The 229877-nt window shown below is 59.9% G+C and carries 201 protein-coding genes, 5 pseudogenes and 1 CRISPR repeat array (2 of these 207 running past the window's edge); of the genes and pseudogenes, 135 read left to right on the forward strand and 71 right to left on the reverse strand.

Annotation, left to right across the window (positions count from 1 at the left end; all coding sequences use genetic code 11):
• The 5 genes from rnhA to BLL52_RS12000 all read left to right on the forward strand — a co-directional run.
• Nucleotides 1-357, forward strand: the 3' portion of a protein-coding gene (rnhA, locus tag BLL52_RS11980; RefSeq protein ID WP_075587232.1) for a ribonuclease HI. It extends 93 nt beyond the left edge of the window; only the last 357 of its 450 coding nucleotides appear in the window; its start codon lies beyond the left edge, outside the window; it ends in the stop codon at nt 355-357.
• A gap of 113 nt (nt 358-470) precedes the next feature.
• A complete protein-coding gene (locus tag BLL52_RS11985) occupies nt 471-2024 on the forward strand; it encodes a methyl-accepting chemotaxis protein (protein ID WP_083633915.1) in 1554 nt (517 codons plus the stop codon).
• A gap of 199 nt (nt 2025-2223) precedes the next feature.
• On the forward strand, nt 2224-3600 hold the full coding sequence (locus tag BLL52_RS11990) for a tryptophanase (RefSeq protein ID WP_075586853.1): 1377 nt from the start codon (nt 2224-2226) through the stop codon (nt 3598-3600).
• Between the two features lie 92 nt (nt 3601-3692).
• Nucleotides 3693-3929, forward strand: a complete 237-nt coding sequence (locus tag BLL52_RS11995) for a DUF1272 domain-containing protein (protein WP_075586854.1) — start codon at nt 3693-3695, stop codon at nt 3927-3929.
• Nucleotides 3930-4109: 180 nt separating this feature from the next.
• Nucleotides 4110-4640 carry a GNAT family N-acetyltransferase gene (locus BLL52_RS12000; protein WP_075586855.1) on the forward strand — a complete coding sequence of 177 codons (531 nt, stop codon included), beginning with the start codon at nt 4110-4112 and terminating at the stop codon, nt 4638-4640.
• Nucleotides 4641-4662: 22 nt separating this feature from the next.
• On the opposite strand, the gene BLL52_RS12005 is transcribed toward BLL52_RS12000, so the two are convergent.
• Nucleotides 4663-5781, reverse strand: coding sequence for a beta-ketoacyl-ACP synthase III (locus BLL52_RS12005; RefSeq protein ID WP_075586856.1), 1119 nt, complete (start codon nt 5779-5781; stop codon nt 4663-4665).
• Nucleotides 5782-5952: 171 nt separating this feature from the next.
• On the opposite strand from BLL52_RS12005, the gene BLL52_RS12010 reads away from it, so the two are divergent.
• Nucleotides 5953-6873, forward strand: coding sequence for a DUF808 domain-containing protein (locus BLL52_RS12010; RefSeq protein WP_075587234.1), 921 nt, complete (start codon nt 5953-5955; stop codon nt 6871-6873).
• A gap of 134 nt (nt 6874-7007) precedes the next feature.
• Here the strand turns inward: BLL52_RS12010 and BLL52_RS12015 are convergent, their stop codons facing one another.
• On the reverse strand, nt 7008-8102 hold the full coding sequence (locus BLL52_RS12015; RefSeq protein WP_075586857.1) for a quinone-dependent dihydroorotate dehydrogenase: 1095 nt from the start codon (nt 8100-8102) through the stop codon (nt 7008-7010).
• Nucleotides 8103-8150: 48 nt separating this feature from the next.
• On the opposite strand from BLL52_RS12015, the gene rpiA reads away from it, so the two are divergent.
• On the forward strand, nt 8151-8855 hold the full coding sequence (rpiA, locus tag BLL52_RS12020) for a ribose-5-phosphate isomerase RpiA (protein ID WP_075586858.1): 705 nt from the start codon (nt 8151-8153) through the stop codon (nt 8853-8855).
• A 260-nt stretch (nt 8856-9115) separates the two neighbouring features.
• Here the strand turns inward: rpiA and BLL52_RS12025 are convergent, their stop codons facing one another.
• On the reverse strand, nt 9116-9388 hold the full coding sequence (locus BLL52_RS12025) for an oxidative damage protection protein (protein WP_075586859.1): 273 nt from the start codon (nt 9386-9388) through the stop codon (nt 9116-9118).
• An 86-nt stretch (nt 9389-9474) separates the two neighbouring features.
• Between BLL52_RS12025 and BLL52_RS12030 the strand changes: the two genes are divergently transcribed.
• Together BLL52_RS12030 and BLL52_RS12035 are read left to right on the forward strand one after the other, a co-directional pair.
• Complete coding sequence (locus BLL52_RS12030; RefSeq protein ID WP_075586860.1) at nt 9475-9732, forward strand: hypothetical protein; 258 nt, start codon at nt 9475-9477, stop codon at nt 9730-9732.
• On the forward strand, nt 9732-10265 hold the full coding sequence (locus BLL52_RS12035) for a disulfide bond formation protein B (protein WP_075586861.1): 534 nt from the start codon (nt 9732-9734) through the stop codon (nt 10263-10265). The genes BLL52_RS12030 and BLL52_RS12035 overlap by 1 nt, the downstream gene beginning before the upstream one ends.
• A gap of 205 nt (nt 10266-10470) precedes the next feature.
• Here the strand turns inward: BLL52_RS12035 and argA are convergent, their stop codons facing one another.
• Nucleotides 10471-11820: an amino-acid N-acetyltransferase gene (gene argA / locus BLL52_RS12040; protein WP_075586862.1), complete on the reverse strand. Its 1350-nt coding sequence runs from the start codon at nt 11818-11820 to the stop codon at nt 10471-10473.
• A gap of 262 nt (nt 11821-12082) precedes the next feature.
• A complete protein-coding gene (locus tag BLL52_RS12045; protein WP_075586863.1) occupies nt 12083-12718 on the reverse strand; it encodes a carbonic anhydrase in 636 nt (211 codons plus the stop codon).
• Nucleotides 12719-14068: 1350 nt separating this feature from the next.
• Between BLL52_RS12045 and BLL52_RS20005 the strand changes: the two are divergent.
• Nucleotides 14069-14245, forward strand: a pseudogene (locus BLL52_RS20005) (IS110 family transposase); the annotation flags it as partial.
• A gap of 258 nt (nt 14246-14503) precedes the next feature.
• Complete coding sequence (gene hrpA / locus BLL52_RS12060; protein ID WP_075586866.1) at nt 14504-18637, forward strand: ATP-dependent RNA helicase HrpA; 4134 nt, start codon at nt 14504-14506, stop codon at nt 18635-18637.
• 80 nt (nt 18638-18717) lie between these two features.
• On the opposite strand, the gene BLL52_RS12065 is transcribed toward hrpA, so the two are convergent.
• Complete coding sequence (locus BLL52_RS12065; protein WP_075586867.1) at nt 18718-19164, reverse strand: BLUF domain-containing protein; 447 nt, start codon at nt 19162-19164, stop codon at nt 18718-18720.
• Between the two features lie 111 nt (nt 19165-19275).
• On the opposite strand from BLL52_RS12065, the gene BLL52_RS12070 reads away from it, so the two are divergent.
• From BLL52_RS12070 to feoB, 3 genes are all read left to right on the forward strand, one after another.
• Entirely contained in the window at nt 19276-20487 is a 1212-nt protein-coding gene (locus BLL52_RS12070) for an FAD-dependent monooxygenase (RefSeq protein WP_075586868.1), read from the forward strand.
• Between the two features lie 157 nt (nt 20488-20644).
• Nucleotides 20645-20929, forward strand: a complete 285-nt coding sequence (locus tag BLL52_RS12075) for a FeoA family protein (protein ID WP_075586869.1) — start codon at nt 20645-20647, stop codon at nt 20927-20929.
• A gap of 15 nt (nt 20930-20944) precedes the next feature.
• A complete protein-coding gene (gene feoB / locus BLL52_RS12080; RefSeq protein ID WP_075586870.1) occupies nt 20945-22834 on the forward strand; it encodes a ferrous iron transporter B in 1890 nt (629 codons plus the stop codon).
• Between the two features lie 342 nt (nt 22835-23176).
• Here the strand turns inward: feoB and BLL52_RS12090 are convergent, their stop codons facing one another.
• Genes BLL52_RS12090 through BLL52_RS12105 form a run of 4 tightly spaced genes read right to left on the reverse strand, consistent with a single transcriptional unit; the run spans nt 23177 to nt 26612 of the window.
• Nucleotides 23177-24046 (reverse strand): HDOD domain-containing protein, encoded by an 870-nt coding sequence (locus tag BLL52_RS12090; RefSeq protein WP_083633917.1) that lies wholly within the window; start codon nt 24044-24046, stop codon nt 23177-23179.
• A complete protein-coding gene (locus BLL52_RS12095; RefSeq protein WP_075586873.1) occupies nt 24043-24369 on the reverse strand; it encodes a hypothetical protein in 327 nt (108 codons plus the stop codon). Before BLL52_RS12095 ends, BLL52_RS12090 begins: the two co-directional genes overlap by 4 nt.
• Nucleotides 24370-24411: 42 nt before the next feature.
• Complete coding sequence (argF, locus tag BLL52_RS12100) at nt 24412-25332, reverse strand: ornithine carbamoyltransferase (RefSeq protein ID WP_075587235.1); 921 nt, start codon at nt 25330-25332, stop codon at nt 24412-24414.
• Between the two features lie 59 nt (nt 25333-25391).
• Nucleotides 25392-26612 carry an aspartate aminotransferase family protein gene (locus BLL52_RS12105; protein WP_075586874.1) on the reverse strand — a complete coding sequence of 407 codons (1221 nt, stop codon included), beginning with the start codon at nt 26610-26612 and terminating at the stop codon, nt 25392-25394.
• Between the two features lie 247 nt (nt 26613-26859).
• Between BLL52_RS12105 and BLL52_RS12110 the strand changes: the two genes are divergently transcribed.
• Nucleotides 26860-27195, forward strand: coding sequence for a DUF3579 domain-containing protein (locus BLL52_RS12110; protein WP_075587236.1), 336 nt, complete (start codon nt 26860-26862; stop codon nt 27193-27195).
• Between the two features lie 34 nt (nt 27196-27229).
• Here the strand turns inward: BLL52_RS12110 and BLL52_RS12115 are convergent, their stop codons facing one another.
• Nucleotides 27230-27700, reverse strand: a complete 471-nt coding sequence (locus tag BLL52_RS12115) for an SRPBCC family protein (RefSeq protein WP_075586875.1) — start codon at nt 27698-27700, stop codon at nt 27230-27232.
• Between the two features lie 160 nt (nt 27701-27860).
• Between BLL52_RS12115 and BLL52_RS12120 the strand changes: the two genes are divergently transcribed.
• The 3 genes from BLL52_RS12120 (at nt 27861) to clpA (ending at nt 31672) form a co-directional block, all read left to right on the forward strand.
• On the forward strand, nt 27861-28892 hold the full coding sequence (locus BLL52_RS12120; RefSeq protein ID WP_075586876.1) for a tRNA dihydrouridine synthase: 1032 nt from the start codon (nt 27861-27863) through the stop codon (nt 28890-28892).
• A gap of 8 nt (nt 28893-28900) precedes the next feature.
• Entirely contained in the window at nt 28901-29263 is a 363-nt protein-coding gene (clpS, locus tag BLL52_RS12125) for an ATP-dependent Clp protease adapter ClpS (RefSeq protein ID WP_075586877.1), read from the forward strand.
• 81 nt (nt 29264-29344) lie between these two features.
• A complete protein-coding gene (gene clpA, locus BLL52_RS12130; RefSeq protein ID WP_075586878.1) occupies nt 29345-31672 on the forward strand; it encodes an ATP-dependent Clp protease ATP-binding subunit ClpA in 2328 nt (775 codons plus the stop codon).
• Nucleotides 31673-31964: 292 nt separating this feature from the next.
• Here clpA and BLL52_RS12135 read toward each other — a convergent pair whose 3' ends face one another.
• On the reverse strand, nt 31965-32510 hold the full coding sequence (locus BLL52_RS12135; RefSeq protein WP_075586879.1) for a phasin family protein: 546 nt from the start codon (nt 32508-32510) through the stop codon (nt 31965-31967).
• Nucleotides 32511-33142: 632 nt separating this feature from the next.
• On the opposite strand from BLL52_RS12135, the gene BLL52_RS12140 reads away from it, so the two are divergent.
• Both BLL52_RS12140 and BLL52_RS12145 read left to right on the forward strand, forming a co-directional pair.
• Nucleotides 33143-35473, forward strand: a complete 2331-nt coding sequence (locus BLL52_RS12140) for a hypothetical protein (protein ID WP_075586880.1) — start codon at nt 33143-33145, stop codon at nt 35471-35473.
• 20 nt (nt 35474-35493) lie between these two features.
• A complete protein-coding gene (locus BLL52_RS12145; protein ID WP_139313378.1) occupies nt 35494-36513 on the forward strand; it encodes a ComEC/Rec2 family competence protein in 1020 nt (339 codons plus the stop codon).
• Here BLL52_RS12145 and BLL52_RS12150 read toward each other — a convergent pair.
• The 10 genes from BLL52_RS12150 to atpD form a co-directional block, all read right to left on the reverse strand.
• Entirely contained in the window at nt 36507-36842 is a 336-nt protein-coding gene (locus tag BLL52_RS12150) for an HPF/RaiA family ribosome-associated protein (RefSeq protein WP_075586882.1), read from the reverse strand. The genes BLL52_RS12145 and BLL52_RS12150 overlap by 7 nt on opposite strands.
• A gap of 236 nt (nt 36843-37078) precedes the next feature.
• Entirely contained in the window at nt 37079-38011 is a 933-nt protein-coding gene (locus tag BLL52_RS12155; protein ID WP_075586883.1) for a F0F1 ATP synthase subunit gamma, read from the reverse strand.
• A gap of 58 nt (nt 38012-38069) precedes the next feature.
• Complete coding sequence (locus tag BLL52_RS12160) at nt 38070-39662, reverse strand: alternate F1F0 ATPase, F1 subunit alpha (protein WP_075586884.1); 1593 nt, start codon at nt 39660-39662, stop codon at nt 38070-38072.
• Nucleotides 39659-40486, reverse strand: a complete 828-nt coding sequence (locus tag BLL52_RS12165) for a F0F1 ATP synthase subunit B family protein (protein WP_075586885.1) — start codon at nt 40484-40486, stop codon at nt 39659-39661. Before BLL52_RS12165 ends, BLL52_RS12160 begins: the two co-directional genes overlap by 4 nt.
• A 3-nt stretch (nt 40487-40489) precedes the next feature.
• Nucleotides 40490-40780, reverse strand: coding sequence for a F0F1 ATP synthase subunit C (locus tag BLL52_RS12170; protein ID WP_075586886.1), 291 nt, complete (start codon nt 40778-40780; stop codon nt 40490-40492).
• Nucleotides 40781-40801: 21 nt separating this feature from the next.
• On the reverse strand, nt 40802-41500 hold the full coding sequence (locus tag BLL52_RS12175) for a F0F1 ATP synthase subunit A (protein ID WP_075586887.1): 699 nt from the start codon (nt 41498-41500) through the stop codon (nt 40802-40804).
• Complete coding sequence (locus tag BLL52_RS12180) at nt 41484-41804, reverse strand: ATP synthase subunit I (RefSeq protein WP_075586888.1); 321 nt, start codon at nt 41802-41804, stop codon at nt 41484-41486. The genes BLL52_RS12175 and BLL52_RS12180 overlap by 17 nt, the downstream gene beginning before the upstream one ends.
• Nucleotides 41801-42127 carry an AtpZ/AtpI family protein gene (locus BLL52_RS12185; protein ID WP_075586889.1) on the reverse strand — a complete coding sequence of 109 codons (327 nt, stop codon included), beginning with the start codon at nt 42125-42127 and terminating at the stop codon, nt 41801-41803. The genes BLL52_RS12180 and BLL52_RS12185 overlap by 4 nt, the downstream gene beginning before the upstream one ends.
• A complete protein-coding gene (locus BLL52_RS12190; RefSeq protein WP_075586890.1) occupies nt 42120-42509 on the reverse strand; it encodes a F0F1 ATP synthase subunit epsilon in 390 nt (129 codons plus the stop codon). The genes BLL52_RS12185 and BLL52_RS12190 overlap by 8 nt, the downstream gene beginning before the upstream one ends.
• Nucleotides 42510-42522: 13 nt before the next feature.
• Nucleotides 42523-43986 carry a F0F1 ATP synthase subunit beta gene (atpD, locus tag BLL52_RS12195; RefSeq protein WP_075587237.1) on the reverse strand — a complete coding sequence of 488 codons (1464 nt, stop codon included), beginning with the start codon at nt 43984-43986 and terminating at the stop codon, nt 42523-42525.
• 414 nt (nt 43987-44400) lie between these two features.
• Here atpD and dinG point away from each other — a divergent pair, with 414 nt between their 5' ends.
• The 3 genes from dinG (at nt 44401) to BLL52_RS12210 (ending at nt 48581) form a co-directional block, all read left to right on the forward strand.
• On the forward strand, nt 44401-46605 hold the full coding sequence (gene dinG / locus BLL52_RS12200; protein WP_075587238.1) for an ATP-dependent DNA helicase DinG: 2205 nt from the start codon (nt 44401-44403) through the stop codon (nt 46603-46605).
• A 108-nt stretch (nt 46606-46713) separates the two neighbouring features.
• On the forward strand, nt 46714-47049 hold the full coding sequence (locus BLL52_RS12205; RefSeq protein WP_075586891.1) for a hypothetical protein: 336 nt from the start codon (nt 46714-46716) through the stop codon (nt 47047-47049).
• A gap of 95 nt (nt 47050-47144) precedes the next feature.
• A complete protein-coding gene (locus BLL52_RS12210) occupies nt 47145-48581 on the forward strand; it encodes a DUF3422 family protein (protein ID WP_241839141.1) in 1437 nt (478 codons plus the stop codon).
• A gap of 29 nt (nt 48582-48610) precedes the next feature.
• On the opposite strand, the gene BLL52_RS12215 is transcribed toward BLL52_RS12210, so the two are convergent.
• A complete protein-coding gene (locus BLL52_RS12215) occupies nt 48611-49312 on the reverse strand; it encodes a class I SAM-dependent methyltransferase (protein ID WP_075586892.1) in 702 nt (233 codons plus the stop codon).
• A 40-nt stretch (nt 49313-49352) separates the two neighbouring features.
• Entirely contained in the window at nt 49353-49655 is a 303-nt protein-coding gene (locus BLL52_RS12220; RefSeq protein WP_075586893.1) for a c-type cytochrome, read from the reverse strand.
• Nucleotides 49656-49786: 131 nt separating this feature from the next.
• Between BLL52_RS12220 and BLL52_RS12225 the strand changes: the two genes are divergently transcribed.
• The 8 genes from BLL52_RS12225 to BLL52_RS12260 all read left to right on the forward strand — a co-directional run bounded on the left by BLL52_RS12225 (nt 49787) and on the right by BLL52_RS12260 (nt 60014).
• Nucleotides 49787-50032 carry a TIGR04438 family Trp-rich protein gene (locus BLL52_RS12225; RefSeq protein ID WP_075586894.1) on the forward strand — a complete coding sequence of 82 codons (246 nt, stop codon included), beginning with the start codon at nt 49787-49789 and terminating at the stop codon, nt 50030-50032.
• Nucleotides 50033-50184: 152 nt separating this feature from the next.
• Nucleotides 50185-52044 (forward strand): dihydroxy-acid dehydratase, encoded by a 1860-nt coding sequence (ilvD, locus tag BLL52_RS12230; RefSeq protein ID WP_075586895.1) that lies wholly within the window; start codon nt 50185-50187, stop codon nt 52042-52044.
• Nucleotides 52045-52160: 116 nt separating this feature from the next.
• Nucleotides 52161-52973 (forward strand): prolipoprotein diacylglyceryl transferase, encoded by an 813-nt coding sequence (gene lgt / locus BLL52_RS12235; protein ID WP_075586896.1) that lies wholly within the window; start codon nt 52161-52163, stop codon nt 52971-52973.
• Nucleotides 52974-53062: 89 nt separating this feature from the next.
• Nucleotides 53063-53881, forward strand: coding sequence for an enoyl-CoA hydratase/isomerase family protein (locus BLL52_RS12240; RefSeq protein ID WP_075586897.1), 819 nt, complete (start codon nt 53063-53065; stop codon nt 53879-53881).
• A 72-nt stretch (nt 53882-53953) separates the two neighbouring features.
• Entirely contained in the window at nt 53954-55492 is a 1539-nt protein-coding gene (locus BLL52_RS12245) for a malonate--CoA ligase (protein ID WP_075587240.1), read from the forward strand.
• 50 nt (nt 55493-55542) lie between these two features.
• Nucleotides 55543-55698: a hypothetical protein gene (locus tag BLL52_RS20785; protein WP_156876218.1), complete on the forward strand. Its 156-nt coding sequence runs from the start codon at nt 55543-55545 to the stop codon at nt 55696-55698.
• A gap of 10 nt (nt 55699-55708) precedes the next feature.
• Complete coding sequence (locus BLL52_RS12255) at nt 55709-58909, forward strand: PAS domain-containing protein (RefSeq protein ID WP_075586899.1); 3201 nt, start codon at nt 55709-55711, stop codon at nt 58907-58909.
• A gap of 43 nt (nt 58910-58952) precedes the next feature.
• Nucleotides 58953-60014: a response regulator gene (locus BLL52_RS12260; RefSeq protein WP_075586900.1), complete on the forward strand. Its 1062-nt coding sequence runs from the start codon at nt 58953-58955 to the stop codon at nt 60012-60014.
• A gap of 46 nt (nt 60015-60060) precedes the next feature.
• On the opposite strand, the gene BLL52_RS12265 is transcribed toward BLL52_RS12260, so the two are convergent.
• Nucleotides 60061-60504 carry a universal stress protein gene (locus tag BLL52_RS12265; RefSeq protein WP_075586901.1) on the reverse strand — a complete coding sequence of 148 codons (444 nt, stop codon included), beginning with the start codon at nt 60502-60504 and terminating at the stop codon, nt 60061-60063.
• 78 nt (nt 60505-60582) lie between these two features.
• Here BLL52_RS12265 and BLL52_RS12270 point away from each other — a divergent pair, with 78 nt between their 5' ends.
• From BLL52_RS12270 to BLL52_RS12300, 7 genes are all read left to right on the forward strand, one after another.
• Nucleotides 60583-62955: a heavy metal translocating P-type ATPase gene (locus BLL52_RS12270; RefSeq protein WP_083633920.1), complete on the forward strand. Its 2373-nt coding sequence runs from the start codon at nt 60583-60585 to the stop codon at nt 62953-62955.
• Nucleotides 62955-63089, forward strand: coding sequence for a cbb3-type cytochrome oxidase assembly protein CcoS (gene ccoS / locus BLL52_RS12275; protein WP_075586902.1), 135 nt, complete (start codon nt 62955-62957; stop codon nt 63087-63089). The genes BLL52_RS12270 and ccoS overlap by 1 nt, the downstream gene beginning before the upstream one ends.
• An 89-nt stretch (nt 63090-63178) precedes the next feature.
• A complete protein-coding gene (gene ccoN / locus BLL52_RS12280; protein WP_075586903.1) occupies nt 63179-64615 on the forward strand; it encodes a cytochrome-c oxidase, cbb3-type subunit I in 1437 nt (478 codons plus the stop codon).
• 11 nt (nt 64616-64626) lie between these two features.
• Complete coding sequence (gene ccoO / locus BLL52_RS12285) at nt 64627-65250, forward strand: cytochrome-c oxidase, cbb3-type subunit II (protein ID WP_075586904.1); 624 nt, start codon at nt 64627-64629, stop codon at nt 65248-65250.
• Between the two features lie 14 nt (nt 65251-65264).
• On the forward strand, nt 65265-65450 hold the full coding sequence (locus tag BLL52_RS12290) for a cbb3-type cytochrome oxidase subunit 3 (protein WP_075586905.1): 186 nt from the start codon (nt 65265-65267) through the stop codon (nt 65448-65450).
• On the forward strand, nt 65443-66345 hold the full coding sequence (gene ccoP, locus BLL52_RS12295) for a cytochrome-c oxidase, cbb3-type subunit III (RefSeq protein ID WP_075586906.1): 903 nt from the start codon (nt 65443-65445) through the stop codon (nt 66343-66345). Before BLL52_RS12290 ends, ccoP begins: the two co-directional genes overlap by 8 nt.
• Nucleotides 66346-66455: 110 nt before the next feature.
• Nucleotides 66456-66737 carry a hypothetical protein gene (locus BLL52_RS12300; protein ID WP_075586907.1) on the forward strand — a complete coding sequence of 94 codons (282 nt, stop codon included), beginning with the start codon at nt 66456-66458 and terminating at the stop codon, nt 66735-66737.
• Nucleotides 66738-66742: 5 nt separating this feature from the next.
• Here the strand turns inward: BLL52_RS12300 and fnr are convergent, their stop codons facing one another.
• Nucleotides 66743-67453: a fumarate/nitrate reduction transcriptional regulator Fnr gene (gene fnr / locus BLL52_RS12305; protein WP_075586908.1), complete on the reverse strand. Its 711-nt coding sequence runs from the start codon at nt 67451-67453 to the stop codon at nt 66743-66745.
• Nucleotides 67454-67595: 142 nt separating this feature from the next.
• Between fnr and hemN the strand changes: the two genes are divergently transcribed.
• The 9 genes from hemN to BLL52_RS12350 all read left to right on the forward strand — a co-directional run bounded on the left by hemN (nt 67596) and on the right by BLL52_RS12350 (nt 80698).
• A complete protein-coding gene (gene hemN / locus BLL52_RS12310; RefSeq protein ID WP_075586909.1) occupies nt 67596-68993 on the forward strand; it encodes an oxygen-independent coproporphyrinogen III oxidase in 1398 nt (465 codons plus the stop codon).
• 9 nt (nt 68994-69002) lie between these two features.
• Nucleotides 69003-69680 (forward strand): sulfite exporter TauE/SafE family protein, encoded by a 678-nt coding sequence (locus tag BLL52_RS12315; RefSeq protein ID WP_075586910.1) that lies wholly within the window; start codon nt 69003-69005, stop codon nt 69678-69680.
• Between the two features lie 99 nt (nt 69681-69779).
• Entirely contained in the window at nt 69780-70781 is a 1002-nt protein-coding gene (gene dusA / locus BLL52_RS12320) for a tRNA dihydrouridine(20/20a) synthase DusA (protein WP_075586911.1), read from the forward strand.
• 266 nt (nt 70782-71047) lie between these two features.
• Nucleotides 71048-74572, forward strand: a complete 3525-nt coding sequence (gene smc, locus BLL52_RS12325; RefSeq protein WP_075586912.1) for a chromosome segregation protein SMC — start codon at nt 71048-71050, stop codon at nt 74570-74572.
• On the forward strand, nt 74569-75606 hold the full coding sequence (locus BLL52_RS12330) for a cell division protein ZipA C-terminal FtsZ-binding domain-containing protein (RefSeq protein ID WP_075586913.1): 1038 nt from the start codon (nt 74569-74571) through the stop codon (nt 75604-75606). Before smc ends, BLL52_RS12330 begins: the two co-directional genes overlap by 4 nt.
• A gap of 13 nt (nt 75607-75619) precedes the next feature.
• Entirely contained in the window at nt 75620-77773 is a 2154-nt protein-coding gene (gene ligA, locus BLL52_RS12335; RefSeq protein ID WP_075586914.1) for an NAD-dependent DNA ligase LigA, read from the forward strand.
• 9 nt (nt 77774-77782) lie between these two features.
• Nucleotides 77783-78274, forward strand: coding sequence for a DUF1499 domain-containing protein (locus tag BLL52_RS12340; RefSeq protein ID WP_075586915.1), 492 nt, complete (start codon nt 77783-77785; stop codon nt 78272-78274).
• A gap of 214 nt (nt 78275-78488) precedes the next feature.
• Nucleotides 78489-79979, forward strand: a complete 1491-nt coding sequence (locus BLL52_RS12345) for a dihydrolipoyl dehydrogenase (protein WP_083633961.1) — start codon at nt 78489-78491, stop codon at nt 79977-79979.
• A gap of 116 nt (nt 79980-80095) precedes the next feature.
• A complete protein-coding gene (locus tag BLL52_RS12350; RefSeq protein ID WP_075586916.1) occupies nt 80096-80698 on the forward strand; it encodes a peptide deformylase in 603 nt (200 codons plus the stop codon).
• A gap of 92 nt (nt 80699-80790) precedes the next feature.
• On the opposite strand, the gene BLL52_RS12355 is transcribed toward BLL52_RS12350, so the two are convergent.
• Complete coding sequence (locus BLL52_RS12355) at nt 80791-83391, reverse strand: [protein-PII] uridylyltransferase (protein ID WP_075586917.1); 2601 nt, start codon at nt 83389-83391, stop codon at nt 80791-80793.
• A gap of 32 nt (nt 83392-83423) precedes the next feature.
• Nucleotides 83424-84233, reverse strand: coding sequence for a type I methionyl aminopeptidase (map, locus tag BLL52_RS12360; RefSeq protein WP_075586918.1), 810 nt, complete (start codon nt 84231-84233; stop codon nt 83424-83426).
• Nucleotides 84234-84351: 118 nt separating this feature from the next.
• Between map and purL the strand changes: the two genes are divergently transcribed.
• The 4 genes and pseudogenes from purL to pssA all read left to right on the forward strand — a co-directional run bounded on the left by purL (nt 84352) and on the right by pssA (nt 91241).
• Complete coding sequence (purL, locus tag BLL52_RS12365; RefSeq protein WP_075586919.1) at nt 84352-88614, forward strand: phosphoribosylformylglycinamidine synthase; 4263 nt, start codon at nt 84352-84354, stop codon at nt 88612-88614.
• A 127-nt stretch (nt 88615-88741) separates the two neighbouring features.
• A pseudogene (locus BLL52_RS12370) lies at nt 88742-89992 on the forward strand (BaiN/RdsA family NAD(P)/FAD-dependent oxidoreductase); the annotation flags it as partial.
• A 123-nt stretch (nt 89993-90115) separates the two neighbouring features.
• Complete coding sequence (locus BLL52_RS12375; protein WP_075586921.1) at nt 90116-90544, forward strand: GNAT family acetyltransferase; 429 nt, start codon at nt 90116-90118, stop codon at nt 90542-90544.
• A 70-nt stretch (nt 90545-90614) separates the two neighbouring features.
• Nucleotides 90615-91241, forward strand: a complete 627-nt coding sequence (gene pssA, locus BLL52_RS12380) for a CDP-diacylglycerol--serine O-phosphatidyltransferase (protein ID WP_075586922.1) — start codon at nt 90615-90617, stop codon at nt 91239-91241.
• 13 nt (nt 91242-91254) lie between these two features.
• On the opposite strand, the gene BLL52_RS12385 is transcribed toward pssA, so the two are convergent.
• The 8 genes from BLL52_RS12385 to BLL52_RS12420 form a co-directional block, all read right to left on the reverse strand.
• Entirely contained in the window at nt 91255-92403 is a 1149-nt protein-coding gene (locus BLL52_RS12385; RefSeq protein ID WP_075586923.1) for an extracellular catalytic domain type 1 short-chain-length polyhydroxyalkanoate depolymerase, read from the reverse strand.
• 30 nt (nt 92404-92433) lie between these two features.
• On the reverse strand, nt 92434-92859 hold the full coding sequence (locus BLL52_RS12390; RefSeq protein WP_075586924.1) for a CopG family transcriptional regulator: 426 nt from the start codon (nt 92857-92859) through the stop codon (nt 92434-92436).
• Nucleotides 92860-93083: 224 nt separating this feature from the next.
• Nucleotides 93084-95123: a peptidase U32 family protein gene (locus BLL52_RS12395; protein ID WP_075586925.1), complete on the reverse strand. Its 2040-nt coding sequence runs from the start codon at nt 95121-95123 to the stop codon at nt 93084-93086.
• Between the two features lie 126 nt (nt 95124-95249).
• Nucleotides 95250-96035, reverse strand: a complete 786-nt coding sequence (locus tag BLL52_RS12400) for a foldase protein PrsA (protein WP_075586926.1) — start codon at nt 96033-96035, stop codon at nt 95250-95252.
• 55 nt (nt 96036-96090) lie between these two features.
• Nucleotides 96091-96375, reverse strand: coding sequence for a BolA family protein (locus BLL52_RS12405; protein ID WP_075586927.1), 285 nt, complete (start codon nt 96373-96375; stop codon nt 96091-96093).
• Between the two features lie 19 nt (nt 96376-96394).
• Nucleotides 96395-96943: a septation protein A gene (locus tag BLL52_RS12410; RefSeq protein ID WP_075586928.1), complete on the reverse strand. Its 549-nt coding sequence runs from the start codon at nt 96941-96943 to the stop codon at nt 96395-96397.
• Entirely contained in the window at nt 96940-97347 is a 408-nt protein-coding gene (msrB, locus tag BLL52_RS12415; protein ID WP_075586929.1) for a peptide-methionine (R)-S-oxide reductase MsrB, read from the reverse strand. The genes BLL52_RS12410 and msrB overlap by 4 nt, the downstream gene beginning before the upstream one ends.
• 19 nt (nt 97348-97366) lie before the next feature.
• On the reverse strand, nt 97367-98842 hold the full coding sequence (locus BLL52_RS12420; protein ID WP_075586930.1) for a protein adenylyltransferase SelO: 1476 nt from the start codon (nt 98840-98842) through the stop codon (nt 97367-97369).
• Between the two features lie 156 nt (nt 98843-98998).
• Between BLL52_RS12420 and BLL52_RS12425 the strand changes: the two genes are divergently transcribed.
• The 19 genes from BLL52_RS12425 to BLL52_RS12515 all read left to right on the forward strand — a co-directional run bounded on the left by BLL52_RS12425 (nt 98999) and on the right by BLL52_RS12515 (nt 117749).
• The gene (locus BLL52_RS12425) at nt 98999-100642 is read left to right on the forward strand and encodes a 3-(methylthio)propionyl-CoA ligase (protein WP_075586931.1); all 1644 of its coding nucleotides are present in this window, start codon (nt 98999-99001) and stop codon (nt 100640-100642) included.
• 24 nt (nt 100643-100666) lie between these two features.
• On the forward strand, nt 100667-101572 hold the full coding sequence (locus BLL52_RS12430; RefSeq protein WP_075586932.1) for a branched-chain amino acid ABC transporter permease: 906 nt from the start codon (nt 100667-100669) through the stop codon (nt 101570-101572).
• 26 nt (nt 101573-101598) lie between these two features.
• On the forward strand, nt 101599-102852 hold the full coding sequence (locus BLL52_RS12435) for a branched-chain amino acid ABC transporter permease (RefSeq protein WP_241839142.1): 1254 nt from the start codon (nt 101599-101601) through the stop codon (nt 102850-102852).
• Complete coding sequence (locus tag BLL52_RS12440; protein WP_075587243.1) at nt 102849-103667, forward strand: ABC transporter ATP-binding protein; 819 nt, start codon at nt 102849-102851, stop codon at nt 103665-103667. Before BLL52_RS12435 ends, BLL52_RS12440 begins: the two co-directional genes overlap by 4 nt.
• A gap of 6 nt (nt 103668-103673) precedes the next feature.
• Nucleotides 103674-104369, forward strand: a complete 696-nt coding sequence (locus BLL52_RS12445) for an ABC transporter ATP-binding protein (RefSeq protein WP_075586933.1) — start codon at nt 103674-103676, stop codon at nt 104367-104369.
• 66 nt (nt 104370-104435) lie between these two features.
• The gene (gene csm6 / locus BLL52_RS12450) at nt 104436-105608 is read left to right on the forward strand and encodes a CRISPR-associated ring nuclease Csm6 (protein WP_075586934.1); all 1173 of its coding nucleotides are present in this window, start codon (nt 104436-104438) and stop codon (nt 105606-105608) included.
• Nucleotides 105608-106753, forward strand: a complete 1146-nt coding sequence (locus tag BLL52_RS12455) for an RAMP superfamily CRISPR-associated protein (protein WP_075586935.1) — start codon at nt 105608-105610, stop codon at nt 106751-106753. The genes csm6 and BLL52_RS12455 overlap by 1 nt, the downstream gene beginning before the upstream one ends.
• On the forward strand, nt 106750-109896 hold the full coding sequence (cas10, locus tag BLL52_RS12460; protein ID WP_075586936.1) for a type III-B CRISPR-associated protein Cas10/Cmr2: 3147 nt from the start codon (nt 106750-106752) through the stop codon (nt 109894-109896). The genes BLL52_RS12455 and cas10 overlap by 4 nt, the downstream gene beginning before the upstream one ends.
• Nucleotides 109893-111053 (forward strand): type III-B CRISPR module-associated protein Cmr3, encoded by a 1161-nt coding sequence (cmr3, locus tag BLL52_RS12465; RefSeq protein WP_075586937.1) that lies wholly within the window; start codon nt 109893-109895, stop codon nt 111051-111053. The genes cas10 and cmr3 overlap by 4 nt, the downstream gene beginning before the upstream one ends.
• Nucleotides 111054-111100: 47 nt before the next feature.
• Nucleotides 111101-112087, forward strand: coding sequence for a type III-B CRISPR module RAMP protein Cmr4 (gene cmr4, locus BLL52_RS12470; protein ID WP_075586938.1), 987 nt, complete (start codon nt 111101-111103; stop codon nt 112085-112087).
• Between the two features lie 40 nt (nt 112088-112127).
• Nucleotides 112128-112394, forward strand: a complete 267-nt coding sequence (locus BLL52_RS20790) for a hypothetical protein (protein WP_075586939.1) — start codon at nt 112128-112130, stop codon at nt 112392-112394.
• Nucleotides 112330-112830, forward strand: coding sequence for a type II toxin-antitoxin system VapC family toxin (locus BLL52_RS12480; protein WP_206744493.1), 501 nt, complete (start codon nt 112330-112332; stop codon nt 112828-112830). Before BLL52_RS20790 ends, BLL52_RS12480 begins: the two co-directional genes overlap by 65 nt.
• A complete protein-coding gene (gene cmr5, locus BLL52_RS12485) occupies nt 112814-113206 on the forward strand; it encodes a type III-B CRISPR module-associated protein Cmr5 (protein ID WP_075586940.1) in 393 nt (130 codons plus the stop codon). The genes BLL52_RS12480 and cmr5 overlap by 17 nt, the downstream gene beginning before the upstream one ends.
• 3 nt (nt 113207-113209) lie before the next feature.
• Nucleotides 113210-114397: a type III-B CRISPR module RAMP protein Cmr6 gene (gene cmr6, locus BLL52_RS12490; protein ID WP_075586941.1), complete on the forward strand. Its 1188-nt coding sequence runs from the start codon at nt 113210-113212 to the stop codon at nt 114395-114397.
• A complete protein-coding gene (locus BLL52_RS12495) occupies nt 114394-114798 on the forward strand; it encodes a hypothetical protein (RefSeq protein WP_075586942.1) in 405 nt (134 codons plus the stop codon). Before cmr6 ends, BLL52_RS12495 begins: the two co-directional genes overlap by 4 nt.
• Nucleotides 114795-115103 (forward strand): CRISPR-associated protein Csx16, encoded by a 309-nt coding sequence (gene csx16, locus BLL52_RS12500; RefSeq protein ID WP_075586943.1) that lies wholly within the window; start codon nt 114795-114797, stop codon nt 115101-115103. Before BLL52_RS12495 ends, csx16 begins: the two co-directional genes overlap by 4 nt.
• Nucleotides 115104-115109: 6 nt before the next feature.
• On the forward strand, nt 115110-116300 hold the full coding sequence (locus tag BLL52_RS12505) for a Card1-like endonuclease domain-containing protein (RefSeq protein ID WP_075586944.1): 1191 nt from the start codon (nt 115110-115112) through the stop codon (nt 116298-116300).
• A gap of 12 nt (nt 116301-116312) precedes the next feature.
• Complete coding sequence (gene cas6 / locus BLL52_RS12510) at nt 116313-117311, forward strand: CRISPR system precrRNA processing endoribonuclease RAMP protein Cas6 (protein ID WP_075586945.1); 999 nt, start codon at nt 116313-116315, stop codon at nt 117309-117311.
• A 153-nt stretch (nt 117312-117464) separates the two neighbouring features.
• The gene (locus tag BLL52_RS12515) at nt 117465-117749 is read left to right on the forward strand and encodes a CRISPR-associated endonuclease Cas2 (protein ID WP_075587246.1); all 285 of its coding nucleotides are present in this window, start codon (nt 117465-117467) and stop codon (nt 117747-117749) included.
• Nucleotides 117750-117759: 10 nt separating this feature from the next.
• Here the strand turns inward: BLL52_RS12515 and BLL52_RS22010 are convergent, their stop codons facing one another.
• Nucleotides 117760-117873, reverse strand: coding sequence for a type II toxin-antitoxin system VapC family toxin (locus tag BLL52_RS22010; RefSeq protein WP_139313379.1), 114 nt, complete (start codon nt 117871-117873; stop codon nt 117760-117762).
• 95 nt (nt 117874-117968) lie between these two features.
• Between BLL52_RS22010 and cas1 the strand changes: the two genes are divergently transcribed.
• The 5 genes from cas1 to BLL52_RS12540 all read left to right on the forward strand — a co-directional run bounded on the left by cas1 (nt 117969) and on the right by BLL52_RS12540 (nt 124323).
• A complete protein-coding gene (cas1, locus tag BLL52_RS12520; RefSeq protein ID WP_075587247.1) occupies nt 117969-118976 on the forward strand; it encodes a CRISPR-associated endonuclease Cas1 in 1008 nt (335 codons plus the stop codon).
• Nucleotides 118973-119758: a CRISPR-associated endonuclease Cas1 gene (locus BLL52_RS12525; RefSeq protein WP_075586946.1), complete on the forward strand. Its 786-nt coding sequence runs from the start codon at nt 118973-118975 to the stop codon at nt 119756-119758. The genes cas1 and BLL52_RS12525 overlap by 4 nt, the downstream gene beginning before the upstream one ends.
• A complete protein-coding gene (gene cas2 / locus BLL52_RS12530) occupies nt 119755-120054 on the forward strand; it encodes a CRISPR-associated endonuclease Cas2 (protein WP_075586947.1) in 300 nt (99 codons plus the stop codon). Before BLL52_RS12525 ends, cas2 begins: the two co-directional genes overlap by 4 nt.
• 83 nt (nt 120055-120137) lie before the next feature.
• Nucleotides 120138-120871: a CRISPR direct-repeat array (repeat unit 37 nt; unit sequence GAACGAATACCAGCCCTGAATTCAAAGGGATTAAGAC).
• 119 nt (nt 120872-120990) lie between these two features.
• A complete protein-coding gene (locus BLL52_RS12535; RefSeq protein WP_075586948.1) occupies nt 120991-123087 on the forward strand; it encodes a 3-hydroxyacyl-CoA dehydrogenase NAD-binding domain-containing protein in 2097 nt (698 codons plus the stop codon).
• 60 nt (nt 123088-123147) lie between these two features.
• Complete coding sequence (locus BLL52_RS12540; protein WP_075586949.1) at nt 123148-124323, forward strand: acetyl-CoA C-acyltransferase; 1176 nt, start codon at nt 123148-123150, stop codon at nt 124321-124323.
• Nucleotides 124324-124337: 14 nt separating this feature from the next.
• Here BLL52_RS12540 and BLL52_RS12545 read toward each other — a convergent pair whose 3' ends face one another.
• Together BLL52_RS12545 and BLL52_RS12550 are read right to left on the reverse strand one after the other, a co-directional pair.
• On the reverse strand, nt 124338-124712 hold the full coding sequence (locus BLL52_RS12545) for an HVO_A0114 family putative DNA-binding protein (RefSeq protein WP_075586950.1): 375 nt from the start codon (nt 124710-124712) through the stop codon (nt 124338-124340).
• Nucleotides 124709-125041 (reverse strand): DUF6516 family protein, encoded by a 333-nt coding sequence (locus BLL52_RS12550; RefSeq protein ID WP_075586951.1) that lies wholly within the window; start codon nt 125039-125041, stop codon nt 124709-124711. Before BLL52_RS12550 ends, BLL52_RS12545 begins: the two co-directional genes overlap by 4 nt.
• Nucleotides 125042-125343: 302 nt before the next feature.
• Between BLL52_RS12550 and BLL52_RS12555 the strand changes: the two genes are divergently transcribed.
• The 12 genes from BLL52_RS12555 (at nt 125344) to BLL52_RS12610 (ending at nt 131940) form a co-directional block, all read left to right on the forward strand.
• Nucleotides 125344-126081 (forward strand): DNA methyltransferase, encoded by a 738-nt coding sequence (locus BLL52_RS12555; protein WP_075586952.1) that lies wholly within the window; start codon nt 125344-125346, stop codon nt 126079-126081.
• A gap of 161 nt (nt 126082-126242) precedes the next feature.
• Nucleotides 126243-126464 carry a hypothetical protein gene (locus BLL52_RS12560; RefSeq protein WP_139313380.1) on the forward strand — a complete coding sequence of 74 codons (222 nt, stop codon included), beginning with the start codon at nt 126243-126245 and terminating at the stop codon, nt 126462-126464.
• A gap of 10 nt (nt 126465-126474) precedes the next feature.
• Nucleotides 126475-127128, forward strand: coding sequence for a hypothetical protein (locus BLL52_RS12565; protein ID WP_075586954.1), 654 nt, complete (start codon nt 126475-126477; stop codon nt 127126-127128).
• A gap of 45 nt (nt 127129-127173) precedes the next feature.
• The gene (locus tag BLL52_RS21025) at nt 127174-127674 is read left to right on the forward strand and encodes a hypothetical protein (RefSeq protein ID WP_075586955.1); all 501 of its coding nucleotides are present in this window, start codon (nt 127174-127176) and stop codon (nt 127672-127674) included.
• Nucleotides 127671-127961, forward strand: a complete 291-nt coding sequence (locus BLL52_RS12575; RefSeq protein ID WP_075586956.1) for a nucleotidyltransferase family protein — start codon at nt 127671-127673, stop codon at nt 127959-127961. The genes BLL52_RS21025 and BLL52_RS12575 overlap by 4 nt, the downstream gene beginning before the upstream one ends.
• 32 nt (nt 127962-127993) lie before the next feature.
• Nucleotides 127994-128476 (forward strand): HepT-like ribonuclease domain-containing protein, encoded by a 483-nt coding sequence (locus tag BLL52_RS12580; RefSeq protein WP_241839143.1) that lies wholly within the window; start codon nt 127994-127996, stop codon nt 128474-128476.
• Complete coding sequence (locus BLL52_RS12585) at nt 128368-128679, forward strand: Dabb family protein (RefSeq protein WP_075586958.1); 312 nt, start codon at nt 128368-128370, stop codon at nt 128677-128679. The genes BLL52_RS12580 and BLL52_RS12585 overlap by 109 nt, the downstream gene beginning before the upstream one ends.
• Nucleotides 128676-129362 carry a DUF1345 domain-containing protein gene (locus tag BLL52_RS12590; RefSeq protein WP_075586959.1) on the forward strand — a complete coding sequence of 229 codons (687 nt, stop codon included), beginning with the start codon at nt 128676-128678 and terminating at the stop codon, nt 129360-129362. Before BLL52_RS12585 ends, BLL52_RS12590 begins: the two co-directional genes overlap by 4 nt.
• 17 nt (nt 129363-129379) lie before the next feature.
• Nucleotides 129380-130039: an SDR family NAD(P)-dependent oxidoreductase gene (locus BLL52_RS12595; protein ID WP_075586960.1), complete on the forward strand. Its 660-nt coding sequence runs from the start codon at nt 129380-129382 to the stop codon at nt 130037-130039.
• A gap of 5 nt (nt 130040-130044) precedes the next feature.
• Nucleotides 130045-130497: a PaaI family thioesterase gene (locus BLL52_RS12600; RefSeq protein ID WP_075586961.1), complete on the forward strand. Its 453-nt coding sequence runs from the start codon at nt 130045-130047 to the stop codon at nt 130495-130497.
• Nucleotides 130498-130501: 4 nt separating this feature from the next.
• The gene (locus BLL52_RS12605) at nt 130502-131440 is read left to right on the forward strand and encodes a glutathione S-transferase family protein (protein ID WP_075586962.1); all 939 of its coding nucleotides are present in this window, start codon (nt 130502-130504) and stop codon (nt 131438-131440) included.
• A complete protein-coding gene (locus BLL52_RS12610) occupies nt 131437-131940 on the forward strand; it encodes a GNAT family N-acetyltransferase (RefSeq protein WP_083633924.1) in 504 nt (167 codons plus the stop codon). Before BLL52_RS12605 ends, BLL52_RS12610 begins: the two co-directional genes overlap by 4 nt.
• On the opposite strand, the gene BLL52_RS12615 is transcribed toward BLL52_RS12610, so the two are convergent.
• From BLL52_RS12615 to BLL52_RS12625, 3 genes are all read right to left on the reverse strand, one after another.
• Complete coding sequence (locus tag BLL52_RS12615) at nt 131937-133937, reverse strand: HDOD domain-containing protein (protein WP_075586963.1); 2001 nt, start codon at nt 133935-133937, stop codon at nt 131937-131939. The genes BLL52_RS12610 and BLL52_RS12615 overlap by 4 nt on opposite strands.
• A gap of 167 nt (nt 133938-134104) precedes the next feature.
• Nucleotides 134105-136324, reverse strand: a complete 2220-nt coding sequence (locus tag BLL52_RS12620; protein ID WP_241839144.1) for an EAL domain-containing protein — start codon at nt 136322-136324, stop codon at nt 134105-134107.
• Nucleotides 136321-138441 carry an HDOD domain-containing protein gene (locus tag BLL52_RS12625; RefSeq protein WP_241839145.1) on the reverse strand — a complete coding sequence of 707 codons (2121 nt, stop codon included), beginning with the start codon at nt 138439-138441 and terminating at the stop codon, nt 136321-136323. The genes BLL52_RS12620 and BLL52_RS12625 overlap by 4 nt, the downstream gene beginning before the upstream one ends.
• 304 nt (nt 138442-138745) lie before the next feature.
• On the opposite strand from BLL52_RS12625, the gene BLL52_RS12635 reads away from it, so the two are divergent.
• The 5 genes and pseudogenes from BLL52_RS12635 to BLL52_RS21440 form a co-directional block, all read left to right on the forward strand.
• A complete protein-coding gene (locus tag BLL52_RS12635) occupies nt 138746-139162 on the forward strand; it encodes a bacteriohemerythrin (RefSeq protein WP_075586965.1) in 417 nt (138 codons plus the stop codon).
• Nucleotides 139163-139269: 107 nt separating this feature from the next.
• Nucleotides 139270-141747 carry a Tex family protein gene (locus BLL52_RS12640; RefSeq protein WP_075586966.1) on the forward strand — a complete coding sequence of 826 codons (2478 nt, stop codon included), beginning with the start codon at nt 139270-139272 and terminating at the stop codon, nt 141745-141747.
• A gap of 48 nt (nt 141748-141795) precedes the next feature.
• On the forward strand, nt 141796-142581 hold the full coding sequence (locus tag BLL52_RS12645; RefSeq protein ID WP_083633925.1) for an HDOD domain-containing protein: 786 nt from the start codon (nt 141796-141798) through the stop codon (nt 142579-142581).
• A gap of 19 nt (nt 142582-142600) precedes the next feature.
• A pseudogene (locus BLL52_RS21435) lies at nt 142601-142729 on the forward strand (phospholipase); the annotation flags it as partial.
• A 30-nt stretch (nt 142730-142759) separates the two neighbouring features.
• Nucleotides 142760-142873 (forward strand): annotated as a pseudogene (locus BLL52_RS21440) (phospholipase); the annotation flags it as partial.
• Between the two features lie 34 nt (nt 142874-142907).
• On the opposite strand, the gene BLL52_RS12650 reads toward BLL52_RS21440, so the two are convergent.
• Complete coding sequence (locus BLL52_RS12650; protein ID WP_075587251.1) at nt 142908-144629, reverse strand: GGDEF domain-containing protein; 1722 nt, start codon at nt 144627-144629, stop codon at nt 142908-142910.
• Nucleotides 144630-144805: 176 nt separating this feature from the next.
• Between BLL52_RS12650 and BLL52_RS12655 the strand changes: the two genes are divergently transcribed.
• The 4 genes from BLL52_RS12655 (at nt 144806) to BLL52_RS12670 (ending at nt 149798) form a co-directional block, all read left to right on the forward strand.
• A complete protein-coding gene (locus BLL52_RS12655) occupies nt 144806-144985 on the forward strand; it encodes a hypothetical protein (protein ID WP_075586968.1) in 180 nt (59 codons plus the stop codon).
• Between the two features lie 47 nt (nt 144986-145032).
• Nucleotides 145033-147450 carry a DNA internalization-related competence protein ComEC/Rec2 gene (locus tag BLL52_RS12660; RefSeq protein WP_158025695.1) on the forward strand — a complete coding sequence of 806 codons (2418 nt, stop codon included), beginning with the start codon at nt 145033-145035 and terminating at the stop codon, nt 147448-147450.
• A 197-nt stretch (nt 147451-147647) separates the two neighbouring features.
• Complete coding sequence (locus BLL52_RS12665) at nt 147648-148517, forward strand: HDOD domain-containing protein (protein WP_075586969.1); 870 nt, start codon at nt 147648-147650, stop codon at nt 148515-148517.
• 27 nt (nt 148518-148544) lie between these two features.
• Complete coding sequence (locus tag BLL52_RS12670; RefSeq protein ID WP_075586970.1) at nt 148545-149798, forward strand: MgtC/SapB family protein; 1254 nt, start codon at nt 148545-148547, stop codon at nt 149796-149798.
• 67 nt (nt 149799-149865) lie between these two features.
• On the opposite strand, the gene mltB is transcribed toward BLL52_RS12670, so the two are convergent.
• The 4 genes from mltB to BLL52_RS12690 are packed head-to-tail and all read right to left on the reverse strand — an operon-like array spanning nt 149866 to nt 155259.
• On the reverse strand, nt 149866-151065 hold the full coding sequence (gene mltB / locus BLL52_RS12675; protein ID WP_083633927.1) for a lytic murein transglycosylase B: 1200 nt from the start codon (nt 151063-151065) through the stop codon (nt 149866-149868).
• A gap of 44 nt (nt 151066-151109) precedes the next feature.
• Nucleotides 151110-153263, reverse strand: coding sequence for a transglutaminase TgpA family protein (locus BLL52_RS12680; protein WP_075586971.1), 2154 nt, complete (start codon nt 153261-153263; stop codon nt 151110-151112).
• 29 nt (nt 153264-153292) lie between these two features.
• Complete coding sequence (locus tag BLL52_RS12685; protein WP_083633928.1) at nt 153293-154339, reverse strand: DUF58 domain-containing protein; 1047 nt, start codon at nt 154337-154339, stop codon at nt 153293-153295.
• Entirely contained in the window at nt 154339-155259 is a 921-nt protein-coding gene (locus BLL52_RS12690) for an AAA family ATPase (protein WP_075586973.1), read from the reverse strand. The genes BLL52_RS12685 and BLL52_RS12690 overlap by 1 nt, the downstream gene beginning before the upstream one ends.
• 43 nt (nt 155260-155302) lie before the next feature.
• Between BLL52_RS12690 and BLL52_RS12695 the strand changes: the two genes are divergently transcribed.
• From BLL52_RS12695 to BLL52_RS12715, 5 genes are all read left to right on the forward strand, one after another.
• Nucleotides 155303-156256: a histone deacetylase family protein gene (locus tag BLL52_RS12695; RefSeq protein WP_075586974.1), complete on the forward strand. Its 954-nt coding sequence runs from the start codon at nt 155303-155305 to the stop codon at nt 156254-156256.
• Between the two features lie 227 nt (nt 156257-156483).
• Nucleotides 156484-157233, forward strand: a complete 750-nt coding sequence (locus BLL52_RS12700) for an electron transfer flavoprotein subunit beta/FixA family protein (RefSeq protein ID WP_075586975.1) — start codon at nt 156484-156486, stop codon at nt 157231-157233.
• Between the two features lie 68 nt (nt 157234-157301).
• Nucleotides 157302-158237, forward strand: coding sequence for an electron transfer flavoprotein subunit alpha/FixB family protein (locus BLL52_RS12705; RefSeq protein WP_075586976.1), 936 nt, complete (start codon nt 157302-157304; stop codon nt 158235-158237).
• A 106-nt stretch (nt 158238-158343) separates the two neighbouring features.
• Nucleotides 158344-160134, forward strand: coding sequence for an acyl-CoA dehydrogenase (locus tag BLL52_RS12710; RefSeq protein WP_075586977.1), 1791 nt, complete (start codon nt 158344-158346; stop codon nt 160132-160134).
• 14 nt (nt 160135-160148) lie between these two features.
• Nucleotides 160149-160928 (forward strand): alpha/beta hydrolase, encoded by a 780-nt coding sequence (locus tag BLL52_RS12715; RefSeq protein WP_075586978.1) that lies wholly within the window; start codon nt 160149-160151, stop codon nt 160926-160928.
• A gap of 11 nt (nt 160929-160939) precedes the next feature.
• On the opposite strand, the gene BLL52_RS12720 is transcribed toward BLL52_RS12715, so the two are convergent.
• The 6 genes from BLL52_RS12720 to BLL52_RS12745 all read right to left on the reverse strand — a co-directional run bounded on the left by BLL52_RS12720 (nt 160940) and on the right by BLL52_RS12745 (nt 167154).
• Nucleotides 160940-162304: an MBL fold metallo-hydrolase gene (locus BLL52_RS12720; protein ID WP_075586979.1), complete on the reverse strand. Its 1365-nt coding sequence runs from the start codon at nt 162302-162304 to the stop codon at nt 160940-160942.
• Between the two features lie 102 nt (nt 162305-162406).
• Entirely contained in the window at nt 162407-163537 is a 1131-nt protein-coding gene (dnaJ, locus tag BLL52_RS12725) for a molecular chaperone DnaJ (protein WP_075586980.1), read from the reverse strand.
• A gap of 103 nt (nt 163538-163640) precedes the next feature.
• The gene (gene dnaK / locus BLL52_RS12730; RefSeq protein WP_075586981.1) at nt 163641-165590 is read right to left on the reverse strand and encodes a molecular chaperone DnaK; all 1950 of its coding nucleotides are present in this window, start codon (nt 165588-165590) and stop codon (nt 163641-163643) included.
• Nucleotides 165591-165691: 101 nt separating this feature from the next.
• Entirely contained in the window at nt 165692-166273 is a 582-nt protein-coding gene (gene grpE / locus BLL52_RS12735) for a nucleotide exchange factor GrpE (protein WP_075586982.1), read from the reverse strand.
• Nucleotides 166274-166442: 169 nt separating this feature from the next.
• Nucleotides 166443-166793, reverse strand: a complete 351-nt coding sequence (locus BLL52_RS12740; RefSeq protein ID WP_075586983.1) for an FKBP-type peptidyl-prolyl cis-trans isomerase — start codon at nt 166791-166793, stop codon at nt 166443-166445.
• A 49-nt stretch (nt 166794-166842) separates the two neighbouring features.
• Nucleotides 166843-167154, reverse strand: a complete 312-nt coding sequence (locus BLL52_RS12745; RefSeq protein WP_075586984.1) for a winged helix-turn-helix transcriptional regulator — start codon at nt 167152-167154, stop codon at nt 166843-166845.
• 253 nt (nt 167155-167407) lie between these two features.
• Here BLL52_RS12745 and BLL52_RS12750 point away from each other — a divergent pair, with 253 nt between their 5' ends.
• On the forward strand, nt 167408-167692 hold the full coding sequence (locus BLL52_RS12750; protein WP_075586985.1) for a late competence development ComFB family protein: 285 nt from the start codon (nt 167408-167410) through the stop codon (nt 167690-167692).
• Nucleotides 167693-167722: 30 nt separating this feature from the next.
• On the opposite strand, the gene BLL52_RS12755 is transcribed toward BLL52_RS12750, so the two are convergent.
• Nucleotides 167723-169000, reverse strand: a complete 1278-nt coding sequence (locus tag BLL52_RS12755) for an O-acetylhomoserine aminocarboxypropyltransferase/cysteine synthase family protein (RefSeq protein WP_075586986.1) — start codon at nt 168998-169000, stop codon at nt 167723-167725.
• A gap of 60 nt (nt 169001-169060) precedes the next feature.
• Between BLL52_RS12755 and BLL52_RS12760 the strand changes: the two genes are divergently transcribed.
• The 5 genes from BLL52_RS12760 to BLL52_RS12780 are packed head-to-tail and all read left to right on the forward strand — an operon-like array spanning nt 169061 to nt 174661.
• A complete protein-coding gene (locus tag BLL52_RS12760; RefSeq protein WP_075586987.1) occupies nt 169061-169819 on the forward strand; it encodes a class I SAM-dependent methyltransferase in 759 nt (252 codons plus the stop codon).
• Nucleotides 169816-171603, forward strand: a complete 1788-nt coding sequence (gene tfpB, locus BLL52_RS12765) for a type IV pilus assembly ATPase TfpB (RefSeq protein WP_075586988.1) — start codon at nt 169816-169818, stop codon at nt 171601-171603. The genes BLL52_RS12760 and tfpB overlap by 4 nt, the downstream gene beginning before the upstream one ends.
• 21 nt (nt 171604-171624) lie before the next feature.
• Nucleotides 171625-172113 carry a tripartite tricarboxylate transporter TctB family protein gene (locus BLL52_RS12770; RefSeq protein WP_075586989.1) on the forward strand — a complete coding sequence of 163 codons (489 nt, stop codon included), beginning with the start codon at nt 171625-171627 and terminating at the stop codon, nt 172111-172113.
• 9 nt (nt 172114-172122) lie between these two features.
• Entirely contained in the window at nt 172123-173634 is a 1512-nt protein-coding gene (locus BLL52_RS12775) for a tripartite tricarboxylate transporter permease (RefSeq protein ID WP_075586990.1), read from the forward strand.
• Between the two features lie 40 nt (nt 173635-173674).
• Nucleotides 173675-174661, forward strand: coding sequence for a Bug family tripartite tricarboxylate transporter substrate binding protein (locus BLL52_RS12780; protein WP_075586991.1), 987 nt, complete (start codon nt 173675-173677; stop codon nt 174659-174661).
• On the opposite strand, the gene BLL52_RS12785 is transcribed toward BLL52_RS12780, so the two are convergent.
• The gene (locus tag BLL52_RS12785; protein ID WP_075586992.1) at nt 174648-175577 is read right to left on the reverse strand and encodes a DMT family transporter; all 930 of its coding nucleotides are present in this window, start codon (nt 175575-175577) and stop codon (nt 174648-174650) included. The two genes, BLL52_RS12780 and BLL52_RS12785, sit on opposite strands and share 14 nt — an antisense overlap.
• A 175-nt stretch (nt 175578-175752) precedes the next feature.
• On the opposite strand from BLL52_RS12785, the gene BLL52_RS12790 reads away from it, so the two are divergent.
• The 4 genes from BLL52_RS12790 to BLL52_RS12805 all read left to right on the forward strand — a co-directional run bounded on the left by BLL52_RS12790 (nt 175753) and on the right by BLL52_RS12805 (nt 179253).
• A complete protein-coding gene (locus BLL52_RS12790; RefSeq protein WP_075586993.1) occupies nt 175753-176748 on the forward strand; it encodes a quinone oxidoreductase family protein in 996 nt (331 codons plus the stop codon).
• Between the two features lie 98 nt (nt 176749-176846).
• Nucleotides 176847-178508, forward strand: a complete 1662-nt coding sequence (mgtE, locus tag BLL52_RS12795; RefSeq protein ID WP_083633929.1) for a magnesium transporter — start codon at nt 176847-176849, stop codon at nt 178506-178508.
• A gap of 58 nt (nt 178509-178566) precedes the next feature.
• On the forward strand, nt 178567-178866 hold the full coding sequence (locus BLL52_RS12800) for an XRE family transcriptional regulator (RefSeq protein WP_241839146.1): 300 nt from the start codon (nt 178567-178569) through the stop codon (nt 178864-178866).
• 45 nt (nt 178867-178911) lie between these two features.
• Nucleotides 178912-179253 carry a hypothetical protein gene (locus BLL52_RS12805; protein ID WP_075586995.1) on the forward strand — a complete coding sequence of 114 codons (342 nt, stop codon included), beginning with the start codon at nt 178912-178914 and terminating at the stop codon, nt 179251-179253.
• Nucleotides 179254-179266: 13 nt separating this feature from the next.
• Here the strand turns inward: BLL52_RS12805 and BLL52_RS12810 are convergent, their stop codons facing one another.
• On the reverse strand, nt 179267-180472 hold the full coding sequence (locus BLL52_RS12810) for a multidrug effflux MFS transporter (RefSeq protein WP_139313381.1): 1206 nt from the start codon (nt 180470-180472) through the stop codon (nt 179267-179269).
• A 147-nt stretch (nt 180473-180619) separates the two neighbouring features.
• Here BLL52_RS12810 and BLL52_RS12815 point away from each other — a divergent pair, with 147 nt between their 5' ends.
• The 18 genes and pseudogenes from BLL52_RS12815 (at nt 180620) to BLL52_RS12900 (ending at nt 209901) form a co-directional block, all read left to right on the forward strand.
• Nucleotides 180620-181006, forward strand: coding sequence for a hypothetical protein (locus BLL52_RS12815; protein WP_075586996.1), 387 nt, complete (start codon nt 180620-180622; stop codon nt 181004-181006).
• 318 nt (nt 181007-181324) lie between these two features.
• Complete coding sequence (locus tag BLL52_RS12820) at nt 181325-184720, forward strand: sensor domain-containing diguanylate cyclase (protein WP_075586997.1); 3396 nt, start codon at nt 181325-181327, stop codon at nt 184718-184720.
• 362 nt (nt 184721-185082) lie between these two features.
• Nucleotides 185083-185454 (forward strand): annotated as a pseudogene (locus BLL52_RS12825) (isochorismatase family protein); the annotation flags it as partial.
• A gap of 225 nt (nt 185455-185679) precedes the next feature.
• Entirely contained in the window at nt 185680-187245 is a 1566-nt protein-coding gene (locus tag BLL52_RS12830; protein WP_075586998.1) for a type I restriction-modification system subunit M, read from the forward strand.
• Entirely contained in the window at nt 187242-187847 is a 606-nt protein-coding gene (gene fic, locus BLL52_RS12835) for a protein adenylyltransferase Fic (RefSeq protein WP_075586999.1), read from the forward strand. The genes BLL52_RS12830 and fic overlap by 4 nt, the downstream gene beginning before the upstream one ends.
• Before the next feature lie 3 nt (nt 187848-187850).
• The gene (locus BLL52_RS12840) at nt 187851-188918 is read left to right on the forward strand and encodes a PDDEXK nuclease domain-containing protein (RefSeq protein ID WP_083633930.1); all 1068 of its coding nucleotides are present in this window, start codon (nt 187851-187853) and stop codon (nt 188916-188918) included.
• Nucleotides 188919-188923: 5 nt separating this feature from the next.
• The gene (locus tag BLL52_RS12845; RefSeq protein ID WP_198930627.1) at nt 188924-190138 is read left to right on the forward strand and encodes a restriction endonuclease subunit S; all 1215 of its coding nucleotides are present in this window, start codon (nt 188924-188926) and stop codon (nt 190136-190138) included.
• A 1-nt stretch (nt 190139) separates the two neighbouring features.
• Nucleotides 190140-190700, forward strand: coding sequence for a nucleotidyltransferase family protein (locus BLL52_RS12850; protein WP_075587001.1), 561 nt, complete (start codon nt 190140-190142; stop codon nt 190698-190700).
• 24 nt (nt 190701-190724) lie between these two features.
• On the forward strand, nt 190725-191495 hold the full coding sequence (gene rhuM, locus BLL52_RS12855; RefSeq protein ID WP_198930628.1) for a RhuM family protein: 771 nt from the start codon (nt 190725-190727) through the stop codon (nt 191493-191495).
• A complete protein-coding gene (locus tag BLL52_RS12860; RefSeq protein WP_083633931.1) occupies nt 191489-191881 on the forward strand; it encodes a GIY-YIG nuclease family protein in 393 nt (130 codons plus the stop codon). The genes rhuM and BLL52_RS12860 overlap by 7 nt, the downstream gene beginning before the upstream one ends.
• The gene (locus BLL52_RS12865) at nt 191878-194976 is read left to right on the forward strand and encodes an HsdR family type I site-specific deoxyribonuclease (RefSeq protein WP_075587002.1); all 3099 of its coding nucleotides are present in this window, start codon (nt 191878-191880) and stop codon (nt 194974-194976) included. The genes BLL52_RS12860 and BLL52_RS12865 overlap by 4 nt, the downstream gene beginning before the upstream one ends.
• A gap of 241 nt (nt 194977-195217) precedes the next feature.
• Complete coding sequence (locus BLL52_RS12870; protein ID WP_075587003.1) at nt 195218-199036, forward strand: exodeoxyribonuclease V subunit gamma; 3819 nt, start codon at nt 195218-195220, stop codon at nt 199034-199036.
• Nucleotides 199033-202938, forward strand: a complete 3906-nt coding sequence (gene recB / locus BLL52_RS12875; RefSeq protein ID WP_075587004.1) for an exodeoxyribonuclease V subunit beta — start codon at nt 199033-199035, stop codon at nt 202936-202938. The genes BLL52_RS12870 and recB overlap by 4 nt, the downstream gene beginning before the upstream one ends.
• Nucleotides 202935-205019, forward strand: coding sequence for an exodeoxyribonuclease V subunit alpha (recD, locus tag BLL52_RS12880; protein WP_075587005.1), 2085 nt, complete (start codon nt 202935-202937; stop codon nt 205017-205019). The genes recB and recD overlap by 4 nt, the downstream gene beginning before the upstream one ends.
• Nucleotides 205020-205119: 100 nt before the next feature.
• Nucleotides 205120-206529 carry a tetratricopeptide repeat protein gene (locus tag BLL52_RS12885; protein ID WP_075587006.1) on the forward strand — a complete coding sequence of 470 codons (1410 nt, stop codon included), beginning with the start codon at nt 205120-205122 and terminating at the stop codon, nt 206527-206529.
• 546 nt (nt 206530-207075) lie between these two features.
• A complete protein-coding gene (locus BLL52_RS12890) occupies nt 207076-207378 on the forward strand; it encodes a hypothetical protein (protein ID WP_075587007.1) in 303 nt (100 codons plus the stop codon).
• 583 nt (nt 207379-207961) lie between these two features.
• A complete protein-coding gene (locus BLL52_RS12895) occupies nt 207962-208339 on the forward strand; it encodes a response regulator (RefSeq protein ID WP_075587008.1) in 378 nt (125 codons plus the stop codon).
• Nucleotides 208340-208770: 431 nt separating this feature from the next.
• Entirely contained in the window at nt 208771-209901 is a 1131-nt protein-coding gene (locus BLL52_RS12900; RefSeq protein WP_158025692.1) for a sensor histidine kinase, read from the forward strand.
• A 99-nt stretch (nt 209902-210000) separates the two neighbouring features.
• On the opposite strand, the gene BLL52_RS12905 is transcribed toward BLL52_RS12900, so the two are convergent.
• The 8 genes from BLL52_RS12905 to BLL52_RS12940 all read right to left on the reverse strand — a co-directional run bounded on the left by BLL52_RS12905 (nt 210001) and on the right by BLL52_RS12940 (nt 218638).
• On the reverse strand, nt 210001-210789 hold the full coding sequence (locus BLL52_RS12905; protein ID WP_075587010.1) for a phthiocerol/phthiodiolone dimycocerosyl transferase family protein: 789 nt from the start codon (nt 210787-210789) through the stop codon (nt 210001-210003).
• A 61-nt stretch (nt 210790-210850) separates the two neighbouring features.
• Nucleotides 210851-211345, reverse strand: coding sequence for a hypothetical protein (locus tag BLL52_RS12910; RefSeq protein WP_139313383.1), 495 nt, complete (start codon nt 211343-211345; stop codon nt 210851-210853).
• A 194-nt stretch (nt 211346-211539) separates the two neighbouring features.
• Nucleotides 211540-213027 (reverse strand): sulfate adenylyltransferase subunit 1, encoded by a 1488-nt coding sequence (locus BLL52_RS12915; RefSeq protein WP_075587012.1) that lies wholly within the window; start codon nt 213025-213027, stop codon nt 211540-211542.
• A 469-nt stretch (nt 213028-213496) separates the two neighbouring features.
• Nucleotides 213497-214468 (reverse strand): sulfate adenylyltransferase subunit CysD, encoded by a 972-nt coding sequence (gene cysD / locus BLL52_RS12920; protein WP_075587257.1) that lies wholly within the window; start codon nt 214466-214468, stop codon nt 213497-213499.
• Between the two features lie 236 nt (nt 214469-214704).
• A complete protein-coding gene (locus tag BLL52_RS12925) occupies nt 214705-215445 on the reverse strand; it encodes a phosphoadenylyl-sulfate reductase (protein ID WP_075587013.1) in 741 nt (246 codons plus the stop codon).
• Nucleotides 215442-215849: a DUF934 domain-containing protein gene (locus tag BLL52_RS12930; RefSeq protein ID WP_075587258.1), complete on the reverse strand. Its 408-nt coding sequence runs from the start codon at nt 215847-215849 to the stop codon at nt 215442-215444. The genes BLL52_RS12925 and BLL52_RS12930 overlap by 4 nt, the downstream gene beginning before the upstream one ends.
• A 114-nt stretch (nt 215850-215963) precedes the next feature.
• Nucleotides 215964-217781, reverse strand: coding sequence for a nitrite/sulfite reductase (locus BLL52_RS12935; protein ID WP_075587014.1), 1818 nt, complete (start codon nt 217779-217781; stop codon nt 215964-215966).
• 65 nt (nt 217782-217846) lie between these two features.
• Nucleotides 217847-218638 (reverse strand): sulfite exporter TauE/SafE family protein, encoded by a 792-nt coding sequence (locus BLL52_RS12940; RefSeq protein ID WP_075587015.1) that lies wholly within the window; start codon nt 218636-218638, stop codon nt 217847-217849.
• A 428-nt stretch (nt 218639-219066) separates the two neighbouring features.
• Between BLL52_RS12940 and rlmB the strand changes: the two genes are divergently transcribed.
• Nucleotides 219067-219843, forward strand: coding sequence for a 23S rRNA (guanosine(2251)-2'-O)-methyltransferase RlmB (rlmB, locus tag BLL52_RS12945; protein ID WP_075587016.1), 777 nt, complete (start codon nt 219067-219069; stop codon nt 219841-219843).
• A gap of 103 nt (nt 219844-219946) precedes the next feature.
• Here the strand turns inward: rlmB and BLL52_RS12950 are convergent, their stop codons facing one another.
• The 4 genes from BLL52_RS12950 to BLL52_RS12965 all read right to left on the reverse strand — a co-directional run bounded on the left by BLL52_RS12950 (nt 219947) and on the right by BLL52_RS12965 (nt 222932).
• Nucleotides 219947-220426 carry a CreA family protein gene (locus tag BLL52_RS12950; protein ID WP_139313385.1) on the reverse strand — a complete coding sequence of 160 codons (480 nt, stop codon included), beginning with the start codon at nt 220424-220426 and terminating at the stop codon, nt 219947-219949.
• A gap of 181 nt (nt 220427-220607) precedes the next feature.
• Nucleotides 220608-221207, reverse strand: a complete 600-nt coding sequence (locus tag BLL52_RS12955; protein ID WP_075587260.1) for a chromate transporter — start codon at nt 221205-221207, stop codon at nt 220608-220610.
• 1 nt (nt 221208) lies between these two features.
• Nucleotides 221209-221994 (reverse strand): chromate transporter, encoded by a 786-nt coding sequence (locus tag BLL52_RS12960; protein WP_076072060.1) that lies wholly within the window; start codon nt 221992-221994, stop codon nt 221209-221211.
• A complete protein-coding gene (locus BLL52_RS12965; RefSeq protein WP_158025693.1) occupies nt 221991-222932 on the reverse strand; it encodes an esterase/lipase family protein in 942 nt (313 codons plus the stop codon). Before BLL52_RS12965 ends, BLL52_RS12960 begins: the two co-directional genes overlap by 4 nt.
• 88 nt (nt 222933-223020) lie before the next feature.
• On the opposite strand from BLL52_RS12965, the gene BLL52_RS12970 reads away from it, so the two are divergent.
• The gene (locus BLL52_RS12970) at nt 223021-223599 is read left to right on the forward strand and encodes an MOSC domain-containing protein (protein ID WP_075587019.1); all 579 of its coding nucleotides are present in this window, start codon (nt 223021-223023) and stop codon (nt 223597-223599) included.
• A 44-nt stretch (nt 223600-223643) separates the two neighbouring features.
• On the opposite strand, the gene BLL52_RS12975 is transcribed toward BLL52_RS12970, so the two are convergent.
• Both BLL52_RS12975 and BLL52_RS12980 read right to left on the reverse strand, forming a co-directional pair.
• Nucleotides 223644-223922, reverse strand: a complete 279-nt coding sequence (locus BLL52_RS12975; protein WP_075587020.1) for a hypothetical protein — start codon at nt 223920-223922, stop codon at nt 223644-223646.
• Between the two features lie 100 nt (nt 223923-224022).
• Complete coding sequence (locus tag BLL52_RS12980) at nt 224023-224928, reverse strand: acyltransferase (protein ID WP_075587021.1); 906 nt, start codon at nt 224926-224928, stop codon at nt 224023-224025.
• Between the two features lie 99 nt (nt 224929-225027).
• Here BLL52_RS12980 and BLL52_RS12985 point away from each other — a divergent pair, with 99 nt between their 5' ends.
• From BLL52_RS12985 to BLL52_RS13000, 4 genes are all read left to right on the forward strand, one after another.
• On the forward strand, nt 225028-225243 hold the full coding sequence (locus BLL52_RS12985; RefSeq protein WP_075587022.1) for a hypothetical protein: 216 nt from the start codon (nt 225028-225030) through the stop codon (nt 225241-225243).
• A gap of 25 nt (nt 225244-225268) precedes the next feature.
• Entirely contained in the window at nt 225269-226372 is a 1104-nt protein-coding gene (locus BLL52_RS12990; RefSeq protein WP_075587023.1) for an oxidoreductase, read from the forward strand.
• Between the two features lie 61 nt (nt 226373-226433).
• Nucleotides 226434-226808: a fluoride efflux transporter CrcB gene (crcB, locus tag BLL52_RS12995; RefSeq protein WP_083633933.1), complete on the forward strand. Its 375-nt coding sequence runs from the start codon at nt 226434-226436 to the stop codon at nt 226806-226808.
• A 477-nt stretch (nt 226809-227285) separates the two neighbouring features.
• Nucleotides 227286-229742, forward strand: coding sequence for a YgiQ family radical SAM protein (locus BLL52_RS13000; RefSeq protein WP_075587025.1), 2457 nt, complete (start codon nt 227286-227288; stop codon nt 229740-229742).
• A 19-nt stretch (nt 229743-229761) separates the two neighbouring features.
• On the opposite strand, the gene BLL52_RS13005 is transcribed toward BLL52_RS13000, so the two are convergent.
• Nucleotides 229762-229877, reverse strand: the final stretch of a protein-coding gene (locus tag BLL52_RS13005; RefSeq protein ID WP_075587026.1) for an HPF/RaiA family ribosome-associated protein. Its footprint extends 250 nt past the window's final position; only the last 116 of its 366 coding nucleotides appear in the window; its start codon lies beyond the right edge, outside the window; the stop codon is at nt 229762-229764.

Below are 229877 nucleotides of genomic sequence, written 5' to 3' on the forward strand. Positions count from 1 at the left end.
AAAGAACTTTTCGGTGGCGAACTCGGCACCACCAACAACCGCATGGAAATGATGGCGGTGATAGAGGCGCTGACTGCGCTGAAGCGCCCGTGCAAGGTCACTCTGCATGTCGACAGCCAGTATGTGCTCAAGGGTATGACCGAGTGGCTACCCGGCTGGAAGGCGCGCGGCTGGAAAACCGCCAGCAAGGAACCCGTCAAAAACGTCGACTTGTGGCAGCGGCTGGATGCGCTGGTCAACACGGGTGGCCATCAGATCGAATGGCGCTGGGTGCGCGGACACAGTGGCCACCCTGGCAACGAGCGCGCTGATGCTCTGGCCAATCGAGGCGTTGCGATGGCGCTGCAAAAGCGCTAGCAACGTCACCCATCTGCACGCGGGCTGCCTAGCCAACAAAAGTGCTGCAGCCTCAAATGGCTTGCAGATTTGGCGGGTAGACTGCTTGCCCGGCAACCGAACTGAGAGTTTTTATGATCAATTTGACGTCTATGACGATAGTCCGAAGGCTGACGCTGCTGACTGCCAGCGCCTTGTTGGGCGTCGTTGCACTGGCCAGCGTGTTTTTATGGTCCGAGCGCGCCCTGATTTTGCAGGAGCGTGAGACAGCGGTGCGCCAGACAGTTGAGGTAGCACATGGCATGCTGACGCATTTTCACAGCCTGCAAACGCAGGGCAAACTGCCGCCCGACGAGGCCAAAAGCCTTGCCATGGAGGCCATTCGTGGGCTGCGCTACAGCGGTGCCGAGTATTTCTGGATCAATGACATGCACCCCACCATGGTCATGCACCCGATCAAGCCAGATCTGCAAGGCAAGGATTTGTCGGACTTCAAGAGCCCGATCGGGCAACTGATTTTTGTTGACTTTGTCAAACAGATCAAGACTAGTGGCGACGGCTTTGTGCCCTATCTTTGGCCCAAGCCGGGAGAGAACGATCCGGTTCAGAAAATCTCCTATGTCAAAGGGTTTGAGCCTTGGGGCTGGGTCATCGGTTCGGGCGTGTATGTGGACACCGTCAACGCTGCGGTGTGGCGCCGGGCGCTGGGGTTTGCCGGGGGCACGTTGCTGCTGATGGGTTTGCTGTTCGGCTTTGGCACACTGATTTCCCGCAGTATCCTGCGCCAGTTGGGCGGCGAGCCCAGCTATGTCAGCGCCTTGACCGAACGTATTGCCCGGGGTGAACTGGGCGGGGCCATTGACCTGAAACCTAATGACCGCAGCAGCATGCTGTATGACATTGGTGCCATGCGCGACACGTTTGCCACCATCGTGCGCGATGTGCGTGACGGCTCTGAAGGCGTGGCCACTGCCAGCGCCGAAATTGCCCAGGGCAACAACGACCTGTCGGCACGAACCGAGTCCCAAGCCAGTGCGCTGGAACAAACGGCAGCCAGCATGGAACAGCTCAGCGCAACGGTGCAGCACAACGCCGAAAGTGCTGCGAACGCCAGCCAGATGGCGGTGCACGCCAGCAGCGTGGCAGTGCAGGGCGGGCAGGTGGTGGCGCAGGTGGTGGACACCATGCGCGGTATCAATGAGGCCAGCTGCAGGATCAGCGACATCATCAGCGTGATCGACGGCATTGCCTTCCAGACCAACATCCTGGCCCTGAATGCAGCGGTGGAAGCGGCGCGGGCTGGTGAGCAAGGCCGAGGTTTTGCGGTGGTGGCCTCTGAGGTGCGGTCTTTGGCAGGCCGCAGCGCAGAAGCGGCCAAAGAGATCAAGACGTTGATCAACGCCAGCGTGGAGCGCGTCGCCAGTGGTACCACGCTGGTGGACCAGGCGGGCAGCACCATGAACGAGGTGGTCAGCAGCATCGCCCGGTTGGTGGATGTGGTGGGCGAGATCAGCGCAGCCAGCCGTGAGCAGAGCCTGGGTGTGTCGCAGGTGGGTGAGGCGGTGACGCAAATGGACCGGGTCACGCAGCAGAACGCCGCCCTGGTCGAAGAAATGGCTGCGGCCGCCAGCAGTTTGAAATCCCAAGCGAATGATCTGGTGCAGACGGTGGCGCTGTTCAAGCTCTGAGAGGTTTGTTTTCGCACGCTTGATGGGGCTTTGGGCGTGCCCTACACGGTAGTGGTCGGGTTGTTGCCGGTGTTGGGCGGGTGTACCTGGTGATGTGTCGGCGTGAGTGAGTCGAATTGATCAGTGTTGGAATTAACCGACACCGTCTGGTTTAGCCCGGTGCTAGCTTCTCGACTGCCTTCAACCAGACGAGAACACCATGCCTAAAACCCTGATCGAACCTTTTCGCATCAAAAGCATTGAGCCCATCCGCATGACGAGCCGCGCCGAGCGCGAGCAACTGCTGCAAGCCGCCAAGCTCAATGTTTTCAAATTGCACGCGCAAGACGTGCTGATTGACTGGCTGACCGATTCCGGCACCGGCGCCATGTCCAGCCGCCAGTGGGGCGCCATCATGGAAGGTGACGAGAGTTACGCCGGTGCGCGCAGTTTTTACCGCCTGGAGAAAGTCATCCAGAACATCACCGGCATGCAGTTTTTTGTGCCCACCCACCAGGGCCGTGCCGCCGAGAAAGTGTTGTTCACTGCGGTGTGTAAAAAAGGCGACGTGGTGCCCAACAACTGCCACTTTGACACCACCCGCGCCAACCTGGAATATCTGGGCATCGAGGCACTTGACCTGGTGATTGCCGAAGGCCTGCAGCCGGCAACCATTCACCCGTTCAAGGGCAATATCGACTTGGCGCGGGTTGAGGCACTGCTCAAAGAGTGCGGCGAGCAGATTCCGTTTGGCATGATCACCGTCACCAACAACACCGGTGGCGGCCAGCCGGTGTCGATGGCCAACATCCGCGCCTACGCCGCCTTGCTCAAACAGCACGGCAAACCCTTCATCATGGACGTGTGCCGTTTTTCCGAGAACGCCATGTTCATCAAGATGCGCGAGCCAGGGTATGAAAACATACCCATCAAAGCAATAGTGCAGGAGATGTTCAGTTATGCCGACGGCGCCACCATGAGCGCCAAAAAAGACGGCATGGTCAACATTGGTGGCTTCATCGTGCTCAAAAGTGAAGAGTGGATGGACGCGGTGCGCAACGTGTTGATCATGACCGAAGGCTTTCCCACCTACGGCGGCCTGGCCGGACGTGATCTGGAAGCGCTGGCCGTGGGTCTCGAAGAAGGCATGCAGGAAGACTACCTGCGTTACCGCCTGCGCACTGCCGAATACCTGGGTGAGCGTCTGGAAGCCGCGGGCGTTAGCTTTGTCAAACCCACCGGCGGCCACGCGGTCTACATTGATGCGCGCACCGTGCTGCCCGATATGCCTCTGAAGCATTACCCGGCTTGGGCGCTGTGCAACGCGCTGTATCTGGAAGGCGGCATTCGCGGGGTGGAGATTGGCTCGGTGATGTTTGGCAAACGCCTGGCGGACGGCACAGAGACTTACCACAGCATGGAACTGGTGCGCCTGGCTTTTCCACGGCGCATGTACACGCAGAGCCACTTTGATTACGCCGCCGAGGTGATTGCCGAAGTCAAGGAGAAGGCTTCCACGATTCGCGGTGTGAAGATCACCAAGCAGCCGCAGTTTCTCAGGCACTTTACCTGCGAGTGTGCTTGGGTGAATGGTTGATGCTGTTACAAGCATTACTAGCCTCTAGCCCAAGTAGCGCCGAGGCTAAAAGCTACCTTATTCAAAGTAATAGTTTTGCAAAGGAACTCCGTATGCTCGAACTTCTCCCGTCCTGTGAATGCTGCGATGTGAACCTGCCGCCTGATGCCACAGAGGCGCGGATCTGCTCGTTTGAGTGCACGTTTTGCGCCACCTGCGCCGACACCGTGTTGCAGGGCGTCTGTCCCAACTGCGGTGGCAATTTTGTGCCAAGGCCGATTCGCCCGGTCAACAAGCTGACCGCCAACCCGCCCAGCTTGCGCCGTATGTTCAAACCAGACTGCGCCTGAGCTGCAAAACCGGGCAGGGCGTTTACAAGTTTTGAATTGATAGCTGCTAGCGCTTATGGCGTAAGGGCTAGAGTGCTGGCGGGTGGGTTCCGCCATAGCACCGCTGTGGCCTGGCCGCGTTGCAGCGACAATCCACCTCCTTTTTGAAACTTTGCCGGGCCTGGTCCCGGCTTTTTTTGCATGTCTGAATCTATTAACGTTGAAGTTCGTCCCGCCAAAGAGCGCGACGCCCAGGCTATTGCCCAAATCCAGGCCGCTGCGTCGCAAGCCGCATTCAAGGCGCAGTTCCCCGGCGAAGCCATGCCGGAATTTGACAGCCTGAAGAAAAGCCAGTCCACCTGGCGCGAAGCCATCGAGTTTGGCGACCCGCAGGTGCTGGTGGCCGTGGTGGGTGGCGAGGTGGTTGGTTTTACCGGGTTTGATCGTTCACGCGACCCAAAAACCCCTGCCACCATGGGCGAAATCTGGGCGCTGTTTGTGCGCCCCAGCCATTGGGGCAAGAGCGTCGGCCTGGCGCTGTGGGATGGCGCGCGTGATGAGCTGGTAGAAGAAGGCTGCACCAAAGTCACCGCCTGGGTGCCGCTGGGTTACGAGCGCGCGCTGCGCTTCTTTGACATGGCCGGCTTCAAACGCGAAATGACCAGCATCAAAACCGTGCTGGTGGGGCTGACGCGCATTGAAGAGATTCGCTTCAAGCGCGATCTGAAATAAGACTGAGCGCAGTTGGACAGCGTCAGAGCCGTCGCAGCAGCGCGCTGCCAATCGAGTAGCCCGCGCCAAACGAGCAGATCATGCCCACCTCACCGGCGGCGATGTCATCGTGGTGGCGGTGAAAGGCGATGATGGACCCGGCTGAGGCGGTGTTGGCAAATTCATTCAGGATCACCGGCGCCTCTTGCGCTGTAGCGTCGCGCCCAAGCAATTTGCGGGCAATCAGATGGTTCATTGACAGATTCGCCTGGTGCAGCCAGAAGCGGCGCACGTTAGCGGGCGCTAGTTGGTGCGTGGCCAGGTGCTTGGCCATGTGCTCGGCGGCCATTGGGCAGACCTCCTTGAACACTTTGCGCCCCTCTTGGTAAAAGAGTTGGTCGCGGTCTTCCGGGTTGCGGTCTTCGGCGCGCGACATGAAGCCGGCGTTGTTGCGGATGCTGTTGGAAAACATGGTTTTGAGTTGGGTGCCCAGAATTTCAAACGCACCGGCGGGAGCGTTGTCGAGCCGCTCGATGAGGATGGCGGTGCACACGTCGCCAAAAATGAAGTGGCAGTCGCGGTCTTTCCACGCCAAGTGCGGCGAGGTGATCTCTGGGTTGACCACCAGAATCGCGCGGGCTGAGCCACATTTCACCGCATTAGCCGCCATCTCAATGGCAAAGGTGGACGAGGAACAGGCCACATTCATGTCAAAGCCAAAGCCTTGCACACCCAACGCCGCCTGAATTTCCACCGCCATGGCGGGGTAAGCGCGCTGCATATTGGCGGCGGCGCAAATCACACCATCTACGTCGGCGGCGGTTTTACCTGCGCGCTGCAAGGCGTCCTGCGCGGCGGCAACGCTGATTTCGGCCATTAGCGACAGCTCGGTGTCTGCTCGCGGCGCTAGGCGCGGGCGCATGCGGGTCGGATCGAGCACACCGGCTTTTTCAACCACATAGCGCTGCTGGATGCCAGACGCTTTTTCGATGAATTCCACGCTGGACTGCGGCACAGCGACGCGGCTGCCTGCTGCAATTTCTGTAGCATGGTCGGCGTTGTCCAGATCCGCATAAGCGTTGAAGGCTTGCACCAGTTCGGCGTTGCTGATGATGTGAGGTGGCACATAGAGGCCGGTACTGCTGATACAAACGCGGGTCATGTCGGGGTCTTTCTGGTGAGGCGGCGGCGCGTGCTGCGCCAGGTGGCCACCATTATCGAACCTTACCCGGGCCGTACAAGACGCGCCCGGGCGGTCAGTCGGCCTGGATCAACGACAATTTCAATCCGATGCACCCCCACCCCCTGTTTCACACCTCTGGAGATGACCCAAATGGCCAGTAGCCTGCTTGTTTTGTTGGACGACATTGCCAGCACCCTAGACGACGTGGCGTTGCTGACCAAAGTGGCAGCCAAAAAAACGGCTGGGGTGCTGGGTGACGACTTGGCGCTGAATGCCCAGCAGGTGGCTGGTGTCAAGGCCGACCGCGAGTTGCCGGTGGTATGGGCGGTGGCCAAGGGTTCGATGATCAACAAGGCCATTTTGGTGCCCAGCGCCTTGCTGCTCAGTGCGGTGGCGCCTTGGGCCATCACGCCGCTGCTGATGGCGGGCGGGCTGTTTTTGTGCTTTGAAGGCTTTGAGAAGGTGGCGCATAAGTTTTTGCATAGCCCGCAAGACGATGAGGCGGAGCATGCGCAACTGAGGCAGGCGCTGGCAGACGAGTCGGTCGACCTGGTGGCGCTGGAAAAAGACAAGATCAAGGGCGCGGTGCGTACCGACTTCATTTTGTCAACCGAGATCATCGTCATTACCCTGGGCACGGTGGCGGCCAGCCCGTTTGTGACACAAGTGAGTGTGCTGGCAGGCGTTGCTGTGCTGATGACGGTGGGTGTTTACGGTTTGGTGGCTGCGATTGTGAAGATTGACGACCTGGGCCTGTGGCTCACGCTGCGCCCGGGCCAGCCCGGCTGGCAACACGCGCTGGGGCGTGGCCTGCTGCGCGCGGCGCCCTTGCTGATGAAAAGTTTGACCGTGCTGGGCACGCTGGCCATGTTTCTGGTGGGCGGCGGCATTTTGGCGCACGGCTGGCACAGCGTGGGCGCGTGGCTGGAAGGCATCAGCCAACTGGCCGGCGCTGCGGCGCCGGTGGTGTCGGCGCTGCTGAGCGGTTTGCTGGGGCTGTTGGCTGGCGGCGTCGCCGTGCTGGCGTTTCAGGGCGTCACCTGGGTGCGCGGCAAATTTAGCAAGGCATAACTCCATTTCCATATCAATAGGATCTGTTGTTGCTTCGCCTTGCCTTGCGTCAGCACTGTCTACGGCTTCGCGCCTAAGCTCCTATCGATCTGAAAATGGCATAAGACCAGCATAAGACCTGCTAAAAAAGGCGGTTAAAACGTCTTTTTGATCAAGGTCGCTGCAGCCTTGACCAATGCCGGACCGCTATAGATAAGCCCGGTGTAAATCTGCACCGCATCGGCACCGGCTTTGATTTTGCTGACTGCGTCCTGCGCGCTCATGATGCCGCCTGCGCCGATGATGGGGAAAGTTTTGCCCAGCGCGCTGCGCAACTGGCTGACCACCTTATTGCTCATGGCCAGCACTGGCGCACCAGACAGACCACCGGCTTCTTCGGCATGCGCCATGCCTTTGATGGCATCGCGGCTCAGGGTGGTGTTGGTGGCAATCACGCCCCAGGCATTGTTGACCTGGCCGGCGCTGTCAAAGCCGTAGCGTTGTAGCGTCTGGGCAATCACCGCGACTTGGTCTGCATCCAGATCGGGGGCAATTTTCAGGAAGATGGGGTTGCGCTTGCCGTGCTTTTGCGCGAGTAATTCGCGCCGCTCGGAGAGGGCACCCAAGAGTGCGTCCAGCGCCGCGTCGCTTTGCAGACTGCGCAGGTTTTTGGTGTTGGGGCTGGAAATGTTCACCGTCACGTAATCGGCGTAGGTATACACACCATCCAGACAGATCAAATAGTCATCGGTGGCGCGCTCGATGGGGGTAGCCGCGTTTTTGCCGATGTTCAGGCCCAGCAGCATGGAGTGCAGGCCACTGCGCCCACCCACGCGGCGCTGGTACAGGTCTGATTGTTTGACATTGGCAATGAACGCTTGCAAGCCGTCGTTGTTGAAGCCCAGGCGGTTGATCAGGGCCTGCGCCTGCGGCAGGCGGAACATGCGCGGTTTCGGGTTGCCTGGCTGGGCCAGCGGCGTGACCGTGCCGACTTCCACAAAACCAAAACCCATGGCGCCCAGGCCGTCAATGCAGCGGGCGTTTTTGTCCAGCCCGGCGGCCAGGCCGACGCGGTTGGGGAAGGTTAGGCCCGCCAACTCGATGGGGTCGTCCACTGCTGTGCTGGCGTAAGCCCATTTCAGGGCCGAGCCTTGCGTGCGCGCCAGCGACTCAATGGTCAGCTCATGCGCGGCCTCGGGGTCCATGCTGAACAAAAAGGGTCGCGTCAGCGCATAGGGTAAGAGAGCCATTAGATAATTCCAAAAAGGTAAACCGATCAACTTCAAGGATTTTCCCCGATGACGCAAGTTCAAAACCCGGCCCAAACTGTTTTGTCTCAGGACGACCTGAAAACCCTGGTCGGCCAAGCGGCGCTGCAGTATGTGGTGCCCGGTGAAATTGTCGGTGTGGGCACCGGCTCCACGGTTAACAAGTTCATTGATGCGCTGGCCAGCATGAAGGACCAGATCAAGGGCGCAGTGTCCAGCTCGGTGGCCAGCACCGCGCGGCTTCAGGCGCTGGGGATCACTGTGTTTGACTGCAATGAGGTGGCTGAGTTGTCGGTGTACATCGACGGCGCCGACGAGATTGACCCGCACGGCTACCTGATCAAAGGTGGCGGCGCGGCGTTGACCCGCGAGAAAATTGTGGCGGCGCAGTCGCGCCAGTTTGTTTGTATTGCCGATGACTCCAAACTGGTGCAGGCGCTGGGCAAGTTCCCGGTTCCGGTGGAAGTGATTCCGATGGCGGTGAAGCGCGTTACGCGGCAGTTTGCGGCGATGGGGGCTACGGCGGTGCTGCGCTTTAAGGATGGCGCGCCGCTGGTCACCGACAACGGGCAGCACATTTTGGACGTGACCGGCCTGCAGATTGCCGACCCGCTGGCCTTTGAATCGCAGGTGAACCAGTGGCCGGGCGTGGTCACGGTGGGCGTGTTTGCCTTCCAAAAAGCCCAAGTGTGTTTGCTGGGCACGGCCAGTGGCGTGAAAACGCTGACCTTTTGATACTATAAAAATAGTAGCTTCTAGCCCTTATTCTATAAAGGCTAGAAGCGCTTTTGGCATACAAATCAGGCAGAGTTTGGGTAGCAAAGCTTCGGCTATGGGTTTTCTTGATCGGTGTCAGTCAGGGCGTGTGCTTGCTACAACATCAAGCGCAGGCCAGCGCTGCGGCCATCCGGGCCAAACCTGCCTTTTTTAGAGCGAGGGCATCAAGGACATCTAAGGCACAGTTTTCGCGTCGAACGACTGTGTCGGTGCCAGGCTCACGCCTTGGGCGGCACGTAACCCTGCGCTGCGTCTGCGCCGTCACCAAAAAAGTGGTTTTCCATCTGCCGTGCTAGGTATTGGCGTGCCCGGGCGTCGGCCAGGTTCAGGCGGTTTTCGTTGACCAGCATGGTTTGGTGTTTGAGCCAGTCTGCCCAAGCCTGTTTGCTAACGTTTTCCCAAAGGCGTTTGCCTAACTCGCCGGGGTAGGGGGCAAACTCAAGTCCCTCAGCCTCGATGCCCAATTTGATGCATTTCACCGTGCGCGCCATGATTTACCTTCTTTATGTACAGCTAAAAGGCGTTAACTTTAGCAAGGTTTTGGTAGGCGCTGCGCACTGCAGTAAAATCTACCCTTATGGCAAAAGCAGATACCAAAACCAAAATCGTAGCCGATGGCTTGCGTTACAAATCCAAAGTGTCGGGCTCACCCTTCACAGCGGCTACTTCCTTTGGCGCTGCCACCATGTCTTGCTTTTTATGTGGCAAGCATCGCGCACGCTCCCAGATGATTTCCAAAAAGATTTTGGGTAAGTCGCAAGCGGTGTGCTCACCCACCTGCAAGGCTCTCGACCTGGCGCTGGAAGAGGCCAACAAGAAGCCCGCCAGCGACTGATGTTCTCGCGCCTGCTGGCTGTGCTGGACAGCGCCCCACGGCGCGTTTTTCTGGCAATTGGCGTCATCTGCATCGCCATGTTCGGATACGGTTTGTACCTACAGCAGTATGCCGGACTCAACCCCTGCCCCATGTGTATCGTTCAGAGGTACGCTCTTATTTTTGTAGCTATTGTCGCTTTACTGGCGGGGGTTGGCGGCCAAAAAAGCATACATATTGCAGGGGCTGCGCTACTTCTGTTGATCTCTGGTTTTGGCGCCTTTGTCGCAGCGCGCCAAAGCTGGCTGCAGTGGTACCCGCCTGAGGTGGCCACTTGCGGGCGTGACTTCTACGGCATGATTGAGAGTTTTCCGTTGCAGCGCGCTATTCCGATGATTTTCAGGGGAAGCGGCGACTGCTATGCGGTGGACTGGACGTTTTTGGGCGGCACACTGGCCAACTGGTCGTTTGTGTCGTTTACCGCCTTTGGGGTACTGGCTGTGCTGATGATCTGGCGCAGGGCGCGCCAAACCCCTAACCGCCACGGTGCTTAAAGTATCAAACTGCTCGGCTCGTTACGCTCACAAACCACACGGGCGAGTCGGCCGTGTCACCCTCGACCTACCGACGCCACGTCTTTGGCCACCCATCACATTCAAGAAACGCGTAACTATTCCAGTTGTGCTGAATGACCTGAGCCCACGGGCATGTGTCGAGGTGCCAGCAAGTCGCATGCTCGGCATCACGTGACCAAGACGATCAACCGACTTTTTTTACCAGCACCTGGCTTTTGCGGTCCCAGTTGTATTTGCGTTTGCGCGCCTCGGGCAGCCACTCGGGGTCTACCTGCACAAAGCCGCGTTTGATGAACCAGTGCATGGTGCGGGTGGAAAGCACAAAAATGCTGTCCAACCCAGCCAGCTTGGCGCGCTGCTCAATGCGCTTCAAAACGCGTTCGCCGTCGCCCTGACTCTGCACATCGGGGGACACAGTCAACGCGGCCATTTCGGCGGTGCGGGCCTCCGGGTAGGCGTACAGCGCGGCGCAGGCAAAGATTACACCGTCGTGCTCGATCACCGAATACAGGCCGACATCGCGCTCGATTTCAGTGCGGCTGCGTTTGACCAGCGTGCCGTCCCTCTCAAACGGTTCGATTAACTGCAGAATACCGCCGACATCGTCCACCGTGGCTTCGCGCAGGCTCTCCAGCTTCTCATCAACCACCATGGTGCCGATGCCGTCATGCACATACACCTCCAGCAAGATGGAGCCATCCACCGCGTAGGGAATGATGTGGCTGCGCTCCACGCCGCCTCTGCAAGCTTTGACGCAGTGTTGCAGGTAAAACGCAGCGTCGCAGGGGTGGCTGGCCTCTGGTAGCTCGCGCAGCAATTTTTCCGCGCTGTCCACAGGCAGTTCGGTACCGATCGGGTTGTCTGCACTCACCGGCCGGGTGACATCGGTGGCAATGCCCGGCACCTCGGTGACAAAAATCAGTTTGTCGGCTTGCAGCGCGGTGGCAACCGAGGTGGCGACTTCTTCCATGGTCAGGTTAAAGGCCTCGCCGGTGGGAGAAAAGCCGAACGGCGACATCAGCACCAGCGCGCCCATCTCCAGCGAGCGGGTGATGCCGGCCGTGTCGATCTTGCGCACCACGCCGGAATGCAGAAAGTCAACCCCTTCCACAATGCCCACCGGCCGTGCCGTCAAAAAGTTGCCGGAAATCACCCGCACCGTGGCTCCCGCCATCGGCGTGTTGGGCAGGCCCTGGCTGAAAGCAGCTTCAATCTCGTAGCGCAGCTGGCCAGCAGCTTCCTGCGCGCAGTCCAGCGCCACCTCGTCGGTGATGCGGATGCCCTTGAAGTATTTGGGCGTGTGGTTTTTGGCTTTGAGTTGCTCATTCACCTGCGGACGAAAGCCGTGCACCAGCACGATCTTCACGCCCATGCTCTGAATCAGCGCCAGGTCTTGCGCCAGATTGGGCAGCTTGCCTGCGGCGATGGCTTCACCGCACACGCCCAAGACAAAGGTCTGGTGGCGGAACTTGTGGATGTAGGGTGCGACCGACCTGAACCAGGGGACGAAGGTGAAGTTGAAGGGCAGGGACATGGGGTAGGCAGCAGGTGCAGGCGTTTTGGGATCGGTAGACGAAGTGGGTGGCAGTCAATCGCTGACAACACTACCCCTATTTTGCAGCACGCGTGTGAAGGCAGCTATTGGCAACATGGCGATGCATTTGGCCGGTCAGTGATAGTCATCTTCCAGCGGGTGACGCCCGGGCTGTCTACCAGCCGCTGTCAACTGCGTGTCACAGATATTGACGTGATGCAGAGTGAGATAGATACCGCACGCATCTCTTGCTGTTTTTATCTCACAGTGGATTTTCTAAATGGTAAATTTCTCGTATACCATTCAAAATAGCTTTGAAGTCAATATTTAAATCAACCAAATAACCAGTATGAATGTTAAATATCCAGCCATGTACAGTTAACCCACGCGACAGATAAGCGCGTTGCACATCAGCTGTTTTTATAACATTTATACACTGCTCTTGAACATTAAGTTCTATGAGGCGCTCGTATTTTTTCTGCTCTGAATCAATACTATCTAATTCATTCTTGTGAAGACGATAGACGTCCCGAATATTCCGAAGCCAAGGATTGAGCAGCCCCAAATCTTCAGGAATCATTGCGGCCCTGACGCCACCGCAATTGTAATGCCCACAAACAATGACGCGATTAACCTTAAGATGATTAACCGCATAATTAATGACAGACATACAACTCAAATCAAGAGCTGAAACCATATTGGCGATATTTCTATGAACAAAAATATCTCCTGGGCCAACGCCCATTAATTCTTCTGCAGCGACTCTGCTGTCAGAACAACCAATATACAAAATTTTAGGAGCTTGATCTGAGGATAAATTTTTAAAAAAATCTGGATCTTGTTTTGTTTTATCTGCAACCCAGTTCTTGTTTCTAATGAAAATATTTTGAATGTCCATAGCGTGTAAGGAATAATTAGGTTTGATGGATTTCTATCGAGGCTAGATTTTGATTTGATTTTTCGAAATTTTATGAAATTCGAACCGGGTCCCTTTTCTCCAGTTGAATTAGTTGGGTGGTGTTTCCTGAAGGGTGCAACTATCGGGCAAAAAGGGGTTTCCCCACCTAACGCAACGCCAAGACCGCTGCCAGATATCAAGGCTACGCCTGCAGGCCGCAAGTCGACCTGCACCTATCTGGACAGACGAAATGGCAGAAATGATGCCCAGGCACCCAACAAACACTGCCAGTTCGCGCTCAGTCGAATCGAGGTCATCGTCATTGACTGCGCGTTCCCGTTGTAGCACAAAGTCAAACAGTCGCTCCAAATCGTCAGCCGCGTCGTCGGTGAGCCGTACCCGAAAGCTCATGAATGAACTGCTGATTTCAAAGTCCGAGCATCGGCCAATTAGTGCTCCAGACGGTCCAGCACAACATTGGCTTCCACCTACGTGTCGGTAAAAGCTTGGCGTTGTCCAGTGAAGGCAGACTACGTCGGACGAACTCTTGTTGATTGTGTCTGCGCTGCATACTGTTTCGCACCGCAGATTGCAGAAACTCGGACAGGGCTCGCCTTCCCAAGCAGGGACTCAGTCTCAGTCCTGATCTCGGGGAGAACGCGCACCGGCGGTAATGTTGCAGTTTTCATGGATGAAACTGTATTGTGAAAGCGATGCAAACTTTTTGAGTGTTTTTATGAAGTACGCGTGTCGCGCTTCACACTGTGTGTTTGTCAGCAAGCCGTTGAACCGCCCACTGCGGAATCGCGCGTTGCGTGGTGTGAGGGAATCTGAGCCTGACACCTTTTTCCTCTCAGTGGTGCGGTGCATCACAGTGCTTCTGCCTTCAGGGCCAGCTCAAGTAACTCGCGTGCTTCTCGTTCGGCGCCGCTGAGTTCGTTCGCCGAAAGAGCGCCATCATGAACGAGCTTGCTGCGCAGATCGTAGACAAGCAGAGCACGCTTCGGGAGATCGCTAGTACCGGTACCAAGCGCCGATTCAACCCTTGCGAACAAGTCTCGCACTTGGCCACCCAATGCCTGGGTTCGAGTTCGAGAGAGAAAGACTCAGCCTCGACTGCCGTCTGCTCGGGCCAAACATGAAACGACTGGCAGCGCAACGTTGCTACGAAGAGTCGTGGTGTAGATGACTTCACTTCGAGACACTTAACGAATGAAAGGGACTTCCCAATCCCAGGCAAGCGGCGCGCCGTAGCGTGCGGTTAATGCCAACTAAGTGCCACGACCGAGAGGTGAATCTTTTGGCACGCCGCGATTTCATCGTCCTCAACTTGGTTTGAGTGGGAAGGTCATGACTATCGTAACCGTTGGAATTGACCTCGCCAAAGACGTATTCGCTGTGCATGGCGTGCATGAAGCAAGGAAACCGGCGTTGGTGTGCCCTGATGTTTGCGCCAAACCATTTGAACTCATCGGCAATCTGCCGCCTTGCCGGATCGCAATGGAAGCCTGTTCAAGTGCTCACCACTAAGCCCCTAGTTGGAGTCCAAAAATCGCTCGTAGCTGGGGATGGGTTGGGGTGGCGGCCAATTTTCTGGGCCTTTGACAGTAGGAGGTCGCCGCCCCAACCCATCCCCAGCTAGCCACAGCATGCTATCCAGCATCTTTAGACGCTATTCAGTTGATAGCTACTGGCGCATATTGACGATGGGCTAGAAGCCGATTTCGCCATTAATCCAGCCCTCCATCTAACACGTCTACATGGACCCTCGATAATTGCCGCCCAATGTCTCACCCTCTGAAAATCGACTTCCCCGAATCCCTGCCTGTCTCTACCCGCCGCGCCGAAATCATGGCGGCCATGGCGGCGCACCAGGTCATCATCGTCTGCGGTGAGACCGGTTCGGGCAAAACCACACAGTTGCCCAAAATCGCCTTGGCGATGGGGCGCGGGCTGTGCAACTACCCCAAAACGCTGCCCGATGGCCGTCCCGCGCCACGCGGCAAGTTGATTGGCCACACCCAGCCGCGCCGGATTGCCGCCAGCAGCGTGGCCAAGCGCATTGCCGAAGAGCTCCACACCACGCCGGGCGAGGTAGTGGGTTTCAAGGTGCGTTTTCAGGATCGTCTAGGCCGCGATGCGTCCGTCAAACTCATGACCGACGGCATTTTGCTGGCCGAGACGCAGACCGACCCGCTGCTCAAAGCCTACGACACGATCATCATCGACGAGGCCCACGAGCGCAGTCTGAATATTGACTTCTTGCTAGGGTATTTGAAGCAGATTTTGCCGCGCAGGCCAGATTTGAAGGTGGTGGTGACTTCCGCCACCATTGACGCCCAGCGTTTTGCAGACCACTTTGCGTCGTGTCAACGCTTGGTGCCGGGCCGCCCCAAGCCGGGCGACGCCCCCTCGGGGGGCAGCGATGACGCGCAGCGCGCAGCGTGGGGGCCCTTAACTCCTGCACCGATCATCATGGTGTCGGGGCGCATGTTCCCGGTGGAGCAACGCTGGCGGCCCTTTGAAGAAGCGCGTGATTACGACCTGAATAACGCGATTGCCGACGCGGTAGACGAGCTCTGGCGCGATGTGCATAACAGCGGCGACATTTTGGTGTTTTTGCCCGGTGAGCGCGAAATCCGCGAGGCGGCTGACCACTTGCGCGGCCACTTGAGCCACCAGCCGGTGTTTCGCGGTGCTGAGGTGTTGCCGCTGTTTGCCCGGCTGAGCCAGGCGGAGCAAGACCGTATTTTCGAGGGCCACGGCGGGCGGCGCATTGTGCTGGCTACCAACGTGGCCGAAACCTCGCTCACCGTGCCGGGCATCCGATACGTCATAGACGCAGGCACGGCGCGCATGAAGCGCTACAGTTTCAAAAGCAAGGTGGAGCAGTTGCTGGTGGAGCCGATCAGCCAAAGCTCGGCCAACCAGCGCGCTGGGCGCTGCGGGCGGGTGGCCAACGGTATTTGTATCCGGCTCTATGACGAGAAAGACTTTATTGGTCGGCCCAAATTCACCGACCCCGAAATCTTGCGCTCAAGCTTGGCCGGGGTAATTTTGCGCATGAAGTCGCTGCACTTGGGGCAGGTGGAAGACTTCCCGTTTTTGGAGGCACCCTCAGGCCGCGCGATTGCCGACGGTTACCAGTTGCTAAATGAGTTGGGCGCGGTGAATGATGCCAACGGGCTGACCGCGATGGGCGGCGAGCTGGCCCGGCTGCCGCTTGACCCGCGTGTGGGCCGCATGATTTTGGAAGCGCGCTCTAGAGAAGCGTTGGACGAAGTGCTGGTGATTGCCTCTGCCTTGAGCGTGCAGGACGTGCGCGACCGGCCCATGGAGGCGCAGCAGCAAGCCGACCAAGCGCACGTCAAGTTTGACGACGAGAAGAGCGAATTCAGCGGCTACCTCAAGCTGTGGAAGTGGATTAATGATGCGCGCGGCGGTTCGCATGAGGCCACACCAGGAGTTGGGATGGCCGGGCGTTCTGCGCAGGTCAAGGCGGAGCAAGCGCAGCGGGCGGGGGACACGGAGCAAAACGTCCGGCCACCCCAGCGCTCAACGCCTGCGCCATCGCACAAGCTCAGCAACCGCCAATACGAGCAACTGCTGCGGCAAAACTTCATCAGCATGCGCCGCGTGCGCGAGTGGCGCGACATTTACAGCCAGCTGCACACCGTGGTGGCGGAGCACAAATGGCGCATCAACACCCAGCCTGCCAGCTACGAGCAATTGCACCTGTCGATGCTGGCCGGGCTGCTGGGCAACATCGGCTGCAAGCTGGAAACCGATGGCGCCAACGGCGAATACCTGGGTGCGCGCAGCATCAAGTTTTACCCGCACCCCGGCGCGCATTTGGTCAAAAAGCCGGGCCGCTGGATTGTGGCCGCCGAGTTGGTCGAAACCACGCGCCTGTTTGGCAGAGGCATTGCGGCGATTGAGCCGCAGTGGCTGGAGCAGGTTGGCGCGCACCTGTTGAAGAAGCAGTTGCTTGACCCGCATTGGGAAAAAAGGCAAGCCGAGGTGAACGCGCTGGAGCGCGCCACGCTGTATGGCATCGTTATTTACAGCGGCAGGCGGGTGAACTACAGCCGGGTGGATTTGCCCGGTGCGCGTGAGATTTTTATCCGCGAGGCGCTGGTTGGCGGCCAGTGGGAGACCAAGCTGCCGTTTTTGGCGGCCAACCACAAGCTCATTGCGCAGGTGGAAGACCTGGAGCACAAAGCGCGTCGCCAGGATGTGCTGGTGGACGACGAGCTGATCTACGCCTTTTACGACCAGCAGCTGCCGCCCGAGGTGTGCAGCGGCTTCACCTTTGAGGCCTGGTACCGCGACGCGGCCAAGATCAACCCGAAACTCTTGCTGCTCACCAAAGAGGAGCTGATGCGCCACGAGGCGGCGGGCATCACCACCCAGTCGTTCCCGAAAACTGTGCGCCTGGGCGGTGTGGACTGCGCTGCCACCTACTTGCACGAGCCGGGTGACCCCAAAGACGGCTTGACGGCGACGGTGCCGATTTTTGTGCTGAACCAGGTCAATGAGGAGCGTTGCGAGTGGCTGGTGCCGGGCATGCTCAAGGACAAAATTCAGGCACTCATCAAAACCCTGCACCAGCGCCCGCGCTCGCGCCTGGTGCCGCTGCCCGAGTCGGCGCGCAAGATGGCAGATCAGCTCAACGAGCCCGCGCTGTTTGGCCATGGCTCCTTGATCGAGGCGGTGCTGAAACTGGTGCGCCTGGCCACCACGGTGGATGTGGTGCGCGCCGACATCAAGGTTGACATGCTGCCGCCGCACTTTTTTATGAATTTTCGCGTGGTGGACGAGCATGGCCGCCAGTTAGGCCAGGGGCGCAATCTTGGGGCTTTGAAGGCCGAGTTGGGTGCGCAAGCACGTGGCGCATTTCAGGCGCTGGCCGGGCTGAAGATGGCCAAGACCGCAGCACCTTCATTAGAATTTAAGCAAAATCAGCCTCTAGCCCTTATGGATAAAGCGCTAGCAGCTACTAAAAATATAGTATCTGAGCCCGCGCCCAAAGCCAGTCCAGCGGGTGTTAAACACACAGCTTGGACCTTTGGCGAACTGCCTGAGCTGCTGGAGATTCAAAAAGGCGGGCAGACGCTGATTGGTTACCCGGCGCTGCTGGACGCGGGCGATGCGGTCACCATCGAGGTGTTTGACGAGCCCGAGGTGGCCGCTGCCAAACACCGCGCCGGCCTGCGCCGCCTGTTTGCGCTGCAGATCAAAGACGCGCTCAAATACCTTGAAAAAAACGTGCCCGACCTGCAAAAAATGGCCGTGACCTACATGCAGGTCGGCAAAAACCCGGACGGCTCAGGCACCGGCGGCACGCTGGAAGAACTGCGAGAACAGATCATTCAAGTGGCGCTAGACCGCGCTTTTTTGCTGGAACCACTGCCCGCCGACGAATTTGCCTTCAAGAAACGGGTGGACGAGGGGCGAGGGCGCCTGACCCTGATTTGCACCGAAGTCGCGCGCCTGGCTGCTGCGATTTTGAGCGAATACGCCGTGGCCGCACGCAAGATCAAGGACAGCAAAAACGCGCCGGACGCCACCGCAGACGCCGCCCAGCAACTCACCCGGCTGATGCCCAAGAAGTTTCTGAGCGTCACGCCGTGGCCCAGCCTGCAGCACTTTGGTCGCTACCAAAAAGCCATCACCGCCCGGCTGGAAAAATACCGCGCCGACCCGGCCCGCGACAATGCTCGCCTGAAAGAGTTGCAGCCGCTGGAGCAGCGCTATTGGCGCTTGGTGGCCGAGCGCAAAGGCGTGGTGGACGAGCGCCTGCAGGAATTCCGCTGGCTGCTTGAAGAATTGCGGGTGAGCTTTTTCGCGCAAGAACTGCGCACGCCGCAGCCGGTGAGTGTGAAGCGACTGGAGAAGGCTTGGGCGCAGCTAGGTTAGTGCCAAAAAAGCACTCTAGCCCTTTAAATACAAGCGCTGGCAGCTATTGATTAAGAAGCGCTTTGAAGGCAGCGCTGAGCCTATACCGACGGCTTGCGGATCCGGTTGCCGGCGGCAAACAGCTCGTGCACCATAGCCATCACCGTCTGGCCTGGCGCCGAGTAGGGGTCAAATTCAGGGTGTTTGAGCTGGATCATCGGGTCATTTTCAGACAGCATCACATGTGCCATAGCCCAGTCAGCGTAGCGCCGTTGGGTGATTTCTTCCAGCACCAACAGTTCCACATCCTGATGGCGGCGGTCTTGGGTGATGCGGTTGTAAAGGCGGTTGATCACACCGCGCTCGCCTTCGAGCACCTGCAGGTACATACCCTGGCCCTGGCACAGGGCACCGGTGATACCGAGTTTGCGGTTGCCGTGCAAAGCCCCTGACAGGATCGAGTCCGTCACCGTCGTGGTCTGCGGGCCAACAGCACGGCTCACATAAAGAAGCCGAACTGTGACTGAGCGTTGTTTTATTTCATCCATCGGCGGAGTGTAAGCGAGCCCCGGCGCGAATTATTTCGCCCTTTGTCAGGTTGCAGAATCCAACTGTGCCGACAATTGCGTCTTACTTACTGCGCGGTTGAAAGAGATTCCATGGCTAATGTTGTCATTGCGGGGGGCGGAATAGGCGGTCTGTCGGCAGCGCTGGCGTGTGCCCGTGCGGGCGCCACCGTGAAGTTATATGAGCGCGCAGCGGTGTTTTCCGAGGTCGGCGCGGGCATTCAGTTAGGCCCGAATGCCATGCGAATTCTGTACGGCTGGGATCTGAAAGACGCGCTGAGCGAACTGTTGGCATTTCCGAGTCGGGTGCAGTTTCGCAATGCGGTGTCTGGCGGGGTGGTGGGCGAGCTGCCGCTGGGCGCCGCCATGGAGCGCGCTTATGGCGCGCCTTACGCCACCATTCACCGGGCAGATTTGCATGGCTTGCTGGTTAAGGTGCTGCGCCAGCACGGTGACGTGGCGCTGAACCTTGGCAACGCGGTCAACAGCGTTTCGCAGACCGAGGCTAAAGTGACCGCTCACCTGACAGACGGTCAACACCCGCAAGCCGACGTACTGGTAGCCGCCGACGGCGCCTGGAGCGCCTTGCGCCAGCAACTGCTGCACGATGGCAAGCCACTGCCCACCGGGCATCTGGCCTACCGCGCCATGATCGAGCAAAGGACCTTGCCCAAAGTGTTGCAAACCCAGCAGGTCACCGCCTGGTTTGGGCCGAAGATGCATCTGGTGCAGTACCCGGTGCGTGGCGGCTCCTGGATGAATGTGGTGTGTATCGTGCACGGCAAGGTTCAGGGTGACATGTCTGACTGGGACCACAGCGCCAATGCGGCAGATCTACAGCGCATCACCCAAGGCAGTTGCGAGCACCTGCATGACCTGATTCACGCGGTTGGCGTGTGGCGCCTGTGGCCGCTGAGCATTCGCCCACCCATGCGCGGCGCGCATGAGCACTTTATGGGCCGGGTGGCGTTGCTGGGCGACGCCGCGCACCCGATGGTGCCTTATCTGGCGCAAGGCGCTGCCATGGCCATTGAAGACGCCGCCACCTTGGCGCAAGTGCTGTCAGCTGGCGGCGTGTTTTCAGCGGGGGATGCGGCGCTGGCGCAGGCGCCCGCTTTGGTCAAAGCCTATGCCAACCAACGCTGGCAGCGCAACGCTCAAGTGCAGCAGCGCGCCATCAAAAACGGTGAGATTTACCATCTGACTGGCCCCCTGCGCCTGGGCCGCGACCTGGCCATGCGGGTGCTGGGTAAAAGTTTGCTAGACCAGCCTTGGCTCTACGGAGGCCCCAAGATAGCTGTTTAAATCATAGCTACTAACCCTTTTAGGATAAGGGCTAGAGGTCTTTTTAACCTATATTTTGATGCACATGGTTAACCTGTTTACGAGGTTGGTCGACGCTAGCTGCATTCAGCGCAAGCTGTAAATCCTTACACTAAGAACAGTTCTCATTTGAAGCGTTATGACTCAACCCATCCAGCCTAACCCAGCGGCCAGTGCGCCGATGGGCTTACACCAATTGGCACGGCAAGCACGCGCTGTCGTGCTGGGTATGAACCCCACGCATGATGATGAGGAGCGCGGCATTGCCTTGCGGCTGCTTGAAATCGGTTTTTTGCCCGGTGAGCAGGTGCGTGTGATTGCCCATGGCTACCCCGGACATGACCCGTTGGCGGTGCGAGTCGGCAACACCACTTTTGCCCTGCGCAGCCATGAGGCGGCGCTGGTGCAGGTTCAGCCGGTTTGAGGCGCTCGGCCCGCCATGCCTGATCCCTTAAGCGAAAGACCGCTGCGCGTTGCGCTGTTGGGTAACCCCAATTGCGGCAAGACTGCGCTGTTTAACCTGCTCACCGGTAGCCGCCAAAAGGTGGCCAACTACGCGGGTGTCACGGTGGAGCGCAAGGAGGGCATGCTGGAAACCGCTTCTGGCCGCCAGGTGGTGGTGCTGGACCTTCCCGGTGCCTACAGCCTGAACGCGCTGAGCGCTGATGAGCAGGTCACCTGCGACATCGTTACCGGGCGTCTGCCCAGTGAACCCTTGCCTGATTTGCTGGTGTGCGTGGTGGATGCCACCAACCTGCGTCTGAATTTGCGCCTGGTGCTGGAAGCGCGCGCGCTGAACCTGCCTCTGGTTCTGGCGCTGAACATGTGCGACGCGGCCCGGCATAGCGGCATCGTGGTAGACACCGCCGTTCTGGCGCACGAGCTGGGCATGCCGGTGATTGAGACGGTGGGCATTCGTCACGATGGCGCCCAGGAGCTGCTGACCTTTCTGGCTAAGGTGGATTTGGGCAAATCCAAAAAACGCCTGAAAGCCACCGCTCCTTGGCACGCTCCGCATGTGGACGAGGTGATGGCCACCCAGCAAGAGGTGCGCCGGGTGCTGAAGCTGGCGGTGCAGGAGCCTGCCGAGAGCCTGCACGCCGACGACACGATTGACGCGGTGGTGTTGCACCCACTGTGGGGCATGCTGGTGCTGGCGGCCACGCTTTTTTTGATGTTTCAGGCGGTGTTCAGCTTGGCGGTCTGGCCGATGGACGTCATCAAGTCGGTCGTGGAAGGCTTGTCAGGCCTTGTGCGCAGCCATTTGACTGAGGGCCCGCTGAGCAGTCTGCTAGTCGATGGCGTGCTGGCCGGGGCGGGCGGCGTACTGGTGTTTTTGCCACAGATTCTGATTCTGTTTTTCTTCATTCTGGTGCTGGAAGACTCCGGCTACCTGCCGCGAGCGGCCTTTTTGCTGGATCGGGTGATGCGCACCGTGGGCTTGTCGGGGCGGTCGTTCATTCCGCTGCTGTCAAGTTTTGCCTGCGCGGTGCCGGGCATCATGGCCACCCGAACCATCACCCATTGGCGTGACAGGCTGGTGACGATCATGATCGCGCCGCTGATGACTTGCTCGGCCCGGCTGCCGGTCTACACCTTGTTGATTGGTGCCTTTATTCCCAGCCAGACGGTGTGGGGCATCTTTAATCTGCAGGGCCTGGTGATGTTTGCCTTGTACGTTGGCGGCATTTTGTCGGCGATGGCGGTGGCTGCAGTTGCTATGACGTGGCGCACACGCACGCGGCCTACGCCGCTGGTGATGGAGCTGCCGTCTTACCGCATGCCCAATTTGCGCAGCTTGGCGCAGGGGCTGTATGAGCGAGGTTCGACCTTTGTCAAACGCGTGGGCGGCATCGTGCTGGCGCTGACCGTGTTGCTGTGGTTTCTGGCCACCTACCCGGCGCCGCCTGCCGGGGCAACCGATGCTGCCATCAACCACAGCTATGCCGGTATATTGGGCCATTGGCTTGAAGTGCTGGTGGCGCCGATCGGGTTTAACTGGCAGATTGCGGTGGCACTGGTTCCCGGCATGGCGGCGCGGGAGGTGGTTGTGGGCGCGCTGGGCACGGTGTACGCGCTGTCTGGCTCGGGGGACGACGTGTCCGGTCAACTGGCGCCGTTGATTGCCCAAACCTGGTCGCTGGCCACCGCCTTGTCCTTGCTGGTGTGGTTTATCTTTGCGCCGCAGTGCATTTCGACCCTGGTGGTGGTGCGGCGTGAAACCAATTCATGGCGCTACCCGCTACTGATGTCGGTGTATCTGTTTGCGCTGGCGTATGTGGCCAGTTGGGTTACCTACCGGCTAACGCTGGCCTGGACCGGGGGCTAAAGCCATGTTGCAGAACTGGATTGTGGGATTTCTGGTGTCAGTGGCGGCGCTGTACAGCCTTTGGTATGTTCTGCCCGCCAGCTTGCGCCAGCGTCTGGGCCGTTTGCACAGTGCGCTGGACCGCTCACCCAGTTGCAGCACATCCTGCGCCACCTGCGGCAAATGTTCGGGTACAGATGCTTCGGGGGCAGCAGCTTCGTGTAAGCCACCACCGGCTGAGCCTGCTCAGAAGCACCCCATTACCTTTCATCGCAAGCCTTGACCCACGGGTGAGCGCTGGCCGGTGAGTGGCTTAGCGCCTGCTGGGAGCCGGAGAATCACTGCCGTTTGGCTGTTTCTTGGTCAACGGGCTAGGCTGAAAAACTGGTTGGCATGTCGGCTACGCGCTTCGATGCGGCCAAAAAGAGGGCCAATGGTGTCGTCCAACACCAACCCGAGTGTCTCGCAAGCTACGCTGGAGATGTGGGTAACGCGGTTCTGGTCCCGGTGGCCCAGGTCCAGGGCATTGCCCAGCACCTCGGCTACATGGATCAATGGGACCAGCGGGTTGGCCAGCGCGGTGTCTGGGTGGTGGTGGTACTGGATAGCCTGCACGATCTGTAGGGGCAGTTTCCAGTGTTCGGCCAGCCAGGCGCCAACGGTGGCGTGGTCAATACCAAAAGCCTCGCGCTCGATTGCTTCAATGCCCAGCGGGGACGTTATGGATTTTTGCCAGCAGGCGCGTGTGGCATTGGCATCCAGCGTGTACAGCCAGAGTTGGCCCATGTCGTGCAACATGCCTGAGATCAGCGCGGCGTCTGCATTGACCGGCTGCGCCACATGTTGGGTGAGTTCCTGGGCGCAGATGCTGATGGCCACGCTGTGTTCCCAAAATGAGGTGGGCAGGGAGATTGCCGCCGTTTTTTGAATGAAAGCGCCTAGGCTGCTGATCAGGGTGATGCTGCGGACCTTTGACAGACCGATCAACGAGGTCGCAGCAAAAATGCTGCTGATATCTGCATCCCGGCGCCCTTGCATGGCGGCAGTATTGGCCACCGCCAGCACCCGGGCCGTGATCACCGGGTCCAGGTTGATGTAGCGCACCAGCACATTCAAGTTGGTGTCAGGGTCGTCCAGCGTGGCCAAAATCTCTTGCACCACGTTGGGAAAACTCGGCATCAGCCGACTGCGCTGGATGATGGTGTCGCGGGTAATGGGTGGGCGGTTCATCATGAGGTGCGGTAAGCCATCACCTGGTTGAACAGCGCCAACAGTGTCGGCTCGTCCAGGTTGCAGTCCTTGAAAAGCTCTTGCACCCGGTGCACCGCCTGTTCGCTGTCGAGGATGATTTGTTCGTCGCTGCGTTCATCTGGTTGGTCGATGCAGATGAATTCAGCGTGGTGTGCATTGAGTTGGTTGACGTTGTCGGGGGTGAGTGGGTGTCCGGGTGGCAACACCATGCTGAGCAAACCACGTTGAACCACCTGGACAGTTTCGCCCAGCACCATGCCGGGCTTGATCTCGGTGAAAGGAATGTACTGGCGGCGCGTCCTCATGAATGCTCCCAAAAGAAGTCGATGTGGCAGCGCAAAGCCGACTCAGGCCTGGCGACCCAGCAGCAGGTATTCCATCAACGCTTTTTGCACATGCATGCGGTTTTCGGCCTCGTCCCAGACCACGCTTTGCGGCCCGTCGAGCACGTCGGCATCCACTTCTTCGCCACGGTGGGCGGGCAGGCAGTGCATGAACAGCGCCTCGGGCTGGGCCACAGCCAGCATGGCGGCGCTGACACGCCAGGCTTCAAAAGCCTGTTTGCGCACTTCGTTCTCAGCCTCAAAGCCCATGCTGGTCCAGACATCGGTGGTGACCAGATCGGCACCATGGCAGGCGTCCAGCGGATTGCTAAAGTTTTCATAGCTGCCCGCGCTTATTCCATAAGGGCCAGAGGCTATTTTCTCATCAACTTCGTAACCCCTGGGAGTGCTCACGTTGACCTTGAAACCCAGCAGCGTGGCCGCTTGCAGCCAGGTGTTGGCCATGTTGTTGCCGTCGCCCACCCAGGCCACCGTCTTGCCCTGGATCGGGCCGCGGTGTTCGATGAAGGTGAAGATGTCGGCCAGGATCTGGCAGGGATGAAACTCGTTGGTCAGGCCGTTGATCACTGGCACGCGTGAATACTCGGCAAAGCGCTCGATCTTGGTTTGCTCGAAGGTGCGGATCATCACCAGGTCGGCCATGCGGCTGATGACGCGGGCGCTGTCTTCTATCGGCTCGGCACGGCCCAACTGGCTGTCACCAGTGGTCAGGTGCACCACGCTGCCGCCGAGTTGGTACATACCAGCCTCAAAGCTGACGCGGGTGCGGGTGGAGGCTTTCTCGAAAATCATCGCCATCGTGCGGTCCACCAGCGGCTGATGCCGGGTGAAGGTCTTGAACTTGGCTTTGATGAAGGCCGCGCGCTCCAGCAGGTAGGCGTATTCGTCGGCGGTCAGGTCAGAGAATTGTAGGTAGTGCCGCACGGGTGGAGCGCCTTTCGCGATGGTGCTGGGAATGCCTTGGCTAATCGGGTTTGCAGGTTTCATGGCGTCTCTTTTAACAAAGCAGAAATCAGGGGGCAGAGCAGGGCGACGATCTCGTCAGCCTCAACCTTGGTCAGAATCAGCGGGGGCACCAGGCGCACCACGCTGTCGGCGGTCACGCTGATCAGCAGACCCGCATCTGCCGCGCGCTGGGTGAGGACACCACACGGCTTACTTAGGTCAATGCCCAACATCAGGCCGAGGCCGCGAATTTCCTTCACCGCACCGCTTACCAGCTCGGCGGACAGGGCTGTCTCTAGGCCCTTTTTCAGGTAGGTGCCTACTGTGGCGGCGTTGTCCAGCAGGTTGTCTTCTTCCATGATGCGGATGGTTTCCACCCCAGCGCGCGTGGCCAGCGGGTTGCCGCCAAAGGTGGTGCCGTGGTTGCCGGGCTGGAAGATGTGGGCGGCTTTGGGACCAGCTACCACCGCACCCACCGGCACGCCAGAGCCCAAGCCCTTGGCCAGTGGCATCACGTCGGGCACGATGCCGGCCCATTGGTGGGCAAACCACTTGCCGGTGCGGCCCATGCCGCATTGCACCTCGTCGATCATCATCAACCAGTGGCGCTCGTCACACAGGGTGCGCAGTTCGCGCAGGTAATCCAGGTCCATCGGGTTGACGCCGCCTTCACCCTGAATGGCTTCAAAAAATACCGCGACCACGTTCGGGTTGTCTTGCGTGGCCGCCTTGAGTGCAGCAATGTCGTTGAGTGGAACCCGGATAAACCCTTCCACCAGCGGCCCAAAGCCAGCCTGAATCTTCGGGTTGCTGGTGGCGCTGAGCGTCGCAATGCTGCGACCATGGAAGGCCTTTTCATAAACCACGATCTCGGGACGGTCAATGCCCTTGTCGTGGCCAAACTTGCGCGCCAGTTTCAGGGCTGCCTCGTTGGCTTCCAGCCCGGTCGAGCAAAAAAACACGTTGGTCATGCCGGATAGCTCGACCAGTTTTTTCGCCAGTGCCTCCTGATTTGGCACGTGGTAATAGTTGCAGCTGTGGATGATCTTGCCGATCTGGTCCTGCAAAGCGGGCACCAGTTGCGGATGGTTGTGGCCCAGGGTGTTGACTGCTATGCCGCCCAAAGCATCCAGATAGCACTTGCCATTGACGTCCCAGACGCGGCAGCCCTGGCCGTGCGACAGGGCAATCGGCAGTCGTCCGTAAGTGTTCATCACGTGGGGCGAGGCGGCTTCAACGAAGGTGCGGGTGGCAGTCATGCGGCGATCTCCATGGGAAAACAAAGCGGCCCAACGCAGGTTGGGCCGTTGAAGGACGATTTTAGACCGATCAAATCCATGGGTTAACCATGGGGCGCCGCTGAGGACAGCGCTGCCTGACTGGTAACGCGTAGGTCACATGAGTGTTACTTAACATTCATCAAGTCTTGTATAAGACATAAGATGCATACTACAATCTTTGTGCATCGCAGCATCGCGTTACCACCCACTGATTGGCCGCTACCAGATGGTTTCACACACATCCAAAAAAGTCTACATCCTGGGGGTCACCCACGCTGGCCGCGCTTTTAGGCCCAGCGACTGGGCCGAGCGGCTGGCCGGGGTCATGAGTCAGTTTCGTCCCGGTGTGGCCTTGCCAGGGCGCCATTTCACTTACTCACCTTGGTGCGTGCCGACCAGTGTGAATGGCGTGCGATGCGTGATCGTGGATGAAGCCTTGCGCAACCATGAAATGATGGCGTGGGACTTTTGCATGAACTTTGCCAAGGACAACGATTTGCAAACCTTTGAAGGTGTGCCGCCTGCCGGGCAGGGTGTGGTATCCAAACCCACGCGCGCATAGGTCCTAACCCATGCTTACCAGCTGATGCAAAGGCTCAGACCTCGCCGCCAAACCGTTTGGTGAGGTTGGCTATGTACTGCTCTACCAGCTTTTCAAACTCGCCCTGCACGGCGGGGACCACAATCATTTTCACCATGCTCGGCAGCGGCATTTCCACAACGCCTTTGATGTGCAGCGTTAAATGCGTAGACTTTTTCTTGTCCACCACCTTCCAGCTGCCCGACACCAGCGCATTGCCTTCGCCCTTGACGGGGGTCCAAACCACACTGCCTTTGCCCACATCCGAGACATATTTGGAGGCGTAAATGGTTTGCAGAACAAATTTGGAGACGCCAATCTTGGCCATCTCCCAGCGGTAAACGCCGTCGCCAAGATCCACCAATTGGTCAAGTTTGGGAAAGTGGCTGGCGGATTTGGGCACGTCAGAAAGCATCTCAAACACGGTTTGATACGGTGCTTTGACGGCAAACGCATAGCCCAAATCAAGGTTCACGGTAACGGTCATTGCAATCTCCAGGGGTTTTGTGCAGAACAACAGCCTTGAACAAGGCCTGCCTGCGGCGCAAGTGGTTGGCAAATCATAGCCTGAGAGCGGTCTGGATTGACGCCACAATCGGCCTGTGCCCACCAAAGTCCATTCCCCCGTCACCCTGCTACTGGCCCCCATGGAGGGGTTGCTGGATTTCACCCTGCGCGACATTTTGACGCGGGTGGGTGGTGTGCAGCGCTGCGTGTCTGAGTTCATCCGCATCACCGACACGCTCTTGCCTGAACGGGTGTTTACGCGGCTGGTGCCAGAGCTGTTGTACGGCAGTCAAACTGCGGCTGGCGTGCCGGTGCGCCCTCAGTTGCTGGGCTCTGACCCAGTGTGCCTGGCCGACAACGCTGCTAGGTTGGCCAGCATGGGGCCAAACGGCGTGGACCTGAACTTTGGCTGCCCCTCGCCGGTGGTGAACCGGCACCGTGGTGGTGCAGCGCTGCTGGATGAACCCGAACTGCTGTACAGAATCGTCTCTGAGGTTCGCCGTGCCGTGCCTGCGCACCAGCCGGTGTCGGCCAAGATGCGCCTGGGCGTGCAAGACGACACGCGCGCCGAAGAGTGTGCGCTGGCCATTGAAGCCGCGGGGGCCAACGAGCTAGTGGTGCACGCGCGCACGAAATTGGACGGCTATCGGCCACCCGCTTATTGGGAGCGTATCGGGGATATTCGCCAGGTGGTCAAACTGCCGCTGGTGGCCAATGGCGAAATCTGGACCGTGGCTGACGCCTTGGCGTGTCAAGCCGCCAGCGGCTGCAGCGCAATGATGCTCGGGCGTGGCTTGGTGGCTCGCCCGGGTTTGGCGCTGGAGATTCTGGCGGCCCAAGGCGCCGTGGCACCTGCTGCGCCAACAGCCTCGGTGCAGGGCTTGCAAAATGGTGTGGCGTTGACTTGGCAGCAGTTGATACCGCTGATCACCGACTTTTGGCGCTTGGTCTGCGCGCGCCTGCTGGTGGGCCAGCAGACCGGGCGGCTTAAACAGTGGCTCAACCTGCTGCGCCGGGTTTATCCCGAGGCACAACAAGCGTTTCAAGCGGTCAAAACCTTTCACCACCCCGCTGATGTTGATTTGTGGATGGTGCAGCAGCGTTCAGGGCTTGAATCTTATATAAACGGCACCATTTCACCTGAGTCTGCAGCGCGGGAAGCCGCTCGATAGAATATTTCATGAGTACAAAAACACCAAAAATTATCCCTCAGCGCCCAGTCAAACCTGAAGTGGATGACTCTAACGGCACGGTGTTGCTTGAACGCCGCGCCCAGAAGACCAAGCCGCCCAAGCTTTACCAGGTGGTCATGCTCAATGATGATTACACGCCGATGGAGTTTGTGGTGATCATGATTCAGGAATACTTCGGCAAAGATCTGGAAACAGCCACCCAGATCATGTTGAAGATCCATCTTGATGGGCGTGCCGTGTGTGGGGTGTATTCACGAGATGTGGCCGTTACCAAGGTCAATCAGGTGCTGGATGCTGCCAACAAAGCGGGGCATCCGTTGCAGTGTGTTGCAGAGTCGGTTGATTCCTAAGCCTCTGAATCCCCGTAGATGAGTCCTGATTTCAAATCAGATTACAGTTGATCACCGAACCGCAGTTTTTAAAGGAACACCATGATTGCCCAAGAATTGGAAGTCAGTCTTCACATGGCGTTTGTGGAGGCGCGCCAACAGCGCCATGAATTCATCACCGTGGAGCACTTGTTGCTGGCCTTGCTGGACAACCCCAGCGCCGCCGAGGTTTTACGCGCCTGCTCCGCCAATGTGGATGACTTGCGCAAATCGCTGGTGACCTTCATCAAGGACAACACGCCCCAGGTGTCTGGCACGGATGATGTCGACACGCAGCCAACGCTGGGTTTCCAGCGCGTGATCCAGCGTGCGATCATGCATGTGCAGTCCACCGGCAGCGGTAAAAAAGAAGTGACCGGCGCTAACGTGCTGGTGGCTATTTTTGGCGAGAAAGATTCCCACGCTGTTTATTACCTGCACCAGCAGGGTGTGACGCGTCTGGATGTGGTGAATTTTATTGCCCACGGCATCAAAAAGACTGACCCGCCAGAGCCCATCAAGTCAGGTGATAGCCCGGCTGAGTCAGATGACTCGGGGTCGGAAAAGAACGACAAGGCGTCACCGCTTGAGCTGTACACGCAAAACCTCAACCAGTTGGCCAAAGACGGCAAGATTGACCCACTTATCGGTCGCGACCACGAGGTGGAGCGCGTCATTCAGATTCTGTGTCGGCGCCGCAAAAACAACCCGCTGCTGGTGGGCGAGGCCGGTGTTGGCAAAACCGCTATTGCGGAGGGTCTTGCCTGGCGCATCACGCAAAAAGACGTGCCTGACATTTTGGCTGAGTCGATTGTTTACTCACTCGACATGGGCGCCTTGCTGGCCGGCACCAAGTACCGGGGTGATTTTGAGCAGCGCCTTAAGGGTGTGCTTAAGGCCATGAAAGACAAGCCCAACATGGTTTTGTTCATCGACGAAATTCACACGTTGATTGGCGCTGGTGCAGCCTCTGGCGGCACGCTGGATGCCTCCAACTTGCTGAAGCCAGCACTGAGTTCTGGTGCGCTCAAGTGCATTGGCGCCACCACTTTCACCGAATACCGGGGTATTTTCGAGAAAGATGCTGCCTTAAGCCGCCGCTTCCAAAAAGTGGATGTGGTCGAGCCCACCGTCGAAGAGACGGTGGACATTCTCAAAGGACTCAAATCCCGCTTTGAAGAACACCACAGCGTCAAGTACGCGCTGGCTGCGTTGCAGGCAGCTGCAGAGCTGAGTGCCAAGTACATCAATGACCGCCATTTGCCTGACAAAGCGATTGACGTGATTGACGAGGCGGGCGCTGCGCAGCGCATCCTGCCTGCATCCAAGCGTAAAAAAATCATCACCAAGACCGAGGTCGAAGAGATCGTGGCCAAGATCGCCCGTATTCCGCCTGCCAATGTCTCCAACGACGATCGCGGCAAGCTGAAAACGCTGGAGCGTGACCTTCGCAATGTGGTGTTTGGTCAAGACAAGGCACTAGATATGCTGGCCTCCAGCGTCAAGATGGCGCGTTCCGGTTTGGGCAAGGGCGATAAACCGATTGGCTCCTTCCTGTTCAGTGGTCCGACCGGCGTTGGCAAGACCGAAGCGGCCAAGCAGTTGGCTTACATCATGGGCATTGAGCTGATCCGCTTTGACATGAGCGAGTACATGGAGCAGCACGCGGTGAGTCGTCTGATTGGTGCGCCTCCTGGCTACGTGGGGTTCGATCAGGGTGGACTGCTGACCGAAGCCATTACCAAAAAACCGCATTGTGTGCTGTTGCTTGATGAGATTGAAAAAGCGCACCCAGCAATTTTCAACGTGCTGTTGCAGGTGATGGATCACGGTACGCTAACTGACAACAACGGACGCAAAGCCGATTTCCGCAACGTCATCATGATCATGACGACCAATGCTGGCGCAGAGACCATGAACAAGGCTGCCATCGGCTTTACCAACCCGCGTGAAGCGGGTGATGAAATGGCCGACATCAAGCGCCTGTTTACACCGGAGTTCCGTAACCGACTGGATGCCATCGTCAGCTTCAAGGCACTGGACGAGAACGTCATTCTGCGGGTGGTGGATAAATTTCTGCTGCAGCTGGAAGCGCAACTGGCTGATAAAAAGGTTGAAGTCACGTTCACCGACAAATTGCGTAAGCATTTGGCCAAGAAGGGGTTTGATCCATTGATGGGTGCGCGCCCGATGCAGCGCCTGATTCAGGACACCATCCGGCGTGCTCTGGCGGACGAACTGCTGTTCGGGCGCTTGATGGATGGCGGCCGCTTGACGGTGGACCTAGACGAGAAAGACGACAGCAAAACCGAGGTGTTGCTGGAGATCACACCGCTGCCAAAGAAAGAGGGCAAGGCAAAGCCTGAACCGCAGGAGGCCGCGGTTAGCTAACCTTCCGCTCAACGCGAGTTCACGCAAAACCGGCAGCGCCTGTTGAAGGCGGTGCCGGTTTTTGTCTTCTAAATTTTTCCGGAATTGCCCTAAAAAAAAGGGTTGGTCTTGCGACCAACCCTTAAGGGATCCCTGAACCTGACGGCTTCGAAAGGACCCGAGGAGACAACTGTCTAAAACCCGAAGGTTTATAAATTTACAACTTCCGTAAGTATCTCAGGGTTTTCCCTTGATCCTTAGAGTAAGTTCTTTAATTGCATCTTCTGTTCACCACGAGCAAACAGGATGTCAATCAACGCTTTTTAGTCGCGGTCTTGGCAGTGTTCGCAGCAGTGTTAGACATGGCGGTGAAGTTCGACTCAGCAACGTCAGTCGCTTGTTTGACGGCTTTTTGAACCGATTCCAGAGCGTTGGTCGCTGCGGCTACTGCATTTTTCATGACAGCCACAGCGGCTTCAGAGCCTGCTGGCGCGTTTTTGGTAGCGGTGTCCATCAAGCCGGTGAACTGTTGCTGAGCTTGTGCTGCCTGGCCTTCCATGGCCTTGGTGATTTCGCTGGTGGTGCCGCTGGTGATCTCATAGAGATGACGGCTGTAGGCGGCTGTCTTTTCAGCCAGCGGTTGCATCAAACCTGATTGCAGAGCCATCAGTTCCTGGGCATCTTTCACGCTGAGCATGGCTTTGGCGTTGTCTGTGGATTCGGCCAAAGCGGCTTTGGAGGCTGCCATGTTCAGTTCAACAATCTTTTCAACGCCTTCAAAAGCCTTGGCGGTCAGGCTCAGCAAAGTTTCCATGTTGGCTTTTTGAGAGGCCATAACTTGTTCTAGGGTCATCATCATTTTCGTATCTCCATCGGTTGAATAAAAAATTGGTCTGCTCCATCGCTGAGCCTGAACTCGACGCATGTTGCAGTGCAGCATATACGGATTATAGGGATAAGATTCAACCGCGCAAGCCTAATTTGCTGCAATGCAACAAATTAGGCTGAAAGTTCTATTTCTCTGGCCCTCTGAAGTCTTAAGGCGCATAGCGAACCCGCCGATTCTGGAAGTAACCCATAACGCGCAGAAGATTTAGCGTCGACGTGGTGATGTGGTTATTCGCCGCCTCACATTCTTTGACCTGGGACCTGACAGGTACGCGCTTACCCACTGCCTGTTTCAAATTGGCGTGAGCCGCTCCTCCGGATTGGGTCTGCGGGCTTTAAGTGGGCAGATAGAAACCCTTAATATGATTTTTACGCTCAGCCACACATGCCTTCATCAGCCGTCCGCACACAATCGCATGGCGGCGGACGTGTTGGCTTCGGAGTCGAAGCGCAGATTGGGGGCGTTACCGGAGGCCGCGGGTGCACGATGCTGTGGCTAACAAAGATCATCCGCAGCTAGTCGGATAGGACATTTGTCGGGTGCACCCATGTTTGAGTCTGGGCCGGGTGTCAGACACAATCTGCGCACTGGAGACCTAACGCATGCACATTGAAGCCGTCCGTTTGATCAATTTTGGTGGTTTCCAGCAGATCAGCCTGCGCAGCTCGCGGGGGCGTTCTTTGCTGGACGTCGCGGATGGCGCGCAGGCGCTGGCGCTTGAGGCGCTTTTGAAGTTTTTGCACCAGGCGTGGTTGACCCAGCCCAGCGTAGCGCTGGAACAACTGCGCTCTGCCAGCGCACGCAGCGCTGCAAAGGAAGACCGCAGCAGCGATGTGGCGCCCGAGCCCATCACCATCCAGATCAAGTTTCGCGTTGGCGCAGACCCACGCTGCCATGCGCTGATCAGTTACGACCTGCAGATTGACCAGTCTGGTGACCAAATGAAGGTGTCGCGCGAGGTACTGGCTTACCGCCAGGGGTCCCACGGTTGCACGCAGCGACTGCTTGATGTTACCGATGGCAACGGGCGGGTGGTGACCAACGAGTTGGCGGCCACGGCGGGCGGGCAAGCGCCTCAGTATCAGCAGCTGGTTTTACCCAGCGCGGACAGCCTGGCGATTCAGAGCTTGCAGCCGCTGGCGCGCTTTCCGGCGGTGGCAGCCTTGGTGGAGGGCATTGCCAGTGCCCTTGATCATGGTGCCAAGCGCTCATTCATTAGTATTAAAAACATAGCACTTGGCGCTTATGGAACAAGGGCTAGAGCCGTAAAAAGCATCATAAAACCAACAGAATCGGCGTTGCGCTATGTGCAATGCCGCATCGTCACAAGCGGTGCCCGGCGCCGCAGCGTCAAGCGGCTGGTGGCTGCGCAGCGCTACCTGGCCCGAGTTCATATTGGTGCAGAAGTTGACCGGGCCGCGCTGCGTGCTGACAAAGCGCTGGATGAGTCTGCGTTGCCGCCGTCTGAGCAGGGCCATGACCTGCAGGTGGTGTTTTGCGCGCTGGACACGGCCAACGGCGTTGGCGGCATCGTGCCCGGGCAGGTGCAAACCATCCACCTGCCCAAAACCGGCCCGAGCAGCGTGGCCGAGTTTGCCTTTACTGCGGGGCGTGATGCGCGGGCTTTTCGGGCGCGGGTGCTCATCGTGCACCGCAACCGTATTCTGCAAACGCTGATGTTGTCTGCGCCTGATGCAGGAGCAGACTTGGCGCTGCGTCAGGAAAACACCGTGAACCCGGCGTTTGCCAGCAGCGCTTCTGAGCCCGCCGCAGACCTGGCAATCGTCATCAATGACAACCCGGCCGGTGTGCCCGGTATTACCACACTCGCCAATGGCGCGGCCTCATTCAGTGAACCAGCGGGCCTGGACGTGCTGGTCAAGACGATTGAGGCGCTGCTGTCTGGCACCAATATCAGCACCGCTGGTGACTCACTCACGCTGGATTCCCCGGCCCTGGTGGCGCTGATGGTACAGCTGGCCACGCAGGGTTATGCGCTCAAGCGCGAGCTTGGCCGCCAGATCAATCTGGGTGACTTCAACCAGGCCGCCCGCGTGCAGGTGGTGGAGGCGCGTGCCAGAGCCTACCTGCCGGTGGAGTTTGTCTACACCGGTGCGCCCCCCAACATCAACGCCAAGCTGTGCCCCAACGCGCAAAAGGCGCTATTGGCCCAGGACGCCAGCGTGCATGACCAGTGCCAGCACGTCAATGACCCGCGTTGCGTGTGCCCAGCGGCTTTTTGGGGGATGAGCAAGTGCATCGAGCGCCAGCCTTTTGGCAAGTCTGACCAGCATCTGTTTCAGGTGCCGCAGCCGGGTGCGGACAGCCTGTCGCCTTTCACGGCGGCGCTGCTGGCCGCCAGTGCACGGGTGGCCACCGAAGACCTGCAGGGCAAGGACGGCTTGCTGTCGGCTCTAAGCGCGCTCAGTTCAAAGGTGCGCCTGGTGCCCTCCTGGCAGGCGTGGCGCAAGGGCATTCTGGCCAAACCGGCGGCGTCTCTGCTGGTGCTGCTGCCGCATACCGACAACTCGCCGGACTTTCTGAACACCCCGGCGCTGGAGATTCAGAAAAAGTGGCTCACCTCGGTACAGCTGGATTCTGCTTATGTGCTCGCGCCTAACCTGGTTGGGCCGGGGCCGGTGGTGCTGTTGTTGGGCTGCAGCACAGCGCTGGCCGATGTGCCGTTTTTGAACTTTGTCCGCGAGTTCAAGGAGGCGGGTGCCTCCATCGTGCTGGGGACATTGGCCACGGTGCACGGCACCCACGCCACCCGATTTGCACGCACACTGCTCGAGAAAATCAAGGCCGCGGGCGATGGCCGCGCGTTTGATGAGATTTTGCTGGAGGTCAAGCGTGCCATGCTGGCTGCGGGCGACCCGTTTGTGCTGAGTCTGGCCGCCTACGGCCACAGTTCCTGGCGAATTCAGGCCTGATCAGCAGGAGGATATTGACCATGTTTCGTATTCATATGCTGCCTGCCGAGCACGGCGACTGTCTTTGGGTGGAATACGGCACCACCCAGCCGCCCAAGCGCATCCTGATTGACGCGGGCACCGTGGGCACTTACCCGCGCGCGCTGCTGCCAAAAATCAAGGCAGTGGTGGCTGCAGAGGGCAGTTGCCGGTTTGAGTTGTTTGTGGTGACGAATATTGATGCAGACCACATTGGCGGCGCGATCGAGTTCTTGAAGCAGGCGCCCGGCTGCGGTGTGGTGATCAAGGAGGTCTGGTTTAACGGCTACTTTCACCTTTCCAACACCGCGCCTGCGTTGCTGGGGGCCAAGCAGGGCGAAATGCTCACGCCTTTGGTGCAAAACGGCCCCTGGGTCTGGAACAAACGCTTCAAGGGGTTGGCGGTGATGGTGCCTGATGCTGGCAAGCTGCCTTCTTTCACGTTCTCAGGCATGAAGATCACGCTGCTGTCGCCAACGTTTGGCAAGCTGCAAAAGCTCAAACCCAAGTGGGAAAAAGAGGTGCGCAAAGCGGGCCTAGTGCCTGGCCATGCCTACACGATCGACGACGCGCTGCCCGGCGGCTTTCTGGGTGGCAAAGTGCAAGACTGGGCCAAAGCAAGGTTTACCGAGGACAGAACTGAGGCCAACGGCAGCAGCATCGCCTTTGTGGCCGAGTACGCTGGCAAGCGCGTACTTTTTGGCGCTGACGCCCACCCCGGCGTACTGATCAACAGCCTGCAACGTCCGCCATTCAAGGTGTCGAGCCTGCCACTGAGCGTCTTGAAGTTGCCGCACCACGGCAGCAAAAACAATGTCTCGCAGGCTTTGGTGGCCGCGTTCCCTGCTGACAATTATTTAATTTCAACCAGTGGCCAGCAATTCAATCACCCTGACCCCGAGGCCATCGCCCGCGTGTTGGTCGGGCGGCAAGCTGACCGCAAGACACTGCATTTCAATTATCCCGCCGAGGTCGGGGTGGCTAATGAACGCGGCGGCCACAGCGGTTTAGTCTGTCATTGAGGGCGAGCAGCCGGGCGCTGATCGAGCTTCTCGAAGGTGCTGCCAATCGCGCGAACGAGCTTGTTCACCGCGCCCTGGATGGCCTGATGGGCCGACCCAGCGCGATCTTTGACAACGATCGGATCGCGGCCGTTTGGCCGCGCTTCTAGGGTGCATTGAATATCGTCAGGCCCGGCCTTGTTGGCGCTGTTGACATCGGTCACGTGGGCCTCAACGCGGGTGATGCGTTCGCCGTAATGGCCCAATGCTGCCTTGACGACAGTTTCCAGATGGTCGGACATGGCTTGGCGTCCATCAATGTGGGTGTCGGTGTTGAGCAAAATTTGCATGGTTATCTCCAGATGATGTTGTTGATGAGCCGGTAGGTGTGCGACAGGGGTCAGCGTGCGCCTGGGGGATCATTTTGACCGCTATTTAAGTGTCGATTGGCGACTTCGCTTTTATCGGTCTTCAGGACGGTTCCTTTCAAGGGTTGATGACCGTCACTTACCCAGGAGAGAGGTATGGTTCGGTAAGCCACATGGAGGACCTCAATCGTCGGGGTGACGGATTGGTTCGCGCAGTTTCAACATGTTCGAGCACGCGAGTTGCCGGGTGTCGGGCGGGCGAGCGCTTCGTAACCCGACGTGACGTCAAAGAGTTCCTCGTCGATTGCGCCCTGTCGCTGGCGGTGAAAACTGCCCTGCAAATCCTCAAGCAGTCTCAGAATGTTGCGGTCGGCGCGCTCCATTGCAGCCAGTCGGCTGGCATTTTCGCTGGCCAGCGATTCGGCGCAGGCGCGAAACAGCGTGATAAACAGGTATTCGCGGATCAGCGCGCGCAAGGTCGTCGCGCCGTGGTCCATCACCTCCGGCAAGACCTTGCCGGGCCATGGCTCGGCCTCCAGGCTCTGCTGCCAGGCGGCGTCCAGCGGCAGCACGCGTTGAACGACTGGCTCGTACAGCGATGCGGCCAGCGGCCGGTTGTGGAACACATGGATCTGTCCGAGCTGATTGGGGCCGCTTTTAGCAAGGCGCGTCTCGCTGTCGATCTGGATCTGCGCGACAAGCAGCGCGATAGCTTCAACCGAAGCAGGCACGTCATACACACCGCGAACGTCCAATCGCAGATCCTTCAGCCGTGATTCGACCCGTTCGCCGACGGCCCAGACTTGGGCGCGACCGGGCAGGGTGGCCAGGGTGCTGGCGGCGTGGTCGGCGATGACGTCGTTGAAGGGTCCGATGAGCCCTTGGTCTGAGCCGAAAACGATGGCGCCAATCGGGTCCGACGCCTTCGCGGACACGCGCCGCTCGGGCGGGACTGTGGGGTCCACCTGGGCTTGTCGAAAACATTCCCCCAAGCCGAGTGAGACCATACGGTCGTAGTCGGCGAGCGCAACCACCGATCGCTCGTATTCGCCGATGCTCGAAGCGGCTACCGCTTTCATGGTGCGCACCACGGCATGCAGGTCGTCGGCACCGGTGATCTGGCGGCGCAGGGCCGCGAGGCTGTCGCTCATTGAGCGTCCATTGGCGCTTCGCGCTCATGGATAAGCGCTTTAAGGCGACTATGAGTGCTCATGAGGAAGCCTTAGTTACAGGCTCGGCGTTGGGCATCGGCAAAAATGTTTTCAGCGCTGCCGCCGCGAGATCGGTGACGGCTTGACGATCTTCGTCGTTCAGCCTGTCCTTGCCGAGCAAGCGCTCATGCAACGCTGCGTCCAGTTGGGCAGCAGCGTCCTGAACCGCACGTTGCGCTTCGGCCATGCGCGGCAAGGGCACGGTGTCGAACAGGTCAGCCGTCAGCGCAAGCAAGACGGCGATCTGCCCCGGCACGGCCACAGGGGCAAACTGTGGTTGTTTCAGGCAGGCGCGAATACGCTGGCCGTGGGCGATGGTCTTTCGGGTCGCATCGTCGAGCCGCGCGCCGAAGCGGGAAAAGTTCTCGAGCTCCTCGAACTGTGCATAGGCCAGCTTCAGGTCGCCGGCCACCGCGCGGAACGGGCCACGCTGCGCCTTGCCGCCGACCCGCGACACTGACTTGCCCACGTCCACTGCGGGCAGCACACCCAAGTCGAACAGCGAGGGCGAGAGGTAAATCTGACCGTCGGTGATCGATATCAGGTTGGTCGGGATGTAAGCGGAGATGTCTTCGGCTTCGGTTTCGATGATGGGCAGCGCAGTGAGCGAGCCACCGCCGCGCTCTTTGCACAAATGGGTTGAGCGTTCGAGCAGGCGTGAGTGGATATAGAAGATATCGCCAGGGTACGCCTCGCGCCCTGGCGGGCGGCGCAGCAGCAGTGACAGCTCGCGGTAGGCGCGCGCGTGCTGCGTTAAATCGTCGTAGACGATCAGCACGTCGCGGCCAGCTTCCATGAAATATTCGGCGATGCTGGTGGCCGCATAAGGCGTGATGTAGGCCAGTCCGGGCGGTTGATTGCCTTCAGTGACAACGACGACGGTGTAGTCCATGGCGCCCTTGTCGCGCAGCGTTGCCACCGCCTTGGCCACCGCTGAGGCACGCTGGCCGATGGCGCAGTAGACGCAGATGACGTCTTGCCCGCGTTGGTTCAGGATGGCGTCAAGCGCGATGGCGGTCTTGCCGGTCTGGCGGTCGCCCAGTATCAGCTCGCGCTGGCCGCGGCCAATGGGGATCAGTGCGTCGATGACCTTCAGCCCGGTCTGCAGCGGTACGTCAACCGGCGAGCGGTCCATGATGGCGGCAGCAGGCCGCTCGATTGGCAGCCGAGCTATGGCATTGACCGGGCCAAGGCCGTCGAGCGGACGGCCCAGCGGGTCGACGACGCGCCCGAGCAGCTCAGCGCCCACAGCGACGTCCATCACGCGGCCGGTGCGGCGCACCTCGTTGCCGGCTTGCAGGTTCCAGTACTCACCGAGCAGCACCACGCCAAGTTCGTGCTCGTCGACGTTGAAAGCGATGCCAGCCAGGCCGCCGGGGAATATCAGCAGTTCATCAAAACCGGCGCCGGGCAAGCCGCTGACATGGGCGATGCCGGTGGTGACTTGCGTGATGGTGCCAACCTCGCGCGGTACCAGCATCGGCGTGAATGCAGCGCGGCCCTGCGCCAGCGCGGCGAAGCCACGATCAAGCGCCTTGGCGGCAAAGTCGCCGTCGGCTGGGGTCTGCAACGGGCCTGCGGCTGCGTTCATGCGGCGGCTTCGCTGTGAGGCGCTGGTGTGGCGCCGGGCCGCGGCGCATCGGGGCTCTCCGGCGATGCTGGCGGTGCCAGTAGCTCGGCCACGCCGTGCTCAAGATCGCGCAGGTACTCAGTGATGGTCCAGGCGAGCTTCTGCCCACCGGCACTGAGCTCAATGCCGCAGACGGTATCGGCCGCGGTCTCAAAGCGCAGCGGCACTTCGGCTGAGAAGGCAACGTTGATCGCGTTTTGTACTGCCGCCTGCTGATCGGCGGGGAGGTCGAAGTGGCTGCGCACCCGGGCGGGTGCGGTGCTTTGCTTGAGCGCCGCGCCGAGCTGGTCTTTGGCGGGGGCGGCGAGTTCACCCAGGCGTTGGGTGAAGACCTTGACCATGCGTTCTTCCAGACTGACGTTGGCCAGATCGGTTAAGGTCTTGCGCGCTACGGCAAAGACCTCCTGCGCAGCACGACCGGCAATGAGTTGCTGCAGGTGTTGGGCCTGCGTGGCGAGGGCTTGTTGGCGCTGTGCTGCCAGCGCCAGTGCGGCTGTCTGCGCCTCGTCGGCGAGTTGCTGAGCCTGGGCTTTGGCGCTCGCGGTGGCTTTCTCCAGCAGGCTGGCACGCTGCTGGTCGAAGGCGGTGTTTTTGTCCTTGAAGGCCTGGCGTTCGGCCGTGGCTTGCCTTTCCTTGGCTGCGGCGTCCGCGATCTGGTCGGCAATGCGTTTTTCACGCGCTGCGATGGCGTTGAGCACTGGCTGGTAGAGAAAACGCTTCATCAACCAGACCAGCACGACGAAGTTGAGCACTTGCGCGCCGACGGTGAACCAGTCGATCAACATGGCTTACTTGCCCACTGCAGCTGCAGCCTGGGCGATGGCCGCGTTCCAGAATGGGTTGGCGAAGATCAGGATCATCGACACCACGAAGCAGTAGATGGCTGTCGACTCAATCATTGCCAAGCCGACGAAGAGTGTGCGCGTGATGGTTGCCGAGGCGTCGGGTTGTTGGGCCAGCGCTGTCAGCGCAGTCGCCACTGCGCGGCCCTCGGCTAGCGCCGGACCCATGGTGCCGAAACCGGTGGTGATGCCGGCCATGATGATCGAGATCGCCGCGATGATGGTCAGACTGTCCATGGGGTGTTCCTTTTTTTGGGTTTAGGTTGTGGCGGAAGCAGCTTTTTTGGGCACTGGTGCTGACCGCGTGGCGGCAGCGAGGTAGACCGCGGCCAAGATGCTGAAAATGTAGGCTTGGACCATGCCGGTCAGCAGGCCGAGCAGTGTCATGACGATGGGGAAAAGAAAAGGCGTAATGATCAGCAAGATACCGACGATCATCCCGCCGCTCATCATGTTGCCGAACAAACGCACCGCCAGCGCCAGGGTGCGCGAGATTTCGCTGATCAGGTTGAAAGGCAACATGATGAATGTCGGCTCAAGATACGACTTCAGATAACCCCGCAGGCCCTGCTCGCGGATACCAAAAAAAGGCACTGCGACAAACACACACAGCGCCAGCGCGACGGTGGTCGACAGCGATCCGGTCGGCGGCTCATAACCCGGCACGATGGTGGCGAGTGCTGCTGCGGCGACGAACAGGAACAGTGTGCCGAGGAAGGCCAGGTAACGCTCCGGCCGCTCCAGACCCACCTCGCGGATTTGCGCCACGATGGTGGTGACGATGATCTCCAGCAGGTTCTGCCAGCGTGAACGCTGGTGTTCGGTTGAAAGGCCGCGGGTGATCAGCATCGAGCCAACCACCAGCACCGCCATCAAGGCCCAGGTGAAGACAATGGTGCCATTGAGTTTGAATAGCCCGTACTGCCAGAACAGCAGCTGATCAGGGCCCAGGCGCATGGCAGCTCTCCACGCTGATCACCGGCGAAGCGGTAGTGGCGGGCGCAGTGACCCGCACGACGAGTTGTCGGGCGGCCCAGAAGCCGAGCAGGCACACCAGCAACCGCTGCCAATCGCCCGCGCCCACCAGCAAAAAGACGGCTACGGTGACACCCGAGCGCAAGATCAGACTCGATACAAACCACAACGCGGGCCGTGGCGAAGCCAGCGCTCGGCGCAAGGTCCACCAAAGCCCGCCAAAAAAGAGCAGCCCAGCCAGGCCACCGGCCAAGCTAGCAAGGATTAGTACAAATACGATATTCATGGCTGTTCAGTCTTGTCTGGGTCGGTTTCGTGTATTTCTTTATCTTGCTGTGACACCCAGTGCCAGGCGTTGGCGCAGCCAAGTACCAGGCCGGCCATCAGCAGCGTCAGCGTCCATGGGTGCGCCCCGGGGTGCTTCGCGTCGAGCCATATCCCCAGCCCTGCGCCCAGCAGTGTCGGCACCACCACCGACCAGCCGATCAGGCCCATGGTTCCCAGGCCCGACCACAGCCCTGGTGTGCGGTCACGGCGCGCATGCACCTTGCGTGCGGCTTTGTTGCCGACCTGCTCAGCCAGGCGGTCTGGGGGTGTTGGCTCACTCATTTTTGAACCTCGCAAAACGGTTGACGAAATTGCTTTCGAGCTTGCGCGTGGCCTCGCGGGCACTTTGTTGAATGTCATCGAGCGTCAGGTAATCGCGTTGCACGGCTTCACGCAGTTGCTCCAGGTTGGTGCCCCGTGTGGCGCGTCGCACGACCACCCACACCTCATTACCGATCTTGGTCAGCAAGCCTTCGTCGATAGCCACAAAGACCTCGCCGTCGGCATCGCTTTGGTAGGTCAGGATGCCCGGCACCAGAGCGGCGACGCAGTCGCGCCGACGTGGCAACAGGCCGAACGAGCCGTCGTGCGTCTCGGCAACGATGCGCGACACGTCGGTCTGATCGGCGAAGACGCGAAACGGCAGCAAAACTTTAAGTCGCATGAGCCACCTCCGGCTAAGCGGTTGCGCCGGGCGCGTCAGCACCGGTCTTGTCTGCTGCACGCTTGCTACTGGCCTTGGCACCAACTTTCACCTCGGAGATCGGGCCGATCATGTACAGCGCGCTCTCTGGCAGGTCCTTGAATTCGTCGCGCAGGATGCGTTCGCAACCATCGAGTGCATCGGCTAGGCTGACCAGCTTGCCTTGCAGGCCGGTGAACTGCTCGGTGGTGAAAAAAGGCTGCGTCAGAAAGCGCTCAAGCCGGCGCGCCCTGGCCACGACAGCACGGTCAGCCGGCGACAGCTGTTCCAGGCCAAGCATGGCGATGATGTCTTTCAGGTCGGCGTATTGCGCCAGCGTGCGCCGGATCTCCTGCGCCAGCGCGTAGTGGTGCTCGCCAACGATGCCTGGCGTGGCCATCTTCGAGTTCGATTGCAGCGGGTCGATGGCCGGAAACAGGCCCTCGCCTGCGCGCTTTCGCGACAGCACGATCGACGCAGACAGGTGCGAAAAGGTGTGCACGGCCGCCGGGTCGGTGAAGTCGTCGGCCGGCACGTAGACCGCCTGGATTGAGGTGATCGCGCCGCTGTTGGTGTTGGCAATGCGCTCTTCCAGAGCCGACAACTCGGTGCCCATGGTGGGCTGGTAGCCCAGGCGCGAGGGCATCTGCCCCATCAGGCCCGAGACCTCGGAGCCGGCCTGAATGAAGCGAAAGATGTTGTCAATGAGCAGCAGCACGTCGCGCTGCTCGTCGTCGCGGAAGTATTCGGCCATCGTCAGCGCCGCCTGACCCACGCGAAAACGCGCACCCGGCGGCTCGTTCATCTGGCCAAAAACCATCACCATGTTTTCCAGCACACCGGCCTCTTTCATCTCGGCGTAAAGGTCTTGGCCTTCGCGGCAGCGTTCCCCGATACCGCAGAAGATGCTGACACCCTTGTTAGCGCTCTCATGCTTGCCGACCATGTTGTGGATCATCTCGGTCAGCAGCACCGTCTTGCCCACGCCCGCACCACCAAACAAGCCCGCCTTGCCGCCTGTTTCCAGCGGCACCAGCACGTCGATCATCTTGATGCCGGTCTCAAACATCACCGACTTGGTCGAGCGGTGAGTCAACGGCGGCGGTTGGCGATGCACTGACCGCCATGAGACGTCCTTCGGCGCGTCTTGGCGGTCGATGGCCTGGCCGAAAACATCGAACATGCGCGACAGAATGGCCGGTCCGACGGGCGCCATCAGAGGTCCGCCAGTGTCCGTTACCAGCATGCCGCGCGCCAATCCCTGCGTAGGCGTTAGCGCAATACCGCGCACGTGGCGGGCGTCAGTCTGGGTTAACACCTCGAATGCCACCGCGCCGTCAGGGCCGGCGCGCAGCAAGGTGCGGATGGGAGGCAGGCGGCTGTCAAAGCGTGCGTCAATAACGCTGCCGCGCACTGCCGCCACAACGCCGGTTCTGGGTTCGGTGGGTTGGTGAGGCATGGTCTTATTGGCCTCGTGCTGGTTGATTTTTTCCATACTAGATGAGTCGCGCCTCTCGGGCGGTTGCCGAAGCGTTCGCCACATTGATCTGCTCCTTCGAGTACGAGCGTGTCTAGGTGCCCCCGCGCGCTCAGCGCGGTCCATCGGCTGGACGCCTGTGTCTGTGTTAAGTGACTATGGCGCAGGAGTTTGCCGAAGTCTGTTCGCTAGCCCACACTTCGCATTTAAGCTGCTGTTATCCGTTGGTAAAACAGTGCCCTGCGGGTACTGGTGGCCGCCTTTAGCGTCGACAATGTTTTGATTTGCCCCATGACCAGTCACTCATACCCCCGCCCCAAAGCCATCGCGGGCAGGGCGCAAGGCTTACCGCAAGATGCTGCATTTCAATGATCCCACCGTGAGGCAAGCTTGGCTGTGACAGATTCTTTGACCGACGTAGAGGCTGCCGAGCCTACTAATGCCGCTTTGGCCAAGGTGTCGCTGGCGGCTTTCGACCAGATGGTGGCCAGCAGCCCGGGCTTTCGCTCGCGCCCTGGCCAGCGTGAGATGGCCGAGCGCATTGCCACCGAGTTGCATAACATCACTTTGGGGGATCAAGCTGACCCGACCCAGGCGGTCACCGTCATCCAGGCGGGTACTGGTGTGGGTAAGTCCGCGGCCTACCTGTCCACCACAGTGGCTTTGGCAATGGCGCGTAAAACCCGCGTGGTGATCTCGACTGCCACTGTGGCGCTGCAGGAGCAGCTGATGACCAAAGACTTGCCAGCGCTGGCAGCGGTGCTGGACACCCCGTTTGTTTATGCGCTGGCCAAAGGTCGGGGCCGCTACGTCTGCAAGTTGAAGCTGGAGCGCCTGGCCGGATCTGGCGATGAGGACAGCAGCGAGCTCTTTGGTGTGGACGAAGACACGCCACCACCGCCCACCGCCTTTGCCAAACAGCTCAAGGGGCAGGATTGGCAAGACCCCGAAGAGCGCCGCATGGTTCTGTATGACACCCTGGCCAACGCGCTGGCTGCTGGCCAGTGGGATGGCGACCGCGACAGCCTGAGTGAGCAGCCTGACCCACGCGACTGGTCTACGGTGGCCGCCGAACGCCACACCTGCACCGCGCGGCATTGCCCGCTGTTTCGCAACTGCAGTTACTACAACGCGCGCACGCTGCTGGCGCAGGCGCAAGTGATCGTGGCGAATCATGACTTGGTGCTGGCCTCGCTGGGGATGAAGGCGCTGCCGGACCTGGACAACTGCCTGGTGGTGTTTGACGAAGGCCACCACCTGCCCGCTGTGGCGCTGGACCAGTTTTCCGGTGCGATGGATCTGACCGGCCTGCGCTGGCTCGACAAGCTGCCCAAAATTCTGCATGAGGTGGCTGAAAAAATGGGGGTAGCGGTGGCGCAGGATGTGACCACCCTGGCCCAGCAGCTCAAAACCGCGCTGCTGGACGCTGGACGCATCGCCATGGACTTGCTCCGTGGGGTAACCGCCAGCTACGACATCGTGCACCGATTTCCCGATGGTGTGTTGCCTGAAGCTTTTATTGAGCCGATGACGCTGATCCACGGCCACGCCAGCGGCTTGTCAGAGGTGCTGGAAGCGCTGGGCGCCGAGCTCAAAGCCCGCGCCAAGGAAGACCCTTCCCAAGCGGCGCAAAACTCGGTGCAGTACGCCCAGCTGGGCCAGCTGGCCCCGAAGATCAACAGCGTGGTGGGCACCAGCGCCATGCTGTTAGCGCACGAGGCACAGCCGATGGCCAAGTGGCTCAGGTCCGATACCAGTTCGGGCCTGGTTTCTCTAAGCGCGCATGCCTGCCCGATCGTGCCGGGTGACTTGCTGCGCCGGCACCTGTGGAACCAGGTGCGGGGTGCAGTGGTGACATCTGCATCGCTCACCAGCTGCGGCAGTTTTGACTATTTTCTGAGTGAAACCGGGCTGGACCAGCTGGCGCATGTGTCCACGCTAGCGGTGGACAGCCCATTTGACTACCGCACCCAAGGTGAGTTGGTGGTCGTGGAGACCGTGGCCGACCCGCGTCATGTGGAAAGTTTCACGCGCGAGATGGTGGCTGCTTTGCTGGCAGATCTGCGGCTGGTGGCGCACGGGGCGCTGGTGCTGTTCACTTCGCGCGTTCAGATGAAGGCTGCGGTGGACGCGCTTGACGCAGCACTGCTCGGCGTGGTGCTGGTGCAGGGCCAGTTGTCCCGCGCACGTTTGTTGGGCACTCATACCGCGCGCATAGAGTCCGGCCAGCCCTCGGTGATCTTTGGCATGCAGTCCTTTGGCGAGGGGTTGGACTTGCCGGGGCAGCTGTGCGAGGCGGTGTTTATTACCAAGTTGCCATTCGCGTCTCCGTCTGATCCGGTAGCGCAGGCGCGCGCCGAATGGCTCAAGCGCGAAGGACGTGACCCGTTTTCCGAGCTGGTGGTGCCCGCCACTGGCATCCGTCTGCTGCAGTGGACTGGCCGCGCCATCCGCACCGAAGACGATCAAGCGCGGGTGGTGTGTTACGACAAGCGGCTGCTGAGCCAGCCTTATGGAAGGCGCATGTTGCAGGGTTTGCCGCCGTATGCGGTGCTACGCCGGGTGCGCGGGCAGACGCTGTCGGTGCTGGGGCTGGTTTGAAGGCGGTGGGCGCCAGGGACGCAAGCTGGTTGTGTTGTATCAAAAAGGTAAAGTTGCTTGCAATGCGGCTTGGCTACCCCAATTGACCCGTTCATAAGGAGTGATGTTTTGAGTGATGTGATATTGAAGTTGCTGGGATTGGTGCTGCGCGTGGGCCTGCTGCTGGCCGGATTGGTGTTTTTTGCCAGCTTGATGGTGGCCGGTTTGCTGGTGCTGCTGGTGTGGCTGGTGCGTGCGTTGTGGGCCAAACTGACGGGTCAACCGGTGAGTCCGTGGACGTTTCAGATGAACCGCCAGGCTAACTGGCAGCGTTTTTACCAGCAAGCCCAGGGTCAGCGGGGGCGAGCAGCGGACGCAGACAATGTGGTGGATGCCGAGGTGACAGACGTAACGGATGTGACCGTCGTCACCGATGTGGAGCCCAAGCGCACCACCCCGCGTTGATCCGGACGTCTGGCTGCGCGACCCTGATACCGGGGTTCTGATCGGGTTTTTCTCTTTGTTTTCAGCTCGACGTCTTTAGGCGTAGTCTTCATTCCATGGCACAGAAAAACCTGCAAAATACCGCCATGCACACCGAAGCCAATACACTTTCCGCTTTTTTGCCGCCTGACGACGCCGAGCGCATCAAACTGCACAACGAGGTTCACGCGCGCCCCTCAGCGCGCGTGCGCCTGCCCGCACTGCTGATTGATGTGACGGTGTTACATCACGGAGTCACACGCGAAATGGTCTGTGCCCACCTCAGCCAGTTGCCCGGTTATGCAGATTTGTCACTGGCGGCTTTGCAAGACAATTTTTTGCGTTTGCGCAGCGGCGGCTATACCGTGAAATGGGAGCGTCATACGGAGTTTTCCCGCTACACGGTGCTGCAGCCACTGCCTGAGCATGCCCATCTGGGTGCGAGTGAGCCAGACCTGATGCCGCATGTGGCCACTCCTCCAGACTGGCTGCGCCAGATTCCTGGCAGCACCGTGTCTGCTGTGCAACTCGTCATGCTGCACGCACCGCTGGATAACGCCAAGGTGCTGATGGCGCAAGCCACAAAGTGGCTGGGCGGCAAAAACGTGGTGGCTTCGTTGATGGGCAGCAATGCCTTTGATGTGTCTAAAGAGCTGGGCAAGGCTGCGGGCGAGGGCGGCTACCAGCATCCGCTGGGCCATTCGTGGGCGCTGACCCAGTTTCGTTTGCAATCCGACGGGTTCGAGCGGTTTTTGGTGATCGCGCCCGAAGGCACCAGCCAGACGCGCGCCGGACGCATCGCCCGGCGATTGCTGGAACTGGAGATTTACCGCCTTATGGCGTTGCGCTCCCTGCCGGTAGCCAAGGCGCTGGGGTCGCTGTTGTCCGAGTCGGAGCAATTGCTGGCCAAGATCACCGCTTTGCTGCAGGGCAAAAGCGCCTCGGACCAGGAATTGCTCGACACCCTGGTTTCATTAGCCGCGAGTATTGAGCATGCCACCGCCGAGCATATTTACCGCTTTTCTGCCAGCCAGGCCTACTATTCGCTGGTGAACCAGCGCATTGCTGAGCTGCGCGAAAAAGCCATTCCCGGCACCCAGACCCTGGGTGAGTTTTTGCAGTACCGCATGGCCCCGGCCATGGCCACGGTGGTTGCAACATCTGAGCGGCTGGCCTCACTCTCTGAGCGGGTAGCGCGCGCCAGCGATTTGCTGCGTACCCGGGTGGACATTGCCACCGAGACGCAAAACCAGGAATTGCTGGCCAAGCTCACCCGTGGCCAGGCGGCGCAGTTGCATTTGCAGGGCACGGTGGAAGGGCTGTCGATTGCAGCCATCTCTTATTACGTGATTAGCCTCTTGCTGTATGCGGGCAAAGCCATGAAGGCGGGCGGCATGCCAATCAACCCGGAGATGTTTGCCGGTGTGATGGTGCCGGTGGTGCTGTGGGTGGTATGGCGCACTACCCGAAAAATTCACGGCAAACTGGTCGCCAAGCTTGGCGACTCTCCTTGAAGCCAAGCCGATTTCGGCTTTGTAAAAGATCAAGCCTTCTTGCGCAACAGCCGAACATGCATCGGCCGTGTCAGGCGAACCCCATCAGGAACCCTATTCGACTCAAAGCGTTGGCGAATGGCCTCGCGCAAGGGCGCATCAATCTGGTGATTGACGAAAGTCGGCTGCAACATGCGTTTCTCAAACGCGTGGAAGTCGGTGAAATGCACCGGCATCGCAAAGCGACGCTCGTCAGCAGCTTCCCACGTGCCATTGCATAGCGCCTGGTCCAGCGCCCGCTGAGCGGCCGCGCGTACCACACGTTCGTCATTAAAAAGCCGCATGATCTCGTTCAAAGGCCCGGCATAAACCGGCTCAGACACATACAACCAGCCGCCCGGACGCAACACACGCGCCACTTCCGCCAGCGCTTGCGCCATCAAGTCAGTGGGCACATGGTGCAGCGATTTGAGCATCAGTGCGCCGTCAAAGCTGGCCACAGCACAGGGCACAGCCTGTGCACCGGCGTGAACAAAGGTCAAGCCTGGCTGGGGTATTGCGGCCAGATTTTTGGCGTGTTGGCGCTCATCAACTTCCAGGCCGGTGACGCGGGCGTTGGGGTAACGCACCAAAAGCGCCCCGGCCAGACGCGCCGCGCCGCAGCCCAGTTCAATCAGCTGACTGGCTTGTAGCGGCACCAGGTCGGCAAGCAGGTCCAGCTCGTTGTCAATAAGGGGTATGTCTTTGTTCATGGTCGCGACCGGGTCAAGGGGGGGCGTGTTGAGGGGCGGGTCATTTCAGCGACAGGATCCAGCGCGCCAACGTCTCGGCGTCTGAGCGGCTGATTTTGGGATTGGCTGGCATGGGTACCACGCCCCAAACCCCGCCACCGCCGTGGATGATCTTATTTGCGAGCTCGGTGCTGGCGTTTTGACCGGCATACCGGGCAGCCACGTCTTTGTAGGCGGGGCCGAGGATTTTTTGGCTGACGGTGTGGCAGACCGTGCATCTTTTCTTTTCGGCTAGCGCCTGATCTGCTAGCGCGGGGGCGGCCAAAAAGACGCCAGTCAACAGCGCCAAAAGAGGGCGTTTCATGGGTTCATCCTTCAATAAAAGCTATAGCGGCGCTCAGAGCGGGCATTGTAGGTACGGCATTTGACGCGACAGAGCGGCAAATACCGGGTACGCTCATGCAATTCATCCGGCATAAGGAAGGAAGCGGCGTTATGTATTTGCTTGGTTTGGGATTGGTTTTGATGGTGTTGAAATACCTTGAATGGGGCCCGGTGGCGCAATGGTCATGGTGGCTGGTGTTGACACCCTTTGCGCTGGCAGCGCTATGGTGGGCTTGGGCGGATGCCACCGGCTACACCAAGCGCAAAGCCATGGAGCAGGACGACAAGCGCCGGGACGAGCGCCGCGCCCGCACCAAAGAGGCACTGGACGCGAATTTTCATAAGCGTCGCCGCTAAGCCCGAGCCGTTTGGTCTGCGCTTGCGGGCCATGCGCGTTACCGCTGTTGCCGTCGTGGGTATGCCCGAAACGCCTGCTGCGTGCAGCCTGTGGGCCATAATCCCAGACTCGTTTTAAGTTTTGTTGATCCATTTTTTGGCTGAAAAATACCATGCCCGTCTACCGCTCCAAAACCACCACCGCTGGCCGTAACATGGCCGGTGCTCGTTCCCTCTGGCGTGCCACCGGCATGAAGGACGGCGATTTTGAGAAGCCGATCATTGCGGTGGTCAACTCTTTCACGCAGTTTGTGCCCGGCCATGTGCACCTGAAAGATCTTGGGCAGCTGGTGGCGCGTGAAATTGAGGCGGCTGGTGGTGTGGCCAAAGAGTTCAACACTATTGCCGTGGACGATGGCATTGCCATGGGCCACGATGGCATGCTGTACTCACTACCGAGCCGCGACATCATTGCTGATAGCGTGGAGTACATGGTCAACGCACACTGTGCCGATGCCATGGTGTGCATCAGTAACTGCGACAAGATCACCCCCGGCATGCTGATGGCGGCCATGCGGCTGAACGTGCCGGTGGTGTTTGTCTCGGGTGGTCCGATGGAAGCCGGCAAGGTTCAAAAAACCGACCCCAACACCCAGATCGTGACCTTCAAAAAGCTCGACCTGATCGACGCCATGGTGATGGCGGCCGACGACAAGGTGTCTGACGCCGACGTGGCGGAGATCGAGCGTTCTGCCTGCCCCACTTGCGGGTCGTGTTCGGGCATGTTTACCGCCAACTCCATGAACTGCCTGACCGAGGCGCTGGGCCTCTCGCTGCCCGGTAACGGCACGGTGCTGGCAACCCACGCTGACCGCGAACAACTTTTCAAGCGCGCCGGCCGCCAGGTGGTGGACTTGTGCAAACGCTACTACGAACAAGACGACAACAGCGTGTTGCCGCGCTCCATGGGCTTCAAAGCGTTTGAAAACGCCATGACGCTGGACATTGCCATGGGCGGCTCCACCAACACCATCCTGCACATTTTGGCGATTGCGCAAGAGGCTGAAATCGACTTCACCATGGCCGACATCGACCGCCTGTCGCGCGTGGTGCCGCAGCTGTGCAAGGTGGCACCCAACACCGACAAATACCACATTGAAGACGTGCACCGCGCGGGCGGCATCATGGCCATCCTGGGTGAGCTGGACCGTGCGGGCAAGCTGCACACCGACACGCCCACCGTGCACGCCAAAACCATGAAAGACGCGCTCGACGAATGGGACATTGCCCGCAACCCGTCTGACGCGGTCAAAACCTTTTACATGGCCGGCCCTGGCGGCGTGCCGACGCAGGTGGCCTTCAGCCAAGCCGCGCGCTGGCCCAGTCTGGACCTCGACCGCGCACAGGGCTGCATTCGTTCGGGCGACCATGCGTTTTCGCAAGAGGGTGGTCTGGCCATTTTGGTCGGCAACATTGCGCTCAAGGGCTGCGTGGTCAAAACAGCCGGTGTGGATGACGACCTGATGGTGTTCGAAGGCCCGGCGCATGTGGTCGAGTCACAGGATGAGGCGGTGGAGCACATTCTGGCTGACCAAGTAAAGGCCGGCGAAGTGGTCATCGTGCGTTACGAAGGCCCCAAGGGCGGCCCCGGCATGCAGGAGATGCTCTACCCCACGTCATATATCAAGTCCAAAGGCTTGGGCAAAGCCTGTGCGCTGCTGACCGATGGGCGTTTTTCGGGCGGCACCTCGGGTCTGTCTATTGGCCATGCCTCGCCCGAAGCGGCTGCTGGCGGTGCGATTGGGCTGGTGAAGAACGGCGACCGCATCCGCATCGACATTCCCAACCGCAGTATCAATGTGCTGGTGTCGGATGAAGAACTTGCCAAGCGCCGCGCCGAGCAAGACCTGCTTGGCTGGAAGCCTGCCTTGCCGCGCCCGCGCAAAGTGTCGACAGCGCTCAAGGCTTACGCCAAGCTGGTGATGTCGGCCGACAAGGGCGCCGTGCGCGACCTGTCGCTTCTTGAAGACTGACACGACTAGCCTTTGACGATACCCTGGCAGGCGCAGCCGCGACACGTGGACTGCGTCTGCCGCTCCACTGAACCCATGTGGCACCGTTGACCTGGCCTGCTGCACAATCGTCCACCATGCTGATTCACCCCGAAATTAACCCTGTCGCCCTGCAATTGGGGCCGGTGGCCGTGCATTGGTATGGGTTGACCTACTTGGCAGCGTTTGGCTTGTTCATGTGGTTGGGCAGGCTGCGGCTGCGTCACGAGCCGTTTGCCTCGCTCACAGGCACTGGCGCCTGGACCAAGAGCGACGTGGAAGACATCCTGTTTTTGGGTGTGATGGGTGTGGTGCTGGGTGGGCGCATCGGCTACTGCCTGTTTTACAAGCCCGGCTACTACGCGGCGCACCCGCTGGAAGTGTTTTATGTCTGGCAGGGCGGGATGAGTTTTCATGGCGGCTTGCTCGGCGTCATCGCCTCGATGCTGTGGTTTGCCCACAGCCGCCAGCGGCCTTGGCTGCAGGTGGCGGACTTTGTGGCACCTTGTGTGCCGACCGGGCTGGCGGCGGGGCGCATTGGCAACTTCATCAACGGCGAGTTGTGGGGCCGTGTGGCCAGCCCAGACTTGCCCTGGGGCATGGTCTTTCGCGGTGCGGGAGATTTGCCGCGTCACCCATCGCAAATCTACCAGTTCTTGCTGGAAGGGCTGCTGCTGTTTGTGCTGTTGTGGCTGTATGCCCGCAAGCCGCGCCAGCGCGGGCAAGTGGCGGCGGCTTTTCTGTTTGGCTACGGTGTGTTCCGGTTCATTGCAGAATTTTTCCGTGAGCCCGACGACTATCTGGGTTTGCTGGGCCTGGGCTTGAGTATGGGCCAGTGGCTGTGCTTGCCGATGATTGCAGGCGGCGTGGCACTCTGGCTGTGGGCCGCTCGTAAGTCACCCCAAATATAAGGAAAATAGCCCTCTAGCCCTTATAGAGAAAGCGCAAGCAGCTATTTTATTCATAGTAATCTTGGATGTCGCCAGATAGGTTGTGACACATGCCAGCACGTATCGAGTTTCACCAAGACCACGCAGTGGCGTGGGTGACCTTGCGTTACCCCAAGCGCTTCAATGCCATGTCGCGCGGTATGTGGCGCGAGCTGCGCAGCGTGTTTGAGTGCATCCAGACCCAGCCAGATCTGCGCTGCGTGCTAGTGCAGGGCCACGGTGCCCACTTTTGCGCGGGTGGTGACATTTCGGAGTACGCCAGCTTTCGTTATGAAGAGAGCAGCCTGCGGGCCTTTCACGAAGAAGATGTCTGGGGTGCCTTGAACGCCATGCTTGCCTGTGATGTGCCCATCGTGGCGCAGATTTCGGGCAATTGCATGGGCGCAGGTGTCGAGATTGCCAGCTGTTGCGACGTTCGACTGGCGGCTGAATCCGCCCAGTTTGGCGCACCGATTGCCCGGCTGGGTTTTCCGATGGCACCGCGTGAGTTGGCGCTGGTGGGCCGTGAAGTGGGTCTGGTCACTGCGCGGCAGATGCTTCTGGAAGCGGCGGTGTTCAGCGCGCCGGAGATGTTGCAACGCGGTTTTCTGAGCCGGGTGGTGGCCGATGTGGATTTGCCCACTCTGGCGCACGCCACGGTGCAGCGCATCTCCAGCCTGGCACCGCAGGCGGCGCGCCTGAATAAGCAGACGCTTCGTGCATTAAATAGGCCTCCAGCCCTTATGGATAAAGCGCAAGCAGCTATGAATAACGATGCAAATGCCGACGCCTTGAGCGGCCTCATGGCCAGCGCCTACCGCTACGCCGCCAGCCCGGAGCAGCGCGAAGGCATCAGCGCTTTTCTGGAAAAACGTCCCCCCGTGTTCTAAACCGTCTGGCGCCATATGCTGCCCTCAGCGTCTGCGCTGCCAGCGTTCTCCCGCCAAGAAAGTGAAACCGCCATGACGCCCACCTCTTCCAATCTTTACCAGGCTTTTCGTGCGGCTTTCCCGGCGGATCTGGAGGCCACGGCGGTAGAGACCGACGCCGGGCAGTTCTACACCTGGCGCGATCTGGAGCGTGGCAGCGCCATGCTGGCGAATTTTTTGCAGTCGCTCAATTTGCCTGAGGGCGCACGCATAGCAGCGCAGGTGGATAAATCGGTTGAAGCGCTGATGCTTTACCTGGCCACGCTGCGCGCCGGTTTTGTGTTTTTGCCGCTGAACATGGCTTACCAAAGTGCCGAGATGGCCTATTTCATCGGTGACGCCGAGCCCGCCGTGGTGGTTTGCAGTGCGCAAAATTTCGGCTGGGTCAGCAAGCTGGCGTTTCAGGCGGGCACGCCCTGGGTGTTCACCCTCAACGACGACCGCACTGGCAGCCTGCTCAACCGCGCGGCGCACGCCCCGGATCAGCACCCGCCCGCCACCCGGCACGCCGATGACCTGGCGGTGCTGATCTACACCAGCGGCACCACCGGGCGCTCCAAGGGCGCCATGCTCACCCACGGCAACATGCTCAGCAATGCGCTGGTGCTCCAAGAGTACTGGGCATGGCGCAGCGCGGAGCAGGGCGGTGATGTGTTGATCCACGCACTGCCGATTTTTCATGTGCACGGCCTTTTTGTGGCGATCCACGGCGCGCTGATCAATGGCAGCAAGATGATCTGGCTGACCAGGTTTGACCCGAAAGCGGTGCTTCAAGCCCTGCCGCGCGCCACCGTGTTCATGGGCGTGCCCACTTTGTATGTGCGGCTGCTGGCTGAGCCGGGCTTGACCGCCGAGCTTTGTAGCCACATGCGTCTGTTCATTTCCGGCTCGGCCCCTTTGCTGATGGAGACCTTTCAAACCTGGCAAACGCGCACCGGCCACACCATTCTGGAGCGCTACGGCATGAGCGAAACCATCATGCTCACCTCCAACCCCTACACCGGCGAGCGTCGCGGTGGCAGCGTGGGCGCACCGCTGCCGGGGGTGCAACTGCGCATCGTCAACCAGCGGGATGAGCCGGTGCCCGCCGGAGACATTGGTGACATTCAAGTCAAAGGGCCGAGCGTGTTTGCCGGTTACTGGCGCATGCCCGAGAAAACCGCGCAGGAGTTCACCGGGGGTGGCTATTTCAAGACCGGTGATGTCGGCAGGCAGGATGCAGACGGCTATGTCACCATCGTTGGCCGCAGCAAAGACTTGATCATCAGCGGCGGCTACAACGTTTATCCAGCCGAGCTGGAGAGCTTTATCAACGACTTGCCCGGTGTGCTTGAGAGCGCGGTGGTGGGTGTGCCGCATGCAGATTTTGGCGAGGTGGGTGTGGCCGTGGTGGTGCCGCGCCCGGGCGCGCAGCTCGACGCCGCGCGGATTCTGGCCCAGCTCAAGGCCAGCGTGGCCAATTACAAGGTACCTAAGCAGTGTTTTGTGGTGCCCGAGCTGCCGCGCAACGCCATGGGCAAGGTGCAGAAAAACCAGTTGCGTACTCAGTATGTTGTGCCGCCCAGCGCCTAAGCCTTGACAGAATTCGTTAGCATGGCGGCAAAACTCCTTGGAGATTCGGCTTGCAAACTCTTCAAAGCGTGCTGCGCCAGGAGGTCGATAGGGCCGACGTTGACTCGCGAAGCCAGATCAGCCTGCTCATCGGTAAGCTGGCCTGCAAGCTGCACAATCGAACCATGACCATCCCTTATTTGTCGCAAGCCGCAGCCCTTCACTGACCAGCGCACCATGCACAAATTACTCAGCCTGCAGTCGCGGCGCCTGTTAGGTGTTGACGAAACACAGATGCCAGCAGTGCTGGATGAGCTGGCACAACTTGCCGGGCAGGCGGGCGTGTCGGAGCCAGTCGCCAGATGCCTCGCTGGTTTTGGGGATTTTGTGGCCCGGGTGGAAGAAACCTATGCGCAAAATGACCGCGACTTGGATCTGAAAACCCGCAGCCTGCAGCTCAGCTCGGTAGAGCTTTCGCACGCCAATGATCGTTTGCGCCATGAGCTTGACAGCCGTACCCGCGCCATGGACTCGCTTCGCGAAACCGCCAACGGGCTGATGCACGAGATGAACCCCGGCATGCCTGCGCTGCGTGAAGACAGTCTGGAGTCGCTCTCGCAACTCATGTCAGATCTGGTCACACAGCGCCAAGCCAGCCAACGCGATTTGCAAGCGGCGCTGGCTGACCTGGCCAACCAGAAATTTGCCTTGGACCAGCACGCCATCGTCAGCATCACCGACCTGGCAGGCGACATCACCTACGCCAACGACAAGTTTTGCCAGATCAGCGGCTACAGCTTGGCGGAGTTGCTGAGCTGCAACCACCGACTGATCAACGCCGGGGTGCATCCGCCGGCTTTTTTTCAACACCTTTGGCAAGCCATCCTGGCTGGCAAGGTCTGGCACGGCGAAATTTGCAACCGCTCCAAATCGGGTGCTATTTACTGGGTTCAGGCAACGATTGTTCCGACGCTGGACGACAACGGCGCACCCAGGCAGTTCATTGCCATCCGCACCGACATCACCGAGCGCAAAAACATGCAGGTGGCGCTGGTGGCGGGCGAAGAGCGACTGCGCCGCATCACCAACACCGTGCCCGGCGTGGTGTTTCAGTTTGAGGTGGGTGCCGGTACTATTCGCTACACCTTCGTGAGCGAGCGGTTGCAGGAGATTCGTCGGCTCGATCGTGACGCGCTGCTGCGCGATGGTTCGCTGGCGTTTGCGCAGATCATCGAAGCTGACCGTGAGCGCTGCGTTACCGAGGTGATGGCGGCTGCCCAGCGGCGCGAGGGTTGGACCGCTGAATACCAGGTGCGTTTGCCAGACAAGCGCTTGCGCTGGATTCGCTCGCAAATCTTGCCCGCCCCAGCACTGGCGGACGACGGCGCAACGGTGTTTACCGGCATCTGGCAGGATGTCACCCACATCCGCGAAGCCAGTGAGCGCCTGCGCGAGGTGACCGAGAGCATTCCGGTGGTGGTGTTTCAGTACCGGCTGTGGGCTGACGGCCGACAAAACTTTCCGTTTTGCAGTTCGGTGGTCGAGCAGGTGTGTGGTCTGGCGCCGCAGGAGGTTACCGCCGACCCCATGGCTTTTTTCCAGACGATTCACCCGGATGACCAAGAGGCTTTTGTGGCAGCCTTCAAAACGTCTGCACGCAGCGGCCAGCGCATTTCGCTGGATTTCCGGATGCACCACAAGCACACCGGCGCCATCCTCTGGGTGCATGGTGAGTCCATGCCCAAGGCGGCGGTGGATGGCGGCGTGTTGTGGAACGGTTACTTGGCCGATATTTCCCAGGCCAAGCTGGCGTCAGAGGAGTTACAGCGGGCCAAAGAGGCGGCTGAAGTGGCCAGCCGCGCCAAGTCGGACTTTCTGGCCAACATGAGCCACGAGATCCGCACCCCCATGAACGGCGTGATTGGCATGACCGACCTGGTGCTGGATTCCGAGTTGACCGCCGAGCAGCGCGAGCAGTTGGAAATCGTCAAGCTCTCTTCAGACGCCTTGCTGCGGGTCATTAACGACATTCTGGACTTCTCGAAAATTGAAGCTGGCAAGCTGCAGATCGAGCAGCTTGGTTTCAACTTGCATCGGGTGCTGGCAGACGCGCTGAAGATTTTGTCAGTACCTGCCCAAGCCAAGGGTCTGCAATTGGTGTGCGACACCGACCCAACGACGCCAGCGGAGGTGGTTGGCGACGCTTGGCGGCTGCAGCAGATCCTGTTGAACCTGATGGGCAACGCCATCAAATTCACCGACCGGGGCGAAGTTCGGCTGAGCGTGCGCGCCCATGCGATGCCGGATGGACAGTGGTGTCTGATGTTTTCTGTCAAAGACACTGGCGTGGGGATTGACCCGTCGAAGTTGCACAGTATTTTCGAAGCGTTTTCGCAGGAAGACAGCAGCGTCACCCGCCGCTTTGGTGGCACCGGCCTGGGGCTGTCCATCTCGTCGCGCCTGGTGGCGGCCATGGGCGGGCACGTCTCTGTCAGCAGCCAGCTCGGGCTGGGCAGCCAGTTCGACTTTGACATCATGCTCGGCGTCGGGGCGCAGGCTGCAGCGTCAGCGGCCTCGACTGCAGAGCCGGCCCAGGAGGGGGTGGCTGCCCTAAGCGCCCAGGCAGCGGCAACCGGGTCGATAGGCTTGGCTATCTTGTTAGTTGAAGACAACCTCATCAACCAGAAGCTGGCAGTGGCCTTGCTCAAGCGCGAGGAACATCACATCACTCTGGCTTGTAACGGTCAGATTGCCTTGGATATTTTGGCGCAGCAGCGCTTTGACCTGGTGCTGATGGACATGATGATGCCGGTGTTGGACGGGCTGCAGGCCAGCCGCTGTTTCCGTGCCACCGAGCGCGGCAACCGCACGCCAATTGTGGCCATGACCGCCAACGCGATGCCTGGCGACCGCGAGCGCTGCCTGCAGGCGGGAATGGACGACTATCTCCCCAAGCCGATATCAGTTTCAGAGCTAAATCGGGTTCTAGCCCTTTTTACAAAAGCGCGGATAGCTATAGATTCTGAAGCAAACGTGATGCCTGATGTTCGCGCAGCGGCGCAGACGCAGATGGCGGGCAGCAGTTTTGATTACGCCTTGGCCCTGCTTGACGTTGACCAGGACATCGTCGAGATCATTGCCGACACCTTTGTGGCGAGCTGGCCCGTGGACCTTGAAAAAATGTATCAGGCCATAGCGCAAGAGGACTGGAGCGCCTTGTCGCGCGCAACGCACACCCTGCGCGGAATTTTGGCCATGTTCGGGGCGAGCCCGGCGGTGGCGCTGCTTGCCGAACTGGAACAGTTGGCAGCCAAGGCCACAGCGATGGGCGAGGGCGTTGCGCAGCAGACTGGGCGGGCCAGGCTGGTAGAGCTGGGAACAGCGGTGGCCAATTTGTTGGAAGCCTTGCATCGTGACGGTGAGGCAGTGTTAAAGTGAAATTAACGTGTGCCAGAGACGCGTTTTTTTGAACCCTACCACCATGACTTACAAGGTATTGATTGTTGATGACGCAGAGATCAACCTGGTGCTGTTCGAGGCACTGCTCAAGCGCATGGGCAACTGCGAATCTGCCAGTTTCTCCAACGCCGTTGCCGGGCTGGTGAGTGCGCAGACTGAAGACTATGACCTGGTCATCGTCGACTACATGATGCCCGAGCTCAACGGCGTGGATTTCATCACCCAGTTCCGCCAAACCCCTGGCCGCGAAGACATGCCGGTGTTGATGATCACCGCTAATGACCAAAAGCAGGTGCGCTACCGCGCCCTGGACGCGGGTGCCACAGATTTCCTGACCAAACCGGTGGACAAGATCGAGTTCATGGCGCGGGTCAAAAACATGCTGCAACTCGGTGCCAGTCGCAAAGTGCTGGCGGACCGAGCCGCCTGGCTGGCCGAAGAGGTGCGCAAAGCCACTTATCAGATCAAGGAGCGCGAGCGCGAAACGGTGATACGCCTGTCCAAAGCCGCTGAATACCGCGATCCTGAGACGGGTTCGCACATTGTGCGCATGGCACATTACTCGGAATTGATTGCCCGGGGCTTGGGCATGCCGCGGGAAGAGTGTGAACTGTTGCTAGAAGCAGCTCCCATGCACGACATTGGCAAAGTGGGTATCACCGACAGCATCCTGCTCAAACCGGGGCGCCTGACGCCTGAAGAGTTCGAGGCCATGAAACTGCATTCGGTGTACGGCTATGACATTTTGAAAGGCAGTTCTTCCCGGGTGCTGCAAACCGGTGCCGCCATTGCGCTGGGCCACCACGAAAAGTTTGACGGTTCAGGCTACCCGGGTGGCCTCAAAGGTGAGGCGATACCCATTTTCAGCCGCATTGCGGCGGTGGCCGACGTCTTTGACGCCCTGACCTCTGAGCGGCCGTACAAGAAAGCCTGGTCGCTGGAGCGCGCCAGCGAGCACATCAAAGCCAGCGCAGGAAGCCACCTTGATCCGCAGTGCGTGACCACATTTTTCTCTCAGTGGGAAAGCGTCTGCCAGATTCGGCAGCGTTTCCAGGATGATGAAGATGCCATCACCATCCTGTAGAAAATGATAGCTGCTCGCGCTTACTGCATAAGGGCTGGAGCTGTTTTTAACGTAAAACCAGCACGGGGATGTGCGAGTGTGTGAGCACCTGATGCGTTTCGCTACCCAGCAACAAGCGCTTGACACCCTTGCGGCCGTGCGAGGCCATGACGATGAGGTCGCATTTGTTCTTCTTGGCTGTGGCAATGATGGCATCTGACACGATGTCAGATTTCACTGTGAGCGCGCGGGTTTTGACACCTTGCAACTCGGCCAGTGTTTTCACTTCGTCTACCACCGACTGGCCTTCCTCGGCCCATTGCTGTTCGATGCGGCCCACTTCAGCGGCTTGTAGAGCCAAGCCACCTTCAAAATAACTTTGCGGGTAACGCGGCACAACCTTGACCACCACCAGCGCCGCGCCGGTGAGTGCTGCCAGCGATATAGCGCTGCTGACTGCTTTTTTGGACAGACTTGATCCGTCGGTGGCCACAAGAATCTTTTCGTACATGGTGATTTCCTCTCAAAACGAACGAAGATGGTACGTTCCTATACCATCAGCCGGTTTTGATATAGCTCAGGTATCTTGATGACTTTTCCTGTTGAATCTCAAAGTTCGCTTTTGCCGCTTACTCCGCGCTTTAGGGTTGAATTGGGCGCTGTGGAAGACGAGGATGCGCTCCAGTCGCCACCAGGCGACCCGCTGGAGGCGTTGAAGATTCTGGACGACGAGCAAGAGTGGTCGGCGTTCAGCCGACCAGATGCAACCCAGTCGGGGCGCTGGGAGTCCAATGTCATGATCGAAGGCATGCACTGTGCGGCTTGCGCATTGACCGTGGAAGACGCGCTCAAGAGCATTCCCGGTGTGGTCTCGGCCGATGTCAGCGCGGGCAGCCAGCGGGCTAAAGTGCTCTGGCAGGCGCAAGCAGTATTACCCTCACGCTGGATGCAGGCGGTGCGTGAGTCGGGCTATCGGGCGGTTCCGGCCAATGACGCTTTTGCCCGTGAAAGACGTCGGCTGGAGTCGCGCAAGGCGCTTTGGCGCCTGATGGTGGCAGGCCTGTGCATGATGCAGGTGATGATGTACGCCTTGCCGGCCTACATTGCCGACCCGGGCGATCTATCAGCCGAGATGGAGCATCTGCTGCGCTGGGCCTCATGGGTGCTGACATTGCCGGTGATTATTTTTTCCTGTAGCCCGTTTTTCAGCAACGCCTGGCGCGACATCGTGCATCGGCGCATCAGTATGGACTTGCCGGTGGCGCTGGGTATGTTGATCACTTTTGTCGTGAGCACCGCAGGTACATTCGATCCCGAAGGCATTTTTGGCCGGGAGGTGTTTTTTGACTCGCTGACCATGTTTGTCTTCTTCCTGCTGGCCGGGCGCTGGTTTGAGTTGCGGCTGCGTGACCGCACTGCCGGCGCACTGGAAGTGTTGATGAACCGACTGCCCGACAGCATCGCGCGGCAAAAGGCTGACGGTGAATTTGAGCGAGTTCCTATTCGCCGACTTCAACCCGGTGATGTCATTCAAGTGCGCGCGGGAGAGGCTTTTCCTGCTGACGGCGTGGTGGTGCGTGGTCAGACCTCAGTTGACGAATCGCTGCTCACCGGTGAGTCTCGCCCGGTCGCGCGGGCCGAAGGCGATACGGTGATTTCCGGCAGCCACAACTTGGCTGCTGTGGTGCTGGCGCGGGTGGAGCGTGTCGGCAAGGAAACGCGCTTTGCCCAGATTGTTGATCTGATGGAGAGTGCTTCCACCAACAAACCGCACCTAGCGCGTCTGGCAGACACCATTGCCAAACCCTTTTTGATCGGTGTTCTGGTTGCTGCAAGCCTGGCCTGTTTGTATTGGTGGGACACCGACCCGGAGCGCGCCTTGATGGTGGCAGTGTCGGTGCTGATCGTGACCTGTCCTTGTGCCTTGTCGCTGGCAACGCCTGCCGCCATGTTGTCTGCTGCTGGCGCGCTGGCACAGAGGGGTATTTTGGTGCGCCGCCTCGACGCCTTTGAGTCCCTGGCGGCGGTGGACACGGTGGTGTTTGACAAGACGGGCACCCTGACGCGCGATGCCATGGTGTTGGGGCAGACGCAGGTGCGTGCCGGTATGGACGCAAGCCAGGCGCTTGCCATGGCTGCCTCGCTGGCGCAGAACTCCTTGCATCCGGCGTCCCGAGCCTTGTTGCTTGCAGCGCAGCAGCAGGGTGTTGTTGGGCAGTGGCTCGCCAGTCATATGCTTGAGGTGCCGGGGCGTGGATTGACGGCCACGCTGGCGCAAGCCACTGAGCCTGAGCAATCTTTTGAGATTCGGCTGGGTTCAGCAGAGCACTGCGGCGTGGCGCCCCGCGCCTCAGAGGTCTTGCAGGTCTATATGAGCGATGGCCAGCAATGGCTGGCGACTTTTGAATTGCAGGAAGCCATTCGCCCGGATGCCCAGGCGACGATTGCTGCACTGAAAGAAGATGGGCTTGCTGTTCACCTGCTCTCCGGTGATGCCAGTGATGCTGCCCGGCAGGTTGCTGATGCGGTGGGCATCCAGGCCTTTCAGGGGCAATGTTCACCCCAAGACAAGCTCGATTTTTTGCGTCAGTCTCAGCTTGAAGGCCACAAGGTTGCCGTAGTGGGTGATGGCCTGAACGACGGGCCTATTCTGGCGGGAGCGCACGCCTCATTTGCCTTTGGCCAGGCGGTGCCGCTGGCACAAGCGCAGGCGGATTTTCTGGTCTCAGGCAGCAGACTGAGTGATGTGGCCTTGGCCATCAGCTTGTCCAGACGCACCTTGGCGGTGGTCAGGCAGAATCTGTGGTGGGCGGCGGGTTACAACGCGATTTGCGTGCCGCTGGCTGTGGCAGGCATGTTGCCCGCCTGGCTTGCGGGTATTGGTATGGCCAGCAGTTCGCTGCTGGTGGTGGCTAACGCCCTTCGGCTGTCGCGCGCGCAGCCTCAGAACAAGGAAATTTGATGGACATCATGTATTTACTGGTCCCGCTATCTGTCGGGCTGATCTTTTTCATCATTGGCGGCATTTGGTGGGCGATTTACCGGGGGCAATTTGACGATGTGGAAAAAGAAGGCGAGAGAATACTTAAAGATTGAAGGGGAAATTAAGCCATAATTGACCTGTGTCAAATCGAGGACGCAGGTCAACCAGGACACTTTGCGTCTCAAATATAGAAGAGGTAAATATGGCATACGCAAATTCGCTGGCGACGACGTACAACGATAAAGTTGTACGGCAGTTCGCCATCATGACCGTGGTTTGGGGTGTTGTGGGCATGCTCGTTGGCGTGTTCATTGCGGCACAACTTGCCTGGCCGGAGCTTAATTTCGGGATTGAGTACCTGTCTTTTGGACGATTGCGCCCGTTGCACACCAACGCGGTTATTTTTGCGTTTGGTGGCTGTGGCTTGATCGGAACATCGTTTTATGTTGTTCAGCGGACCTGCCAGGTTCGTCTTTTTGGTGACAAATTGGCAGCCTTTGTTTTTTGGGGCTGGCAAATTGTCATTGTTGGTGCGGCCATTTCCTTGCCTTTGGGTTTCACGCAAAGCAAAGAGTACGCTGAACTCGAATGGCCCATCGATCTGCTGATCACCGCCGTCTGGGTCGCTTACGCGGTTGTCTTTTTTGGCACCATTGGTACTCGTAAAGTAAAGCACATTTACGTGGCTAACTGGTTTTATGGCTCATTTGTGCTGGCGATTGCCTTGCTGCACATCTTCAATAATCTCTCCATTCCTGTTGGCATGATGAAATCCTACTCTGCCTACGCAGGTGTGCAGGATGCCATGGTCCAGTGGTGGTACGGTCACAACGCTGTGGGTTTTTTCCTAACGGCTGGCTTCTTGGGCATGATGTATTACTTCATCCCCAAGCAGGCGCAACGCCCGGTTTACTCTTATCGCCTGTCCATAGTTCACTTTTGGGCACTGATTTTCACTTACATGTGGGCAGGCCCGCACCACTTGCACTACACCGCGCTGCCTGACTGGACCCAATCTGTCGGTATGGTGTTCTCCCTGATTCTTCTGGCGCCCAGTTGGGGTGGCATGATCAACGGCATCATGACGCTGTCTGGTGCGTGGCACAAATTGCGTGACGACCCGATCTTGCGTTTCCTGATCGTGTCACTGTCGTTCTACGGTATGTCCACCTTTGAAGGTCCGATGATGGCCATCAAAACGGTCAATGCTTTGTCGCACTACACAGACTGGACCATCGGTCACGTTCACTCCGGTGCCTTGGGATGGGTGGGCATGGTGACGATTGGCTCCATGTATTACCTGATTCCCAAGCTTTTCGGCCAAAAGCAGATGCACAGCGTCAAAGCGATTGAAGTTCACTTCTATATTGCCACGATAGGTATCGTTTTGTACATCGCTGCACTGTGGATTGCTGGTGTGATGCAGGGCCTGATGTGGCGCTCCATCAACGCCGACGGCACCCTGACCTATACCTTTGTGGAATCGGTCAAGGCCAGCTTTCCGTTCTATGTTTTGCGTCTGTTGGGTGGGTCCATGTATCTCACCGGCATGATCATCATGCTCTGGAATACCTACAAAACGGCGACAAGTGGTCGTTCAGTGACGGTGCCCATTCCGGCTGCTTTGGCTCACGCCTGAGGTAAAACAACATGTCAAATACAAAATCAAGCGGTTTTTCGCACACGGCCATCGAAACAAACAATGGGTTAATGATTGTTTTGATGTTGATTGTCTTGTCCATCGGTGGTTTGCTGGAAATTGTTCCGCTGTTTTTCCAGAAATCCACCACCCAACCCGTCGCTGGCCTGAAACCTTACCCGGCGCTGGAACTGGCTGGTCGGGATATTTACCAACGCGAAGGTTGCTACAACTGCCACTCACAAATGATTCGGCCCTTCCGTGCTGAAACTTTGCGCTATGGTCACTATTCTTTGGCTGGTGAGTTTGTCTACGATCACCCATTCCAATGGGGTAGCAAGCGCACCGGTCCTGACTTGCACCGTATTGGCGGCAAGTACAGTGACCAGTGGCAAATCACCCACCTGCTAAATCCGCGTGATCTGGTGCCTGAGTCGATCATGCCCGCGTACCCTTGGTTGGCCACGGCGACGGTGAATGGAGCGAAGCTCGGGGCCCATATGAAAGGTCTTCGCACTGTAGGTGTTCCCTACACGGATGCTGACATTGCCGGTGCCGCCGAGGCTGTCGAGGGTAAAACCGAGATGGAGGCAATGGTCGCCTACCTTCAGGGTTTGGGTCATCTCGTTAAATAAATAGAGTTACGCTGATGGAATTCGATATCAACACGGGTAGAGCTCTTGTGACGCTCATGGGGCTGATCACCTTTGTTGGCTTTGTCGTGTGGGTGTATTCCAAGAAAAATTCCGCTGATTTTGACGAGGCAGCCAAGCTGCCTTTTGATGAGGACGATGAGGACTCATCCGACAACCGAGAAGGATCAAAAAATGAGTGATTTTGTAAGTGACTTCTGGAACTTCTACGTCTCCGGAATCGTTATCCTGAGTATCTTGGCGTGTTTGCTCTTGTTGATTTTCACTGGCAGGGCTCATGCCGTGACAGCTGAGGACAACACAACTGGGCACGTCTGGGACGGTGATTTGCGTGAAATGAACAACCCACTGCCCAGGTGGTGGAGTTATTTGTTTGTAATTACGGTGGTATTCTCTTTTGCATATCTCGCTTTGTACCCCGGCCTTGGCAGTTACCCTGGTCTTTTGGGTTGGACGTCAAGTGGTTTACACGCAGCAGAAGTCAAGGAGGGTGACGAAGCAATTGCCCCCGTATATGCGCGTTTTGCAAATATGTCGTACGAAGACATTGCTAAGGATACAAAAGCCATGGCAATCGGTGAGCGCCTTTACAGTAACAACTGCGCTCAGTGCCATGCGTCTGATGCGCAAGGAAACAAAGGCTTTCCCAACCTGACGGATAAAGACTGGCTGCATGGTGGTGTTCCCGAGAACATTACCCAGACCATCGTCGAAGGCCGCATCGGTAACATGCCTCCCATGGCAGCTGCAGTTGGCACGGAACAAGACGTCAAGAACGTGGCGCAATACGTGCTGAGCTTGTCAGGTAGTCCGCATGACGCCGACCGGGCAGCGTTGGGTAAGGAAAAATTTGCTGTATGCGCGGCTTGCCATGGTGAAGACGGCAAGGGCATGCAGGTTTTGGGCTCAGCGAATCTGACCGACGGCATCTGGTTGCATGGCTACGGTGAAAAAGCGATCGTTGACATGGTCAACAACGGCATGCAAAACGTGATGCCTCCGCAAGGCAAACTATTAACTGAACCACAGATTAAAGTGTTAACCGCCTATATTTGGGGTCTTTCCAATAAGAGCTAAGCCAAGGCCACCCAAGCCAAATCAGTGCACTAAATGAAACTTGTTGGTTTCCCTGTTTTCCCGTTCAAGCCCCTGCGCGTTAGGCGGTGCTGTGAACAGAAAGGTAGTCTGTGAGTAACAATTCCGTATTGGATGACAAGCCGTGGTGGACGTATGGCCACCTGTGGTTGGTGATCAGTGGGCCGATGAGTGTGGTGCTGGCTTGTTTGGTCACGTTTTACTTCATCGCGAACAGTCCGAACCAGATCATTACCGGTCAGGATATCGAGATTGAAAACGTGAAAAACGGCCAGATGATCGAAGGCCGTGACGCCCCTGCGGTGATGGCCCGAAACCATGCCGCTACAGGTGCAGTTCCAGCGCCTAAAACGGCGCCTGACGCACCGAAATAATCTGGTTATTTTGGGTTGACGATATCTTGCAGCGCCTGGGTGTTCAAAATGTGCACATGGCGTTGCTTGACGGCAACGATGCCTTCATCGACGAATTTGGAAAATGTTCGGCTGATTGTTTCCAGTTTGAGCCCCAGGTAGCTACCGATTTCTTCTCGTGTCATGCGCAAGACGAGTTCAGAAGGGGAAAATCCGCGCGAATGCAGCCGTTGTGCCAAATTCAGCAGGAAGGCGGCCAGCCGCTCCTCAGCACGCATGCTGCCCAGTAGCAGCATCACGCCGTGTTCACGCACGATTTCACGGCTCATGATCTTGTGGACATGGCGTTGAAGCGCATTGACTTCGCGTGACAGCGATTCAATGTCTGCAAACGGCATGGCGCAAATCTCTGCGTCCTCCAAGGCAATGGCATCGCAGCTGTGGTGGTCATTGACGATGCCGTCCATGCCAATGATCTCACCCGCCATTTGAAAGCCGGTGACTTGATCGCGCCCGTCTTCTGAGGTAATGCAGGTTTTGAAGAAACCAGTGCGGATGGCGTAGAGATTTGTGAACGTTTCGCCGTTGTGAAAAAGCGTTTCACCGCGCTTGACCTTGCGCCTGGAACCAATCATCACATCGATGCGATGGAGCTCTTCCTGATTCAGGCCAATGGGCATACAGAGCTCGCGCATGTTGCAGTTGGCGCAGGCGATTTTGATGGTCTCATGATTCATGGGCTGGATTCTGACACTGTTCTTTAACAAAGGCTGACAAATGTCAATTCGCCCTTATCCGCGTTCTCCCGCTTGATTGATCAAGATCAAAAATAGAACAGGCGCAGATGGCACATTTAGGTGGTCTGAAAAAGGAATTCACATGATCGAGTGCGCCGCCGAACCAATCTCTGAAGCTTTGATCCGTCAATACGATGTTGCAGGACCAAGGTACACCTCTTATCCCACTGCCGACCGGTTTGTCGAAGCCTTTACCGCGCAGGACTATGCTCTAGCGCTGGAGCAACGGCGCTCTGGCGCAGCTGCGTTGGCTTTGCCGCTGTCGCTGTACGTGCACATCCCGTTTTGCGAGTCGCTGTGCTACTACTGCGCTTGCAACAAGATCATCACCAAGCACCATGACCGTTCTGCGGCCTACCTGCGTTATTTAAGCCGTGAGGTCGATTTGCACACCAAGCACATGGGTGTGGGCCAACCCGTTTCGCAGTTGCATTTGGGTGGTGGATCTCCCACCTTCCTGTCCGATGCTGAATTGCGTGATTTGATGGGTCTGCTGCGGCGCAATTTCAAATTGGTGCCCGGCGGCGAATATTCCATCGAGATTGATCCACGCACCATCGACGTCCAGCGACTTGATGTGCTGGCCGAGCTGGGGTTCAACCGTTTGAGCTTTGGTATTCAGGATTTTGATCCTGCAGTACAAAAAGCGGTGCATCGGGTCCAGCCGGCTGAGCAAGTGTTCGAACTGGTGGCCGCAGCGCGTGCGCGCGGCTTCGAGTCAGTCAATGCTGACCTGATCTACGGCCTGCCGGAACAAACGCCAGAGTCGTTTGACCGCACGCTGGCGCAAATTGTGGAACTCAAACCAGAGCGTATAGCGTTGTACGCCTATGCGCACTTGCCGGAGCGCTTCAAGCCGCAGCGCCGTATTTCGTCGGTTGAAATTCCAACGGCTGCCGCCAAGGTGTCGATGCTGGCGCGTTCTATGGCGGCTTTCATGGCGGCTGGTTACGTCTACATCGGCATGGATCACTTTGCCTTGCCGAATGACTCACTGGCCGTGGCCAAGCGTCAGGGTCGTTTGCATCGCAATTTTCAGGGTTACAGCACACAGCCTGATTGCGACATGATTGGCCTGGGCGTATCGTCCATTGGCCGCGTGGGCGCCACCTACAGCCAGAACGCCAAGACGCTGGAGGAGTACTACGATTTTCTGGACCAAGGTCAGTTTCCGATTGTTCGCGGCTTGGCGCTGTCGCGCGACGATCTGGTTCGCCGTGCCTGCATCATGGCGCTGATGTGCCAAGGCCGTTTGTCTTACGAGTCCATCGAGTTGGCCTATCTGGTGAACTTCAAGCAGTATTTCGCCAAGGAACTTAAAGCCCTGGCGGCTCAGGAAGAGCAGGGCTTGGTGGTGCTCGAGGATTCCGGTATTCAGGTGACTGAAAAAGGCTGGTTCTTTGTCCGGGCGGTTGCGATGCTGTTTGACCACTACCTGCAAACTGACCGTACCCGCACCAAGTTTTCCAAGATCCTTTAGTCTGCGTGGATGCAGACCACCCTTGCCACCACCGCCTTGCTGATGGGGTTGGCGGGTGGACCGCATTGCATCGCCATGTGCGGCGCTGCCTGCGCGGGTATTGGGCAAGCGGCAGGCGATCGGCGCGCGTCGGCCATGTGGCTGTTTCAGGCAGGCCGAGTTTTGGGGTATTCGGCCATGGGGGCATTGGCAGCCGCCTCCATGCAGGCGCTTGGCTGGATGACGGTGCAAAGCGCGGCGCTCAGGCCGGTCTGGACAATGTTCCATGTGGCGGTTTTGGTGATGGGCTTGGTGCTCATGTTCAACGCCCAGCAGCCGATCTGGCTCGAGCAAGCGGGTAAAAAACTCTGGGGTATCGCGCGCAACTTGGTCGTCAGGCGCGGCCTGTCGGGCACGCTGATGCTTGGCATGGTGTGGACTTTTTTGCCATGTGGACTGCTCTATTCGGCGCTGCTGGTGGCAGGTTTGACCGGGCGCGCTGTTGACGGTGCGCTAGTCATGGGGCTGTTTGCGTTGGGCACCAGTGTCTCGATGATGCTCGGACCCTGGTTGTGGCTGCGGTTTGGTAGCAACAGCAATGGTGATTGGGGCGTTAGGCTGGCGGGCTTGGCCTTGGCAGCCAGTGCGGGCTGGGCTTTGTGGATGGCCTACGCGCACGACCAGGCGCCCTGGTGCTCGCCGATCTGACGGCTAATTTTTTCGGCCAGCGTGGCGCCAGCCGCAGCGGCACTTTCCGTTAAAACGCAGCCCTAAATTCAGCCTGACCCGGCTGGGATAATCAGCCGCATGCAACCCCAGATTCTTGTTGAACCCCAGCGATGGCGCATGTCGGTGGCTCCGATGCTCGATTGGACAGACCGACACTGTCGCTACTTTCACCGTCTACTGTCTCACCACGCCTTGCTCTACACCGAGATGGTGACCACCGGCGCGCTGATTCACGGCGATGTGGCGCGCCATCTACGCTTCAATGCCGAAGAGCAACCCGTGGCACTGCAACTCGGTGGCAGCGAACCGGCTGACCTGGCGCACTGTGCCCGCCTGGGTGCCCAGTGGGGCTACGCGGAGATCAACTTGAATTGCGGTTGCCCCAGCGAACGCGTGCAGCGCGGTGCGTTTGGCGCCTGCCTGATGGCTGAGCCGCAACTGGTGGCAGATGGCGTCAAGGCCATGGTCGATGCGGTGTCTGTGCCGGTGACCGTCAAACACCGGATCGGCATTGACCAGGTAGAGAACTATGATTTTGTTCGGGATTTCGTCGGTACGGTGAGTCAGGCGGGTTGCCACACCTTCATCGTGCATGCCCGCAACGCCTGGCTCAAAGGCCTGAGCCCAAAAGACAATCGTGAGATTCCGCCGCTGCGCTACGACTGGGCTTACCGCCTGAAACGCGATTTTCCTGAGCTAGTGATTGTGCTCAACGGCGGCGTAACCTCCACCGAACAGGTGCAGGCGCATCTGACGCAGCTCGATGGGGTCATGCTGGGCCGCGAGGCGTACCACAACCCGTGGTGGCTCAGTCAGTGGGACAGCGCGTTTTTTGCTGCTGCCCCCAAAGGTGAGCTAACACGTGAATCGGTGGAGCAGCAGATGGTGGACTACATGGCGCGTGAACTGGCGGCATTTGGCACCACCTGGCCTTCAATAGCCCGGCACATGCTGGGCTTGCGGCATGGTTTGCCTGGCGCGCGCCACTGGCGTCGCGTCTGGAGCGATCACAGCCTGAAAGCCTTGCCGCCGGCTCAGGTCATGGCGCTGGCACACGGCCCTGATTTATACGAAAAATAGGTCTCTAGCCCTTGATATGCTTGCGTAAGTAGCTATTTATAAAATAGCAAATGGTGGTCAATCGATTATGACAATCCAACGCTTGGTGACCTGCCTGTTGGTTTCGGGAATCGCGGGGGGGGGCATTTCTGGCTTTTCGTCACCGTCACCCGCTGCGCTAAGCGCCATCGGCAATAGGTCAGGCAAGTTATCATGCCGCAGCCGTGAAAGCCAGCCGGTGACAGGCTGAAGCCCTCCTTGTTTACAGCCCAGACATTTCCCCACCCGTGCGTCTCAATTCCATCAAGTTATCCGGCTTCAAGTCGTTTGCTGAGCCGACCAACTTTGTGTTGCCCGGCCAGCTGGTTGGCGTGGTCGGGCCCAACGGCTGCGGCAAGTCCAACATCATGGATGCGGTGCGTTGGGTGCTCGGGGAAAGCAAGGCGTCTGAGTTGCGTGGCGAGTCCATGCAGGATGTGATTTTCAACGGCACCACCACTCGCAAACCCGCCAGCCGCGCCAGTGTGGAGCTGGTCTTTGACAACGACGACCACCGCGCCGGTGGCCAGTGGAGCCAGTTTGCCGAGATTGCCGTCAAGCGCGTGCTCACCCGCGACGGCTCCAGCAGCTACTACATCAACAACCAGGCGGTGCGCCGCCGTGATGTGCAAGACGTTTTTCTGGGCACGGGTTTGGGCCCGCGCGCCTACGCCATCATCGGCCAGGGCACCATTAGCCGCATCATCGAGAGCCGCCCGCAAGAGCTGCGCCTGTTTCTGGAAGAAGCCGCAGGCGTGTCCAAATACAAAGAGCGCCGCCGTGAAACCGAAAACCGCCTGAGCGACACGCGTGAGAACCTGACCCGCGTAGAGGATATTTTGCGTGAGCTCAATGCCAACCTGGACAAGCTGGAAAAGCAGGCCGAAGTCGCGCAAAAGTACAACACCCTCTCACATGCCGCCACACTAAAGCAGCAGCAGCTCTGGTATTTGAAGCGTTCGGAGCTTGATGCCGATCAGGCCCGCGTCAAGCTGGAGTCTTTGGAGGCGGTGAATGCGCTGGAGAGCCGTCTGGCGGACCTGCGCCATACTGAATCCGAGCTGGAGACCGTGCGCCAGGCGCATTACGCCGCCGGTGACCAGGTCAACCAGGCGCAAGGCAAGCTGTATGAAGCCAGCACCGAAGTCGGCCGCCTGGAAGCTGAAATACGCTTTGTGGTGGAGGGACGCCAGCGGGTAGAGCTGCGCTTGCGCACCCTGCAAGAGCAGGCCACCCAGTGGGCCACCCGCAGCCAGGACGCACAAACCGAACTGGAGAGTCTGTCCGAGCTGGAACTGCTGGGCGAGGAAAAGAACGAGTTGTTCGCCGCCCAGGTGGAAGACCAGGCTCAGCAGCTGCCTGAGCTTGAAGACGCCTTGCGCCTGGCGCAGTGCGCCGCCAACGAACAGCGCGCCAGCGTGGCGCAGGTGCAGCAGCAGCTAGGTGTGCTGGCGGCTGAGCAGCGCGGCATCGAAGAACAGTCGCGCCAGTTGGAAACCCGCCGCAGCCGCTTGCAGCAAGACCGCCAGACCTTGGCCGTGCCTGACGAGTCATGCCTGGCCAGCCAGCAAAACCTGCTGGCACGAGCCAATGACGACGCCGAGCTGGCCCAGGCCCGCCTGGCCGAACTGCAAGACACCGCCCCCGAGCTGGACGACCAGCGTCGCACTCAGCAGCAGCAGGTCAACGCTGAATCAGCCCGGCTGGCTGATTTGTCTGCCCGCCTGGACGCCCTGAAAGCCCTGCAAGAGCGCGTCAAAACCGACGGCAAACTGCAACCCTGGCTGCAAAAGCATGGTCTGGATCATCTGCAAGGCCTGTGGACCCGCCTGCACATTGAGCCCGGTTGGGAAAACGCCCTGGAAGGTGCGCTGCGTGAGCGTCTGGGCGCCTTGGAGGTGAGCCGCCTGGAGATGGTGCGGGCTTTTGCGAACGATGTGCCGCCCGCCAAGCTGGCGTTTTACAGCCCGCCCGAGGCTGGTGCTGCCAGCAGCAGCGCCACCCTGCCGCGCCTGGCTGACTTGCTTCGCCTGCATGACGCGGGCCAAAAAGCGGTGCTGGACGACTGGCTGCAGGGCTGTTTTAGTGCTGCCAGCCTGGAAGACGCGCTGGCCAGCCGCAGCCAGTTGCAGCCGGGTGAACTCATTTTTGTGAAGGCGGGCCACGTGGTGGGGCGCCACAGTGTCAGCTTTTACGCGCCCGACTCGGAGCAGGCGGGCTTGCTGGCACGCGCGCAAGAAATAGAAAACCTGGAAAAGCAATCGCGTGCTCAGGTGCTGATCTTTGATGGGTCGCGCGCCGCGCTGGTGCGTGCCGAGTCGGCGTATGCCGATCTGTCTCAGCGGCTGGAAGCAGCACGTCGCGAGGCCACCCAGGCTCAGGCCAGTGCCCACGCCTTGCAGGTGGACACCTTGCGCCTGACGCAGGCGGCAGAGCAGGCGCGCCAGCGCAGCACCCAGATTACCGACGATCTGGCCGAGGTCGTTGCGCAACTGGAAGACCTGCAAGAGCGCCGTGTTTTGGCCGAGGCCCGTTTTGAAGAGCTGGACCAGCAACTTGCCGACACCCAAGGCCGTCATGCCGAGCTGGACGACAGCGTAATCAGCGCCGAGCGCAAACTGGCCGACTGCCGTGAGCAGCAGCGCAGCCTGGAGCGCCAGATGCAAGAGGCCAGCTTTGCCTTGCGTAGCTTGGGCGCACGCCGCTCAGAGTTGTCACGCGCTATGGAAACAGCAGCGCAACAGGCAGACTCCATAAGGGCTGAGGACCAAAGAGCCCAAGATGAATTACTGCGCCTGAACGATGCCGCAGCGCAAGGTGGCCTGCAGCAGGCGCTGGCCGTCAAGCTTGACTGCGAAAAACACCTGGGCGCGCAGCGCAGCCAATACGATGACCTGACCGCCAAATTGCGCGCCAGCGACGAGCGCCGTCTGCAGCTTGAGCGCGCCTTGGACCCGCTGCGTGCCAGCATCACCGAGTTCCAGCTCAAGGAGCAAGCCGCTCGACTCGGCTATGAGCAATACACCCAGTTGCTAGCCGATGCGCAGGCTGATCTTGCAGTGGTTGAAGCGTCCATCGCTGCTGACTCGGTCAGGCTGGCTGGCCTGCAGGCCGAGATTGACCGGCTTAACCGCGAGATCGCTGCGCTGGGCGCCGTCAACCTGGCCGCGCTGGACGAGTTGGCGGTGGCGCGTGAACGCAAAGAGTTTCTGGATGCCCAAAGCGCTGACCTGAATGAAGCCATGGCCACGCTGGAAGACGCCATTCGCAAGATCGACGGCGAAACCCGCGAGATGCTCTCGGGCACTTTCAACACCGTCAACGAGCACTTCGGCAAGATGTTTCCCGAGCTGTTTGGTGGCGGCAATGCGCGTCTGGTGATCACTGGCAGCGAAATTCTGGACTCAGGTGTGCAGGTCATCGCCCAGCCGCCTGGCAAAAAGAACCAGAGCATTGCGCTGCTCTCAGGTGGTGAAAAGGCACTGACTGCGATTGCGCTGGTGTTTGCCATCTTTCAGCTGAATCCGGCGCCGTTTTGCTTGCTCGACGAGGTGGACGCGCCGCTGGACGACGCCAACACCGAGCGTTATGCCAAGCTGGTCAAAAGCATGAGCCGCGAAACCCAGTTCCTGTTTATCAGCCACAACAAAATCGCCATGGAAATGGCACAACAACTCATTGGTGTCACCATGCAAGAGCAGGGCGTCTCGCGCATCGTGGCAGTCGACATGGACATGGCCCTGAACCTGGCCGATCAAGAGGAATTGCTATGAGCCCGTTACAACTCGGTCTGGCAGCGGCTGGCGGCGCGCTGCTGCTGGCCATGCTGGCCTACTACCTTTGGCTGGCAGGCAAAAACAAGCCGCGCCAGCCTGACGCTGTGCTGCCCAGCGCCACCGAGTCATTTCACCGGGAGCCCACGCTGGATGATGCAGCTTTGAGTGGCGGCGTAGAAGACACCGGTTTTGCCATTCCCGTGCCTGAGAAAAAACCCGGCCTGGATGCGCTGATCGACGTCATCGCCCCGGTCGCGCTGGACGCAGCCGTGTCGGGTGATGCGGTGCTCGCTGCGCTGCCGCCCACGCGCCGGGTGGGCAGCAAGCCGTTTGCCGTGGAGGGCCTGAACACCGAAACCCAGCGCTGGGAAGCGGCGCTGCCGGGCCAGCGCTACAGCCAGTTGCAGGCTGGTGTGCAGCTGGCGAATCGCTCTGGCGCGCTGAACGACATTGAGTTTTCGGAATTTGTCATGAAAGCCCAGGGTTTCTGCGACACCCTGGGCGGTACGCCAGACTTTCCCGACATGCGCCGCGAGGTAGGCCGCGCCCGCGAGCTGGACCAGTTCGCCAGCGACCACGACGCACAGATCGGCTTTATGCTGCGCGCCCGGCGCTCCGCCTGGAGCCCCAGCTATGTGCAGCAGATGGCGGCGCGTCAGGGGTTTGTGCCAGGTTCCATGGCTGGGCGCATGGTGCTGCCCGGCACCAGCGGCCCTGTCCCTGTGATCAGCTTGAGTTTTGATACCCAGGCAGCGCTGGCTGAGGATGTATCGCAGTCGGCCCTGCGCGAGCTCAATATGTCGCTGGACGTGCCGCAGGTGGAGCGCGCCGAGCGCGCCTTTGCCCGCATGTGCGAAGCGGCTCTGGCGCTGGCCAAGGAGATGGATGGCATCGTGACTGACGACGCGGGTGTGCCGCTGCCGCCCGAGGCCATGGAGGTAATTTTCGCCGACCTAGAGCAGCTTTACGACACGCTGGACCAGCGCGAGCTCTCCGCCGGGTCGGTGCTGGCGCGCCGGCTGTTTTCCTGAGGCACCCCACCCCATGCACACCGCTGATCTTTTTGCACCGTCGCCGGACGACGCCCAACCCATCGCTCAGCGCCTGACCAAGTTGCGTCAGACGCTGCACCACCACGCGTATCTGTATTACGTGCTGGACGCGCCCAGCCTGCCAGATGCCGAGTACGACCGCCTGTTTCAGGAGCTGCAGGCGCTGGAAGCGCGCCACCCCGAACTGGTTACCACCGATTCACCCACCCAGCGTGTGGGCGGGCGAGCGCTGGACCAGTTTGCCCAGGTGCGCCATGCTCTGCCGATGCTCAGCATCCGCACCGAGACCGACACCACGCCTGCCGGTGCCGAGAGTTTTGACGCCCGCATCCGCCGCGAACTGAGCCTGACCGAATCTGACCCGCCAGTGCAGTATGTTGCCGAGCCCAAATTTGACGGGCTGGCCATGAGCCTGCGTTACGAGCACGGCGTGCTGGTGCAGGCCGCGACCCGCGGCGACGGCGAAACCGGTGAGGATGTGACGCAAAACATCCGCACCATCGGCCAGATCCCCCTGAGGCTAATTGCCCCCACGCCCGGCACTGGCGTGTCCTCGCTGCCCCCCGAAGGCGAAACCTGCCCGCCCGTGCCCGCTATGCTGGAAGTGCGCGGTGAGGTCTACATGCGCCGCGATGACTTTGACGCCCTGAATGAGCGCCAGCGTCAAAAAATAGCTGCCGGTGCCAAGGGCGAAAAAACCTTTGTCAACCCGCGCAATGCTGCTGCGGGTGCAGTGCGCCAGCTTGACCCGGCCATTGCCGCGCAACGGCCTTTGAGCTTTTTTGCCTATGGCCTGGGTGAAGTCTCGCCGCCAGACGCTGGTGGGCCGGTGTTTGCCACCCACTTTGATCTGTTGCAAACCCTGAAATCATGGGGTTTTCCGGTCTCAGCCCTTGTGCAGCAAGCGCAGGGAGCTACTGAATTAGTAGCATATTACAACGCTATCGCACGGCAGCGCGACAGCCTGGGTTTTGACATTGACGGTGTGGTCTACAAGGTCAACAGCCTGGCCCTGCAGCGTCAGTTGGGTTTTGTTACCCGTGAGCCGCGCTGGGCGGTGGCACACAAGTTCCCAGCGCAAGAAATGCTGACCACCGTATTGGCCATCGACGTGCAGGTGGGGCGCACCGGCAAACTCACGCCGGTGGCCAAATTGGCGCCGGTGTTTGTTGGTGGTGTCACCGTGACCAACGCCACCCTGCACAACGAAGACGAAGCGCGCCGCAAGGACGTGCGCGTGGGCGACACCGTCATCGTGCGCCGCGCGGGCGACGTGATCCCTGAGGTGGTGTCGGTGTTGCTAGACAAGCGTGTGGGTGAGCCAGAGGTTTTCACCATGCCGCGCACCTGCCCGGTGTGCGATAGCGCGGCGGTGCGCGAAGAAGGCGAGGCCGACTACCGCTGCACCGGCGGGCTGTTTTGCAGAGCCCAGCGCAAGGAGGCCATCCTGCACTTTGCCCAGCGCCGCGCGGTAGAGGTGCAAGGGCTCGGCGAAAAATTGGTTGATCAATTGGTGGACGCCAGCATCACCCACACGCTGCCAGACTTGTACCGCCTGGGCCTGACCGCGCTGGCCAATCTGGACCGGATGGCTGACAAGTCGGCACAGAACCTGCTGGAGGCGCTAGAAAAATCAAAGCAAACCACCTTGCCGCGCTTTTTGTTCGGCTTGGGTATTCGTCATGTGGGCGAGGCCACGGCCAAAGAGCTGGCGCGCCACTTTGGCCAGCTTGACGCCATCATGGACGCGACTGAAGAGCAGTTGCTTGAAGTGGCCGATGTGGGGCCGATCGTCGCAAAAAGTTTGCGTACCTTTTTCGACCAACCGCACAACCGCGAGGTGGCCGAACAACTGCGCGCCTGTGGGGTGAGCTGGCCTGAAGGGCCACCTGCCGAGCGTGTGCCGACGCCGTTGAGTGGCAAAACTTTTGTGCTCACCGGCACCCTGCCCACGCTGGCCAGAGAAGACGCCAAGGCCTTGATTGAAGCCGCTGGCGGCAAGGTGGCCGGCTCGGTCAGTAAGAAAACCAGTTATGTGGTGGCCGGGACTGAAGCGGGCAGCAAGCTTGACAAAGCTCTGGAATTAGGCGTGCCAGTGCTGGACGAAGCCGGGCTGCGCGCTTTGCTTGACGTCGAATTTCACTGAAAGGGCGCCATGTTGATCCTAAGATGGCTGATGGTTGGGTTGCTGGTGTTGGCAGTTGCGGCCATGGCCGCAGGCCAGGCGGGCTTGCTGCAGGGCAAGGTGCCGACTGACCTTGGCGTTCATCAAGGCAAGCTGAAGTCACCGTCCGCAACGGCCAACAGCGTCAGCAGCCAAGCTTCGCTGTACCCCGATCATCCGCAGCGCGGTTACGCAGACGTCGCCCCTTTGGCGTTGCGCGGCGACGGCCCCGCCACCATCGCCCGGCTCCAGCGCCTGGTGGCCGCGATGCCTGGCGCCCATATAGTTGAAAGCACCCCCGACTACCTGTACGTGCAGTACACGACAAGCATCATGAAGTTTGTCGACGACGTGGAGTTCTGGTTCGACCCAAAGGCGCAGACGATTCAGGTTCGATCGGCATCGCGTGTTGGTGAAAGCGATCTGGGCGTCAACCGAAAGCGGGTCGAAGCCGTGCGCCAGGCGCTTGCTGATCAGTCTTGAGCACTGTTCCTTACATCGCTGCCACTGCGCACGAAGGGCGTTCTGTGCACACAGCGGCTGCACAAATAGCTAAGAGGTACATTTTTCGGGGGCAAGGACACTGGCACCGAGGGCGATGACAGCAGCAGCATTTTGGAAAGCGAATGTACCCCCCGCGCGATGCGCTGCGGTCACTGCTGTTATGGTGCCAGCTGTCTTGACCCAGGAGCCTCGCATGTCCAACAGCAGTAGCAACAAAAGCCAAAGCCAAACCAAAAACAACCCAGACAGCACTGGCCACAGCGACCAAACCTTCGACGCCATCATCGTCGGCGCGGGTTCGGCCGGCCTGGCCGCGCTGCGCGAGGTGGCCAAGCGCACCAAGCGATTTCTGATCATCAACGACGGCGCCTATGGCACCACCTGTGCACGTGTGGGATGCATGCCCTCCAAGCTGCTAATCGAGGCGGCCAACGCCTACCACCGCCGCCACACCTTCGAGACCTTTGGCATTACCGGCAGCAACGCGCTGGCCGTCGATATTCCCGCTGTGCTGCGCCGCGTGCGCCGTCTGCGTGACGACTTTGTTGCCGGCACCGTCAGCATCACCGACGAGCTGGGCGCGCGCAGCGTCTCGGGCCGCGCACAGCTGCTCAGCAGCACGCAGGTGCAGGTCAACGGCCAGACCTACAGCGCCAAGGGCATCATTCTGGCACCGGGCTCGAGTCCCATACTGCCCCCAGCCATGCAGGCACTGGGCGCGCGGGTGCTCACCACCGACACGCTATTTGAACAAACCACGCTGGGCCCGCGCATGGCCGTGATCGGCATGGGGCCGCTGGGCATCGAGATGGCGCAGGCGCTGGCGCGGCTGGGCGTAGCCGTGCACGGCTACGCCACCAAAGAAATGCTGGGGGGCATGAGCGACCCTGACGTCAATGCCGAACTGCGCCAGGCGCTGGAACGCGACATCACCCTGAACATCGGCGCTGAAGCCAGCTTGCACGCGGTGGAAGGCGGCATTGAAGTGCGCAGCGGTGCGCACCGCACTGTGGTTGACCAAGTGCTGGTGGCCATTGGCCGCAGCCCGAACCTGCAAGGCCTGGGGCTGGCGACGCTGGGCGTGCCGCTCGACAAACATGGCTTGCCACCTGTCAACCCCAAAAGCATGCAGGTGGGCGACTCGCCCGTGTATTTGGCGGGCGATGCGCACAACGACCGCCCGCTGTTGCACGAAGCCGCAGACGAAGGCCACATTGCCGGCCTGAACGCGATGGCACCCACGCCGCAATGCTTTGAGCGTCGCATACCTCTTGCCATTGTGTTTTGCGACCCCAACGCCGCGGTGGTGGGCCAGGGGTTCAGTGCGTTGCAAAGGCAAGACGGCTTGCAGTTCGTGACGGGCAGCGTCAACTTTGTCGGCCAAGGTCGCGCACGCGCTGGCCAGCGCAACCAAGGGCGCTTGAGTGTCTACGCCGATGCCGCCAGCGGCTGCCTGCTGGGCGCAGAGCTGTGTGCCCCCGCTGGCGAACACCTGGCGCACCTGCTGGCGCTGGCCGTGTCGCAAAAGCTCAGTGTGGCGCAGGTGCTGGGCATGCCTTTCTACCACCCGGTGCTGGAAGAGGGTCTGCGCAGCGCGTTGCGCGATGCCGCACGCCAACTGCCCGACGCTGTCAGCTCGGACCTGGCGCACTGCGGCCCCATTGGCGCGCTGGCGCTGGACTGACTGCCCCTGGCCGAAATTTAACCGGTGCCCATGTCAAAATCTTTCCCGCGCCCCCACTGAAGCCATTGCCCTGCAGTTGCAGGACGACCGGGCGCAGGCGTGCTATTGGAGTCAACATGACTGTGCGAGATATTCTGAAAATGGGCGACCCGCGCCTGCTGCGCGTGGCCCAGCCGGTGACTGCCTTCGATACTGACGAGTTGCATCTGTTGATCAGCGATCTGCTCGACACCATGCACGCAGCCGATGGCGCCGGGTTGGCGGCGCCGCAGATTGGGGTGGATTTGCAGCTGGTGATTTTTGGCTCGGGCCAGCCCAATCCGCGCTACCCACAGGCGCCTGTGGTGCCGCGAACCGTGCTGATCAACCCGAGCATCATCCCTTTGCCGCCGCTGGCAGATGGCGCGGTCAACGACGATCTTTTTGCTGGTGCGGCCACTTTGAGCGCGACCATGCCGCAGATTGTTGAAGACTGGGAGGGCTGCTTGTCGTTACCCGGCTTGCGCGGCAAAGTGCCGCGTTTTGCGCGCATCCGCTACACCGGGTTTGATCAGTATGGCGATCCGATTGACCGCGCGGTGGATGGTTTTCACGCCCGCGTGGTGCAGCATGAGTGTGACCACCTGATTGGCAAGCTCTACCCGATGCGGGTGGCTGATTTCACGCAGTTTGGCTTCAACGCGGTGCTGTTCCCGGGGCTGGATCAGCCTGCCGACTGAACAGTAACCACGGGAACGCTATTTTATTTATAGCTACTAGCGCTTGTATTTAAAGGGCTAGAGGCCAAAAATGCTTCAAGGATTAGGGCAGTCTAGGCCAGCGCTTCAAGCAGTTCGGTCTCAATCTCAATCTGCGCGCGGTTGTTTTGCAGCGCTTCGCCCTGAATCAAAAAGGTGTCTTCCACCCGCTCGCCCAGGGTGTTGATCTTGGCCAGGTTCAGGTCCACTTTGTGGCGCGCCAGCACCAAGGCCACGCTGTAGAGCAGGCCGGCGCGGTCACTGGCGGAAATGTTCAGCAGCCAACGCTGGGCTTTTTCATCGGGTTTGAGGCTGACACGCGGCGTGATCGGGAAGCTTTTCACCCGACGCGACACCCGGCCCCGGCTCGGTGCGGGCAGCGGCGCAGAGGTGGCAATCACCTGGGTCAACTCTGACTCGATCATGTTCACCAGTTCGCGGTAATGGTCGGGCAGGTAGGTGGCCACCACCTGAAATGTGTCTAGCGCGTAGCCGTTTTGCGTGGTGTGGATGCGCGCATCCAGAATGGAAAAGTTGCGATGGTCAAAAAAGCCGCAAATGCGCGCAAACAAATCCGTCTGGTCAGGGGTGTAGACCAGCACCTGCAGGCCTTCACCTACCGGCGATGGGCGGGCGCGCACCACCGGCATTTTGCCGCCAAGGTGGCGTGAGAGCATGCGCGCGTGCCAGGCAATCTCAACCGCGTCATGGCGCATGAAGTAGCCCACATCCAGCGTGGCCCACAGCGCCTTGTGCGACTCAAAGGGTTGGGATAGCAGGGCCAGCTCGACGAGGGCGTCGCGCTGGCGCTCTTGCACCTCGGCGTGCAGGTCGGGCGCGTGGCCACCCAGAGCGCGCGAGGTGGCGCGGTACAGGTCTTCCAGCAGTTTGCCCTTCCAGGCGTTCCAGACCTTGGGGCTGGTGCCACGGATGTCTGCTACGGTGAAGAGGTATAGCGCGGTGAGGGCGCGCTCGCTGCCTACATGCTGGGCAAACGCAGCAATCACGTCCGGGTCGCTCAGGTCAGACTTTTGCGCAATGCGGCTCATGGTGAGGTGTTCGCGTACCAAAAACTCGATGAGTTCGGCGTCGGCACCGGCAATGCCGTGGTGTTTGCAAAAGCGTCTGACTTCCAGCGCGCCCAGCTGGGAGTGGTCGCCGCCGCGGCCTTTGGCGATGTCGTGAAAAAGCGCGGCTACATGCAAAATCCAGGGTTTGTCCCAGCCGCTGGCCAGTTGCGAGCAAAACGGGTATTCATGGGCGTGTTCGACGATGAAGAAGCGCCGCACATTGCGCAGCACCATCAGAATGTGCTGATCAACCGTATAGACATGAAACAGGTCATGCTGCATCTGCCCCACGATGCGCCGAAACGCCCACAGGTAGCGCCCCAGCACCGAGGTCTGATTCATCAGGCGCAGGGCGTGCGTCAGGCCGGACGGGTACATCAGGATCTGGCGGAAGGTAGCGCGGTTGACCGGGTCGCGCCGGAAGTCAGCGTTCATCAGGTTGCGCGCGTTGTAGAGTGCACGCAGCGTGCGCACTGACAGGCCCTTGATCCCGTAGTAGGTCTGGTACACCAGGAACGTCTGCAAGATGGCGTGCGGATTGCGCTGGTAGAGGTCATCACTGACCACCTCGATCATGCCGGCCTTGTCCATGAAATGATCGTTCAGGGGGCGCAGCGGCCGCGTGGTGTGCATCAGCGGGTTCAGCCGCTCCTCGATGTTGAGCAGCAGGATCTGGTTGAGCTGCGTCACCGCCTTGGCGGCCCAGTAGTAATGGCGCATCAGCTTTTCGCTGGGGCGCACAAAGGCGCGCTGGTCGGTAACGGCGTCGCTGGGCTGGTAGTCAAATGAATGCGCCACGCTGGTCTGCAGATCAAACACCAGCCGGTCTTCACGTCGGCCAGAGATCAGGTGCAGCCGGGCGCGGATGAGCCGCAGCACGGCTTCGTTATGCTTGATCTGCTTCACCTCAAACGCGGTGGCCAGGCCGGCCTTGGCCAGGGCGTTCCAGTTGGCACCCAGACCAGCCGCTTTCGCCACCCACAGAATCACCTGCAGGTCACGCAGGCCACCGGGCGACTCTTTGCAGTTGGGCTCCAGCGCATAGGGTGTGTCGTCAAACTTGTTGTGGCGCTGCTCCATCTCCAGGGTTTTGGCGACAAAAAATGCGTTGGCGTCCATAGCCCCGAAAATTGCCGACTGAAAGTCGGCACACAGCGCTGCGCTGCCAATGACCAGGCGCGCCTCCAGCAGGGCGGTTTGCACGGTGACGTCTTTGGCAGACTCGTCCAGGCACTCGCTGACAGAGCGCACGCTGGAGCCAATTTCTAACCCGGCGTCCCAGCAACTGCCAATAAACCTCTCAATACGCGCCTTCAAGGCCGGGTCGGCCTCGGGCGACTGGTCATCGGGTAGCAACACCAGCACATCCACATCAGAGTGCGGATACATCTCCTGGCGGCCAAATCCGCCCACCGCCAGCAGGGCAAAAGGCGCGCTGAAGCCTGCTTGCTGCCACAGCCGGATCAAGGCTTCGTCGGCCAGGCGCGACAGGCCCTGCAAGGCAGGATTCACACTACGGGTGGAGGCGCCACTGGCAGCCAAAGCGTCCAGCAGGGCAGCCTTCTCGGTGCGGTACTGGCTGCGCTGGATTTGGCTGGTGGTCATGTGGCAAGCCCGTGGGTTGGAAAAACGGCGATTCAGGCAGAGGGCGTCACAAAGGCCGGAATTGGCGGGCTGTGCTCAGACAGTGTGAGCACTTCATAACCCGTGGGCGTGACCAGCACCGTGTGCTCCCACTGTGCGGACAGGGTGCGGTCTTTGGTGACGATGGTCCAGCCGTCGCCCATTTCCTTGATCTCGCGCCGACCCAGGTTGAGCATCGGTTCAATGGTGATGGTCATGCCCGCCTTGAGCTGGTCCAGCGTGCCGGGGCGGCCGTAGTGCAGTACCTGGGGGTCTTCATGAAAATTGGCACCAATGCCATGGCCGCAAAACTCGCGCACCACGCTCAAACCCTGGCCTTCGGCAAACACCTGAATAGCGTGGCCAATGTCGCCCAGGTAAGCACCGGCTTTCACCTTCATGATGCCCATCCACATGGCGTCATAAGTGAGCTTGCACAGGCGTTTGGCCGCCACCGAGGCCTCACCGACCATGTACATGCGGCTCGAATCGCCATGCCAGGCGTCTTTGATGACGGTCACATCCACGTTGACGATGTCGCCTTTTTTGAGTGGCTTGTCATTCGGAATGCCGTGGCACACCTGGTGGTTGATAGAGGTGCAGATCGATTTCGGGTAGGGGTTGTGGCCACCCGGCGCATAGTTCAGCGGGGCCGAGATGGCCCCTTGCACCTGGGTGGTGTAGTCATCGGCCAGGCGGTCGAGTTCGTTGGTGGTCACGCCGGGTTTGACGAAGGGGGCCAGGTAGTCGAGCAATTCAGCGGCCAAACGGCCCGCCACGCGCATCCCGGCAATGCCGGTGGCATCTTTGATGGTGATAGTCATGGGGCGGGATTATCCCATTGGGGGGGCGCTGATAAAATCAGCGGCTTTATGGCCAGGCCCAGTCAGCGCCTGCGCCGTCACCTCTTTCCATCCGATAGCTCTTCACCAGGCCCGCACCGTGACCCTGCAAATTACCTACTTCGAGGGCGGCAGCGCTCTCAGCGCGTTTCGAGTCCAGCAACTTTTGCCGCAACTTCAAGCCGTGCACGAGCGCATCAATGGTGTGGCCGCGCGCTTTGTGCATCTGGTCGCCTCTGATGCGGCGCCTTCTGCGCAACTTCAGCAACAGCTGGCAGCCTTGCTGACCTATGGCGACCCCTACACCGGCGCGTCAGACGGTGCGCTGATCGTGGTCACGCCTCGTTTTGGCACCGTGTCGCCCTGGGCTTCCAAAGCCACCGACATTGCGCACAACTGCGGTCTGCCCGTGCACCGGGCCGAACGCGTGGTGGAATACCGCGTCACCCTGAAAAGCGGGCTGCTCTCCAAGCCCACGCTTTCCACCGAGCAGCTCGCCAAGGTGGCTAACCTGCTGCACGACCGCATGACCGAGAGCGCCATGTTTGAGCGCGCCCAGGCTTTGGGCCTGTTCACCGAGCTGCAACCCGCCCCCATGGCGCATGTGGATGTGATCCAAGGCGGCAAAGCTGCGCTGCTGGCGGCCAACACCGAGTTTGGCCTGGCGCTGGCTGATGACGAGATGGACTATCTGGTCAATGCCTTCACCCAGCTGCAGCGCAACCCCACCGACGTGGAGCTGATGATGTTTGCCCAGGCCAACAGCGAGCATTGCCGCCACAAAATTTTCAACGCCGAGTTCACCATCGACGGCGTGGCGCAGCCCCACAGCCTGTTTGGCATGATCCGCCACACGCACCAGACGAATCCGCAGCACATGCTGGTGGCGTACTCCGACAACGCCTCGGTGATGACCGGGGCGCAGATTGAGAGGTTTAGTGCCAAATCGGCCTCTAGCCCAAGTGGAATAAGCGCAGCCAGCTATGAAAAAGAAAGCGCCCTCCAACACATTTTGATGAAGGTGGAAACGCACAACCACCCCACCGCCATCTCGCCTTTCCCCGGCGCGGCCACTGGTGCCGGCGGTGAGATTCGTGACGAAGGCGCCACTGGCCGGGGCTCCAAGCCCAAGGCAGGCTTGACCGGTTTCACCGTCTCCAAACTCTGGGGCGGCACCTATGGCAAGCCCGATCACATCGCCAGTCCGTTGCAAATCATGATTGACGGCCCGCTGGGCGGCGCGGCGTTCAACAACGAATTTGGCCGGCCCAACTTGCTGGGTTACTTCCGCGAGTACGAGCAAAGTGTCACCAGCGATGTCGACACCATGCAGCGCGGCTACCACAAGCCGATCATGATTGCTGGCGGTTTGGGCGTGATTGACGCCACCCAGACGCACAAGATCGAATTCCCCGCGGGCAGCCTGTTGATCCAGCTGGGTGGCCCGGGCATGCGCATTGGCATGGGCGGCAGTGCGGCCAGCTCCATGACTTCGGGCGCCAACGCCGCGCATCTGGACTTTGACTCGGTGCAGCGCGGCAACCCCGAAATCCAGCGCCGTGCGCAGGAAGTCATCAACCAGTGCTGGCTGCAAGGTACAGGTGGCGGCCCCGCCGGGCGCGGCAACCCGATTCTGGCGATTCACGACGTGGGCGCGGGCGGTTTGAGCAATGCGTTCCCCGAGCTGACCAACGACGCCCAGCGCGGCGCGCTGTTCGATTTGCGCAGCGTGCCGCTGGAAGAGTCCGGCATGGCGCCCAAAGAAATCTGGTCGAACGAAAGCCAGGAGCGCTATGTGCTGGCGATTGCGCCCGATTCATTGGCGCAGTTCAAAGCCTTGTGCGAGCGTGAACGCTGCCCGTTTGCGGTGGTGGGCGTGGCCACCGAGGCACGCGACTTGATCGTAGGCGATGTCGATTTGTCTCTGCCAAAGGCACCAGACGGGCAGGATGGCGCGCGCCGCGCCGGGCCGCCCCAAGCAAGCGCAGCCCCCTCGGGGGGCAGAGAGGACACGCCAGTGCCGAACGTGGGGGCTGAAACTCGCCGCGCCGGGCCGCCCCAAGCAAGCGCAGCCCCCTCGGGGGGCAGCGCAGTACACACAGTGACAAGCGTGGGGGTCGCAGTTGACATGCCGATGAACGTGCTGCTGGGCAAGCCGCCCAAGATGCACCGCGATGTAAAGACGGTGGCGCGCAAATTCGCCCCCGTTAACCTGACCGACGTCACTTTGCAGCAAGTGGCCATCGACGTGCTGGCGCACCCAACCGTGGCCTCCAAGCGCTTTCTGGTGACGATTGGCGACCGCACCGTGGGCGGCCTCACACACCGCGACCAAATGGTTGGCCCCTGGCAGGTGCCGGTGGCTGATGTGGCGGTCACGCTGGCTGATTTCAAAGGCTTTGCCGGTGAAGCCATGGCCATGGGCGAGCGCACGCCGCTGGCCTCGGTCAACGCACCCGCATCGGGCCGCATGGCGGTGGCTGAAGCCATCACCAACTTGCTGGCCGCACCGATCGAGCTCGACCGCGTCAAGCTCTCTGCCAACTGGATGGCCGCTTGCGGCGAGCCGGGCGAAGACGCCGCGCTGTATGAAACCGTGAAAGCCGTCGGCCTGGAACTGTGCCCGGCGCTGGGTATTTCGATCCCCGTGGGTAAGGATTCGCTGTCTATGCGCACGCAATGGACTGAATCGACGAGCCCCTCCGGTAGCGGCGGCGAAGCCAAAAAGGTCACCTCACCCGTTTCCCTGATCATTACCGCCTTTGCCACGCTGGCCGATGTGCGCGGCACGCTGACGCCGCAGCTCAACGCCACGGACGACACCTCGCTGATCCTGATCGACCTGGGCCACGGCCAAAACCGCATGGGCGGCAGCATCCTGGCGCAAACGCTCGGCCAGATGGGTGATGTGGTGCCTGATTTGGACGACGCGAAAGACCTGATCAACCTGGTCAACGCGGTGAATGCGCTGCGTGCCAGCGGCCAGATCCTGGCCTACCACGACCGCAGCGACGGCGGCCTGTTTGCTGCTGCCTGCGAGATGGCGTTTGCCGGGCATGTGGGCGTGAGCCTGAATGTGGACATGCTGGTCACCGAAGGCGACGGCATTTCTGACAGCCGCATGGACGTCGGCGACAGCAAAAACTGGGCAGGGCAGGTGGGCGCACGCCGCACCGAGCTGACGCTGAAAGCGCTGTTCAGCGAAGAGCTGGGCGCACTGATTCAGGTGCGCACCGCAGACCGCAGCGCCGTCATCCAAACCCTGCGCGAGCATGGCCTGAGTCTGCACAGCCACGTCATTGGCAAAACCCGCCCGGCAGATTCAGCCATTCAGTCTGGCGTGGGCGAGCTGCAAATCTGGCGTGACGCCAAGGTGATTTTCAGCGCTACTTTGTCTGACCTGCACCAGGTGTGGGATGCCACCAGCTGGAAGATTTGCCAGCAGCGCGACAACCCCGCCTGTGCCGATGCCGAGCACGTCAGCGCTGGTGTGGCGGCTGATACCGGCATGCATGTTTATATGCCAAATCAGGCGCTAGCCCTTATGGAACAAGCGCAGGCAGATATTAAATCTGTAGCGGCACCGGCCATTCTTCTGGCCCGGCCCAAGGTGGCCGTGCTGCGTGAGCAAGGCGTCAACTCACATGTGGAAATGGCCTACGCCTTCACCGAGGCGGGTTTTGAAGCGTTTGACGTGCACATGACCGACCTGCAGAGCGGCCGCGCGAATCTGGCCGATTTCAAAGGCCTGGTGGCCTGCGGCGGCTTCAGCTATGGCGACACGCTGGGCGCTGGCATTGGCTGGGCACGCTCGATCACTTTCAGCGAAGCACTGGCCGATCAGTTCAAAGCCTTTTTTGGCCGCACTGACACCTTTGGCCTGGGTGTGTGCAATGGCTGCCAGATGTTTGCCGAACTGGCCGACATCATTCCCGGCGCACAAGACTGGCCACGCTTCACCACCAACCAGAGCGAGCGCTTTGAAGCGCGGCTGAGCATGGTTGAAGTGCTGGAATCACCCTCGCTGTTCTTTGCAGGCCTGGCCGGCAGCCGCCTGCCGATTGCGGTGGCGCACGGCGAAGGCTACGCCAACTTTAAGCACCGTGGCAACGCGGCACGCGCCATCGCCGCCATGCGTTTCACCGACAACCAAGGCGCCGCCACCGAGGCATACCCCTTCAACCCCAATGGCAGCCCCGGCGGCCTGACCGCAGTCACCACCGCAGACGGCCGCTTCACCGCCATGATGCCGCACCCCGAGCGCGTCTTGCGCAACGTGCAGATGAGTTGGACCAACCAAGACGTGTCAGCGTTCAGCCCGTGGATGCAGTTGTGGCGCAATGCCCGCCGGTGGGTGGGGTAGATAGGCCTGCAGCCATGTCGCCCTGTGGCCCTGGCTCTCGCTATTTTTGAGTGTTTAACGCCCTGCGCACGGCAGGTCGAAGACCGGTCAAGGCAGGCCTCGTGCTTGAGCAGCATCTAAACTTCAGTTCATGGAAAAGTTTGATGTCGTGATTGTGGGCGCCGGTGCTGCCGGTTTGTTTTGTGCTGGGGTCGCGGGGCAACTGGGACTGAAGGTGCTGGTGGTCGACCACAGCAAGACGGTGGCAGAGAAAATTCGCATCTCGGGTGGCGGCCGCTGCAACTTCACCAACCTGGACACCGGGCCCAACAATTTTTTGAGCGATAACCCGCGGTTTTGCCGCTCAGCGCTGTCGCGCTACACCCCGCGCGACTTCACCGCCTTGTTGCAAAAGCACCAGGTGGGGTTTCACGAGAAGCACAAGGGGCAACTCTTTTGTGACCGATCCGCCGAGGACATCATCACCATGCTGCTCGCAGAGTGCGCACTTGGCGGCGTCACCCGCTGGCAGCCTTGTGGCGTCAAAAATATAGGGTTTTTGGCCTCTAGCCCTTATGGAACAAGCGCCAGTAGCTATGAAATAGATACTACCCAAGGCACGGTGCATTGTGCGGCACTGGTCGTGGCCAGTGGCGGCCTGTCGATTCCCAAGATTGGCGCGACCGATCTGGGCTACCGACTTGCCCGACAGTTTGATCTGCCCGTTGTCACCCCAAGAGCGGCGCTGGTTGCGCTCACCTTTGACGCCGATGCTTGGGCCCCGTTTGCTCAACTGTCAGGCCTGTCCTTGCCGGTGAAGATCGAGACCGGCAGTAAAAAATCGACCATCGCGTTTGCCGAAGACTTGCTTTTCACCCACCGCGGCTTGAGCGGCCCTGGGGTGCTGCAAATCTCCAGTTACTGGCAAGCTGGCACCCCCATCCGCCTGAACCTGGCCCCGAACACCCAGCTGCTGCAGCAACTCAGCCATGCCAAAGCCACGTCCCGCAAGCTGATTGCCAACGAATTGGCCGCTCTGGTGCCATCCCGTCTGGCCGACACCTGGACCACATTGGGCGATCAGGCAAGCCACAACTGGCAGCGCCCAATCAACGAAGCCAGCGACAAAGCCTTGGCGGCGCTGGCCCAGGGCCTGACCCGCTGGGAAATCACGCCCACGGGCTCAGAGGGTTACAAAAAAGCCGAGGTCACTGCCGGTGGTGTCGACACCACGGCTTTATCGAGCCAAACCATGGAGTCGCGCCAACCCGGTCTGTATTTCATTGGCGAGGTGGTCGATGTGACTGGCTGGCTGGGCGGCTATAACTTTCAGTGGGCGTGGGCCAGTGGTTTTGCCTGCGCTCAAGGGCTGGCAAAAAAACTGTTGCCTGTGCCCTGAATACAGGGCGTTCAGCTGCTGAGTCGCCGTCAATTCAAGATGTGTTGGCCGCGTGCTTAATATGTTCCGTCAGAGCGCATATCCCAATCGCCTAGACTAACCCTCCCAACACACCTACCCATCATGCACATCATCATCGACTACACCGACGCCATTCACCGGCGGCAAGTGATTGCGTTATGGGAAACCGTCTTCGGTTACGAAGACAGCCACAACCAACCAGGCTTGGCCATTGACAAGAAGCTGGCGGTGCCAGACGGCCTGTTTTTTGTAGCCGTGCAGGGTGACACGGTGGTCGGCAGCGTGCTTGCCGGTTACGACGGTCACCGGGGCTGGTTGTATGCGGTGGCAGTGCATCCGCTGCACCGCAAGCAGGGTCTGGGCAAAGCGCTGGTTCACTTTGCCGAGCAGGCACTGACCGCACGCGGCTGTTTGAAGATTAACCTGCAGCTCATCGCTGGCAACGCGTCGGTGGCGTTTTACGAAGCGCTGGGGTATGCGGTCGAGCCGCGCGTCAGCATGGGCAAAAAGCTCAGCCAGAACCTTCCTTAGGCGAGGTGCTTATCCCAAACTGATTCCTGCACCGCACGCTGACGGTGTCAGAGTCGGGTAACCTCAAGGCATGAGTACCAACGATACAAAAAAGCCTTTCTCCATGATTCGCGAGTTCACCCTGGCCGACTGGTTCACGCTGGGCAATGCGGTGTGCGGCATGGGGGCGATGTTTTCGATCATGACCTATTTACAAAACGGCGACGTCGTACACGTTTACTTTGCCTGCGCGCTGGTGCTGGCGGCGTTTGTGTTTGATGTGCTGGATGGGCGCATTGCCCGCTGGCGGCAAAAGACATCGCTACTCGGGCGCGAACTCGATTCGCTGGCCGACGTGATCTCTTTTGGTGTGGCGCCGGCGCTGATCGCCTATGGCTGCGGTATGCAGGGTTTGTATGACCGGGTCATTCTGGCCGCCTTTGTGGCCTGCGGCGTGTCGCGCCTGGCGCGTTACAACATCACCGCCGAGGCGCTGTCGCAGGGTCAGGGCAAGGTGAAGTTTTTTGAAGGCACGCCCATTCCCACATCTTTGCTGCTGGTGTTTGTGCTGTTTCTGGCGGCCTGGCAAGGGGCGTTGCACGAGTCGCTGTGGTTTGGCAAGGTGATGCTGGGTGGCTTCACCCTGCACCCGCTGGTGCTGATGTTTGCGGTGTCAGGCTCTTTGATGGTGAGCCGCATCCGTATCCCGAAACTCTAATTCAGGAATAGGCTCAGGCTTTGAGCTGGTGGCTGAAAAAGAAGCGCAGCATCTCGCCGGTGGCATCGGGGCCGTGATTGTCGGTGTACGACCCCGCTGCCAGACCACCTGACCAGGCGTGTCCGCCGCCATGTACCAGCCAGTGTTCACTCATGGTGCTGCCTGAGTCACCGTGCCGGATAGATCGGGTGTAACGCCGCCCGTGGGCACTCACACCTTGCTCCAACTGTGCGCCAGCCGCGGCGTGGCCTTGAACGGCGGCAATCAATTTCTCACCATTGCGTGGATGCACAGTTTTGTCTTCGTCGCCGTGAAACACGATGGTGGGGATGTTGATGGGTGGGTGTTTTTCTGATGCCGTTGGCGCGCCAGCCTGGCGGCGTTTGCCAGGCAGGGAAATGCCAGAGTGACCGCTTTTCATGACCAACAGCGCCTGCGCCACGTTGCTGGCGGCACCCGCTGGTAACCCGGAATGAACGCCGACCGCGGCATAAATGTCGGGGTAGGCGCCAGCCAGCACGGCGGCCATCGCACCACCGGCTGACAGACCCGCTACATAAACGCGGCGAGCGTCCAGGGCGTATTGCTGGATGACGGCTTGCGTCAGGCTGGCGATGAGCGCGGGCTCACCCATGCCACGCTTTTGGTGGTTGTGTTTGAACCAGCTCCAGCAGGCCTGCGGGTTAGACTCTGACGACTGCTGCGGGTACAACACAAAAAAGCCCTGCGCCTGGGCGCGCTGGTTCATACCGGTGCCTGCGGCGAAATCGTCCGGGTTTTGTGTGCAACCGTGAAGCATCACCACCAGCGGCAGCGCTTTGCCTGCGTGGCCCGGTGGCACATAGAGCTTGTAGCGGCGTGTCAGGCCAGCGTGGGTGTGCGACCCGCTGGTGAATTCTCCGCTGGCGCCGGTGTTTGGGCGGGCGGTGTGAGCGGTTTTGCGGGTGTCAAGCGTAGGCTCGCTCACCGGCTTTATCACTTCAAAGACACAGTCATCCAGCACCAAAGGCGACTCTTTGGAGTGCGCAGGTGCAGCGGTGGGGACCGGGTCCGGGACGTTGCCGCGCAAAAAACGTTGAATGACCTCAGTGGCTTCGGACAGGTTGCCCGACTGCGTCAGTTGGGTGGCTTGGCGCATCAGGTTTTGTAATTTGGTGTTCATGAGATCTTTCCTTGGGTGGTTCGGCAGGGGTCAGCGCAGGCGATCAGCCAGCGCGGTCTTCACGGCAGGGCTGGCTTGTAGCGCGCCCAGCACTTCAATCGACGCGATGGTGGCCAGAGCCAGTTCGGGAGTGACATCGGCAGCGATAACGGCCAGACCAAGCACGCGCAGTTCTAGCATCTGCCTGGCTGCCTGCAGGGCGCGCAGGTCAGCGGCGCTGACGTGTTGCATGCCCAGCACCAGCGTCTTGCGTGCCACCACCTGCTTCACAGCATCTGCATGCGTGCTGAGTTGGTTGCGGATGGCGGTACGGATGAAGTCGGTGCGGTTGCTGTAAAAGCTCTCGGCTACCAGCAGGTCAATCTGCCCCAGATCGACAAAGCCGAGATTGATGGTGATTTTTTCCGACTCCGCGAGCTTGAGCTTGGCCGGGGTCTGGGTGGTGATTTGGTTCATACCGCCATCCTAGCACCATCCATACGGATGGTCGGTGGATGTTTTTTGCAATCCCATGTGATGAAGATGGTATTGAAGGTTAACGGCGAGGGTCGCCCCCGCCCAAAAGGCGGGCTGTCTAAAAAGCTGAAGAAAATCCTGCGCGTCGACCCGTTGGTCGTCTCTTTAAGGTCTAAGGCCTGCGCACCCTGCGTCGCGAGTGCGGTTCTCCGTGTAGGCAGGCTTCAGTGCCCGAAAGGTGTGAGCGGGTGTTTTTTGTGAAAGACAAGCGGTGCGCCGTTTCGCACCTCAGCCAGCTCCTGGCGTGACTGCTTGGCCACGCCCGGCTTGATTTTGCCCACCACATGCATCTCGCAGGCCTTGCAGTCAAAGCGAAGGGTTAGTTTTTCGCGGCCGTTGACCAGTTGCAGCGGCTCGGCTTTGACAAAACCTTGCACCCCGGTCACGCCCTTGGCTTGTTTGGGGCACAGGCTCAACGAGAAGCGCACGCAGTGTTTGGTGATCATCAGGCTGACTTCACCAAACTCCTTCACCGCCTCATAGGCCGGGGCGATGACTTTCACGCCGTGTCTGCCGTAAAAGTCGTGTGCTTTTTGGTTGAAGACATTGGCCAGATAGCTCAAAGAATCTTCCGGATAGGGCACAGGTGGCTCTACCGGCGTGGCGCGCGGCAGGCGGGTGAAGGCAGTAGCACGTGCGGTGTCCAGTTGCTCCACCGCGTCGCGGCGCAAAGTATTGAGCTGGGAACTGGGTAAAACTATGGCACTAAATTGGCCTCTAGCCCAGGTAATTTCTGCGCTGATAGCTATGAAGTTCGTAGTACCCAGGCGGCTGAGCTGACTGCGGACTTGTTCCAGCGCGGCGTCTGCATCGAGCGCTTCCTGCCGGTTGGCGGCGGGGAAAGGCTGCTGCACGGTGGCGCTGTGGCCGTCTTCATCGGTTAGGGTCAGTTGCACCGCGTCTGACAGCACCAGCAGATTCGCCCACACACCAATGCGCCTGTCGCTGGACTTTTTCTCCAGCTGGCGCAGCCAGTGCACATCGCGGTTGCGGTTGACTTCTACCCCGGCGCGCAGGTCTTTGAGGGTGTCGAGCGCGTCTTTGGGGAACACCCGCCAGCGGGCTTTTTTGGCGCTGATGAGCTCGGCGCGGTTGATGGCCAGGCCGACCAGCTCTTTTTGCAGATCGTAGTAGCACAGGCCGTCGCCGTTGTGCAGCTCGGTGGTGCGGCTGGTGAGCTCTAACTCGACCCAGTTCGGGCCGGTTTGCAGCACATGGCCGATGGCTTGGCCAGGGTTTTTGGGCGAGTCAAACGCGCCAATCGTGTCTTGGCGGTCATTGACAAAGTAGTCGGTGAACTCGCGGTTGAAGTTCTGGTTCGGGTCGGGCGTGAAGGTAAAGGTGGTTTTGCCACTGCTAGCGCGCATGAGCGGGTTGTCGGTGTGCTGACGCTCTTCAATCACCTCGTCGAGCAGCGTGCGGTAATGGGCGGTGATGTTTTTCGCATACGCCATGTCTTTGTAGCGACCTTCGATCTTGAAGCTGCGCACGCCAGCGTCCACCAGCGCGGCGATGTTGGCGCTCTGGTTGTTGTCTTTCATGCTGAGCACATGCTTGTCATGCGCCACAAAGCGGCCCTTGTCGTCAATCACCTGGTAGGGCAGGCGGCAGGCTTGGTTGCATTCGCCGCGGTTGGCGCTGCGCCCGGTGTGTGCGGCACTGATGTAACACTGGCCGCTGTAGGCCACGCACAGCGCGCCGTGCACAAAGAACTCGATGGCGCATTGGTCGGGCAAAGTGGCGGCACGGATAGCGGCAATCTGCTCCAGCGTCAGTTCGCGTGCCAGCACGATCTGGCTCAGGCCCACATCCTGCAAAAAACGTGCTTTCTCAGGCGTGCGAATGTCGCATTGGGTGCTGGCGTGCAGCTGCAGCGGCGGCAGGCCAAGCGCCAGCAAGCCCATGTCTTGAATGATGAGCGCGTCCACGCCCGCGTCATACAGCTGCCAGGCGAGCTTGCGAGCCGGTTCCAGCTCGTCGTCGCGCAGGATGGTGTTGAGGGTGACAAAAATCCGGCTGTTAAAACGGTGTGCGTGCGTTACCAGGCGGGCGATGTCTGCTACAGAATTGTCAGCGCTCGACCGGGCGCCAAAGCCGGGTCCACCAATGTAGACAGCGTCGGCGCCGTGGTTGACGGCTTCCATGCCAATAGCGGCATCACGCGCGGGGGCTAATAGTTCAACGTGGTGGACAGGCAGGGACATGTGTCACGATTATCGTTGGGCGTGCCAAAACCCCGCTTGGGTTGCCAGTGCCCAATAGGCTACCGGGCTAAGTGTCAATAAAAAAACGGCTCATGAGCCGCTTTTTTAGTTGAGTCAGGTCGGCGTTTATTCGACCTTGGCCTTCTCGCGCAGGTCGGTCTGGAACTTGGCCAGTTTTTGCTGTTGCAGTTGCTCAGCAATCTGCGGCTTCACGTCTTGCATCTTGGGCAATTGGGCCTCGCGCACATCGTCTAGGCGGATGACGTGGTAGCCAAACTGGGATTTGACCGGGGTAGTGGTCAACTTGCCTTTGGTCAGCGCGGTGAGCGCCTGGGAAAACTCGGTGACGTAGTTGCCAGCGGGTGCCCAGTCCAGATCGCCACCATTGGCACCAGAGCCCGGGTCTTTGCTGGACTTCTTAGCGATGTCTTCGAACTTCCCGCCTTTTTTCAGCTGGGCGATGATGGCTTTGGCTTCAGCTTCTGTCTCAACGAGGATGTGGCGGGCCTTGTATTCCTTGGCGCTATTGGCAGCGGCAAACTTGTCGTATTCGGCTTTGACTTCCTCGTCGGTTACGGCGTTGGTCTTCTGGAAATTGGTGAACAGGTCACGGATCAGGATGGTCTGGCGGGCCAGATCCATCTGCACTTTGTAGTCTTCGGTGGTGTCTAGGCCTTGTTTCTGGGCTTCCTGAATAAAAATTTCACGGGCAATGACTTCGTCCTTGATCTGTTTTTCGATCTCGGGGGTGACTTCACGGCCGGAGCGCTGCACCTGCTGGCTCAGGGCTTGCACGCGTGCCAGAGGCACCGCCTTGCCGTTGACGATGGCCAGGTTTTGCGCCTGGGCCAGTGGGGACATGGCCGCCACCAGGGCGGCCAGCGCAAAACTTGTAAGGAGTTTGTTCTTCATGAAAATTTCCTGAGTTTCAAAATAGCGAGGGTTGGGGTTTTTGGAATTGCATTAGTTAGCAGGTGGGAACTTTGGCTTCAATGGCCAGCGCGTGCAGGCCTTGGTCCAAGAAATCTTGCAGCGCATCATACACAAGCCGATGCCTTGTCACGGGCCGCTCGCCAACGAACTGCTGGCAGGTAATTCGCACCCGAAAGTGGGTGCCCGCACCGCTGTCGTTGGCGCCAATGTGGCCAGCGTGCTGGGCGCTTTCGTCGATCACTTCCAGCGCGCTGGGTTGCAGTACGCTTTGCAGGCGCTGCTGCAGCCGGGCTGCGGTGGGTGCAAGGATGGTGGTCATAGGGTGATGGGGGGGTGGCTTAGGGTGCGGGGCTTTTCGGCTCTTCTTCCGTCAAGTAGCGCGCGATGTAAAAACCTTGGCCCACCAGGAAAACCAGCGGAAAGGCATAGCCCCAGATTTTGAAATTAACCCAGGCATCAGTGCTGAAATAGGCCGCCACGTAACCATTGATGATGGCCATGAAAGCGCTGTAGCCGATCCACAGCACATTCAGGCGCATCCACACCGGCTCTGGCAGGGTCAGCTGGCTGCCCAGCAGCGCTTTGAGAAAGTTCTTTTTGTAAACCCATACCGCCACGCCCAGCCCGATGGCCATGGCCGCGTACAACACGCTGGGTTTCCATTTGATGAAACGCTCGTCTTGCAGCACCAGCGTTAGTGTGCCGAACACCAGGATCAGCGCCAGGGTGATCTTGTGCATGGTGGTCAGCTTTTTGTCGATGGCGTAGATCACCGCCATTTGCACCACCGTGGCGGCCATCAACACGCCGGTGCCGATGTAAATGTCGTAAAGCTTGAACGCGCCAAAAAACAGCAGGATGGGAAAGAAGTCGATAAGTATTTTCATGAAGCCTCGAAGTTTAACGAGGCCGAGTTCATGCAGTAGCGCAAGCCAGTGGGTGTGGGGCCGTCGTCAAACACATGACCCAGATGTGCGCCGCACTGGGCACACACGGTTTCAACACGCGCCATGCCGAAGCTATGGTCAGTGATGTCGGTGATGGCGCCAGGCACGGCCAGCGAAAAGCTTGGCCAGCCGCAGTGCGCGTCAAACTTGGTGTCTGCATCAAACAGCTTGTTGCCGCAGCAGATGCAGTGGTAGCTGCCGTCGGCCCAGTGGCGCTCATATTTGCCGGTAAACGCACGCTCGGTGGCTGCCTGCCGCGTGACAGAGAAGGCACCATGTTCGGCGCCCTTTTCTTTCAGGACTTCTTGCCACTGCTCTTCAGTTTTCTGGATGGGGAACGTCATTTTTTCGTCTCAATTGGGTTCATGAGCTGCAACTGATCTCGATATGGCTGGCCCAGTCGGGTGGAAAACCAGCCATCTGCTCGAATTCGGGGTGCTCATCATACGGGCATGACAGCACATTTAACAGGCTGCTCACGCCGGTGAAATCTTTGCGCTGGGCAGCGTCGATGGCGCCCTGGGCCAGGTAGTTGCGCAGCACAAACTTCGGATTCAATTTAAGCATCAAATCAGCCTCTAGCACTTGTGCTGATTGCGCTATATGCTCTGAATAACGCAGCATCCAGTCATCAAAGGCGGAGCGACTGATAAACAGATCGCGCACCGGCTCGAAGTTTTGGCTCAAGCGGGCGTGGCTCAAGCGGCGCCAAAAGATGGTGTAGTCCACCCGGTCCTGCCTCAGCAGCGCCAGCGTGCTTTTGATCAGGGACGCGGTATCGGCTGTCTGGGCCAGCCCGAGTTTGGCGCACATCAGTTGCTGGTAATGCTGTGCGTAGGTTGGGTCAAAAGCTTTCAATGCCTGTTCCGCCAGCGCTTGGTCTTGAATCAGCGGTAGCAACGCGCTCGCCAGGGCGAACAGGTTCCAGTTGGCGACCTGTGGCTGCTGGTCAAACGCATAACGCCCACCGCGGTCGGTGTGGTTGCAAATGTGGCCAGGGTCAAACGCATCCAGAAAAGCAAACGGACCGTAGTCCATGGTCAAGCCCAGAATGCTCATGTTGTCGGTGTTCATCACGCCATGGCAAAACCCCACTGCCTGCCAGTGCGCCACCATCACCGCGGTGCGCTCAACCACCGCCTGCAGCCATGTGGCGTAAGCGTTGTCACCCAGTGTTGGCTGGCTGCGGCAGGCTGGGTAAAAGTTGTCAATGACAAAGTCTGCCAGTGTCTTGAGTTCAGTGGCCTGGCCGCGGCTAGCAAAGTGCTCGAAGTGACCAAAGCGGATGAAGCTCGGGGCGAGGCGCGTCACCACGGCGGCGGTTTCCAGGGTTTCGCGCAGCACCGGTGCATCGGAGCCAGTGACACACAGCGCCCGAGTGGTGGGCACGCCCAGCGCGTGCATGGCTTCAGAGCACAAAAATTCGCGGATGCTGCTGCGCAACACGGCGCGGCCGTCGCCCATGCGTGAATACGGCGTGAGGCCTGAGCCTTTGAGCTGGATTTCCCAGCCCTGTGCCTCGCCCAGCAAAATCGCCCGGCCATCGCCCAGTTGCCCCGCCCAGTTGCCAAACTGGTGACCGCTGTAAACGCTGGCCAGCGGCTGGGTGCCCGAGATTGGCTGGTTGCCCGAGAGCGCTTGCAGCAAGCCGGGCAAATCTGTCCAGCCATCATTCAGCCCGAGCAGCGCGGCGGCGCTTTGGCTTTTGCCTACCCAATAGGGTTTGGGTAGCGGTTGCGGTGCCAGCGGGGTAAAAAAACGCTCACCCAGGCGGTGAAACCGGTTGTTCCAGACCAGTGGTGTTTTGACCAGTTGCAAAGAGGTGGCGGGCGCGTTCATGGGCCGCATTGTGGGGTGGTGGCGACAAACCCTGCGCTGAAAGGGGCATCCGGAAAATGGCTGCCAGGCGCTGTCAGCCAATGGTTTTGGTACGGTTTTGGGCCTGGATTTCGCAGTACGATGCGTGGCTAAATTAAACCTAAGAGGAGCCGAGACGTGTTGGGATTGATGCAAAACCAAGCCTTGACGATTTCGTCGCTGATCGAGTTCGCTGATCGCCATCATGGCGAGGGCGAAATCGTGTCTCGCCGGGTTGAGGGCGATATTCACCGCCACACCTACAAACAGGCGGCCAGCCGGTCGCGCCAGCTCGCCAACGCGCTGGACGCCCTGCATCTGCAGCCGGGCGAGCGTGTCGCCTCCATCGCCTGGAATGGCTACCGCCACCTGGAGATGTATTTTGGCGTCAGCGGCTCCGGGCGGGTGCTACACACCATCAACCCGCGTATGCACCCCGAGCAGATCGCCTGGGTGATGCACCACGCGCAAGACCAGGTGGTGTGTTTTGACATGACGTTTCTGCCCATCGCCAAAGCCATCCACAGCAAATGCCCCAGCGTGAAGCACTGGGTGGCGCTGTGTGATGCCGACAAACTGCCCGCAGACACCGGCATCCCCAACCTGCAAAGTTACGAGGCCCTGCTGGCAGTGCAGCCCACCACCTACGCTTGGCCGGACCTGGACGAAAACACCGCATCCAGCATGTGCTACACCAGTGGCACCACCGGCAACCCCAAGGCGGTGCTGTACAGCCACCGTTCCACGGTGTTGCACGCTTACGCCGCGGCGCTGCCGGATGTGATGTGCATTTCGGCGCGCGACGCGATCCTGCCGGTGGTGCCGATGTTTCATGTGAACGCGTGGGGCATTCCGTATTCGGCCGCGCTCACTGGGTGCAAACTGGTGTTTCCAGGTCCCGGTATGGACGGCAAATCGGTCTATGACCTGATCGAGCTTGAAAAAGTCACCTACGCGGCCGGTGTTCCCACCGTCTGGCAGATGCTGCTGAGTCACATGCAGGCCAACAATCTCACATTCTCCAGCCTGAAACGCACGGTGATTGGCGGCTCGGCCTGCCCACCGGCCATGATTGCCGCCTTCAACGACCTGTATGGCGTGGAAGTGCTGCACGCCTGGGGCATGACCGAGATGAGCCCGCTGGGAACTTTGTGCACGCTCAAAAATAAACACCTGTCGATGTCGGACGCGCACAAGGTGAAGGTGCACCTCAAACAGGGCCGAGCGCTCTACGGTATCGACATGAAAATCGTCGACGGCGAGGGCGATGAGCTACCGTGGGACGGCCGCAGCTGCGGCGACCTGCTGGTCAAAGGGCCGTGGGTGCTGCGCGAGTACTTCAAGGGCGAGGGAGACACCCAGACCGTGATGCCGCTCATCGACGGCTGGTTCCCCACCGGCGACGTGGCCAGCATTGATGCCGATGGTTATATGCAGATCACCGACCGCAGCAAAGACCTGATCAAGTCCGGCGGCGAGTGGATCAGCTCCATCGACATCGAAAACATCGCCGTGGCGCACCCGGCGATTGCCATGGCAGCGTGCATTGGCATGAAGCACCCCAAGTGGGACGAGCGCCCGATCGTCGCGGTGGTGAAAAAGCCCGGTGCTGAGTGCACCCGCGAAGAACTGCTGGCGTTTTATGCAGGCAAAGCCGCCAAGTGGCAGGTGCCGGACGATGTCTTTTTCATGGAAGCCATCCCAATGGGTGCCACCGGCAAGATGCAAAAGAGCAAGCTGCGCGAGCTGCTCAAAGATTACGTTTTGCCGGATCTGCGCTAGGCGCTGCTTGGCACACCGCACTGCATGGCGTTTTTTACCCTGTCTTTGTTGAATGGCATCAGCTACGGGCTGCTGCTGTTTTTGCTGAGTTCGGGGCTGACGCTGATCTGGGGAATGATGGGCGTGCTTAACTTCGCCCACGCGTCCTTTTATATGGTGGGGGCGTATCTGGCCTACACGTTGAGTGGCTGGCTGGGCTTTTGGCCGGCGCTGCTGCTGGCGCCGTTGGGCGTGGGGCTGCTAGGCGCCGCCTTTGAGCGCCTGGGCTTGCGCTTGGTGCGTCGTTTTGGCCACATGTCCGAGCTGCTGATCACCTTTGGCCTCTCTTACATCCTGGTGGAGCTAGTGCAACTCATCTGGGGCCGCAGCTCGGTCGATTACCGGGTGCCGCCAGCGCTTGACGGGCCACTGTTTACCCTGTTTGACAACCAGTTCCCGATGTACCGCGCGTTCATCATGGCTGTGACGCTGCTGGTGCTGGCTGCGCTGGCGTGGCTGGTGCGTACCCGCGCCGGGCTGGTGATTCGCGCGGCGCTGACGCAACCGGACATGGCGCAGGCGCTGGGGCACAACGTGCCGCGGGTATTCACGGTGGTGTTTGGGGTCGGTTGTGCGCTGGCTGGGCTGGCAGGGGTGCTGGGCGGCAATGCGTTTGTCACTGAGCCGGGCATGGCTCAGGCGCTGGGCGGCGTGGTGTTTGTGGTGGTGGTGGTGGGTGGGCTGGGCTCGCTCAAGGGCGCGTTTGTGGCGTCGATGGCGATTGGGCTGCTGCAGACCTTTGTGGTGGCGCTGGACGTGGCGCTGCTGCCTGCGCTCCCACTGAAGATCAGCCAGCTGGCCCCGGTGTTGCCCTATGCGGTGATGGTGCTGATGCTGATACTGCGGCCACAGGGTTTGATGGGGAGCGCGCAGCGTCATGGTGCATATTGAGCGATGGTCAGGTTGTGGGGGCTGAAGTGAATCGCCCCAGTGACTTGGCGGTCACACAGCATCCCAACAAGCTTCCCCAGGCGCTGGTATGGGGTGCTTATGCGCTGCTGCTGGCTCTGGCACCGCTGTTGCTGACCAGCAGCCTGAACCAGTCGCTGCTGAGCCAGATGGGCATCGCCATCATCGTCTGCCTGAGCTACAACCTGCTGCTGGGGCAAGGCGGCATGGTGAGTTTTGGCCATGCGGTGTATTCGGGTCTGGGTGCGTTTCTGGCCATTCATACCTTGAACAGGGTCACTGACGGCTGGCCGCTGCCGGTGAGTCTGATCCCGCTGGTAGGCGGTTTGGGCAGTGCCGCTCTAGCGCTGGCGCTGGGCTGGGTGACCACCCGGCGTGCAGGCACCGCGTTTGCCATGATCACTTTTGGCATGGGCGAGCTGCTTTGGGCCACTGCTTTGGTGCTGCCGGGTTTTTTTGGCGGCGAGGGCGGGGTGTCGGGCAACCGGGTGGCGGGCAGCGCACCACTCGGCCTGACGTTTGGGCCGCAAATCCAGTTGTATTACCTGATTGCGCTGTACACGCTGGTTTGCACCGCGCTCATGTATGCCCTGACCCGCACGCCGCTGGGGCGCCTGCTGAACGCGGTGCGTGACAACCCACAGCGTGTGGCCTTTGTTGGCTACAACCCGCAGAAGGTGCGTTACATGGTGTTTGTGATGGCGGCCTTTTTTGCTGGTATCGCTGGCGGTTTGTCGGCCTTGCACTATGAAATAGTGACGGCCGAGGTCTTTAGCGCGCAGCGCTCGGGGGCTTATCTGCTGTTCACCTTTATCGGTGGCACCACTTTTTTCTTTGGCCCGGTGCTGGGCGCGGTGCTGATGGTGTTGGGCTTAGGGCTGTTACCGGGCCTTACCCCCGCCTGGCTGCTGTATCTGGGTGTGGTGTTTGTGGCGACGGTGATGGTCGCGCCCGGTGGCTTGGCCGGGCTGCTGGTGGCGCTGTGGCGGCAGGCCGGTCAGGGTGCGTGGCGGCGGCTGTGGCCAACGCAGCTGGCGTTGGCTGCTTCGACTTTAATAGCTGTTGGCCCTTTATATATATGGGTTGAGATGACTTTTCGCTTGCAACAAGCGGATGTGCTGGCGCCCACCCTGTTGCTGCTGGGAGTGACGCTGGATGCGCGCAGCCCGGTTAGCTGGGCCGGCTGCGGGGTGGTGAGCCTGCTGGGCGCGGGGCTGTGGCTGGCAAGCAGGCGCGCACTGGCGCAGAAAGTGGCGTCATGACGCGCACTTTTGACCCACAGGCAAACGCAGCCTCGCACGCTCCCGCGCTGGAACTCAAAGCCCTGCACAAGCGTTTTGACCAGACCGAGATCGTTCGCGACATCAGCTTGACGGTGCAGACCGGCGAGCGCGTGGCCATCATCGGCCCCAACGGCGCGGGCAAGTCCACGCTGTTTGACTTGATCAGCGGCCGCCATGCACCCAGTAGCGGCCAGATTTGGCTGGGCGGGGACCGCATTGACGGCAAAAAACCTTTTGAGATCAACCATAAGGGCCTGTCGCGCAGTTTTCAGATCAGTCAGCTGTTTCCCACGCTGAGCGTGTTTGAAAACCTGCGCTGCGCGATGCTGTGGCAGCAGGGCCTGGGCTACGCCTTCTGCAAGCTGCTGGCCAGCCAGACCGACACCAACCATCGCACCCGTGCGCTGATGCAGCGCCTGCAACTCGTCGACGCCTGTGACACGCCCGCCCAGCACCTGAGCTACGCCCAGCAACGCGCGCTGGAGCTGGGCATGGCGCTGGCCAGCGACCCAGCCGTGCTGCTGCTCGATGAGCCCACAGCAGGCATGAGCCAGTCTGAGACCAGCCATTTCATGACGCTGATTGCCGCGCTAACGCCAGGTAAAACGCTACTGATAGTAGAGCATGATATGTCCGTAGTATTTGGGTTAGCGACCAAAATTGCAGTGATTGTTCAAGGCGAGTTGCTGGCCTTTGGCACGCCTGATGCGGTGCGCGCCAACCCACTGGTGCAGCAAGCCTATCTGGGCGCGGTGCCGTTGGCATCATGCGCTGACCAAACCGTTTTAGCGTGACGCACCATGCTGACTATTCACAAGCTCACGGCGGGTTACGGCAAAAGCCAGGTGCTGCAAGGTGTGTCGATGCTGGTGAACGCGGGCGAAGTGGTGGCGCTGCTGGGGCGCAATGGCTCGGGCCGCACCACGCTGGCCAAAGCGATCATGGGTCTGGTGCCAGCGCAGGGCAGCATCACCTGGCAGGGCCGTGAGTTGCTGGGCCAGACAACGTTTGATATCGCCCGTGCCGGGCTGGGCTATGTGCCTGAGAGCCGCGATGTATTTGCTGATTTGACGGTGGTACAAAACCTCTTGCTCGGCCAAAAGCCCGGCCAGCCAGTGGGCCGCTGGCGTCTGGAAGACATGCTGGCGCTGTTCCCGCAACTGCAACAGCGTTTGAACGTCAAAGCCGGTGTGCTATCAGGCGGTGAGCAGCAAATGCTGGCCCTGAGCCGCACGTTGATGGGTAACCCCGAGCTGATCATCATCGACGAGCCGACCGAGGGCCTGGCACCGCAGCTGGTGGCGCAAGTGGGCGCGTTTCTGAAAACGCTCAAGGCCAAAGGTGTGTCGGTGCTGCTGATTGAGCAAAAACTCACTATCGCACTGGATGTGTCAGACCGTTGCTTGGTCATGGGCCAGGGCCGCATCGTCTTTGAAGGCCCACCTGAGGCGCTGCTACAAGATCACGCGGTGCGCCAGGAGTGGCTGGCGGTGTAATTAGTGGTGCCGGTGGCAAGCTTGCCGCAGCTGGTTTGGCCTAGTGCCACACCTAAACTGTGCGGCATGAAACATCAAGCTGTCACACCCCAAACTTCGTTGCCCTTGCCAGCCACCTACCCACGTCGCGTTTTACTGGCCGTAAGCGGCCTCACCCCGCAAATCGTCACCGAAACGTTGTATGCCTTGGCGGCTGACGAATTTGCGCCGTTCATCCCCACGGAAGTCCACCTGATCACCAGCGCCGAGGGTGCCCGTCGCGCCGAACTCTCCTTGCTCAGCGACGACTTGGGCTGGTTTCACAAGCTCTGCAAAGACTACCACCTGCCTGGTGTGAAGTTTGACCGCAGGCACATCCACATCATGCGCGATGCCAAAGGCCAACCGATGAACGACATCCGCAGCCCCGCCGACAACCGCGCCGCGGCAGACTTCATCACCGCGCAAGTCAGAAGCATCACCGCCGACAGCGGTTGCGCACTGCATGCCTCGATTGCCGGTGGTCGCAAAACCATGGGTTTTTACCTTGGCTACGCCCTGAGCCTGTTTGGTCGCCCACAAGACCGCCTGAGCCATGTGCTGGTGAGCGAACCGTTTGAATCGAGCTACGACTTTTTCTACCCCACGCCCTACAGCCGGGTGCTGCAAACCCGCGACGGCCAACTGGCCGACACCGCGCTGGCGCAAGTCACGCTGGCCGAAATCCCGTTTGTCAGTCTGCGCCACGGCCTGCCCACCAACTTGCTATCCGGTGTGGCCAGCTTCAACGACACCGTGGCTGCCGTGAATGCGTCGATGGCCCCAGCGCAGTTGACGCTGGACCTGGCGCGCCAATGCATTCACGCGGGTGGGCGTGAGGTGGACTTGCCACCGGCTGAGCTGGCCCTGCTGGCGGTGTTTGCACGCCAAACACTGCAAGGGCTGGAGCCCTTGGCGGCTCCCACCAAGGATGTACCCGACGTGATCTGGGCCAAACGTTACCTGCGCGAATACCGTCGCATCACCGGCACGCTGGCTGACATCGAATCCACCGAACGGGCGTTAAAAGACGGCATGGACGGCGATTATTTTTCACAACGCAAATCCAAGCTGGAGCGACGCTTGAAAACCGCACTGGGCCCCGCCGCTGCGGCTTATCGCATCAGCGACGGCGGCACGCGACCGAGGCGTTACGCGCTAACCCTGAGTCCAGATGCTGTACGATTTGCTCAAGATGTGGCGTTCAAGGAGGAAATTTGATGACCATGCAAACGCTGACCTACCAGGTCAGTTTCAATACACCCGCTTTTCTGGGTAATGCCGAACAACAAGCCCAGTGGCGCACGCCGCCGTTCAAGGCGCTGCTGCGGCAGTGGTGGCGGGTGGTGAAAGCGCCTGACGTGGGCTATGACCACCACGCTTTGCTGCGCTTGGAGAACGAATTGTTCGGCAGCGCCGGGGCGAGTGACGCGGATTCCACGGGTGGCGGGCGATCCAAGGTGCAGTTGAGGCTTTCGAGCTGGGACGCGGGTGGGTTAACTTCCGTTCCCACCGGGGAGATGGTAAGCCACACCGAGGTTCCGGGTGGAAAGGTAGGCGCGAACCTTTACTTGGGTTATGGCCCCATTGGAGGTCAAACGCGCAGTGCCATCAAACCCGGCTCCAGCGCACCCATCGCTCTCAAATTGCGATGTCCCATCGAGCATGGAGCCGACCTGCGAAAGGCCATGCAACTGGTCGCGTGGTTTGGCACCTTGGGTTCACGGTCGCGTAATGGGTGGGGCTCCTTGCATTTGGAGGCACCGTCTGGCGAGCAATCAGTGCTCGGCTTTTCAGATTTAGCCAATGCAAACTTTCTGATGGAGACATCCCCACTTCTTTCACTGACAGACTGCCTCAGTCGCGATTGGCGCGCTGCCCTTGGTACGGATGACACCGCCCCCTTGGTCTGGAGGCTATTCCAGCTGGGTCCAAGAAACCAAGACGGCAAGTTGCCTCTTGAGCCTTTTGTAAAGTGGGAGGACGCAATGCGGGAACTCGCCCGCATCAAAATTGCGGTGCGTACTTCTGAATTCTTCAGCTTTCATAAACACGGGGGTGGCAAAGAGGGTCATCCGCAACCATTGCCGCGACATATCTTGGCTTATCCGGCTGGCAGTAAGCACAAAGTGGACGCCTCCGGCTGGAAAGATCAAGGACGCATGGCCAATCAAGTGGTTTTTAAGGTACATCGCTGGAAAACGGGCTTCACCGCAACCATCGCCCATTTTCCCACTACAACTCCGCTGCATATGGCGCACAAGCTGCATTTACCTGACGCGCGCTTGGTTTGGCAAGAGGTACATCATTTGTTAGACGTTGAAAGAAGTAAAGGCTTGCTGCGGATCAAGGGAGTTCAAGCATGACCATCCATAAAACCAACTACCCCAAAAAACTCGCCGCCTGGCTGCACGACCCGGCTGAAAAGCAACTGGTGCTGATGCGCGATCCGGTCGGGCATGAGGGCGGAAGCATTGTCGCCATCGGTAAAGAGCTTGGCCTGCCAACGCAGCCCGCCATGCGAAAAGTCAATGGCATCTGGAAAAAGCTCGACTACGACAAACTCAAGCAAGACAAGTCAGTCCATGCAGCGGATTGCCTGGCCGCTGCAGCCGACCGCCCCAATTGGCCGCGCCGTGACGATGTAAAAGGCTACCAACAATTTGAATCCGTCAAGTTCGCCAAAGTGCCTGAGCTGATTCACCCCTTGTCGGGTGAAACCCTCCATCTGGGTTCGCTCGATTTGGCTATTGATGCGGAGCACATCAAAACCGTCAGCCAAGCCCATTTTGAGAGCCTGATTCAAGAGGACGATGACGACCTGCGCAAAACCTTTCTGGCCTTCTGGCGCTTTGGCCCAGAACTTGGTGCAGACGCTGAGCAGATCGGTGCGCTCTGGCCCATGCTGCCCGCCGACTCACGCACGCCGGACCACAGCATCTGGTCGCATGTGGACACAGTGTCTGCCATTCACACTGCACTAGCCGTGGATAACGATGGCCACCCGGACCAACCTGCCTTGCTGGTGATGAGCTTTGGCCCGGTGCAGGGCTTTATTGGGCAGGCACGCTCAACATCTGATTTGTGGGCCGGTTCGCACCTACTGTCCAGTTTGGTGTGGGAGGCCATGAAACCCATTGTCAGCCACCTCGGGCCGGACGTGATGGTGTTCCCCGCCCTGCGCGGCGTGCCGGTGGTGGACCAGTGGTTGATGAGCCCCGAGGCGGGTGGCGATGCCTTCAAGCAACTATTTGAAAACATCGACTCGGAGCTGCTCAGCGACAACACCGACACCAACCCGCTGTTTGCCGCCAGCCTGCCCAACAAATTCATGGCGATTGTCCCGTCTAAACAGGCTGCAGCCCTTGCTGAACTTGCGATAGCAGCTATCAGAAACGCAGCAAAAAACTGGACGATTGAAGCGGCCGAGCTGACCTTCAAAACCGCAGGTATGGCGCTTACCGATGTCACCCGAGCCCAGATCAAAGCGCAATTGGCCGGTTTCCCCGAAGCTTATTGGGCTGCGGCCACCTGGCCCGTGGGTCAAGGCGATGACTACAAAGATGCCATCAGCGCAGCCAAGCAACTGCACACGGCGCTAGACAGCATTCACCCAAAACTTAAGGAGCAAGGCGTGTTTCAGGAGGCCACCTGGCAAGTGCTCACCAAAGAACTCAAGCTCAATGGACTCAAATTCTTTGAGCCCAACACCGGCATCCTTTACCCGGCGGTCTACGAGCTAGCCGAGCGTGCGCTGGGTGCCGCCAAAGCCACGCGGCCGTTTGTCCCGATGCTGGAAGAAGGCCACCGCTGCACCCTGACGGGCGAGGCCGAATGGCTGACCGACACACGCAGCCTGCCAGACGGGCGGAGCCTGCTGGGTGCTTCGCGCACCGAGCGCGCTTCCCACAGCGTTTGGGGCAAGCTGGCCGCGAAAAAGCCTTCTTGGGTCAAGAAGGGTGAACACCTGGGTGCCATTGCCACCCTCAAACGCCTGTGGCCCACGCTGTTTGCCAAACGCGTAAGCGACCTGACTGAGGGCCACGTCACACGCTTTGTGGTCAGCACGCACGCGCTGGCGCTGTCTACCACGATGACCCGGGCGCTACAGAACGGGCTCGATGGTGCCAAACTCGCCGCGCTTGAAGAACTGGTTTTCGACCAAGATAGCGAGTCGGCCACATTGCCCAAATCCGTCTTGCGTGAAGTACGCGAGCATTTCAAGGGCGACCGGGCGCTGCAACAGCGCGCGGTCGACGTGTTCAAACGCTTGCCCGCAGCGCTGGACGCATTGAAAGAATCCACCCAGCGCGATGCCGACGGCGATCTGCGGGAGTTTGAAGGCGCGCTCCAACGCATTTTGGGTGCCAAGCCCGAAACCTACTACGCCTTGATCTTGATGGACGGCGACCGCATGGGCGGCTGGCTGGCCGGTAACGAAGACGCCTACAAACTGGCCTACCGCGACACTTGGCACAGCAAAGTGCTGGGTGAAATGGCCAAGCACGAAAGCAGCAACCCAACGCTTACCGCTTATCTCAACACCAAACGCCCGGTATCGCCCGGCCGACACGGTGCCATTTCGCAGGCGCTCAACGACTTCTCGACCCGGCTGGCGCGCCATGTGGTGGAAGACTGCTGCAAGGGCAAGCTGCTGTACGCCGGTGGCGACGACGTGCTGGCGCTGGTGGCTGTGGACGACTTGTTTGACTGCATGCAGTTGCTGCGCCTGGCCTACAGCGGCATTGCACCCGATGACAGCATGGGCCTGGGCGAACGCATTGGTGCACTGCGCGCTGGTGGCAGCGGTAAACAACGCAAGCTGCTTCTTGACAAAGGCTTTGGCCTGCTCGATGGCCGCCTGATGACGCTGATGGGCCACAAGGCCACTGCTTCGATGGGGGCCGTCGTCGCCCACCACAGCGCGCCCTTGGGCATGGTGATGCGTGAACTGCGCGCTGCCGAGAGCCGCGCCAAAAACACTCCCCATGGCAAGGACGGCAAAGGCGATGACATCAACCGCGATGCCTTTTGCCTGCGCGTGCTCAAGCGCGGTGGTGGCGAGGTCAACGTCACCAGCCCGTGGTGGCCGGTGGCTGACGATCAGACTCCGCAAACCGGGCAAAGTGCGCTGGCACTGATGAAGCAACTGGCAGAACAACTGGCGCTGACCGACTTTTCGCGCGGAGCCATTTACCGGGCGCAACTCTGGTTTGAAGGCTTGACCGATGAGGCCAGCGACTGCCAAAGCAAGACGTGGCGTGAACAAATGGCGCATTCCTTGGCCTATCAATTCAAACGACAAACCAAAGAAGAAAAGGATGCGGTCGGGCTATTGGCCCATGCGGTCGTCAACTTTGTCTGCGACGTGATCAAGCCACAACAGCCACGCAGCGCCATTGACAATTTTTTGGTCACCAGCGAATTCTTCGCCCGCGAGGCCAGGGCTTTTCGGCCCGACAAGCCAGTGCCAAAGGGCAAGCCTGAAATCACCGGAGCCAGCGCATGAGCACCACCACTTACTTTTACGTGCGCCCGACCGACAGCCTGTTTGTGCGCGGTAACCTGGCGTTTGGCGACAGTGGTGAGCACGGCACCAGCCTGATGCCACCACCGCCATCCCTCTTCGCCGGAGCATTCCGTTCGGCCTTGCTGGGCAAAGATGCAGCGCAACTCGCCAGTTTTGTCGCTGCCGGGCGCTGTACCAACCCGCAATTGGCGCAATGCCTGGGTACACCCACCGCGCCGGGCGACTTTTGCATCACCTGGTTGTCACTGGCGGGCAATACGGGCACCGAAGCCGACCCCAAACCTGAACCGCTTTCACCGCTGCCCGCCGACCTACTCATGCTGGGCAAAACCTTCACCAAACTGGAACCACGCCCGCTAACGAAAGGCGTGCAGTCCGCCGGTGACTTACCCCAACGCGCCACCCTTATTTCTGGCAAGCAAGAAAAACCGACCGGCGGCATCTATCTGCGCGGCAAGGGTCTGAACTTGCACCTGCAAGGCCAAATGCCGGAACAGGCGCATGGCGTGCCAAGCAGCCACCTGTACCAGCGCGACCCGCGTCTGGGTATTGGCCTGAACTTGGACGCCCGCACCGCTGAGGAAGGGCAGATTTACACCACCGAAGGCTATGCCTTCAGCCCCAGCACCGGTTTTTTGGTCGGCATTCAAGGCGCTGCCAACTTACTCCCGACTAAAGGCGTGCTGCGCCTGGGTGGCGATGGCCGCAGCGCAAACTACCAGCAGATTCAATTTACACCCCCCAAACGGCCCGATTCGATCACCGCCAAAAAACGTTTCCGACTCATCCTGCAAACCCCGGCGATCTTCAGCCAAGGTTGGTTGCCGGAAGGCATTGTTCAACAAAACAATAGCGGCTTGCGCTTATCTGGTAAGGGATACAGTGCAATTTTGTCTTGCGCCTCACTGGGTCGGCGCGACGTGATCAGCGGTTGGGACTTGCACCAGTGGGCACCCAAACCAGCCCAAGCGGCGGTGCCAGCTGGTAGCGTTTACTGGTTTGAGCAGTTTGAGGGCGACATTGACAAGCTTGCCGCGTGGGTCGATGGTGGTCTGTGGCCCGACACTCTGGATGCCAACCAAGCCATGCGCCGCGCCGAGGGCTACAACCGCGCCCTGCTAGGTGCCTGGAACTAATTTAAAACTGTTTTTTTTGCTGTCACCGTTATTTTTGAGGAACCCCCATGTTTGAAGCATCTCAACTGGTTTTTTACTATGCCGTCAGCCCCGTCCACATGGGCGCAGGCAGCGCCATTGGTGCCATCGATAGCCCGATCCAGCGCGAGGTCCATACCCAGCACCCGATGTTTGCCGGCAGCGGCCTCAAAGGCGCACTGCGCCACCACTTCAACCGTGCCTGGCCGCGCTCCGAAGGTGATGACCGCAAAGCCAACAGCCTGATCAACCGCATTTTTGGCCCCGACACCGGTGCCTCAGACTTTGCCGGTGCCTTGAGTCTGAGCGACGCGCAATTGGTCGCCCTGCCGGTGCGCTCGCTCAAGGGCGGTTTTGCCTATGTGACGAGCCCGCTGGCGCTGGCGCGTCTGAAACGGCTGGCGCTGCAAGCCGGTTTGGCCTGCGACTGGACGGTGCCCGCAGTGACCGAGAACAAAGCCCTGGTCTGTGGCACTGGTCTGCTCACCCAACGCCCCGGCACGACTGCCAACGCCGCTGCCGACCAATTGGTGCTGGAGGCCTTCGAGTTCAGCGCCAGCCCGGATGCAAATCTGCAAAATGCTTCAAAATGGATAGCTACCAACGCACTACCAACAAGCGCAAGCGCCTTTTTTGCCGAAAAATTCAAAACCGACCTGGTGCTGCTGCATGACACCGACTTTGCTCACTTCGCCCGCCACGCCATGGTGGTGGAGCCGCACGTTCGGATCGACGACGACTCTGGCACCGCCGCCGTTAGTGGCCTGTTTTATGTGGAAAACCTGCCGCCCGAAACCTTGATGGTTGGCCTGGCGCAGGCCAGCATCGAGCGCTTCAAAAAGCACAGCCGCACCATCGACTCTGCCGCGCTGCTAAGCGCCCCCGAGGTGCTAGCCAAGGTTTTTGCGGGTCAGGGCGATGCACTGCCTGGCATTGGCGGCAAACTCCTGCAAATTGGTGGCGATGCCAGCACCGGGCGCGGGCTGGTGCTGGTACAAATCGCCACCTCAAGCTGAATCGCCTTGTCTAGCCCCCATCACTCACTGGAGTCCAGCCATGCAAGCCTACCAATTTGAACAATACGTTTCACCTGCTCATCGCATCAGTGTTGAACTGCCCGCCGATGCGCCGGTGGGTGCAGCCAAGATCATTGTGCTGTTTCCCGATACCGAACGGCATCAACCACCCAGCCAGCCTCAGCACCCGGAGTTTGCCAACATCGCGGAGTACCTTGCTTGGCATGACGCTCAGCCAGCGAGTGGACGCAGCACTGAGGAAATCGACCGTCAGATTCGCGAAGAGCATGACGGCTGGCGCGATTGACATGCAGCGCGTCTATCTTGATGCCAACGCCACGATCTACTTCGTGGAAAAAGCTGCACCGCACTATCCGGGCATTCGCAACCGGATGACCGATGCACACGGAAAGCCAATGGTGCATTGCGTCATCAGCGAGCTGCTGCTGATGGACGTGCGGGTGAAACCCCTGCGCGAACAAGACCAGGCGACGCTGGCCAGCTTTGAGCGCTACTTTGCAGCTTTTTCAAGCCAAACAGTCTCCATGGATAAATCGGTTTTTGAGTTGGCGACCCATTTGAGAGTCAGCCACAGCATCAAAACCCCCGATGCCCTGCACCTCGCTGCGGCCATCCACGCGGGCTGCGATCAGTTCTGGACGAACGACAGCAAGCTCATCCGGGCTGCAGAAGGCCGAATCGAAGTTATCAACATAGGGGAGCCTCATGGCACAAACACTTGACCAACAACGCGCCGGGCTGGCTTGGGGCTACGCCACCAATAGTCGAAAGCTGCAAGGCGACTTGTCTGACAAATATAGGAATTTAGCCAAAGGTGCACCGGCACTCATCATGAACAGCGGGCTGATGCCAACGCTGGCTTTCTACAACAGTAAATCCAAAGCCCACGAAGAAGTTGCGGAATCTGCGTTGCTGGCAGATTTGATGACCGGCATGATCCAACGCTTGGCCCCACAGCCAGCACCGCGTGACTTCGCAACATTTATGACCATGCTACAGAAATGCGAATCACGCGACTACCTGCGCTTTACCGACGAGGCACTTGAGTTGCTCAAGTGGTTACGGCAATTTGTAGATGCCGTCAAATCGAAGGACTAGTCCATGATCCCCGATCTCATCGCTGCCCTACCTGATCACATTCCCGCGCTATTTGCCGATGCCGCGCCGGGTCACAAATTTCACCTTTACTTCACGCATTGGGAAGCTGGCCGCTTTACGCCATACAAAGATGCCAGATTGCCAGACATCAAGCATTTTGAAAAACCTGAGCGTGAACGAATTCGGAGGGAGTTTGAAGCGCGAAAGAGGCGGGCACTGGGCAATGTTTGTCCTCTGGGGGATTCCGCAAAAGCCCAAATCACAGCCATCCGCACCCGCCAGCAAGCCCTCATCAAACACTACGGCACCAACGGTTATCACATCAGCACCAAAAGCACCGCGCCCTTTGCCACCGGCCTGGGCAACGAGCACCCGATTGAGAACGGCTTTGCCTTCCTCACACCTTACGGCCTGCCTTATCTGGCCGGCAGCGGGGTCAAAGGCATCTTGCGCCGGGCCATGCAGGAGTTAAGTAAAGACGGTGTTTATGGCTTCACCGATGAAACCATCAACACACTGTTTGGCCCAGAAAAAATTGACAAACCCGAAGACGCACAGCGTGGTGCTCTCGACTTCTGGGACGTGTTTCCCAGTCCTGCGGGCGGCAAGCTGGTGGTCGAAATCATGACCCCGCACTTTGGCGAGTACTACCGGGGCAATCAAACACCGCACGACTCCGGTGCCCCCGTGCCCGTGAGCTTTCTGGCCGTGCCCGCCAAATCAGACTTTGATTTCTCGGTGGTGTGCCAACCGCAGCGATTGCCCGAGGCGCTGCAAACCCAGTGGCGCCGCCTGCTCGACCAAGCGTTTGCCCACGCGTTTGAGTGGGTGGGTTTCGGTGCCAAAACCTCGGTGGGATATGGTGCGATGGCTGCAGCCAAGGCAGCGCCCCCGGTGGTCACCACATCAGGCTCTGGCCAGTCCGCCGTGCATACCGGGGCAAGTTCGACAAACCTGCAGACCTGGCCCGCAGCCAAGCTCACATTGAACCCCAGCACTGGCGAGATCGTGGCCAGTTTCGAGGGCAGGTCCACTACACCGCTGAAGAACCCACTGGCCAACGAACTGCGCTCGGCACTTGGCGAAGAACGCGCCGCCAAGCTGAAGAAAAACAAGGAACTCAAAGGCGTGTCAGTTGATGTCGAACCGCTGGGCAACGCCTTGGCGCTCAAGCGGCTGACTCCGTCATGAGTGACGTCAAGCCGGGAGCAGATGCTTTGATACCAGAACCAGACTCTGCGTCTTTCGAGCCGTACCCGCACCTCACCGATGCCCAGCACGACCTGTTTGATCGCATGAGCGAGATCAGCGAAGACTGTTTTTGCGCTGGCTGGATTCATGACAACGAATACAGTATCTGGCGCGTCATCGCGCTTGGTGACACCAGCACCGGCTACCCACCTATGAACCCCCGGCTGGTGCGGCGCTGCAAACAGCTCGCCAACGAGATCGGTGGCTGGATTCAGTGGACTGTAGATGGACCGCAATTTGCGCCCATGGCGCATTGGCTGGCAATGGTTGCCCAGCATAACGATGCCGGTAACGCTGGAAGCCCCGCATTCAAAACCACCGGTACTAGCATTGCCCCATGACCACCTGGTTTATCTCCCGTCACCCCGGTGCCATCGACTGGGGCAACCGGCAAAACCTGTTGATTGACCGGTTTGAGCCGCACCTTGACTTGGTTTTGATTCAAGGTGGCGACATCGTCATTGGTAGCCTGCCGGTCGACCTAGCCGCGCAGGTTTGCGCCCGTGATGCCGCCTACTGGCACCTGAGCCTGGCACTACCTTTTGAACTGCGGGGTGTCGAACTCAATGCCGATGATCTGGAGCGGCTGGGGGCCAAGATTGAACCGTTCGAGATTAAGCCCGCCCTCACTGCGACCAACAGGTAATCAACAATGTCCCCCTACACCACCCACCTCTGCCTGGTCTCCGCCCAAGCCACCCCCAACCTGCTGCCGGTGCTCGACGATGTCTGGCGGCCCAAAAAAGTCGTGCTGGCTTGCAGTGCGCAGATGAAAACTGCGGCGCAAGGGCTGCGCTCGGTCATCCAGACCAAGTGCCCGGGCCTGGTGGTTGAAACGCTGGAGCTGCCCAACGCCTACGACTACGCCGCGCTGTCCGACACTTTTTTGAGTTACCTGGCTGACCATGCCGACGACAACATCGCCTTGAACGTCACCGGCGGCACCAAGCTCATGGCCGTGGCGGCCCAAGAAGTGTTTCGCTCGGCTGGCAAACCGGTGTTTTATGTCAATGTGGAAAGCGACGAGGTGCTGGTGATTGGCGAGCAAGCCAAAAGCCAGCCCCTGCGCGCCAAACTCAAGGTGCATGAAATGCTGCGCGCCCACGGCTACAGCGTCACCACCCAAGAGCAGCCGCAAATCACGCGTGAGCTGCGCGACCTGACTGCCAGGCTGATTGACCATGTAGCCAGTGCTGGCCAGGCGCTTGGCACTATCAACGCCATAGCACGCATGGCGCGCGATGCACCTGGTCTGCGGGTTGACCTGACCCCCGCGCAGTACGACTCACGCTCGCTCATGGACATCTTTGCGCTGTTTGCCGATGCCGACCTGCTGCGTTTGAATGGCCCGGCCATCAGCTTTAAAAACGAGGATGCGCGGTTTTTTGTCAACGGCGGTTGGCTCGAAGCGCATGTGTATGAGGCCCTGCAGTCACTGCGCACCCAACACGAATCACTCACTGACGTGGCGATGGGCGTGCGCGTGGCCTTTGGCGGTGCTGACCCTCGCGCAGCCGCCAAAAACCGCGATAAAAACGAGATTGATGTGGCCTTTTTGTACCGCAACACCCTGCACCTGATCGAATGCAAAACCGCCAACCTGGCCCAAGGCGGCAAGGGCGACGACAGTAAAGCCACTGAAGCGCTTTACAAAATGGAATCGCTCTTGAAGCTTGGCGGCCTGCGCACCCGTGGCATGGTGGTGGACTACCGTGGCCAGCTTAGCCAGAGTGAGGCCGACCGCCAGCGCGCTGCTGAGGCCGGCATTGCCATCGTCTCAGGCGCCCAGCTCAAAGACCTCAAAGGTGCCATCAGCCGCCTGTGGCTGGCCAAACGCGACTAAAAACCCCCGCCCATGTTCACCCGCCCCCTGCCCATTGCCCGCTACCGCTTCACGGCCATCGTGCAGCAGCCGCTGCAACTGCCTGACTTTGCAGGCTCGCTGTTGCGCGGGCAGTTTGGTGCAGCCCTCAGAAGCGTCGCCTGCATGACCCGCGCACCGGCCTGTCCCGGCTGCCCCTTGATTCAGACCTGCCCCTACAGCCGCATTTTTGAAGCCCCGCCGCCGCCCAAAGGCCAGCACACGCTGCAAGACTTCAGCCAGATTCCCAAGCCCTACATCATCGAGCCACCCACACCGGGTGCGCGGCTGCTGGCCGCAGGTGAGCCGCTGGTCTTCAACCTGGTGCTGGTCGGCCACGCCATTGACCAACTGGCGCTCGTCGTCTTTGCCCTGCAACGCATGCTGGCCCAGGGCCTGACGCGCCAGCGCGTGCCCGCTGATCTGGTGCAGGTGGACTGGCTGGCTACTGAGGCCGACTCTGCCCAAACCATCTGGACCGCCAGCCAGCCCACGCTGGCCGCGCACGCCGCATCGCTAAACCATTTAAATTCAAAATCAATAGCTACCAGCGCAGTATCCACGGGGGCTACAGGCCAAAATGATGTAAAAATTGCACTTAACATCCAAACCCCGCTACGCCTGCAGCACCAAGGCAAACCGCTGGGCGTAGGCCAGCTCACACCGCGCGCGCTGGTGGCCGCCATTGCCCGGCGAACCGCCCTGCTGATGGAATTTCATACTGGCCAAAGCGGCTGGGGTGAGGCCGCCCGCGCCATCACCCACCTGAGCGAGACCTTGAGCGACACGCAAGACCTGCACTGGTTTGACTGGACCCGTTATTCATCACGCCAGCAGCAGGAAATGACGCTGGGTGGCGTGCTGGGCACCTGGACGCTGCACGGCAGCGCCGAAGCCCTTGCCCAAATCGAACCCTGGCTATGGCTGGGCCAATGGCTGCACGTCGGCAAAAACGCCACCATGGGGCAAGGTTGCTACACATTAAATAGCTAGTTGCGCACGTTGCACCTGGGTTAGAGGCCAATTTCATATAAATTTCGGCCTTTGCCCACCTCAGCCAGCCAGCACCCTCAAACGCCCATATCTCTCACCAGCGGCAAGCTTGCCGCACCCGCCAAACCAATGCGACGGCCCAACAATGCCGCCATGCCCCACCGTGACCTGTACCTGGCCTGCTACGACATCAGCGAACCGCGCCGCCTGATCGCCGCCCTCAAGCTCACCCGCGCCTACGCCACCGGCGGCCAGAAATCAGTGCATGAGATATTTTTAACCCCGGCCGAGCGCGGCAATCTGCTTGATGACATGGCCGTGCTGATCGACCTGGCCACAGACCGCTTCATGCTGCTGCGGCTGGACCCGCGCAACAAGGTTCACACCCTGGGCAAAGCCCTCAAACCGGTTGACCCGGACTACTTTTATGTCGGCTGACCTGCTGGCATCAGTGCGCCGGTGGCAGTAGCACCTGCACATCAAGGCCCGGCACATCATCAAAGTCTTTGCGGTTGTAGGTAATCAACCGCAGCCCATGCTGCACTGCTGACCTGGCCGTCATCAGACTTCATCAGATATGGGTTTGGTCCATCGTGCGCCAGCGCCGCAAGCTTGCCGCACCCATCAAAACCGCAAGTTCGCGACAAACTCAGCGCCATGGCACTACTCCTACTTGACCGCGCCCAACTCGACATCAAATCCGAGGGCGAAACCCTGGCCCTGTACGAGGCCGGCGTGCGCCGTGGCACCGTACCCATCAAGCTGATTGACCGCTGCGTTATCCACGGCGCGCAAACCCGGCTTGACAGCGGCGTGCTGATCAAACTGGCCCAGGCCGGTGCCACCACCGTGCTGATGAGCCCGCGTGGCGTGCGTCGGGTGGCACTTGTGCTAGGCCCGCAGCACAACGATGCGGCCGTGCGCCTGGCTCAATCGCAGCATGTACTAGACGACAAGGCCTGTTGCCAATGGGCGCACGCCCTTGTGCGCGCCAAATTGCAGCGCCAGCAGCGCACCTTGAAAACCCTGCAAACTGCCCGGCCTGACGCCCGCAAACCCTTGTTTGATGCGCTGCACACGGTTAACACTATTCGCGCCCAGCTTGGCACCGCAACGGACATCGGCCCAGCGGCCCCGCCCACGCTGGCCAGCCTGCGCGGCTATGAAGGGGCCGCCGCCCGCGCCTATTTTGCCGGTCTGAGCAGCGTATTTGCCCCGGCGCTCAACTTCACCGGGCGCAACCGCCGCCCACCGCGCGACCCGGTCAACGTCTGCTTGTCACTGAGCTACAGCATGGCTCATGTGCTCGCCGTGCAAGCCTGCGTGACAGCTGGGCTCGACCCGCTACTGGGCTTTTACCACCGCCCCGCCTTCGGCCGCGAAAGCCTGGCCAGCGACCTCATCGAACCCCTGCGCCCCGCCATTGACCTGTGGGTGTGGGAGCTGCTGCGCAGCCGCACCCTGCGCGAAGAGCACTTCAGCCAGGACAAAGGTGCCTGTCTGTTGGGCAAAGCCGGGCGCGCCATCTATTACGCCGAGTTCGAGAAAAGCTCAGCCCCCTGGCGGCGTTGGCTGCGTGGCCAAACCCAGGCGCTGGCCCGCAATTTGCGCCAAGTGGGCGAACTCTGGCTCGGTGACGCCGAACAAGACGAAGAGGCCACATGAAAACTGCCGTATCTACCCGCGCCATCAAACCCGGCCCCGGCGCGCGTTGCCTGTATTTGGGCAGCCGCGAACACAAGCGTGTCAGCTGCACCGCCGAGGCTCTGGTGGTGACCAACGCCAGCGCCCAAACCCTGCGCTACCCCGTGGCACGCGTGGCGCGGGTTGTCAGCAGTGCCGACGTGGTGGACTGGAGCGGCCCGGCACTAGCCCTGTGTATGCGCGCCGGCATTGGCATCACCTGGCTAGATTCACGCGGCCAGGCCGTGGGCAGCATCTACCCGCAAACCCGCAGCACCGCCAGCCTGGCCACCGTGCTGGAGCTGTGGAGCGAGCGTGAAGACGGGCCGGAGCGCTATCAAAACTGGCTCAAAAGGTGCCGCATGGACATCTTGGTGCGCTGGCGTGAAAGCCAGCTTGACAGCGTCAGCCCGCAGCAATGGGAAAGCACCAAACGCGAATGGGTTTACAACCAAACCTTTGCAGTACACCTGCCAACCACCTTGCGCAGCCTTTGCCTGGCCTATGTGGCATCACAGCTGGCCAGCTATGGTCTGACCCCACAACTGTGGGGGCCGCGCATTGAAAACATCGACCTGGACGAAGACCTGTGCGAACTCCTCTGGGCCGAGATGAACCTGGCCACCGGCGCGCTGGCCGACAACGCCGCAGGGGCCGCCGCCGTAACAGCCTTGTTTGAACGCTGGACCGCACGCAACGCCAGCGCGCTCACCGTGCACCTGGCCTGCCTGCACCGCACAGCCCTGAAAGCCATGCACCAATGAGCCAACACGCCACCGCGCAATGGCTGGTCACCTACGACATTGCCGACCCACGCCGGCTAAGCCGTTTGTTTAAGTACCTGAAAAAAAACGGAGTGCCCGTGCAATATTCAGTATTTCTGGTGGAAGCATCCGCAATCAGAATGGCGGCAATGATGGTGCAGATCGACAGCATCATCCACCCACAAGCTGACGACGTGCGGGCCTACTGCCTGCCCGACACCCTGTGGCAGGCGACGCTGGGCAAGAGCATCCTGCCCGCGGACACCCTGCCGGGCAATGACTTTTTGCTGCGATGAAATCACTGGCCATCACACCATGTCGGAAAACCGGCAAGTAGCAACGGAAGTGCTTGATACACTTGCGTTTTTCCGACAATGCGGAACGAATACCAGCCCTGAATTCAAAGGGATTAAGACATAGATTTCGTTTTGAGTTCATCAGGTACAGGAACGAATACCAGCCCTGAATTCAAAGGGATTAAGACTGCGCTGCTGCTGCGCGTTCTTTGCGTATCGCGAACGAATACCAGCCCTGAATTCAAAGGGATTAAGACGGCAGTTTCGAGTTCATCGTTCTTTTTATCCAACGAACGAATACCAGCCCTGAATTCAAAGGGATTAAGACCCGAAGTCGCCTCTTGATGCTCACCCGCGCCGAACGAATACCAGCCCTGAATTCAAAGGGATTAAGACTTTTTGCCCTCATAGGTTTCGATGTGAATCTCGGAACGAATACCAGCCCTGAATTCAAAGGGATTAAGACGTCCAACATAGCGACAATGTCGCCGCGTCCGATAGAACGAATACCAGCCCTGAATTCAAAGGGATTAAGACATACCTGCCTGAATCAGTGCGTTTTCCGCCGTACGAACGAATACCAGCCCTGAATTCAAAGGGATTAAGACCTCTGAAGACTGTTCAGCTCGTACTGCTGTTTCGAACGAATACCAGCCCTGAATTCAAAGGGATTAAGACCATCACAAAGTCATACACCACGATAGGGCGCAGGAACGAATACCAGCCCTGAATTCAAAGGGATTAAGACAGCACCAACAAACGCAGAATCTTGCTGCTCCTGAACGAATACCACCCCTGAATTCAAAGGGATGAAGACCCGTCTTCAACCGCGCCTACGTCCCCGATGTGACCACCAAGGGCTAACCCGTAGCCGGGTAGCAGCCGCAGCTTTCTACAATAAAAGCACGTTCGTTCTTTTTGAAATTGGAGGCATCCATGTCCGTTGACTACACCGTGCAGGGCCAAGTGGCCGTGCTCACGCTGAACAACCCGCCGGTGAACGGTCTGGGCCTGGCCACACGGGTGGCGTTGACTAACGGCCTGGCGCGGGCGCTGGCAGATGAGGCGGTGGTTGCTATCGTTATTTCCGGGGCGGGCAGGGCGTTTTCTGGCGGGGCCGATATCACCGAATTTGGCTCGCCCAAGGCGTTTCAGGAGCCTAACTTGCTGAGCGTGATTTTGGCCGTGGAAGCTGCCACCAAGCCGCTGATTGCCGCCGTGCACAGCGTGTGCATGGGTGGCGGGCTGGAGCTGGCGCTGGGTTGCCATTACCGCATCGCCGCGCCGGGTTGCCAGGTGGCGCTGCCCGAAGTCAAGCTCGGGCTGCTGCCCGGCGCTGGCGGCACGCAGCGCCTGCCGCGCGTCATCGGTGTGGAGCCGGCGCTGAACATGATCGTCGGCGGCACGCCGGTCAAGAGTGAGCAACTCTTCGCACTGCCGGGGCAAAAGCTATTTGACAAACTGGTGCAGTCTTCTGAGAGCTTGCTGGCCGAGGCGCTGGCCTTCGCTGCCGAAGTGGCGAATGCGCGCCCCTTGCCGCTGGTGCGCCAACTGCCGTGCAGCCACCCGCAGGGCGACGGCTACTTTCAGTTCGCCCGCAACAGGGTCAAGGGCATGGCCAAGCACTTTCCGGCACCGCTCAAGTGTGTGGATGCCGTGCAGGCCGCCACGCGCCATAAGTTTGCCGACGGTATGGCTTTTGAGCGCGACACCTTTTTGAACCTGATGTGGACGCCTGAACACCGCGCGCTCAAGCACCTGTTTCTGGCCGAACGTGCAGCGCCAAAAGTGCCGGATGTCCCCGCGGATACTGCGCTGAGAGCTATTAAAAGCGTAGCTGTGGTTGGCGCAGGCACCATGGGCGGCGGCATGGCCGTGGCTTTTTTGAACGCGGGCCTGCCGGTCAAACTGCTCGAAGCCCAACCCGAAGCATTGGCGCGCGGCGTGGCCACCATCCGTCAAAGCTACGAGTCGCAAGTCAAAAAAGGCAAGCTCAAGCCTGACAAACTAGAACAGCGCCTGTCGCTGCTAACCACCACGCTGCGCTACGACGACCTGCACGATGCCGACCTGGTGATCGAAGCTGTGTTCGAGGACATGGGCGTGAAAGAGGCCGTGTTCCGCGAGTTGGACCGCGTCATGAAACCCGGCGCCATTCTGGCCAGCAACACCTCCACGCTGGACCTAAACCATATCGCCGCCATGACGCAGCGCCCGCAAGACGTGGTGGGCCTGCATTTCTTCAGCCCGGCCAACGTGATGCAACTGCTGGAAGTGGTGCGCGGCGCGCAAACCGCCACCGACGTGCTGACCAGCGTGCTGGCGCTGGCCAAAAAGATCAAAAAGACAGCAGTGGTCAGCGGCGTATGCGACGGCTTCATTGGCAACCGCATGGTCGAGCACTACCTGCGCCAGGCCGGTTTTCTGCTGGACGAAGGTTGCACGCCAGCGCAAGTGGACCGCGCCATGGAGACCTTTGGCTTTGCCATGGGCCCGTTTCGCATGAGTGACCTCTCGGGTAACGACATTGGCTGGGCTGTGCGCAAGCGCCGCGCGGTCGAAAAACCCGGTTTCAAGTTCAGCCAGACGGCGGATTTGCTGTGCGAGCAGGGGCGCTTCGGCCAGAAAACCGGCGCGGGCTGGTACGACTATGTTCCCGGCAAACGCGACGCGCTGCCCAGCGCCTGGGTGACGCAGATGATCGACGCCCACCGCGCCAGTTTGGGGTTAACGCCGCGCAAAATCACCGACGAGGAGATCGTGCAGCGCCTGGTGTTTGCGCTGGTCAACGAGGGTGCCCGCATCCTGGAAGACGGCATTGCCAACAAGTCCAGCGACATCGACATCGTCTACATCTACGGTTACGGTTTTCCGGTGCATCGCGGTGGCCCCATGGCTTATGCCAACGAGGTCGGCCTGTTCAACGTGGTAGCCGCCATGCAGCGTTTTGCCCAAAACCCGCTTGACGATGCCGCCTTCTGGCAGCCTGCAGCGCTCTTGCAGCGCCTGGTGCTAGAGGGCAAAACCATATAAGAAATTGGCCTCTAGCCCTTATGCAATAAGCGCGAGTAGCTCTTAATTTAGGAATTGAATATGACCCAAGCCGTGATTGTCTCCACCGCCCGCACGCCGCTCACCAAGAGTTGGAAAGGCGCTTTCAACATGACCCATGGCGCCACGCTGGGTGGCCACGCGGTGCAGCATGCCATTCACCGCGCCGGGCTGGAGGCCGCCGAGGTGGAGGACGTGATGATGGGCTGCGCCTTTCCCGAAGGCGCCACCGGCAACAACATCGCGCGCCAGATTGCGCTGCGCGCCGGTTGCCCGGTGAGCGTGCCGGGCATCACCATCAACCGCTTTTGCTCGTCGGGCCTGCAAAGCATGGTGCTGGCGGCGCAACGCATCGTCGCGGGCGAGGGCGATGTGTATGTGGCGGGCGGGCTGGAAAGCATCTCATGCGTACAGCAAGAGATGAACCTGCACATGATCACCGACGCGTGGCTCGTCAAAAACAAGCCCGAGCTGTACTGGACCATGCTGCAAACCGCCGAAACCGTGGCCACGCGCTACGGCATCTCTAGAGAGGCCATGGACGAGTACGGTGCCGCGAGCCAGCAGCGGGCTACTGATGCGCTGGCGGCTGGTCTGTTCACCGCAGAAATCGCGCCGATCACTGTCACCATGGGTGTGGCCGACAAGGCACTGGGCCTAATCACCAAAGAAGTGACCGTGAGTCAGGACGAAGGCATCCGCCCCGGCACCACTTATGAGGGCATCAAAGACCTGCGCTCAGCGCTGCCCGGCGGCCTGGTCAGCGCGGGCAATGCCAGCCAGTTCTCAGACGGCGCCGGTGCCGTGGTGGTAATGCATGAGGCCATGGCCCAGCGCCGTGGCCTGCAGCCGCTGGGGCGCTTTCTGGGATTTGCAGCGGCGGGTTGCGAGCCTGATGAGATGGGCATCGGCCCAGTGTTTGCCGTCCCCAAAGTGCTGGCCAAACTGGGCCTGAGCGTGGGCGACATCGACCTGTGGGAGCTCAACGAAGCTTTTGCGGTGCAGGTGATCTACTGCCGCGACAAGCTCGGCATCGACCCCGCGCGTCTCAACGTTAACGGCGGCGCCATCGCTGTGGGCCACCCCTACGGCATGAGCGGCCAGCGCCTGACCGGCCACGCGCTCATTGAAGGCAAACGCCGCGGCGCCAAGCGCGTGGCGGTCACCATGTGCATTGGCGGCGGCATGGGGGCGTGCGGGGTGTTTGAGGTGTTGTGAGGGGCGGGTTGCCCTCAACCCAAAGTTGCCACCATCTCAATTTTTGGCGCGATGGCCTGAACCATCTTTTGGATTCCATGCCCTGGGTTGGACTGCCGGGTCGACACGATCAGCCCCATTTTTTCCAGCAACCCGACATCTTTTGTGATGGATGAACGGTTGCGGTTCAAACGGGTGGTCAGGTCATTGATGGTCTTGGGCTCGACCATGATTTCGAGCATCAGCTGGCGACGCGATTCAGACAAAACGGTGAACATTTGCTGCGGGTCTTCAAAGGAAAGCGTGACCGAGCCCTCAAAAGCCTGCCTCTGATCGGCCCTGCGTGCAGCATGTTTGGCGCGGTTGAAAAATCCCGCCACGTCGTCTGTGCGAACGGATACTTTGCTCATGATGTTTCTCCTCGGTTCAGCTTGATTATTTCCACCCACTCCTGCTGGAATCTCTCTGAGGTGGCCTCATCACTGGTGAAGTCAACGGCTGTCACCTCGCCCATGTAGTGCCGATGGTGGTAGTCGTGGGCGTTGTCAAATCCAAGAACTCGCCCGTTGTCGCCCTGGAACATCGCATGGTTGATGTAGGCCAAGTTGTACCGTGTCACCACGGTCAGCCCCTTTTCTTGATACCCCCATACCTCGTAGCACAGCAAGCCCCCGCCTGACTTTGACTTGAGTTCGAAGCGTTCTTGCTCAAGAAGGATGTTTTTGGTTGCTTTGGCCATCGCAAAAGTTTGTCAGGTGTTCCAAATGCTAGCGCACCTGAATGTGAAATCTTATTGACCTTGTGCGGCAAACCCCGTACACCCGCTGTGAGCCCGGCGAGCCACCAGCAGCGCATCACCATGCAGCCAGCGCGTTGCGGAATAATCATCCAATCACCGTACTTACCCAAAAAATGCTCACATCCATCTTGTGCCGCAAGCCCCCGCGCACCCCATGACCCCGCAAGACTTCATCACCCAGTGGGGCGCTCCCGGCGGTGTGCCCGGCCCGTCCTACGCACTCAACGAAGAGCAACGTCGACGTGCCCACCCTGAGCATCCTGGACGTGACCGAACTGCGCAACGCCGCCAACCTGAACTGGTCTGCCATCGACGTGTCCATCTTCGGCACCCTGTTCGAGCGCGGCCTGGACCCCGCCAAACGCAGCCAGCTCGGCGCCCACTACACCGACACCGCCACCATTGACCGCATCATCGACCCGGTTCTGCGCCGCCCGTTACTACAAAAATGGGAGCTGGTAGCGCAGGCTATACAAGGGCTGCAGGCCAAAAGTACCCAAAGAAGGCGCGCAGCCTATTGCGCCGGCGGGCGCAGCTTCAAAGCTTCCCCTGGTGACGCCGCATTTCAGAAGGCTGAGCAGTTGTTTGTTGGTTGGCTTGATGAGTTGAAGAACTACCGCATCCTTGACCCGGCCTGTGGCAGTGGCAACTTTCTGTTCCTCGGGCTCAAGGCGCTGAAAGACATCGAGCATCAAAGCCACCTAGAGGCCGCCGCGCTGGGCCTGGACCGCGAGGCCGATCTGGTCACCGGCCCGCATAACGTGCTGGGCATTGAGCTGAACGAATACGCCGCCGAGCTGGCGCGGGTGAAGGTGTGGATTGGCGAGCTGCAGTGGCGCATGGCCCACGGCTACAAGTTCAAGACCAACCCGGTGCTGCAGCCGCTGACTCCATTTCAGAAGCGCCAACCGGGGAAACCCGCGTTGAACCCGGTCCGCGGGCGGCGCAGACGCCAGAGCCTCATACGCTTCGCTTTTTGAAATCGGCTCTGACATCCGCGCCACCCACGCCCCTGAGCGGCGGGGGTGCGTCGCAAGCTGTTGAGGAATCAATGGGGTCGGATCACCTTGCCAGCACAGCGACTAGCCAACCCGAGGCGCCAGCAGAAACGGGGTCGGATCCCAATTTTGCGCAGCAAAACTTGGGCTCTGACCCCATTTCTGCGGGTTCGGTCAAAAGCACACCATCTAACCAAGTCACCGAAGCGCCCTGGCCCCGCGCCAATATCGTCATTGGCAACCCGCCATTTTTGGGCGGTAGCAAAAAACGTCGTGAATTGGGCGACGCTTACTTTGACGCGCTAAATACCGTGTTTTCAGGCCGCGTCCCTGGCGGTGCGGACTCGGGTTTGCTATTGGTTTGATAAGGCACGTTTGGCGATTGAGAGCGGCGGGCTGGAAGCGCCGGGGCTGGTTGCTAAGCAAGCCATTCGCGCCGGCGCCAATCGTGAGGTGCTGACAGCGCTCTGCGCCACCACACACATCTTTAACGCTTGGGCTGACGAGCAATGGATTAACGACGGTGCTGCCGAGCGGGTGTCACTGGTGTGTTTTGGCACGGGCGGACTCGCCATCCAGCTCAACGGTCAACCAGTTCCTCACATCAACGCCGACCTGACGGGTGTGTTGGGACTGGATATGACACAGGCGAAAGCGTTGCCTGAGAACGCTGGTGGCAGCTTTGAAGGCACCAAAAAATACGGCGACTTTGATGTTCCCGGACTCTTGGCTCGGCAATGGCTGGCACTACCCAACCCCCCATGGCAAGTTCAATGCTCTGGTGGTCAAACCTTCCCGTTCCCGCTAGGCTTAACGCCGTTGGTCACCGCGCACCAGCAAACTGAAACCCTACCCAACGGCGCCATCATCCCGCTGCTGACCGACTTTCATATAGAAAATGTGCCTCAAGCCCTTACAGATAAAGCGCAAGTAGCTACAAAAACAAAAGCAAAAACCGCCGCGTGTACCAGTGCAGCCGAGGTGGGGGTGGCTCGGATGTCGGGGGCGCCATCGAACGGCGAAGCGTAGGAGCCCCCGGCGTCCGAGCCACCCCTGCCGGGCGAGCCACCCACAATGCAAGCAAGCGAGTCACCCAGCAGCACTTCAACACAAAATCAGCCTGCAGCCCTTGTCAATCAAGCGCCTGAAGCTATTAAAAAAGCAGCACTAAGCACCACAAGACGCCACGCCGAGTGCATCGCCACCGCCGCCAAACGCCTCAGCGACCTACGCGAAGCTTGGCTCAATCCGCCCGAGTGGACGCACCGCGTGCCGGAAGTTGTGCCACTCGGCATGACCACATCGCCTTACCCCGACCGCATCGAACCGCGCCCCGGCATCCGCGAGGCTGATTTCAAGGCGCTGCAAAAACGCACCCTCACCAACCTCTACAACCTGCGGCCAGCCTGGCTCACTATGGCGCATCAGCAGCTTGATCTGGCTGTAGCCAACGCTTACGGCTGGGCCGACTACAGCCCCGCCATGCCGGACGACGAGGTTCTCAAGCGCCTGCTGGCGATGAACCTGGCGCATTCAGTTACCATTTCTGGCCAACTGGAGCCTCAAAAACCATGAAACCATCGGTCTCACTGGACCTGCAACCTCACGCCGTTGGCGCCGCAGCCAAGCGTTACCAAACCACCAACGCGCGTGTGTTTGGCTCGGTGCTGCGCGGTGATGATGCTCAAGGCAGTGATCTGGATTTGCTGGTTGACCCGCTGCCCGGTGCCACACTGTTTGATCTGGGTGGTCTGCAGTTTGAGCTGAAAACCTTGCTGGGTGTGCCGGTGGATGTTTTGACGCCGGGCGATTTGCCTCTCAAGTTCCGGGCACAGGCGTTGTCCGAGGCGCGCCCGGTATGAATTCAAGTCGCATTGCTGACTATTTGGAGCACATGCTGGAGGCTGCTTTACTGGCGTGCAGTTACGTGGAAGGTTTGGCCAGAGAGGATTTTGAGCAAGACAAGCGAACCCAGCAGGCGGTCAATTTGAATCTGATCATCCTTGCAGAGGAAGCGACCAAGGTGCTCAAAGACAATGAGGCTTTCGCCAATTCGCACCCTCAAATTCCCTGGCGCAGTATGAAAGGCGAGCGCACCCAAATGGCTCACGGTTATTACGAAATCAATCTTGACACGGTTTGGCAGACGGTTCAAACGGCGCTGCCCGGTTTGATCGAGATCTACCAGCGGTGCGCCAAACGCTTTGCTGAGCGATTTGTTTTTAGGCCGCTGTTGGCCACAGAAATTTTTATCGGAGACTCCCCAAAATGCTCACACACATCGTTATGTGGAAACTCAAAGACCACGCCGAAGGCGCGGACAAGGCCACCAATCTGGCCCGCGCCAAAGCGCTGCTCGAATCCTGCGCGGGTCTGACCGCAGGTATTCACCGGTTTGAGGTGGCCACGGCCCAGTTGGGCCATGAATGCACTTATGACCTGGTGCTGAATTCAGTGTTTGAAGACGCCGAGGCGCTGAACGCCTACCAGAGCCACCCGGAACATGCGGCGATCAAGCCCTTTCTCGGTGCCATCCGCACCGAGCGCCAGTGCATGGATTACACCCATCCCGCGCCATGAGTGATGCGTCAAACGTGCCGCCGACCACGGTGCCTTATGTGTTGCGGGTGGTGTTGTCACGCCCGGCGTTTTGGGGCTGTTTGCTGCTGGGCATGGTGGTGGGCTGGATCGTGCCAGCGCAGCAGACGCAGCCTTGGCTGCCCAAGCTGATCATTGGCTGGAACGTGGGGGCAGGTATGTATCTGCTGTTTTGCGCCTGGCAGATTTTTGGCAAACCGCGCTTCAGTGCGCGGGTACTGGCGGTGCTGCAGCAAGATGGCTGGCAGTTGGCGCTGGCGCTGGCGTTGGCGCTGGTGCTGATGAGCCTGGGCGCCATCGTGGCCCAGATGTCGCAGGCGCGGGCGTATTTTGGGCCGGAACGCACCGGGCACCTGGTGCTGGCAGGCCTGACTTGGTTGACCGCCTGGGCTTTTTCCCACACGGTGTTTGCGCTGCAATATGCGCAGAGCTATTTTTTTGCGCAAGTGCACGGCAGGCCAGCGGTGCTGCGGTTTGCCGACGGCCGCACCCCCAAATACCCAGACTTTCTGGATGTGTCGGTGGGTATGGGTGTGCTAGGGCGGTCCGCCGCAGCCACCTTGGTCAGCCCGGCCATGCACCGCCTGGGCATGGCGCAGCGGGCGCTGGCGGTGCTGTTTAACCTGACGCTGCTGGTGCTGGTGATCAATGCGGTCGCTTGGTAATGCGTGAGACTTCTGATATGCCCCGCACTATTCACCAATTGTTCGACCTGACCGGCAAAACCGCGCTGATTGCCGGTGGCTCACGCGGCGTGGGGTTGCAGATGGCGTATGCGCTTGGCGAGGCGGGCGCCCGCCTGATGCTCTTTGCGCGCCAGGAAGACGCGCTGGAAGCTGCGTGCGCTGGCCTGCAAGCCGCCGGGCTTGATGCGCGCTGGGTGGCGGCAGATGGCACGCTAGAGGCTGACTTGCAAAAGCTGGTGTCTGAGACGCTGCAGCGCATGGGTGAGATTGACATTTTGGTGAACAACGCCGGTGTCACCTGCGCTGCACCCGTGCAGGATCAGCCTGTAGAAGTGGGCGACAAGCTCAGCACCCCGAACCTGCACAGCATGGCTTTGCTCAGCCAACTGGTGGGCACGCACAGCATGATCGGGCGCGGCGGGTACATCATCAACCTGGCCTGCAACACCTCTCAGGACGACGTGATTACCTTCACCCGCACGCTGGCCGGTGAGTGGGGTAAGCACCATATTCAGGTCAACGCCATTCTGGCCAACGGGGGCGATGGCGAAGCCCTGAAGGGCGTGACCGTGCTGCTGGCCTCGGATGCGGGCAAACGCATCACCGGCCAGTGCCTGGTGGTCGATGGCGGCGCCAGCGTGGGTTTGCCCGGCTAAGCCTCATGGACGCCACAACCATCACCCTGCCCAGCACCAGCTTTGGTGTTGAGATTCCGTTTGTCACCCACCTGGGCTTTGTGCTTACCGTGTTTGCCGATGGCCAGTCCGAGATTTTTTACGCGCCTAAAGCCGAGCACCTCAACTCCTTCAGCGTTACCCACGGCGGCGCGGTGATGACGCTGCTGGACGTCACCATGGCCATGGCCGCACGCGCCTCACCGGGGCGCACTGGCGCGGTCACCATCGAGATGAAAACCAGTTTCATGCGCCCCGCGCACGGCGCTTTGACGGCGCGCGGCACGCTCAAGCACCACACCGCCACGCTGGCGTTTACCGAGGCCACCGTGTTTGACGAGCATGGCAGGGCCTGCGCGCACGCTACCGGCACCTTCAAATACCTCCAGCGCCTGCCCATCGGGGCCAAAACTCTGCACGCGCTCAAACAACCAGGGTGACACCATGCTGATCCTGCACCATTACCCGATGTCGGCGTTCTCGGAAAAAATCCGAGCGGTGCTGGGCTTCAAGCAACTGGCCTGGCGCTCGGTGATCATCCCCAGCAGCATGCCCAAGCCAGAGTTGCAGGCGCTCACTGGCGGCTACCGCAACGCGCCTGTGCTGCAGATCGGGGCCGACATTTACTGTGACAGCGCGCTGATCTGCGATGTGCTGGAGCACCGCGCGCCGAACCACAGCCTGTACCCGGCGCAGGTAAATCTGGCGCTGGCCAGCGTTGTGGCGCAGTGGGCCGACAGCACGTTGTTTTGGGCAGCCATGGGGCACAACCTGCAAAAGCCCGGCATGCATGACTTGTTTGCGGAGCTGCCCGAGCAAGTGGGCAAAGACTTTGCCGCGGACCGTTGCGCCATGGCTACTGGCCTTTCGCGCCCGCGACCGTTGGACGCCTCGGCGGCTTACCGCGCCTATCTGCAGCGCTTGGCGTCTATGCTGGACGGGCAGCCTTACTTACTCGGACAAGTTCCTTGCGTGGCTGACTTTGCTGCGTACCACCCGCTGTGGTTTACCCGCACGCAGGTGCCAGGCATGGCTGCTGTTTTGCAGACGGTGCCTACTGTGTTGGTCTGGATGGAGCGCATGGCAGCCTTCGGGCACGGCGAGACGAGTCGCCTGAGTGCTTCTGATGCGATAGCTGTCAGCGCAGATGCGGTAAGGGCTACAGACCAAAAAGATGCTGAATTTCAGGATGATCACGGCATCCCGCTAGGCAGCTTGGTCAGCATTGCCGCCACGAGCTTTGGCAGCGAGCCCACTATGGGTGTGCTGCTGCAGGCCACCCGCAACCACTACACCTTGCGCCGCGAAGACGCACGCGCTGGCGTGGTGCGGGTGCATTTTCCGCGCCTTGGTTATGCGCTCAGACGGGAGGTTTCACCATGACTTTTAAACTCTGGTCAATTGGCACGGGTCGCGCCACCCACGAGGCAGCGTCTGCGCCGGTTTGGCGTTTGATGGCGTTTGAAGACTTGCGCGTCTCCCAACTGTACGAGGCACTGCGCCTGCGCAGCGAGGTGTTTGTGGTGGAGCAGCAGTGCATTTTTCAGGACATGGATGGCGCTGACCCCAAAGCCATGCACCTGTTCGGCGTGCAGGACAGTGAGCTGCAGGCCTACGCACGCTGTTTTGAGGCGGGTGTGAAGTTTCCCGAGGCGAGCTTCGGGCGGGTGCTTATCCGTTTGAGCGCGCGCGGCAAGGGCCTAGGCCATGTGCTGATTGAGCAGGCCATTTCAGCCATCAGCCAGGTCTGGGGCCCACAGGCTATCCGCATTGGTGCGCAGATGCAGCTGGTGGACTTCTATGCCAAACATGGTTTTGTCGATGCCGGCACGCATTATCTGGAAGATGGCATTGCCCACCTGGAGATGCTGCGCCCGGTTTAAACCGGGGCGGTTCTGGCGCAGGGCAGCAGGATGTCAAAGCGGGTGCCAGCGGCGCTGGCGGTGAATTTAAGGCGCCCGCTCATCTTCTCTGTCAGAACATTTACCACGCTCAAGCCAAAGCCCTGCCTGTCGCTATCGCTCATGCCCGTGTGATGCACGGGCTCATACAACTGCGCCTGAATGGCTTCTTTCAGGCTGGCGCCGCTGTTGGAGACGGTGAGCGCGGCGTAAACGCTGCCCTCGCGCTGCACCAAAACGCCGCCATTCACCACGATCTGCCCACCGTCGGGCATGGATTTGCAGGCGTTATTAATCAGGATCAGCAGGATCTGTTTGATCTTGTTGGCCGAGCCCTGCACCCAGGAGTCGCGGGTCGGCAGCTCGGTGTTGATCTCGATATTGCCAGGGACGAGCTGGCGGTGCTGCAGCAGTTGCACCGTGTCGCGCACCGCCCGGCTCAGGTCCACTGACGCCATCGGCACGCCCTGGTCGTCTTTGGACAACGCCTCGACCAGCAGGTTGATGGCTTGTGACACGCGTTTGAGCTCCAGTTGCTGCGCTTGCTTGGCTGACAGGGTTTGGGTCGATTGAGTTTTGTCGGCCAGGCGCCTGCGTGACAGCGCCAGCCCGGCATACACCCCAAACGACTGCAGGGTGGGCAACTGAATTTTGAGGTGGGGGCTCAGCGCTGGTGGCACGGCAGCGGCCAGCACACCCAGGCAGTGCTGGGCGGTCAACAGGGGCAGCAATACCACTTCGTTGGCGTCCATCACCGCCAGCAGCGGGCTTTGCGTGGCGCCACGGCGGGCAAACACCACCTTGCGCTGGCCCATACATTGGGCAATGAATGGGTCGACCGACACATCAAAGGACAGGGGCGTGGCCGCCAAGTGCCGCTCGTTCATGGACACTGGCACCAGCGTCTTCTGGTCGTCGCGCGCCAGCATGACGATGGCGTCTTCCAGTTGCAGCAGCGCACTGGCGTGCTGGCGCAGCGAGGTCAGCGCGGCATTGGTGCTGGTAAGGTTGATCAGCGTCATCGCCATTTCGTTAAGAACACTGCGGTCTAACACGTCGCGGGCCAGTTCGGCTTGACCGGTGTCCAGCGGTTGTGGCCGGGTCAAGGGCCGACCCAGCGCGGCTGGTGTGCTGACGCCGGAGATGTCGACGCCGAGATCGCGGGCGATCTGCGTCACCTGCAGCGCCGCCTGCTGCACCAGGGCAAAGATGGTATCTGAGCTCAGGCCGTGCTCAGTCGCCCAGGGGGGGGCTTGCAGGCGCGCGTCTGTGGGCAGGTCAGCTAGGCGGTGCGCCAGGTGAACCGTGCGCGCCAGCCGCGCAACACTGGGCAGGCTGGCGGTGTCAGCGTGGTGCAGCAGCACGCTTTGCGCCATGGGGCTGCTCAAATGCCAGTGCTCCAGCAGCCAGGCGCCAACCTCAGCGTGCGATATACCCAGAGTGCTTTGTTCTTGCGCGCACCGGCTGGCGTCATCCGGCAGGCCAAACAGCTCGGTGTAGCGCTCGGGCGCCGCCGCCAGCAGGGCCAGCCGGCCGACATCGTGCAGCAAACCGGTCAGGTAGGCTTCTTCGGCGCCGATGTCGCCTTGGCGCTCAGCCAGGGTGCGGGCCAGCACCGCCACGCTCAGGCTGTGTTTCCAGAAACTGCGCAGGTCAACCGCGCCAACTTGGCGGAAGGTGTTGACGGTCTGAAACACCGACTCGCTGATCACCAGCACCTTGATCAGCGCCATACCGAGGGTGCTGGTGGCTTGCAGCAGGGTGAGGGTTTGGCCGTTGGCACGGTGGTAGGCGGCGCTGTGCGCTACCGACAGCACTTTGGCGGCCAGACCGGTATCGCTGGCAATCAGCTCGGCCAACTCTGACATGTGCGCGTCGTCAGACTGGCACAGCAGCATGAGGCGCATCAGCGTCTGTGGCGGGCTAGGTAGCCGCGCAACCAGCAGCCGCTGGCGAATGTCTTCAGGCGGTAAGTTCACAAAAAACCCCTCGGTTGACGCTGCGAGCTGCCCAAGAGCCTGGTTTTTGAAACCAGATCACCGCTCAAATGGGTTTAGCGCACCTGTTTATTGTCGGCTCAGGCTGGCACGTCCCTAAGCGCAAAACTGACAAAGATGGTAAGCGATTGTTAATGGCTGCTGGCCCGCTATTGAGGCCGTGCGCGCTCGTTCAATGACGCTGTTTGGCTGCCAAGCAGGCTCATCAGCGCACTTTGCTGCATGGGGCGGTGGTAGTAGTAGCCCTGGAAGGTCTGGCAGCCGGCTTGCTCCAGGTAGCGTTTTTGCACTTCGGTCTCTACGCCTTCGGCCACCAATTTCAGGCCCAGCCCCTTGGCAATCGAGATGATCGCCAGCACCACCGGAAACTGCTGGCTGTCGTCTTCAATCGGCATGACGAACGAACGGTCGATTTTGAGCACATGGATCGGGAAGCGGTGCAGGTAGGCCAGCGATGAATAGCCGGTGCCAAAGTCGTCAATGGCCACCCGCACGCCCAGCTGGCAGAGCTTGTGCAACTGCTCAATGGCCGCCTGCGGGTTGCGGATGCAGATGTTTTCGGTGACTTCCACCTCCAGCTGCGAGGGTGCAATCTGGTAACGCTCCAGCGTGCTTTTGAGTTTGTCGTAAAAATCACCACGGTCCAGATAGTGCGGCGAGATGTTGATGCTTAGGTAAGGGCGCTCATCACCCAGCGTGTTCCAGGCCAGCAGGTCGTGGCAGACGGCTTCCAGCATCCAGTCGCTCATGGCAATGATCAGGCCGCTTTCTTCGGCAAACGGCAAGAAGGCACCGGCTCCCAAAAAGCCGCGCTGCGGGTGGTTCCAGCGCATCAGCGCCTCGGCACCCATGACCCGGCCAGTTTTCACATCCACCTGCGGCTGGTAATACATTTCCAGCTCGCCCAAGGACAGCGCCAGGCGCAAGCCACTTTCCACAGAAATTTGTTCAAAACTCTGATTGAGCATGGACAACTCAAAAAATTTGTAGCCGTTGCGGCCCTGGGACTTTTTGGCGTGCATGGCCAGGTCGGCGTTGCGGATCAGGTCGTCCACACTTTCACCGTCTTTGGGGTAAACCGCCACACCAATGCTGGCGGTGATGTGAATGATCTGGCCACCGAGTTCAAACGGCGCACGCAAGGCGTCCAGAAACGCTTGTGCCACCCGGGTAGGGTCTTGAACCGTGTCGAGTTCGGGTAACACCACATTGAATTCGTCCGCGCCAAAGCGCGACAGGGTGTCGCTGTGGCGCAGGCAGCTTTTCAGGCGCGCGGAGGCTTGCTGTAGAAGCACGTCGCCCAGCTGGTGGCCAAGCGAGTCGTTGATAACCTTGAAACGGTCCAGGTCAACAAACATCACCGCTAGGCCGCCCTTTTTGCGCTTGGCTTGCAGTAGGGCCAGACTCAGCCGGTCCTTGAACAGCACCCGGTTGGGCAGGTCGGTCAGCACGTCGTAATAAGCCTGGTAGGCAATCAGTTCGTCAGCGCGTTTGCGTTCGGTGATATCACGCGCCACGCCGTAAATGCCCAGGTGCTCCTGGCTTTGCGCAAAGCCCTCGGCGGGCATGATCTGGGTGGCCAGCGGCACACTCATCAGCTCCACACTGAAGACCCGGCCCTGGTCACCGACATGGTTGGATTTCAGCCGTAGCTCCAGGTTGCGCGACCAGCGCTGGTGCTGTTGCCCGTCGCTGAAGACATAGTTGGCGCGTTCCAGGTCACGGCTGTGCACCAGTTCGGCGTAATGTCTGCCAATCAGCTCTTCGGCCCTGAAGCCCAGCAAAGCCTGAATGCGGTGGTTGACGAAAGTGACTGTACCCAAGTGGTCAAGAGTGAAGATGATGTCAGGTGAGCTATCTACCAGGTAGCGATAAATGCGCTCCGAGCTTTCCAGTTGGTCGGCAATGAGCTTGTTTTCAGCAGTCAGGCGGCGCTGTTGCAGGGCATTCTGAACCGCCTTGAGAAGTTCTTCACGGGGGTAGGGCTTGCGTAGGTAATCGTAGGCACCGCGCCGCAGGGCGCCGATGGCAGCCTCAATGCCGCTGTCGCCACTGGTGATGATCACGTTGGCATCGATCTGGTGCACGTTCATGTAGTCCATGACGTCGTGGCCGGTGACCTCTGGCATGCGCAGGTCCAGGATGACCAGGTCAAATGGCCCGCTGCTTAGGCGGCTGATGGCCTCGGTGCCGTTTTTCGCGGTGGTCAGCGTGAAGCCCCGGTTTTTGAGCAACTCGCACAGGCTCTCCAGCAGGCGGGGCTCGTCGTCCACCAGCAGCAGCCGGGGTGTTTGGTGTGGGATGTGGGGGGCTTGCGGGCCGCGTGTGCCTAGTGCGAAATCCAACTGCATAGCGTTGTTGTTGCTCATGAGACCAGAGTTTTGGTGTTCCGCCTTGGCAGCAGAATATCAAAACTGGTGCCCAAAGCAGAACTTTGACAGGTGATGGAGCCCTGCAACTTCTGTACCAGACCGTGCACGATGTTCAGACCCAAGCCGCGGTTGTCTCCTCGCTTGTTGCTTTGCACCGGCTGGAAAAGTCTGGCCACCACTGTGTCAGGCAGGCCAGGGCCACAGTCCTGGATGCGCAGAGCAAAATAGGGCACGCCAGCGCGTTGGACAACGCCATTGTTGATGACCTCAATGCGCCCACCCTCAGGCATGGCCTCGACAGCGTTCTTGATGAGGTTCACAAAAATCTGCTTCACCGCGCCGGTGCTAGCGAAGATGTCGCTGGACTGCTGCGGCAACACCGCCGATATCTGCACCGACGCTGGCAGAAACTTGCTTTCCCGAAACAGCCGGACGATGTCGCTGATGACCTTGTTAACGTCGATCATCTCCTCGGTGGCAGTTGGCGTCACCCGGGCAAATTCCTTGATGATGCCGCCAACACGGTCGATTTCCTCGTTCAGGATGGACAACTCGTAGCCCAAGGGCTCTTGCCGGGCCAGCTTGTCATCGAGCACGCCCAGGTAGTTTTTGATGATCGACAGCGGGTTGTTGGCCTCATGCACGATCTTGCGGGCGTTTTTAAGGTGATCTTCCTGCACGCTGGCAATGCGCCGGTCGATCTCGCTGCGGTTCTGGCTGGCTTCGGCCAGCGCCCGTGCGGCCTGGTTGCCAAACGCCTGCAGAAATTTTTCCTGGCCTTGCAGTTCTTCCTTGCGCCAGCCCTCCAGCCCGGCGACCAGCAGCCCCAGGCAACGCTTGCCCACCAGCAGCGGCAAACACAGCAGGCAAGCGGCATTGAAGGCGCGCAGGAGTTGCTCTTCGGGCATCGTCAGGCTGCTGGCACGCTCCAAAAAGGCCAGTTTGTTAGACAGCACCGCATCTGCCAGGCCACCTCTGTCCAGGGTGATGGAGAACCCGGCCAGACGTTGGCGCTGTTCGCCCACGGCAGATCCAACCAGGGTGCGGCCGGTGCTGTTGAGCAGAAACACCGCCGTGTCGTCCAGGTTAAACAGCATGCGGGCGTTTTGCCGGACGCTTTCCAGCAACGGGCCCTCGCCCTTCAGCCGGGCAAAGACCTGGGCGAGTTCGGCGGTCAGGGCACGGTTGCGTATTTCATCTGTCAGGCGCTGCTGCACCGGGTTGATGGGTGCTGCTTCGGCGGGGGGCTGCGGCGCGGCCACGGTTTCGGGCAAGCCCGAGAGATCAATGCCCAAGTGTTCGGCGGCCTGCATCACCTGCGCTTCGCAGCCCTGGTAGATCTCCAGCAGTTCAGCGTCGCTGATCTTGCAGATGGCACCTGCGTCTGCGGGTAGCGGTGTGCCCGGCGGGTGGTCACTGAGAAGGTGCGCCAGATGCACCAGTCGAATAAGTGGGTGGGCGGCGCTGACGCGCGCCGGGTCTTCGTGGTGGTAGAGCACCGCGTCGGCCAGAAAAGAGTCCATTTCCCAGCGTTCGATCAGCCAGGCACCGGCCTCAGCGTGCGAAATATGCAGGCTCTTTTGTTCGGTGTCGCACAAATGGTCGTGGTCGGTGGTGAAAAAATTCAGGCGGTAAATGTCGGGGGCGGCTGCCAGCAAGGCCAGCCGACCCACATCGTGCAACAAGCCGGCCAGGTAGGCTTCTTCAACTTGCGGGTACTGCGTGGCTTTGGCCAGACCTTGCGCCAACACCGCAGCGGTGAGCGAATGCTTCCAGAAAGCGCGCAGATCAGAGCCGCCGGTATGGGGAAAGCCGTTGAAGGTTTGAAACACCGATTCGCTGATCAGCAGTGACTTCACCAGATCGGAGCCCAGCACCGACAGTGCCTGCGCGAGGTTAACTTTTCGACTACCGCGCTGGTAGGCAGCGCTGTTGGCCACGCGCATGACCCGGCTGGTCATGCCAGCGTCGTTGGCAATCAGCTGGGCCAGTTCAGCCACCCCGGCTTCATCAGACTGGCAAAGCTCAATCAGCTTGATCAGAATCTGCGGCATGGCCGGCAGGCGCGCCAGCAGCAAGCGGTTTCGGATGTCATCAGGCTGAAGAGGATTCACAGACAACTCTTATGGATAAGGCGCCCTTTTGAGGCCCCCGGTTTAGTTCTTGCACGCAACGATCAGGCCAATATACCAGCCTTTTGTGACTTATTGCACGCCCGGCGAGTCGCCAAATTGACTTGCATCAAGGCTGAAGCCAGCGTTGAGGCGGCATGAATTGCTATCAAAATATGATCAGTCTGTTTCTTGCGGCAAAAACACACAGCTTGGCTCCAAAAGACGGTATCGGTGCTGGCGCTGTCCACGTTGCGCATGAACTACGCAGGCAGTTCCACATCAGCATCAAGACGGGGGCCAACACATGCCGATTCAGTGGCGTGAACAATTCAACGTCGGTACCGATTTGATTGATTCGGATCACCAGTACCTGCTGGAGATCATCAACAAGGCCGAACGCAGCCTGTTGACCGATAACTTTCATCAACTCACGGCGTTGCTTGATGAACTGGCCCGCTACGGCAAGATGCACTTTGAGCGCGAGGAAATCATTGCGCGCGCGCCAGGCTACCCAATAGCCGGACAACTGCGCGTATCGCACGGCCAACCCGTGGCCAAACTGGCGGAGTTTTGCCATGGGCTTGACACCGTCTGGACCCAGGACAGCATCGCGGCTTTCACCAGCTTTCTGCGCGATTGGCTGCTCAACCATGTCATCAAGGAAGACATGCTGATGAAGCCCTGGCTGACCAAGCACTCGCTGCGATTCGACCCGCGCTGACCGGTTTGGGTCGACAGGGGCCGGAGCATCGGCCTGCGGGCGCCTTGTGGCAAACTCCCGCACCTGTTTGTTTGGGGCTGGCTTTTGGGCTGGCTGGGTTGTGAGTTATGCAAAAAATCATCGCGCAGATCGCGCAAGAAATCCGGGTTCATGAGCATCAGGTGGCAGCCGCCATAGAGCTGCTCGACGGCGGCGCCACCGTGCCCTTTGTGGCTCGCTACCGCAAGGAAGCCACTGGCGGGCTGGACGACATTCAGCTGCGTGAACTGGATGCGCGCCTGGCCTACCTGCGCGAGCTGCGCGACCGCCGCGCAGCCATCATCAAAAGTATTGACGAGCAGGGCAAACTGACCCCAGCGCTGCTGGCCGCTTTGAGCGCCGCACCCACCAAGCAGGAGTTGGAAGACCTGTACCTGCCGTTCAAGCAAAAGCGCCGCACCAGGGGCCAGATGGCGCGGGAGGCGGGCATTGAGCCGCTGGCTGACAAGCTATTTGCCAACCCGGCGCTAGACCCAGCGGTGCAAGCGCAGGCTTTCATCAAAGCTGAAAAAACCGAGGCGGGTGACGACTTCACCACGCTGCAAGCGGTGCTGGACGGCGTGCGCGACATTCTGTCGGAACGCTGGGCCGAAGACGCTGCGCTGGTGCAAGACCTGCGCGGCTGGCTCTGGGCCGAGGGTCTGTTCAAGAGCACGCTGATGCCTGGCAAGAACGAGTCCGACGCTGACGTGGCCAAGTTTCGCGACTATTTTGATTACGACGAACCGATTGGCCGCGTGCCCTCGCACCGGGCGCTGGCGGTGTTTCGTGGCCGCAGTCTGGAGATTCTGGAGGCCAAACTGGTGCTGCCAGAGCCGCCTGTCGTGGCCCCCTTTGCATCGGGGAAATTTATACAAAATCAGCCTCTAGCCCATACAGAACAAGCGCCAGTAGCTACAAAGACAAGAGCGCTACAGCCGCCATCCCTGGCAGAAGGGCGCATCGCGCACAAGCTGGGCTGGAGCCACAAAGGCCGTGCAGCCGATGATCTGATCCGCAAATGTGTCGCCTGGACCTGGCGCGTCAAGCTCAGCCTGTCTACCGAGCGCGATTTGTTTGCGCGCCTGCGCGAAGCCTCCGAGGCGGTGGCGATCAAGGTGTTTGCCGACAACCTGCGCGACCTGCTATTGGCCGCGCCCGCTGGCCCGCGCGTGGTGCTGGGGCTGGACCCTGGCATTCGCACCGGCGTGAAAGTGGCGGTGGTGGATGCCACCGGCAAGCTGGTCGACACCACTGCGGTGTACCCGCACGAGCCACGCAAAGATTGGGAGGGCTCGCTGCACACGCTGGCCAAACTGTGTGAGAAACATGGCGTGAACTTGATCGCCATTGGTAACGGCACCGCCAGCCGCGAGACCGACAAGCTCGCCGCCGACCTCATCAAATTAATGGAAAAACGGCCTCTAGCCCAGACAGAACAAGCGCGAGCAGCTATTGAAAAAGTAGTGGTTTCAGAAGCCGGTGCGTCGGTTTACTCGGCCAGCGAATTTGCCTCGCAAGAAATGCCCGACATCGATGTGAGCCTGCGTGGCGCCGCCAGCATTGCCCGGCGCTTGCAAGACCCGCTGGCTGAGCTGGTGAAGATTGACCCAAAAAGCATTGGCGTGGGCCAGTACCAGCACGATGTGAACCAGAGCGAACTAGCCAAAACTTTGAATGCGGTGGTGGAAGACTGCGTGAACTCGGTGGGCGTTGACCTGAACATGGCCAGCGTGCCGCTCTTAAGCCGCGTATCGGGCCTGAGCGCCAACGTGGCTAAAGCCGTGGTGCGCTGGCGCGAGGAACATGGTGCGTTTGCCAGCCGCCAGCAGCTGCTCAAAGTCACCGGGCTGGGGCCGAAAGCGTTTGAGCAATGTGCGGGCTTTTTGCGCATTCGCGGCGGTGCCAACCCGCTGGACATGACCGGCGTACACCCGGAAACCTACCCGGTGGTGGAGCAGATCATGGCTAAGACCGGCAAACCCGTAGTTGAGCTGATGGGCCGCGCCGAGATGTTGAAAGCCTTGCGCCCGGAGCTGTTTGCCAACGACAAGTTCGGCGTGATCACTGTCAAAGACATTCTGGCCGAGCTGGAAAAACCCGGCCGTGACCCACGCCCGGACTTCAAAGTGGCGCGTTTTAACGACGGCGTGCAAGACATTCGCGACCTGGTCGAGGGCATGGTTCTGGAGGGCACGGTGAGCAATGTGGCCGCGTTTGGGGCGTTTATTGACCTGGGAGTGCATCAGGATGGGCTGGTGCATGTGAGTCAGTTGGCGCACAAGTTTGTCAACGACGCGCGCGAGGTGGTCAAAACCGGTGACATCGTCACCGTGCAGGTGGTCGAGGTGGATGTGGCGCGCAAGCGCATTGCCCTGACCATGAAGCTGGGTGCCCCGCCAGTGCGCAGTGGCGGTGCGGGTGACAACCGTTTTCAGGCGGCCAATCCGCAGCAGCGCCATCGCCCGGGTGCGCTACCCGCGGGCGGAGCGGGCCGGGCGGCAGGTGCGAATACGCCACAATCCACAGCCATGTCATCTGCATTTGCCAAGCTCAAGGGGCTCTGAAGCCAAATCATCATCGATCCCTCCGCACTTTTATCGTCGCGCTTTGTCATGCCCAGCCGGCCCAAGGCGGTAGCAATGCTGTTGCTGGAGCTGGCCCGGCCCGAGCCAGATTTGCGGCGGATTGCGCAACTGGCCAGCTCGGACCCGGCGCTGGCCATGCGGCTGCTGCAGGCGGCCAATGCCAGCTATTTCAAGCTTGCCGGACAGGTGCATGGGGTGAGTGAAGCGCTGGCGGTGCTGCGGCTTGGGCAGGTGCAGTCGATGGTGGTCTCAGCCACCTCGGTGGCTAGCTTTCAGGGCGGGCCACACTTTGATATCACCCAGTTTTGGGCCTATAGCCTGGACTGCGCCAAGGTGGCCCGCTCACTGGCCGGGCTAGTGCGGCAAAACCATCAGGCGGCTTTCACCTGCGGGCTGATTCATGCGGTGGGCGAGTTGGCCATGCGCTCAGGCCTGGCGCAAAGCATTGCGCTGGATGAGCGTGTCAAACCGCTGGATCTGAAGCGCGCGCGGGCTGAGCGCAAAGCGTTTGGCTTTTGCTACAGCGAAGTCAGCGGCTGGTTGACCCGCCATTGGCATTTGCCGCCGCTGGTTCAGAACGCTTTGCTGCACGCGCACGAGCCCTTTGCCAAAGAGGGGTTCGAGCCGCTGGCAGGTGTGGTGCACTTGGCCGTGTGGCGCGCCCGCGCTCGTCATGCGCGGCTGACCGAGAACGCCATGACAGTGACCTTTCCGTCGTTGGTGGCTGAGGTGATGGGGCTGGACATTGACCTGGTGCTGCAGCAAGACCCGATCGACTGGTCGCTGCAAGAGCCGGGCCGCTCGCTGATCTGAATTTGCGCCAGGGCGAGCCATGCAAGCGCTGTGCATCTACGCCGGGCCCAGGGCGATCGCGCATCTGGCCCACCAGGGCCTGCAGTCGGCTGACATTGCGGCTATTCCCGCTGCGGCGGGCGGCCCCAAAGGGCTTATTTTGGGCCCGTAAAAAGACTCAAAAGCTCAGGGCAGCCCGGTGCGCTACCCACACTTTCAGCAAAGTGTGGTGCCGAGCTGGCTGGACAAACATTTGCGCTGGCGGCACCACGCCACGCCGTTTCTGGACAACCTGATCGTGCTGGCACCGAATCGGGGATCGGCGTTGACGTGTTGCAGTGCTGCGCTTACTGCGCAGGCCCGGGCGTCTTCGCCTCATATGCCACGTAAATATTGCGCTGCAATGCTTTGGCGCGAAACAGCGCTTGGTCGCCGCGCTCCAGCATCGTGTCAATGGTGTCGTCAGACGTTTGCAGGTAGCCGCCAATGCTGACGCTCATCGCAATCACCTCGCCGCTGTCAGCGGTGAGTTTGCGGCAGTTGGCAATGTCAGCACGCAGGCGCTCACCCAAAGCGTCCAGATACAACTGGGTCGCGTTGGGCAGCATCACCAAAAATTCGTCGCCACCCCAGCGCGACACCGCGTCGTAAGGCCGTACCGCCTGTCTTATCAAACTTGCGATGGTTTTGATGGCTTGGTCACCTGTGGCATGACCAAAATGATCGTTGATATCCTTGAACTCATCCAAGTCCAACCACAGGATGCCAAGGTGGTTTGCCTCGCGCATGGTGCGCTGCAGCTCAGACTCCAGCCGCTCCAGCATGCCCCGACGGTTGAGCAGTTCGGTCATCGGGTCAATTTTTGTCAGGCGTTCCAACGCGGCGGTTCGTTCCTGAACTTTGGCTTCCAGGTCGCGCCGGGATTCCATAACGGCTTGCGACATGCGGACAAACCGCTGCATAAGTTGGTTCACCTCTCCGGTACCCAGCGTGTCCAGGGCGATTTGGGTGCTGCTCCCGGTTTCGACTTGCGCCATGGCCTGGTTCAGCCGGGCCAGGGGCATGACCACATCGCGGCTCAGTGCGATGTTGAACAGCGCCAGTAGCCCGAGCAGCGTCAGGGCATACAGCAGCACAAGCCCGGTAAATTCGCTCAGAGGCAGCAGCACATCCAGATCGAGCAAGGTGACTTCGTACCAGTCAATCTCTGGCAGATAGGTGACGCCCGCCAGATGCCGCTTACCGTCAACCTCTACAAACGCGGTTGCCACCGTCTCTTCCTGACTTTCCAGTGATTTCATGGCGGCCAGCACGGCGGTTAGGTCTTCATCACGGTCTAGCAATAGCCGTAAGGTTTTTTTCTGCGACGTGGCTTTGCTGACCGTGCCGAAGTCGATGAGCTTCTGATTGCGGTGGATCTGGATGGCCCCGGCATGGTCGACAAACAGGCTGGTGACACCGGGCAGGTTTTCTTCTACCACGGTGTTGATGAAGTTCGTCAGATCCAGCCCGGTGCCAGTCATACCAAGAATTTCGTCGCCGTCGCGAATCAAGACGTCGATCCATAGCTTGGTGATACCCAGGTCCAGATCGGGGTTGACGTTGATGTGGAGTTCGCGCTTTTGCCGAATCAAATCGAAGAACCAGGCATCTTTGGCGGCGTTGGGGTTGAGCACATAGCGCAGCTCTTTGCCAGCGTATTCGTTGCTGGCGTTGTTGTGAAAGTACGCACCGCTCTTGAGCAGCCCAGCAAAATAACTTTTGTCGTGAAAATTCTGGCGATAACTCTCTAGCTCGTTGATGGCGTTCTGGGTTAGCGTCGGGTTGCTGGGTTGCTGCGCCCACTGCCGAATGACTGACGAGTTGGCCAACTGGCGCGTTAGCGCTACCTCTCGCAAAATGGGCTGCAGCGTTCGGCTCTTGTCGTAGAGCACCTGCTTTTCAGCGTAGCGCACTGCCCATTTTTCAACAATGCTTTCGGCCATGGAGCGCACCGCCAGCCACGACGGAACGGCTACGATGACAAAAAAGAGAGCAGTGGTTAAAAGAAATCGGGGGCGAAGATTCATGGCAGCTAACTGCAGCATTCTTGGTTGGTGTGGCAACGGCCATTATTAATGTAGTCGGGCTCAGCTCCAGCCTTATTTGGTTGAGAGTTGAGCAAAGTGGAGCAAGGCTTTGAATGAGGCTATTCTTATGCACTCAAAAAAAATTACCGTGATGACCACCTGCCTGCACTGCCCTCATGACAACACCTGTTCCGATCGACGATGCGGTGATCTTTAACGCCACCCGCGTTGCCATGCCTTTTACCGGCGCTGCGGGTTGTAGTTTGAAAGGTACCGCTGGCTGGAGCGCGTACACCTGCATGGCGCTGCCTGCGCTCACAGCTGCCTTGGTCAAGTGGCTGCTGCAGACAAACTAAGGTCAGATCTGGCGCCTGCGCTGCTGGGCGTGTTGGCGGGCAGCGCCATGCAGGTGCAGCAGGCGGTGCTGTGGTCGGGCAGCGTTTATATGTTTTTTATGCTTCTAGCCCTTGTATCTCATAGGCTAATAGCTATCTTTAGCAGAGTAAATAGACGCCTGCGCCATGGCTCAGTCAACGGTTCAGTCAACGGCTTTTCCTTCCTTCTGATCTTTGCACTGCTGGCCTTTGGTGCGAGTGGTTGGCGCGCCACGGCCTTTGTCAGCGGCGCACTGGACCCGGCGCTGGAGGGGCGCGACATTCAGGTGGCGGGTGTCGTTTCAGGCTTGCCGCAGCCGTTTGAGGGCGGCGTGCGCTTTCGCTTCGACGCCGCCTCTGCCACGCTGGATGGTCAGAGCGTGACCTTGCCCAAGCGGTTGGAATTGGCCTGGTATGCCGGTGGCTGGGGACGAGGTGATGACGTGGGCGCGTCGGCTAATGAGCGTCAACGCGCCCCGCAATCGGTACAAGCCGGTGAACGCTGGCAGATGACGGTGCGCCTGAAGGCCCCGCATGGCAGCGTGAATCCGCACGGCTTTGACTACGAGTTGTGGCAGTGGGTGCAAGGCGTGCAGGCCACAGGCTATGTGCGTGCCTCACGGCATGACTTGGCACCGCAGCGGCTGCAAGCGACTTGGCTGCACCCAGTGGACAGCTTGCGCCAGCGTGTGCGCGAGCGCATTTTTGCCAGCGTGCCTGATCCGAACGCCGCCGGGGTGGTTGCCGCTCTGGTGACGGGTGACCAGCGTGCCATTGAGCGTGCTGACTGGAATGTTTTTCGCGCCACCGGCGTTGCTCATTTGATGAGCATCTCTGGCCTGCACATCACGATGTTCGCTTGGCTGGCGGCGGCGCTGGTGGGCGCTGGCTGGCGCCGTTCTGGGTGGTTGTGCCTGTGGTTGCCCGCGCCCAGTGCCGCGCTGATTGGCGGTGTCTTGCTGGCAGGTGGTTACGCGCTGTTCAGTGGTTGGGGCGTGCCAGCCCAGCGCACCGTGCTGATGCTGGCCACGGTGGGCGCGCTGCGTCTGTCTGGCGTGCGCTGGCCGTGGCCACAGGTGTGGTTGCTGGCCTGTGCGGTGGTGGTGGCGGTGGACCCGTGGGCGCTGTTGCAGGCCGGGTTTTGGCTGAGCTTTGTCGCGGTTGGGGTGTTGTTTGCTTCTGATTCAGGAGCGTTTAGCCCAGACCACAAAGGGGTTGGAGGCCGATTTGTCTCCTTGTTGCGCGAACAATGGGTGATCACGCTGGCGCTGACGCCATTGGTGCTGCTGCTGTTTGGCCAGGTGTCGCTGGTGGGTTTGTTGGCCAACGCATTGGCTATTGCGTGGGTGACCTTGCTGGTGACGCCTTTGGCCATGTTGGGCGCGTTGCTGCCCGGTGTGTGGAGCGTCGCCGCCTGGGCTGTGCAACTCATGGTTGAGCTGTTGCAAGCGCTTGCGAACTGGCCCTGGGCGGTGCTGTGGCTGCCGCAGGCTCCGGTTTGGGCTGGGTTGGCAGGGGTGTTGGGTGGTGTGCTGCTGGCGATGCGTTTGCCCTGGAGCCTGCGTCTGGCGGGCTTGCCCCTGCTGCTACCGGTGCTGCTGTGGCAGGCACCGCTGCCACCAGCGGGCCAGTTTGAACTGCTGGCGGCTGACGTGGGGCAGGGCAGCGCGGTGCTGGTGCGTACCCAGCGTCACGCGCTGTTGTTTGACGCAGGCCCGCGCTTCAGCAGTGACAGCGACGCCGGGCAACGGGTGTTGGTGCCGCTGCTGCGTGCCCTTAGCGTGCAACTTGACACGCTGGTGCTGAGCCACCGCGACAGCGACCACACCGGCGGCGCAGCGGCAGTGCTGGCCCTGCAGCCGCAAGCACGACTGTTGGGCTCTTTGGAAGACGAGCATGCCTTGCTGGCGCTTCGCCCTCTAGAGCGCTGCGTGGTCGGGCAGCGCTGGCAGTGGGACGGGGTGGACTTTGAGATGCTGCACCCGCTGGCAGCTGACTACGGCGTGGTCAATAAAACCAACGCCATGAGCTGTGTGCTGCGCATCTCCAGCGCGAAGCAATCGGCGTTGCTGGCAGGTGACATTGAGCGCGCGCAAGAGGCTGACCTGGTGCGGCGGCTCACGCTGGCCCAACCGCAGTCGCAGCCGCAGCCGCTGACCGGCTTGCAAGCGGATGTGTTGCTGGCCCCGCACCACGGCAGTCACTCGTCAAGCGGTGCGCTGTTTCTGGACGCGGTACAGCCGCGCCTGGTGCTAGTGCAAGCGGGTTACCGGAATCGGTTTGGGCATCCGCATGGCGCGGTGCTGGCGCGCTACGCCGCGCAGGGCGCCCAAGTGCTGGATACGCCCCACTGTGGTGCCATCACCTGGCAGTCTTGGCAAGCCGACACGCCGCGCTGCGAGCGCCAGGCGCAGCAGCGGTACTGGCGGCATCAGGTGCCACCGTAAAAACGCTCGCGCCGTGCGGGATCTGAGCTACCGGCGTGCACGGGTATCTGACGCAGTTTCTCGACGGTGTTAATGAACTGGGTGTCCACATCAGCGCCGGCTTCATGATGTCGACTCTTGCGCCAAGGTCTGTCGACTGGCTGGGCACCTTCGTGGGCTCATTTCATGGCAATAATGGGGCATAGGAGTTTTCCCCCATGCCGACCCAAGAATTGAACCGCGAACTAGACGCTGCCCGTGATGCGGGGCCCGTCAAGGACATTGTGATTCCCCCCTGCCCGCAATTGCTGGTGCAGTTGCAAGACGAGTTGTCCCAGGCTGACCCCAACCCGCAGCAGGTGGCAGCCATTGCCGGCAGTGACGTGGCCATGGCTGCTGCGCTGATCAAAATTGCCAACAGCGCGCTCTACGCGCGGCGTGAGCCCGCGCGCTCAGTGGCGCAGGCGATTGCCATGCTGGGCGTCAAGCCCACCACGACCATCCTGACCAGCTTTTTGCTGCGCAACGCGATCCACATCGACCCAACGCTGATCGAGCATTTCTGGGAGTCTTCCACCCGCCGCTCGCTGGCGATGGCGCACATTGCCCAGCAGATGTATGGGGTTGACGTGGAGATGGCCAAGATCTGCGGTTTGTTTTTGCATGTGGGTATTGCGGTGATGCTGCAAGGCGTGCGCGGTTACAGCGGCACGCTGATCGAGGCCATGGCGCGGCGCGACCGCACCTTTGTGGAGACCGAAAACGCCGTTCACCGCACTGACCATGCGGTGGTGGGCGCTATCGTGGCGAAAACCTGGCACTTGCCCGCCGCGGTGGTGCATGCTGTGCGCTTGCACCACGACTTTGCGGTGCTGCCTGACGCCAGCGTGCCGGAAGAGGTGCGCCAACTGGTGGCGATTGCAGCCATTGCCGACCATCTGGTAGCCCACCACGAGGGGGTGAAAGACCAGCGCGAGTGGTCGCAGTCTGGCCCGAAGTGCATGGCGTTTTTGCAAATCAGCGCCAACGAGGTTGACACCTGGGTGGACGAGCTGTACCCGGCGTTTGAAGCTGTGGTGGTGGTCTGACCGGACTGCCCAGCCAGCGCTTTACCCATGAACGACACCAACCTGGCCATCAGTTTTGCGGTTGCGATCGGCCTGGGCGCCTTGCTAGGCCTGGAGCGCGAGCGCACCAAAGGCGGTGACGGCGGCGCTGGCGTGCGCACTTTCGCGTTGATTTCATTGGCCGGTGCGCTGGCCGGTTATCTGGACAAATCGCTGGGCCTGAGTCTGTGGGCCTTGGTGATTTTTGTTCTGGTGGCCGTGCTGGTGATCAGTGAATATGTGATGACTGCCAAGCGTGGCGACACCGGCATCACCACCGAGGTGTCGGCGCTGCTGGCTTTTTTGCTGGGTCTGCTGTGCGCACATGGGCAGTTGCAGCTGGCCAGCGCGATTGCGGTGGTTATGGCGCTGCTGCTGGCGCTAAAAGAGTGGCTGCACCACCTGGCCACCCAGATCAACACCGCGGATGTCGAGGCGACCTTGAAATTTGCCATCGTGACCCTGATCATTTTGCCGCTGGTACCCAACGACAACTACGGCCCGCCACCGCTGGACGCGCTCAACCCCTACAAAATCTGGTTGATGGTGGTGCTGATCTCGGCGCTGAACTTTGCCAGCTACCTGGTCATCAAGGTGGTGGGCACCGAGCATGGCATTGGCCTGGTGGGAATTTTGGGTGGACTGGCGTCCAGCACCGCGGTGACGCTGGGCTTTTCGCGGCGCAGCAAGCAAGAGGGCGCCGAAGCTCCCGCGCTGGCACTGGGTATTTTGCTGGCCTGGACGGTGATGCTGGCGCGTGTGGCGATCATGACCGCGCTAATCAGCTGGGAGCTGGGGCAAAAATTGTTTCTGGTGCTGGGCATGCTGAGCGTGGTCAGCCTGGTGGCGGTGGCTTGGCTGTGGCGCATGAGCAAACAGCGCGCGCGCGGTGAAGTCAAGGCGGGCAGCAACCCGTTTGAGCTCAGCGAAGCCATCAAGTTTGGCCTGCTGTTTGGCCTGGTGGTGGTGCTGGCGCGGGCAGCTCAGGTGTACTTTGGCGATGCCGGTTTGTACCTGGCCTCGGCCATTGCCGGCTTGACCGATGTGGACGCCATCACCCTGGCCATGGCTGACCTGGCAAAGGTGGACCTGGCCAGCTTGCAACTGGGTGCACGCGCCGTGGTGATTGCGGTGCTGGCCAATACCCTGACCAAAGGCGCCATGGTTCTGGGCCTGGGCTCTTCAGAACTGCGCCGGGTGATGCTGCCGGTGACGCTTGGCTTGCTGGCCACCGGTGCGATTGGTTTGTGGTTATTGGTCTGATTTATAGAAGAAATCGGCCTCTAGCCCTTGATTGGTAAGCGCGAGCAGCTATTGAATTGATACTACCTCAGGGCCGGGTGGGTGACTCGGTGCCGCTCTGGCTGGCTGAATCGGCGGCCGTCGTCTGACCAACCGCCTGCCGCACCGCCTGGCCCAACTCGATCACTGCCAAAGCGTAGTAGCTGCTCCAGTTGTAACGGGTGATGACATAAAAGTTTTCGGTGCCCGCTACATAACTTGGCGGCGCGTCGCCGTTTTGTAGCCCGACCAGCGCAAGTTTGCTGGGGTGCAACAGGGCGGCACCTTCCAGAATGGCCCCTTTGCCCTGAAAACTCGCCACGCTGAAGGTCGGCAAGATGTCGGGTGCCAGCAGGGCGGGCAGGTCAAGCCGGGTGGCATCAAAGCTCACCGGGTAATGCGTGGGCAAACCGGGCTGCCAGCCAAACGCTTTCAAGTAGTGGGCCACCGAGCCAATGGCGTCAGCCGGGCTGGTAAACAGGTCGATTTTGCCGTCGCCATCAAAGTCCACCGCGTACTTGTGCCAGCTGCTGGGCATGAACTGTGGCAAGCCCATGGCACCCGCGTAGCTTCCAAGCCAGGCGGTGGGGTCGGTACTCGCGCGCTGCATCATGCTCAGAAATTGCGCCAGTTCACCTTTGAAGTAGAGGCTGCGGTCGGCCGCGCGCGGGTGGCTGGCCGGAAAGTCAAACGCCAGCGTGACCAGCGCGTCCAGCACCCGGAAGGTGCCGAGTTGCTGGCCGTAAATGGTTTCCACCCCGATGACTCCGGCAATGATCTCGGCGGGTACACCGGTCTCGGCCTGCGCGCGCAGTAGCGTGGACTGGTTCGCCAGCCAGAAGGCCACCCCAGCCCGAATACGCCGGGGCTCCACAAAGCGGCTGCGGTACAACGCCCAGTTTTTGGCCACGCCAACGGCAGGCGGTGTCACCGCCTTGGCAATGGCCGGGATGTAGTTAGCCCGCGCCAGCGCTTGACGCACCCAGACTGGGTCGAGGTCGCGCGCCGCGGCCATCTCATCAGCAGCCTGCATGGCGTCCTGCCGCTGGGCGTAGCTTGGGCCGGGCAAAGGTGGACTCACGGGGGCGCTGGCTGCGGTCTTGACAGCCCTTTTAGATTTTGAATGATTTGTGGCTTCAGCCCTTATGGGTAAAGCGCTGATAGCTATCAAAAGAAGTGCAGCGCCGAGCCGCAGGCTAAAGGTGTGCGGAGCGGTCTGGGGGAATGCATGGGGGACGTTGTGCTGCATGGGTGGCATAAGTGGCATGGCTGGCATGGTTGTGTCTATGGGTGTCAGGCGCCCCAGCGCAGCTGCTGAAATTCGCGGCGCAGGGTGCTGAGCTGGCGCGGTAAGGCGCCGCGCTCGGGTGCGCTAGCGTAGCGCAGCGCTTCTAGGCGCAGCAGCCAGTCGGCAAAGGCCTGTGCGTCGGGGTGGCTACCTTGCTGGCTAGCGGCCTGGGTATCAGCCTGAATATCAGCCTGGATAGCGGTGTGGATAGCGGTGTGGATAGCGGTGTGGGTCGCGGGCCGGGTATCCAGTGGGCTATTGGGCTCGATGGGCGCGCGGTTGCTGGCGGGTTGAACCAACTGCTGGGCCAGTTGGCGTGGCGTGGCGTGGTCGGGCGGGGTGATTGCGGCGCGTTGCAGGCGGCTTCTGGCTTGCGCCAGCAGCCGCAACCACGGGTCTTGCCGGTGCCGCCCCCAGGCGCTCCAGGCAACACCGCCCAGACTGACGGTGACCACAATGGCGCACAGCAGGTAAATCAGGTCTTCCCAGCTGGGCGACTCAAAACCGAGGTCTTTGAGCAGATTGAGCTGGCTGGCTTGGGTGTAATTCAGCACCCACTGGTTCCAGCGGTTGTTGACCGCCTCCCAGGTGGCGCGCAAATTCAGGGCAAAGCGCGGGCTGACCGTGCCCAGAATCGCGCTGGCAAGGGCGCCGCGCGGCGCTTCCAGCCGGGCAAAGGTGCCGGTGCGCGACGGTGCCACCACCGAGGTGGGGTCCACGCGCACCCAGCCCTGGCCAGACAACCAGACCTCGGCCCAGGCGTGGGCATCGCTCTGGCGCACCGTCCAGAAGCCATCCACAGGGTTGCGCTGGCCGCCCTGGTAGCCGGTAACCACCCGCGCGGGTACGTTGGCAGCACGCATCAGGATGACGAAGCTGGCGGCAATGTGTTCGCAAAATCCGGCCTTGCGGTCAAACCAGAACTCGTCGGCACTGTCACGCCCGTACAGGCCGGGCTCCAGCGTGTAGACATAACCGCCGGTGCGCAGCCGTTCCAGCGCGGCTTTGACCAGCGCTTCGCCCCAGGGGCCACCCGCTGGCGCGGATGCGGTGAGCTCTTGCGCCAGCGCGCGGGTGCGCGGGTTAAAGCCTTGCGGCAGCGCCAGATATGGTGTCAGGCTGGCTTCAAGCGTGAGCGGGCCGTAGCTGAACTGCGGGTAACTGGTGGCCTGGTAGCGCAGTAGCTCGGTGGCGTTGCGGTCTTGCAGCCACTGCAGCTCGGCGGTCATGCGGGCGCGGCCCTGCGCCAGATCAGGCGCGGTGGGGGTGGCGTCCAGCGTCAACAGCCAAGGCCTATGGTTGGGCTCCAGCGTGACCTGGTAACGCACCGCCAGGCCTTGCACCTTGAGCTGGGCATCTTCGCCGCGCAGCAGGCCAAAACCTTCGGTGGGGCGCCAGCGCAGGCCGTCAAAGTTCGACAACACCGGGCCGCGAAAGTACAGCGCGCTTTGCGCAGGTGGCTCACCTTCAAAGGCAATCCGCATGGCCACGCTGTCGTCCAGCGCCAGGCTGGCGATGTTGCCCACCGTCATCTCGGCTGACAAACCGCTGCGCCCGGTCATGGCATCGCCGGGCAGGCCCCACAGCGGCGCCATGCGCGGAAACAGCAGGAACAGCGCCACCATGATCGGCGCCCCCAGCAGCGTCATGCCGCCCGCAATGCGTGCGGCGTGCCACAAGGGCGGGCGGCCCACCGGCATGTGGGCGTTGACCAGCGCGGTGAGCAGGCCCAGCAGGGCGACCAGCATGCCGGCGGCGGTCAAGAGTGACTGCGAGTAGAAAAAATTCGTCAGCATCAAGAAAAAGCTGAGGAAAAACACCACAAATGCGTCACGCTGTGCCCGCAGCTCCAGGGTTTTGAGCGCCAGTAACACCACCACCAGCGTCACCCCGGCGTCACGCCCGAGCAGGGTTTTGAACGAGATCAGCGTGGCAGCCACGGCAAAAGCCAGCAGGCCCAGACGCCACCACTTGCCCGGCAGCGGCTGGCCGCGCCAGGCCAGCACACCGCGCCACAGGATCACCACGCCGGTGAAGGCGCCGCACCACAGCGGCAACTCACCCAGCATGGGGGCCACCACCCAGCCGATCACGCCCAGCATGAACAAGGTGTCGCGCGCCTCGCGCGGCAGGTGGGTCAGGGCGGCGGGCAGCTTCATGCTCTGGGGTAGCTTTATTGCCATGACGGTCAGGCCAAGGCCAGAGCCCGCAGGCAGCGCTGTAGGTGCGCCGGGCCGTGGTCGGCGGCGATGTCGTGCCCACCCAGACGCAGGCCGTAGCGCAGACCCAGCTGGTCGGCCCGCAGCACCCAGGCGCACAAGCGGCTGAGCTGCTGCTCGGTATGTTGCAGCCCGGTGAGGGTGCGGTCCAGCCACAGGTCGTGCTGCTGCGCTGCCACGCTGTCGCGGCTCACCAGCTCGCCGGTTTTGGCAGCTTTTTTCCAGAGGATGTTTTTCAGCGCGTCGCCGCGCCGATAGGGCCGAAAACTGTCGGGCTCGCCGTGATGGTGTGGTGCGGTGCGGGTCAGGCCGTGTTCAGCCTCTGAGGCGTCATCGGGCAGCGGCGGTGGCCGGGCCTCGGGCTGCGGGTACACCAGCAGCTGCGCGGCGGGGCGCCAAAGTGTCCAGACCCGAAACGTGCCCAGCGGAAACAGCGTTTGCACGCTTAGCGTCGGTAAAGGGTGCAGGCCGCGCTGCGTGGCTGGCCAGGCCAGATGCACATTGGCGCTGCCTTGAGCGGCCACATCGGTGTGGACCCATTGCTTGGCGTTGCTCACGGTCAGCCCAAGGGCATAGCGCTGGCGTTTGGAAGTATTTAAAAGTTTGATGCCAAATTGGGCTGTAGCCCCCGAGAATACTGCGTCAGGCGCTCCTAAAGTAAGAGTCATCCCACGCAGGTTGGCATGGCTCACATGCATCGCCACCACCGCGCAACCGGCCAACAGAAAGGTCAGCAGGTAGCCTAAATTGAGCTGGTAGTTGATCGATGCCACCAGCAGCACCAGCAAGGTGGCCCCCAGCATCAGCCCGGCACGGGTGGGCAGGATGTAGACGTTGCGCTGCGTCAGCGTCACGCTGTCGGCCAGCGGCATGCGTGATTGCCACCAGCGGTCAAACCGCGCCCGCACCCGTGCAATCGGGTTCCATGCCAAGGAATCCGTGGACTCGGATTGACCAGACCACTGTGTGTGCCCCTTTGAAGGGGATACACCTGAGGCGCTTCCGATGCGTGTCATTACGGCAGGGGGGTAGCGCCGAGCATGGCGCGCACCTGCTCCACCGCGCCACGGCCTGCGTCGCCAGTGGGGATCAGCCGGTGGGCAATGGTTTGCGGCAGGATCGCGCGCACGTCGTCAGGCGCAACATAGGTGCGCCCGCTCAGCAAGGCGCGGGCCTTGGCGGCGCGCAGTACGGCAATACCGGCGCGCGGGCTCAGGCCCTGCACAAACCAGCGTCCTGAGCGGGTGGCGGCCAGCAAATCCTGCACATAGTCGAGCAGCGGGTCGGCAGCGTGCACGGCCAGCACCTGGTGCTGCAGTATCAACAGCTCTTCTGGGGTGAGCAGGCTGGGCAATGCATGCACCAGGTCACGCCGGTCAGTACCGCTGAGCAGCAGCCGCTCGGCGCCACGGTCCGGGTAACCGAGCGAGATGCGCATCAGAAACCGGTCCAGCTGCGACTCGGGCAGTGCGTAAGTGCCGGCCTGATCCATCGGGTTTTGGGTGGCAATGACGAAAAATGGCAAGGGCAGGGGGCGCGTTTCACCCTCTATGGTGACCTGTTTTTCTTCCATGGCCTCAAGCAGCGCACTCTGCGTTTTGGGGCTGGCTCGGTTGATCTCATCGGCCAGCAGCACTTGGGCAAACAGTGGGCCGGGGTGGAACACAAAGGCGTCTTTGCCGCGCTCAAAAACCGACACACCCAGCAAGTCGCTGGGCATCAGGTCGGCGGTAAATTGCACCCGGGAAAAAGCCAGGCCAAAGGTGCGCGCCAAAGCATGGGCCAGCGTGGTTTTGCCGACGCCCGGCACGTCTTCAATCAGCAGGTGGCCCCCAGCGAGCAAACACGCCACACAATCTTGTGTCTGCTCGTATTTGCCCACAATCACCGTGTTAAGCTGATCGACCAAGGCTGTAAGTTTTGCTTGTATATCCATCAGGTGACCTTACCAAAAAATCAAATCCAGGAGACAACCGTTTATGACAATGACCGGATACTTTACTCACCCCAGCTTTCGCAAACATGAAATGGGCCCTGGCCACCCCGAATGCCCTGAACGGCTTGATGCCATTGATGACCGCCTGCTGATCTCGGGTCTGGATGTGGCGCTGGACCGCCGCGAAGCCACCCCGGCGTCCACCTCTGACATTGAACTTGCCCATGGTCGCATGTACATAGCGGCGATTCGCGGCCTGAACGCCGAGCTGACGGAAGAAATAGCTGCCGGTGGTGCCGAGCATCTGCAGATTGACCCCGACACCAGCATCAACATCCACACCTGGACAGCGGCGCTGCATGCTGCCGGTGCCGCCACCGACGCGGTGGACGCGGTGCTGGCGGGCGAGATGAACACCGCGTTTTGCGCCGTGCGCCCACCCGGCCACCATGCCTGCCGCGACAAGGCGGGAGGGTTTTGTTTCTTCAACAACGTGGCGATTGCCGCCAAATATGCGCTGGAGCGCCACAACTTGAAGCGTGTGGCGATTGTTGACTTTGACGTGCACCACGGCAACGGCACCGAAGACATCGTCAAGGGGGATGACCGCATCCTGATGGTGAGCTTTTACCAGCACCCGTTTTACCCGCTGGACTGGGCGCATTCTGATGCCTCGAATCTGGTCAACCTGCCGGTGCCGGCCTACACCAAGGGCATGGACATCCGCGAGATGATCGAAGCCGCCTGGATGCCGCGCCTGGAAGAGTTCGAGCCCGAGCTGATTGTGATCAGCGCCGGGTTCGATGCGCACCGCGAGGACGACATGGGCCAGCTCGGCCTGGTGGAGAGTGACTACGCCTGGATGACCACCCGCATCATGGATGTGGCACGGCGCCACGCCAAGGGCCGCGTGATCAGCTGCCTAGAAGGTGGTTATGTGATGAGTGCGCTGGCCCGCAGCGTGGAGGCGCATATCCGGGTTATGGCCGATGTCTGAGGCGCCATCTGGCGACTTGCAGACCTGGTTGTCGGCGCGTGCTCGGCGTTGCCTATAATTAAAAAGCACGATCGTTCTTTTAATGGATTTTCCCTGGATTGTCGTTTTGGCAACCAAGCTGACAAGCCGGGCCGCATAAAATGATTGCGTTGACGTACACGTCAACCTGTCTGGCGTGCTCACGGTGTTTCATGAGCCTTTAATTATTACTTTGGAGAGACGTTTTTATGAAAGTCCTGGTCGCAGTCAAACGCGTGGTGGACTACAACGTGAAGGTCCGAGTCAAGTCGGACAACACCGCTGTAGACATTGCCAACGTCAAAATGAGCATGAACCCGTTTGACGAAATCGCCATCGAAGAAGCCGTGCGCTTGAAGGAAAAAGGTATCGCCACAGAAATCATCGCGGTATCTTGTGGCGTCACCCAATGTCAGGAAACCCTGCGTACTGCCATGGCCATTGGTGCTGACCGCGCCATTCTGGTGGAAACCACGGTTGAACTGCAACCCCTGGCCGTGGCCAAACTGCTCAAGGCGGTGATGGACAAGGAACAACCCGGCCTGGTCATTCTGGGCAAGCAAGCCATTGACGATGACTGCAACCAGACCGGCCAGATGCTTGCCGCCCTGGCGGATCTGCCGCAAGTCACCTGCGCCAGCAAGATTGAGGTGGTGGACGGCAAAGGCAATATCACCCGCGAAATTGATGGTGGTTCTGAAACCTTAAATGTCACTTTGCCAGCGGTCATGACTGCTGACCTGCGCCTCAATGAGCCGCGCTACGTCACCTTGCCCAACATCATGAAGGCCAAGAAAAAGCCCATGGAAGTGATCAAGGCCGAAGACCTGGGGGTTGACCTGACGCCGCGCATCAAGACCCTGAAAGTCAGCGAGCCGCCCAAACGCAGCGCCGGTATCAAGGTGCCCGATGTGGCGACGCTGGTTGACAAGCTCAAAAACGAAGCAAAAGTTATCTGAAACCTTGCCGGACGGACCAACATTTGCCAAGCAAATTTGCTCGGTCCTCAACTGATTAAAGGCTCCCCATGACCATTCTCGTTATTGCCGAACACGACAACACGTCCCTCAAGCCCGCCAGCCTGAACACCATCACCGCAGCCAGCGAGCTGGGCGGTGATGTGCATGTGCTGGTGGCTGGCCTCAACGCTGCCACCGTTGCCACTGCTGCTGCCCAGGTCGCCGGTGTCGCCAAGGTGCTGCATGTGGATGCCGACACTCTGGCCCACGGCGTAGCTGAAAACGTAGCCGCCCAGGTGGTGGCACTTGCTGGCAGTTACAGCCACATTCTGTTTGCCTCCACCGCATCGGGCAAAAACATTGCACCGCGGGTGGCTGCTTTGCTTGATGTGGCTCAGATTTCCGACCTGACCAAAGTGATCAGCGCCGACACCTTCGAGCGCCCGATCTACGCTGGCAACGCCATGGCCACCATACAGAGCGTCGATACGGTCAAGGTGATGACTGTGCGTACCACGGCTTTTGACGCTGCAGCCCAATCAGCGCAAGCGCCGGCAGCTATTGAAGTTGTAGCGTCTGTGGCTGTGGCTGGCAAAACCAGTTATATGGGCAGTGAAATCGCCAAAAACGACCGGCCCGAACTCACCGCCGCCAAGGTCATCGTCAGCGGTGGCCGTGCGCTGGGGTCGCAAGAGAAGTTCAATGCGGTCATGATCCCGCTGGCCGACAAGCTCGGTGCTGCAATTGGTGCCAGCCGTGCAGCGGTGGATGCCGGTTACGCACCAAATGACTGGCAAGTGGGCCAGACCGGCAAGATCGTGGCGCCCCAGCTTTACATTGCTGCGGGCATCAGCGGGGCCATCCAGCATCTGGCCGGCATGAAAGACTCCAAGGTGATTGTGGCCATCAACAAAGACCCCGAGGCACCGATCTTCAGCGTGGCCGACTACGGCCTGGAGGCTGATTTGTTCACGGCGGTGCCTGAATTGGTCGCCGCCCTGTAAGGCCAAGCGTCAACCAGGGCATCCGTGTGATGCCCTTTTTTTATGCCAGGCAGCCGCATTAAAGCGCAAGCCTACCTCAACGTTTCAACGTTTTTGGAGAAAGACCATGAGTTACGCTGCCCCCCTGAAAGACATGCTTTTCAATATCAAATACCTGGCCGGTATTGATCAAATTCAGCAGCTGCCCGGCATGCAAGACGCGGGTTTGGACACGGCTCAGGCGGTGCTCGAAGAGGCGGCCAAGTTCAACGAGGGCGTGCTTTCACCCCTGAACTGGGCGGGTGACCAGAACCCCACCAGCTGGAAAGACGGTGTGGTCACTGCCACGCCGGGTTTTAAGGAGGCTTTTCAGCAGTTCACCGAAGCCGGTTGGCAAGGTTTGCAGCACCCGGTGGCGTATGGCGGCCAGGGCCTGCCCAAGTCCATTGGCGCATCGGTGGGTGAAATGCAGAACGCCGCCAACATGAGCTTTGCGCTGCTACCGTTACTGGCTGACGGCGCGATCGAGGCTTTATTGACCGCTGGCTCGCCAGAACTCAACGCCATTTACCTTGAAAAACTCGTCAGCGGCCAGTGGACCGGCACCATGGACCTGACCGAGCCACAAGCGGGCAGTGACCTGGCAGCGGTGCGCACCCGCGCCGAGCCCCAGCCCGATGGCACTTACAAAATTGCGGGTACCAAGATCTTTATCACCTGGGGCGAGCATGAGCTGGCAGAAAACATCATTCACCTGGTGCTGGCGCGGGTGAATGGCGCACCGGCCGGGGTCAAGGGCATCAGCCTGTTTGTGGTGCCCAAATTCATGGTCAACGCCGACGGCACGCTGGGTGCGCGTAACGATGTGCATTGCGTCAGTATTGAGCACAAGCTGGGCATCAAAGCCAGCCCAACCTGCGTGCTGCAGTATGGCGACAACGGTGGCGCGGCGGGTTACCTGGTGGGTCAGGTAAACCGCGGCCTGGAATACATGTTCATCATGATGAACGCCGCGCGTTACGGCGTTGGCGTGCAAGGCATTGCGATTGCCGAGCGCGCCTACCAAAAGGCAGTGCAGTTTGCCACAGACCGCATCCAAAGCCGCCCGGTGGACGGTTCGCTGCCAGCGGCTGGCCCGATCATTCACCACCCGGATGTGAAACGCATGCTGATGACTATGCGCGCCTACACCGAAGGTTGCCGTGCGCTATCCAGTGTGGCTGCGGCGGCGTATGACGTAGCGCACCACAGCCCGGACGCCGAAGTAGCCGAGCAAAACGAGACTATTTACGAATTCATGGTGCCGCTGATCAAGGGTTTCAGTACCGAGATGAGCCAGGAAGTCACCTCGCTGGGCGTGCAGGTACATGGCGGCATGGGTTTTATTGAAGAAACCGGCTGCGCCCAGTACTACCGTGACTCAAAAATCCTGACCATTTACGAAGGCACCACTGCCATCCAGGCGAATGACTTGGTCGGCCGCAAAACCGCCCGCGATGGCGGCCAGACGGCCAAGGCGCTGGCACTGCAGGTGGAAACCACAGAAGCCGCCTTGACGGCACTCGCCACACCAGACGCGCTGGCCGTGGCCAAACGTCTGGCTGCGGCGCGCCTGGCATTTGTCGACGTGGTCAACTTCATGGCGGCAAATGCCAAGAGCAACCCCAATGACGCCTATGCGGGCAGCGTGCCGTATCTGATGCTGGCGGGCAATTTCATGGCGGGCTGGCAGATGGGCCGCGCTCTGCTGGTGGCCCATGAGGCGCTGCAGCGCGGTGAAGACACGGCGTTCATGCAGGCCAAAATCACCACAGCGCGTTTCTACGCTGACCACATCCTGACGAAGGTGCCCGGGCTGCGCGACAGCATTGTGGACGGCGCTGGCAGCGTCACGGCGCTGGCGCTGGACGCGTTCTGACCTGAGGCCTGGTCATGTCACTTCCGTGGCAGCGGCGTCTGCTGGCCAGTGTGCTGGTGGGGTTGCTTTGTACGACGGCATGGGCCCAGGACAAGCTCATGGTGCTGGTGCCCCGTGCGGGTGTCAGTACCAGTTATTGGTGGATGCCGCGCGACAGCGCGGTGGCAACAGTGTTGCTGTTTTCGGGCGCTGGGGGTGGCATTGGATTGCGCGATGGTATTCCCCAGTCTGGTAATTTTTTGATCCGCTCACGCGAGGAGTTTGCCAAAGCGGGCCTGAACGTCGCGCTGGTGGGCAACCCGGACGATGCCCGCAAAATGACGCCAGCGTTTCGCCAGTCTGCCGAACATGCAGCAGACGTGCGCGCCATCATTGATGACATCCGCCAGCGCAGCCCGGCGCCGATTTGGCTGGTTGGCACCAGTCAAGGCACGCTCAGCGCGGCGTCCAATGCTGTTGCCTTGGGCACATCGATTGCCGGTGTGGTGTTGAGCTCCACAGTTACCGGGCAGCAGGTTGGCGGGTCTGTTTCAGATATCGCGCTGGAAAAAATCATGGTTCCAACGTTGGTCTTTCAGCACAAACAGGACGGCTGCCGCATCACCCCAGCGTACGCCGCACAACGATTGATCAGCAGGCTGGAGCGTGCTCCGATGAAAAAGTACATCGAAGTGGACGGTGGCAATAACCCGACAGGTGACGCTTGTGAAGCCTTTCACTACCACGGCTTCGTTGGCATGGAGGCGCAGGCGGCGGAGACCATCAGCAACTGGATCAAGAACCCAGGTAACTGAGGTGCGCTGGCTCAGGTCGGCCAGGTGGAACCGGCCTCGGGCACCATGGCGCGCCAGCCTAGTTCGCGGTTGATGCGGCAGCGAAACGCATCGGCGGGCCCGGCTTCACCATGCACGATGTAGACCTGGTCTGGCGCTTGGGGCATCGTCCGCAACCAGGTCAACAATTGGTTGGCATCTGCATGCGCTGAGGCAGATTGCAGTTGCACCACCTCCGCCTTGACCTCCACATCACGACCGTGGATGCGCACGGTTTTTGCACCGCTGGCAAGGGTGGCACCGCGCGTGCCCGGTGCCTGGAAGCCGGTCAGGATGATCATGTTGCGGTGGTCGCCCGCGTAATGCGCCAGGTGGTGTAGCACGCGCCCGCCGGTGGCCATGCCGCTGGCGGAAAGGATCACCATCGGCCCGTGGCGGCTGGCCAGGGCCTTGGATTCATCGGTGCTGTTGATCATGGTGGCGCTGTGGGTGAGGGCCCGACTGTCTTGCGTGCTCAGGCGGTGTTCGCCAGGGTGGCTCTCGAACAAATGGGTGGTGTTCACAGCCATCGGGCTGTCCAGAAACACCGGCAGCGAGGTGGGCAAGTCGCCCTTGAGCTTGAGCAGATGAATGGCATGCAACAACGCCTGAGCGCGCCCGACCGCAAAAACCGGCACCACCGCCACACCGCCGCGCTTGGCCACCCGCGCCAGCGCCGGTGCCAGCTCTGACAAGATGTCTTCCACCGGGTGGATGCGGTCGCCATAGGTGGATTCGATCAACACCGTATCAGCCTGTGGTGCATCGTCTGGCGGGCTCATGATCAGGTCGTCTGGCCGACCCAGGTCGCCTGAGAAAAGAATGCGCCGCCCAGCCACCTCCAGCAGAATGCTACTGGCACCCAGAATATGGCCCGCGGGTGAAAACGTGGCTTTCCAGCCCGGCAGTGGCGAGCAGGTTTTGCCAAATTCCACGGTTTTGATGAAGGGCAGCGTATCCAATGCATCCTGGCGGGTGTACAGGGGTAGGGCAGTTTCGTGTTTCGAGAGCTTGTGGCGGTTGGCAAATGCAGCGTCTTCTTCCTGAATGTGGCCACTGTCGGGTAGCAAGATCTTGCACAAGTCGCGGGTGCCTGTGGTGGTGTAGACGTGTCCGGTAAAACCTTCTTTCACCAGCAGTGGCAGGTAGCCGCTGTGGTCCAGGTGGGCATGGGTGAGCAGCACGGCGTTGATCTGATCGGGGGCCACCGGCAACGGCGTCCAGTTGCGCAGGCGCAATTGTTTGTAGCCCTGAAACAGTCCGCAGTCCACCAGCAGGCTTTTGCCATCATGGCGCACCAGGTATTTCGAGCCAGTCACGGTACCGGCGCCGCCTAGAAAAGTAATAGTAACGCTCATGTCAATAACTCCTGCTGAGTGTGAAGGCAAAAAAATACCACGCCAGTGGGTTGCACTGCGCGGCATGATTTTGCGCGCTATGCGCGGTGTTGGCGTCTGAGGTCAGCTAAAAAAGCTCTTCAAACGATCGGTCCAACTGTCACCGCTAGGTGAGTGTTTGCCGCCGCCTTTTTTAAGCGATTCATCGAGTTCACGCAGCAGCTTGCGCTGATGTTCGGTGAGTTTGACTGGTGTCTCGATCAGGATGTGGCAATACAGATCACCCGGGTAGCTGGAGCGCACGCCCTTGATGCCTTTACCGCGCAGCCTGAACTGCTTGCCGGTTTGGGTGCCTTCGGGGATATCAATCGCGGCCTTGCCAGCCAGAGTGGGCACATCAATCTCACCTCCTAGCGTGGCGGTGACGATGCTGATGGGTACCGAGCAATGCAGATCGTCGCCGTCACGCTCAAAGATGTCGTGTTTCCTCAGACGAATTTCGATGTACAGGTCTCCCGGCGGGCCGCCGTTGGTGCCGGGCTCGCCGTTGCCCGCGCTGCGAATACGCATGCCACCGTCAATGCCGGCTGGAATCTTCACTTCCAGCGTCTTTTGTTTTTTGATCTTGCCCTGGCCGTGGCAAGCAGGGCAGGGCTCTGGAATCACCTTGCCAGTGCCGCGGCAGGCGGGGCAGGTTTGCTGCACGCTAAAAAAGCCCTGACGCATTTGCACTGAGCCGGTGCCGCTGCAGGTGGCACATGTTTTGACTTGTGTGCCGGGCTTGGCGCCGCTGCCTTGGCAGGTGTCGCAGTTGTCCCAACTTGGGATGCGGATCTGCGCGTCTTTGCCCTTGGCCGCCTCTTCCAACGTGACTTCCATGGCGTAGCTCAAGTCGCTACCCCGGTAGACCTGGCGGCCACCGCCTGGGCGACCACCGCGCTGCTGGCCGAACATGTCACCAAAAATATCTCCAAACGCTTCGGCAAAGCCGCCATAGGCTTCCGCGCCACCACGCATGTTCGGGTCTACTCCGGCAAAGCCGTGCTGGTCGTAGGCCGCGCGTTTTGGCGGGTCTGACAGCATCTCATAGGCTTCTTTTGATTCTTTGAACTTTTCCTCGGCTGCTTTGGCCGCGTCACCTTGGTTGCGGTCAGGGTGGTGCTTCATCGCGTGTTTGCGATAAGCCTTTTTGATCTCGTCGTCTGAGGCGTTTTTGGGAACGCCCAGAACCTCGTAGTAATCTCGTTTTGACATGGTCTACTCGTGCCTGGTTTCAATACAAACGCCGCGTCGAACCCTTGCGGTGATCAACGCGGCGCATGTTGCCTTTACAAAAGGTGTTGGAAAGCTCAAGCGCTTAAGGCTTCTTGACTTCTTTCACTTCTGCATCGACCACATTGTCGTCATGTGCAGCACCGCTGCCTTGCGCGCCGGATGATTGGCCTGCTGCCGCTTCAGGTTGTGCCGCTGCTGCTTCATTGGCTTGCATGTCGGCGTACATCTTCTCGCCGAGCTTCTGGCTGACGGTCATGAGAGCGGTGCTCTTTTCCTCGATGGCTGCTTTGTCCTCGCCTTTAAGGGCCAGTTCGAGCTCTTTCATGGCGGTTTCGATCTTTTCTTTTTCAGATGCATCGATCTTGTCGCCGTACTCGGTCAGGCTCTTATTCACCCCGTGCATGCTGGCCTCGGCAGTGTTTCTGGCTTGCACCAGTTCCAGTTTTTTCTTGTCGTCTACGGCGTTGAGCTCGGCGTCCTTGACCATCTGCTGAATCTCGGCTTCAGACAGGCCTGAGTTGGCCTTGATCGTGATCTTGTTTTCCTTGCCGGTGCCCTTGTCTTTGGCGCCCACGTGCAGAATGCCGTTGGCGTCGATATCGAAGGACACTTCAATCTGCGGCAGGCCGCGAGGAGACGGTGGGATGCCTTCCAGGTTGAATTCACCCAGCAGCTTGTTGCCAGAGGCAATTTCACGCTCGCCTTGGAATACCTTGATGGTCACGGCCGGCTGATTGTCGTCAGCGGTCGAGAAGGTTTGCGCAAACTTGGTCGGGATGGTGGTGTTTTTGGTGATCATTTTGGTCATGACGCCACCCAGCGTTTCAATACCCAGGCTCAAAGGCGTCACGTCCAGCAACAGCACGTCAGTACGGTCCCCTGACAGCACTTGGCCTTGAATGGCTGCACCCACGGCCACAGCTTCATCGGGGTTCACGTCTTTGCGGGGCTCTTTACCAAACAGTTCCTTGACCTTTTCCTGCACCTTGGGCATGCGGGACATGCCGCCGACCAAAATTACGTCATTGATGTCGGACGCGCTGACGCCAGCGTCTTTCATCGCGGTGCGGCAGGGCGCAATGGTGCGCTCAATCAGCTCGTCCACCAGCGATTCCAGCTTGGCGCGGGTCAACTTGATGTTCAGGTGTTTCGGGCCGGAGGCATCAGCGGTGACATAAGGCAGGTTGATATCGGTCTGCGCGCTGCTGGAAAGCTCAATCTTGGCCTTTTCAGCGGCTTCTTTCAGGCGCTGCAGGGCCAGCACATCCTTGCCCAAGTCTACGCCTTGCTCTTTTTTGAACTCGCCAATGATGTAATCGATGATGCGCTGGTCAAAGTCTTCGCCACCCAGGAAAGTGTCGCCGTTGGTGGAGAGCACTTCAAACTGCTTCTCGCCATCAACGTCAGCAATTTCGATGATGGAGATATCAAACGTGCCGCCGCCCAAGTCATACACGGCGATCTTGCGGTCACCCTTTTCGTTCTTGTCCAAGCCAAAAGCCAGGGCAGCAGCGGTAGGTTCGTTGATGATGCGCTTGACTTCCAGGCCAGCGATGCGGCCCGCGTCCTTGGTGGCCTGACGTTGGGCGTCGTTGAAATAGGCCGGCACGGTGATCACCGCTTCGGTCACGGGTTCGCCCAAATAGTCTTCGGCGGTTTTCTTCATCTTGCGCAGCACGTCAGCACTGATCTGCTGCGCTGCCATGCGGTTGCCACGCACTTCGACCCAGGCGTCGCCGTTGTCAGCCGCAGCGATTTTGTAAGGCATCAGGCCGATGTCTTTTTGAACTTCTTTTTCAGCGAATTTGCGACCAATCAGGCGCTTCACAGCATAAATCGTGTTTCGCGGATTCGTTACCGCCTGGCGCTTGGCCGAGGCACCCACCAGCACTTCACCGTCTTCTTGGTACGCAATGATTGAGGGTGTGGTGCGCGCGCCTTCAGAATTTTCAATCACCTTGGGGGTGTTTCCCTCCATGATCGCCACACAGCTGTTGGTAGTGCCCAGATCGATGCCAATGATTTTTCCCATGATATTTCCTTGCTTGTTAATTGATTTGTCCCGCGTGGACTTGAAACGTAGATGATGACAAAGTGTGGTTGACCCGGCTGAATTCAAGCCGAACCCCACATTTATTTGGAAGCAGAGACCATGACGAGGGCAGGCCGCAAGACCCGCTCTGAAATCAGGTAGCCTTTTTGCAGCACGGACACGATCGTGTTGCTTTCCTGTTCGCAAGGCACAACGCTGATGGCTTGATGCTGATGGGGGTCAAACTTGCTGCCAACCGATGGATCGACCACCACCACCTTATTGCGCTCCAGAGCGGCAATCAACTGGCGCAGTGTGGCCTGGGTGCCTTCCCTGATCTGCTCCAGGTTGGCGTCCTGACTGGCTAGCCCCGCCTCAAGGCTGTCTATCACTGGCAGCAAGCTGTCGGCAAAACTCTCCAATGCAAACCTGCGGGCTTTGGAGACCTCGTCCTCAGCGCGCCTGCGGGCGTTTTCGACATCCGCCTTGGCGCGCAGATACTGGTCGGCTAACTCAGTGCTCTTGGTTTGCAATTCAGTCAGATCGGCCTGACATTTGGCTAGCGCCTCTGTTTCGTAATTGGCCATGGCTGCAGTGGTTTCCTGGGTACTTTGGGCAAGAGCCGCAGGGTTAGGGGCAGCGGACGGATCCGCAGGAGTAGGTTGTTGAGCTGAATCAGACATGCGGTTAAACAGGTTGTGAAATAACGATGCTCAGAGGTGGCGGCATAGCGCCGGTTTTCAAGAGCTGCCCGCCAAAAAGTTTTCTAAAGCAGGTCCAGCTTGACGCGTGGACGGCAGAAACAAAACGGGCACCTGGTGCAGGTGCCCGTATGTCAGCAAACGGCGTTGATCAAGACAATTTCAAGAGCTCGACTTCAAATTTCAGCGTGGCTTGCGGCGGAATCACACCACCGGCACCGCGTGTACCGTAACCCAAACCAGGGGGAATGATCAGCGTGCGGGTGCCGCCAGCCTGCATGCCCGCCACACCTTCGTCCCAGCCGCGGATGACCGAGCCAGCACCCAGATTGAAAACGAAAGGCGTACCACGGTCTTTACTGGAATCGAATTTGGTGCCCTGCACGCCGTCCATAAATAGCCAGCCGGTGTAGTGAACAGTGACGTGCTGGCCTGCAGCTGCGACATCGCCCGTGCCTTCAACGTTGTCTTCGTATTGCAGTCCAGAGGGGGTTGTAATCATGGGAATTGAGTGCTTAAAAAAGGGTTGTAAAGAACGGCGAAGCGCCTGATCAGGCCTTGCTTTTGGCCTGCGCGGCCACCCATTTGGTGGCGAAGGCGGAGAGATCGCCCATGCGTTTGAGCAGATCAGCGCCCAGCGGGGTGACCAGGTAACCGCTGCTGCCGTGGTCAACCAGACCAGCTTGGCGCATTTCCTTAATACGCGTGTTCAGGGTGTTGGGGGTGATGCTTCCAACGCTGTCTTGCAGCAGACGGAAAGTCTGGGGGTGACCGTCCTTGAGTGCCCACAGCACGCGAATAGCGTAGCGTGATTCGAGCAAACTCAGCAACTGGCCGATGGCAACATTTTCTTTTGTACTCATGGTGCTTCTCCTTATGGTGTTGAATTTATGCCGACTGTGACGCTACCCGCAAACAGCATGACCATGCATGCCCCGGTAGCCTCAGCGCATAGAGCGCGACTATATCGCAAATTGTCGGATTGCTACATGTTTTGTAGCTTGTAAGCATCACTTGCGCGCGCTAAAGTCATGTACAGTTTAGTAGTGTCTCACCGGTTGGTAAGCGAGCCAGAGCAGGCTGCCCCAGTCGACCAAAACTCCTCTGATCATGCCTATGACCATCAATTTTGAGCAAGTCCACAACTTTTTCGAGCCGGTTGTGTTTGAGGCGGTGGCCGCCAAAGCAAGTGTTTACCCGGCTTTCAGCGCCGACATGCTGGCCGATGTGGCTTGTGTTGCACTCAACCGCTTGCCAGCGCGCTATCTGCGCCACGACGTTGACATGATGTTTTACCTGACCGAATCCGAGCGCAGCGCTATCGACGACTCGTTAGAGGAGGCGCTGAATTTCGCTTTCACCTTCGTCGGCGAACGGGCAGCCAGCCATCCTGGCACTTGACTGCGCGCTAACCGCCCGTGGTATTCGGCTTTAAACGGCGGCCAGAGCCTGCTCCAGGTCAGCCGTCAGATCATCAATGTGCTCAATACCCAAAGACAGGCGGACCATATCGGGCTTGACACCTGCTTTGGTCAACTCTTGTGGGTTGAGCTGGCGGTGCGTGGTGGAAGCCGGGTGGCAGGCCAGTGATTTGGCATCGCCAATGTTGACAAGCCGGGTAAAGAGCTTCAACGCATCCTGAAAACGCGAGCCCGCCTCCAGGCTGTTGGCCGCCTTCAATCCAAAACTGATGATGCCCGAGGCGCGCCCGCCCATGTACTTCTCAACTAGCGCGTGGTCCGGGTGGTCAGGCAAGGCTGCATAGTTAACCCAGCTGACCTTGTCGTGTGCTTGCAGGTAAGTGGCCACCTTCAAGGCGTTTTCGCAGATGCGATCCATCCGCAGGGCCAAGGTTTCGATGCCTTGCAACAGCTGAAACGCCGCCATGGCGCTCAATGCCGCCCCCATGTTGCGCAGCGGCACAACGCGGGCGCGTCCAATGTAAGCGGCTGGGCCAAACGCTTCGGTGTAGACCACGCCGTGGTAGCTGACATCTGGCTCGTTCAGGCGCTTGAAGCGTTTGGCGTGTTGTGCCCACGGGAACTTGCCAGAGTCCACGATCACGCCGCCAATGGTCGTGCCGTGGCCGCCCAGGTATTTGGTAACCGAGTGCACCACGATGTCGGCACCATGCTCAAATGGGCGGCACAAGGCCGGGCTGGCAACGGTGTTGTCCACAATCAGCGCAATGCCATGGGCGTGGGCTACTTCGGCCAGCGCGGACAGGTCGGTCACGTTGCCCAGCGGGTTGCCAATGGATTCGCAATAGATCGCCTTCGTTTTGTCATCAATCAACGCCGCAAATGAGGCTGGGTCACGGTAGTCTGCAAAACGCACCTCGAGACCAATTTGCGGGAAGGTATGGGCAAACAGGTTGTAGGTGCCGCCATACAGCGTGGAGGCCGAGATGATGTTGTCCCCGGCCTCAGAAATGGTCTGGATCGCGTAGCTGATGGCCGACATGCCTGATGCCACCGCGAGCGCGCCCACGCCGCCCTCTAACGCCGCCACCCGCGCTTCCAGCACAGCACAGGTCGGGTTCATGATGCGGCTGTAGATGTTGCCAGCCACCTTCAGGTCAAACAGGTCAGCGCCATGCTGCGTGTCGTCAAAGGCGTAGGCCACCGTCTGGTAAATCGGTGTCGCGGCTGCACGGGTGGTGGGGTCTGGTGCGTAGCCAGCGTGAACGGCCAAGGTTTCAAGCTTCATCGGACTGCCCTTTCATGTCAAAGGGCAGCATCTTAGAGGTTTGATTGGGGATAATCAGGCATCTTGAAAAAACGCAGCCCCAATTTACCGGAAGTCAACTTTTCGGACGACGACAACATTCGACATCTGCACTTGGGCAGTGAGTGGATTCAGGGCTCGATGTACCTCGAAGACGCCATTGGCCTGGTGCATGACTATGTGCAGCGCATGATGGCTTGGCTGCTGCTTGTCGAACCCGATTCGGTAAAGGACCGCCAAGCCATGCAACTGGGTTTGGGTGCCGGGTCGCTGACCAAGTTCTGTGCCAAAGAGCTGCACATCAAAACCACCGCGATTGAGCTGAACCCGCAAGTTCTCGCCATGTGCCGCAACCATTTCAAGCTGCCGGCTGACAACCCGATGATGCGTGTAGTGCTGGCGGACGCCGCGCTGGAAATTCTCAACCCCAAATATTGGGGCACGGTGGACGCGCTACAGGTGGACTTGTATGACCGGGAAGCCGCCGCACCCGTGCTCGACAGCCTGCCGTTTTACAACCATTGCCGCCGTCTGCTCACGCCCGAAGGCTGCATGACGGTGAACCTGTTTGGCCGGGCCTCCAGCTATAAGCGCAGCGTTGAAAAAATGTCAGCGGCGTTTGACAAGAATGCGGTTTGGGCCTTTAAACCCACCCGGGAAGGCAATACCGTGGTGCTGGCACAGCACACACCGAGCCGCCCCAAGCGCGAGGTGCTGATGGCGCGCGCCGCCCTCATTGAGGCCCGCTGGGGCCTGCCCGCCACCAAGTGGGTGCGTGTGTTCAAGCCGGTGCTGCCATGACGCCTTCCATATCTACCAAACACCGCTCTGAGCCCCACGCCGGCCCGCTGGACTGGCGCAGCCTAGTGCAATGGCTAAAAGCCGACGGCACCATCACCACGCAGGAAGCCCAGCGCATTCACACCCGCTGCGCGCAGGCCGAAAGTGCGCAGCACCCGCTGCTGCGTCTGGCCAGCGTGGCGGTGCGCCGGGCGGTGGATGACAAGCCGATGGACCTGGAGTCGCTCACCCAGTGGCTGGCCGGTCATGTGAAACTGGCTTATCTGCGCATTGACCCGCTCAAGGTGGATGTGGGCAAGGTGGCCGACACCATGAGCCCGGCCTATGCCGAGAGGCACAAAATTTTGCCGGTGCAGGTGACTGCGCAGGAAGTAGTGGTAGCCACTGCCGAGCCTTTCCTAACCGATTGGGTGGGCGAGGTGGAGCGCCAGGCCCGGCGCAGCGTGCGCCGTGTGGTGGCCAATCCGCAAGATATTCACCGCTACACCGTGGAGTTTTTCGCCCTGGCCAAGTCGGTGCGCGCGGCGGCCAAGGCGGGCAGCAACGCCGGGTCCAGCTTTGAACAACTAGTGGAGCTGGGTAAGAGCAACAAACAGCTTGATGCTAACGACCAGAGCGTGGTGCAGGTGGTGGACTGGTTATGGCAATACGCCTTTGACCAGCGCGCCAGTGACATCCACCTGGAACCCAGGCGCGAGCAGGGCGTGATCCGCTTCCGCATTGACGGCGTGTTGCACCCGGTCTATCAGATGCCGATGGGCGTGCTGACTGCCATGACGGCGCGCATCAAACTGCTCAGCCGGATGGATGTGGTGGAAAAACGCCGCCCGCAAGACGGCCGCATCAAAACGCGTAACCCCGGTGGTGCCGAGGTCGAGATGCGTATTTCCACCCTGCCCACCGCTTTTGGTGAAAAGATGGTGATGCGGATTTTTGACCCTGAAACCACCGTCAAGGAACTCGATGCCTTGGGCTTTTCCAGACACGACGCCGAGCGCTGGGAGGCGCTGGTTAAGCGCCACACCGGCATCATTTTGGTGACTGGCCCCACCGGTTCGGGTAAAACCACCACGTTGTACTCGACCTTGAAGCGGGTCGCCACTGAAGAGGTGAACGTGAGCACGGTGGAAGACCCCATCGAGATGATTGAGGCCTCTTTCAACCAGACCCAGGTGCAGACGCAGCTTGACTTTGGCTTTCCAGAAGGCTTGCGCGCCTTGATGCGCCAGGACCCCGACATCATCATGGTCGGCGAGATCCGTGACCATGCCACCGCTGAGATGGCAGTGCAGGCGGCGCTGACCGGGCACCTGGTGTTCTCGACCCTGCACACCAACGACGCGCCATCGGCCATCACCCGGCTGATGGAGCTAGGTGTGCCCGCTTATTTGATCAACGCCACCTTGCTGGGTGTGTTGGCGCAGCGGCTGGTGCGCACACTGTGCCCGATATGCAAGGTGCCCGACTCGGCTGCCGCCCGCGAGACGCTGGAGCAGGCGGTCAAACCCTGGCAACTCAGTGGCGCTTACAAGCCGTTCAAATCGGTGGGCTGTGTCGATTGCCGCATGACCGGCTTCAGGGGTCGCATGGGTTTGTATGAGTTGCTGGTGGTCTCAGAAGCCTTCAAAGCCCAGATCACCCGCGAGCCCGATGCTGCTGCCCTGAAGCGCCAGGCCATTGCCGACGGCATGCGCCCGCTGCGCCTGGCTGGAGCCCTGCGCGTTGCCGAAGGCCTGACCGTGCTGGAGGAGGTGCTGTCCAGCACCCCAGCGTCAGAGCATTGACCATTAGTTGGCGTCGATCGGATGAAGGGTCAGCAAGATAAAGATGTGTATGCCGGTGCCTTGCTGGTGCTGGTGGGTTCGGCATTCGCCTGGGGCGCGACAAGTTACACGCTGGGCACCAGCGCTCGCATGGGGCCGGGTTACTTTCCGCTGATGCTGGGTATCTTGCTGGCGGTGCTGGGTTTGATCATCATGCTGCGGGCCTGGCGCTTGGCGCCCAAGCAGCGTCAGATGGTCGGCCCCTGGGCCTGGAAGCCGCTGTTTTTCATCGTTGCGGGTAATCTGTTGTTTGGCGCGTTGCTGGGCGGGTTGCCAGCGCTGGGTTGGCCTGCCATGGGGTTTATCGCAGCGATTTATGGCGTGACGGTGGTGGCAGGTATGGCCGGTGAACGCTTCAGCCTGAAGGAGAGCCTGCTGCTGGCCACGGTGCTGGCGGTGGGGTGTTATCTGGCTTTTGTTGTGCTGCTGAACCTGCAGTTTGTCGTCTGGCCCACGGTGTTGTCGGGTTAGGCGACTGATATGGATTTGCTAACGAATCTGTCTATGGGCTTTGGTGTAGCTGCCACGCCCATTAACCTGCTGTATGCCTTCATCGGTTGTCTGTTGGGCACCTTGATTGGTGTCTTGCCAGGGATTGGCCCAGTGGCAACCATTGCCATGCTGTTGCCCGCCACCTATGCACTGCCACCGGTGTCGGCCCTGATCATGTTGGCCGGCATTTATTACGGAGCGCAATATGGTGGCTCTACCACTGCCATTCTGGTGAATTTGCCCGGTGAAGCGAGTTCGGTGGTGACCGTGATCGACGGCTACCAGATGGCGCGCAAGGGCAGGGCGGGGCCGGCACTGGCCGCCGCCGGGCTGGGGTCTTTTTTTGCCGGATGCGTGGGCACGCTGATTCTGGCGGCGTTTGCTGCGCCGCTGACCGAAGTGGCTTTCATGTTTGGCCCGGCAGAATATTTCTCGCTGATGGTGCTGGGCCTGATCGGCGCGGTGGTGCTAGCCTCTGGTTCGCTGCTGAAAGCCGTGGCGATGATTGTGCTGGGCTTGCTGCTGGGCTTGGTGGGTACCGACGTGAATTCTGGCGTGGCGCGGTTTGCCTTTGATATTCCAGAGTTGACCGACGGCATTGGTTTCATCGTGATCGCCATGGGCGTATTTGGCTATGGCGAGATCATTTCCAACCTGTCGGTGAAAGAATCGCAGCGCGAAGTCTTTACCGCCAAGGTGCAGGGCCTGATGCCCACCCGCGAAGATTTCAAACGCATGGTGCCGGCGGTGCTGCGTGGCACCGGCATTGGTTCGATGCTGGGCATCCTGCCCGGCGGTGGGGCCATGCTGGCAGCGTTTGCGGCTTACAGTGTGGAGAAGAAAACCAAACTTCACCCCGGTGAGGTGCCTTTTGGCGAAGGCAACATCCGCGGCGTGGCGTCGCCCGAGTCGGCCAACAACGCCGGCTCGCAAACCTCTTTCATCCCGCTGCTGACGCTGGGCATCCCACCCAACGCGGTGATGGCGCTGATGGTGGGCGCCATGACCATCCACAACATCCAACCCGGCCCGCAGGTGATGACCAGCAACCCCGAACTGTTCTGGGGCCTGATTGCCTCGATGTGGATTGGCAATGCCATGCTGCTGGTGCTGAATCTGCCGCTGATCGGGTTGTGGATCAAGCTGCTCAGCGTGCCGTACCGCTGGCTGTTTCCGGCGATCGTGTTGTTTTGCGCCATTGGCGTCTACAGCACCAACAACAACACCTGGGACATTTGGATGGTGGGCCTGTTTGGCGTGATCGGTTATGTGTTCATCAAGCTCGGTCTGGAGCCTGCGCCGCTGTTGCTGGGCTTCATTCTGGGGCCGATGATGGAAGAAAACCTGCGCCGCGCGCTGCTGCTCTCGCGCGGCGACTGGAGTGTGCTGGTCACGCGGCCGCTGTCGGCGGGTCTGCTTGCCGCTGCGGCGGCCATGTTGCTGGTGGTTTTGCTGCCCGCCATCAAACGCCAGCGTCAAGCCGCGTTTGTGGAAGATTAGGGGTGGCTGGCGTTTTATTTGATTTTTTAAGGAGTGGCAGATGGATCAAGGTGGATTGAAAGTGCGGGTTCGCCGCTTGTCGCGGACCTTATGTGCGGCATCGCTGTTGGCTGTTGGGCTGGCGCATGCGCAAAGCGGGCCAGTCAAGCTGATGGTAGGGTTTCCGCCCGGCGGGGGTACGGACGCCATTGCGCGCATCCTGGCCGACAAGCTCAAGGATCAGTTGGGTGTCTCGGTGGTGGTGGACAACAAGGCTGGCGCTGGGGGGCAGATTGCCGCGCAGGCACTGAAAGCCGCTGCACCTGATGGCAATACGCTGTTTTTGTCGCACGATCACACCATTTCCATCCTGCCGCTGGTGGTGAAAAACCCGGGTTATGCGCCGCAGAAAGACTTTCTGCCGGTGGCTGGCTTTGCCACCTTTGCGAATGCGTTTGCGGTGTCTGGTGGCACACCCGCGAGCAGCATGAAGCAGTACGTGGAATTTGTGCAGAGGCAGGCTGCAGGCCAGGACACCGTGGGTGTGCCCGCGCCCGCATCAGTGCCTGAGTTTTTGGTCAAAGTGATTGGTCAAAAATACAAGCTTGACCTGCAGGCCGCGCCATACCGCGGCAGCGCGCCGATGATGGCCGACATGTTGGGCAACCAAATCCACGCAGGCATTGGCTCGGTTCCCGATTTCATCGAAAACCAGAAAGCCGGCAAGATTCGGGTGGTAGCGGTGCTGGGTGGCGTGCGCCAAGCTGCTTTGCCAGACGTTCCCACCTTCACTGAGCTGGGTCTGGCGGGCTTTGAAGATGCGCCGTACTACGGCATTTTTGCGCCCAAAGGCACGCCGCAAGCCACCATCGACAAGTTGTCAGGCGCGGTGGCCACGGTGACTGCTCTACCCGCGGTGCAAGAACGCCTGACCCGCATGGGCTTGACGGTGGGCTACATGACACCTGCCCAACTCGCCAGCCGTGAAGCCAGTTACAGCAAAACCTGGGCGCAAATCATCCAGGCGAGTGGCTTTAAAGCGCAGTGATTGGGCCCGGTCGGCGTCTGGATGACACCACAATGCCGCCCACGATCAGCGCAAAGGCCAGCGCGTGATAGGCGTGAGGGATCTCACCCAGAAAGAAGCCTGACAGCACCGCAGTGAACAGCGGCGTCAGGTTGATGAAAAAGCCCGCCGCCGATGGCCCCGCCTGCGCCACGCCGGCACCCCATGAGCGGTAAGCCAGCAAGGCCGGGCCGATGGCGATGAACAGCAGCGCTGCCGCCAGTTTCCAACTCGGGGTCAGGTGACCAAAGCCCAGCGACCATTCGCCTGCCGCAAACAGGCCCGACCAGATCAGACCAAACGAAATCTGCGCCATCAGAAAGGCTGACCAGTTGGTGCGAATGCTGCTGGGCTCCGAAGTGGGGTGCACCAGCATCCAGCTGTAGTAGGCCCAGGCGGCCGAAGCCAGCAGAATGTAGACATCACCCGGCACCAGCCGCACCTGCAGCAGCACATCAAGCTGGCCACGACTGAGCACCAGCAACACGCCGCTGATCGACATCGCCGCACCCAGCCATTGGCGTTGGAGGATGGCCTTGCCGAAAAACAGTCGCCCAATCAGCAGCATCCACACCGGGGTAACGGCCCCCACCAGCGTCACGTTGATGGGAGTAGAGGTGTTGAGTGCCAGGTACAGCAGGGCGTTGTAGCCGCCGATGCTCAGCAAAGACAGGCCCATGAAGCGCCGCCAGTTGGGCCACAGCAGGCTGCTGCGGTGCAGCACCGGCGCGGCCAACGGCAGCAGCAGCACAAAGGCAATGGACCAGCGCAGCAGGTTAAGCGTGATCGGTGACACCAACTCGGCAATGACGCGCCCCAGCACCGCATTGCATGCCCACAGCAACGGCGGCAGGGTGAGCAACAACGAGGCTTTGAGCGTAATGTGCGGTTGGCTCATGCGCCTAAGCCATGGCCCCCGGCGTTGGCCGGGTGTTCAAAAAAAATGCACATAAGCAGTGCGGCGGGTAACAAGACATACGTAGAGAAGGCAGTTTGCAGCAATTTTCGCAGCAAACCGGCGGCTGGGGATTCATGGCAATATCTCGCCTCTTTGTTCTTCCCGCAGGCTCATCATGACGACGCTCACATCCCGCGCCATCCAAATCGATCAGCATGGCGGCCCGGAGCAACTCAAGCTGGTGCAGATCAGCGTGGGCGAACCCGGCCCTGGCGAAATTCGTATCCGCCACCACGCAGTGGGGCTGAACTTCATTGATGTTTACCAGCGCAGTGGCCTGTACCCAATGCAACTGCCAGTGCAACTGGGCATGGAAGCCGCTGGTGTGGTGGAAGCGGTGGGCGAGGGCGTCACCCATCTGAAAGTGGGTGACCGTGCCGCCTACGCCAGCAACCCCAGCGGCAGCTACTGCGACTTGCGGGTGATGCCCGCCCAATGGGTGTGCAAGCTGCCTGACGCGATCAACTTCGAGACCGGTGCGGCAATGATGCTCAAGGGCCTCACCGCGCAATATTTGCTCAAACGCACCCAACCCCAAGGCGGCTTGCAGCCGGGTGACTTTGTGCTGTTTCACGCTGCTGCCGGCGGCGTGGGCCTGATCGCCTGCCAATGGGCCAAAGCCATGGGGCTGCGCTTGATTGGCACTGCAGGTTCAGAGCAAAAATGTGCTCTAGCCCTTACCAATGGTGCGCAGTATGCTATCAATTACGTAAAGGAAGACTTTTTGGCCCGGGTCAAGGAGATCACCGCTGGCCGGGGTGTCAAGGCGGTTTACGACTCGGTGGGCAAAGACACCTGGGACAAATCGCTGGACTGCTTGGCGCCGTTTGGGCTGATGGCCAGCTTTGGCAACGCCTCTGGGCCAGTGGCGCCGTTTTCGCCCGGCATTTTGGGCCCCAAAGGCTCGCTGTATGTGACGCGGCAAACCCTGTTCACCCACATCGCTACCCGCGAAACCACGCAGACCATGGCCGATGACTTGTTTGCGGCGGTGACCAGTGGTCAGGTCAAGATCCACATCGAGCAACGCTACAGGTTAGAAGACGTGCAGCAGGCGCACCGTGACCTGGAAGCGCGCAAAACCACCGGCTGCACGGTATTGACCCTGTAACCGGGCTGACGCCCATTGGGCCAGCCAGTAGGTGATGGTTTAGCCCCGCTCTGCCCGCGCTTGATTGGCACTGCGCCATTGCGGGTATTCTGCAAGGCATGCATTCCACACAGCCTGACAACAATCATTTGGATGAGCTGAGCCCACTCACCGACATCGAGCAGATCACCCAAGCGCTGGCCGACGGCAAAAACAAGCGCGTGCGCAAGCTCCTGGCGCGCATGCACCCCGCCAAGGTGGCCGCCCTGCTTGAAATGCTCGACCCCGAGCAGCGCCAAGCCTTGTGGCAACAGGTAGATGCCGCGCTGGAGACTCGGCTTCGGCCCCACATGAATCTGGACCTGCTCGGCCAGTTTGCCGTTGATTCCGGTGATGCACCCGGCTCCGAGGCGAGCGATGCAGGGCAGGGTGGAAGGACGGCGCCCGATGCGGTCAACCAGTTGGCCGACATCCGCATAGCCCTGGAAGGCGGCAAGCTAAAGCGCGTAGGCAAAATCTTGCTGCGCATTCACCCGGCCAAGGTGGCGGGGTTGCTGGAGTCATTACCGCCCACTGAGCGCAGCACGGTTTGGAGCATGGTCGAGACCGAGCGCACAGGCAAGGTGCTGACCTACCTGCATGACGAAATCCGCATCAGCCTGGCGCGCCAGCTTGAAGTTGAAGACCTGGTGGCGACAGCGCAGCGCCTTGAACTCGATGACCTGGTCGACCTGATCCAGACATTGCCCAGCGAGTTGAGCAGCGCGCTGCTGCAGTCGTCTACAGGGCGCCGGCGCGAGCAGTTGGAGTCCATGCTGTCCTACCCGGAAGATTCGGCCGGCGGCCTGATGGACGCAGACCCGATCGAGGTGCGCGCCAATGTCAAAGTGGGCACCGTGCTGCGCTACCTGCGCTTGCTTGAGACCCTGCCGTCGCACACCGACATACTGATGGTGGTGGACCGCAAGGGCCACTACCAGGGCACGCTGCGGCTGAGCACGCTGGTCACTGCAGAGCTGGGGTTGCGCGTGTCTGACGTGATGCAAACCGATATTGCCGGCATTTCGGTGCATACCGAAGCCACCGAGGTGGCGCGTTTGTTTCAGGACCTTGACCTTTTGTCCGCCCCAGTGGTGGATGACGACAACCGGTTGATTGGCCGCATCACCGTGGATGACGTGGTCGACTTGATCCGCCAGGACTCCGACCGCGCCATGATGCAGATGGCGGGTTTGGACGACGAGGCCGACATCTTTGCGCCGGTGCTCGTCAGTTCGCGCCGCCGGGCGGTCTGGCTGGGCATCAACCTGCTCACCGCTTTTCTGGCAGCCTGGGTGATTGGCCGCTTTCAGGCCACCCTGGAGCATGTGGTGGCGCTGGCGGTTCTGATGCCCATCGTGGCCAGCATGGGTGGTGTGGCGGGCAGCCAAACCCTCACGCTGGTGATTCGCGGGCTGGCACTGGGGCAGGTGCAAAAAGGCAACATTCGCATCCTGCTCAACCGCGAGGTGGGCATCTCGATACTCAATGGTCTTTTATGGGCGGTTGTCGTGGCCTTGCTGGCGGTGGCGTGGTTTGGCGACTGGGGCATTGGCGGTGTGCTTGGCGCCGCCATTTTGATCAACCTGCTGTGCGCAGCGCTGGCTGGTCTGGCGATTCCGTTGATTTTGGATCGCCTTGGCATCGACCCGGCATTGGCCGGCAGCGTGATTTTGACCACCGTGACCGATGTCATCGGGTTTTTTTCGTTCCTCGGTCTGGCGACCGTGTTGTTGCTTTAACTGGTCACTGCCGCTTTCAGTATTTATACTCGGCGCCTGTATGACGCTCTCCATTCCCATGCCTACACCCAGTGGCGACGAGCTCAAGGCCGCGCGGATCAAGGCTGGTTTGTCTCAGGTTGAGGCTGCCACCTTGATGGGCTACCCGGTTCAGTCAGGCAGCCGGGGTGGGCAGCAGTCACGCACCTGGCAGGCGCTGGAAAGTGTCCATGACCCGCGCGACATGGCGGGCTCGGCGTTCGCCTTGTTCCAACTGCTGACCAACAGCCATCCGGAGTTGGCCTTGCGCAGGAAAGATGCTGCGGCCGAAGCAGCCAACGCGCCTGGGCACAGCCAAATTGACCGGGAAGGCGTGTGAAAAGCGATTCGCATCTTCAGCGACAACTCAACCCAAGATTTTCCCGTGAACATCCAACCGAAATCCAAGCCGCGCTGGTCTGTCCGTCTGGGCCCTATCGAATGGGCCAGGCACACCTACGAGCGCCCCGCTGAAGACCCGCTTCAATTGCTGGGCAGTGCCCGGCGAGGCCTGCAAAGTGGCGCGCTGGCCAAGCTTGGCGACGAATTTGTGCTGGTGGTGGGTGACCATGTCACGCCCTTGAGCCATTCAGACAACAAAGATCTGGCCGCGGCAACCGCACATCTCAAGCCGATTGAGCGGCAGTATGAGCCACCTGCGCCACCGCGTGCCGCCGCGCCACCGGTAATCATCATCAAACGCCGGCGAATTCCCGCGCCACATTGACCCGGCCACGGCACTAGCCGTGGCGTTGCACCAGCGTCCAGGCTGACAAGGCAATCAGCGCGCTCCAGAACCACACGCCCAGCGTCAGCGGCAGCACCGTGCCGTCCATGTGGGTGCCCAGCCAGCCGCCCATCGCAAAGGCGCACAGCATCATCAAAAAACCATTCACCGCCGACGCCGCACCGGCTGCCTTCGGAAATGGCCCCACCGCACCACTTTGCCCGCACGGCTGGTGAATGCCGTGGCCAATCATGAACAGCATTTGCGCCGGCATGATGCTCCACACGCTCACCCAGCCCGCCAGCGTCAACACCGCCATCAGCGTGCCGCCGCTAATCGATAGCACCCCAGCCATGCCCACCGCGCGACGCACACCAAAGCGCGGCAACCAGTGGCGGCAGATAAACGTGCCGGCAAGGTAGGCCAGCGAATTCACAAACATCACCAGCCCATACTGAATTTTGCTCAGGCCCAGCACGCCGGTAAAAACAAACGACGAGGCCGCCAGAAAGGTAAACAAGCCGCCGTAAGAGCAGGCTGACAGGGCCGAGAAAGCCAAAAACGTCGGGTTGCTCAAGATGGCGCGCCAGGTGGCCACCAAAGTACCGAGCTGCAGCGCCTGCGGGTTTTTCTGCGGCGCAGTTTCTTCAAAGCGCAGCGCCACCGCCGCTAAGGTAAGCGCGCCAAACACACCCACTGCCAACAGCGCGTAGCGCCAGTTCAGCAGCTCAGACACCAGGCCGCCCAGCGGCGCGCTCAGACAGGCGATCACGCCCAGGCCGCTTAAGCCCTTGCTCATCACCCGCGCGCCTTGGGTGGGTTCGTACAGGTCGCGCACGATGGCGCGAGCGCACATCACCCCGGCACCCATCGCCGCGCCCTGCAGCGTGCGCCAGACAATCAGCCAGCCCATGCTGGGCGCCAGCGTGCTGGCCAGCGACGCCAGCACATAGGCGGCCATGCCGATGAGCAAGATCGGCCGGCGGCCAAACCGGTCAGACAGCGGCCCCCACACCAACTGCGAGCCGCCAAAGGCCAGCAGCAGCGCCGTTAGCGTCAGCTGCGCCTGCGCCATGGGGGCGCCCAGCTCGGCGGTCAGCACCGGCAGCGCGGGTAGGTACAAATCGGTGGTGATGGGTTGCAGACCTAACAAAAGCGAGAGCAGCAGCACGATCAGGCCGGGCGGCATGGTGGACGAATGGTTGGCGTTGGCGGGCATATTGGCGTGCAGATTGTCTATGAGTCGGCACCTGGCCCTAACGGGTGCGCGGGCAGTGTCGGATAGGCCAGCGGATGGGCCGGGGCGCCCGAGGAAAAGCGGTGCTGGTAGATACTTAGCACCTGTTTTGATCAATAAGGGGGCTGCATGGCAATCGGTTGGCTGACTGTTTTGAAATTGGTGCCCTGGGGCGATGTGATCGAGAACGCGCCCAAGGTGGCCAGCGGTGCCAAAAAACTCTGGAACAACGTTGGCAAAAAACCTGACGCACCGCCTGAGACACTGGCGCCAGTGCCCGGCATGCCAGGCGATGTGCCCGACCCAGTGGCCGCGCTGCAGGCAGAGGTGCTGCAACTGCAGGGCGCGGTAGCCCAACTGCACCAGCAGATGCTGGAGTCGAGCGCGCTGATTGGCTCACTGGCCGAGCAAAACACCCAGCTCATCGCCCGCGTGGAGGTCAACCGCAAACGGGTTTTGGGGCTGGCGATTGCGGTGGTTATGCTGCTTGGGGTTGTAGTTTCTAAATTAATTTGATAGCTACTCGCGCTTTATCCGTAAGGGCTAGCTTCAACAATCCCTGTGTGGTTAACCCACGAAAACCGACCCGACTCGCAGCACCTATCTGTGCAAGACTGCCCATCGGGGTTCGGCGGCCTTTGACGAACAAATTTTGGCAAGACACACCCGCTGCCGTCAGCAAACCCCTGCGCCAAGAGGCAGATAATCGCGCGCGGTAAAGTCGCTGCCGCATGCACCAAGCCCCCGCAATTGCAGACCAAACGCCCCACAGATGCCATGACCAGGCCAAAACACCCTTTAGCCCCCGCAGAATAAGCGCAAGCAGCTATCAAAATGATATCTGTCAAAAAATTTCTTGCCACCGGCTTACAACGCTGCACAGCGTTGGCCGTGTTGACTCTGCTGGCGCTGCTGGCGCTGCTGTGGTCCGCTGTGGCCTGGAACCATCAAGACGCTGAGCGTCAGGAATTGGATGACATTCGCCGCGAAACCGCTACGCTGGCGCGGCTGTTTGCCAACGATGCCGATAGCACCTTTCGCAGCGTAGACCACGCCCTGCTGGAACTGCGCAGCGCCTGGGTCAATCGCCCGGCCGACTTGGGCCACGAGGTTAAGGGGTACACAGAATTTTTGGACGAAGCGTTTTTGCAGATTGCCGTCATTGGTGCCGACGGGAATTTGGCCTACTCCAACCTCGGCATGCCCAACGAACCCACGTTTTTGGGCGAGCGTGAATACTTCAAGATGCACCAGGGCACATTGCAGGACAAACTGTTTGTCAGCCGCCCGCTCAAGGGCAAAGTCTCTGGCAAGTGGAGCATCCAACTCAGCCGCCCGATCTTTCGCAACGCACAGTGGGTCGGCGTGGTGGTCATTTCGGTGGACCCCAACTATTTCGTCAAGTTTTATCAAAATGCCGGCATGGGCAAAGACGGCGCTGCGGGCATGGTTCGTGACACCGGCGAGGTGATGGCGCACTCCAGCGGACAAGATGTCTATGTCGGCAAGGTCATTGAAGCGTCGCTCTTCACCAGCCCCGGCGCACCCCAGCAAGGCAGCTTTCGCCGCAAGTCGCAGGTTGACGGCGTTGAGCGCTTGTCGAGCTACTACCGTTTGCCGCAATACGGCCTGACGGTGTTGGTCGGCCCAAGCCTGGTCGAACACCTGGCACCGCTGCGCAGCCAGCAGCGCCAAACTTTGCTCGCCGCCGGGTTGATCACCGTCTTGGTATTGCTGGTGGCCTGGCTGCTGCTGCGCGCCATGGTGCGCAAAGAGGCGGCGCACCAGGCGCTGGTTGTGGCCGAAGCCGCTGCACGCGACAGCAGCCAACGCCTCAATGAGGTCATCCGGGGCGCCCACATTGCCACTTGGGAATGGCAGGTGCAGACCGGTGCCACCGTGTTCAATGCACGCTGGGCCGAGATTGTGGGCTACACGCTGGCCGAACTGGCCCCCATCAGTATCGAGACGTGGAACAAGCTGGTGCATCCAGACGATGCCAAGTTGTCTGGCGACCTGCTGGCGCGATGCTTTAGCCGTGAGCTTGACACCTACGCGTGCGAAGCCCGCATGCGCCACAAAGAGGGCCACTGGGTCTGGGTGAGCGACCGAGCCCGCGTGGTGGAGTGGGCCGCCGACGGCAAGCCGCTGCGCATGGCCGGCACGCACCAAGACATCACCGAGCGCAAGAATGCCGAAGAAAGGCTGAAAGAAAGCGAGGAGCGGTTTCGCAGCATTGCCAATGCCACGCCGGTGATGATCTGGCTGGCCGGCACCGACACCTTGTGCTACTGGTTCAACGCCGGCTGGCTGGCTTTTACCGGCCGCACCCAGGAACAAGAGATGGGCAACGGCTGGCTCGAAGGGGTGCACCCTGATGACTTGGCGCGGTGCGCGGCGTTTTACCTGCGTCATTTTGAGCAGCGCTTGCCGTTTCAAATGGAATACCGCTTGCGCCACCACAGCGGCCAGTACCGCTGGATTCACGACAGCGGCGTGCCACGCTTTGATGCCCAAGGGGTGTTTGTGGGCTACATCGGCTCGTGTGTCGATGCCCATGAAGTGCGCACCATCAAAGACCAGTTGGCCGCCATGGCCGATGCCGTGCCGGGGGTGGTGTATCAGTTCATCATCCACCCTGATCGGCGCGCGCAGTTCAGCTACCTTAGCCAAGGCATTGAAGCGCTTTATGGCGTGAGCGTCGAGGCGGGTTTGCGCGATCACAACGCGCTGACGCATTGCATTGCCCCGCAAGACAGGGTCTCGTACAGCGCCTGGGCCGGGCGTGCCAGTCAGAGACTGACCCCATGGCAGCACGAATTCCGCATCATCGCGTCCGACGGTACTCCCAAATGGGTGCATGACCAGGCGACACCGCAGTTACAAAGCGATGGCAGCGTGCTGTGGAGCGGCATTCTGACCGACATCACCGAGCGCAAGCAGGTGCAAGAAAAGCTGAAAGAGAGCGAGCAACGTTTCCGCATGCTTTTCGACAACTCGCCTGATGCCTACCTGATCGTGCAGATGGACAACGCGGTGATCACCGACTGCAATCATGCGACTGAGGTCATGCTGCGCGGCGAACGGGCGCAGATATTGGGCAAAACCCCGTATCAACTCTCGCCGCTGCATCAGCCAGACGGTCGCCCCACAGCCGATGCCTTCGCAGCTGTCATCCACAGATTGCTGCAAAAAGGGAGTCACCGCTTCGAGTGCCTGCACCAACGTTTGGATGGTTCTGACTTCTGGGTCGATGTTTGCGTGTCGGTCGCCAAAATGGGGCTGCAACAAGTCTTGCTGGTGAACTGGCGTGACGTCACCGAGCGCAAGCAAATCCATCAGGCCTTGCAGAGTATCGAAACGCGTTCTCGTCACATGTTTGAGAAAAACACGTCGGTGATGCTGCTTATTGAACCGGTCAGCGGAGAAATCATGGCGGCCAACCCGTCGGCCTTGGCCTATTACGGCTATGCCGCAGAGCGCTTGGTGGGTGCCCCCGTCGGGCTACTCAACACCATGGCAGCTGAAGCTTTAGCCCAGGAGCGCCAGCTTGCGCTGAGCGAAGCGCGCAACTACTTCAACTTTCAGCATCGCCTGGCCAGTGGCGAGTTGCGAGACGTTGAGGTCTATTCCACGCCGATTGAGCAAGGTGGCAAAGCGCTGCTGTTTTCCATCGTTCACGACATCACCGCGCGCAAGCAGGTCGAAGAAAAAATTCTGCACATGGCCCAGCACGATGCACTCACCGGCCTGGCCAATCGGGCGCTATTCACCGACCGGCTGCAGCGCGACTTGGCCAGCGCGCGGCGCGACCAGACCAGCCTGGCGCTGATGTTCATTGATCTGGATAAGTTCAAGCCCGTCAACGACGAGCATGGTCATGCGGTGGGCGACCTGCTGCTGCAGGCGGTCACCCAGCGCATGCAGGCCTGCGTGCGTGATTCCGACACCCTGGCGCGCATCGGTGGTGACGAGTTTGTGGTGCTGCTGCGCGATGTGGCGGGTGAGTCAGAGGCCTTGGCCGTGGCCGAGAAAATTCGCGCCAGTCTGGCGCAGCCCTTTGAGCTGGCCGGGCACAGCCTGAACATTTCGTGCTGCGTCGGTGTGGCGCTGTACCCGCAACATGGCCTTGATGACCTGGCCTTGTCTAAACACGCCGACCATGCCATGTACCAGGCCAAAGAGCGCGGGCGCAACCAAGTGGTGCTTTATCACGCTCCGCCAGTCTAGAAATTGGAACTTATCTGAAATTAATTTGATAGCTACTAGCGCTTTATCTGAAAGGGCTAGAGGCCTATTTGAGGCTTTTTCTGAAGGTCAGGCTGCTTCTTTGAATGTCCCGAGATGGGTTGGGGCTGCGACAGATACTTGGCGTTTTTTTTGATCTGAACTCCACGGGCCTGCCCGACCCGGCGCACAAGTCGTCAGCGCGTGACCTTGGCAGCACGTGCTCGCGTTGTTCGGCAAGTAAACGCCTGCTTGGCAATCGGCTGGGGGTTGTCGTCGATAAATGAATCTGATAGCTGCTTGCGCTTTATTTGTAAGGGCCAGAGGCCGATTTGTTGGATTTTTTGTGTACGTCAATGAATAGCGTGCAGGGTGCTGAAGACGCCGCCTTGCACAAAGACCTGAAACTGCCCAACGCCCAACTCATCATCCGCAAGGGGTACCACAAAGTGGTGGACAGCTATTGCGCCTTTGAAGAAGCCGACCGCGAAACCGCCACCTACCTAGCTGGCTACTTGAAAGAGCGCGGCATCAAGACTGTGTTTGTAACCGGACTGGCAACCGACTTCTGCGTCGCCTAGACCGCTTTGGATGCGCGTCGGCTGGGCTTTGAGGTCTATGTGGTTGAGGTCGCTACCCGCGGCATCGACATGAACGGCTCGGTGCAAGCGGCTTGGAAGCAGATGGCCGCCCAGGGAATCAAACGCATCCAGCCGGGGGACATTCAGCTGGCGTGAAGGTGGCTTGGGGGCAACCGCATGCTGCGCTGAGGCTGGAGCCGTTCACCCTAATTAAAAACGTCGTTCGTTCAAATTTAGTCAGTCGCCTAATCTGGGAAATCCAGATTAGGCGACGATAGATTACTTAATGCATGCACTGAAACAGACTGTTTTGATCTCGATAATGCTCCAAAGCGTAAAGCGTCCTCGCTTTAAATATCGTCTCAAAACAAAAGCAACACCATGACCAGCACCCAACAACGCGCAGAACTTCAACGCCGAATCTGGCAAATCGCCAACGAGGTGCGTGGCGCGGTCGACGGCTGGGATTTCAAGCAATACGTGCTGGGCACCCTGTTCTACCGCTTCATCAGCGAAAACTTTGCGGCATACATCGAAGGCGGTGACGACAGCATCAACTACGCAAAACTCGACGATGCGGTCATTACCCCCGACATCAAAGACGACGCTGTCAAGACCAAGGGCTACTTCATTTACCCCAGCCAGCTGTTCGCCAAAGTCGTCGCCAGCGCCGCTACCCGCGAAAGCCTGAACACCGACCTGGCCGCCATCTTTACCGCCATTGAAAGTTCTGCCAACGGCTACGACTCAGAGCGCGATATCAAAGGCTTGTTTGCCGACTTTGACACCACCAGCAACCGCTTGGGCAACACCGTCAAAGACAAAAACATCCGCTTGGCTGCCGTGCTTAAAGGCGTGGCCGGGCTGAATTTTGGTAATTTTGAAGGTAGCCACATTGACCTGTTCGGCGATGCTTACGAATTCCTTATCTCCAACTACGCATCCAATGCCGGCAAATCGGGCGGCGAATTTTTCACGCCGCAGCATGTGTCGCGGCTGATTGCACAGCTTGCCATGCATGGGCAAACCAGCGCCAACAAAATTTACGATCCCGCTTGCGGATCCGGCTCACTGTTGCTGCAAGCCAAAAAGCATTTCGACGCGCACATCATTGAAGACGGTTTTTTTGGCCAAGAACTCAACCACACCACCTACAACCTGGCGCGGATGAACATGTTCTTGCACAACGTCAATTACGACAAGTTCAACATCCAGCTGGGCGACACCCTCACCGGCCCCCATTTTGGCGATGACAAACCGTTTGACGCCATCGTCTCCAACCCGCCGTATTCGGTGAAATGGGTGGGCTCAGACGACCCCACCCTCATCAACGACGACCGCTTTGCCCCGGCAGGCGTACTCGCGCCCAAGTCCAAAGCCGACTTTGCCTTTGTGCTGCACGCACTCAGCTACCTCTCCAGCAAAGGCCGCGCGGCCATCGTCTGCTTCCCCGGCATCTTCTACCGGGGCGGTGCCGAGCAAAAAATCCGCCAATACCTAGTGGACAACAACTATGTAGAAACCGTCATCGCACTGGCGCCCAACCTTTTCTACGGCACGACCATTGCCGTGACTATTTTGGTGCTGTCCAAACACAAGCCAGATACCACTACCCAATTCATTGACGCAGGCAGCCTGTTCAAGAAAGAAACCAATAACAACGTGCTGCAAGACTCGCACATCGAGAGAATCATGCAGGTGTTCGACAGCAAAGCAAACGTGGATCACTTTGCCCAGTCCGTGCCTTTCGAGAAGGTGGCCGCCAACGACTACAACCTGTCGGTCAGCAGCTATGTAGTGGCCAAAGACATCCGCGAAGTGGTGGATATTGCCCAGCTCAATGCCGAGCTGAAAATCACCGTTGCCAAGATTGACAAATTGCGGGTGGATATTGACGCCATCGTGGCGGAGATTGAAGGCACCGAGCCCCAAGGAGCTGCAGCATGATTTTAGAAAACAAACTGGGCATCACCGACCAGATTGAACTGGCGCGCGCCGAAGAAAAAATTAGCAAACAAAAAGCCAAACAGTTTTTTGATTCTGGCGACATCAACAAGGTGGGCGTGGGGAAATTCACCGGTCTGGCCTTTATCCATGCCTATTTGTTTGAAGCTATTTATGCCTTCGCCGGAAAAATCCGCGACGTGAATATCGCCAAAGGCAACTTCCGCTTTGCCCCGCTGATGTATCTGGAGCCCTCGCTCAAACACATCGACGCCATGCCACACGGCACGTATGATGAAATCATCGAAAAATATGTCGAAATGAATGTGGCCCATCCTTTTCGCGAAGGCAATGGCCGCGCCACGCGCATCTGGCTGGATTTGATGCTGAAAAAAGAAACCAGGCAGGTGGTGGATTGGAACCGGGTCGATAAAGAAGACTATCTATCTGCCATGCAACGCAGTCCTGTGAAAGACCTTGAAATTAAAGCCCTGCTCAAACAAGCCTTAACCGATCAAATTAATGACCGTGCCTTGTTTATGAAGGGCATTGACGTGAGCAATTACTTTGAGGGCTATAGCGAATTCAAGACCGAGGAGCTGTAGGCAATGAGCGAACCGCAAGACAAAATCAAACGCTTCGACTCCCAGCAAGTTCGGGCTGAGCCGCGTTTTTTTGCAGATGTCGCCCAGATTCTGCAAACTGGCCGCAGTAAGGCCTATCGCGCAGTCAATACCGCCATGATTCAAACCTATTGGCAACTAGGCCAGCGCATAGTGGAAGAAGAACAGCAAGGCGAAGCCCGCGCCGTCTATGGCCAAGACTTAATGAGCAAGCTCTCACGCTACTTGGGGGAGCACTTTGGGCAAGGTTTTTCGGTTGCCAACCTTAAAAATTTTCGCCAGTTCTATTTGACCTTTCCCAGCTTTGATGAATTCGCTACGCACTGCGTAGCCAATATCGCTTGGTCGCATGTGCGCCTCATCATGCGGCTCGATAGCACGGCAGAACGTCACTATTACCTGCAAGAAGCCAGCAGCCAGAATTGGAGCTCACGCCTGCTGGAACGTCATATCAAAAGCGGCTACTACCGCCGCGTTTTGGCGCATCAAAGCCCACTGAACAACCTATTGCAGCCAAGCGCATCGCCGTTCATCAAAGACCCTTATGTGCTGGAATTTTTGGGCTTACCAGAGAATTTAAGCGGCAAAGAAAACCGGTTGGAGCAAAGCCTGATTAACCACCTGCAACAATTTTTGCTTGAACTGGGCAAAGGGTTCTCTTTTGTAGCGCAGCAAATGCGCATTAGCACTGAAACATCCCACTTTTATGTGGACTTGGTGTTTTACAACTACCTGCTTAAATGCTTTGTTGTCATAGACCTTAAAACCGAAAAGCTAACCCACCAAGACATTGGCCAAATGGATATGTATGTGCGCATGTTTGATGATCTCAAGCGTGGCGAGGGCGACAACCCCACCCTAGGCATTATTCTGTGTGCAGATAAAGATGAAACCCTGGTGCATTACTCGGTGCTGAGCGAAAGCCAGCAACTGTTTGCATCGAAATACCAAACCCTCTTGCCCACTGAAGAAGAATTGGCGACCATGCTGGAAAAAGAAACGGTCAAGCGCATGGGGAATGCCGAAGACAACGCGACGGGGGGTGAGGCATGAGCAGCATGAATTTTTTGGAAAAGCTGCTGGATGACCGCGAGTTTCAATGGAGGACTTTGGGTGATCTTGGATCCTTCATTCGTGGTTCTGGTATCCAGAAATCGGATTTCACTGAGTCGGGTGCAGGCTGCATTCACTATGGCCAGATTCATACTCACTACGGCACATGGGCAACGAAAACCAAATCATGCATTGGTCACGAGTTCGCTGCGCGGCTTAGAAAAGCGTATTCTGGCGATCTTGTTATTGCCACCACGAGCGAAGACGACGATGCCGTAGCCAAAGCCGTAGCGTGGCTGGGAAATGAAGAGGTGGCGGTCAGCACAGACGCTTACATCTATCGGCACACGATTAACCCAAAGTACATGTCGTACTTTTTCCAAACAGAAATTTTCCAGTCTCAGAAGAAGCCATACATTACGGGAACAAAAGTGCGTCGAATATCCGGCGACAGCCTTGCAAAAATTCAAATCCCCATCCCCTGCCCAGAAAACCCCAAAAAATCGCTAGAAATTCAGACCGAAATCGTCCGCATTCTGGACACCTTCACCGAGCTGACTGTCGTGCTGACTGTCGAGCTGACTGCCCGCAGAAAACAATACAACCACTACCGCGATCAGTTGTTGAGTTTTAAAGATGGGGTTGTGGAGTGGAAGACGTTGGGGTATCTGGCAGAGAACCTTGATTCAATGCGAAAGCCAATCACGAGCGGGTTAAGAGATCCGGGTGATATTCCCTACTATGGCGCATCGGGGATTGTCGATTACGTTAAAGACTACATCTTCGCCGGCGACTACTTGCTTGTTTCAGAAGACGGCGCAAATTTGCTGGCGAGAAACACACCAATAGCTTTCAGCATCAGTGGAAAGAGCTGGGTGAACAATCACGTTCACGTGCTTAAATTTAAGACTTATGCTGAGCGTAAGTACGTTGAGTTCTATTTAAATAGCATTGACTTAACACCCTACATCTCGGGCGCGGCGCAGCCAAAGCTAAACAAAAGGAACTTGGAGAGCATCAGCATCCCAAACCTTTTACCCAAAGACAAGGAACGAATTGTCGCCATCCTCGATAAATTCGACGCCCTAACCAACTCCATCACCGAAGGCTTGCCCCGCGAAATTGCTTTGCGCCAAAGGCAATATGAGTACTACCGCGATTTGCTGCTGAGCTTTCCTAAGCCCGCATCGGAAATGTCTATTGAATCTGCGGAGAAATGACATGGACAAGATGGAACAAATCAAACAACTTGTCAGCGAGATCAACCGTTTGCACTTTGATTTTTCAAATGATTATTTTGAAACAAAGAAAATAGAAAAAATTAATCTCTCCAAAACCGTTGCACATGTGCCAGCGCTCCATGTTTACAAGTACCGGCTGAACTTGCACGAAAGCGTCAACGATTATCTGATGACGGCGAACATCGATATTAAATATTTTTACCGCGTCAAAACCAGTGAAAGTATTGATGACAAGATGGCGCGCTTCGCTGCGCGTGAAGACCAATACCCCGTGAACAATTGGCTCAATGATATTTTTGGTGCCCGTATTATCCTAAGCGCTGAAGAAATCAATCTCGTGATGGATTTGTTGGATGACTGGCAAGAAGAGTTAGGGCTTAAAAACTGGTATTTGCGCGAGAAAGAAGGTTGTCGCGGTCTGCATGTTTATTTTAAAAATAAAAGCGATTTTTATTTTCCGTGGGAGTTGCAAATTTGGGATGCCAAAGACCTGCAGAGCAACATCAAAAACCACAAAAAATTTAAGCGAAATTTTGTATGAGCAAAACAAAGCTATCAATCATCCATGCCCAATAAGAACCTAAGCCTGCGCGACCAAACCACAGAGTTTTTGCTCTATACCGCGCCCAATGGCGCGATCAAAGTGGAGGTGCTGCTGGGCAACGAGAGCATCTGGCTGACACAAAAGCGCATGGCGGAGTTGTTTGGTGTGGGGGTGGCTGCAATCTCTAAGCACCTTGACAACATTTATGCGTCGGGTGAATTGCAGCAGGAGGCAACTATTTCCATTTTGGAAACAGTTCAACAAGAGGGCTCGCGCCAAGTTGCACGCAAACTGGAGTATTTCAATCTTGATGCGGTGATCTCGGTGGGCTACCGGGTGAACTCAGCACAGGCCACCCAGTTCCGTATCTGGGCGACCGCCTTAATCAAGGAATACATCATCAAAGGGTTTGCCATGGATGATGAGCGGCTGAAAAATGGCCGTTATTTTGGCAAAGACTATTTTCGTGAATTGTTGGAGCGGGTGCGCTCCATCCGCGCCAGCGAGCGACGCATTTATCAACAGATTACCGATGTTTTTGCCGAGTGCAGCATCGATTACGACCCCAAGTCGGAGACCACTCGCCTTTTTTACGCCCATGTGCAGGACAAATTTCACTTTGCCATTACCGGCCACACGGCGGCAGAAATCATCTCTCATTGCGCTCCCGTCATCCTGCGCGAAGTTGTTCCTGCCACCCTGCGCGAAGTTGTTCCTGTCATCCTGCGCGAAGTTGTTCCTGTCATCCTGCGCGAAGTCGCAGGATCCATCTGTGAGGCTAGAGCATGCTAAAACTAGCCTATGTATATATTCTGGCAAGTAAGAAAAACGGTACTTTATATACAGGTATGACCAATAACCTGGAGCGCCGTATTTATGAACACAAACACCACCTTCTGGATGGGTTTACAAAAAAATATGATGTAACCCGCTTGGTATGGTTTACTCAGGGTGAAGATATTCGGGCGGCGATTACTCTTGAAAAGAAAATAAAAAATCGTAGCAGGCAGTGGAAAATCGATTTGATAGAGAAGACCAATCCGCGCTGGAATGATCTTGCAACGAGTTGGCTGGATTCTGGATCCTGCGACTGCGCGCAGGATGACGCGCTTTGTACTATGCAGGATGACGCGCTTTGTATTATGCAGAATGCCGAGTCTAAAAAGGAAGAGGAATGAACGATTACAAGACCATTGCCGAATCTCAAAACTTTATTGTTTTAGACAGATACACCAAAGAGTGGACGGTTTCCGAGAGCTACCAAAGCGAAGGCGATTTGGAGCGCGAATTTATTCAGGACTTGGTGAACCAGGGCTATGACTTCGTACCGGGTCTGAATAACCTTGAGGCCTTGCTGGCCAATGTGCGCGTGCAGCTGCAAGGGCTCAACAACGTGCAGTTCTCCGATGCTGAGTGGCTCCGCTTTGTAGAGACTTGGCTGGACAAGCCCAGCGATGGCATTGTGGAGAAAACCCGCAAGATTCACGATGACTACATCCACGACTTTGTGTTTGACGATGGCCGCATCCAAAACATCTACCTGCTGGACAAGAAAACCATTGCCCGTAACAAGGTGCAGGTGATTAAGCAATTTGGGCAAGCCGGCAGCCATGCCAACCGTTATGACGTGACGGTGCTGGTCAATGGCCTGCCTCTGGTGCAGGTAGAGCTTAAAAAACGCGGGGTGGCGATTCGTGAAGCTTTTAACCAGGTGCACCGCTACAGCAAAGAGAGCTTTAACAGCGCGCACTCCCTGTTCAAGTATTTGCAGTTGTTTGTGATTACCAACGGCACCGACAGCCGCTACTTTGCCAACACCACGCAGCGCAACAAAAACAGCTTCGACTTCAGCATGAACTGGGCGCAGGCCGATAACAACCTGATCAAAGACCTGAAAGACTTTACCGCCACCTTTTTCCAAAAGCACACCCTGCTCAATGTGCTGCTGCATTATTCGGTGTTTGATGTCAGCGACACACTGCTGGTGATGCGCCCCTACCAGATTGCCGCCACCGAGCGCATTCTGTGGAAGATAAGGTGCGCCTATCAAGCCAAAAACTGGAGTCGGCTTGAGGGCGGCGGCTTTATTTGGCACACCACAGGCTCGGGCAAGACGCTGACCAGTTTCAAGGCGGCGCGTTTGGCCACTGAGCTGGAGTTCATCGACAAGGTGTTCTTCGTGGTGGACCGCAAAGACCTGGACTACCAGACCATGAAGGAGTACCAGCGCTTTTCACCCGATAGCGTGAACGGCTCTGACAGCACGGCCGGCCTAAAGCGCAACCTAGACAAGATTGATAACAAGATCATCGTCACCACCATTCAGAAGCTTAACAACCTGATGAAAGGCGAAGGCGACTTGCCCATTTACGGCAAGCAGGTGGTGTTTATTTTTGACGAGTGCCATCGCAGCCAGTTTGGCGAAGCACAGAAGAACCTGAAGAAGAAGTTCAAGAGGTTCTATCAGTTTGGCTTTACTGGCACGCCAATCTTTCCGCAGAACGCCCTGGGCGCTGAGACGACCGCCAGCGTGTTTGGCCGTGAATTGCATTCGTATGTGATTACCGATGCCATTCGCGATGAAAAGGTGCTCAAGTTCAAGGTGGACTACAACGATGTGCGCCCGCAGTTCAAAGCCATAGAAACGGAGCAGGACGAGAAGAAGCTTAGCGCTGCGGAAAATAAGCACGCCTTGTTGCATCCCGACCGCATCCGCCAGATTACCCAGCACATCCTGAACAATTTCCGGCAGAAAACTCACCGCCTGCAAGCAGGTACGAAGGGTTTTAATGCCATGTTTGCCGTAAGCAGCGTGGATGCCGCCAAGCTGTATTACGAGTCGTTCAGGGATCTGCAAAAAGGCAGCGACAAACCCCTGAAGGTGGCCACCATCTTCTCGTTTGCGGCCAACGAAGAGCAGGATGCTGTGGGCGACATTCAGGACGAAGGTTTTGATGTGTCGGCTATGAACAGCAGCGCCAAGGAGTTTTTAAGCGCTGCCATTGCGGACTACAACGCGCTGTTTAAAACCAACTTCAGCGTGGATAGCTATGGCTTTCAGAATTACTACCGTGACTTGGCCAAACAAGTCAAAGCCAAAGAAATCGACCTGCTGATTGTGGTGGGCATGTTCCTGACCGGCTTTGATGCCCCCACGCTAAACACCTTGTTTGTGGACAAGAACCTGCGTTACCACGGCTTGATACAGGCCTACTCACGCACCAACCGCATTTTTGACGCCACCAAGACCTTCGGCAACATCGTCACCTTCCGCGATCTGGAGCAGGCGACCATCGCCGCCATAACCCTGTTTGGTGACACCAACACCAAAAATGTGGTTCTGGAGAAAAGCTACAAGGAATACATGGAAGGCTTCACCGATCTGATAACCGGTGAGGCGCGACGTGGCTACAAGGATGTGGTTGCGCAATTGGAGCAACGTTTTCCAGACCCATCAGCCATTGAAAAAGAGTCGGACAAAAAAGCCTTTGCGAAACTGTTTGGCGAGTATTTGCGCGTTGAAAACGTGCTGCAAAACTACGATGAATTCGCCAGCCTGAAGGCTTTGCAAAGCGTGGACATGAGCGACCCGGAGGCGGTGGAGGCATTCAAAACCAAGCACTATGTAGACGATGCTGCTTTGGCCGCATTGCAAACCATTCAAATGCCTGCCGAGCGCAAAATTCAGGACTATCGTTCAACCTATAACGATGTGCGCGATTGGCTGCGCCGGGAAAAATCGGGCGCTGAGAAAGACAAATCCACCATCGATTGGGATGATGTGGTGTTTGAGGTGGACTTGCTGAAGTCCCAAGAGATCAACCTGGACTACATCTTGGAACTGATTTTTGAGAACAATAAAAAAATCAAGGACAAAGCATCACTGGTTGCAGATGTTCGTCGGGTGATTCGTGCCAGCCTCGGCAACCGCGCCAAGGAAGGCTTGGTGGTGGACTTTATTAACCATACCGACCTGGACCAGATTGGCGATAAGGCCAGTGTGATTGACGCCTTTTTTACATTTGCCCAAGCGGAGTTGCAGCGTGAAGCGCAAGAGTTGATTAGTGACGAGAGCCTGAATGCGGATGCAGCCAAGCGCTATATCACCACCTCACTAAAACGGGAGTTCGCCAGTGACAGCGGCACAGAGCTGAACGCAGTTTTGCCCAAGATGAGCCCGCTGAACCCGCAGTACCTAACCAAAAAACAAAGTGTGTTTCAGAAAATCGCTGCGTTTGTGGAGAAGTTCAAAGGGGTGGGTGGGCAGATTTGACCCCAGTCAGTCTGAAAAGCTCAGGTACAACAACGCGCTGGGGTAGGAGATTTCTGACATTGCGCCTCAAATCTGCTGCACAGCGCGCCGGCGTGGCGAATAGCACGCCAATACAAGCAGAGACAGACGGCCAATTGTGCGGCTCGCGAGCAAACCGAAGAGCGGCAACCCGGTCTTCCTCCAATCCAAAATAACTACACTCGTCCCAGCCATTACCCCCAGTCGCCAGCCCATTGCCCCCATGAACCTCCAAGCCACCCCGGCTGCTGACCCCAACACACCACGCGGCTTCATGGTGCTGCATAGCAACCGGCTGGAAGACCTGCGTGACCTGCTGGTGAACTACGTTGCCGCGCACCCGCTCAGCCCCCTGGAGCCTGAGGTGATCTTGCTGCAAAGCAACGGCATGAAGCATTGGCTGGAGCTGGCGCTGGCCGACGACAGCGCTTTGGGCATTTGCGCCGCCACCCAGATGGCGCTGCCCAGCGGCTACCTGTGGCAGATGTACCGCGCGGTGCTGGGGCCAGACGCGGTGCCCGAACACATGCCGTTTGACAAGGCCGCGTTGCTGTGGCGGCTGGTGCGCCTGCTGCCCGCTTTGTGCGCGGCGAACCCGGTCTATGCGCCGCTGCAGCGTTACCTTTCAGGTGACAACCCGGCGCGCAAGTTGTACCAGTTGGCCGAGCAGGTGGCAGACGTGCTGGACGCTTACCAAAGTTACCGCGCCGACTGGCTGGCCGACTGGGCTCAAGGCCTTGACCAGTTGCGTGGGCCGCTGGGCGCACCGCTTGTGCTGCCGCCAGAACACGCCTGGCAGGCGCAGCTTTGGCGCGACATCCGCAAAGACGTTGGCCCGGCGCGGGCCGAGGCTTCACGGGCCAGCGTGCATGAACGCTTTTTGGCCGCGCTGGCCGATCAGGTTAATTCTGAAACTGATAGCAAGCCGCGCTTGCCAGGCTTGCCCCGCAGGCTGATGGTGTTTGGTATTTCGTCGCTGCCCATGCAGGCGGTGCAGGCGCTGGCGGCACTCGGGCAGGTGTGCCAGGTGATGCTGCTGGTGCAAAACCCATGCCAGTATTTCTGGGGTGACATCGTTGAAGGCCATGCGGCGCTGCGCGCGCAGGTGCGCCGCAGGCAGCAGGGCAAGCCGCAGGCATCGGAGGCAAAAGCGATGCTGCCCGCCGCGCCCGCCCAGCCGCTGCTGGCCTCCTGGGGCAAGCAGGGGCGTGACTATTTGCATTTGCTGGACGGTTTTGATGAGCCTGAGCGCTACCGCGCGCACTGGAGCCGGGTGGATGTGTTTGTTGACCCGGCACCGCCTGACGCACCATCTGATGAAAAAGCCTCGCAACTGGCACAACTGCAGTCGGCCATCTTCAACCTGTCGCCACCGCCGCAGCAGCCGCAACTGCAGGCTGATGATGGCTCGCTGATGTTTGTTACCGCCCACAGCGCCCAGCGTGAGCTGGAGGTTTTACACGACCGCCTGCTGGCTTGGCTGGACGTCGACCCAGCCCTGCAGCCGCGCGAGGTGATGGTGATGGTGCCCGACATGCCCGCCTTTGCGCCCCACATCCACGCGGTGTTTGGGCGTTTTTCGCCGGGGCAGCCGCGCTATATCCCGTATTCGGTGGCCGACACCACGCCGCGGCAAAGCCCACTGGTGCAGGCGCTGGAGCAGCTGCTGAACCTGCCCAACGCGCGCCTGTCTCTGGCTGACTGGCTGGGTTTGTTTGAAGTGGCGGCGGTGCGTGAGCGCTTTGGGCTCGATGAAGCCGCCGTTCGCCAAGTGCAGCAGTGGCTGGCCGCCGCTGGGGTGCGCTGGGGGCTGGACGCTACCCATCGCCTGTCCTGGGGTTTGCCTGACGGGGCGCTTGGGCTGGAGCAAAACACCTGGGCATTCGGGCTGCGCCGCTTGTTGCTGGGATATGCGCTGGGGAATGTGGTGGGAAGTGCGGCGAGAAGCGCGGTGGGAAGTGCGGTGGGAAGTGCGGTGGGAAGTGCGGTGGGCACGAACGCCGGTTTGGATGCGTTTGGCGAGTCAGTCGCTTCGCCCGCCAGCCAGCCAGATAGCGAGTCACCCAGCAGCACCATCTGGTGCGACACCCTGGCGCAACCCGCACTCAGCGGCTTGGACGCACCGCTGGCGGCTGGCCTGTTGAACTGGATCGCAGCCATTGAGCAGACCCTGCCCATGCTGCAGCTGGAACAAACCCCCAACCAGTGGGGCCAGACCTTGCAAGCCTTGGTCGAGCGCTTTTTCGCCCCGGCAGACGACGCCGATGCGCGCGCCATTGAGCGTCTTTTGGCCCCGCTGGAGGTCTGGCTGCAAGCCTGCGCGGAGGCTGCTCTGGACACACCGCTGCTCCTGGAAGTGGTGCGCGAGCACTGGCTGGCCAACATTGCCGAGTCCGGCTTGCAGCAGCGCTTTTTTGGCGGCGGCGTGCAGTTTGGCACGCTCATGCCGATGCGCTCCATCCCGTTCAAAGTAATTGGCCTGTTGGGCATGAACGATGGCGCCTACCCGCGTGTGCAGGCCCCGCGCGACTTCGACCTGATGGCCAGCAGCTGGCGCGCCGGTGACCGCTCGCGCCGCGAAGACGACCGCTACCTGTTTCTGGAGGCGCTGCTGTCGGCACGGCAAAAGCTCTACATCAGCTGGCAAGGCCACAGCGCGGCAGACAACAGCGTGCGCCCGCCGTCGGTGCTGGTGGCGCAGCTGCTGGATGTGGTTAACGCCAGCTGGGTACCTGCGCGCGTGCCGCAGGCGCAGCCACTGCAGCCGTTCTCTGAAGCCTATTTTGAGGCGGGTTCAGCGTTTCAGACCTTTGATGCAGATTGGGCATCAATTCGGCCTCTAGCCCTTATAGATAAAGCGCCAGTAGCTATTGAAAAAATATCAAATCAGCCGATAGACACGACTGATGCGGGGGGTGATGGTGCTGCCGCGCCGCCGTCCAGCCTGACGCTGGGCGACTTGCAGCGCCTGCTGCGCCAGCCGGTGGACGTGTTTTTCCGCAACCGCCTGCAGGTGGAGTTTGACGCGCTGGAGGCGCTGGAGCAAGAAGACGAGCCCTTTGCCCTGAACCATTTGCAGCAACACCAGGCCGGTGCCGCGCTGCTGCAGGCCGACGCAAACGCCGCCGCGCTGCGCAGCCTGCGCGCGGCAGGCAGTTTGCCGCTGGCCGGTTTTGGCACCCGCCTGGCCGACGCACTGATGAACAAAGCGCAAACCGTGCTAGAGGCCCGCGCGCCCTGGCTGCAGCGCTACCCGCAGGCGCTGGCGGCGCTGCCGGTGGCGCTGACGCTGCCAAACGCAAGCCCAAGCCCAAGCCCAAGCCCAAGCCCAAGCCCAAGCCCAGTCCCAGTCCCAGTCCCAGTCCCAGTCCCAGTCCCAGTCCCAGTCCCAGTCCCAGTTCCAGGCCCAGGCCCAGGCCCAGGCCCAGCGACCGCTCCGTCGCTTGAAGGCCAGACGGTGCCCACGCTTACCGGCACGCTCACCGGCATTTGGTCACAGGGCAGCGATGCCAGCGCGCCCTGTCTGCAACTGGCCGAGCGCACCGGTGCGGTGTTGCAAGGCAAAGGCGCGTCCTCGGTGGCGCGCCTGCATGTGCTGGTGGGTTTGTGGGTGCGGCATCTGGCGGCATGCGCCAGCGGACTACACATGACCAGCGTGCAGCTGGGCGTAGACGGCGAAGTTGTTTTGCAACCGATGCGCGCGGACGCAGCCAGCGCCGCCCTGGGCAAACTGTTGCAAGCCTACGCCGGCGCCTGGGCGCAACCCTTGCCGGTGGCCTGCAAAACCGCCTGGGCCTACCTGCTGGCAGAGCGGCAAAACCAGGCGCTGGTGGCGGCTGGCAAGCCCGCTAAAGACCCGCATGAAGCCGCCCGTGAAGCCTTTGAAGGCGGCCAACGCGGTGGCGAACTGGCCGAATCCGCCTACCTGCAGCGCGCCTTTGTTAGTTACGACGGTCTGGCAGACGCGCTGCCGCACTGGGCGCAGGTGCTGTATGGCGATCTGCTGGCGCATATTGACGCGTCTGCTGAGGTGTCGCCATGACCAATAGCGCCAACACGCCACCAGTTGATCTGGATGCGCCTGCGCACGCAAACGCACCTGAACAGGTAGGCTCGCCAGCGGCCCAGCCAGCACCTGCCCGCCACACGCTCAACCCGTTGACGCTGCCGTTGACTGGCCTGCAGCTGATAGAGGCCTCGGCCGGCACCGGCAAAACCTGGACCCTGGCCGCGGTGTATGTGCGCCTGGTGCTGGGCCACACGCCAGCCTCTGACAGTTTGGGTAGTTTGGCAAGTTTGGCAAGTTTGGCAAGTTTGGCAAGTTTGGGTATGGGCCTGTACCCGCCACAAATCCTGGTGATGACCTTTACTGAAGCCGCCACAGCCGAGCTGCGCGAACGCATCCGAGAGCGCCTAGCGCAGTCAGCGCGGTTTTTTCAGACCGGGGACGCGCCCAAGGTCGACAGCTTTTTGCGCGATCTGCGCGCCAGCATCGCACCCGAGCACTGGCCAGTGTGTGCCCAGCGGCTGGACATGGCGGCGCAGTGGATGGACGACGCGGCTATCTTCACCATCCACGGCTGGAGCAGCCGCATGCTGAAAACCCATGCGTTTGACAGCGCCAGCCTGTTCACCCAAAACCGCGTTGAAGACGGCGAGCGCCTGCAGCTCATTGCCACGCAAGACTATTGGCGGCACTGGTTTTACGGGCTGGACGCAGAGACGCTGGCGGCCTTGAAACCCGTGGGTGACACGCCGCAGGCCCTGCTCGACAAGCTCAAAGCGCTGTGGCGCGACTCTGAGCGCGCCCCGCAAGAGGATGCAACTGCGCCCGTCGCACCCGACGAACTGCTGGCCCGCTGGGCGGCCTGGCAACAGCGCCGCGCACAACTGGAAGGCCCGGCGCAACAAGCCTGGCTGCCTGACGTCACGCAGGCTGTTCAAGATGTCGCCGCCGCCAAAACCCTGAAAAACTACCGCCCCGACTGGCTCAAAGGCTGGCTCGATCAGATGGCCGATTGGGCGCAGGGCGGCGAGGTTGATCCGGTCACCCTTGAGCGATTCACCACCCGCACCCTGGTTGCCAAAGGCTGGCAAGCGGCTGACCAGTGGCCGGTGTTTGCCCAACTGGAAACCCTGCACGATCACCTGAGCACCGAGCCCGATGTGGTCACCGAGCTGCTGGCCCATGCAGCCGGTGACGTGCACCGCGCCTACCAGCGTGCCAAGGCGCAGGCCGCGCAGTTTGACTTTTCTGACCTACTGCAAAACCTCTACCGTGCCTTGCAGGCGCCAGACGGCCGGCTGGCCAACGCCATTCGCGTCCAATACCCGGTGGCGCTGGTGGATGAGTTTCAGGACACCGACCCCTGGCAGTTTGGCAGTTTAAGCAAAATCTATAGCTACCCGCGCTTATCCGATAAGGGTTACAGACCGATTTCTTCTATAACCGACGAAACCCTGGGCCAGCCGCCACTGCAAGACGCCAGCGCTTCAGCGGACCTTCCCGTAGAGCCACTACCCGACACCGGCCTGATCATGATTGGTGACCCCAAGCAGGCCATCTACAGCTTTCGCGGTGCCGACCTGGCCACCTACTTGCGCGCCCGCGAGCAGGCGCAGGGCATCTACAACCTGCCCGGCAATTACCGCTCAACTCCCGGTGTGGTGGCTGCCGTGAACCGGGTATTTGGCAACGCCAATGAGCCATTTGGCAGCGTGCCTTTTGAGCCGGTGGCGGCCTGCAACCCGTCTGTTTTGCCGCTGCAGGTGGCCGGCCAGCCGCTGGTGGCGATGACGGTGTGGCACCAGCCCTTCGCCAAAACACCCACCAAAGACGACTTTTTGAGCCAAATGGCTGCCGTGTTTGCCAGCCAGATGGTGGCGCTGCTGCAAAGCGGTGCGGCCCGCAGTGGTGACATGGCGGTGCTGGTGCGCAACTGGAGCGAGGCTGCCGCCATCCGCAGCGCCTTGTCGCAGCGTGGGGTGCGCAGCGTGTATTTGTCAGAGCGCAACAGCGTTTTCGCCAGCCAGCAGGCCAACGACCTGTGGCGCATCTTGCGGGCGGTGGCCAGCCCGGGCTCGAATCGGCTGGTGCGCGCTGCGCTGGCCACGCCCACTTGGTCGCTCAACTGGCCGCAGCTCGATGCGCTGCTGGCAAATGAAGCCGCCTGGGACACCTTGGTAGAGCAGTTCTTAATGTGGCAGCGCGTCTGGCGCGCGCAAGGCTTCTTGCCGATGCTCTACCGCCTGTTGCACGACCAGGGCTTGCCCGCGCGCTTGCTGCAAGACCCGGGCTTAGGCGAACGCGCGCTGACGAATCTGCTGCACCTGGGCGAGTTATTACAAGCGAGCAGTTTGCAATTGCAAGGCGAGGGCGCGTTGATCCGCTATCTGGAAGAGCAGTTGCGCCGCCCACAAGCCAGTGGCGAGGCCGCGCAGCTGCGCCTGGAAAGCGACGCCAATCTGGTGCAAGTGGTCACCCTGCACAAAGCCAAGGGGCTGGAGTACCCGCTGGTGTTTTTGCCCTTTGTCTCGCTCTACCGCGCCGAAGACCAGGACAGCGGTCGCCCGGACGATGAGCGCCTGAGCGAAGACGTTCGCCTGCTGTATGTGGCGTTAACGCGCGCCAAACAGGCGCTGTGGCTGGGCGTTGCGCAGGTGCGGGGCGATGTCGATGGCAAGTCGCCCAAGGTGAAAGGTGCGCTCTCCAGCCTGCTGGGGCGCATTACGCCAGACGATCTGGTGGTCAAACTGCAGGCGTGGGCCTGTGACGATATTGCGGTGTTGACCGCGCCCGAGCCCACCTTTGAGTTGTACCAACCGGTGCTGGCCGTGCAAGCCGCCAAGCCAGCCGCTGTGCCGCAACGCCTGATCCACAGCCGCTGGTGGAGCGCCAGCTTCAGCGCGCTCACCCGAGACCTGCCGCACGGCGCGACCGCCTCTGGCGCGCAACCCATTTTGAGCGAGCGCGATGAGCAATTGCAGGATTCGCAAACCGACAACCCGGCGCAGGACGAGGATGCGGACTTGGCGCTGCTGCCTTGGACGCCTGAGCCCGCCACCACAGCAGGCGGGCGAGCCTCAGGCCGTGCAGCGCAAGCCGATCCGTCCACCAGCCTGAGTGCCCCTGATTTACTCAGCACCGAGCCGCCGCTGAACGACTTCCCGGCAGGCAGCCGCTACGGCACGCTGCTGCATGACCTGCTGGAATGGCAGGCCACGCATGGCTGGCCAGCCGCCTCAGAATCTGGCGAGGGCGAGCCAATCGCTACTGACCTCAACCCCGCCAGCGCCGCACTGCCAACCCCGTGGCAAACCCTGCTGCTGCGGCAAAGCCAGCGCCACAATTTAAGCGCCGAGCACAGCGCTTTGCTGCACGGCTGGGTAAAACAGGTTATCAGGTCAAAACTGCCTCTAGCCCTTATAGATAAAGTGCAAGCAGCTATTGAATTAGGTGCACTCAAGCCAGCGCAAATGTGGCCCGAGATGGGTTTCAGCCTGCCAGTGCGTAGCCTGGGCAGCCAGCCGCTGGACGCGCTGATCAGCCGCCACATCTGGCCAACCCAGCCGCGCCCGCCGCTGCAGCGCCGCCAGCTGGAGGGCATGCTGACGGGTTTCATGGACCTGGTGCTGCTGCATCAGGGGCGCTATTACGTGCTGGATTACAAGTCCAACCGCCTGCCCGGTTACTTGCCCGCGCAGCTGCAGCAGGCCATGCTGGGCCACCGTTACGACGTACAGGCAGCGCTGTATTTGCTGGCGCTGCACCGGCTGCTCAAAAGCCGGCTGCCTGACTACGCGCCGCAAAAACATCTGGGCGGTGCGCTGTACTTGTTTTTGCGTGGCGTGGACCAACCTGGTTGCGGCCTGCTGCACCTGTGCCCGCCGCCTGAGTTGGTCGAGTCGCTGGATGCGGCGTTTGGCCCGGAGGGCTTGCGATGAACGCCGTTGAATGGCTTGAGGCTGCTAAAGACTTGCCCTTAACCGCGTTGGACCTGGCGTTTGCACACTACCTGCAGCAAGCCCAGCCCAGTGAGGACGCGCGCCACATCTGGCTGGCGGCGCTGGTCAGCCACCAGTTTGGTCGTGGCCACGCTTGTCTGGATCTGGATGTGCTGCGCCAAAGCGGCGTGCTCGCCTTGTCCTGGGAGGCGCTCCTGCAAGACCTGCTGCCACCTGATCTGGCCCAAGCCGCTGCCAGCCTGCCCTGGACCCACGGCCCATCCAGCCCGCTGGTGCTGGATGGGCCGCGCCTGTACCTGCGTCGCAACTGGCAGGCTGAGCAGAGCATCCGCACTTGCATTGCCGCGCGCCTCGCCCAGCCGAACGCTACGCCCAACACCTTGGCCCAGGCGCTGGATGCGCTGTTTGACCCTGCGCCTGCGCCCGCGCTCGCCGCTGGCACGCTTGATCAGCCCATATCTACCGTCCCTTGCGTCCCGCCGGGTATGTTAGGTGCGCTGGCCCAGCCTGCCATGCAGATGGGGCCTGCGTCTACGGTTGCCCCCGACTGGCAAAAAGTCGCCTGCGCTTTGGCGGCGCGGGGTCGCTTTACGCTCATCACTGGCGGCCCGGGCACCGGAAAAACCACCACCGTGGTGCGTTTGCTGGCGCTGCTGCAGTGGCAAGCCACACGGCCGCTGCGCATGGCGCTGGCCGCACCCACTGGCAAGGCGGCGGCACGTCTGGGTGAATCCATCGCCCAGGCGGTCAAAAAGCTGCCCGCCAACATGCAGGCACACATCCCCACCCAGGCGCAAACCCTGCACAAGCTGCTGCAGGTGCGCGCTGCGGTGCAGGCCAGGCCCGCACCTGAGCTGGCACTGGATTTGGTGGTGGTCGATGAAGCCTCAATGATTGACCTGGAGCTGATGGCGCGGCTCATGTCCAGCGTGCCGCTGTCGGCCAACCTGATTCTGCTGGGTGATAAAGATCAGCTTGCCTCGGTGGAGGCGGGCGCCGTCATGGGCCAGCTCTGCGAAGGTGCGCAAGCCGGTGGCTACAGCTTAGACACGGCGCAGTGGATCCAGGACACCACCGGCCAAGATGTGCGCGCTTGGTGTGGCGCAGGCTCAGCCCTAGCCCAGCAAACCGTGATGCTGCGCCACAGTCACCGCTTTGCCGCAGGCAGCCAGATTGGCCAGTGGGCCAGCGCGGTCAACGCCGGGCAGCGCCAAGCCGTGGCTGAGCTCTGGGCCAGCGCGCCGCTCTGGCAGCCAAGTCAGGCTGCCAGCGTCACCCGATTGCAGCCGAGCGCATCTTGGGATGCGAGCCTGACCCAGCTGGTGCGTGTCGGCTGGCAAGCCACCTTGACAGCACTGAGCGAAGTCACGCAAAGCAACCCCCAGACCACAGGCGTGTCAAACAAGCTGGCTCATGCGCCAAACCCAGATGCACCCGCTGCCACACGTGACGCACCGACACCTTTGCCCCGTGAGCCGGGTGTCTGCAGCGACGCGCAAGCGCTGGCGCTGCTGCACACCCTGAGCCAGTTTCAAATTCTGTGCGCGCTGCGCGAAGGCCCATGGGGCGTGCTGGCCCTGAATCGCAACATCGCCCGTGCATTGGGTTTCCCGCTGGACGGCTGGTACGCGGGTCGCCCGGTGATGGTGACGCGCAATGACTACAACCTGGGCTTGATGAACGGTGACATCGGCCTGTGTCTGCCCACCGCGCGCGGCCTGCGCGTTGCGTTTGCAAGCCTCGGCGATAGCGGCAATCTGGGCGTGCGCTGGGTGTTGCCAAGCCGCTTGGATGCGGTGGAAACGGTGTTTGCCATGACCGTGCACAAATCCCAGGGCTCCGAATTTGACCAGGTCACGCTGGTGCTGCCCGACCGCGTGGCCCCCGTTTTGACGCGTGAGCTGCTCTACACTGGCATCACCCGCGCCAAAACACGGCTGACCCTGGTTGTGCCCCAGGCAGGCGTGCTGCGCCAGGCGGTTGCAACGCAAATTTTGCGCAGCGGCGGTTTGACGATGGGGCACACATTAGAGGCGAGGGTTCTGTCAGATGGCCTGTGAGGCGGTTGACCGCTGCTTTTCAAGGCACCAAAATAAGTGAAAATCGTCGCACCCTGAGTTTATTTTGACTGTCAGTTTCAGCGTTTACATTAGCGCCATCATGAATACACCGCACGAACAGGCCGAGCGTCTTTTTGCCCAAAGCAGCAGCGCGCTCCAGGCCAGCCAATTTCATACCGCCGAAGTCTTGTTGATGGATGCGCTGCAACTGGAGCCCGATCTGGCGCAAGCGCACGCCAACCTGGCCTGGTTGCTGGACCGGCGTGGCAGCATGAGCGAAGCAGTGCGCCACTACCAGTTGGCTGTCGAACTGCAACCCGACAACGCGCGCATCCACCTGAACTTTGGTGCCACGCTGGCTGAGCTCAAGTTGTTTCATGCCGCTGAGGCAGCCTACCAAAAAGCCCTGCAGGTTGACCCCACGCTGCCGGGCACCTGGTGCAACCTGGGTGCCTTGCAAGCGCAAAATTTCCGCGACGACGAGGCCGAAACCAGCTTGCGCAAGGCGCTGGCGCTTGATCCAGAGCATCAAGGTGCGCACGACAACCTGGCCAGCCTGCTGCTGCGCAAGGGCCAATACCGCGAGGGTTGGTATCACCTTGAGTTTCGCGACTGGTACCACCCTGCCGAGGAGCGCCTGCGCTGCGGGCGCTGGCGCGGGCAGTCGCTGCGCGACCGGGCGGTGCTGGCGATGTGTGAGGGGGGTTTTGCCGACATGGTCCAGTTTTGCCGCTACGTCACCGTGCTGCGCGAGCAGGGCGCGGCGCAAGTGGACGTACTTAGCCACCCCGATATGAAACCGCTGTTGCAAAGCCTGGACGGCGTGGGCGATGTCTTTGGTTTTGGCGACGATATCGCCAGCAGCGACTGGGACTATTGGGTGCCGGTGCTGAGCCTGCCGCACTATGTCGGCACGCATCTTGACAACATTCCCGCCAAACTGCCGTATTTGCAAGCACCGGCAGACAGGCAGACCTTTTGGCGCCAAGAAATCAACCAGGTTGCCCCGCGCCCGGGGCTGCGCGTGGGGCTGATGTGGCGCGGCAACCCGGCGTTTGAGAACGAAGCCCAGTGGTCGCTGTCCAGTTTGAAAATACTGGCACCCCTTTGGGAGGTGCCCGGCGTTAAGTTTCTCAGCCTGCAAAAAGGCCGGGGTGAATATGAGGCGGCTCACTTGCAGGCGAGCCAACCTATGGCGAACCTGGCACCTAGCCTGGAGACCTTCTCCGACATGGCCGCAGCCATCGGGCAACTCGATCTGGTGATCTGCATCGACTCGGCAGTGGCCCATCTGGCAGCTGCGCTGGGCAAACCCTGCTGGTTGCTGCTGCCGTCTTTCTCTACCGATTGGCGCTGGCTCGAAGGCCGCGCCGACTCGCCCTGGTACCCCGGGGTGATGCAGCTGTGGCGCCAGCCAAGCGGTAACGATTGGTCGGCGGTGGTGCTGCAGGTACGCGATGCGTTGCACGCCTTGGGTACCGAAACGCCACACTCAACATATCAAAAATAAGAGCTACCAGCGCTTATTCCATAAGGGCTAGAGGCCGATTTGATATAAAGTTATCGGCTGGCGATAACTTGTTTTGAACCCGGCCCGGCATTGCATGCAGCCAGCGGCCAAAGCGTGCCAGCCGGTTGCCAGATTCAATACACATACGTTTTCGTGAGCATTGATTGGTGAATAAGCAAGTTGACACTTCGAGTTAAAAAAATAGGCTTCAGCCTGCTTTTTTGAAGTGTCAACAAAGCGACCGTATGTTGGACGCCGTGTTGGTGGGCATCTGGCGGGAAGTCGCCATACATATGGGTTTTTTTCACCCCGCACCGTTGTGGGTAAGCCAAGCACTCAATGAGTTGTCAAAACGTGAGATTTAACGTGGGCTAGCGCACGGAAGTTGCATCTTCAAGATGGGCTAATGTCCTTTGCTCGTACGGTGCTTCTTTCTGAGATGCGCTGCCTGACCTTTGACCCGTCGAGCGCGCGTTCGGTAGTTTCTGAAAATTGGAACGCGAATTTGCAGCGAGCTCGCTTGCACTACCACTTTGGATACATTAAATGAATGACCACGATCCTGACGCAGATCTGCGCCTCATCCTACGTGCGCTGGAGCTTGATTTCGGTGTGGGCGTGGCCCCTGCTGCCGGCTTGCAGGGTGACGCGTTGCGGGCTTGGATTGCTGCGGCAGACAACGCGCTGTTTGGCTGCCAAAACTGCTGTACTCAAGCCCAACTAACCCCCCCGGTCGTTTCGGTACGAGGGGCAGAGGGCGGTGCAAGCGCATTAACCGCTGATTTTTCAGGCAATACGCAGGACAGCCGTTTCGCCTCGCGTCTATTGGGTGGTGCCCCCTACCTGTAGCGGCTCGCGTTTGAAACCGACCGTGCTTGAAATCAGCGCATCGTCCTGCTCAGATTAACTGCACATGAGCTTGCATTCCTTGTTGGCGTGCTCCCGCTCGCCCCGTGAGAGAAGGAATTCATCTCCAAATCGTTTGATCTGGTCGAACTCACGATGCGTACCTCACCGTGCCCACCTTCCCTTGGCACCGCACCCCGAACTCGGCCCACGGATCTCGCCACATCAGCAGCACCTCATCAGCGTTAGACCTCGGCGTCAACCGCGAACTGCATCAGCAGATCGACCAGGACCGTCGGGGTAGCGATCAGCCAAATCTGAAAGTCCGCTTCGCCGACGGTCCCAAAGTCGGCACCAAGGCGATTCAGGTCGAAACCCTCAAAGGCACGGTGCAACTCGACCGTATGGCCAATGGTCGGCAGGCTTGTATAAGACTTGTCCTACACCAATCCAAGACCTTCCCCGTTAACATCCAGATGCACATTGAGTTAAGGTCTAACTGTCTCCCAGCGCCATCCTGCGCAACGTTTTCAACAGGCCTCTGAGGCCTGTAATTACATCGGCCTGCCCAGCCACTTTCGCCACCATGCCTACGCTGAGAACCTTTATCGTCGAAGACAACCCTGTCATTCTCACCAACCTGATCGCTACGCTGGAAGAGTTATCGGATGTCCGTGTTGTGGGCTCGGTAGGCAGCGAACGCGAGGCTGTGAGAGAGCTGCAACAACACGGTGGCGAGGTCGATCTGGTGATCGTGGACGTCTTATTGGCCCCGGGCAGTGGGCTGGGCGTGCTGCGTAGCGCTCAAGACTTGAAGCTGCCTGTGCGCCGGGTTGTGCTCAGCAACTACGCTACCCCCGAGATGCGCCGACGCTGCCTGGACCTGGGTGCCGAACGGGTGTTCGACAAATCCAGCGAGATTGAAGAACTCATCGCCTACTGCGATGCGGCAGCAGCAGCCTGAGGCGCGGACAAGAACCCAGCGCTGGGAATTGGGGCATGAGAGCGTGCGCACACCGGTCATGTGCCCCGCGGTGGTCAGAAAACACCGGATTGAGCGGAAGTAGTAACAGGGTTTCGGGTTGACTCCGATCGAAATCTCACTATCCGAAACTCAATGGGCTGATACACGACTTCAGTTTGCGTTGTGCAGACCATCCTTAACTTTGTGGAAAAGCGGTCCGGATCACTGGCATGGCAGTTTCAACGAACGCCCTGCCGCCGATGGCGCAAAAGGACAAACGGCACCTTTGTTGAACTTTGATCCTTAAGCCATGTTGTCTAAGGTATCCTTCAAGCGATTGCTTTTCATTTTTTTCGCCCGTTGGCATCCCGCATCTGAATCGCCTCACTGAAAGATATCTTATGCGCCTATCGAAATTCATATTGGCCAATATGGAAGCCATCCTGCAGGAATGGGAAGACTTTGCCAAGACTGTCCACGCGACCGTTCATCGCATGACAACCAGAGAACTGCGTGACCATGCCGAAGCAATGCTGAAGTTCGTTGCCGCTGACCTCGATACTTATCAGGCACGGCAAGAGAGCATCGACAAATCTCAGGGCCTTGCCCCTGAAGCGCCCGAGGATACCGCCGCAGAGATCCACGCCGTCGATCGCATCTCGTCCGGGTTCACCATCGAAGAGTTGACTGCGGAGTACCGGGCCCTGCGTGCGAGCGTACTGAGACTCTGGCTAGACGACATCAAGAACATTTCCGGAGGTGAGATCAAAGACATGGTCAGGTTCAATGAAGCCATTGACCAGTCACTGGCCGAATCGGTCGCGCGTTATTCAGAGATGCATCGTGACTCGCAAAATCTGTTCATGGCCATTCTCGGCCATGACGTGCGCTCGCCGCTCGGAGCCATCAGCGTAGGTGCCCAGATACTGTCGGGCAACGCCAATCTGACACCCAATGCGGTCAAGACGGCTTCACTCATCGTCGATAGCAGTCATCGCGTAGCCGAAATCGTGTCAGACTTGCTCGACTTTTCGACAAGCCATCTTGGTGACGGCATCCCGGTCAAAACGTCATTGATGGATTTTGGGCTTGTCTGCACCAACATCGTCGAGGAGATGCGCTTAATTCATCCTGATCGGCTGATCAAACTGGAAATTGCGGGCGACATGGAGGTGATATGGGACCGCTCGCGCATCAGTCAGGCGTTCGGTAATCTGATCACTAACGCGATTGATCACGGCACTGGTGAGGATCCTGTCGTTGTCACTGTTCGGGAGCAGAGCCATGACCAGATCGCCTGGACGATCCAAAATGCGGGTGAAGTGATTTCGTCCGCCAAACTGAGAACGATTTTCGACCCGGCCAAGCGGTTTGCCCTACGCCCGGCGAGCGAGCGCAGGCTAAGCGACAAGATTAACTTGGGACTAGGCCTCTACATCACCCGTTCGATCGTTGTCGCGCATGGCGGGCGAATCGACATTACCTCCACCAAGGACGACGGGACGCTCTTCACGATCCGCTTGCCGCGCAATGGAAAGTGCATCAACGCGAACACCAGATAACTGAAGGACCAAATCCTTTGAGGTGTATAGCGAGGATTCGCCGCAGCCACGAATTGAAAAAACGACTACCGCTGGCACTGTGAGCGCGTTCGACACTCACTAGGCCCCGGATTGCCTTCGCGCTTTTTTGTCCCTATTTTCCAGCGTTTCTTGCACGGCCAGCACCAGGGTTTGGGCAGTGGCGGGCGTGATGCGCGCTGCGTCGTAACCCACATTCAGTCGCAGACAGCCGTTGTATGGGCTTGCAGCGGTGAACAACGTCTGGTAAGGCATGGGGCACAGCGCAAACGAGATGGTCTGCACCGCAGGGTCGTCTGCCACCGGGCTCACTGTGCCAATGTTGCTGATCATGGTGTTGGGCAAAGAGGCCAGTGCTTTTTTGCGAAACGCCTCCATGGCTTGCGCCGGCACGGGCGAGCCGTCCAGCCCATGCAGGCGATAGAGCAGGTGCCCCTCGCCACGCGCGATTTGTGTGCGGGTCTGGGTAATGATCTCACGCGCCAGCGCCCACAGGTCGGCGTCTGGGTCAACTTGAAAGGTGCCTGAGATCAGCGAGGTAAAAAACCCGGTGGGGCTGGTGGGTGGCGTGCCCTGCAGATGCGGGCGCAGATCCACCGGGCAAGACAGGAAAAAAGCGGCGCTCTGATCGGTCTGTTGCAGCCTGTACTGCGCCAGCAACTGCGCCGCGCACAACACACCGTGCACGGTGGTGCCGTGGGCACGGGTTTGCGCCAGCAGGTGTTGGCTGGCATCGGCACTGAGCTGCAGGCGGATCAGCCGGGGCTTGCGCTGCGTAGCGTTGGTCGCCAGCCAGGGGATGACGGGCAGCGTACCGTGGCGGCGGTAGTCAGCGATCAGGGTGGTACGCAGCTGTTTTGCCGCAGCCATTGCCGTTTCCGTTTCCGTTTCCGTTTCCGCTGTGGCTGATATTCTGGTTCTGGTTCTGGTTCTAGTTGGGGTTGGGGTTGGGGTTGCCGCTGGCGATCAGGCTGAGCTGGTGGCGCAAGATGTCGGTGCCAGAACGACCATCCGCAATGGAATGGTGAAAAGTCAGCGCCAGCACGCAAGATGGGGCTGCGCTCGCAGGGGCATCCGCCGTTGCAACCTCGATGTACACGCAGCGCATCAGCGGGGCGGTGCCCGGCGCGAACGGGCTGGAGAGTTCATGCTCAATCAGGCCCGGCCAGTGCTCAGCACTGCTCTGGTGGCAATGCAGCTCGATTAATGCGCCCGGTGCGGGCTCAAAACGCAGGCCGTTTTCCTGCGTCCAGCTGGTCTGGGTTTGCAGCAGGGCGTGCTCCTGTTGCACCGTTTTCAGCGCGCGGCGGATGCGCTCGGGCGCCAGCGCGGCGGTGCGCTCGGCCAGCACCACAAAGTTCATGCACGACACGTGGTCACAGAGGAAGAAAAACGCTTCACCGGGGTCGAGAGGGCGAGAAAACACAGCGTAAATCTTATATTGAAAAAAGGCCTTCAGCCCTTATAAATAAAGGGGTGAGTGCTATATTTTATTTAGTAAACACATCAGACGACGGCTTTCGACTTGGTTGGCACGAGTTGGCAGGTTCTGTTAGCTTACGCTGTCCGGATGTGCCAAAGGCCACTGGCAACCACCCAGCGAACGGTTCATAAAAGGTGTCAATTCACCAGCACAGCGCCTGCGGTGCGGTGGGTGGCGGTGTCCACCAGCACCAAAGAGCCCAGCACCCGCGACTGCGCAAACGCCAAGGCGGCAATCGGCTCCTGCAGCAGCAGCTCGATGTGACCAATGCTGTTGGCGGGCAAGGTGTCGGCGTTTTCCTCAAGCAGCGTGTTGATTTGCAGTCGGTGCACCACCCGCTTGATACGCGCCTTGACCCAGCGGTGCCCGTGCAGCGCCCAGTAAACCCGCCCAGCCACCAGCGGCTCATCGTCCATCCAGGCCACGGTGGCGCTGATCTCGCGGCTGGGCGGCAGGCTGGTGGCAGTTGGGGTGTCGCCGAAATCTTCATCAGAAGTGATAGCTGCTAGCGCAGGCGGGATAAGGGCTAGAAGCCAATCGCCGCGTGATACATCGACTTCACGGTCAAGCACCACACCGGCGCTGTGCCCGGCCTGCACCGCACCAGGTTGGCGCGTGGTGCCCAGCACTTGGGCAACGGTCGCGGTCTGACCGCTGGGCAGTACTTTGACCTGTTGGCCGACTTGCGCCACACCGCCCGCCACGCGGCCCCAGAAAATGCGGCGGCCCTGGGAGCTGTCGGCAGAGCTGCCGAACTTTTGCACCCCCTCGGGGGGCAGCGCGGTACGCGCAGCGACCAGCGTGGGGGCTGGTTTCTCAACCCATTGCACCGGGAACGCAAACGCCAGGGCGGTGTCGGCCGGGGTCACTGGCAGCAGTTCCAGAATATCGAGCAGGCTGGGGCCGGTGTAGCCGCACCAGCCCTCTGCCGCATCGACGACGTTGTGGCCTTTCAAGGCTGAAATCGCAACGATGGTGGCGACTTCGATGCCAGCCTCCAGCGCAAAGGCTTCCAATGCGCCGCGAATGTGGTTAAACGCTCGGGTGGCTTGGCCAGCGGTTTGCGGCTTGGCCGGGTCTTCCAGCGCGTCGAGCTTGTTGATGGCAAACACGATGCTGGGCACGCGCAGCAGGTGGCACAGCAGGGCGTGGCGGCGGGTTTGCGGCAGCAGGCCGTGGCCTTGGTCGCTGGGTGGCGGCACGGTGTCTGGGGCAGTGGCCCAGGGCAGTTTGGTGGCGTCCACCAGCACCACGGCGGCGTCGGCATTGCTGGCGGCGGTGACCATGTTGCGGGTGTATTGCTCGTGGCCGGGCGCGTCGCCAATGATGAATTTGCGCTGCGCCGTGTTGAAGTATCGGTAAGCCACGTCGATGGTGATGCCTTGTTCACGCTCGGCGCTGAGGCCGTCGGTGAATTGGGCCAGGTCAGCTTCGCCGCTTTTGGAGACGTTGGCAAGCTGGTCTTGCAGCACGCTTTTGCTGTCGAGCAGCAGCCGGCCGATCAAGGTGCTTTTGCCGTCATCGACGCTGCCGCAGGTGATGAATTTGAGGGCTGATTGATGGTCAAATTGGCCTGTAGCCCTTGTGCTTATTGCGCTGGTAGCTATTTTATTTGTAGCATTCATGGTGTTTTGTCTGGTTTTCGTCAGGGATGGGTTGCTTGGTTTGGCTTGAAATACCTGCTTGTGAGGCGTCTGTGGCTTTAACCCGCAGCGCGCATTGGGTGTCTAACTCCGCGGATGTCCCCCGTCCCTGCGGTCCTGCGCCTTGATTTGGCAAAACCCCAAGTCCACGGCTGCGTCAGACACCCAACGCACGCTGCTAGGCGCTGTGGGGGTCGTACAACTGGCTGCAGTTAAGGGCCGAGTCTTAATCGCTGTCGTAGGTCTGTTTTGTTTTACCGAGTTGATCATCAACGCGAGGCGTGGTGATTGGGGCATGTGACCGGGCTTTGGGGTGAAAGGCGCGCGCCCACAGCCGGTGGCCAACCGAAGCCCATGTTTCGCGTGTGATTTCACCCTAAAACCGCATGCACATGACCCAGTCGCCGCGCCGGGTTCAAAGCGATGCCGTGGTCTCCAAGCGCTAAGGCCACTAAAAGTACCCATCTTTTTTACGCTTCTCCATCGACGCTTCAGAGGTTTTGTCATCCATGCGGGTGGCGCCGCGTTCGCTCACGTCAGCGGCCAGGGTTTCCAGCACGATCTGCGCGGGTGTGGCGGCCAGGCTTTCTACCGGGCAGGTGCAGGTGATGTCGCCCACGGTGCGAAAACGCACATCGCGCAACTCGGCCACTTCGCCTGGTTTTAAAGGCGTGAGTTCGGTCACCGGCACCAGCAGGCCTTTGCGCTCGACCACATCGCGCTTGTGCGTGTAGTACAGCGAGGGCAGGGCGATCTGCTCGCGGGCAATGTATTGCCACACATCGAGCTCGGTCCAGTTGCTGATCGGGAACACGCGAAAGTGTTCGCCGGGTTGCAGTTTGGTGTTGAACAGTGTCCACAACTCAGGCCGCTGATCTTTGGGCTGCCACTGGCCGAAGCTGTCGCGGTGGCTGAAGATGCGCTCCTTGGCGCGGGCTTTTTCCTCGTCACGGCGGGCACCGCCAATCAGTGCGTCAAAGCGGAATTCTTCGATGGCTTCGAGCAGCGTGACCGACTGGTGCACGTTGCGGCTTTCGCCCGGGTGGGACAGGCGCACCGTGCCGCGTGCCATCGAGTCTTCAACGCTGCGCACAATCAGCTCGGCACCCAACTCTTTGGCGCGCAAATCACGGAAGTCGGTGACCTCATGAAAGTTGTGGCCGGTGTCAATCATCAGCAGCGGGTAGGGAATTCTGCCGCCGGTGGCCGGGCTGCCAAAGGCTTTCTCAGCACATTTGAGCATTACCAGCGAGTCTTTGCCACCCGAGAACAGCAGGGTCGGGCGCTCAAAGGCGGCGGCTACTTCGCGCAGGATGAAGATGGTTTCCTCTTCGAGCGCGTCCAGGTGGGCGTTGCTCAGGTGGTCGATGTGGAGGTGGTGCGTCATGGGTTGAAGCAGGTCAGGGGCGATGGGAGCGTTCATGTTTGAATTGTCACTCTGTAGATAGTCAAATGATGGGTCGCTGGATGTCGATGGCAGTGTTTGGCAGACATTGGGTTTCTGGCTCGCTGACATGCTGGCGGATTGGCTGGGCCACAGGGTCTTGGGCTGGGGGCCCAACAGACCACGCGCTGCCACCACCTCACTCAGGCGCTCAACCTCAGTGCCCATACGCTGAAAAATTGTTAGCTGCGAAGATATCCGCATCAACAGGGTGTTCACTGACCAGCCTTCACATGCAGACCACACTCTTTAGCCGATTCGTCTTCCCACCACCAACGCCCAGCGCGAAAGTCTTCGCCCAGACTGATGGCGCGGGTGCACGGGGCGCAACCGATGCTGGGGTAAAACTGGTCATGCAGCGGGTTGTAGTCGACATGGTTTTCAGCAATGTAAAACCACACATCGCCCCAAGTCCAGTTGGCCAGCGGGTTGAATTTGACGCGGCTGGCGTCTAAGGTATCGATCAGCGGCACCTCGGCGCGGGCGCCTGATTGCTCGCGCCGCAGGCCGGTGATCCAGGCTGCCTTGCCTGCCAATGCTCGCCCCAGCGGCTCCATCTTGCGGATTTGGCAACAGGCTTTGCGCAGGTCGATGCTCTTGTACATCGCGTCTTTTCCTTCACGCGCCACAAACTGCAGCACCGATTCGTTGACCGGGGTAAAAACCTCGACCGGCACCCGTGAGTTCGCCTTCAGGCGCTGCAATAAAGCGAGCGTCTGCGGATGCAACTGGCCGGTTTCCAGCACAAATATGCCGATGTTGAGCTGCAACTGGTTCACCAGATGGGCCAGCACCATGTCTTCGGCGCCCAGGCTGCAGGCCAGGGTGATGCGCGGAGCAACGCCTGGTCTGCCGGGTGCGTAATCCTGGGTGGCCTGTTGCAGCAGGGCCGTGGCCTGCGCCAATTTGGTATCAAAAGTGGCGCTGGCCCGGGCGTTCAGCAAGACAGCGTTCATGCAGCGGCTCCGGTGGGTCTTGGCAGCGTGTCAGCAGAGAACAGCGGTGCGAGGTGCGCCGCGTCACCCTGGTAAAAATCGCCAAACCGGGCCAGCTCGCGCTGCGCTGTCGCCAGGTTTTGGTCCGCGCGCAGCACGGCGGCATTGAAGCCACTGCGTTGCATCAGCTGCAACTGGTCTACCAGCACGTCGCCTGTGGCGCGCAACTCGCCCTGAAAGCCAAGACGGCGGCGCAGCAAAAACGCCTGGCTGTAGGCGCGCCCGTCGGTGAACTTGGGGAAATGCAGGTCAATGCGCTCGATGCCTGTGAGGTCCAGCTCAGCGGGGTTGGCATCGTTGGCAAGTTGTAAGACATTTTGGCTTAAAGCCCCCGTAGATGCTGCGCAGGCAGCTATTAAGTTAATAGTATTTTGTATCATGACAATGGCTAACTTTAAGATGTCAGTTGAAGGCAGTGGCCGCCACTGTGCTGGCAATGACAATGCTTTGGTGCGCCTTTGCCGAGGGTTGCATGCGGCTTAGTCCGTCAACGCATCGGCGCTGTTCATGTGCACATTCACCACTTTGCCGCCTTCACGCGTCTCATGGCGGGCCGCCTCAGCGGTGGCTTTGAACGGTGCCAACCCAAGGCGGCGCACGCAGGTGATAAACGGCTCACCTATGCGGCGGTAAACGCGGTAAGTCTCAAGCAGCGCTTGCACCACGTCGGCCACCTCACTGGCTGCAAACGACGGGCCGATGACCTTGCCCGGTGTGGCCGCGCCCGATAGCGTGGTGCCGTCCGAGCCGCCGATTGACACCTGATACCACTCGCGGCCGTCCTTGTCCACGCCGAGCACGCCAATGTGCCCGCTATGGTGATGGCCGCAGGAGTTGATGCAGCCGCTGATGTGCAGGTCCACGCGCCCCAGGTCAAACAGCTCGTCTAGGTCGGCAAAGCGCTCGGTGATCGATTCGGCAATCGGGATGGAGCGCGCGTTGGCCAGCGCGCAAAAGTCGCCTCCCGGGCAGGCGATCATGTCGGTCAGCAGGCCGATATTGGCACGCGCCAAGCCGAGCGCGCGCGCCGCCTGCCACAGCGCAGGCAGGTCTTCTACGCGCACCCAGGGCAGCAGCAGGTTTTGTTGGTGGGTGACGCGCGCCTCGCCAGCGCTGAAACGCTCAGCCAGATCGGCAGCGGCGTCAAGCTGGTCGGCGGTGGCGTCGCCCGGGGCGAAGCCCAGGCGCTTGAAGGACAGCGTGACCGCGCGCAACGCCGGGTTTTTGTGCGCCTGCACGTTTTGCGCCTGCCAACGCGCGAGGGCAGGCTGATCCTTGGCAGTGATCTCGAATGCTTTGTTTTCTGTAGCTACTTCCGCTTGACTGATAAGGGCTGGTGGCTGAAATGACGCTGAAATTCTGTGCAGCTCCGCCTGCGTAATGCTGTGCTGGCCGCCGTCGTTGTCGACGATCGCCTGGTACTCGGCGTTGACCTCGTTGGCAAAATTCTCGCCCTCTGCCTTGACCAAGATCTTGATGCGCGCCTTGTACATGTTGTCGCGCCGGCCCCAGCGGTTGTAGACGCGCACCACGGCTTCGAGGTAGTTGAGGATTTGGTTCCAGGGCAGAAACTCACGCATCGTACGCCCAATCATCGGTGTGCGGCCCATGCCGCCGCCCACCAGCACCTTGAAGCCAACCTGGCCGTCGGCGTCATGCAGCAGTTGCAGCCCGACATCGTGCCAGCCGATGGCCGCGCGGTCTTCTAAGGCGCCGGTCACAGCCAACTTGAACTTGCGCGGCAAAAACGCAAACTCCGGGTGCAGCGTGCTCCACTGGCGCAGGATTTCGCAATACGGGCGCGGGTCGATCAACTCGTCGGGCGCAATACCCGCCAGGGCATCGCTGGTGATGTTGCGGATGCAGTTGCCGCTGGTCTGGATGCCGTGCATGTCGGCGGTGGCCAGCAGGTCCATCACGTCGGCGCTCTTGGTCAACGGTATCCAGTTGAACTGCACGTTTTGGCGTGTCGTGAAGTGACCATAGCCGGTGGGCAAATGGGGCGTGCCCAATTGCGCTTGCATTTGGGTAGCAATGCCATAGACCTCGGCGCTGGGCTGGTCAAACTCGCGGGCGATGCGGGCCAGAACCCGTAACTGTCGGCTGGCCAACTCGCCGTAGGGCACGGCCACGCGCAGCATCGGCGCGTACCGCTGCACGTACCAGCCGTTTTGCAGGCGCAGCGGGCGAAAGTCGTCATCGGTCAGCTCGCCACGCTGGTTGCGCGCCAGCTGGTCGCGGTATTGCGCCGCACGCTGGCGGATGAAATGGCGGTCAAAGTCGGTGTATTGGTACATCAGAAATGTTGCTTCAGGCCGTTATACAGGTTGCGCTTATAGCTATGAATAAAATAGTAATTGTGTCAAATGCTGATCAGCTTGACTCCGGCATAGCCGATCAGCAGCGAAAGCAGGGAGCGTATCAGCCGCTCAGGCACCTTTGTCATGAAGTGCGAGCCCAGCCAGATGCCCGGCAGCGAGCCGATCAGCAGCAGGCCCAGCATGCGCCAGTCCACCGAGCCCAGCGACGCATGGCCCAGGCCCGCCACCAGCGTTAGCGGCACCGCGTAGGCAATGTCGGCGGCCACAATGCGCGGCAGCGCCAGCATCGGGTAAAGCAGCATCAGCACCGTCACGCCAATGGCCCCGGCACCCACTGAGGTGATCGACACCAGCGTGCCAATCACCGCGCCAAACAGCAGCGGCAGGCTCCAGTGCTGGGCGGTGGCAGCCTGCGCCTCTTGCCCGGGGGCGACGCGCAGCGGCGCTGCCTTGCTGCGCACCGCCTTATAAAGCGTGGCGGCAGCGGTCAGCAGCAGGGCGACGCCCAGCGTAGAGGTGATCAGGTGTTGCACCGCCGGGTCAGCTGGCCCCATGGTCTTGAGCACCCACAGGGTGATCAGCGCCGCCGGAATACTGCCGGCCGACAAATGCAACACCACCCGCCAAGGGATCAGGCGGGAGCGGGCCAGCGACAGGGTGCCGCCCATTTTGGTGAACGCGGCAAACAGCAGGTCGGTGCCCACCGCCATGTGCGGCTTGACGCCAAACGCAAAAATCAGCAGCGGCGTCATCAGTGAGCCGCCGCCGACACCGGTCAAGCCGACCACGGTGCCAACACAAAAGCCAGCGAAGATGAAAGCGATTTCTTGCATGGGGCGGACTTTAGGCGTAAGACTTTATATTTCAAACTACATTGTGGTGATTAGGTTAGATGAATATGAATATATAAAACGCCGTTTTAGTTTCAGATAGATAGCGCGCTGAAGGGTGGCCCTGCAGGTTCAGTGCATGCCGCTTTGGGAAATTTGAAACCCTGCGTCGGGGGTGGCATTTGCCTCCAATGTGCATCCTAAACTGTTGAAGGTGGGTGGTGGGGTTGGCGGGCGCAGGCTCAATTCGCGTGGCGTGATTGGCTGCGTGCCAAGGCTGGTGGCAAAACTCGGACGTCTGTCCAACTTAAGACCTCACCCGCGAGCAAGCCGGAAAACGGCAACCCCGGCGCCTGCCTGGCGCTCGTCGGCCAGCAACTGGCCTGCTGCCCCCTGCGTCGCACGCCCCACCTGCCAGCGATAATTGCGCCATGTCTACTCCCAAAGTTCTGTTCGGCTTTCATGCCGTGGGCGTGCGCCTGAAAACTGCACCCAAATCCGTTGTCGAAATTTTTGTTGATCCGACGCGCCGCGATGCGCGCATGCGGCAATTTGTTGACAAGGCGAAAGAAGCTGGCGTGCGCCTGATTGAGGCTGACGGCATGCGCTTGGCCAAAATGTGTGGCAGCCACGGCCACCAGGGTGTGGCTGCGCGGGTGCATGAGCTGGCCCAGGTCACCTCACTCGATGAATTGCTGGAGCAGCTCGAAGCCGCCAATGCCGACAAACCCCCGGCAGAGCGCACGCAGCCGCTGATTCTGGTGCTTGACGGCGTGACCGATCCGCACAACCTGGGCGCCTGCCTGCGCGTGGCCGATGGCGCCGGCGTGCAGGCGGTGATTGCGCCCAAGGACCACGCAGCGGGCATCAACGCCACCGTGGCCAAAGTGGCCAGCGGCGCGGCAGAAACCGTGCCGTATTTCATGGTGACCAACCTGGCGCGCACTTTGAACGAGCTCAAGGAGCGCAACATCTGGATCATCGGCACCAGCGATGTGGCACCGCGCACGCTCTACCAAGCTGACCTGAAAGGCCCAGTCGCGCTAGTACTCGGGGCTGAAGGCGACGGCATGCGCGCGCTCACCGCCAAAACCTGCGACGAGCTGGTGAGCATTCCGATGCGCGGTGCGGTGGAGAGCCTGAATGTGTCCGTGGCCAGCGGCGTGTGCCTGTACGAGGCGCTGCGCCAGCGAACCAGCCCGGCGTGATGCTTTTGATTTGATAGCTACTGGCGCTTTATCTATAAGGGCCAGAGCCTAAAAAGACCTATAACTGGAAAAGTCCCGCTTCATAGACTTATTTTGCGTAGGTCTACTTCACCGGAATCGGCTGGTTGATGGGAACCGCCACCGCAGTCACGCTGTTTTTCGGGCTGCCGTCAATCAGTTTGTCGGAGTACACCAGATACACCAGCGTGTTGCGCTTGACGTCCACCATGCGCACCACCCGCACATGTTTGAAGAGAATAGACGAGCGGGTGTTGAACACCTCGTCCTGTTTGTCAATCTTGTCCTTGAAACTGATCGGCCCGACCTGGCGGCAGGCCACGGAAGCGTCTGACGTGTCTTCGGCCAGGCCCAGCGCACCGCTGTAGCCGCCGGTTTTAGCGTGCGACAGGTAGCAGGCCACGCCAATAACTACGGGGTCGTCAAACACGTCAACCACCACTTTGTCGTTGGGGCTCAGCAGTTTGAAGGTGGTGCTGACGCCACCAATGGTTTCGGCGCTGGCGCACAGCGCTGCCCCGGCCAGCGTCAGCAGGGCACAGGTTTGCAAGAAGGTTTGTTTCATGGGTGTGTGCGATGTTGGGGTAAAACTGGTTCGGTTGGCAAAACGCTGCCTGACACCTTGTACCACGGTGTCAAATGCGTGCTTCGGTTGCGGGTAAAGGGTCAGCACGGTAGACCAGCGCCGGTGGATGAGCAGCGGATCTTCACCAAAATCTAGTTCTCTGATTTGCGCTCATCAGATGTTAGACCCAGCCAAACCAGCCCAGCAGCGCGCCAGCGGCCAGCAGCCACAGCAAATGCAGCTTGCTGCGCCAAATCACCAGCGCACTGACGATAGACACCAGCCACAGCGGCCAGCTGGCCCCTGTTTTGCCCAGATTGACGCTCAAAATCCAGCCGGTGGACAGCAGCAGCGCAATCACCACCGGTGCCATGCCCTGCTTGAAGGCACGCACCGCACGCAGCTCACGGTTTTTGTGCGCCCAGCGTGAGCTCAGCAGCGTCAGCGTGGTGCTGGGCAACAAGACCCCCAACATGGTGACGCTCATGCCGGCCAGGCCATAGGCCCAAGCCAGGGTGCTGCCAGCAGCTGCCCCACTGGCGTTGAGCCCGACATGCCAGCCAAACAGCGCGACAAACAGCACATTGGGCCCTGGTGCGGCCTGAGCCAGCGCCACCGAGGTGCTGAATTGGGTGTCCAGCAGCCAGTGGTTCTCGTCCACCAGGGTGCGGTGCATGTCGGGCAGGGTGCTGACCGCGCCACCAATTGCCAGCAAAGAGAGTGACAAAAAGTGCGTCAGCAGTGATACCCAGTCGGCGGCAGTCAGGCTGATGGTCATCATGCTAGTGCCGCCCCGGTGGCCCTGGTGGCTTTTTGGCACCCGGACCTGTTCCTTGGCCTGTTCCTAGGCCAGATCCTTGACCTTTTCCTTGACCTTTTCCTTGATCGGCTCCCGTGTCAGCTCCAGGGCCAGTTCCGGGGCCAGCTTCCCGGTCACGGCCTTTGCCACTACCTTGGTTGTTTTGCCCCAGCAAGCGGTAAGCCCACACCGCTGCCAAGCCGCCCAGGCCTGCCAGCACCCAGATCAGGCGCACGCGCAGCAGGGCAATAGCTATAAACGTAAGAGCTATCAACGCATACTGCATCTGGGCTGGAAGCACATTTTTCTTTAAAGACGGCAACAGCTTCAGGCCTGCTGCCGCAATCATCCCCGCAGCTGCCGCAGCCATGCCGCGCATGGCGCCTTGCGTCTGCGGGTGATCTGCCACCCCGGCCAACAGCGTGGCCAGTATTAGAACGATCAGCAGCGGAAAGGTCAGTAGCCCAGCCAGCGCCACCAGCGCACCCCGCCAGCCAAAGTAGCGGTCGCCCAGCATCACCGCAAGGTTTACCACATTGGCACCCGGCAGCACCTGCGCCACTGCCCATTCTTCGACAAACTCTTCCCGGCTCAGCCAGCGCCGCTTGTCGACCAGCTCGTGCTGCACCACCGCCAACACGCCGCCAAAACCCTGCAACGCCAGCCAACTGAACGCCCAGAACAGTTGGCCCAGAGACAGCGGGCGAGAGCGGCCCAGATTCGACGGGTCGCCGTCTTGCATGTCGGAAAAGTTGGTCATACCCCTCATGAGGGATGCTTTTGTGTGCCCAGGTCGGCAAGCTGCTCGCAGGTCCAGCGGATCACGCGGGGGTTCAGGCACATCTCCAGATGGCCAATGCCATGAAATTCAGTCACCGGCACACCAGGCAGGATCTGCTCGCGCTGCGATATGCAAATGTTGTCGTTCAGGTTCAGGGCAATGCGCATGAGTGCGCGCCGCTGCTCGTCTTCGCTACTGGCCAACGTTTGCACCCATTCACTTTTAAACAGCATTTGCTTGCCGTTCAGGGTGGGCGCACCGCGGGTGATGCTGGTGCCCTGGTGCGGGGTGCCCAGGGTGACGATGCCCGCCACCCGCTTGAGTTGCGCCGGTGTGACCATGCGCAGCCAGGCGCGAATGGCCAACCCGCCCATGCTGTGGCCCACCAGCGCCACCTGCTTGGCACCGGTTTGCGCCATCAAGCGGGTCACCGCATCTTCCAGGATGGGCGCGTAGTCTTCGATCGAGCCAAACACCGGCTCCAGATCCACCGCTATCACCGGGTGATTGGCGTTGTGCAGCGCCAATGTCATGTCGTCCCACACGCGGTGGTTGCACACATAGCCGTGCACCAGCACCACCGGCACGCCGGACCGGCCGGCTGCGCTGGCAGGTGGCATCTGAACCGTGTTGGGTTGGCGCGGCCAGGGCTGGCGCAGCATGAAAATCTTCACGGCCGCGGTGTATTCACGCCACAGCAGCCCCCACCAGCCGCGCCCCAGGCCCGGTGTTCTGGACATCAACATCGTCGCCAGAATCACCAAAAACTGTAGCAACAAAGGCAATAACAGCGCGCAGACTGGCACCCAAAGAAGGGAGGCAACCCCGCCGCCGTCCTGGGCAGCCAGCATCGCCAGGTAAGTCCCCAGCAGTGCGCCAGAGATCAATTGAAACGCATAAAGTCCGCGCAGTAACAGTGCAAGCATGGTGGGTAAAAAGGGGTCAAAGAACGCTGGGCCACAATTGTCCGCCATCTGGGCGCGCCGCCTTGCAGCACACCACCGGAGAAGAACCTTGCCCCAACTCATTGGTATCCAGATAGCCAGCGCCCGGCGCGTCAAGATCAACGCCCGCGCCGTGCTCACCGCCATTCACAAACAGCCGACCGCTGGCGCCGTGCCGGTGCTGCCGCTGGGCCTGATGGGCGACGAACAGGCGGATTTGTCGGTGCACGGCGGGCTGGATAAAGCGGTGTACGCCTACCCGAGCGAACATTACCCGCTGTGGCGCGCAGCACGCGAATCGGCCGGGCTGGCCGCTATTGACGACGCCTTGCCTTGGGGCAGCATGGGTGAAAACCTCACCCTGTCAGGCCTGCTGGAGCGCGAGGTGTGGGTGGGTGATGTGCTGCAGTTTGCCCACTGCGCCCTGCGCGTGACCCTGCCACGCGAGCCGTGCTACAAGTTCAACGCGGCCATGGGTTTCAACACCGCCGCCAAAACCATGGCACAACAGGGCTGCTGCGGCTTTTATCTGGCGGTGCAGCAGCCGGGCCACCTGCAGGCTGGCGACACCTTCGAGGTCATCCCTGGCAAGCGTGGCCTGAGCATTCCGGAGAGTTTCAGGGCGAAGATGTTCAAGCACCTGCGTTGAGCGGCAGCCAGGCTTGCATCACCCCAAATGCGCACACGCCACACCTACTTTTGACGACTGCCTTGATGCCGCCGAAAAAAATCAAGCGCGTGCACCATGCCCGCAACCGCCAGGCAGAGCAGCACTGGCCCGCTCAGGGACTGCGGTTGTGACACCCGATATGCCAACATCAGCAAAAACCCCGGCGTCAGGCCAAAGGCCAGATCCACCCACTGCAAACCCCGGCCAGAGCGCTGGTTGAGCAGCCCCAGGACCACAAACTCCACCACCGTGAAGAGCAGGATGAAGTCTAAAAAATGGGGCGACGCGGCAAAATTGTTCATGCGGATCAGTCTTTTGGTGGTTTGTCAAAGAAATAGGGAATGACCCAGGGCAGATCTAAAGCTATCTTAAAAATAGCTACTGGCGCTTTTAGGGATTGGGCTAGAGCCTGTTTTTGTCTGCAAGTATCTGCGAGATCAGGGCGTCTTTCTCGCGCCACAGCTGATTCACCCACCCTTGGCAGGCTTCGCGCAGTGCCTGCTCGGCGTCTTGCCCGGCTGCGGGCTGGGCGTGCGGCACGGCTAGCGTGTTGACCCGCACCACCACCTGCTTGACCTGGCCCAGCAGAAACTGGGTGAAGGTGGGCCGCCCGTTGGGGTAGACGATGGTGATGTCCAGCACCGCGCCAAACTTGTCGCCCATCGCGTCCAAAGCCAGTGTGATGCCACCGGCCTTGGGCTTGAGCAGGTGTTGGTAGGGCGATTGCTGACGCTGCTGTTTGGCGGGGGTGAAACGGGTGCCTTCCAGAAAATTCATCACGCTGGTGGGCACCAGCGCGTATTTCTCGCAGGCGGCGCGGGTGGTGGCGGCGTCTTTGCCGCGGGCTTCTGGGTGTTCTTTGAGATAGGCCTCGCTGTGGCGGCGCATGAACGGAAACTCCAGCGCCCACCAGGCCAGCCCCATGATCGGCACCCAAATCAGCTCTTTCTTCAGGAAGAACTTCAGCAGCGGAATGCGCCGGTTCAGCACATGCTGCAGCACCAAAATATCCACCCAACTCTGGTGGTTGGACACCACCAGGTACCACTGGCGCGGGCTCAGGGCCTGCAGGCCTGACACATCCCAATCGAGCTTTTGCGTCAGACGCATCCAGAAGCTGTTGCCCGCAATCCAGGCCTCGGCAATGCGCAGCAGCAGCGGGTCGATCAGGAGCCGCACGGTCTTGAACGGCAGCAGCAGCTTGACCACTGACACCACCAGCAGGATTGGCACCCACAGCAAAATGTTGAGCAGCATGAGCAGGCCAGCCAGGGCGCCCAGCAACGGTGCAGGCAAAAAGTGAAGCATGTTGGTTGAAATTTCTGAGCACAGGGTATGCGCCGATGCGCCATTTTCGGGGATGATCAGCGTGTTTGTCAGACCGTTTTTTGAGGATGGTGCCCAAAGATGATGCTTGTGTTGTCGTTGCTGATCGTCGCCACACTGGTGCTGGGTTTTTACAGTGTGGACGAGGTGACTGGTGGTGTTACCCAGGCACTGTCGGGTGCAGGCGCGGTCTATATTCTGGTGTTTTTGCTGGCGTTGCTGGTGGGTTGGGTGGTCTGGAGAAAGCGCCGGGCAACGGCCCAGGCGAAACGCGGCGGGGCCCCCGATTCCCATTGACCAATATTTCAAACGAATTTTCACCATGACAAATTCTTCCACTGTGCAAGTGGCGCTGATTGGCTACGGCAGTGCTGCCAAGATTTTCCATGCCCCGCTGGTTGCCGGTGTGCCTGGCCTGCAGCTGGCCTGCATCTGCTCCAGCCGCCCCGAAACGGTCCACGCCGACTGGCCTGAGGTGCGGGTGGTGGCGACACCGGCTGAGGTTTTTTCGGATGCCAGTATCGATGTGGTGGTGATCGCCACCCCGAATGACAGCCACTACCCGCTGGCACTCGCCGCCCTGCGAGCTGGCAAACATGTGGTGGTAGACAAACCCTGTACTGTTACCCTGGCCGATGCCGAACATCTGCTGGTGGTGGCCGCGCAGCATGGCCGGGTGCTAACCGTGTTTCAAAACCGGCGGCTTGACAGTGACTTTTTGGCGCTGCGGGAAGTGCTGGCCAACGGTGCACTGGGCCGCGTCGTGCAGGTGGACTCGCACTTTGACCGTTACCGGCCGGTGGTACCCAGCCGCTGGCGCGAAGAAGACTTGCCGGGCTCGGGCCTGTGGTTTGATCTGGGCGCTCACCTGGTCGACCAGGCGCTGGTGCTCTGGGGTATGCCAGACGCCATCAACCTGGACCTGGCTTGCCTGCGCGACGGCTCGCAGGTGAACGACTGGTTTCACGCCGTGCTGCGTTACGACACGGCGCATGCGGGCCTGCGGGTGATTCTGCACGCCAGCACGCTGGTGGCTGACGGGGGCCCACGCTGGGCGGTGCATGGCACTCGGGGCAGTTTCACCAAATATGGTCTGGATACGCAGGAAGACGCTTTGAAAACCGGCCAGCGCCCGCAGTTGGGCGCTTTGGCAGACTGGGGCCAGGACGCGCAGCCGGGCACATTGCTGCAGATGACCACCCTGCCGGGTGTAGCGGCGCCACTGTCAGTGCGCCGCGAGGCGCCCAACCCCAACGGCAACCACCTGGCTTACTACGCGAACCTGCGCGAGCACCTGGCCGGGCGGGCAGACCTGCTGGTGACGCCAGACCAGGTGCGTGCAGTCATGCGGGTGCTGACCGTGGGCGAGAAAAGTGCCGCGCAACGTCGGGTAATGGCGCTTGGCGTTGAAGCCGCCCGGGCTTAAGCCCTGCTGGCGCAGCGGGTAAGATTTCACCTGTCATGACCCATCCAGAGCGTTTATCGTGATGTCAGCGATTCTTCCCATCAGCCTGGGCGCTGCTTTTGGCGCGGTGCTGCGCTGGCTGCTCAGCACCCGCCTCAACAGCCTGTATCCCGCGCTGCCACTGGGCACCCTGGTGGCCAATCTGGTGGGCGGTTATCTGGTGGGTGTGGCCATCTCGTATTTCGCCCTGCACATGGAACTGTCACCGCAGTGGCGTCTGCTGGTGATCACCGGGTTTCTGGGCGGGTTGACGACTTTTTCCACATTTTCCGCCGAGGTCGTGACGCAAATCCAGCAAGGCAACCTGGCCTGGGCCTTTGCCACCATCACCGCCCATGTGATCGGCTCGCTGCTGATGACTTTTTTGGGTATGGCCACGGTGGCAGCACTGACCTGATCAACCCGGCTGCCTATCTCTGCACCCAGGCTGCGCTGGCCCTGATGGGTGTGGTTCAAAACGATGTGCCATTTCGCTAGGTTAGATGTTGGGTCCGGGGTGGTTTGATGCTGTTGGCTCCATCAGCCGGGCGATGCGCTTTGCCACGTGTCCCCCGCCCGCTGCGCGGCCTCCTCCTTAACCTACGCAAAGCGCACCACCCGACTGATTTTTTCCGAGCGTTTTGGTACGCTGGCAGGGGCCAGTCAACAGTGGCCTGCGTTCGATAGGGCGCGAATGGATGTGAATGGCTGACAGCAGAAATTCTGACCCAGAAGGGGCCAGTCGCCGTGCCGGGTTTGGTGCGCTGCGCCGGGGTTGGCGTGAGATCTTGATGTCTTCAGGATGTCACTCAGTTTGAATCGCACCCGGCCCTGATAGCCGTGTTGACAAGCCCAAAACCTTACACTCGAACTCTTTCTTTCCCCTGAAGTTTGCATGAACGCCCTCGTTGACGTCTCTTTTTTCCCACGCGCGGCCAAACCGCTGACCAGTTATCGCAAGTTCTGGGCGGCGCGTTTTGGCACGGCGCCGCATTTGCCCATGAGCCGTGCCGAGATGGACAAACTCGGCTGGGACAGCTGCGACATCGTGCTGGTCACCGGTGACGCGTATGTGGATCATCCGAGCTTTGGCATGGCGGTGATTGGCCGCATGTTGGAGGCCCAAGGCTTTCGGGTCGGCATCATCGCCCAGCCGGATTGGCAAAGTGCCGAGCCGTTTCGGGCTATGGGGCGTCCCAACCTGTTCTGGGGCGTGACTGCGGGCAACATGGACAGCATGATCAACCGCTACACGGCGGACCGCAAAATCCGCACTGATGATGCCTACACCCCCGGTGACATGGGTGGCAAGCGCCCGGACCGCGCGGCCATCGTCTACAGCCAGCGTTGCCGCGAGGCTTACAAAGACGTGCCGCTGATTCTGGGCGGCATCGAAGGCAGCCTGCGCCGCATCGCCCACTACGACTATTGGAGCGATAAAGTGCGGCGCAGCATCGTGGTGGATGCCAAGTGTGACCTGCTGCTGTACGGCAACGCCGAGCGCGCCTTGGTCGAGGTGGCCCACCGGTTGGCCGCGCGCGAGCCGATTGAGCGCATCACCGATGTGCGCGGCACCGCATTCGTGCGCCGAACCGGCGATGAAAGCCGCCTGGGCTGGTTTGAGCTGGACTCCACCAGTGTGGATGAGCCCGGCCGCATCGAGTTGCACATCAACCCGTACCAGACCACGGCCGAGCAGGCGGCAGGGCAGGGCAGCACTTGCAACCAGGCAGGTGCTGCTTTGGTTCAGGTGGCAACTACTACAGATTCAATAGCTACTAACGCATTTTCCATAAGGGCTACAGGCCAAAAAAGCTTGCAAAACCTGACCGTATCAGATGTCCAGCCGATGCACTTTATGGTCAACCCGGCGCTCAGTGGCAAGCTCAAGGTGCCACCACGCCAGCGGTCGGTGATCCGCTTGCCCAGCTACGAGCAGGTTAAGGCAGACCCGGTGCTTTACGCGCATGCCAGCCGCGTGCTGCATCTGGAAACCAACCCCGGCAACGCCCGCGCCCTGGTGCAGACGCACGGCGAGGGCGTAGTAGCGCGTGACGTGTGGATGAACCCGCCGCCGATCCCGCTTACCACGGCCGAGATGGATTACGTGTTTGGCCTGCCGTATGCCCGCGCGCCACATCCGGTGTATGCCGACGAGCACGGTAGCCATGACGGCGCGACCAAAATCCCGGCTTGGGAGATGATCCGCTTTTCGATCAACATCATGCGTGGCTGTTTTGGCGGCTGCACCTTTTGCTCGATCACCGAGCACGAAGGACGCATCATCCAGAGCCGCTCCGAAGACTCGATCATCCAGGAGATTGAGGACATTCGCGACAAGGTCAAAGGCTTCACTGGCACGGTTTCAGATCTGGGCGGGCCGACGGCCAACATGTACCGTCTGGGCTGCAAAAGCCCAGAGATTGAGGCCGCCTGCCGCAAACCCAGCTGCGTGTTTCCCGGCATCTGCCAAAACTTGGGCACCGACCACCAGCCGCTGATCAATATCTACCGGCGTGCCCGAGCGCTTAAAGGCGTGAAAAAAATTCTCATCGGCTCCGGTGTGCGTTACGACCTAGCGGTGCAAAGCCCTGAATACGTCAAAGAGTTGGTGCAACACCATGTGGGCGGCTACCTGAAAATTGCCCCCGAGCACACCGAATCTGGCCCCTTAAGCAAGATGATGAAGCCGGGCATGGGCACCTACGACAAGTTCAAAGCACTGTTTGACAAATACACCTTGGAAGCGGGCAAAAAGCAGTTTCTGATCCCGTACTTCATTGCCGCCCACCCCGGCACCACCGATGAAGACATGATGAACTTGGCGATTTGGCTGAAGAAAAATGGCTTCCGTGCCGACCAAGTGCAAAGCTTCTACCCCAGCCCGATGGCCACCGCCACCGCCATGTACCACACCGGGCGCAACCCGTTGCGTGGCGTGCACCGCGAGGTGCAAAGTGCTGACGAGACGGTGGACGTGGTGCGCGGTGACAAGCGCCGCCGCTTGCACAAAGCCTTTTTGCGCTATCACGATGCGAGTAACTGGTCCTTATTGCGTGAAGCCTTGAAGGCGATGGGCCGCAGCGATTTGATTGGCAACGGCAAGCACCACCTGATTCCCACATGGCAGCCGCTGGCTGACGACGGTGATCAGAGTGCCCGCAAAAAGAATTCCTTGGCATCCGATGCGAAAGTCACTTCGCGCGCGGGCCAACCAGCTGCCAAGCCGCAGCAGCCGGTCAAAGGCCGCCTGCTGACCCAGCACACCGGCCTGCCGCCGCGCGATACTGGTGCGAAGCGTTCTGCCAGCAAGCCCCTGCCAGGCTTGCAAAAGAAACTATCAAATAGATAATTTTCTCGGCTGATGGCAATCAGCGCTGTGCAGGCTGCGTCCCCGACAGCGGCAGGCCAGACGTCTTCTCGCGATGATCGTGCACTCGTCCAAGTGCGCTATCGAGCAGGCGCACCATTTTTTGCGCAGCGCCTT

Origin of the sequence: Rhodoferax antarcticus ANT.BR (assembly GCF_001938565.1) — a bacterium.
In the GTDB taxonomy this organism is placed as follows: domain Bacteria; phylum Pseudomonadota; class Gammaproteobacteria; order Burkholderiales; family Burkholderiaceae_C; genus Rhodoferax; species Rhodoferax antarcticus.

What these genes read in the sequence shown, in the direction of transcription:
- BLL52_RS11985 (WP_083633915.1), top strand. Translation starts at nt 471, where the DNA reads ATGATCAATTTGACGTCTATGACGATAGTCCGAAGGCTGACGCTGCTG.
- BLL52_RS11990 (WP_075586853.1), top strand. Translation starts at nt 2,224, where the DNA reads ATGCCTAAAACCCTGATCGAACCTTTTCGCATCAAAAGCATTGAGCCC.
- BLL52_RS11995 (WP_075586854.1), top strand. Translation starts at nt 3,693, where the DNA reads ATGCTCGAACTTCTCCCGTCCTGTGAATGCTGCGATGTGAACCTGCCG.
- BLL52_RS12000 (WP_075586855.1), top strand. Translation starts at nt 4,110, where the DNA reads ATGTCTGAATCTATTAACGTTGAAGTTCGTCCCGCCAAAGAGCGCGAC.
- BLL52_RS12005 (WP_075586856.1), bottom strand. Translation starts at nt 5,781, where the DNA reads ATGACCCGCGTTTGTATCAGCAGTACCGGCCTCTATGTGCCACCTCAC.
- BLL52_RS12010 (WP_075587234.1), top strand. Translation starts at nt 5,953, where the DNA reads ATGGCCAGTAGCCTGCTTGTTTTGTTGGACGACATTGCCAGCACCCTA.
- BLL52_RS12015 (WP_075586857.1), bottom strand. Translation starts at nt 8,102, where the DNA reads ATGGCTCTCTTACCCTATGCGCTGACGCGACCCTTTTTGTTCAGCATG.
- rpiA (WP_075586858.1), top strand. Translation starts at nt 8,151, where the DNA reads ATGACGCAAGTTCAAAACCCGGCCCAAACTGTTTTGTCTCAGGACGAC.
- BLL52_RS12025 (WP_075586859.1), bottom strand. Translation starts at nt 9,388, where the DNA reads ATGGCGCGCACGGTGAAATGCATCAAATTGGGCATCGAGGCTGAGGGA.
- BLL52_RS12030 (WP_075586860.1), top strand. Translation starts at nt 9,475, where the DNA reads ATGGCAAAAGCAGATACCAAAACCAAAATCGTAGCCGATGGCTTGCGT.
- BLL52_RS12035 (WP_075586861.1), top strand. Translation starts at nt 9,732, where the DNA reads ATGTTCTCGCGCCTGCTGGCTGTGCTGGACAGCGCCCCACGGCGCGTT.
- argA (WP_075586862.1), bottom strand. Translation starts at nt 11,820, where the DNA reads ATGTCCCTGCCCTTCAACTTCACCTTCGTCCCCTGGTTCAGGTCGGTC.
- BLL52_RS12045 (WP_075586863.1), bottom strand. Translation starts at nt 12,718, where the DNA reads ATGGACATTCAAAATATTTTCATTAGAAACAAGAACTGGGTTGCAGAT.
- hrpA (WP_075586866.1), top strand. Translation starts at nt 14,504, where the DNA reads ATGTCTCACCCTCTGAAAATCGACTTCCCCGAATCCCTGCCTGTCTCT.
- BLL52_RS12065 (WP_075586867.1), bottom strand. Translation starts at nt 19,164, where the DNA reads ATGGATGAAATAAAACAACGCTCAGTCACAGTTCGGCTTCTTTATGTG.
- BLL52_RS12070 (WP_075586868.1), top strand. Translation starts at nt 19,276, where the DNA reads ATGGCTAATGTTGTCATTGCGGGGGGCGGAATAGGCGGTCTGTCGGCA.
- BLL52_RS12075 (WP_075586869.1), top strand. Translation starts at nt 20,645, where the DNA reads ATGACTCAACCCATCCAGCCTAACCCAGCGGCCAGTGCGCCGATGGGC.
- feoB (WP_075586870.1), top strand. Translation starts at nt 20,945, where the DNA reads ATGCCTGATCCCTTAAGCGAAAGACCGCTGCGCGTTGCGCTGTTGGGT.
- BLL52_RS12090 (WP_083633917.1), bottom strand. Translation starts at nt 24,046, where the DNA reads ATGATGAACCGCCCACCCATTACCCGCGACACCATCATCCAGCGCAGT.
- BLL52_RS12095 (WP_075586873.1), bottom strand. Translation starts at nt 24,369, where the DNA reads ATGAGGACGCGCCGCCAGTACATTCCTTTCACCGAGATCAAGCCCGGC.
- BLL52_RS12105 (WP_075586874.1), bottom strand. Translation starts at nt 26,612, where the DNA reads ATGACTGCCACCCGCACCTTCGTTGAAGCCGCCTCGCCCCACGTGATG.
- BLL52_RS12110 (WP_075587236.1), top strand. Translation starts at nt 26,860, where the DNA reads ATGGTTTCACACACATCCAAAAAAGTCTACATCCTGGGGGTCACCCAC.
- BLL52_RS12115 (WP_075586875.1), bottom strand. Translation starts at nt 27,700, where the DNA reads ATGACCGTTACCGTGAACCTTGATTTGGGCTATGCGTTTGCCGTCAAA.
- BLL52_RS12120 (WP_075586876.1), top strand. Translation starts at nt 27,861, where the DNA reads ATGGAGGGGTTGCTGGATTTCACCCTGCGCGACATTTTGACGCGGGTG.
- clpS (WP_075586877.1), top strand. Translation starts at nt 28,901, where the DNA reads ATGAGTACAAAAACACCAAAAATTATCCCTCAGCGCCCAGTCAAACCT.
- clpA (WP_075586878.1), top strand. Translation starts at nt 29,345, where the DNA reads ATGATTGCCCAAGAATTGGAAGTCAGTCTTCACATGGCGTTTGTGGAG.
- BLL52_RS12135 (WP_075586879.1), bottom strand. Translation starts at nt 32,510, where the DNA reads ATGATGATGACCCTAGAACAAGTTATGGCCTCTCAAAAAGCCAACATG.
- BLL52_RS12140 (WP_075586880.1), top strand. Translation starts at nt 33,143, where the DNA reads ATGCACATTGAAGCCGTCCGTTTGATCAATTTTGGTGGTTTCCAGCAG.
- BLL52_RS12145 (WP_139313378.1), top strand. Translation starts at nt 35,494, where the DNA reads ATGTTTCGTATTCATATGCTGCCTGCCGAGCACGGCGACTGTCTTTGG.
- BLL52_RS12150 (WP_075586882.1), bottom strand. Translation starts at nt 36,842, where the DNA reads ATGCAAATTTTGCTCAACACCGACACCCACATTGATGGACGCCAAGCC.
- BLL52_RS12155 (WP_075586883.1), bottom strand. Translation starts at nt 38,011, where the DNA reads ATGAGCGACAGCCTCGCGGCCCTGCGCCGCCAGATCACCGGTGCCGAC.
- BLL52_RS12160 (WP_075586884.1), bottom strand. Translation starts at nt 39,662, where the DNA reads ATGAACGCAGCCGCAGGCCCGTTGCAGACCCCAGCCGACGGCGACTTT.
- BLL52_RS12165 (WP_075586885.1), bottom strand. Translation starts at nt 40,486, where the DNA reads ATGTTGATCGACTGGTTCACCGTCGGCGCGCAAGTGCTCAACTTCGTC.
- BLL52_RS12170 (WP_075586886.1), bottom strand. Translation starts at nt 40,780, where the DNA reads ATGGACAGTCTGACCATCATCGCGGCGATCTCGATCATCATGGCCGGC.
- BLL52_RS12175 (WP_075586887.1), bottom strand. Translation starts at nt 41,500, where the DNA reads ATGCGCCTGGGCCCTGATCAGCTGCTGTTCTGGCAGTACGGGCTATTC.
- BLL52_RS12180 (WP_075586888.1), bottom strand. Translation starts at nt 41,804, where the DNA reads ATGAATATCGTATTTGTACTAATCCTTGCTAGCTTGGCCGGTGGCCTG.
- BLL52_RS12185 (WP_075586889.1), bottom strand. Translation starts at nt 42,127, where the DNA reads ATGAGTGAGCCAACACCCCCAGACCGCCTGGCTGAGCAGGTCGGCAAC.
- BLL52_RS12190 (WP_075586890.1), bottom strand. Translation starts at nt 42,509, where the DNA reads ATGCGACTTAAAGTTTTGCTGCCGTTTCGCGTCTTCGCCGATCAGACC.
- atpD (WP_075587237.1), bottom strand. Translation starts at nt 43,986, where the DNA reads ATGCCTCACCAACCCACCGAACCCAGAACCGGCGTTGTGGCGGCAGTG.
- BLL52_RS12210 (WP_241839141.1), top strand. Translation starts at nt 47,145, where the DNA reads ATGGCACAGAAAAACCTGCAAAATACCGCCATGCACACCGAAGCCAAT.
- BLL52_RS12215 (WP_075586892.1), bottom strand. Translation starts at nt 49,312, where the DNA reads ATGAACAAAGACATACCCCTTATTGACAACGAGCTGGACCTGCTTGCC.
- BLL52_RS12220 (WP_075586893.1), bottom strand. Translation starts at nt 49,655, where the DNA reads ATGAAACGCCCTCTTTTGGCGCTGTTGACTGGCGTCTTTTTGGCCGCC.
- BLL52_RS12225 (WP_075586894.1), top strand. Translation starts at nt 49,787, where the DNA reads ATGTATTTGCTTGGTTTGGGATTGGTTTTGATGGTGTTGAAATACCTT.
- ilvD (WP_075586895.1), top strand. Translation starts at nt 50,185, where the DNA reads ATGCCCGTCTACCGCTCCAAAACCACCACCGCTGGCCGTAACATGGCC.
- lgt (WP_075586896.1), top strand. Translation starts at nt 52,161, where the DNA reads ATGCTGATTCACCCCGAAATTAACCCTGTCGCCCTGCAATTGGGGCCG.
- BLL52_RS12240 (WP_075586897.1), top strand. Translation starts at nt 53,063, where the DNA reads ATGCCAGCACGTATCGAGTTTCACCAAGACCACGCAGTGGCGTGGGTG.
- BLL52_RS12245 (WP_075587240.1), top strand. Translation starts at nt 53,954, where the DNA reads ATGACGCCCACCTCTTCCAATCTTTACCAGGCTTTTCGTGCGGCTTTC.
- BLL52_RS12255 (WP_075586899.1), top strand. Translation starts at nt 55,709, where the DNA reads ATGCACAAATTACTCAGCCTGCAGTCGCGGCGCCTGTTAGGTGTTGAC.
- BLL52_RS12260 (WP_075586900.1), top strand. Translation starts at nt 58,953, where the DNA reads ATGACTTACAAGGTATTGATTGTTGATGACGCAGAGATCAACCTGGTG.
- BLL52_RS12265 (WP_075586901.1), bottom strand. Translation starts at nt 60,504, where the DNA reads ATGTACGAAAAGATTCTTGTGGCCACCGACGGATCAAGTCTGTCCAAA.
- BLL52_RS12270 (WP_083633920.1), top strand. Translation starts at nt 60,583, where the DNA reads ATGACTTTTCCTGTTGAATCTCAAAGTTCGCTTTTGCCGCTTACTCCG.
- ccoS (WP_075586902.1), top strand. Translation starts at nt 62,955, where the DNA reads ATGGACATCATGTATTTACTGGTCCCGCTATCTGTCGGGCTGATCTTT.
- ccoN (WP_075586903.1), top strand. Translation starts at nt 63,179, where the DNA reads ATGGCATACGCAAATTCGCTGGCGACGACGTACAACGATAAAGTTGTA.
- ccoO (WP_075586904.1), top strand. Translation starts at nt 64,627, where the DNA reads ATGTCAAATACAAAATCAAGCGGTTTTTCGCACACGGCCATCGAAACA.
- BLL52_RS12290 (WP_075586905.1), top strand. Translation starts at nt 65,265, where the DNA reads ATGGAATTCGATATCAACACGGGTAGAGCTCTTGTGACGCTCATGGGG.
- ccoP (WP_075586906.1), top strand. Translation starts at nt 65,443, where the DNA reads ATGAGTGATTTTGTAAGTGACTTCTGGAACTTCTACGTCTCCGGAATC.
- fnr (WP_075586908.1), bottom strand. Translation starts at nt 67,453, where the DNA reads ATGAATCATGAGACCATCAAAATCGCCTGCGCCAACTGCAACATGCGC.
- hemN (WP_075586909.1), top strand. Translation starts at nt 67,596, where the DNA reads ATGATCGAGTGCGCCGCCGAACCAATCTCTGAAGCTTTGATCCGTCAA.
- BLL52_RS12315 (WP_075586910.1), top strand. Translation starts at nt 69,003, where the DNA reads ATGCAGACCACCCTTGCCACCACCGCCTTGCTGATGGGGTTGGCGGGT.
- dusA (WP_075586911.1), top strand. Translation starts at nt 69,780, where the DNA reads ATGCAACCCCAGATTCTTGTTGAACCCCAGCGATGGCGCATGTCGGTG.
- BLL52_RS12330 (WP_075586913.1), top strand. Translation starts at nt 74,569, where the DNA reads ATGAGCCCGTTACAACTCGGTCTGGCAGCGGCTGGCGGCGCGCTGCTG.
- ligA (WP_075586914.1), top strand. Translation starts at nt 75,620, where the DNA reads ATGCACACCGCTGATCTTTTTGCACCGTCGCCGGACGACGCCCAACCC.
- BLL52_RS12340 (WP_075586915.1), top strand. Translation starts at nt 77,783, where the DNA reads ATGTTGATCCTAAGATGGCTGATGGTTGGGTTGCTGGTGTTGGCAGTT.
- BLL52_RS12345 (WP_083633961.1), top strand. Translation starts at nt 78,489, where the DNA reads ATGTCCAACAGCAGTAGCAACAAAAGCCAAAGCCAAACCAAAAACAAC.
- BLL52_RS12350 (WP_075586916.1), top strand. Translation starts at nt 80,096, where the DNA reads ATGACTGTGCGAGATATTCTGAAAATGGGCGACCCGCGCCTGCTGCGC.
- BLL52_RS12355 (WP_075586917.1), bottom strand. Translation starts at nt 83,391, where the DNA reads ATGACCACCAGCCAAATCCAGCGCAGCCAGTACCGCACCGAGAAGGCT.
- map (WP_075586918.1), bottom strand. Translation starts at nt 84,233, where the DNA reads ATGACTATCACCATCAAAGATGCCACCGGCATTGCCGGGATGCGCGTG.
- BLL52_RS12375 (WP_075586921.1), top strand. Translation starts at nt 90,116, where the DNA reads ATGCACATCATCATCGACTACACCGACGCCATTCACCGGCGGCAAGTG.
- pssA (WP_075586922.1), top strand. Translation starts at nt 90,615, where the DNA reads ATGAGTACCAACGATACAAAAAAGCCTTTCTCCATGATTCGCGAGTTC.
- BLL52_RS12385 (WP_075586923.1), bottom strand. Translation starts at nt 92,403, where the DNA reads ATGAACACCAAATTACAAAACCTGATGCGCCAAGCCACCCAACTGACG.
- BLL52_RS12390 (WP_075586924.1), bottom strand. Translation starts at nt 92,859, where the DNA reads ATGAACCAAATCACCACCCAGACCCCGGCCAAGCTCAAGCTCGCGGAG.
- BLL52_RS12395 (WP_075586925.1), bottom strand. Translation starts at nt 95,123, where the DNA reads ATGTCCCTGCCTGTCCACCACGTTGAACTATTAGCCCCCGCGCGTGAT.
- BLL52_RS12400 (WP_075586926.1), bottom strand. Translation starts at nt 96,035, where the DNA reads ATGAAGAACAAACTCCTTACAAGTTTTGCGCTGGCCGCCCTGGTGGCG.
- BLL52_RS12405 (WP_075586927.1), bottom strand. Translation starts at nt 96,375, where the DNA reads ATGACCACCATCCTTGCACCCACCGCAGCCCGGCTGCAGCAGCGCCTG.
- BLL52_RS12410 (WP_075586928.1), bottom strand. Translation starts at nt 96,943, where the DNA reads ATGAAAATACTTATCGACTTCTTTCCCATCCTGCTGTTTTTTGGCGCG.
- msrB (WP_075586929.1), bottom strand. Translation starts at nt 97,347, where the DNA reads ATGACGTTCCCCATCCAGAAAACTGAAGAGCAGTGGCAAGAAGTCCTG.
- BLL52_RS12420 (WP_075586930.1), bottom strand. Translation starts at nt 98,842, where the DNA reads ATGAACGCGCCCGCCACCTCTTTGCAACTGGTCAAAACACCACTGGTC.
- BLL52_RS12430 (WP_075586932.1), top strand. Translation starts at nt 100,667, where the DNA reads ATGGCGTTTTTTACCCTGTCTTTGTTGAATGGCATCAGCTACGGGCTG.
- BLL52_RS12440 (WP_075587243.1), top strand. Translation starts at nt 102,849, where the DNA reads ATGACGCGCACTTTTGACCCACAGGCAAACGCAGCCTCGCACGCTCCC.
- BLL52_RS12445 (WP_075586933.1), top strand. Translation starts at nt 103,674, where the DNA reads ATGCTGACTATTCACAAGCTCACGGCGGGTTACGGCAAAAGCCAGGTG.
- csm6 (WP_075586934.1), top strand. Translation starts at nt 104,436, where the DNA reads ATGAAACATCAAGCTGTCACACCCCAAACTTCGTTGCCCTTGCCAGCC.
- BLL52_RS12455 (WP_075586935.1), top strand. Translation starts at nt 105,608, where the DNA reads ATGACCATGCAAACGCTGACCTACCAGGTCAGTTTCAATACACCCGCT.
- cas10 (WP_075586936.1), top strand. Translation starts at nt 106,750, where the DNA reads ATGACCATCCATAAAACCAACTACCCCAAAAAACTCGCCGCCTGGCTG.
- cmr3 (WP_075586937.1), top strand. Translation starts at nt 109,893, where the DNA reads ATGAGCACCACCACTTACTTTTACGTGCGCCCGACCGACAGCCTGTTT.
- cmr4 (WP_075586938.1), top strand. Translation starts at nt 111,101, where the DNA reads ATGTTTGAAGCATCTCAACTGGTTTTTTACTATGCCGTCAGCCCCGTC.
- BLL52_RS20790 (WP_075586939.1), top strand. Translation starts at nt 112,128, where the DNA reads ATGCAAGCCTACCAATTTGAACAATACGTTTCACCTGCTCATCGCATC.
- cmr5 (WP_075586940.1), top strand. Translation starts at nt 112,814, where the DNA reads ATGGCACAAACACTTGACCAACAACGCGCCGGGCTGGCTTGGGGCTAC.
- cmr6 (WP_075586941.1), top strand. Translation starts at nt 113,210, where the DNA reads ATGATCCCCGATCTCATCGCTGCCCTACCTGATCACATTCCCGCGCTA.
- BLL52_RS12495 (WP_075586942.1), top strand. Translation starts at nt 114,394, where the DNA reads ATGAGTGACGTCAAGCCGGGAGCAGATGCTTTGATACCAGAACCAGAC.
- csx16 (WP_075586943.1), top strand. Translation starts at nt 114,795, where the DNA reads ATGACCACCTGGTTTATCTCCCGTCACCCCGGTGCCATCGACTGGGGC.
- BLL52_RS12505 (WP_075586944.1), top strand. Translation starts at nt 115,110, where the DNA reads ATGTCCCCCTACACCACCCACCTCTGCCTGGTCTCCGCCCAAGCCACC.
- cas6 (WP_075586945.1), top strand. Translation starts at nt 116,313, where the DNA reads ATGTTCACCCGCCCCCTGCCCATTGCCCGCTACCGCTTCACGGCCATC.
- BLL52_RS12515 (WP_075587246.1), top strand. Translation starts at nt 117,465, where the DNA reads ATGCCCCACCGTGACCTGTACCTGGCCTGCTACGACATCAGCGAACCG.
- BLL52_RS22010 (WP_139313379.1), bottom strand. Translation starts at nt 117,873, where the DNA reads ATGACGGCCAGGTCAGCAGTGCAGCATGGGCTGCGGTTGATTACCTAC.
- cas1 (WP_075587247.1), top strand. Translation starts at nt 117,969, where the DNA reads ATGGCACTACTCCTACTTGACCGCGCCCAACTCGACATCAAATCCGAG.
- BLL52_RS12525 (WP_075586946.1), top strand. Translation starts at nt 118,973, where the DNA reads ATGAAAACTGCCGTATCTACCCGCGCCATCAAACCCGGCCCCGGCGCG.
- cas2 (WP_075586947.1), top strand. Translation starts at nt 119,755, where the DNA reads ATGAGCCAACACGCCACCGCGCAATGGCTGGTCACCTACGACATTGCC.
- BLL52_RS12535 (WP_075586948.1), top strand. Translation starts at nt 120,991, where the DNA reads ATGTCCGTTGACTACACCGTGCAGGGCCAAGTGGCCGTGCTCACGCTG.
- BLL52_RS12540 (WP_075586949.1), top strand. Translation starts at nt 123,148, where the DNA reads ATGACCCAAGCCGTGATTGTCTCCACCGCCCGCACGCCGCTCACCAAG.
- BLL52_RS12545 (WP_075586950.1), bottom strand. Translation starts at nt 124,712, where the DNA reads ATGAGCAAAGTATCCGTTCGCACAGACGACGTGGCGGGATTTTTCAAC.
- BLL52_RS12550 (WP_075586951.1), bottom strand. Translation starts at nt 125,041, where the DNA reads ATGGCCAAAGCAACCAAAAACATCCTTCTTGAGCAAGAACGCTTCGAA.
- BLL52_RS21025 (WP_075586955.1), top strand. Translation starts at nt 127,174, where the DNA reads ATGCAAGCAAGCGAGTCACCCAGCAGCACTTCAACACAAAATCAGCCT.
- BLL52_RS12575 (WP_075586956.1), top strand. Translation starts at nt 127,671, where the DNA reads ATGAAACCATCGGTCTCACTGGACCTGCAACCTCACGCCGTTGGCGCC.
- BLL52_RS12580 (WP_241839143.1), top strand. Translation starts at nt 127,994, where the DNA reads ATGCTGGAGGCTGCTTTACTGGCGTGCAGTTACGTGGAAGGTTTGGCC.
- BLL52_RS12585 (WP_075586958.1), top strand. Translation starts at nt 128,368, where the DNA reads ATGCTCACACACATCGTTATGTGGAAACTCAAAGACCACGCCGAAGGC.
- BLL52_RS12590 (WP_075586959.1), top strand. Translation starts at nt 128,676, where the DNA reads ATGAGTGATGCGTCAAACGTGCCGCCGACCACGGTGCCTTATGTGTTG.
- BLL52_RS12595 (WP_075586960.1), top strand. Translation starts at nt 129,380, where the DNA reads ATGCCCCGCACTATTCACCAATTGTTCGACCTGACCGGCAAAACCGCG.
- BLL52_RS12600 (WP_075586961.1), top strand. Translation starts at nt 130,045, where the DNA reads ATGGACGCCACAACCATCACCCTGCCCAGCACCAGCTTTGGTGTTGAG.
- BLL52_RS12605 (WP_075586962.1), top strand. Translation starts at nt 130,502, where the DNA reads ATGCTGATCCTGCACCATTACCCGATGTCGGCGTTCTCGGAAAAAATC.
- BLL52_RS12610 (WP_083633924.1), top strand. Translation starts at nt 131,437, where the DNA reads ATGACTTTTAAACTCTGGTCAATTGGCACGGGTCGCGCCACCCACGAG.
- BLL52_RS12620 (WP_241839144.1), bottom strand. Translation starts at nt 136,324, where the DNA reads ATGAGCAACAACAACGCTATGCAGTTGGATTTCGCACTAGGCACACGC.
- BLL52_RS12635 (WP_075586965.1), top strand. Translation starts at nt 138,746, where the DNA reads ATGCCGATTCAGTGGCGTGAACAATTCAACGTCGGTACCGATTTGATT.
- BLL52_RS12640 (WP_075586966.1), top strand. Translation starts at nt 139,270, where the DNA reads ATGCAAAAAATCATCGCGCAGATCGCGCAAGAAATCCGGGTTCATGAG.
- BLL52_RS12645 (WP_083633925.1), top strand. Translation starts at nt 141,796, where the DNA reads ATGCCCAGCCGGCCCAAGGCGGTAGCAATGCTGTTGCTGGAGCTGGCC.
- BLL52_RS12650 (WP_075587251.1), bottom strand. Translation starts at nt 144,629, where the DNA reads ATGAATCTTCGCCCCCGATTTCTTTTAACCACTGCTCTCTTTTTTGTC.
- BLL52_RS12655 (WP_075586968.1), top strand. Translation starts at nt 144,806, where the DNA reads ATGACAACACCTGTTCCGATCGACGATGCGGTGATCTTTAACGCCACC.
- BLL52_RS12660 (WP_158025695.1), top strand. Translation starts at nt 145,033, where the DNA reads ATGCAGGTGCAGCAGGCGGTGCTGTGGTCGGGCAGCGTTTATATGTTT.
- BLL52_RS12665 (WP_075586969.1), top strand. Translation starts at nt 147,648, where the DNA reads ATGCCGACCCAAGAATTGAACCGCGAACTAGACGCTGCCCGTGATGCG.
- BLL52_RS12670 (WP_075586970.1), top strand. Translation starts at nt 148,545, where the DNA reads ATGAACGACACCAACCTGGCCATCAGTTTTGCGGTTGCGATCGGCCTG.
- mltB (WP_083633927.1), bottom strand. Translation starts at nt 151,065, where the DNA reads ATGCAGCACAACGTCCCCCATGCATTCCCCCAGACCGCTCCGCACACC.
- BLL52_RS12680 (WP_075586971.1), bottom strand. Translation starts at nt 153,263, where the DNA reads ATGAAGCTGCCCGCCGCCCTGACCCACCTGCCGCGCGAGGCGCGCGAC.
- BLL52_RS12685 (WP_083633928.1), bottom strand. Translation starts at nt 154,339, where the DNA reads ATGACACGCATCGGAAGCGCCTCAGGTGTATCCCCTTCAAAGGGGCAC.
- BLL52_RS12690 (WP_075586973.1), bottom strand. Translation starts at nt 155,259, where the DNA reads ATGGATATACAAGCAAAACTTACAGCCTTGGTCGATCAGCTTAACACG.
- BLL52_RS12695 (WP_075586974.1), top strand. Translation starts at nt 155,303, where the DNA reads ATGACAATGACCGGATACTTTACTCACCCCAGCTTTCGCAAACATGAA.
- BLL52_RS12700 (WP_075586975.1), top strand. Translation starts at nt 156,484, where the DNA reads ATGAAAGTCCTGGTCGCAGTCAAACGCGTGGTGGACTACAACGTGAAG.
- BLL52_RS12705 (WP_075586976.1), top strand. Translation starts at nt 157,302, where the DNA reads ATGACCATTCTCGTTATTGCCGAACACGACAACACGTCCCTCAAGCCC.
- BLL52_RS12710 (WP_075586977.1), top strand. Translation starts at nt 158,344, where the DNA reads ATGAGTTACGCTGCCCCCCTGAAAGACATGCTTTTCAATATCAAATAC.
- BLL52_RS12715 (WP_075586978.1), top strand. Translation starts at nt 160,149, where the DNA reads ATGTCACTTCCGTGGCAGCGGCGTCTGCTGGCCAGTGTGCTGGTGGGG.
- BLL52_RS12720 (WP_075586979.1), bottom strand. Translation starts at nt 162,304, where the DNA reads ATGAGCGTTACTATTACTTTTCTAGGCGGCGCCGGTACCGTGACTGGC.
- dnaJ (WP_075586980.1), bottom strand. Translation starts at nt 163,537, where the DNA reads ATGTCAAAACGAGATTACTACGAGGTTCTGGGCGTTCCCAAAAACGCC.
- dnaK (WP_075586981.1), bottom strand. Translation starts at nt 165,590, where the DNA reads ATGGGAAAAATCATTGGCATCGATCTGGGCACTACCAACAGCTGTGTG.
- grpE (WP_075586982.1), bottom strand. Translation starts at nt 166,273, where the DNA reads ATGTCTGATTCAGCTCAACAACCTACTCCTGCGGATCCGTCCGCTGCC.
- BLL52_RS12740 (WP_075586983.1), bottom strand. Translation starts at nt 166,793, where the DNA reads ATGATTACAACCCCCTCTGGACTGCAATACGAAGACAACGTTGAAGGC.
- BLL52_RS12745 (WP_075586984.1), bottom strand. Translation starts at nt 167,154, where the DNA reads ATGAGTACAAAAGAAAATGTTGCCATCGGCCAGTTGCTGAGTTTGCTC.
- BLL52_RS12750 (WP_075586985.1), top strand. Translation starts at nt 167,408, where the DNA reads ATGACCATCAATTTTGAGCAAGTCCACAACTTTTTCGAGCCGGTTGTG.
- BLL52_RS12755 (WP_075586986.1), bottom strand. Translation starts at nt 169,000, where the DNA reads ATGAAGCTTGAAACCTTGGCCGTTCACGCTGGCTACGCACCAGACCCC.
- tfpB (WP_075586988.1), top strand. Translation starts at nt 169,816, where the DNA reads ATGACGCCTTCCATATCTACCAAACACCGCTCTGAGCCCCACGCCGGC.
- BLL52_RS12770 (WP_075586989.1), top strand. Translation starts at nt 171,625, where the DNA reads ATGAAGGGTCAGCAAGATAAAGATGTGTATGCCGGTGCCTTGCTGGTG.
- BLL52_RS12775 (WP_075586990.1), top strand. Translation starts at nt 172,123, where the DNA reads ATGGATTTGCTAACGAATCTGTCTATGGGCTTTGGTGTAGCTGCCACG.
- BLL52_RS12780 (WP_075586991.1), top strand. Translation starts at nt 173,675, where the DNA reads ATGGATCAAGGTGGATTGAAAGTGCGGGTTCGCCGCTTGTCGCGGACC.
- BLL52_RS12785 (WP_075586992.1), bottom strand. Translation starts at nt 175,577, where the DNA reads ATGAGCCAACCGCACATTACGCTCAAAGCCTCGTTGTTGCTCACCCTG.
- BLL52_RS12790 (WP_075586993.1), top strand. Translation starts at nt 175,753, where the DNA reads ATGACGACGCTCACATCCCGCGCCATCCAAATCGATCAGCATGGCGGC.
- mgtE (WP_083633929.1), top strand. Translation starts at nt 176,847, where the DNA reads ATGCATTCCACACAGCCTGACAACAATCATTTGGATGAGCTGAGCCCA.
- BLL52_RS12800 (WP_241839146.1), top strand. Translation starts at nt 178,567, where the DNA reads ATGCCTACACCCAGTGGCGACGAGCTCAAGGCCGCGCGGATCAAGGCT.
- BLL52_RS12810 (WP_139313381.1), bottom strand. Translation starts at nt 180,472, where the DNA reads ATGCCCGCCAACGCCAACCATTCGTCCACCATGCCGCCCGGCCTGATC.
- BLL52_RS12815 (WP_075586996.1), top strand. Translation starts at nt 180,620, where the DNA reads ATGGCAATCGGTTGGCTGACTGTTTTGAAATTGGTGCCCTGGGGCGAT.
- BLL52_RS12820 (WP_075586997.1), top strand. Translation starts at nt 181,325, where the DNA reads ATGATATCTGTCAAAAAATTTCTTGCCACCGGCTTACAACGCTGCACA.
- BLL52_RS12830 (WP_075586998.1), top strand. Translation starts at nt 185,680, where the DNA reads ATGACCAGCACCCAACAACGCGCAGAACTTCAACGCCGAATCTGGCAA.
- fic (WP_075586999.1), top strand. Translation starts at nt 187,242, where the DNA reads ATGATTTTAGAAAACAAACTGGGCATCACCGACCAGATTGAACTGGCG.
- BLL52_RS12840 (WP_083633930.1), top strand. Translation starts at nt 187,851, where the DNA reads ATGAGCGAACCGCAAGACAAAATCAAACGCTTCGACTCCCAGCAAGTT.
- BLL52_RS12845 (WP_198930627.1), top strand. Translation starts at nt 188,924, where the DNA reads ATGAATTTTTTGGAAAAGCTGCTGGATGACCGCGAGTTTCAATGGAGG.
- BLL52_RS12850 (WP_075587001.1), top strand. Translation starts at nt 190,140, where the DNA reads ATGGACAAGATGGAACAAATCAAACAACTTGTCAGCGAGATCAACCGT.
- rhuM (WP_198930628.1), top strand. Translation starts at nt 190,725, where the DNA reads ATGCCCAATAAGAACCTAAGCCTGCGCGACCAAACCACAGAGTTTTTG.
- BLL52_RS12860 (WP_083633931.1), top strand. Translation starts at nt 191,489, where the DNA reads ATGCTAAAACTAGCCTATGTATATATTCTGGCAAGTAAGAAAAACGGT.
- BLL52_RS12865 (WP_075587002.1), top strand. Translation starts at nt 191,878, where the DNA reads ATGAACGATTACAAGACCATTGCCGAATCTCAAAACTTTATTGTTTTA.
- BLL52_RS12870 (WP_075587003.1), top strand. Translation starts at nt 195,218, where the DNA reads ATGAACCTCCAAGCCACCCCGGCTGCTGACCCCAACACACCACGCGGC.
- recB (WP_075587004.1), top strand. Translation starts at nt 199,033, where the DNA reads ATGACCAATAGCGCCAACACGCCACCAGTTGATCTGGATGCGCCTGCG.
- recD (WP_075587005.1), top strand. Translation starts at nt 202,935, where the DNA reads ATGAACGCCGTTGAATGGCTTGAGGCTGCTAAAGACTTGCCCTTAACC.
- BLL52_RS12885 (WP_075587006.1), top strand. Translation starts at nt 205,120, where the DNA reads ATGAATACACCGCACGAACAGGCCGAGCGTCTTTTTGCCCAAAGCAGC.
- BLL52_RS12890 (WP_075587007.1), top strand. Translation starts at nt 207,076, where the DNA reads ATGAATGACCACGATCCTGACGCAGATCTGCGCCTCATCCTACGTGCG.
- BLL52_RS12895 (WP_075587008.1), top strand. Translation starts at nt 207,962, where the DNA reads ATGCCTACGCTGAGAACCTTTATCGTCGAAGACAACCCTGTCATTCTC.
- BLL52_RS12900 (WP_158025692.1), top strand. Translation starts at nt 208,771, where the DNA reads ATGGAAGCCATCCTGCAGGAATGGGAAGACTTTGCCAAGACTGTCCAC.
- BLL52_RS12905 (WP_075587010.1), bottom strand. Translation starts at nt 210,789, where the DNA reads ATGGCTGCGGCAAAACAGCTGCGTACCACCCTGATCGCTGACTACCGC.
- BLL52_RS12915 (WP_075587012.1), bottom strand. Translation starts at nt 213,027, where the DNA reads ATGAATGCTACAAATAAAATAGCTACCAGCGCAATAAGCACAAGGGCT.
- cysD (WP_075587257.1), bottom strand. Translation starts at nt 214,468, where the DNA reads ATGAACGCTCCCATCGCCCCTGACCTGCTTCAACCCATGACGCACCAC.
- BLL52_RS12925 (WP_075587013.1), bottom strand. Translation starts at nt 215,445, where the DNA reads ATGAACGCTGTCTTGCTGAACGCCCGGGCCAGCGCCACTTTTGATACC.
- BLL52_RS12935 (WP_075587014.1), bottom strand. Translation starts at nt 217,781, where the DNA reads ATGTACCAATACACCGACTTTGACCGCCATTTCATCCGCCAGCGTGCG.
- BLL52_RS12940 (WP_075587015.1), bottom strand. Translation starts at nt 218,638, where the DNA reads ATGCAAGAAATCGCTTTCATCTTCGCTGGCTTTTGTGTTGGCACCGTG.
- rlmB (WP_075587016.1), top strand. Translation starts at nt 219,067, where the DNA reads ATGTCTACTCCCAAAGTTCTGTTCGGCTTTCATGCCGTGGGCGTGCGC.
- BLL52_RS12950 (WP_139313385.1), bottom strand. Translation starts at nt 220,426, where the DNA reads ATGAAACAAACCTTCTTGCAAACCTGTGCCCTGCTGACGCTGGCCGGG.
- BLL52_RS12955 (WP_075587260.1), bottom strand. Translation starts at nt 221,207, where the DNA reads ATGATGACCATCAGCCTGACTGCCGCCGACTGGGTATCACTGCTGACG.
- BLL52_RS12960 (WP_076072060.1), bottom strand. Translation starts at nt 221,994, where the DNA reads ATGAGGGGTATGACCAACTTTTCCGACATGCAAGACGGCGACCCGTCG.
- BLL52_RS12965 (WP_158025693.1), bottom strand. Translation starts at nt 222,932, where the DNA reads ATGCTTGCACTGTTACTGCGCGGACTTTATGCGTTTCAATTGATCTCT.
- BLL52_RS12975 (WP_075587020.1), bottom strand. Translation starts at nt 223,922, where the DNA reads ATGAACAATTTTGCCGCGTCGCCCCATTTTTTAGACTTCATCCTGCTC.
- BLL52_RS12980 (WP_075587021.1), bottom strand. Translation starts at nt 224,928, where the DNA reads ATGCTTCACTTTTTGCCTGCACCGTTGCTGGGCGCCCTGGCTGGCCTG.
- BLL52_RS12985 (WP_075587022.1), top strand. Translation starts at nt 225,028, where the DNA reads ATGATGCTTGTGTTGTCGTTGCTGATCGTCGCCACACTGGTGCTGGGT.
- BLL52_RS12990 (WP_075587023.1), top strand. Translation starts at nt 225,269, where the DNA reads ATGACAAATTCTTCCACTGTGCAAGTGGCGCTGATTGGCTACGGCAGT.
- crcB (WP_083633933.1), top strand. Translation starts at nt 226,434, where the DNA reads ATGTCAGCGATTCTTCCCATCAGCCTGGGCGCTGCTTTTGGCGCGGTG.
- BLL52_RS13000 (WP_075587025.1), top strand. Translation starts at nt 227,286, where the DNA reads ATGAACGCCCTCGTTGACGTCTCTTTTTTCCCACGCGCGGCCAAACCG.